The sequence below is a fragment of the Cyclobacterium sediminis genome (assembly GCF_054781075.1).
Genome location: NZ_BAAGVC010000003.1, coordinates 632757 through 863442, shown reverse-complemented (window position 1 = coordinate 863442; position 230686 = coordinate 632757). Strand labels below are relative to the sequence as shown.

Sequence of the window (230686 nt, the reverse complement as noted above, 5' to 3'; positions counted from 1 at the left end):
ACTTTCTGATGTCAGTTTGTTTAAGAGAGATGTGCACCTAATGAAAGGTGGGCATAAAGTATTGAATCAAGCAGAGTAGTCAGTTCTTTAAATTTACTTTATATAATAAGGAGCAAAACATTTATTTGTTTTGCTCCTTTATGTTTTTACCGTTGTTAAACTTTGTGTTAAAGCCAATTACTCCAGTGTTGTAATTCACTTTTCGCCTATCCTTAAGATGCAGGGGTAAAGAGCCTTTTGTCTTTCACAAACCTTAAAAATGAGATTCCGTATTTACCTATGTTCTCTTTCTTTTGTATAAGGTTCAATTAAATGTTGATTAGCTTGACTATGGATTTAAAAAATCCATTTTATGTTAATTCCATAGGTATTGCTTACTTTTGTGGGGTAATTTGAATAGGGCCAATTTTTGGTACGATTGGACCATTTCAATGATGGAATACTCTATTACTAAATGTAACTGAGGTGGCGAAGCTGTAGGTTTTTGTAAGCACAATTCTCCATCAGTTTTCATTTTTCCTTTAATTTAAAGAATCTATAAAATGATCAGTAAATTCATCCATAAATTAAGATTTTCACCGATAATATTTCTTCTTTTTATTGGGTCAATTGGTTATAGCCAATCTATTCAAGACATTCAAAATCTTAAAGTTGATGAGCTGTCGGATGCTCAGATTGAGCAGTTGATAAAACGGGCAGAATCTTCCGGTATGAATGAAATACAACTGGAAGCCATGGCCAGAGAGAAAGGTATGCCGGCATCTGAGATTGCCAAATTGCGACAGCGAATTGATTCCTTGAAGAAAGGAAACAATGAATCAGTAGCCGGTAAAGGTAGCGGTAGAAATAGTCAGAGAGAGGTAGTGGGTGCAACCATGCAGCCAAATGTTTTTGATAGCTTGAGAAAAGCTGATCCCTATTATGATTTAAGTCCTCAACAAAAAAAGATTTTTGGCTATACTTTGTTTCACAACCAAGAATTGAATTTCAATCCTAATTTAAATATCCCTACACCGGAAAGTTATATACTGGGGACAGGCGATCAAATCTTAGTAGATGTGTATGGTGCATCTCAGGCAACTTTTGACATGACGGTTTCCCCTGAAGGTAAAATTTTAATCCCAAATGTTGGGCCTGTTAATATAGGAGGTGCCAGTGTGGAAAGCGCTAGATTAAGGGTTAAAAATGCATTGGCACAAATTTACTCAGGATTGAAAGGATCAAACCCAAATACATTTTTACAACTGCGGGTTGGAAATATTAGGAGTATTCAGGTCACTATGGCCGGAGAACTAAACAAACCGGGAACTTATACTTTGCCATCCTTTGCAAATGTTTTCAATGCCCTTTATTTGGCAGGTGGGCCAAATGAAATTGGATCGTTTAGAAATATTCAGGTTTATAGAGACAGCAAATCTGTGGGACAGGTTGATGTTTATGATTTTTTGGTTAATGGGAATTCAAAAGGGAATATTGTCTTACAAGACAATGATGTAGTGATTGTTCCTCCCATCCAAATAAGAGTGGAACTGGAGGGGCCTGTACGCCGACCAGGGCTATTTGAAGTCAAAGGGGATGAAAATATCCATGATTTATTGGCTTTTGCTGGAGGTTTCAAAAGCGAGGCATACAAAGAGCTTATAACAGTTAAAAGAACCACCAATCAAAATTTGAGAGTAGATAATATTTTCAATAAGGAATTTGATTCCTTTTCTATCAAGGATGGAGATTTATTTGTGGTAGGTAGTATACTTGAAAGATACGATAACAGGGTCCAGGTTTCAGGAGCTGTTTTCAGACCTGGTGAATTTGCTATTACTGAAGGTATGACCGTAAAGTCTCTAGTAGAGATCGCAGGAGGACTTAGAGGAGATGCTTTTTCTGAAAGAGCCACCTTATACCGAACCAACCCGGATTTTACCATGGAAGTGTTAACCTTAGATTTGGGTGAAATTCTTACCGGAGATGCAGTAGATGTACCTCTTGTGCGAGAAGATATATTAAACATTCCAAGTAAGTATGACCTGAAAGAAGAATATTATGTTCAAATTTCAGGAGAAGTAAATAGAACAGGGGTTTTCCAATATGCAAAAAACATGACCGTTGCCGATTTGATTACCAAAGCCAGTGGTTTTAAAGAGTCTGCATCTAGCGCCAATATTGAAATAGCCAGAAGAGTGAAGGGGGAAGTTGGGGGTGAAATAGCAAAAATATTAACGGTATCCATTGATGAAAACTTAAAAATCAGTGAATCGGAGAGAGAAATTATTTTAGAGCCATTTGATCATGTATTTGTTAGAAAAAGTCCGGGCTTTCAAGAAGAAAAAATTGTGTATGTTGAAGGCGAAGTTTTTTACCCCGGAGGCTTTACCCTTGAAAAAAGAGATGAAAGAATTTCCGATGTGCTGAAGAGGGCCGGGGGGCTGAATAATTATGCCTACCCTAAAGGAGCTACCTTAATAAGGAGAACGGAGTTTTTTAAAACCGAGACCGAGGAAAATATAAAGCTTGAGCAATTGGAGTCCTTACATAGGAACATCATCCGTGAAGATGAAATTGAAAATGCTGAAGCTGAAGGGAAACTTTTAGAAAGGATAGATAATAGAATGGAACTTTTGGTGCAAGAAGAGAGAAAAACCAATGAGAAGTTAAAACAGTCCGATAGTATTTCCGAAGATAAATATCAATTCTTGGGTGAGGGAGACAGCACGGTAATGGAAGTAGCCACGAGAGATAAAGAGCTTATAGGTATTGATCTTATGAAAATTCTTGCTCAACCCGGTTCCAAGTATGACTTGATATTGCAAGAGGGGGATGTGATCAGTATTCCAAAAGAGCTACAAACAGTCAGAATGAGAGGAGAAGTGCTCTACCCAACAACGGCTAGATATGACATGTCACGCGGTTTTAGAAATTATATATCAAGGGCCGGAGGCTTTACCGAACAGGCTAGAAAATCTAGAGCTTACGTAGTCTATGCCAATGGAGATGTCCATCGAACTAATAAGTTTCTGTTTTTTAACTTTTTTCCAAAAATTGAGCCCGGAGCTGAAATTATAGTTCCTCAAAAGCCAAAGCGTGAACCAATGTCTGTCCAAGCTTGGATAGGAATTGCATCAAGTCTTGCAACTTTAGGGATTTTGATAGATAGGATATCCAACTAAAAGAAATAAACCTCTGTTTATCATCTATAAAAGTTTTTCAAAAGGCTAAATTGAAAATAAATATAAGGTGTAAAATGATCTGTGGAACCTATTTCTATTGTTTAAAGCACTTTTAGTCTAATGGCAAAAATATCCATTGTTATACCGGTTTATAATAGGGAAAAACTAATAATAGAGACCTTAAACAGTATTAACAACCAAACTTATCAGGATTGGGAATGTTTATTGGTTGATGACCATTCTACAGACAAAAGTTTAGAAGTTATGAATAACATAGCTTTAACTGAACCAAGAATCAAAGTTTACTCCAGACCTAAAACATTAAAAAAAGGGGCTCCATCCTGTAGGAATTATGGAGTTAATTTAGCAATTGGTGAATTTATACAGTTTTTTGATTCTGATGATTTGATGCTACCTTCAATGCTGAAAATAAAGGTGGACTTTTTGACTTCCAGGAAAAATTTAGATTTTATAGTTTCGAAAATGGCTGATTTTACTACTCCTGATAACTGGGAAACCCCTACTTATAAAACAGAATCACTTACTCCAGCTATTGATAGTTTAAACTATAACATCCGATTTTTAACACCCGGCCCACTATTCTTGGCTTCCTTTTTAAAGAATCAAAAGCAATTATTTGATCCTTTACTTAAAAGAAATCAGGAATGGGAATTCTTTTCTCGAATACTAATGGAAGGAGCCAGATACGATTCCTTGAATGAAGTTACTTGTCTTAGGAGAATCCATCCCAATAGTATAAAATCAAATTTTGAAAATAGTAAAGAGGACGAGCGTGAGGGATATAAATTAATTGCAGTTCATAGGATGAATTTAAATTCTGATAAAAAATTTAAATTACTTTTTATTAAAGTTTTTTGGAGATTTTATATTAGGTCGTTTTTCATTTTTTTAAGAAAAGGGCAAGTATCAAACCTCTTGCTATGGTTGAAAGCTGTAAAAAATTTAGTCTTGTAAAATAACCCTTTATCTATTATAATAAGCTGTTAATTCCGAATATGAAAAAGTACATTTCCCACATGGATCAATTTATTAAGAAATCTCTTCGTGAAGAAGAAATTCTTATTAAAGACTTGATCAATGAAATCATAGCTTTTAAAAAGTGGATAATTATCGTAGCCATAACGGTGTTCACCTTAGGCTTGGTCTATATTTTTACGTCTTCTGATGAATATACTACTACATCCAAATTGTTAATGGAACAGTCAAATGGTATCAACTCCAAAGCTTTGGGAGGCTTGGCATCCATTTCCGGTCTGGGTAATTTAGGAATAGGAAATCAAAACACTGAAGCCTTACCGCCAGAACTGATCCCTGATCTTGTTTTAGAAAGTGACTTTTTAAAACGCCTTATGTACGAGAAAGTATATTATGAGGAAGCTGGAGACAGTATTACCCTATTGCAATTTGTCAATGAATATGAAAAACACAATTTTTATTATCACTTGGTGAGGTTGCCCAGCAAACTGAAGTCTGTGTTTTCATCCAGTTCTGTTGAAACAGATGTTGATTTAAATGCAGAAAAGAACCATGAAGAGGAAGCTATTTTAGCATTTGATCCCAAAGAGAGGAAAACAATTGCGCAGCTTAGGACTCGAATAGACGTGGAAAAAGAAGAACGCTTATTAGTAATTCAAACCAAAATGCCGGAACCTTTGGCAAGCGCCCAGTTCAACGAGATTTTAAGTAGGTTTCTCAAAGCATATTTAACCAAAATAATACTAGATAAGGACGTCCAGAATTTTGAATTTATTAAAGAACGTTCCAACGAAGCTAAAAACAGGGTGGAGCAAACTCAAATGAAATTGGCCAACTTTAGAGATAGTAATAGGGGGATAAACTCTCAGTTATTAAAAACCGAAGAGGATAGGCTTTTGGCTGATTTCAATCTTGAGTTTAGCCTCTATAATTCTCTGGCGCAACAAATGGAGCAAGCTCGCATCAAAGTGCAAAATGCTACTCCTCTAATGACGGTATTCCAGAAACCTCAACTGCCTACCTCTCCAAGTGAACCGAAAATTGTATTATTAAGTATTGTATTCCTGATATTAGGTGGAATTATTGGTCTATTATTCTTTTTTGGGCTTCTAGTTTTAAGAATGCTAACCATACATTTTACGAATGTTTAGTGTAATAATCCCTATTTACAATAAATTTCCACACTTAGACCGTTCCATTAATTCGGTCTTAAATCAGAAATTTAAAGAATGGGAACTATTGTTAGTGGACGACGGGTCTACCGATGGAAGCTTAGAGAAGGCGAAAACTTACAGCGATAATAGAATTCAAGTATTCCAAAGAAATGAACCAGGCCCGGGAGGTTATGCAGCAAGAAACTTGGGGATTGCTAAAGCCAAATACGATTGGGCTGTCTTTCTGGATGCTGATGATGAATGGTTAGACAATCATTTAGAAACTTTTTTTGAGTTAATTAAATTTCAGCCAAAAGCTAAAATTATATCCAGCTCATGGACGGATAATTTTGAAGAAAATAAGGAAGGAAGATTTTTCCCTAACAGTTATCACATAAAGCACAAAGCCAGAGGCGTTCACGAAATTGAAATCAAGGCTTATTTAAAGAATAGTATCATGGGTGCACCACCATTCTGGACCGGAGCTGTAGGTTTTCAGAAGAAATTGCTTAAGGATATAGGAGGTTTTCCAGAAGGCAGGTGTAAAAGAGGAGGAGATGTAGATACTTGGTTAAGGGCAATTTTTTATGGTGAATTAGCCATTTGGTCCCCAGAATTAACTGTGGTATACCACAGGGATTCGGTAAATATGGTAACCAAAGTAGAAGGGTTTGAAATGGGCTGTGAAGCAACTACAGTGAAACATTTGGCTTCTTCAATCACAGATAAGCAAATAATCAGGCTTTTATTCCAGTTTTTAAATGCTAGAATTGTGAGTAGGTGGCTACAAACATTAAGGGTAGGGAGAAACCCGGGTTCATTATGGGGTAAAGTAAAGTGGAAATACCTCACCCGAAAAGGTCTAGTGATCACATTAAGCTCTATTTTACCTTCCACAATTAGCAAGCGAATATACCGGTGGGCGAGTAAAGCCAAATACGATTAATACTAGACATTTGAAATTATCACTTCCGAATAGCATTCAGTTAAAAAAAATCCTACAGTGGGATTTTTTCTCTGTTTTAATAATGGTATTGCTCTTTTTGAGAGTTCTCGTAGACAGAGCGGGATTTGGTGCTGTCATTGGCCTAGCTTTGCTTGGATGTTTTTTTTTATTGTTAATTTTTAAGTTAAAGTTACCCAAATACCTGTTACTTTATTCATCCTTATTTTTCATTCTAATTGGATATGCCTTTATCAATGCCTCGGTAATACATGGTGAACCACTGTATACCATTAGGGGGGTAATTCGCTATTTTTCCTATTTCGCCATGTTTATTTTGGCTTATTACAGCAAGGTCTCTTTCAAGCAAATTTTCTTGTTATATACAATTATTGTTTTAATTGAAAGTGCTTTGGCATTTGTCCAATTTTTATTTATGGGTATGCCAAGGCCGAGTGGGACCTTTATTAATTCAAATCATTTTAGCTATTTTCTTGTACCCTATTTCTCTATTTTATTGATCGTCTATAAAAGGTATATTTCAGCTTTTTTTATCTTCCTCTTGTCGGCGTTTCTTGGAGGGATGGGTGGAGTAATTAGTTTGCTTTTGGTTCTATTTCTTTTTTTATCTCATTATGCCAGAAGGTGGCAAAAAGTGGTGGCCATTCTAGTTTTTCCCGTTTTTATAGCAGGAGCAGGGTTTTTAATGCAAAATAGAGTAAAAGAATTAACAGATGTAACAGCTATCTCGGAAAGGCTTGCAGAAAATAAAGCTGGTGGTGGGAGTTCCTTAGTATGGAGGATCGTTACATGGAAGCTTATGTACGATGAACTTGTTGAAAAGGATGGTTTGTACACCGGTATGGGCTTAGAGTACGCCTCTCTAATCAGCCCTTACTTTTTGGAAAGTAGTATAAGGGAGCCTCACAATGATTATTTGCGCATACTTTTGGAATTTGGCTTGCTCGGTTTTATTCTGTTTTTATATGGGATGTATTATGGTCTCTTTAGAATAAGAAAAAATGCAATTGAACAAAGTTCCTCCTATTACTATGCCATATATGCTGCTTTAGCTGCAATTTATTTAGGAATGATTGTTGGTAATATTGTAGTGTTGAGCACACTTTGGTGGCTGTTCTTAACTATCATAGCTATCATGCATAAAGAAGAAAAGCATAAAGAATCAAAAGCGTTCGTTTAAAATGACAGGAAAACTTGCTATTGTAACACCGGCAAAAAATGAGGCCAAAAATATCCCGAAATTAGTGGGTAGTATGGCTGGACAAACAAAAAGGCCCAATTTATGGATTTTTATAAATGATGGGAGTACAGACAATACTGTTCAAGTATTTGAAGAAGAAATAAAAAAGCATGGCACAGCTTTCGAAAATACCAGCATTCAGTTGATTAATTATGAAGATGAGGATCAATCTTATGCCCTGGGACCAAAATATAGCCGAATTATTAAATTTGGGTTGAATAAGATTTTAACACATGAGAAAGTATCGAAATATGAGTTTGTAGGAATTTTGGATAGTGACGTTTTCCCTGAAAAGGCATACTATGAGATATTATTAAATAAATTTGAGAAAAATCCCAAACTAGGAATTGCTTCGGCAGCAAAGCAACAGGAAGATTATGGGAATGAAATCATCACTAGCTATGTCAACAAAAGCTTCGCTCCAAGTGGTTTTAGAGTTTGGCGAAGGGCATGTCTGGATCAAACAGATTATTCTATATCTGTTTCGCAGGACTCTGTGTCTGCTGCCAGGGCCATTATGTTAGGTTGGAAGGTTCAGTCTTTTCCCGAACTAGAGGTTAGCCTAAGGCAACGTGGTGCAAAATTTGGTTTTGAGTATTATGGCAAGTCTGCCTATATGCGGCATGTCCCGTTTTTGTATGTGCTAGCCGGAGCTTCCAGGATGTATCTTTTAGGAAAAAAGGAAGATGCAAGACAATATATCAATGGTTATAAGAAATCAGCTAAGCAGAAGATTGATAGGATTGAAGACCCTCTTGCTATTAAATACTTTAAAAATAGATTTTTTTATAAACTACTAGGTAAATAATGAAACCTAAAGTTATACTTTTGATTTATGGTTCAGGAGGGCACAGAGCCCAAATGGACAAATTATTAGCAAAAATTAATAAGGAGTATGAGGAGGGAAAAGCAAGCTTCATTGGGATTACTGAAAGTGATGCCTCTATTATTCACCCTGATATTATTGAGACCTATGAACAACCCCCGTTTAGAAACAAGTATTTTTCTTTTATGAATTTGTTTAGTGCTCCTAGAAAGTACTTAAATTTTATTTCCTGTTTTGCTAAAATCAATAAGAATTACAAAGTTCTTTCTGTTATTTCAACGGGTCCGGGGTTGGCCATTCCTTTTTCTATTTTATTTAAATTAAAACGTACAAAAATAGTTTTTATTGAAACTTGGTCACGTTTTGAAACCCAGTCATATGCGGGAAAAGTGATGTACAGAATTGCCGATAAATTCTATATACAGAACAAGTCCTTAAAAAAATTTTACCCTAAAGCCATTTATTCAGGATTATTATGAAAGTTTTGGTTACCGTAGGAACAACCAGGTTTGACTCCTTAATTAAGTATTTGGATGAAACATTTGCGGGGCTATCACATGCATTCACTTTTCAAATAGCTGATGGAAAATACATACCCGTCAACTTTCCCTATTTTAGATTTAGCCCTGATATTAATACCTATTATAAAGCCTCTAATTTGGTGATTTGTCATGCAGGAGCAGGAACTATTTATAAGTTGCTGGAAATGAAAAAGAAAATAATAATAGTTCCAAATACGGAAAGAATTGATAATCATCAGTTAGATATAGCGAGTTATATGGCAGCTAATGGGTATGCTATTTCTGTAAAGGATTTCTCGGAATTACCTCAAGGAATGCAGAGCGCAACACGGTCTGAAATGAAGATTTTTGAAAAACATGATTTTGATAAAACCCGAGAAATAATGTCTTTTTGTACAGGGGATCTTGAAAACAAGTAATAGCAGGGATAAATAAATGACAAACAAATATCAATTACAAAAGGGGGTAAGTATTCTGATCTTCTTTTTCGGGATAATCAATGCTTTTTCTCAGAATCTTGCCCCTGGCACAGCTATTTTGGAAGAGTATGGCAGGAGGGAGCAACTGCTAATAGGAGGATTGGATTCGCTTAAGCAGGACGGTTTAAGGCCTGACCTTTCTCTTCAATCCTTGTTCTTATCTCCTCAAAAAAAGTCAGAAAGTGAGATAAGCTATTCTGTATTCCCGATACAGTCAACCTTATTGTACAACAGTAAAAGACCTTATGGCTATGGTGGGTTTGGTATGCACAATGGAAGAGGGTACGAACAATATATTAGTGCCGGAGTTTATGGTAGACTTGGATTTTTACACCTTCAGGTTCAACCTGAATTCGTTTTTGCCCAGAACAAAAGATATCAAGGGTTTGGAAGCGATTTTCCTACCCAAGTTTTAAACGATAGATTCCATTACTGGAATAGAAACGACAAGCCTGAGTTACTTGCCGAAGGAAGCTCCACCAGGTTTTGGTGGGGTCAATCAAGCCTTACTGCAAGGTTAGGAGGTTTTGAGACGGGGATTTCCACCCGTACTATATGGTGGGGACCGGGACAATGGAGTTCTTTGACATTTTCCGGTAATTCAGAAGGTTTTCCTCACCTTACCTTAAACTCCCACCGTCCCCTAAAAACCTTTCTGGGACATTTTGAAGGACAATTGATCATGGGTAGGTTAGAAAGTTCAGGAATGGCAGCCTCACAAGATGAGGCACTGAATGATTCCTTTTTTCTTCCATTGGATAACGGTTGGAGATACTTGAATGCAATTAATATAAGTTATCAACCCAAATGGGTTCCTGGACTATTTTTAGGTTTTATTCGGACATTTCAACAGTACAACGCCAAACAAGGTAACCAATTTCGAGATTATTTTCCTATTTTTGATGCCTTTCAGAAAAAGGAATTTTTTCAAGATGGTAACTCAGTGGCTTTTGATAATGAGGCCAGGGACCAGCAAGCTACCTTGTTTTTTAAATTTTTAAATAAAAAGGCAAAGTTTGAAATATATGGAGAGTATGGGAGGCGAGACCATGCCTTGACCTGGAGAGATGCCATATTGAATCCTGAACATTCCCGAGCCTATTTAATGGGGTTTCAAAAACTAGTCTCTCTTGGCAAGAAAAACACCTATCTTCAAATTCGTAGTGAGATCCTTCATCAGCAGGAATCTGTAAATAGATACATACGTTATGAAGGCCTAGGTGGGAGAACTCCATGGGCAGCACATTACCAAGTAAGGGGCTTTACCAACAGAGGAAAGGCTTTAGGTTCAGGCATTGGTACAGGAAGTAATAGCCAAACTTTTGAAGTGGCAGTTGTTGATGACTTCAACAAGTTGGGGATAATGGTGGAAAGGATAGCCAACCATCAAGACTTTTATTACCGAGCATTTGGTCAAGATAGTGAGATGTTACCTTGGATTGATTTTACAATTGGTATTCAAGCAAATAGAAAATGGAAAAACTTTTTACTAGGTTCTCAATTCCAACTGGTGAATGGTACAAATTATCAATGGCAAAGTGATTCATCTACCAGCGCGTTATTTCCCAAAGGAAAAGACATGCTTTCATTTCACAGTAAAATTCATTTGGTGTATTTAATGAATGCAAGCAAATAAAGTTTTTTCTTAGCTTATAATTACAAGATTTTATAATGAGTATTTTGATTACAGGAACTGCCGGTTTCATAGGAATGCATTTAGCTAAAGCACTGTTGGATAAAGGAGAAGAAGTAGTGGGTTTAGATAATATTAATGACTATTATGATGTAAGTCTTAAAAATGATCGATTACGAGTAACTGGAATAGTCCCAAATAAAATAAAATATGGGGAAGCAATTAAAAGTACTGTTTATCCAAATTATACTTTTTATAAACTCAATTTAGAAGATAAAGAAGGTTTAGATAAGCTTTTTAAAGAATATAATATTAAGCGGGTAGTAAATTTAGCCGCACAAGCAGGTGTACGGTATTCTTTAACAAATCCTGATGTTTATATTCAGTCAAATATAGTAGGCTTTGGAAATGTACTGGAGGCCTGTAGACATAATAATGTAGAACATTTAACCTATGCATCTTCTAGCTCTATTTATGGATTGAATACTGAAATGCCTTTTTCCATCAACCAGAATGTAGATCATCCGGTTTCTTTATATGCTGCTTCAAAAAAGTCAAATGAACTTATGGCACATAGTTATAGCCACCTTTTTGGTCTGGCTACCACAGGTTTACGGTTTTTTACAGTGTATGGTCCGTGGGGTAGACCAGATATGGCACTATTTCTGTTTACTAAAGCTATAATTGAAGGAAAACCTATAGATGTTTTCAATTATGGAGAAATGCAACGAGATTTCACTTATGTGGATGATATCGTAAATGGTGTAGTAAAAGTTTTAGATAATCCTGCGAAACCTGATGCTAATTGGACCTTAGATAAAGGTGATATTAGTAAATCTAAAGCCCCTTATGCGATTTATAATATTGGTAACTCAAAACCTATTCGGTTAATGGATTTTATATTAGAAATAGAAAAGTGTCTTAATATGAAAGCCAATTTAAATTTACTTCCTTTGCAAGCTGGAGACGTTCCTGCTACCTATGCAGACACCACGGAAATAGAGAAAGAATTAGGTTATAGGCCAGATACCCAGTTAAGTTATGGTGTAAATCAATTTGTAAAATGGTATAAAAGCTATTATAAAGTGTAGTAGCTAATAATTTTTTTATGAAATTTTATAGAGTAATTATAATATTGTAAGATGCTTATGTGTATTTTTGTCAAAATCCTTTTACTATGAACATTTTTCTGGCAACAGTAACTTCATTTTTCTTTGGTTTTTTAATGACTCCTGTTCTGATTTTGATACTTAAAAAGATCAATTTTACTGAAACTCCAGGCGGAAGGAGGATTCATGCAGGCAAGATCCCATCAATGGGTGGTATTGCTATCGTGTTTGCCACTTTCGTAGGATTGTTTGCTTGGTTAAGCTTTGATCAGATCGTTGAAACCCGTTATTTTTTAGTCGCATTAGCAATTATGTTCTCGGTTGGCTTAAGAGATGATCTCATAGAGTTAACAGCGGTACAAAAGTTAATAGGACAATCCATACCGGCCTTTTTCGTAATCGTAATGGCAGATATTCGAATCTCCAGCTTATATGGCTTTATGGGAGTATATGAAATCCCTTACCTTATCAGTGTGGGCATAACTTTTTTTGCAATTTTAGCGCTTACCAATTCCTTTAATTTAATAGATGGTGCTGACGGTCTAGCCGGCTCACTAAGTTTGGTAACCTTAAGTATTCTAGGATTTTGGTTCTACACTGCTGGAATGATTTCTTACAGTTTGATCTCCTTCACATTGGTAGGGGGCATTTTAGCTTTTCTTGTGTTTAATTGGCATCCGGCAAAAATCTTCATGGGGGATACAGGTTCCCTAAGTGTCGGGTTTTGCTTGACCGTATTGGTGATTTTATTTATTGATAAATCTGGCCTAATGGCTCCTTGGGAGGGATTGAAATTAAATGCACCCTTTTCAGCTGGATTAGCTTTCTTAATTGTCCCGATTTATGATACTGTTAGAATATTTATAAAAAGAACTAAAAATGGAAAATCTCCTTTAAAACCTGATAAAAGCCACGTTCATCACTTTTTACTTAGAATGGGTTTACAACATGACCAGGTCTCATTGGTATTAGTGGTTGTGAAGTTGACTTTCATATCAATAGTATTTTTTGGTTATGCATTAAATGATCATATCCTACTTCCTGTTCTTGTATTAATTGCTACATTTTTAGGGATATGGATGGATAAGAAAACCTTACAGAAAGTTAAAGATAATTGTAAGAAAGGACCTCTTATTTCAGAGATGAATTATAATCGTAAAAAAAGGAAACAACCCAAGAGAAAACCTTCTATTGAAAAAAATATATTCTCAGATAATAAGATCAATATGAATTGATAGGTTCTATTTAGCATAAAAAAAGGCGTTGTTAATCAACGCCTTTTTTTATGCCTATACTATTGAAACTAAAAAGTAAAAAACAGGGCTCTTTTTTGTACCCATGAGTGTTATATTCAAACATCGCAAATTTCTACTCCCTGTTGTAAGGAAGCCAATTTATCTGCTCTTTTTGGAATGAATTCTTGCCCAATATATCCTGAATACCCTGTAGCCAATATGGCTTTTACTATCGCAGGGTAATATAGCTCCTGACTTTCATCTATTTCATTGCGGCCGGGCACCCCACCTGTATGGTAATGGGAAATATATGGGTGGGATTCTTTAATGGTGGCTATCACATCTCCTTCCATTATTTGCATATGGTAAATGTCATACAAAAGTTTCATGTTCTCGCTACCCACCTCCTTACATAAAGCCACTCCCCATGCTGTGTGATCAGCTTGGTAATCTTTGTGATCTACTTTGCTGTTTAGTAGTTCCATGCACATAGTGATACCATGTTTTTCAGCGGTAGGCATAATTTTTTTCAAACCCATTGCACAATTTTTTATACCCATTTCATCCGCTAACCCATTTCGGTTACCTGAAAAACAAATGATCTGTTTGTATCCTGCTGCTGCAACCTTAGGTATTACTTCTTTATAACTTTCAATCAATTGATCGTGTAGTTCAGGGTTGTTCCAACCTTTTTCTATACCCAAACCTGCACCCCAAGGCATTGCACAATCTAGTCCATATTTGGAGAGTATTGGCCATTCTTCCGGCCCGGCCAATTCAATGGATTTTAACCCTATTTCTACTGCTGCTTTACAAAGGTCTTCAAAGGCAATGTCACTGTAACACCATCTGCAAACGGAATGATTGACATTGCCCCTTAAGCCTTCCGGTAAGCTTGTCTCTGCCGCTGCCAGTCTGTTTGATAAGGAGGGAATCAGCAAACCTGCTAGTCCCGTTCCTGCCATTTTTTTTAGCACTCTTCTTCTTGGGTTAGTATTTTTCATCGGTTCAATTGGTTTATTGTTAAGCAATTTAGGAGGATTAATGTAAAGTATTAAGTTTTTTGGTCATCTTTCTTTCTCCTTTTATTGTATGTTCATTGTTATAGTAGGGATTTGGAAACGTTTTAAAGTTAATACTCCTAAAAATGAGTATTTCAAAACCTTAACATTAAGTTTCGGGAAAAGTGATACATAGCCTAATTATCTATCGTTTTTGTTTAAGTTTGCTGTTTAAATATTTATTCAGATTTCTTAGTTCTAATTAATCTAATTTCATCCTTTTTCAATATATTGTTTGGGTTTACCACTTAATTGCTGTTTTTAAGTATTAATTATCTATAAGAATTCAATATTTACTTAAGTTAGTGTTTCGGTTGTTGAAATGCAATGGTATGGGTTGTTCTTCCATTAAGAGGTAATTATTCCTTCTTATGCATTTCAGATTGATAGCTATATTTTAATTTTATTTACTATTACTAACTAACACCGTGAAAAGAAGACATTTTATATAAAAAACAGGCCTTATACCGGCTTGACAAGCTTGAGTCTTTCATGCATTTTCAACCGACTTGTTAGCCACTAAGAAAATACGTATCGGAATAGTGGGAGGAAGGTTTGGCGCCTCATTTCAATTTCATGAACACCCAAACTGTATTGTAGAAGCCGTTAGTGACCTTCGGGAGGATAGAAGAAGTCATTTAAAGAAAACTTACAGTTGTGATAAGGCATACAATGCCCTTGATTTACTCTTAAAGGACCCCAATATTGATGCAGTTTTTCTGGCAACGCCTGCTTCAGATCATGCCAAGCATACCCTAGCCAGTTTGAAGGCCGGTAAACATGTGTTGTGCGCCGTTCCATTGGGAATGACCATTCAGGAATGCCGGGAAATAAAAAGGCTGTTTTAAGTACAGGGAAAAACTTTATGATGGCAGAAACCAGTGTGTACATGCAAGGGACCATTACTGTTAGAAAATTTTATGAAGAAGGTCGTTTTGGCGAGATATTTAGCGCTGCAGCAGAATATAATCATCCGGGATTGGAAGTTCTTTGGTTTGAAAATGGCAAACCTACTTGGCGACATGGGTTGGCACCCATGAATTATCCCACACACTGTACAGCATTATTGGTAAGTGTTACAGGTGAAAAATTAAAAAAAAGTAAGTTGCCTTGGGTATGGGAAAGGCTTATTGGAAATTACCCATATAACAATCCATTTTGGAATGAAACTGTTTTTTTTCAAACCGATCAAGGACATCCATTTAGGGTGGAGGTGAACTGGAAAGGAGCACTAAGAAATGCAGAGCGAGCTGAGTGGCGGGGTGAAAAGATGAGCTTCTACCTACCTACAGGTCATTCCTCGGAGCCAACAATGGTCACCAATGCATCGGAGATGGGGAAGGATAATGCCGGTTTTGAACATACAATAAATAAAGTAGCACCTTATGAAGTTACCAAGTGGTGGGAAACCGATATGCTTCCTGAGAAAATGAGCGTAACAGTGGATACGATGGCTCTCAAACCTTTCTTACCCATGAATTTATCCAACCCATAGTGGAAGAGCGTATGCCCAAAATAAATATATATGAAGCCATCGCTTATACAGTTCCCGGTATTGTGGCGCATCAGTCTGCTTTAAAAGGTGGCGAACTGTTGACGATACCCGATTTTGATGATTGATTCATAAGAAGAAGGAATTGACTTGAAAATTCTTCTAGATTCGTTGTTTCCTGAGGCAAGTTCAAATAATGGCCTATTGTTCGGTATATGCCTTCTTTTTTTACCCCGGCTTTGATCATTTGACGAATAGAATAACTTCCATTGGATTTGGATAGTTTTTTTCCTTCTTCTTTATACAATTGATGATGGTAGAAAACCGTCTGATCAAAAGTCTGCTGCCGTAGCAATTGATTTGAAAGGTAAACCTGAGCAAGGGTAGAATCCCATAGGTCTGTTCCTCTAACTATAAAATCCACATCAAAATAAATATCATCTACCAAAGATGCCAATTGATAACTTGGATAGGTATCCTTTTTTTGGATTACAAAAAAATCCATAGCATTCGGGAGTTGATGGACTTGTTGATTTTCAGTATAATGATTGATATTAACTGTTTGGGTTAAATTGGTTATTAACCTAAGAGCAGTTTGGTTTTTACTCCATGGTAAGTCTCGTTGAAGGCAAGTCCCCGTATAAAATCTCTTGGGATGTTTTTTTAAGAGGGTTTTTCTTGAGCAATTACAGGTAAAGACCAGTTTTTTTTCTTTCAATTCGTTAATGTATTCCTTATAAATAGGTAGCCGATTGAGCTGAGAATAATCTTGAATAAATTCCTTGCTGCTCTTGGGACCCTCATCATAGGGGATTTCCAGAAAGTCTAGTGTATCAAAAATATCCTGAATGTATTCCATTCGCACACGCTTTTGATCCAAATCATCTATTCGAAGTAGTATTTTAGCGGCATGCTTTTTAGCCAAGCTGGCAGTAATAAGGAATGAAAGTACATTCCCTATATGAAGGTATCCACTAGGGGTTGGTGCCAATCTGGTTTTGGTAATCTTCATGGCTTGGTTTCCGGGATTTTGTTAATGTCAATAGGTATAAATCTCGCAAAAAGTTCTTCCCTATACCATTTCTCATTTTTTACTTTTTTGATGACCTCCTTATGTGCAGTTCCATAAGCATAGTCCTCCATTTGCGCTTGACTGTTCCAATAGCTGAAAGTAGCTTGTTCTATTATAGGCCATTCTCCTATCCCCTTTGTAAAGATTAGTCCGGATGCTTTTTCTGCAGATCGGCTAGTATTAGGGATGTATTTCAAAAATCGAAAAACTTTGTGCAGTTTCACACGAGCTCTGGTGATAACCATAATTGGCCCCTTAGTTTTTTCATGGCTAGGTTTGAAAGGTTTTTTACCATACCAGGTTCCGTGACTTTGGATACAACGCATCCAATAGGTGAAGTTACTAATGCACTGTTGGTTAAACCTAAGATACGCTTCAGATAAATAAAAGCTTCTGGCAGCTTCGGCGTCCTCCCAAACCATCAGTAAAGCATAAGTGGAAAAGTCCGGCTTAAGTGAGAAGCCAAATCCTCCCCCGGTCCCCATCAATTTAAAGAATTTCTTTCCTTGGACTTTCTTTAATGGTGAGATGGCCAACTGCATTTGATTGAATGCCCACCAACGATTTCTTTTGGGGTATTTAAAAAAGGTAAGAGAAACAATTTCCTTTTTTTTATTCATGACCAAAAAAGATTGGTTATTTTCACAGGCTGATCTTTTTTAACAATATTACGCATGTTGAAATTGAAATCCATAGGTATCAATCGAAAACTTTTTTGATAATTGTTCTTATTAAAAGAATAGCGAGTGCGATTGTGGTTCCTGCAATTACGAATTCCATAGTGTCTATGTCTTTTTATATTTGAATGGACAACTATTGAAATTCGTGGGATAATCTCAGCAATTCAATGGAATGCCATTTAATTTTAAATAACTCAAAAGTTGCCATTATAGTTTGTCGAATTGTTCACAAAAAGTTAAAAATGATTTTTGTTATTCATAGGCTTACTGTCTTACCTTTGTGAATTATTAAAAAATCAATGGTGCAATTAAAAACAAGAAGGATTTCAGCAGGTGCTTTCTTTTTCCTTACAGGATTGTGTTTTTCCTCATGGGCTTCTAGAATCCCTGATTTTCAACAAAAGTTTATGTTAAGTGAAGGGCAATTAGGCTCTGTCCTGTTAGGTCTTCCTTTAGGCTCATTACTTGCTTTACCTCTAGCTACCTGGGCTGTGATTAAATTTGGGAGCAAGCTGGTGATAATGGTGGGCCTTTCACTGTATATATTGGTACTGGTAGGTATAGGGGTTTCTATGGATGCCTTTTTTTTAACCGTCATGGTCTTCATCTTTGGTATGTTGGGTAATATGATGAATATTTCCTTAAATACACAGGCTTTAAACCTTGAGAAAGATTATGGGAGAAATATTTTAGGTTCTTTGCATGGCTTGTGGAGTTTGGCTGGTTTTGCCGGGGCAGGAGTTGGAGGGCTCATGGTTTATTTGTCATTATCTCCTTTTCATCATTATTCTATTATATTTTTGCTTGGAATCGTAGTTGTTTTTTCCTTCAGAAAAGGATTTGTTCAGGAAATAGATGATAAATCAAGCTCCGTTAAGGGAATGGTTTGGAAAAAACCAGATCAAACTTTAGTAAAATTGGGAATGATTGGTTTTTGTGGGATGATGTGTGAAGGGTGCATGTTTGATTGGTCCGGTGTATACATGAATAAAGTGGTGCTAGCACCTGCTTACTTGGTCCCCACAGGATATATATCCTATATGGGGGCCATGGCCTTAGGTAGGTTTGCTGCAGATAAATTGTCGCATCGATTTGGTATGATGAATGTCCTAATGGGTTCCGGCCTTTTGATTTTTACAGGGTTAATTTTGTCAATTGCTTTTGCGCAGGTTGGAGTAGTTATTGTTGGGTTTTTGATGGTTGGTTTAGGTACTGCTGCCATTGTGCCGTTGTGTTTTAGCCTTGCTGCAAACGCAACTTCTCTTCCTACTGGAATGGCCATTGCTATGGTTTCTACCATTTCCTTTTTTGGGTTCTTGCTAGGCCCTCCCTTAATAGGGTTTATTGCAGAATGGACAGACTTGAAAATGTCTTTTGCCTTGATGGCTTTCGTTGGCTTAATGGTCACCTTTCTTGTATGGGTAAGTAAAAAAAGTTTTGCTTTAAAGATTGCCTCTTAGTGCTTTTTCGCATAAAAAAGTAAGGGTATTGTTTTTTAGATATTAATCACTATTTTTACGAAAATTTAATACCATACCAAATTGGTAGGTTTTGTAGAATAATAAATAAAAGCATCTGGTATGCAGGAGTCCACTATATCAAAAAAAGTTTATTCTAAGGAAGAAATTAAATCTCTGAATGATAAATACAGAGATTTATCAGTAGAAGAACGTGTTAAGCAGTTGTATAAGGATTTTGACCCCAAGGATGTGATGCTCACAAGTTCCTTTGCGGCAACTTCTGCTTTATTGTTAAGTGTATTCTCCAAAAGCAATTCAGCGCAAAAAATATATTTTATTGATACAGGGTATCATTTTCCTGAAACTTTGGAATACCGGGAAAAGTTGACAGAATTATATGGATTGAATGTAGAATCTGTCAGTGCAGGAAAAGAAGACCATGCATTTACCAGTAAAAATCAGACGTGGAAAACTGACCCTGAATTATGTTGTTCTATTAATAAAGTGAAGCCCCTTGAGTTAATCAAGCAACGGTTTTCTGTTTGGGTTTCAGGTCTAATGAGTTGGCAAAGTGATCACAGGGCTACTTTGGATATCTTTGAAGATCGTGGAGGGATTCTAAAGTTTTACCCTTTACTGGATGTGACCGAGGAAGAAAGAGATGATTATATCAATAAACATAAATTACCTTTTCATCCCCTAATCGCATTTGGCTACCACTCCATTGGGTGTAAACATTGCACAGTTCCCGGAGAAGATAGAAGTGGAAGGTGGAACAATAGCCCGAAGACTGAGTGCGGTTTGCACCTTTAATCAATCCATCCAACCTAGCTGATCGATAAATTTAAATGTGTTTTTAACACAAAGCCCATCCATTCTATTGGATGGGTTTTGCTTTTTATATAATTTTACTTTTTCTACTAAATCTAACCCAATGAAAAAAAACCTGTTATTAATACCATTAATCCTTGCTTTTTTAGCCTGTAAGCCTGAAAAAAAGGTTGAAATTATTGAGTCTCAAACTTCACCCTCGCTAGACTCACTGAGCCAATCCTTGGAATGGCCTGAGGACTTAGCAGTTCAGGCTTTTTCAGGGCCGGACATAACACCAAGCCCTGCATGTCTTGCAGTTTCGCCTTACGGAGAGGTTTATGTAGGTGTAGATGCCATAGGTTCCCTAGGGAAAACGCCAGGTAAAGGAAGGATAGTCAAATTAATAGACCATGACAATGATGGACAAGCAGATTCCCATACCGTTTTTGCTGAGGTGGATAATCCCAGAGGAATAATCTCTTTAGGAGATAAATTGTATGTTTTGCATACTGTGTTTTCTGAGGCCGACAGTTTGGCCACCGGTATGGATCTTGTTGTTTTTGAGGATAAGGATGGAAATGGTGTCGCAGATGGCCCTTCTCAGCCTTTAATCCAGCATATCAGCTCACCTAAATTCCTTCAGAGTAGAGGAACGGATCATGCCACGAATGGGATTCGTTTAGGGATAGATGGCTGGATATATATAGCAGTTGGGGATTTTGGATTTCACGGTGCAGTAGATAGAGACGGCACTGAATTGACCATGCTCGGAGGAGGGATCCTCAGGGTACGTCCGGATGGTACTGAAATGGAAATATATACACATGGACTTAGAAATATTTATGATGTTGCCATCGATCCTTACATGAATATGTTTACACGTGGTAATACCAATGATGGTGGAGGCTGGAACATACGTTTTATCCATCAGATCCAGTCCGGTGAATATGGTTACCCGGTATTGTTTAAAAACTTCACAGAAGAAATTATTCCCGCATTAATTGATGTAGGAGGTGGCTCAGGAACCGGTTCTTTGTACTTACAAGACGACCGATGGCCCGCCCAATATGACAACAATCCATTGATGGCGGATTGGGGCAGAAGTCAAGTGTTTATACACAAAGTGACAGAAGATGGTCCATCTTATGTTCAAGAAGAAACGCCGTTTTTTAAACTCCCTCAGGTCACCGATTTAGACATAGATGGTTCCGGAAGAATGTTTATGGCTGCTTGGGATGGAGCCGGATATTCGGGAAATGAAAATAAAGGTTATGTCGTAAGAATTGTTCCAAAGGTTTTGGAATACAGTGAAATGCCTGACCTTTCTTCAGCTGATATTGATGACCTGGTGGATTTGTTATTGGAAAATAGCGCTACCATTAGAATTTATGCCCAGCAAGAGTTAATCAAAAGAGGTAGCCAAGATGCAGCTTCTGAAGCCTGGGATTTAGTTACTGATGCTGATGCACCGGATTATTCGAGAGTAGCAGCCATGTATGCCTATAGTCAAATTCTCGGAGAAGAGGCAGTTCCTCAATTATTGGAATTGATGAATGACTCAGCCATTAAAGAGTACGTTATACGGGCAATCACTGACCGAAAAGCATTTTTAAGTAGTTTGTCCATCGCCCCATTTGTTGAGGCTTTGAATGAGCCTTCAGTAAGGGTAAAAGCTGCTGCACTTATCGCTTTGGGTAGGATAGGAGACAAAGCTGCCATTCCTCATTTATTGAAAACTGAAGTACCTGATTCATTTCGAGCACCGGCATTCGGCGAAGAGGGACCACATGCCACACCGAACTCGGAAATTATTTTACCTCACTTGGCGGTGAGAGCCTTAGTAGCCTTAGATGCTGATAAGGAGAGTTTGAATGCTGTGGGTACAGAGAATTCAAAATTAGGCCTTTGGGCCTTGCGCTATATGCACTCCAATGCTGCAATAGAAGGGCTGATTGCCAAATATAATGGTGCCGGAACAGAAGATCTAGAGTTAAAACAAGGTATCCTAACCACATTGGCGAGACTTTATACCAAAGAAGCTCCTTATGATGGTTCTTGGTGGTGGGGCACGAGACCAGATACCCATGGGCCGTATTATAAATCAGTACTATGGTCCTGATCGGCACAAATTAAGGAGCTGTTTGAAAATATTTGGGACAATGGGACCTCAAGCGATCGGGATGTAATTGCAATGCTCAACGAAAAAAACCGAATGGGAATTACAGCATTTGGTGGAGATTTTTCTGTCACAGAAACGATTGAGGAACCAGAAGTTGACTTGGAAAAAATTAAGAATCAAAAAGGCCAGGTGGGAGAATCCTCTATAGAAGATATCCTTTTGGCCATGCAAGAGGTGAAAGGTGACCCAATAAAAGGAAAAGCAATCTTCCAAAAACAAGGATGTAAAGCCTGTCACAGTATATCAGCCGATGAAGCCATGAAAGGGCCTTTTATGGGGCAAATAGGCAGTATTATGAGTAGAGAGCAAATTGCTGAGTCTATTTTAAAACCCAATGCTTCGATATCTCAGGGTTTTGCTACCGTAATGGTAGATACCAAAGACGATAAATCCTATGTTGGATTTGTTACTGCTGAAAGTGCCGAAAGGATAGTGATCCGAAATATTGCCGGACAGGCTTTTACTATTTTGACGGAAAATATTAAAGATAGAAAGGAATTGGAAAATTCTATGATGCCGGAAGGTTTGGCCAATGCATTGTCCTATGAGGAATTTGCTTCTTTGATAACTTACCTTTCTGAACAAAAATAAGCTTTAGCTTTAAAGCTAGGAGAGCCACAAGCAACCCTATCAAAACCTAATATTTCAGGTTTTGATAGGATTGCTATCTTTTCACCCAAATTTTCTGGGCTAGCCTAAAACATTTCTTTCACTTTTTTAAACCAAGAATTGGAATTCTTTTCGTTTTCGTTGAATTGATCGTCGCCAAGTAACATGCCGAAGGGTTTAAGTGGCTCGTAATGATCACAAACAACTTTTAGCATGGCAGCAAAGGGCAAAAATAGTATCATCCCAGCCACGCCCCATACGGATGCTCCAACGATTAAACTTAGAATGGCTGCAAGGGCGTTTATATTCACGCTGTTCCCTACCACTTTAGGACTTAGAAAATTACTTTCTATGACTTGAATAAGCCAGAACATAAGCCCAACGGCTAAAGGTACCCATAGCTCATCTTTAGACATAAAGGCATAAAGTACTGGTATACTTGCGCCGAGGGTGGTTCCTACGTAAGGAATTATGGAAAGAGAGGCTGCTAAAAAACCAAAGAGGAATGGATTGTCAAGGCCTATGATCCATAACCCAATGCTATTGGCAAAGCCTAGAATAAGGATTAAGGTAAGCATTCCTGATAGGTATTTTTGGCCAACGAGCTGGATCTTTTTAAGCATATGAAGGTATTCTGACTCTTTGTCATCAGGAGCAAAACGAGTAAATGCATTTACCAAGCCATCCTTATATATCAAAAATAAAAAGCAGTAAATGATTGTGGTAAACAGGCCTGTAAAAAAGCTAGTGGTACTGCTGAAGGTAGTGCCTATGAGGTCTGTTGCGCCACTTTTAGCCCAAGATTTAGCATCAGATAGAATTTTTTCTTTTTCCAGATTCCCTAGAAAACTTACATTTTCATTTAAATAGACTATAGAATCAGTGAACAAGGTCATCAACTTATCTCTGAAATTGCTCAGCTCATCTGAAAGTGAGATAATCTCTGCAGAAAAGAATGTAAACACTCCAATTATAATCAAGAAAAAAGTGATCAAAACCAAAAATGCCGCTAGAATTAATGGGACACCTTTACGCATCAAAAAGTTATGCAGTGGATGAAGGATAAATGATAGTAATAAGGCAAAGCATAAAGATATTAACACACTCTTGGCCGTAACCATGGCAAACAAAAGGAGAAATACAAAAGCAAGTGCGTAAAAGGATTTTTGGAAGGAGAGTTGCATGGGTATCTTTATTACAATTTTAAGTTAAATAGTTAAAAATTTTAGTGGAAAAAGAGTTTTAAATAGAAGAAGTATATTTTCAGGTATTATGTTTCGTGAAATCATCACATTTCCGTAAATTTACTTTTAGGTAAAATATTAATCAGCATGAAATTTTCTGAAAATTTGAAATCAACCATAGATAGGTTTTCTTTAATTTTTTATAAGAATTAATCAACCTTTTCGATGGGTATTTATTTTCATTTCGCTTATTTGCCTATTAAGGATATGTTAATATTAAATTTTTTAGCTGAACTTAAAATAAAATGTTATTTAATTCTTTTGAATTTCTACTAGGCTTTCTGCCTGTCACCCTTTTAGTTTTTTATTTTTTCGGCCCTAAGCTAAAATCACCTTTCACGGGTATCTGGCTCCTTAGCTGTTCGTTATTTTTCTATGGTTGGTGGAATCCCGCTTACTTGGCGCTGATTCTCTTTTCCATAGGATTCAACTATTTTATCTCCAAAAGAATTTACCCTGGAAAGAAAAAAACACTAGTATTTGGCATAACTGTCAATTTATTAGGCATTGTGTTTTTCAAATACACTGACTTCCTCATTTACAACCTTAATTTTATTCCCGACCTCTCTGTTGGTTATCTAAACCTCGTTCTTCCGCTGGGTATATCCTTTTATACTTTCCAGCAAATTGCCTATTTGGTAGATAGTTATAAAGGAACGCCGAAGGAGAAAAGTTTATTTTCCTACGGGTTATTTGTCTCTTTTTTTCCTCAATTGATAGCCGGGCCTATTGTGCACCATTCTGAAATGATGGGGCAGTTTAGGAAGCCTAATCTTACTAAAATCAATTACGACAACCTGTCCAGAGGTTTGTTTATTTTCATGATGGGGCTGGCAAAGAAGATCGTAATCGCTGACAGCTTTGCTCTTATAGCTAACAAAGGATATGCCAATATTAATTCTTTAGGATCGGCAGAAGCCTGGGCCTCTTCTTTGGCTTATTCCTTACAACTTTATTTTGATTTTAGTGGTTATTCAGCCATGGCCATAGGGCTAGGGCTTTTGTTTAATATTCGGCTTCCTCAAAACTTTAATTCTCCCTACAAATCATTAAGTATTAAGGAGTTTTGGAGGAATTGGCACATGACCTTAAGCCGATTTCTCAGGGATTATGTCTATATCCCTTTGGGAGGAAATAAAAATGGGAATTTGAGAACAAGCATCAACCTGATCATTACTTTTTTGCTTGGAGGTATCTGGCATGGTGCCGGATGGACGTTTATTTTCTGGGGGTTTTTGCATGGAATAGCGCTTGTAATTCACAGAGAGTGGACCAAGTTGGGATTGAACTTACCCAAGGTTTTGGCACTTTTGCTCACCTTTATGTTTGTGAACATCACCTGGGTGTTTTTTAGGGCAGAATCTTGGAATGGCTCCATAGAAATGTTACAGCGCATGTTTTTCAGGATGTCTGGTGAGGAGGGGTTTTACCTCGTAAGTAATTTTTATGACTTACCTGTATGGATAGCCGGTGTGGTATTGCTCTTTATGCCCAATGCCATAGAATTAGGTAGAAGACTGAAGCCTACGTTCACTTATTTAATATTAAATATCTTGTTGTTTTTACTCAATGCGATTTACCTAAACTCCATTGTTAAGAATGACTTTTTGTATTTTGACTTTTAATCTATGGAAAAACAATTCAAGAAATACCTTCAGGTTTTACTCCTTTGTATTGCAGGAGCCATGTTGGGCTTCGGGCTTCTCAATGTGTTTTTGGATGTTTTTGGGTTGTTTGGTTTTAAGAGCAAAGAGCAGGTGCGGGTTTATGGAGAAGAGAGGTTTTCAAAGTACCTGATGACTTTCGAGTTTGTACCACAAAACTTTGAAGGGATGATCTTAGGTCCCTCGCTTTCTGCCAACTTAAACCCCGATCATATTCAGGATAAAAACTATTATAATCTAAGCCTTATGGGGGCAAGAATTAACAATATCTTGTCCTTGGCCAGCAATGTGGTCGATAACAATGGAAACATTGAAGAAGCCATTGTTTGTATCCATCCCTATGTCACCTCAAATGTAGGCATAGATGAGTCAGACTATATGAATCCTGATACCTACTGGAAAGCTTTAGGCTCAGTAAATTTATTAAGAGTGTATGGATTGGCTATTATCCGATATTTCAACCTTTGGCCAAACAAATATCCCAAAAATCAGTATAATACACATGGGAGCAATTCTTTTGAACCACTATTTAAGGTGGAGGATGTGGCCAATAGAATTTTGGAAGAAGTGGACAATGTGAAGGTAAGTGAGTTTGAAATCAGGACTGATCAAAGAAAAGATTTTGAAGAACTATTGAAATTATTGCAAACCAATAACATACGGACTTTCGTTTATTATCACCCGGTACCTTTTCCGATATATAATGCTCACAGAGACAAAATGGATGAATATTGGAAGGATATTCTTTCAAGTGCCAATAGCAATCGAGGGAGCCTGTTGAATTTTTATAATTTCAATAATCCTGAATTCTTTGATTTCTCCAAAGATGTTTCCAATTATATAGACCATGGGCATTTAAGTAAAAAAGGACAAGAAACCTTGATTCAAGAAATAATGACCCGTTGGGAAAATTGAATCTTTGCTTAGCATAGCGGGCAAGGTGTTTAAAGAATTTTTGCCTTAACCAAAATTAACCTCTTTCTTAGGTGCCGGCCTTCAGAATAAGAAGTGTTGTCTATATATTTGAAGATTAAAAAAAATATAAAATGAAATATCTATCTAAAACATTCTTTGCACTATTGGTCTTTTCATTGGTGGGCTGTACAGCAGCAGAAGTCAATAAATTTTTAGCTGCTGCCAGTGAATCAGCACTTACAGAAAATGAAGTTGGCAATGGGCTTAAAGAAGCGCTCATTAAAGGCGTGACCGAAGGAGCTAATTTGGCATCTGCTACAGATGGCTTTTTAAAGAATGACCTGATAAGGATAGCCCTGCCCGAAGATGTGCAACGGGTNCGTTAAGATTTACATACAGCCTTGATTTTTTTGGTTCGTTTTTGTATCAAGACAAAAATGAACAGCTAGAAATTTGGATAACCATAAACATTTGTGATTTTGTCAGTATTGTTGCAGAAAAAAGCAACAATACCGCCAAAACCGGATTGTGCTTATCGTTTTGACCAAGGCTTGCCAGCCTTGGCTACAAAAATGTCACACCTACGGTGTTTTTGGGATTTATGGTTAAGGAGTTTACATATCGGTAATTACGTTTCTTTTTGAAAGAATAACCTATTAGGTTTTATCGGCCTTCAAAGCTTATGGTTTTTGGAGCAGGGNAAAATTTCCAATTGACTGAATCAATTCGGGATCATTCCATGAGGATCAATCACGAATTTCTTGGCAGCACCTCCGTCAAAATCTTTGTACCCTTGAACAGATTCCTGCAAGGAAATTATCTGCACATTCACTGCTTTGGCAATCTGAATTTTGTCGTACAAGATGGCATTCATTAGTTGACGATGGTATTTCATTACCGGACACTGGCCGGTATGAAAGCTGCAGGATTTGGCCCATCCCAGGCCTAAGCGAATGCTTAGACTTCCTTCCTTGGCTGCTTCAGTTGAAGCGCCGGGATCTCCTGTTACATACAAACCCGGAATACCTATATTTCCTCCGGCCCTTGTGATGTCCATGGCTGCATTCAATACCGTAGCAGGCTTTTCTTTGTCAGCATCCCCACCATGGCCTCTGGCTTCAAAGCCTACGCAGTCCACAGCGCAATCCACTTCTGGTTCACCTGTGATTTCAGCAATTGCATCAGCAAGTGGCGTATTGTCTCTCAGGTCAACCGTTTCACAACCAAAGCTTCTGGCTTGAGCAAGTCGCTCAGGAATCATGTCTCCCACAATCACTACTGCAGCACCCAAAAGGTGGCAAGAAGCTGCACATGCCAAACCAACAGGCCCTGCCCCTGCAACATATACGATGGAGCCCGGCCCAACACCTGCGGTAACGGCGCCATGAAAACCTGTAGGGAAGATATCTGAAAGTAAGGTAAGGTCTTTGATCTTGTCCATGGCTTGGTCCTTGTCCGGGAATTTCAATAAATTGAAATCAGCATAGGGAACCATTACATATTCAGATTGACCACCAACCCATCCACCCATGTCCACATAGCCATAAGCTGCGCCTGGTCGGGCAGGGTTTACATTCAAACAAATGCCAGTTTTTTGTTCTTTACAGTTCCGGCACCTTCCACAGGCAATATTGAAAGGAACAGATACAAGATCGCCTTCCTTGATAAACTCGACATCTCTTCCTGCTTCAATTACTATTCCGGTGATTTCATGACCTAAAATAAGTCCTTTTGGAGCGGTGGTACGCCCCCTTACCATGTGCTGGTCACTGCCACAAATATTGGTTGATACAATTTTTAAAATGACCCCATGATCACATTTTCTGTTACCTAAGGCTAGTTTAGGGTAATCGATTTCCTGGACCTCTACTTTACCGGGTTCTAAATAGGCCACACCGTGGTTTTTACACATATTAATTTGGGTTTAGTTGAAAATTGCTTTTAATAATTACTATTTCCGTTTAGAAATTAGTAAAAAAATCCAATAAAGTGTATTTTTTCAACCATTTCCTATGGGCATTCCCTCCAAAAATTAGGGAAAGCTTTATTCCACCCCATTATTTGCGCCAAAAAGCCAAGGTGAAAGGCATGATCAACCCATAACTAAAACAGTATCAATACCTAAAAAAAAGAGTTGCTGTTACATACAGCACCTCTTTTTTTCCTAACAGGTCAAATATCTGGTCTTACCAGATCCTAACCCTTTCCTTAGGTGCGACATACATTTGATCCCCTTCTTTGACATCAAAGGCCTGATAAAAAGCGTCAACATTGACCAATGGACCATTGGCACGATATTGTGCGGGTGAATGAGGGTCAGTTTGGATTTGGGTGCGCAAGGCCTCTTCCCTGCTTTTTGTGCGCCATACAGTGGCCCATGAAAGGAAGAAACGCTGGGAGGGTGTGAAACCATCAATTTTCCCCGGATTACCATGCTCTTCTAAATGTTTTTGTAGTCCGTCGTAGGCCACCAGTACACCACCCAGGTCACCAATATTTTCTCCCAAGGTAAGTTGACCTTTCACATTCAATCCTTTAATAGGTTCATATTGATCATACTGGGCCACAAGTGCTCCGGTTCTCTCCTTAAAGCGTTCAAGATCTTCTTCTTTCCACCAGTTTTCCAAGTTGCCATCCGGACTGTAGCGACTGCCTTGATCATCAAATCCATGGGATATCTCATGTCCGATTACAGCACCTATGCCGCCATAATTTACCGCAGCATCTGCTTTGTAATTGTAAAAAGGTGGCTGAAGAATGGCTGCAGGAAATACGATTTCATTATAGGTAGGATTGTAGTAGGCATTTACCGTTTGAGGCGTCATAAACCACTCTGAGCGATCTACCTCTTTGCCCAGTTTGTCCATGTTTTTGCGGAATTGAAATTGGTTCGCAGCGATAATATTGGACAGGTAACTAGTGGTCTCCTTATTGTCATCCAGTTCCAGGGCAGCATAGCTTTCCCATTTATCCGGATAGCCTATCTTTACTGTGAAGGTAGCCAGCTTGTCCATGGCTTTGGCCTTGGTTTCATCACTCATCCAGTCCAGGTTTTGAATTCGATCACCCATGGCTTCCAATATATTATTGACCATCTCATTGGCTTTTTCTTTGGCTTCTTCGGGAAAGAATTCTTCGGTGTATAATTTACCAATGGCTTCTCCTACAGCCCCTTCTGCACTGCTCAGCACCCTTTTCCATCGGGCTCTCAATGCTTCTGTTCCCTGCAATTCTTTTCCGTAAAAATCAAAATTTGTCTGTACCAATGCATGATTCATATAGGGAGAGGACTTGCGCACTAGGTGCCATTTTAAGTAGTTTTGCCACATTTCAGGATCCGATTCATTGAAAACCCTTTCCAAGGCGACCATAAAATCCGGGCTACTGACAATAACCTCATCTGTGGCTGCACCAAAAGTTTCAAACAAAGCAGACCAATCCAGTGAAGGAGTAGTTGCTTGAAGCTTTTCTACTGAATATTTATTGTATCTACCTTCAGCATCTCGCATTTCGATTCTGGTCTTGCTGGCAGCGGCCAGCTTTGTTTCTATCGCCAAAACATCTTTCGCTACCTTGCGGGCTGCTGCCTCTGAACTGCCTAGTAGTTGAAATACCCTGGAGATATGGGTTTCGTATTTCGCCTTGATTTCTTTGAATTTTTCGTTGCTTTCATCCACATAATAATCCCTGTCAGGCAATCCAAGCCCCCCTTGACTAAGGTATAAGGCATTTTTGTCTGAGTCCTTGGCATCTGAACTTACATAAATATTGAAAAATGCACTTACACCGGAAGGGTGGATTTTGCCTATAAATGCCTGCAGGTCTGCTTTGTTTTTAATCTGCTCTATCTGTTCAAACCAGGGGAGCAAGACATCATGACCTCTTTTTTCTGCCAAGAGGGAATCCATACCAATGGTATAAAATGTTACGGCCTTGTATTGATCAGTTCCTTTAGGATACTCGGAAATATTGGCCTTGGCTGTTTCCATAACCTGCTTTACTCCGGCTATACTTTGGTCTCTAAGTTCCAGAAAGCTACCCCATCTCCCTTGGTCTGCAGGTATTTCTGCCTCCGCTAACCAGGTTCCATTGACATACTGAAAAAAATCATCTTGCGCACGGATAGAGGTATCCATATGGCTTAAGTTTATGGCTTCAATTTCTTCCTCCGTCTCTACTTGCTTTGGAGCACAAGAAAAGACTGTGAATAAAATTAAAGCAGGGATTACACTAGTTTGACTTAGCAATTTCATAGGATCATCAGGTTTGTGATTATTTAAAGTACAAAAAACAAGAAAAAATTGTTCAATACGGATTTGAATTTGTTGCGAAATATAAATTGACGACCATTTATACTGATCACATTTGCTGGTAATCCCTATTCAATAAATTTAAATCAAGCGCATTTTATAAGTGAAAAACGGAGTGTACTGACTTTAGTCTCTAATCAAAAAGCACTATATGAATTGGTCAATGCATTTCCTATATTTAGCCAATAATCCAACCTTTAAACCTAAAATTATATGCGCCTTATATCATTTATTTGCTTCTCTCTAATGGGGTTGATTTTATTCGCCTGCGGTCAGCAATCTCTGGTTAAAGGGGACTCCGTTGCCTACCAAAAAATGACATTTTCATGGAATGGACCGGAGTTGACTGAAGACAAAGCAACATTTTTAAATTATAAAATGGAGGTGCATTTTACCGATCCTGACGGTGAAGCCATAGTGGTGCCGGGGTATTTTGCCGCGGATGGTGATGCCGGTGAGAGTGGAGCAGATAGAGGTACGGTGTGGAGGGCCCACTTATTGCCCCTAAAACCGGGAGAGTGGTCATATCGAGTCAGCTTTTTGGAAGGTGAAAATATAGCCATAGCCACAGGAAATGCCAAAGGGAGCAGTTTGGCCTTTGATGGTGAGCAAGGAACATTCACTGTAACCCCTGCAGATACAAGCCAAGCTGGCTTTTTGGGCAAGGGGAAATTACAATATATTGGGGAGCATTTTCTTCAATTCACCAATGGAGAATATTTTTTTAAAATGGGAGCCAATGCGCCTGAGGTATTGCTTCAATACAAAGACTTTGATGGAACTGATTCTGAAAGGACTTATCAGAAACACATCGCTGATTGGGAAGAAGGTGATCTGCTTTGGCATAAAGATAAAGGGAAAGGAATAGTAGGGGTGGTCAATTACCTTAAGAAGCAAGGGATCAATTCCCATTACTTTTTGCTAATGAGTGCTTATGGCGATGGAAAGACGGCCTTTCCATGGGTTGGGCAAGATGATTATTACCAATACGATGTCTCCAAACTTGATCAGTGGCAAGGGCTTTTTGATTATATGATGGAGGAAGGCATGATGGTTCAATTTGTATTGTCTGAGCAAGAGAATCAATCCTATTTTGAATTTAAAGAAAGGGGTGATTTTGCCAACAGCCGAAAGCTTTTTTATAGAGAATTAGCTGCCAGATTTGGTTACCTTAATGCGGTTACCTGGAATATAGGAGAAGAAAACGGTTGGCAAAAAGATGAAGGTTACGGAAAATCAATTACCACTCAGCAGAGAAAACAATTCGCTGCTTACCTTAAAGATTTACTTCCTTATGATGAATTAATTGTGGTGCACAATGGCCCTTCAAATACAGATGCAATTTTCGAAGATTTGGTGGGAGACCCATCCTATACGGGGATAAGTTTTCAAGGAAATTATCAAGATGTAACGCATGGGTATGACCGAATTTTACATTGGAGAAAAGCCTCTGCTGCTACTGGACATCCTTGGGTGGTTGCTTATGATGAGCCTTATACCGGCCCTGAGTATCCGGAATTGGATGTGTGGAGAAAGCATTCCCTTTGGGCTTCATTAATGGCCGGTGCCGCTGGCACGGAGGTGTATATCGGGAAAGGCGAAGATCTAAGAATACAAGATTACCGAAAATACCAAGCCTATTATGAGCAGATGAATCATGCCAAAAACTTTTTCACCCAAAGTGAAATCCCTTTTCAAGAATTGGCCCCTCAAAAAAATGAAGCTGCAAATGCCTGGTTGCTAGCTGCCAATGATGAAGTATTTGTATATTACCTCAGAGATGGTGGGGAAGGGGAACTCAAATTGCCTGAAGGGGTGTTTGAAATTCATTGGTTTAACCCGAGAACAGGCGCCAGGTCTCAAAATGAGACTTTAAAGCAAGTGTCGGGTGGACAAAATACCTCACTGGGAAAAGCTCCGGAAGAAACTGATTTAGACTGGGTGATTTTGGTGAAAAAGGTTAATAATAAATAAGGTATTCAATCCAAAATCTCCGTTATTTTACCTAGACAAGTGCATTGGTCCCGGTTTTTAGCTAAGTTATTGCAGCAAATAACCAAGACCTTAAGGGGAGCATTGTCCTGAAAATAAAACTAATGCGATCATTTGACCCAGTGATAACTTGGCTTTATACGATTAGCTGAAACCTAGACTGTAGCGCTTTCATATGAATATAAAAAACATAAAAAATGCCGGTTCTGCCAAACTAGGCACCTTTGGTGGGGTCTTTACTCCTTCTTTACTTACCATCTTGGGGGTTATCATGTACCTAAGATTTGGTTGGGTTGTGGGGAATGTGGGTTTGATAGGGACATTACTTATTGTAACCCTTTCAACTGCCATTACCTTTCTGACTTCCTTGTCAATATCGGCCATTGCTACCAATGCACCGGTAAAAGGTGGAGGCGCCTATTTTTTAATCAGTAGGTCTTTGGGAGCAGAAATTGGAGGAGCTGTCGGGATACCCTTATACCTGGCGCAGGCTTTTTCAGTTTCCTTGTATGTCATTGGTTTTTCTGAATCTGTCGTTGCTATTTTCCCTGCTTTGGACATGAAATGGGTAGGGATAGTTACCACCTTGGTTTTAGGAGGATTGGCCTTGTTTTCCACCACGGCTACGATCAAAAGCCAGTTTTTTATCATGGGCTTGATTGCATTGTCTTTATTGTCTTTGGCGTTTGGTAGTCCCATGGAAGACTCCAATGTTGAACTTTGGGGAGTGCCGGCAGCGCAGTCGGTAGATTTTTGGCAGGTATTTGCTATTTTCTTTCCGGCGGTTACCGGGATTATGGCAGGGGTAAATATGTCAGGAGATTTAAAAAACCCTTCCAAATCCATACCCAAAGGTACTTTTATGGCCATTGGTGTGGGTTATTTGATTTATATGATTTTGCCGGTGATATTGGCTAGCAGAGCAGATGCTTCTACGCTGATCGATAATCCTCTTATTATGCAGGATATTGCCATTTGGGGTGGAGCCATTGTGCTGGGGATTTGGGGAGCAACCTTGTCAAGTGCCACCGGTAGTTTGTTGGGAGCGCCGCGCGTTTTGCAGGCCTTGGCCAATGATAAGATTTTGCCTAAATGGGCCGGCGTATTTAGTAAGGTAGGAGGGAAGGAAAAGATTCCTAGAGCGGCAACGATCTTTACCATTGGCATCACCCTATTGACGGTGTATTTTGGTAACTTAAACCTCATTGCCCCTGTACTCACCATGTTTTTCCTTACCACCTATGCCGTATTAAATATAACGGCGGCCACAGAGCGGTTTTTAGGTAGTGCTTCTTTCAGACCCAAGTTTAAGGTTCATTGGGTGTTTTCACTTTTGGGTGCCCTTGGTTGTGCAGGAGTGATGTTTTTGATTAATGCTTTGGCAACCCTTATGGCTTTTTTGGTGATAGGGATCATTTTTGTTTGGCTGGAAAGGAGAAAGATTGAGGCGACGTGGGGAGGCCTGGGAAGAGGGGTTTTTTCCTCTATAATAAGGTATGCTTTGTTTAGGCTAGAGAAAGAGGCCAATGCCAAAAGTTGGCGTCCAAACATTCTTGTATTGTCTGGGTCTCCCGGGAAGAGGTGGCGGTTGATTGAGCTTGCTGATGATATTACCAACGGTAACGCCCTTTTTACTGTGACCACCATTGTCTCTGAATCCAATGTTCCTCAGGAGAAAGTCAAAGACTTTGAGGGAAGAATTATGGATTACCTGGCCAATAAGAATGTGCAGGCCTTGGTAAGAGTGGTTCGGGCATCTGATCCCTTTTCAGGAGCCATGCATATGGTCAATTCTTACGGTTTGGGACAATTGGTCCCCAATACCATCTTGCTCGGTGATACCAGAGAAAACCGAAGCCTGGTGCCCTATTCGGAAATGATAAGACATTTCTATAAATCCAGAAAAAATGTAATTATCGTTCAGGATGAAGGGAATATAGGCTTTAAGGAAAAAAAAGTGATTGATATCTGGTGGGGAGGATTAAAGCGAAATGGAAGCTTGATGATAATTCTGGCTTACCTGTTGAAAAATAGCAGGGAATGGCAACAAGCTTCTGTAAATGTAAAAATGGTAGTTCCGAATAAGGAAGCTTATGCAGGAGCAAAAGATAATTTGGATAAAATTTTTGAAGGGATGCGTACAGGTTTCGACTATCAGATATTGACAGCTGAGGGCCGGAATTTTTGGGATATAATGGCTGAAGAGTCGAAAAACAGTGACATGATCATGATGGGCTTGGCGGTGCCTGAAGAGGAGGGGGCTTTTGAGGATTACTATGTTAAACTGAAGGAACGAACCAAATCTTTGCCTACCAAGGTTTTTGTTCTGGCTGCACAAGAGGTGGAGTTTGACAAAGTATTGGTTTAGTTGCTTAGTGTAATACTATATCAAGTTTATTTTTTAAAATGGTTACGAAATAAATCCCCCTGCACCCCCTTAAAGAAAAAGGGGGATTTGCAGCAAAGGACTTTTAAGGCTAACCTAGAGTGATTTGATTGGGCTGAGAAAGTGAAATGCAATAATATATCAGCTAATCCAAAGGTCACTATTCCCCCTTCAAAAAGGGGGACAAAGGGGGATTTTTTCGTAAACTGTAAATCCAAAACAGTATTTAAACAATAATTTATAAACCTTTCTAGGACGAGTCAGCATGCCGTTCCCCTTAAAATCCTCCTGCACCCCCTTTAGAGAAAGGGGGATTTCGTGCTTAGCGGACATGCGATTTTCGTAACTGATTTTGTATTTCTCATCAGGTTTCACTGATTAAAAATTAGTCTTTACGAATTTTTAATCGTAAAAAATAATTTCCCAAGGCTTGTTGCCGGATCTATTGGGTCCAATTGAAATAAACAAATACTAGGGAAAATAGAAAAAGGAAGCTGATTCCAGTAATGGAAAGCCAACGCATCCAATTCCCAGGTTGTTGTGCTTTAGTGAGATGTTTGCTAAATATCAATTTGTAATTGAGAATCGCAATGATAGGAGCAATTAGGAAGGATATGGTTGTGGCCAATCCTATTAATTGATTAAAAGATGCCATGAAAAAACCGATCACCAGTATTCCTCCGAGTGTTATCAAGGTCAGCCATAAAAGATAGTCAGTATTTTTTTCTTGCCGATTATTCATTACTGCAATTACTCTAGCGGTGGAACGGGCGTAGCCATCCATGGCTCCAATACAGGTGCCTAGCATAATGGAAAAACCTGCTGCAGCAATGACCATAAACGCCCAGGAGCCCAATTGCGTAGCGAATAAATTTACTACACCTGTGGCAAAAGAAACATTATTGTCCGGCAATGAGTCTCCCGTATTGAAAAGTAAAAATGCGCCTAGCACTACAAAGCATATGGAAAGGGCGGAGGAAATCCAATAGCTAAAGTTGAATTCAAAAACGGATTCTTTAACGGTAGGAGCGTAGCCACTTTGCTTTCTTCGAGCGATGGTCCATAGGCTATTCCATGTTGATGCGTCTATGGCTGTGGGCATCCAGCCCATTAAGCCAATAACGAATGGTAAAGATTGAGGTGTCAATTCGATGAAGATGGAATAATCTTCTATAGGAACTTTGGGGCCATTAAAAAGAGCAATAAAGAAAGCCAAAAGTGTGCTCAAAAACATAAAGCTTCCGATGACTTTTATCCCTGAATCGAGCAGAGAATACCTTCCCAAAGCAAGAAATAGAAAAGAGATCAGCAATAATAGTATAGAAGGGACATAGAAATAGTTTGGTGATAGTTCTATTCTAAATAAGTTTTGTAAAAAACCTGCTGCCACAAAGGTAACAGCGGCATTAACAAAAAACATGGAAAGCAAGTTTATGCCTAGAAACAAGCGAGAAAACCAAGGGCTGATTTTTTGGTATCCATCGATCAGAGATTCACCTGTGGCTGCTGCATACCTGGAACCAAATTCAAAGAATGGCCACTTGAAAAGGTTCGCTGCTATTATGAAACCCACCAAACCGAAGCCGTATTCAGCCCCTGCCCTGGTGCTTTGCACCAAGTGAGACACACCAATGGCTGTGCTGGCAAAGAGAATGCCGGGGCCTAACGTCTGTAAAAATCCTTTAATATTCAATTGGTATGTAATAGCTTATTCCAATGCTACACCTAGTTTATCACCCAGTGCACGTAGGTCTTCTACCACTGCTGTTAATAATGGTATCCCGTTGGCTTTTCTTTCTTGTTCTAATTCCCTTTCAGGGTCACCTGGGATCAACACTTTTTCTTGACCATCCACCGGTGAAGCCTCTCGGAACCGGCTGATCCAATTGTCCATATGTTGTTTGAAATCATCTGCAGGCCTGAAGGCATCCACGCGCATTGCGCCGAAGAAATGACCCAAACCTTCCCCAACAGGGTTTGGGTGAGGTTCTAAAAATGCAACGAAAGGGGGGACCCAAGGGCCGTAATTGGCTCCTGAAAGTACTGCGGAAAAGATATCGACTACCGCTCCCAATCCATAACCTTTCTGAGAACCATGTTCTCTGTCGCCACCTAGGGGCAAAAGTGCACCACCATCTTTCACCCCTAAAGGATCTCTGGTTGATTGCCCATTCTTGTCTTGGATCCAGCCTTCAGGAGCTTGTTCTTTTTTCCTTTGGAGGATTTCCAGTTTGCCATTGGCGGCAGTAGTTGTTGCCATGTCCAACACAAAGGGAGGTTGCTCATTGGCCGGAATGGCTACCGATATGGGATTGGTGCCCAAAAGGCGCTCTTTTGAAAAAGTAGGGCTTACCAAGGGGCTTGCATTCGTTAGTGAAATGCCAATCATGTCGTATTGCAAAGCTTCCATAGCATGAACACCCGCTATGCCGTAGTGGTTGGAGTTTTTTACAGATACCCATCCGGTACCAGCTGTTTTGGCTTTTTCTATGGCCACTTTCATGGCATAGGGGGCCACCACCAAACCTAAACCTGCATCGCCATCCACAACGGCCGTACTTGGAGTCTCATGCACTACCCTAATATTAGGTGAAGGATTGATACGTCCCGCTTCCCATAGTCTGACGTATCCTGACAATCGAGCAACTCCGTGGGAGTCTACCCCTCTTAAGTCTGCGGACAACAAGACGGAGGCAGCAGTTTTTGCATCAGTCTCAGGGCATCCTATTTTTTGTAATACGGCAAAGGTAAATTTTTCTAATTGTTGGTGGGTGAAGTTCATTATTGGACAAGAAATTGGGTGATCGATGGTGCAAAAATGCTAAAAGTTAAAGCCTAATGGAAGAACTTTCCTTTTTTATTGGGTAGGTGTAAGGCTGGTGCTTTTTATTTTTTCCGTTTTGGTCATTGCTTCCGAAACAGCACCTTCCTTCAAGGAGTAAGTTGAACAAACCAACTGATCCGTTGGAACCCATTGAGTGATGAAACGAATCAGACAGGAAGCCACCACAATCATGTCTACTCTTAAAGGAATCATACCGGGGATTTTAAGTCGCTTGGCTTTGTCAAGTAGCAACAGTTCTGAAGCCATGTTTTCAAAGGCTGAAACAGGTAAAATATGACGAATAGTTTTTCTGTCTTTTTTCTTTCCTTCCGAAGCCAGGTACATGTCTGTCAAAGTATCAAAGGTGCCGGAAGCTCCTATTAGTTGTTGAGGAGCATGTGTATTGATGGCTTTTATAAGCGGAGTTAATTTTTCCGCCAGGTAGAGGGATAGTTTTTCCACTTCTTCAGGGAGAATAGGATCATGGTAATGGAACAAGTCCAATAACCTTTGGCCACCTATTTCAAAACTTCCTTTCCAAAGTATTTTATGCACATTTCCAATAATAAATTCAACAGATCCTCCACCAATATCCATCATTAGGGCATTGGCTGAGCTGAGACAAGCACTCAAGCGAATACCTTTATAAATCAGTTCAGCCTCCCGCTCACCGTCTATGATTTGTACATCTATTCCGATTTGTATTTTAATTTTCCGGATAAAAGAAAATCCATTGTCAGCATTCCTTACCGCACTGGTGGCAAATGCGAAAATTTGGGAAATGCCTTCCCCTTTAATGAGGTTGTGAAAATGCTCAAGGGTATGCAATCCACGTTTTTCAGCTTCCGGAAGAATGATGTTTTGATTGATGCCTCCCTGACCGATTTTCACGGGAACCTTTTCTTGGTAGATTACCTCAAAACCATTGCTGTCAAATGCTATCATTAGCAGATGAAAGGTATTGGTGCCCATGTCGATGACTGCCGCCTTTTTTTTCATAAAACCTGGCTTTCAAAAGTTTGTGCGAATATATAAAGTTTCTTGAAAAATTATTCATGCCCGGGATTTTATATTCAAAAAAATGATGTTAAAAACTATTCAGAGAAACTTCAAATTATTATAATCAAAATAATTAGGAGTTTAATTATAGATCATAGATCAGTTTTGGTGGATAAAAGTGATATATTGGCTCAAGAAGAATGGAATGCAAAGTGTTTGGGGCGATGAAGTTTTTCTGAAATACTGAAGGAATAACAACACTTGATTTATGCTATCAAGATTTTTATTTAGATATAGGGATACAGGCACAACATTTGTTTTAATAGTTAATACATCTTCTAAAAGGCTTTCTATTAATGAAAAACCAAATTTTAGTTTTCTTATTATTAACATGGATATTTATGATAGGGCTTTTCTCTTGTGCAACGATCCCAAAAGGGGCGGAAGCAGTGCAATCCTTTGATCAGGAAAAATATTTAGGTAAATGGTATGAGATTGCCAGGATGGATTTCAAGTTTGAAAAAAACTTAAATAATACCACAGCCACCTATTCTATCAATGACAATGGGACGATTAAGGTCGACAATCGAGGTTACAATACAAAAAAAGAAGAATGGACTCAAGCCATAGGAAAGGCAAAATTTGTTGAGACTGAGAATGTGGGGAAGCTAAAAGTGTCATTTTTCGGGCCATTTTATTCAGGGTATAATGTAATCGCAATTGACAAAGACTATCAATATGCTTTGGTTGCCGGGAAAAGTCAAAAATACCTATGGATACTTTCTAGAGGGACGGATATACCTATAAACATTAGGAGTAAGTACCTGAAAATGGCTGAGAATATCGGTTATGATACTTCAACGCTTCTTTGGGTAAGTCATGATAAGATATAAAAATTCTACTGTAAGTTATTACTGTGGAGGCGACCGAACAATGGTCTGAGGTTATAAATTGGCTGGAGGTCTCTGCGGGCAGGATTTTGCTTGTTATAATGTGTGTCGGAATAAAATTATTTTATTATTAAAATATAATATTGCCTTTTCCCAACTGATTAAATTGATGTTGCGCCAAATAGTTTAAAACTTTTTTTTATGCAATAGGTTTATCTTTTGGCTCCTTAAAAATTAAAGGCATAGTAATTGGCTTCGAAATTGAATAACTGAAATTAATATACCATGGAAATTAATAAATATTACGATATTCTTACTCAAAAATTAATTGGATGGCTAGAACTTTTGGTTAAAATGCTTCCAAATTTTGTGGTAGCGATATTGGTGCTTATCGCATTTGTTTTAGTTGCTAGGGTGGTCAAAAATTTAAGCGATAGATTTCTGGGTAAGGCAATTAAGAACGACTCGCTTTCTTCCATAATATCGAAAATAATTTATATCATAGTTATTTCAATTGGTGTCTTTACAGCTTTAAGTTTCCTAAACCTTGACAAAACTGTTTCTTCCTTGCTTGCAGGGGCAGGAATAATTGGTTTGGCTTTGGGTTTTGCCTTCCAGGACATTGCCACTAATTTTATTGCCGGCTTTTTCATGGCCATAAAACGACCATTTAAAATTGGGCAGGTGATCCACTGTGAAGGGTACAGTGGTATTATCAAACGTATTGGCATACGAACCACAGAGCTGACCTCATTTCAAGGACAGGAGGTTATCATTCCTAACAAGATGTTGTTTCAAAATCCCCTGGTAAACGATTCTGAAAACACTTATAAAAGAATAGATTTAAATGTCGGGGTATCCTATGGGGAGGATTTGGAGCGGGTAAGAGACATTGCCATAGCAGCAGTAGAAAACGTACCTAATATTAATAAAAATAAAGACATTGACCTTGTTTATTTGGCCTTTGGAAGTAGCTCCATTGATTTTAGAATTATGATTTGGGTAGCCTTTAAAAGTCAATTGGAGTTTCTGAAGAGTCAAAGTGAAGCTATTATTGCGATTAAAAAAGCATTTGATAAGGAAGATATCATGATTCCATTCCCAATCCGAACCTTGGACTTTGGTATCAAAGGCGGTGAAAAATTGAATCAGGTTTTTCCCAGGGAAAAAATGCAAGCCAATATAAGTGATCAGCGTCAAGACAAGCCGCAAGGAGAGCAATAGGAATTATGTGGAACTAAGGTTTTTACTTTAATCCATGTAGTGGAGTAAATGTTTATTGTTGCTTTACCGGTCTAAGTATTTCAATTATCATTTATGGGGAGGTTAAATTGATTTTAGCCTTTTTTCATAATTAATGTCACAGGATTGGTGAATTTTTCAAACTGCCTTCAATTTTTTTGTATAGTTTTTAATTTGAAGGCTAAACTACAGGGTTGATCTAGTTTAGCCTTTTTATTTACTAAATACACCTCTATAAAACTAATGATTTTAGGTTGTGTGTTTATCTCTCAATTCATTGGATAAAATTATTTTTAAACATTTGAATAGTTGCATATGCAATCATTTAATTTATATTTGCTCAAAATTTGATGGAAATGGATAAGGATTATAAGCCCAATATTAATGAATATGGTATTTTGCCATGGTTAGGAAAGACCATGAAATGGGTAGATATTTTCATTAATGCAAACCTAAAGGAAGCCGGGGTGGATTTGACTAAAAAGCAGATGCTTGTGTTAAAAGCCTTGTCGATGAAGGGGCCTTTACCTCAGAATGATTTGGCATTTATTACAGAAAGAGACAAAGCTTCATTGGCCAGATTTATTAATACTTTGGAAAAGAAAAATCTTGTAGCGAGAATCCCTTCTGCAACGGATAAGAGAATAAACATGGTTCATTTGACCAAACACGGAGAGCAGGTGTTTCAGAATACTGTTCCGATCTTTAGAAAATTGGTATTACAAATCCAGGAAAATATACCGGCGGAGGAGCTAGAACAAACGATAAGAACTTTAGGTAAAATAAAAAAAAATATTGAGAATCTAAAAAGTGGTTGCAATAGCAACTAGTGTATATGAAAAGAAAACTAATCATTATTGGCGTAAGTATTGCGGTTTTGTTTGGCGGGTTTACATTATCTAATATTCTGAAAGAAAGCAAAAAGCCACCATTAAAAAATAAAGGCATTTCCACGGCTACCGTGTTTGCTGAAACCATTAAAAATTCCACATTACCCTTGGGCTTTACAGCTACCGGAAGTTTGGAGGCAAAGAATAGGGTTGAAATTTACGCAGAAGTGCAAGGTGTAATGACATCTCCTATAGGTAGTTTTAAGGAGGGGGCTTTCTATAAAAAAGGAAAGCCTTTGGTTGCCATTGAGTCGGATGTTTACCGTGCTAGTTTAATGTCTCAGAAAAGTAGTCTTCAAAATTTGGTGACTTCAGCACTTGCTGATCTTCGTTTAGACTACTCCTCGTCTTTTGAAAAATGGAATGATTTCCTGAGTCAAATCGATGTAAATAAACCCTTGCCAGCACTTCCGGAACCTGAATCCAATCAGGAAAAGATGTTTATTACCGGCCGGACCATTTATTCTACCTATTACAATGTGAGGAATATGGAATTGACTTTGGCCAAATACAATATTATGGCACCTTTTGATGGGGTATTGGTGGAAGCTTTGGTGACTCCGGGTTCTTTGATTAGGCCTGGACAAAAGTTGGGAGAATTTATTCAGCCAACAGTTTTTGAAATTGAAGCACCTGTGAGTGTTAGCATGATTGATTTTTTAGGGATTGGTCAAAAAGTAACTGTTACCTCCACAAATAACGATTCAAAAGAATGGGTTGGAGAAATTGTTCGAATCAACAGATTGGTCAACAGTGAAACCCAAACGATAAACGTGTATGTACAAGTCACAGGTAAAAGCTTGGAAGAAGGCATGTATGTGAAAACAAATATCATGGCCACGGAGGTTGAAAATGCTTATGAATTGAGCAGAAGTGTGGTATTTGATAAGAATCAAGTTTTTGTGGTTGAGGATTCAGTACTTGTCCAGAAAACAATTGAACCTTTGTTTTATAAGGAAAAGTCTGTGGTGATAAGCGGGTTAAAAGATGGTGAGAAAGTGCTTACAAAGTTGCCTACAGGAGCTTACCCGGGCATGAAAGTAAGTATTTACGAGGAGCAATAACGGTGACTTCTTTTCTGCTTTTTTCGTACAGTTTTTTCACCATTCACTAGATTAAAAATGAAATCAATTATATCACATTTTATAAAATTCCCTGTGGCAGTCAATGTCATTATCCTGGCGGTAGTGGTTTTGGGTACATTTGGGATGTTATCCTTAAAATCCAGCTTTTTTCCTTTGCAGGATTCGAAGTTTATAGACATTACTATCAATTATCCCGGAGCATCCCCACAAGAAATGGAAGAAGGGGTTGTTCTAAAAATTGAGGACAATTTACGTGGGATTGTGGGGATTGACCGTTTTACTTCAGCTTCCTCGGAAAATACGGCTAGCATTTCTATAGAGGCCATCAAAGGTTATGATATAGATATATTATTGGCCGATGTAAAAAATGCTGTAGATAAAGTCCCTTCCTTTCCGGCAGAAATGGAGCCACCGGTAGTGGCCAAAAATGAAAATTTAAATGTCTCCATTGAGTTGGCATTAAGTGGGGAGAATATCCCTTTGAAAACCCTTAAAACCATCGGAAGGGAGATAGAGAATGACTTGCGAGGTATTGAAGGAATATCTCAGCTGACAATTGCCGGCTATCCTGATGAAGAAATTACGGTTTCGGTAAATGAAGAAGTATTACGTTCCTATAATTTGACATTTAGTGATGTTGCCAATGCTGTGGCCAATAACAATATTTTGGTTACCGGTGGGGCTATTAAAACCGAGGCAGAGGATTATTTGATTCGGGTAAATAATCGATCTTATTATGGAAAAGAGCTTAACAATATTATTCTAAAAACCGAGGAAAATGGTGCTATTGTTACTTTAGAAGATGTGGCAGTAACAGAAGATGCCTGGTCTGAAACTCCTGATAGAAGTTATTTCAATAATCAACCCTCTATTTCATTTACAATTAGTACAACTAACAATGAAGATTTAATTGAAGCTGCAGAGAAAACGACCAAATATGCCAAAGAATTCAATGAAACCCACAACAATATCCAGCTAAGTATAACCAATGACAGGTCTCAAATAGTTGTAGAACGTACGGAGCTTTTATTGGTTAATGGTATACAGGGGATAGCTTTGGTACTGTTTTTTCTTTCCTTGTTTTTGCGTCCAAGGTTGGCAGCTTGGGTGGCTTTTGGTATTCCTATTTCATTTATGGGAATGTTTATGATGGCCTCCTATTTTGATATTACCATAAATGTACTTTCTCTATTTGGGATGATAATAGTGATAGGGATCTTGGTTGATGATGGAATTGTGATTGCTGAGAATATTTTCTACCACCATGAACAGGGGAAATCCCGCGTTCAGGCAGCCATAGATGGGACAATGGAGGTTTTACCGGCAATTACTTCAGCCATTCTTACCACCTTGGTTGCATTTTCCACCTTCTTTTATTTGGATGGCCGATTAGGAGAGTTTTTTGGAGAGGTATCTATAGTGGTCATATTAACACTTGCCTTCTCTCTGTTTGAAGCCTTGGTTATTCTCCCTGCGCATGTGGCACATTCAAAAGCACTTTCCGGTAGTCAGAAAGAGTATTGGTTTAATACCAGGGCAACTACATTCTTGAATTTTCTGCGCAATAAGTTCTATAGTCCGGTTCTTCATTTCTGTATGGAAAACAAGGTGTTGGGCTTTTCAATTCTTATCGCCTTGTTTGTGATCACTACAGGAGCCATCCAAGGGGGGATAATTAGAACAACCTTTTTTCCCGTCATAGCATCAGACCAAGTTAATGTTACTTTGAAAATGCCACAAGGAATAAACCCTAGCGTGACAGACTCTATCATAACACAAATTGAGAATGTGGCCATCGAGGTCAATAAGGAATACACGGCAAAGCAGTCAGGTGGCGCCCAGGTTTTTCAAAGTATTATTAAGAGAATTGGTCCGGGTACAGCCAATGCCTCTTTAAAAATCAACTTGCTACCGGGTGAAGATCGTGATTTTACGGCTTCAGAAATAGCCGGATCTATTGCTCAGGCAGCAGGTGAGCACCCTTCTGCGGAGAGTTTAACCTTTGATGCCGGGTCCAGTTTTGGGGGCAAACCTGTTTCTGTATCACTGTTAAGTTACAATATAGAGGAGCTAAAGGCAGCCAAATTTGAGCTAAAAGAAAAAATCAAAGAAAACAGCCTATTGCGTGATATAAGTGATAATGATCCTGCAGGTATAAATGAAATTAATATTGAATTAAAGGACAAGGCCTATGTTTTGGGTTTTACTTTAAATGACGTGATAGGGCAGGTTCGTGCCGGGTTTAATGGTTTACAGGTTCAAAGATTTCAGCGGGGACAGGATGAGATTATTGTCTGGGTGCGTTATGAAAGAGAAGGGCGTTCTTCTATTTTGAATTTAGATAATATGCATATAGTAAGTGCCTCCGGTAATCGTGTTCCCTTAGGTGAAATTGCTACCTATTATATCGCTAGAGGAGAAATCACTATCAATCATTTGGACGGAAAACGAGAAATAAAAGTAGAGGCCGACCTAAAAGATCCTAAGGATAGCTCTTCAGATATTATTGCTGATATTAGGGAGAATGTAATGCCTGAGATCATGGCGAAATACCCAACTGTTTCGGCATTGTATGAAGGTCAAAATCGTGAGGCCGGAAAGGTGACTGCCTCTGCCGGTAAGGTTTTTCCCATCATCATCTTTCTAATCCTGGTTATCATCGCTTTTACTTTTCGTTCCTATTTGCAGCCGATCTTGCTATTGGTGATGATACCGTTTAGTTTGATTGGGGTGGCTTGGGGGCATTGGTTACATGATTTCCCGATTAATATGCTATCACTACTAGGTATCATCGCCCTTATTGGAATCGTGGTAAATGACGGTTTGGTGCTTATAAGTAAGTTTAACAACTTCTTGCAAGAGGGGGTTGATTTTGATGAGGCTTTAATTCAAGCAGGAAAATCCAGATTCCGAGCCATTTTTCTTACCTCTGTGACTACCATCGCAGGTCTGTCTCCCTTGATCTTAGAAAAAAGCAGGCAAGCTCAATTTCTAATTCCAATGGCCATTGCCATTGCTTATGGAATAGCCATCGCTACGGTGCTTACTTTGATTATGCTTCCCATGCTTTTGTCAGTAGGTAATTTGTTAAAAGTTTATTCATTATGGCTTTGGGAAGGAATTAAGCCATCAAAGGAATCGGTGGAGCCAGCAGTGGAGGAGCTGCATGAAAATGAAGAATCAACGCAGAATGTTTAACAAAATGAGAGTAAAAATAAAAAATATCCAAATGGAGTCGCGGCATTCTCAATTATTTACGGTGGTTACTGGGTTGGTTTTATTTGCCTCAAGCTTGGTTGCTAATGGGCAAGAAATGCTTTCACGTGAAGATGCAATGAATCTTACGCTGAAATACAACTATGACATCAAGGTGGCAGAAAAAGACCTGGAGGTAGCCAATAACAATCAAAGCATTTTAAATAGTGGCTACCTGCCTTCAATACAGGCCAATGGGGATATAGGCGTTTCAGGTTATCAAGGCGAAAACAAAACCGCAAATGGGGACTTTAGCTATGATCCGACGGAAGCTTACAATTATAGTGGTTCCGTTAACCTAAACTACATACTGTTCGATGGATTTGGGAGGATGTACAATTACAAACAGTTGAAAGAGTTGTACAATATTTCCGAATTGCAGGCAAGACAAATCATAGAGAATACGGTTTTGGAACTGTCTAATGCTTACTTTTTGATGGCTCAATTGACGGAGGGTGTAAGTATTTTAAAAAATGCTTTGAGTATTTCCACCACCAGAATGCAACGTGCGGCCTATAGTTTTGAATATGGGCAAACCACTCAGATTGATTTATTGAATGCGCAAGTTGATGTAAACAATGATAGCATTAATTTGCTTAACACTACTCAGGATTTGGAGAACGCCAGAAGGAATCTAAATCTGATAATGGGACGTGAAATTGAAACTGAGTTTGTAGTGGATACAACCAATTCTTTTTCTATACCAGGAACCAAAGAGGAGCTGGTAAGTCAAGCCTATCAGCGAAATGTATTGATTGAACAAACCAATAGTCAATTGAGGAACAGTGAGTTTGCATTGAAGGCAAGCCAATCGGGCTGGTTTCCTGCTATTTCTTTAAATGCCGGTTACAATTATTCCGGCAATAGAAATCCTGCCGGAGCATTTGTAACTGGTAGTTATAATTTTGGTCCACAAGCCGGATTGACTTTGAGCTGGAATATTTTTGATGGAGGCGCGACGCGGGTAAGAAATAAAAATGCCAGAATAGAGATCGAACGCCAGCAAGTTTTAAAAGAGCAAACTGAGTATTCTGTGAAAAGGGATGTGCTCAATGCCTATTCTGCTTATCAAAATTCATTGTTTGTTTTTAATGCCGAGAAAGCAAATTTGGAAACAGCTTTAAAGAATTTTGAACGCAGTGACGATTTGTACAAACAAGGACAAATTAATTCAATAGAATTTAGGCAAGCTCAATTGAATTTAAGAAACGCTCAGAATAATTTCAGCATTGCAAAGTACAATGCCAAGTTTGAGGAACTTAGCTTAAAGCAATTGGCAGGAATACTTTTAGAGGGGTTGTAAGGAGTACTGGCGGATCTGGGAGATTATATAAAACAAAAGCGGTCCTGAGATAGTACCGCTTTTGTTTTTAATTACTTATAAATTATTTGGGGGCATAGCTAAGCTGAAAGTGCTATTCCACGTCCCACCATAAATAGGTTTCGCTATTGTCTCCTCCAATGGCCTGTCCTGCTACTGATCGATTTGTTCCATTGAGCGTTTGTTCATTAATAGGATAAATCACCCTCTTAGGAATAACAAGATCACTTGTTCCTTCTATAGATGGGGGTTGCAAATCGGGAGCATCCAGTCTTCTCCATTCAAGCCAGGCATCATAGCCTCGATTGTATAGAGCAATCCATTTTTGGTTGCCAATCTTATCCCGCCAATTACCTGGGGCCGTTGAGTAATCAACTTGAGATTGGGCGAGGTAAGTGTTGGTTTGTTCCTCGGTTCCTCCCCAGTAAGCTATAGAAGCAGCAATTGCTTCGTTATAATGTCCCTCAGCAGTTCCTTCCACATTATACCCTCGCTCAACAGCTTCTGCAAGCAGGAATCTCACTTCTGAATAATCCAATAATAGAGCTTCAAAGGTAGGGTCTGTTATGGTTGGGTTGATGGTGGAGAAATCTGAATAGGAATTTGAAAAACCATAAATCCCCCCTTGGTATTCTCCATCCACCTGAGTGAAATAAAAAGGTCTTCTAGGGTCATTTAATTCATTCATGGCATCTACTAAGGTATTTGCCACCACATAATCCTGCCTGGAGGTAAATAAAGGATTCATCTCTTCCGAAACAGGGTTGTTATTAGGAGGTGCGTTTAAATAAGGGAAGGCGCCATTTTCTGAATTGTCCATAAATACATTTGGAGCAGCAGCTTCTACCACACTTTGTGCCATGCTGCTATTGACATCCGCGATTACCATTCCTAGTTTTAGTTTAAGCGTATTTCCAAACTTCCACCACAGTTCCATATTTCCTTCATATATGATATCTCCTTCGTCAAAACCTATTTCGTCAGTATCAATACGATTAAGAGCGGCATCTAGACGGGTTAAGATTTCTCCATACACGGAGGATGCATCATCATATGCAGGAAGTGAATTTTCCGGATTTAAGGCTTCAGAATAAGGGACATTTCCAAAGGTGTTTAGTAAAACAGACCAGGCAAAAACTTCCATTATTTCTATCTGGGCCATTTGATTGCCTTTCACGGGCTCTGTAGTGAATGCATCTTCTTCCACCAGTCTTTTAGATTCTCCAAGATCTGCCAAAACATCTCTATACAACGCTTGCCATACATTTTGTGGGATGAGCCGGGTGGTCATATTATACCTAGGCTCATCCAAATATTGGGTTGTTGTCCAGTGCTGAACATAAAACCTATAGTTATTGACGTTCACATCAGGTGTAGTAATCACATCCGAAAGCTCTTTTACTGCTCCGGTATATAAGGTGGCAGGCGGTACGTTTGCAGCACTCTTTTGATCCACATTGTAATCTTCTAAATTTTCTACACATGATACCATCAGTATCATGGAGAATATAGTTATAATTATCTTTTTCATCTTTTCAGGTTTAGAAATTTAACCGAACATTAAAACCATAATTCTTTAAAGCAGGATAAGCTCCGCTTTGATAACCTCTACCGGCATTCCCGGAGCTTAATCCTTCCTCCGGATCAGAGAATTCCATGTTCTTATGAATAATCCATAAGTTTCGACCGATAAATTGTAAGTCTACACTTTCGAAAACTCCAATCTTTTGCATCAATGAAGCTGGCAGTGTATAAGTAAGAGCAACTTCTCTTAGTTTTACAAAGCTACCGTCAAAAGTATAAAGTGAGCGGGGGGACTCGCCATAGTTATTTGCAGCATAGCCAAAAGGAGTGATCCCGTCACCATTTAGGTTTTCTGCATAAATATCATTGGGACTGCCATCTTCTTTCACTCCAGGCAGCAAAACTCCTCCACCATCTTCTACAGGTAGACGGGATGGAAACCCTTTTTGATTGATAGCTGCTGTTTTAGGGTATAAACCGGTTCCTTCACCGTAGTATTGATCCAAGGAAAAAACGTCTCCACCACTTCGAATATCAATAAGAAAACCTAAAGAAATGCCTTTGTAAGCAAGGGTGTTGTTGATTCCACCGATCCAGTCAGGATTTGGATCTCCAATGACTTCATCCGAGTTTTCCGAAACCATATAATAGCCGTCTTCATTAACTGTAGGTTGTCCATTGGTATAGATAAAATCCCTACCCTTAATGATTCCATATGGTTCACCGACTGCTGCATTTACCGAAACTCCACCTTGAAAAGAAGCAATTGGTACATTCAATACTTTGTTTTCTCCTTCTCCAAACAAACTTATGACTTCATTTCTATTCCTGGCGTAATTCAGGTTCATGGTCCATGAAAAATCCCTTGTCTGAATAGGAGTCACAAAAGCCGAAACTTCAACTCCTTGATTCTGCACCTCTCCTGCATTGACAAACCTCTTGGTGTATCCACTGGCTGCCGAGGTATTGACAGGTAAAATTTGATTTATGGTATTGGACTTGTAATAGGTGATGTCAAAACCAAATAGACTACTGAAAAAGTCTAACTCCATACCTGCTTCAAAACTTTTTTGTCTTTCAGGTAACAAGGAATTGTTGTTTCTCGTGCTGGGTAATGAAAAAATCGGAATAGAACCGTATCCTGTCTGTGAAGTATATACATTGTATAAACTCAGCGCAGGAGCATCATTACCTACTTCAGCATAGTTTGCCCTGATCTTTCCATGGGTAATCCATGGGACATCAATTAAATTTGAAAACACCAAGTTGGCTGCCGCAGCAGGGTAAAAATAAGTGTTGTTGTCTTCAGGCAAGGTGGTTGATTTATCCTGTCTGGCCGAAATCTCTACAAATAAAGTTTCTTTGTACCCGAAATTGGCATTGGCAAATACTCCGTCTACTCCTATATTTTCTACCTCTTCAAAAGGAGGCTGTATAGGATTTAGTGAGTTGGATAAACTATACAGTCCGGGGACTACCAAGCCTCCATTTGTACTGGCTCTGATGGAACTCATTCTACTTCTTCGGAGATTGGAACCCAATAATCCGGTAAAGCTGATGTCTTCGGATATGTCCTTATTGAAATTTAATAACAAATCAAAGTTGGACTCATTGAAATCCCTATTGAACCTGGTGTATTGACTGACATCTGCACTTCCAATGGCTACCCGCTCTTCCTGTAAGTCAATGGTGGTATTGAAAGATGCCCGCCCCATAACGCTAAGCCAATCATTTATTTCATAGTTTACGGAGGCGTATCCGTAAAAATTGTCTCTGCTGTCGTTGGAGTAATTTTGATACCTCGTCCAGTACAAGTTGTCTGAGTAAATGGGGCCGGTATTGGAACTGTTCCAGTTCCAGGTTATGTTTTGTTCATTTCTCCAGTAGGCTTCTTCCTGTTCCCTTATATCGACATTGGTTTGCCACCATTGCCTAAATTGCTGATTGGGATTCCTGCCGTTATAGCCTGTGCCATATCTACCCATACCTACAGTTCTTGCATAGTTTCCGGAAGCTGAAATGGTCAATTTATCCGAAGCTTTATAGGACCCATTGAAATTGAATTGGTCTTTGTCTATGGTACTGTTTGGAAGATTGCCTTTGATATCATTCCTGGTATATCCTAAGCTAAAAGTAGCATCATTTCCACCACCGCTGATAATGATGCTCTGGTTGGAGTTCAGGCCGGTTTCGTAATAAGTACTTGGATCATTTTGTGCAGCCACCCATGGGGTCATTTTTCCAAAATTGGGAGAAAATGGATCCAATGCATCCCATTGATAAACCATTAGGCCAGGATCAAATGCAGGTCCGTAAGAAGCATCATCTTGAAACCTGACCACCGGACCAACTCCGCCTCCCAGATCCCGGGGTGTTCTGAAAGCATCTATATATCCTGCACCATAGTCTTTTTGGTACCTCACAAAAGTACTTTTGTCAATTGAACTCCAAATGACACCGGAGTTGATGGTGATATCCATGCTGTTTTCCTTACCTTTTTTGGTGGTAATCATGATCACGCCATTGGCTGCACGAGAACCATAAAGCGCTGTTGCTGCTGCTCCTTTCAATACGTTAACTGATTCTATATTGTCGGGGTTTAAATCCGCAGCGGCGTTTCCAAAGTCAGTACCAACGCGTCCAGTTTGTTGGCTACCAAAGCTTTCATTGGCTTCATAAGCTTTGGTGCTGGTATTGTTATTCGCATTACTGATGGGAACGCCGTCGATTACGAAAAGTGCTTGGTTGTTGCCTGTAATAGAGGAGTAGCCCCTAATAATAACATTGGTAGATCCCCCCATTGTATTATTACTCCTGATGTCAAGCCCTGCCACCTTACCTGAAAGGGAGTTGACAAAATCCGGGCTTCTTGTTCGGGTAATCAACTCTCCATCTACCTCCTGAGCAGAATAGGCCAATTCATTTCTATTCCTTTCTACACCTAAGGCGGTAATAACAACTTCTGAAAGTTCATTAACATCTTGTTGTAATACAATATCAATCGTAGATCGATTGCCGACATTTACTTCTTGACTCATATAGCCAACAAAACTAAATACCAATGTGCTTGATCCATCAGGAACAGCCACAGAATAGTTGCCGTCAATATCTGTTATTGATCCTACCATTGAACCTTTAACTAATACGTTTACGCCCGGAATTCCCTCCGGTTCATCTGATGAGGTTACCCTCCCTGTCACTGTCCTGTTCTGAGCAATAGCAGAAATTGTTGTGCATGCGATAAGCACAAAACAGAGTAAAATATTCTTCATAGCTTTATCATTTAAGTGATAATTGATAAATAAATCCTAACCTAAATTATTTAATTATAATAAATTAAGGATAGAGAAATTATTGTCTACAAAAACAGTTCCAAAATTCTATAGAATATTATTTTTATAAAATAGTGTTAGGTTAATTTGATTTAACCAATAATGCCTGTCATTTGTTTAATTGCTTATAGAATATCCTATGGGCATTTTTTTCAATTGAGCTAAAAAAGCAGGTAAATTTGATTTCTGCTCTGTTTTTAGAAATGATAATTTATCTATGATATTTGATATGTACTAAATATTTCTTCTTCTCCGATTTTGTGTGTTTTAAATTGTTAAAAATCAAGTATAATAAAAAATTAGTTATGATTATTTGAAGTTTAAATTATTTAATCTACATTTGTAGAATAAAGTATTTAAATATAGAATAATGATCTATTACCTAATTAAAATTATCGGTTGTTCTGCTTTGTTTATTCTTTTCTACAAGCTAGTATTAGAGGGGGAACATATGTATAAATTCAATAGGTTTTATTTGTTGATAAGCTTGATGCTATCATTTATTATCCCATTTATTGCCTTTAAACAGCAGGTATTGCCAAGGGAGCTCGTTGATGCGGTGGTATTTGAATCAACATTTTCTATTAATCCCGAATCGTTCAAAAATAAACCATATGTAAAAAGTATTAATTATATGATTTGGGGTTTTGGGTTAGTCTATTTTTTCGTTACTGTAGCATTTTTATCGAGGTTTTTAATAAATATTAAATATATATTACAAAAGCTAAGAAAAGGGGTTTGTATACCTTATAGGGGAAGCAAAATTGTTCTCTTTAATCAAAATACGGTGCCTCATAGTTTTTTAGGATATGTATTTCTCAATGAGGAAGCATATACAAGTGGAAATATTGAAGAAGAGATTCTAGTTCATGAACTTGCACATGTATCCCAAAAGCATTCATTGGATATCTTATTCGTAGAAGTCCTCCAAATTTTTTTCTGGTTTAATCCATTTATTTTCCTATTCCGAAAAGCCATTGCGCTCAACCATGAGTTTCTTGCCGATGAGGCAGTGATCAATCAAATCTCTGATATTAAATCCTATCGTTATCTATTGTTTGATAAAGTCAGTGAACAGGCAAGCTCATTTATTACAAGTCGATTTAATTATTCTATTACTAAAAAACGTTTACTTATGATGACCAAAACTAAATCATTCCGAAATGCACTGTGTAAGCAAGTAGCTGTTGTTCCTCTATTGGGTATGGCCGTATTTTTTTTCGGCACAGTAACAATTGCCCAAGAAGAAACTAAAAATGTACAGTCAAAACAAATTGTTGTTCCATCAACGACAGAAGGGGCGACTCCTGCACAACTTGCTGAGTACAGAGAGATTGTTAATAAAGCAAAAAATGATAAAGGGCGTCCTGTGGAATATAAAATTTCTATTGTGGATAGGGAAAGATTACAAGCCTTGTTTTTAATAATGAGTAAGGATCAACAGTCCCAACAAATGATAGTGTTTAGGTCCTCACCTCCACCTATGAATAAAAAGGTGCCTACTGAACAGCAAATCGAGTCATGGAAGGATGCTAATAGGTATGGAGTTTGGATGGATGGAAAACGAATAAGTAATGCAGATTTGGATAATTACACCAATACGGATATTGGGAGGTTTTTTGTAAGCAAACTTGAAAAGAACGCCAAAAATTATGGCAAACATTATTATCAAGTTGACTTGATGACCAATGATTATTATGCGGCTTATTATAAAAAGGCTGTAGTAGATCGACATAAATATTATATGAATTTTCGTGATAATAAATAAAAGAGAGATGTCTTAATAGATGCAGGTTTAATCGTTTTGCAAATGGCCAATAAAGGAGTCCATTATGTCTTCGGATCCTCGGGATTTATTTCTGGCCCACAATCACCTTCTTTTTTGCCTTAGTTTTCTGCTTCTTTAATTGTATCAGGTTTGGTAATATTCCGGTAAAAAATAAGGTAAAAAGCAATAACCGATAATGCCTGTTTATTCCGAACTTTTCTCCAAAGAACTTCAAATTGATCAACCTCAAGTGCCAATTGTAGATATAAGCCATTGGTTAATAATAGGGGTTGATTTTTTTTAATTTGTGTCTCATCGGAAGGATAAAGGAGGTCGGGGGGATAGTTAGCCTTTACTAATTGGTTAATAAAGTTTTGTTGATTGATGTTTTGACCTCAGAAGGGCTGGTTTTGTGAAATTGGATTTCCATGCAATTATTGAATTCTTTAAAGGCTTCCAGCTCTTTGCAGAGGGCCAAGGCAAAAGCGTCCCTGTCTCCCAGACCTTCTTCCAATGCCAAATGATGGATGTTTAAAATGGAAGTTTTTCTATCTGCTTTGCAATCCATTCTTGCAGCAAATGAGCCGTTCCATAATATTGGTAATGAAAAGTAGCCATATTTACGTTTTGTTTCCGGGAGATAACATTCAATCTGGTAATCAAAATCAAACAAATTGAGCATGCGTTTTCGTTGGATGAGCAAATTGTCAAAAGGGGAGAGGATTTTTAGTTGTTTACAGTTCAATGGCTTGTCAAGCAATGCCAAAGATTTCGGCAAAGCAAAATAATCAATCCCATTTACTGTAACTTTTGTTAATTCCCCTGAAGAATGCATTTCCTTCAGTTCGGCAGCAATGTGTGTTTTGGTGTTTTTTAACAGGTAGGAGATCTCAGAAGCTTGCCCAATACCATTGGCCTTAAGGTAATTGTTGATTAAGAATCGATGATATTCTTTCTGAGAAGGCATTCGTAGGTCAATGGCCTTTGGCAATACCCTTTCTGTCAGGTCATAAACCTTGTGAAAGTTTTTGCGAGAGGTGATCATTAATTCCCCCTGCATAAACAAGTTTTCCAAGGCCTGCTTGGCAGGCTTGCTACCCCAGGCTTTAGTTTGTTTCTCTGAACCAAAGTCTTTAGCCATCAGAGGTCCTTCATTTTTGATTCTGTTTAAGACCAGATCCATCAATTGAAGGTCTTTCTTGAACCAATGTTTTTCCTCACCCTTTAATAGGGCATTTTTTCGAAAAAGACTAAACCTGTAATCCTTCATGGGTAAATACGAAGCAGCATGAGACCAATATTCAAATATTTTTCTCTCGGCCACCAATTTATCTATTTGTGCATTTTGATACTTTGGGTTTCTACTCCATAAGACATGATGGTGGGCACGCTGAACAGTAGATATTGTATCTATTTGAATATAGCCGAGCTTTTCTATGGTCAAAAGAGTTTGCTCTATGGCGGGCACATTTTTTCTAGGGTTAAAGATCCCTTGAGACGCAAGGACTAGTTTTTGTGCTTGCTGAAGCGTAAGTTTTTCAGTCATTTTTTCTATTTCTATGATAAGCAATAACTGATAGGTATTTGTGGAGTTTAGCCGATTTCATCTCAATAAGTTATGCCCAGATCATTGTTACGAACATCAACTAATTTACCTTTTAAGAGGCCTTGCATTTCAGCGATCACATTTGTGTATTGGGGGTAGTTTGCCAGATTGTTGTATTGCCCCTGATCATAATTCATGTCATACAATTCCATGCCACCTTCGGCTTCATCCCCATATTGAATATAGGCCCAGTCTGATGAACGAATTAAATATCCCATCCTACCATTTCTTTGGGAAACGGAAAACGCAAAATCCCTTACTTTTAGCTTGGGGTTGTCTATCAGTTTCCCCAAGCTTTTACCTTGGATAGCTTTTGGTGCTTGCAAACCCGCCAATTCTGAAATGGTAGGATATAGATCAATTAATTCTGCAAAAGAATGGCAAACGGTAGGTTTTTGCCCGGGAACTTTAATAATAAGTGGAACCCTTACAGATTCTTCCATCAACCCAACCTTCATCCAAAAGCGGTGTTCTCCTAAAAAGAAACCATGATCTGAGGTGAAAATTACAATGGTGTTGCCTTCCAAGCCCTCGTCTTCCAAGGTTTGCAATACTTTGCCTACCTGCTCATCCAAAAATGAAGTAGAGGCATAATAAGCAGCAATAGCCTTTTTCTCTTGCTCCTCTGTCATTTCTCCGTTCAGGCTGTTTACATAGTTTATTCCCTGCTCAGGAATGTCATCCCAGTCATTGGTGACCTTAGGAGGCAAGACTACTTGTTCGTATGGATAGTTTTCAAATGAAGATTTAGGAGCTACAAAAGGTACATGAGGACGAAAAAAACCGGCGGCTATAAAAAATGGTTCGTTTTTATGCAGCCTTAATAATTGTGAAACTTTATTGGCTGTTTCGGCATCAGTGTGAATTTCATTTTCAACGGTTTTGACAATATTGATTTGATTTCCACCATTCCAATTGCTGTCATTGGAAACTTCAAGCAAACCAAAAGGATTGTTTTGTACCAATTCCCTACTGCCTTTTGCATGGACCTCCGGGGCAGGACTGTTGTACCTTTCAGTCCATGAATCCGGGTCATCTTTGCCATCTCTCCCTTTCATAATATCAACAGATCCCATATGGAAAATCTTCCCTACTCTTGCAGTATAGTAGCCATTGTCTTTAAAAAATTGGGCCCAGGATTGACGTTCAGGGCCTACGTTTTCTCTACCACTTACATACCCATAGGTGGTGGTGGCATTGGGATAATAACCAAACATCATTGAGGCTCTCGAGGGGCCACACACCGGGTATTGACAATAAGCTTTTGTGAATTGGGTGCCTTTAGCAGCCAGTTGATCTATGTTAGGTGTTAGGCTTGCTCCGTTTTCATAGCTGGATATCGCAGTGGCTGTAAGGTCATCGGAGATCATGAACAATACATTCAATTTCCCATGATCTTGGGCTTGTGTCGGTATAACCAACAAGAATAAAAGCGTAGAAAAAAGTAGGATTATGTTTTTTTTGGCCTTGCGAATATCCAATTTTATTTTGTGGTTTTTGTATGTGAAATAGGTCATTAATATTTTTTTTAGCCGATGGCTTGTCAAGCTTATTTCCAGGTGGAAGATGCTATTGACAGCCTCAATATTGTTGTTTCCTCTAATTTAAATATTTCATGGTGTAAAACAGTCATTTAGAATTCTGTAATTCTTCCGGAAAATTGGTTTGAAGGTGGGTGTTTGTCGCAAATGCTTAGATTATAAAAGGTTATAGGACAACAGGTCCTTTTTTTTATTATTTTAGAGTTGCTAAATAAATGTATTTCCGAACTTTTTTCATCATTAATAAAGAATTATGCGAGTAGCATTCATTGTAATTATTGCCTTACATGGGGTAATTCACCTCTTTGGATTTTTGAAAGCGTTTGACCTGTCGGAATTTAATGCCATTTCTCAGCCAATTTCCCGCCCCATGGGGTTGTTGTGGTTGATAACCTTCGTCTTATTTGTTGTTACTGCTTTTCTTCTGGCAATAAAGTTACATTATTGGCAGTTTACAGGGTTAGCCGGCATAGTCCTATCTCAGTTTTTAATTCTAAATAATTGGTATGATGCCAAATTTGGGACAATTATAAATTTGGTTATTCTGGCTGCGATAATTCTTGCCTTTTCCAGTTTTAATTTCAAAAATAAGGTGAAGCGTGAAGTTGAAAAAATTTTTACCGACTCCAAGGCCAACAGTCAAGCCCTTTTATCTGAAGAAATGTTGGAAGGATTTCCTTTAATTGTCCAAAAATGGTTGCGCAACACTGGATCAATAGGCAAACCGATGGTATACTACGTTTACTTGGGACAAGATTTACAAATGCGGTTGAAACCGGAGCAAGAGAAATGGACCAATGCTCAAGCGAATCAATATTTTTCTATAGACCCTCCGGCTTTTAATTGGTCAGTAGATTTACAAATGAACCCATTATTACCTGTGGTGGGAAGAGATAAATTTGAAAAAGGGGAGGGAGAAATGACAATCAAGTTGTGGTCTCTTTTTTCAATAGTGAATACCAAAAAAGAGGATAAAATAAATCAAGCCTCTTTACAGCGTTATTTGGCTGAGATGGTATGGTTTCCATCTTTTGCAGTAAGTCCTTATTTAAAATGGGAAGCGATTGACAATTCTTCGGCCAAAGCAACTATGGAGTATAAAGGAACAATAGGATCCGGTATTTTTCACTTTGATGAGAGAGGGGATTTCAAAAAGTTTGTAGCCATGCGTTATAAAGACTCCAAGGACTCCATTCCTACAGAATGGACAGTTAGTGCCATAAAAACAGAGGAACGTAATGGTATTAGAATCCCTGTTTCTTCCAAAGCAGAATGGAAGTTAGCGCATGTCAATTGGACTTGGCTAAAGCTGGAAATAACAGATATTAAATACAATGTTACAGAAATGCCGTTGGTTTTGGACTAAGGTTTAATCTACATGTGCTACCTTATACATAGGCTGTCTCACTTGATTTCCGAATCATATTTCCATCGCCTGATAGATGGTCTGCTGAATGTTTCAGTTTTATATAAAGGCAACAAAATTTCTATTTAGGAGAAAAGCCCAATTTACTTCCTCCGTATTTTTTGATAAAAATTTCAATTTAGGTGTAATAATTTTTGATTTACACCACTAACCAAGAAAAAAAAGCAGTGAGCAGCGACTTCTACAGATCTTCAATTTTACCTTATGCAGCAATCGTAATTAAGATATGCAGGGCCTATACTAATACACAAGAGGATTTTGAAGATTATTATCAAGAAGTATGCTTACAAATTTGGAAAAGTAGAGACAACTTCCGCCAACAGTCTGAATGGTCTACCTGGGTTTATAGACTGTCTTTGAATGTGTGCTTGACCTTGTTGAAAAAAAAGAAAAACGACTACCAGTATTTTGCTTCAGATGCCCTGCCTGAGGAACTGGTTGAAGATAGCCATGCATTTTCAGATGAGGCGCTAAATCACTTGTATGATGCCATTAAACAATTATCGGAAGTAGACAGAGGGGTGATTTTACTTTATTTGGAGGAAAAATCTTACCAAGAAATAGCGGATATTATTGGTACCAACCCAAACAATATAGGAGTAAGGATAAAACGAATTAAAGAACGATTAAAGAAACGATTAAATGGAAAAGTCAATTGAAACAATTTGGAAAGAAGGATTTATGAAAAATGAGGCATTGGTAGGTCCGAAGGTAATCAACCTATACAATCAGAAATCGATTCATTTCATCGATAAATATAAAAGGATGTTTAAAACTAATTTGAATGCCATTGCGATTGGTTCCATATTGGTTTTGGGTGCTTCCTTTTTTGTAGGAATCCCCATTATGGGGATAGGTCTTTTTCTTGTGGCAGCAGGTGTGTTTGCAGTGAATAAAAAGCTTGTAAAGGGATTGGAGCGCATTGACGAAAATGTCAATAGCTACGAATACCTTAAATCATTCAGAAGTTGGTTGGATGATCAAATATCGGTCAACACAAAAATGGCCAGGTTTTATTACCCTTTAATATTTCTATCGACCATAATGGGTTTTTGGTTTTCAAGTAAAAATGGGCAGCAACTAAACGAAACGGTAATGAATGAATTGATGGTGAAATATCCTGACCTTACTGTGGTTTTTGGAATGCCATTAATCGGACTATTTGCCATGGTGTTAATTCTGGTTGTTTTGGCACTATTTGGAGGAAAGATTTACTACTGGGATTTAAATATTGTCTACGGAAGGGTGATTAGAAAACTTGATGAGTTGATTTCAGATATGGAAGAGTTAAGGGCTTAATAAAGCTAAGTATTTGGATTTAAAAGAGCATGCCATAGCAATTTTACTCGAAGCTTCTGTAAGTTAAACGAGAGTTAAAATTAAGTCGATGACATTTCTTTCTTCAGGCCTGTTTAATTCCTTAACCTTTTTTTATAAAGGAAATATGTGATGACTGTCAAGGTAAAAGGTCTAGATTATTCCAGTAGCTATATAAATTTATCATTTATTGTTAAAAGAATCCTTTGAATGGGAATTATTCACATCCAAAGGATTCTATGATTATTTATTTTTTGGTAGAATATTAATGATGATTCGTTGGTACCTGGTTAGGGCTGGTGAGCCACTGTCCGTTACAGCCACAATTAAATGAGTGGTTTGTGCTTTATTCAATTCAATCCGTTCACCTATGGCTAATGTGACTTTTGCACTATTGGGGTTAGTAATTGTAAGGGGTTTGTACCAATTGAAGGCCCAATAGGTTCCGGGCTCTTTGTAATTGAACCAATGATAGGACAAAGCATCGCCATCCGGATCTGTGCTTCCACTTGCATCAAATTGAATGGATTCTCCGGGGCGAATGGTGATGTTGGTTGTTTTATCTACCTTGACTATAGGAGGGTGATTCGCCTCATCATAGGATTTAACACACCAGTCCATTCTTGCTGCAAAGTCATTTTGGAAAGCTTCCCTCCACCTCCAAATGGTTGCTTGGTTATTAATGTAGATCCTTCCATCTATTCCCATTACTTCGTCACTGGCATCTGTCCAAATGGCCCTTTGCTCTGGTGCTTGGTGGTCAAAATTGCGGTAGGGTTTAAAGCGGGGTTTATACAGCTCATACCGACCACCCCAGCCCCCATAGTCAGGTCTTTCGGGCACATTCAGCCCATTGTCTATCAAGCCTAAGAAACTGGGCGTGTCACCTTCCATGATGTATTCAACTTCGGGATATTGGGCACCCAATGGACCGTGATTTTCCATGATGTTTTTCCTGAGCCAAGGGTTTTCAGCCAGCGATGCATCAGCACCGGAGGCATACTTGCGAAAGGATTCCCCTCCAATTCCATTCCAAGTAGAATGGATGTAATCTTCTCCCGGGCTGACGATATAAAAGAGTTTTGGGAACTCATTTCTCATCCAAACACCTGAATCATCTTGATCTGATATGGTGTAGACCCTTATTTTGGCAACAAATTTATCCAGCTCTTCCATAGTTCTGGTATGTCTGATTTTCCAAAGGGCTTGAGCCAGAACATTGGCACCACCCCACACGGGAACCCATACAGGTCTTTCATCATCTTTATCCACTACTTTAATCAATAATTCGCTTCCTTCAGAATCATTGCCCGGGCCTACAGCATTCATTCCATATTTTGGAAGGCCGGATTTAATTTTGGATTGTAGGTATTCTTCTGTTGGGAAACCATCTTCATGCTTCAGTAAATTATTTCTAACCTCCCCATAGGCTTTGACGATTTCTTTAATCCTCCAAGCTGCTGTTTTATCACGCAGGTGAGTAGAGGTAGTGGCAATTAGGCCTTCCACATGAAACTGATTGCTGTACAATAAGAAACGCACCAAAGATTGGGCATCATCAGGCTCATTTTCAATGTCCGTCAGAACAAATACTCGTGGTTTTTCATTTGTTTGGGCGATAGATGGTGAACCGATGAAAAATAAGAGCATGCCATAAATCAGGCTTGGGAATTTTAGGTTTTTCATTTTAGCTGAATTAGTTATTATGTAAATAAGGTAAAACTTAATCTTACAGTGATTGATGCTGGAGAATTGGTTCGTGGTGAAATTTTATTTGTTTTAATTTGCCATGAATAGCTTTAATCTTTCACCTTAGCAAAATAGTGAATCTGTTAGTAAATTATTTAGTTTTTTTAATATAGTTTAATCCATTTTAGCTCTAGCAGCGGATTTATTTCTTGTTCGATGGAGATTATATAGGTTTTACTAGACAAAAGTTCAATTAAGGGTAAGCTACATTGTTTCTTAGGTGTTTTTGTAGGATTAGTAAGTGTCGAGATTCAAATTTGATACCGATGAATATTAGAATATTACCTGGCCAATGGGTATGAAATAAGTCTTGCAATATATTTTAGATTAATTATTTTAAATCAGTTTTTATTGGTATTTTTATAGCTTTTAATGTAATAATATTTTGATTAAAATGTTTTTCCAGTCGTCTTGGTGTCTTTTATTTTCCGAAAGGATACTGATGTAGAATGCTTAAAAGTTTAATATTTTACTTGTACCATATAAATTTTCAAATGAAGCATCCACTTAAGATTGCGATACTTTTACTTGGCTTAAGTACGCTGACTATTAATGAGGTGATACCCTTGTCATCAGGGGCCAAAGAGGAGCCAAACCTGATTTTGAACCCATCTTTTGAATTCCATTCATTTATGAGTCACCGAACAGGTAAAGCTTCAGATTTTCAATCACATAATGTAGCTTTCTGGAACACTGAGGCATGGGGTGATATTGAAGTAATGCGTGAGTCTCATGTTCCCAGCACCATACGGCCTGATTTTTCAACCCATAACATGGTAGCAATAAGTCCCGGTAAAAAGATATGGCAATTTTTTACCCTTCCCGAAGCGGGGCTGGCTTTTGGTGACGAGTTGAGTTTATCCGTACATGGATACCAGGAAGGGGCCAATCAGCTTAAGTCTGCGATTAAAGTGATGAAGGCAGATAGTGAAGATGGTGAATGGAGTCCTAAGGACTTTGGCATGAGAGACAGTCGTAGTTTTCCCAAACATGCAAGGGGTGAGCTGAATGTGGCTAAAGAATATAGCGGTTCGATGGAGGATACCGGCACCATTAACATCTTGGTAGAGCATGCCTCCATCGTTGGGAAAGCAAGCGTTGGAAACAAGTCAAGTTCAAAAGACATCAATACATTTGGGATTCAGGTTGAATTTGAGAATTTAAGCTCATCCGATACAGTTTGGGTTTATGCTCCAAAGCTCACCGTCAATGGTGCTTCCCAAAACAAAATCCTTACCTCAAGGGAAATGACACCAAACTACAGGTATATTCCAAGAACAATTCAAAAACTATGGAAAGGAGAGCCTATTCATATCATCGTAATGGGATCAAGTATTGACAGAGGAAGCGCCAATCCCCCCATGTATCTATATGACGAGGACCCTGATTCTGAGACTTTCAAACAACCTCTTTCAGAAGACCTCTTTAATGCAGAAAAAGTAGGGAGACCTGATCTAGATGGGTATTTTGGACAGTGGAGGCATTATTACAGTTATGCGGGGAGGTTAAAGCTTGAGCTTATGAAGAAATTTAATCTTCCTGCTGACAAAATTTGCCTAAATTTTATGGCCGCTGATGGATCTAGTATCGGAGAATCACACTCCGGGCTTCAACAGTATTTTTCCTTATCAATTCCACCCAATCCCGGATTAAATGGTCATAAGGAAGGGGAAACTTGGGAAGCATTGTATCCGGATCTTTTTAAGCGCCAAGAAGGAGCAAGACCAGACCTTGTGATTTTTGGAAGTGGAGCCAATGAGAAAACGGACACACCGGATGAAATAGCTGTTTTTGAGGGGGCCATACGGTGGATTCAACAAAATTATCCCAATACGGAATTTTTGTTTAGCCCTTTTCAGAATCAGGGTAAATATACGCCCAATACAGTAGACCTTCAGGCGCTATCTTTAAGATACCAAATTCCCTATATGGATTATCCAAAAATAGCTGATGATCTCACCCGTTGGGGAAACAAGTATTCCTTGGTACCTTCTGACGGTCATCCTCAAGCAGCAAGCCATTATTTATGGTTCAAACAGCTGGAGAAGGCTTTTGAGTGCTGGAATCCGATTTTTACCGGGCAAGCTCAGCTTCAATTGCCTGAACGGCTTCACCAGAATTCCTATGGTTGGGAAGGGGATATGATTACTTTTGATTCCACCAGCTCAAGAATAAAGAACAATAGGTTTATATTTGAAGACAATGCCATAAACAGTTGGGGCAAAACAGACAGTGAGCCTCCTATTCCCTATGTTGATGGTGTAAAATTTTCATCTAGAAGATCAAGCCCGTCCTACAACTTACGCAATTCAATGTTTCGACATGGGCGAACCAGTTTAGGGGACAGACATATTCTTGAAATAGAAGGCGAGAATGCAAAATTGACCTACGTTGATGCAAAAATAAACCCAAACAGACGCTTCTTTTCTGTTTTAAATCCAAACTGGAACTTGATGGGGCAAGCAATAGTGCCGTTCCATTCAGAATGGGGAGCTCCTTATGGTACAGAGAAAGTCACGCTCCAGCCCGGGAAATTCATTGAAATTGAAGTGGTATGCACAGATATTTCTGTGGCTTGGGTAGATAATCCGGATGCAGGTTTACTCGAAATATACGTTGATGAGCAACTTATGAAGACGCAAGCTTGTAATATTGGCTTTACCGATACTGACAAAAAGGTCAATTACCTGGAAAATCGCAAAGGTATATTGGGTTTAGGTTTTGGTTTGCATAAAGTTCGCATACAGGCAAAAGAGTCAGCAGTAGATGTATTGAGCCTTTTCACCTATGATTCTCGTTCAAATCTAAATGCTGAACGTAGGCTAACCGGGTTGGCTGTTGGCGGAGAGACGCTAAAATTCACAAGACCTTTTAAAACCAGACCATTGGTAATATGTTCAGGCGATTTATCTGTAGACACCGAAGACATTTCTAGTACTGAGGTCAGGTTTTCAGGGTCAAATGGAAGTTATATTATCATTGGTGAATGATCGGTAATGCTTAATTGAATTCGCTTTAAAGAGCTCAGCATAAGGTTTTGGCGGTATAGGTGTTTTTTTGCATCAATACTGCCAAATCCCCTTCCTAAATTTTTCTCTAGTCTAAGGGGGTAAACCAAAGGCTATTTCAATTTTAGGGTTTAACTACAGACTTCCAGTTTAACGTACGCTAATCTACCTCTCCCATGCAGACCAGCCTTCATCATGGGTCAAATAGGCACGTCTACCGAATTCCAGCGGTGCAACTCCTACCTCAAAAGCACCCAAGTCCGGAGCCTTCCCCTTAAAATCCTTATTGAATCCCGGAATTTCGATGCCGCTATCAATCAATGGGTTGCGAATTTGTACCACAGGGTCTGTTATATTTCTTTTGACATCACCGAATTGATAAGGCTTTCGTCCCCAGATGATAGAATTAATTCGGGATCGAGGAAAATATTCCAAAGAATACGAAGTCCTGTAGAGTCTGGTTCCGGAAGGTGTGGTACTGAATCCAATTCTGTTTGTTTCTTTGGCCACTCCCTTTGATAGACCTGAAAAATAATCGTAGTCGTAATCACTGTTGTCAACCGTCTCGCGGTCAGCTGCCAGTCTTCCGGGTACATCAAAAATATTATTTCGTGTGACTGTGTTGGAAATCCCATGACCTGAAAAGGCATGAGTAACACCCATTGGTTGTACTACTGTATTATGAAATACATATCTTCGGCCTCCGGCAAATGGTTCACGCTCTCCGGTTTTAATAAAGGCTCCTCCACTGGAATTTCGATGACCTACCCTGCTTTCTCCAACTACATTTCTATAAATATATATTGGCCCTTGGGTAGTAGAAGCCGTAGCGATACCATTGAAAAATTGATGGGCATAATTACCAAATACCCGAACATTCATATTGGCTCCTTCGACTTCAATGGCATCGTCCCATACACTGCGGATCAAATTCCCGTATATATCTGAGTCCCGGTTCATATTGCCCACATTGGAATAATTTGCACCACCGCCGATTCCATCATTGAATCCATGATCCTCTGTAGATAGAATATCGTTGTAACGAATCACATTCCCACCCAGACTTTGTCGAATGGTGATACCTTGAGGGCCTGCCGGGTGTCCCGTTTCCCAATCGTTTGAGGCACCCCTTGGGTCTTCAATCAGGTTTCGTTGGATGGTCAAATTCCATGTGCCATTTTCTGCGTTAATCCCACTATCCGTACTTCCTTCTAAATTTCCGTAGGTGATAGGGCCGCCTATCCTGCCCCAAAAAGTGATGTAACACTGTTCGATAACAATATCATGTCTGTTTTCTTTGATACGAATGCCATCTACTTTCGCATTGCGGATTTCTATTCCACGGACAATCACATAGTCAGCATCAATTTGTATCCCTTCATTGCCTATATTGCCCATATTGAGCAAGGACTGACTGTTCTCAGGTACCGTTACGAGATGATAACCTTCCGGTGTGCCCGACTCTGTAATTAGGATGGGCTCTGTCGACTCCCCTTCCGAGAGGTGGGTTATTTTTCCAATTGGAAATTGATCATTTCTAGTGGTGAACCTTATGGCTGTTTTAGCCTGATCATTGGATAGTTCTACTTGATAGTCGGTGTTTGGGTCAAGGCCAATAATACTCCCCCGGTATTGCCCATCTCTTTCATCAAAGACCAAATCAAGTCCTTGTGTCCAAGTGGATTCCGTTTGTTTTTTATATCTTATAGTGCAATTTCCGGACTTAGGAGTTGTCCAATACAAGCCGGTACATTCATAGGTAGATACTGCATAAGGATTGGGCGCGTTTTCTCCCGGTGATTGACAATACCCATCATTTAAGAAAATCAGGGCAAGGAAGAAGGTAATAAAAGGGAAAGATTTCATGCTAGCTTGAGAGATATTGATGGCTTAAATTTAAACTTATCGGTCGCACATTTCCCTAAATTTTGTTTGGAGTATTATGTCAAAATGAAGACCTTTTATAGGTAATATTACATTGTTTTTTTCAAATAATGGAAAATTTGGACAATCAATATTCAAAGAGCTTGTAAGCTTGTAGAGTAAAGGTTTTGCCAGTTGGTGGTTTTTAACGTCTTGTTTATTCTCCACAATCAGCCAAAAACAAGTGAAAGAATATTCAAAAATTAACAGTTTCAATTATTGTTTTTGACCAACAATCTTTCAAAATAAGGTAACATTAGCATTAGGGAACAGTACTATCTGCTCCTTCTGGGAATGTTTTTCATAATGGATCTCATGTTTTGAATTTATTTGGTTAGATTTAAATTTACTTCTTAATTATTTCATTTTAGAAAAATAATAAAAGTGGAGATCTTTTAATTTTCATTTAAGCGAAATATTTCAAAGTTTAAAAAGTGTTTATAATACAATCTTGTAAAAATAATCGAAATTATAATTAGTCAACCATGGTAAAATTAGTCGTAATGTACGGTCATCCTAAAGACCCTGAAGCCTTTGAGGCTTACTATTCAGAAACACACCTTCCCATTGCTGCTAAAATCAAAGGCTTAAGCAAGGTGGAGTTTACTAAGTTTGTGGGTACCCCGGATGGAGGTAAACCTATTCATTATAGAATGGCAGAATTGTATTTCGAGTCATTAGAGGAACTTCAAAATCAAATGGCCACCCCCGAAGGGCAAGCTGCTGTAAAGGACATTCCCAACTTTGCCACAGGCGGTGTGGATGTGATGATTGGAGAAGTTTAAAATTGAATGAATACCGATTTGGTTTGATACGTTCAATGTTTTTATAAAAAAAAATCATACTAAAAAAAATATTTGTCAATGAGCAAGAAGATAGCTATAAAAATAATGTTTGGCCTGCTAGGGGCAGTTTTAATCTATCATTTTTTGATCTTCTTTGAGTTTATTCCTTATGATAAGGTATGGGCCGGTAGACTTAAGTCTGTAGAGGAAATGAAGACTTTTGAAACCTTCTCCATATTGGTGAATGTCTTTATGATAACAGTGATGATCATCAAGTACCAAAATCTCCAAAATCAGAAACCAAACAGAATAATAGATATTCTGATTTGGGTTTTTGCCTTGTTTTTTTCATTGAATACCTTTGGGAATTTATTTTCACAAAACATCCTAGAGTTAATTTTTGGAACATTGTTTACCCTGATTGCTGCAATCCTTTGCGTGCTTATAGCTAAAAAGAAAAAATGACTGTAATCATTTTTTCTTTTTTCGGACTTTATTAAATTATTTGGAATACTCCCCTACACCCATGAATAAAAGCATATTAATACTGTCCATGGTTGTAGCCATTCAAGGCTGTGGTAATCCAGAGGCAAAAAGGTCCAAGTCTCAGGTCATAGAAGCAGAAACCTTGCCGGAAGCCCAATATGAATTGGTTTTTGACAAGGTGAAGGCATTGCCAAATCAAGCTGAGCTTGCTATTGCCATTATTGAAAATGGGAAGGTTAATTTTGTTGGGGTCAAACGCGAACAGGATTCTACAGTGCTTATTCAAAATAAGGACCGGATTTTCGAAATAGGGTCCATTACAAAAGTTTTTACAGGCACCTTGTTGGCCAACTACCTGGTGGAGGGAGAGGTGAATTTGGAGGATCAAATTGATAAATATTTAGGTTATTCATTGAAGGAGGATGTTAAAATTACACTGAAGCAATTGGCTACCCATAGCTCCGGCTTACCTAGGGTGCCTGCAAGTTTGGAGGCCTTAAGTTTAGAAAACCCTTACAAGGATTTTGGAGAAAAAGAACTGAAAACCTATTTGACCCATGACCTGCGAATGAAGCATAAACCCGGGGAAGTTTCTGATTACTCAAATTTGGGGGTAGGCCTGTTAGGCTATGTGTTAAGCAATAAAGCCCAGATGACTTACGAAGAGATGCTTCAAAGGAAGGTTTTTTCTAAATACGGTATGGATGCTTCAACTACGTTAAGAAGCATATTAGAAAATAAATTGGTTAAAGGACTTAATGATGAAGGAGAAGAGGTGTCCAATTGGGACATGTCTGTACTTGCGGGGGCCGGTGGAATTTTATCCTCGGTAAAGGATATGTCAAAGTTTGCCTTGGCTCAATTTGACAGTTTAAACCGAGAGTTGGTGCTTTCAAGAACAGCATTTTTTGAGGTAACTGAGAATTATTCTATGGCTTTGGGTTGGAGTGTTATCCAAACGGAGTCGGGAGATGTTTGGAATTGGCACAATGGTGGAACAGGCGGTTATACCTCGTCCATGATAATAGATGTGATAGCGAAAAATGGGGTGATCATTCTTTCCAATGTATCCGCTCTTGGTGAATTGACCAATACTATCACAAGCTTGGCACCGGCCTTAATGGGTGCTATTAAAGGTGAGGAAATTGCTTCGGACAGCAATTGAAATTATATCGGGAATCACTTTTTAAAAAAATGGGCGCTTTTAACTACAACATCTCCTTTGGGATAGTATAAACTGCAATGCCGGGATCCTCGTCGGTAGTCAATCCATAAATTTCATTTGTATCTTCATTAATAACAAAATTGATGAGTGACCTATCCAATTTTAAATTCCTGAGGGGTTTTCCTTTGTGATCGAAGACCCAAATTTGTGTAGCCATAACTGCTGTTTTGTTGAAATCAGACTGGCTTACTCCCCCATATAATGCAAAAATATAATTTTTAGTGACAACAGCGTCTCTATAGCGAAAGTGAGGATTTGATCCTAGGTATAACTCATTTCCAATTAGTTCAAATGCTGGCAATGCTAGATCCGGCCCATCTATGATGATAAAGGATTTGTCCCGGTTGTCAAAAATTTCAAGCCTATCTCTGAAAAGTCCCACTCTAATAAAAAGACCTTCCTCAGCATTTCCTTTAAAAAAACTGCCGTTTAAGTGGGACAGTTGGTAATCATTCAGGTCAGGTCTATCCTTTACCTTTTCCCAATTTCCATATCCTCCGATTTTATTACCTTCTTTATCAAATTCCAATATTCGATGTTTATCAACCCTTGAAATACCAAGAAAACTGCTGTCAGATGCCTGGGTAAAAAACCAAAGGTCTCTCATGGGCTCAGGCATTTTCCACTCATTTTTCCCAAGAAGTGTAGTGTCCGACATTGAATATTCCACCAGTTTCCTTCCATTCATAGAATAGGCCCAAAAAGTATTGCCATTTTCTCCTTTATAAAACAAACTAGCATCAATCGCCTCTAAGGGACCTTCTCCATATTTACCCTTTGGCTTGTCATAAGTCCAATTTTGGGAATTGATAATATGAATACGGGGATGTTCCTCGGGAACCCTGTGTCTTTCAGATATTAGAATCTTGCTGTCAATTATTCCAATATTAGCTGGATTGATGATTTCTTCGAAATAATGTTTTTCGGATTTTAAGGGGATTATAGTGAAATCCTCTTTTTGGATAATGATATAATTGTCGTTTTCTTTTGATGTCTCACAGGAAACAAATAGAATTAGGAATAGCATTATTCTGTTCATTCTTTAATATAATATGAATTAGAATGACTTGCAATTAAAAGATTAGTTTAGTTGATAAAGGAAAAGGCCTTAATTTTTTATAATAACATGAAGAAAGAGGCCTTGATTGGCCGGAATATTGATTTTACCCACCAAAAAGTAATATATTTATTTTCTAATTAAGATTGTAGCAAACAGCATTTTCACACTAACAATCTTGTTTGTAACTTTATCCCGGATGATTTGACCAAATAGCTTCACCTTCACTGGAGTCGGTGGCAGAATTAATGGCAGCTATTTTGTGGACAAACTTCAGATACAATTAAAACACTATATGGATACTAACGAAAAATTTCTTTACAAATACCTAAACAATGCCTCTCCAACAGGCTTTGAAGCTTCCGGCCAACAGATTTGGTTGGATTATATTAAACCTTTTGTAGATGATTATTTTACAGATGCTTATGGGACGGCAGTGGGAGTGATCAATCCTGATGCAAAATTCAAGGTTGTCATCGAAGCGCATGCGGATGAGATTAGCTGGTTTGTGAATTACATTACCCCGGAGGGATACATTTATGTGATAAGAAATGGAGGGTCTGATCATATGATTGCCCCTTCGATGCGTGTCAATATCCATACAGACAAAGGTGTGGTGCCCGGGGTTTTCGGCTGGCCGGCGATTCATGTCAGAGATAAAGGGAAAGAAGAGACGCCCAAAATGGAAAATATTTTCATTGATATAGGTGCCAGGTCAAAAGAGGAAGTCCTTGAAATGGGCGTTCACGTGGGAAGTGTCATAACATTTAATGACGAGTTGACAGAATTGAATAAAAAATTCTATTCGGGAAGAGCGCTCGACAATCGCATTGGTGGATATATGATTGCTGAAGTGGCCAGATTATTGAAGGAGCAACAGGTGGAATTACCATTTGGCTTGTATATAGTCAATGCTGTACAGGAAGAAATAGGCTTAAGAGGAGCAGAGATGATTGCGGCTAGGATCAAGCCGGATGTAGCCATCATTACGGATGTATGTCATGACACAACCGCTCCAATGTACAGTAAAATTGCTAGCGGTGATTATACTGCGGGCAAGGGCCCTGTGCTGACCTGTGGTGCTGCAGTGCATAAAAAGTTATTGGATCTGATCATTGACAGTGCCAAGAAAGAAGACATCCCTTTTCAAAGATCAGCATCTTCAAGGAGTACAGGGACTGATACAGATGCCTTTGCCTACTCGAATGGAGGAGTGCCGGCAGCTTTGATTTCATTGCCTTTGAAATACATGCATACTACTGTAGAAACTGCCAGTAAGGAAGATATTGAAAGTGTTATAGAGTTAATGATTGCCTTCTTAAAGGACTTTGACCTAAATTTTGATTTTAGGTACGTAAAGTAAATGTTAATAAAGGCGGGTTATCTCGTCTTTATTAATTTTAAGTATACCTTTTTTTGATAAACTCAAGATTCATGAAAGTTTTTATAAATAAGATTATTCCCGAGATTGGATTTAAATTGCTTGAAGAAGCAGGAATTGAATATACTGTTTGGAAAGAGAAACCTATTTTGGATAGAGGGCAAGCCATTCAGTTTTGCAAAGGTCATGATGCTTTTTTAAGTGTTGGACAGGCTGGATTGGATGCTGATTTTTTCAAGGAATGCAAGCACCTGAAGGTGGTGGCACTACATTCAGTAGGATTTGATGGGGTCGATATAAAAGCAGCCACAGCCAATGGAATACCTATAGGGAATACTCCCAATGTATTGAATAAGGCAACCGCTGAAACGGCGCTCTTGTTGATGTTAACGGTAGCAAGAAAAGCCTTATTCCTTCATAATAAGATAAAAAAAGGACAGTGGGGCGTTTCTCAACCTACTCAAGATCTTGGCTTTGATCTGGCCGGAAAGACCTTAGGAATTGTAGGTTTGGGAAGGATTGGAACAGAATTGGCCAAGATTTGTACCCGATCTTGGGGGATGAAAATTCTTTACCATAACCGAAGTGCCAATGCACAGGCCGAGAAAGAATTTGGAGCCAAGCTGGTGAGTATGGATGAACTATTAACAAGCAGTGATGTGGTTTCTGTTCACACTGCTTTGACTTCGGAGACCAAAGGTATGTTTGGTATGGAGCAGTTCAAGAAAATGAAATCTTCAGCAATCTTTATCAATACTGCCCGTGGAGGTGTACATAAGGAGGATGAACTGATTGAAGCTTTGCAAGAGCAGGTTATTTGGGGAGCAGGCCTGGATGTTACCAATCCTGAACCCATGGCCAAAGACAATCCTTTGTTGGAAATGGATAATGCGGTGGTTTTTCCACACATTGGGTCTGCTACAAAGGAAACCAGAGATGAAATGTCCAGATGTGCTGTAGAGAATATCATTGCCGGACTAAAAGGAGAGCCACTGCCTTATCCTGTTAATCCGGAAGTGCAAAAAGGTAAATAAGTTTATTATCCTAGAGCTACATCTAAAACCATCATGATGATAAAACCACCGATGAAGCCCATTGTGGCCAAGTCGGTGTTTCCATCCTGCTGGGATTCCGGGACAACCTCCTCAATTACCACAAATATCATGGCTCCGGCGGCAAATGCTAAAGCATAGGGTAGGATGGGGGTGAAAATGGAAACAGCCACTGCACCCAATACACCGGCAATAGGTTCAACCAAAGCGGAGGCTTGTCCCATCATAAAGCTTTTCCTCCTGCTTAAGCCCATTCTTCTAAGTGGAACAGCAACAGCTATTCCTTCCGGAAGGTTTTGTAACCCTATCCCTATGGCGAGAATCAAAGCTCCGGCAATGCTGGCTTCAGGAACACCGGAGGCAGCTCCACCAAACAGCACGCCTACCGCCAAGCCTTCAGGGATATTATGCATGGTGATGGCCAAAACCAAAAGAGTTGTCCTTTGCCAAGGTGTTTTAATTCCTTCTGTTTTTTTGAAATTGATATGTACATGAGGCAATATTTTGTCCAGAACAAAAATAAACAAGGCACCTCCAAAAAATCCTACAGCGGCAGGAATGACCTTTGCAAAGCTTTCACCCTCTGTCATGCTAATGGCAGGAGCCAAGAGGCTCCAGAAACTCGCCGCAATCATTACTCCTCCGGTAAAACCCATCATGGTATCTAAGAAAGGTCTGTTCAATTTCTTAAAGAAAAACACAAAAGCAGCTCCAACTGCAGTGACAAACCAGGTAAATGTGGTAGCTATTAGTGCGGCATAAGCCGGTGCAATACTACTTAAATAGTCAACGAGGATATCAAACATTCTTTTTTCTTTAAAATATATTTCTGCTATTATTGGTCAATTGCTAAAAGGAACAAATCTTAATCCAGTGGAAATCACTTGAAACAGTTTGTTTTTTGTGAATTTTAATTTGGGTTTAGCCAAGGCAAATTTATATAGTTAGATTGGGCTAACAAATTTATTTCAATATTTTTTTATCTTTGTTTTGAAATAATTAAAGCAATGAATAACAGCCAATCCATAGAAAATTACTTAAAAGTGATTTTTAACCAAGCCATCGCTTCTGATGATGTCAATACCACAAGTATTGCCCAAGCTCTGGAAGTCAGCCTTCCATCAGTTAATAGTATGGTCAAAAAATTGGCAGGAATGGGCTTATTGGAGTACGAAAAATACAAGCCTCTCAAGATTACTGCTAAGGGGAGAAAGATGGCCGCCATGATCATCAGGAAGCACAGGCTTACAGAAATGTATCTGGTGGAAAAGATGGGTTTTGGTTGGGAAGAAGTACATGAGATAGCAGAGCAGTTGGAACATATCCAATCAACAGCCTTTTTTGATAGGATGGATGAAATTTTAGGTTACCCTGAGAGAGATCCCCATGGATCCCCTATACCAACAAGTAGTGGTGAAATTGCCACACAAAAATTCAGGTTGCTTTCTGATTGTCAGCCTGAGGAGTTGGTAACATTAAAGGCATTAAGCAAGACTTCAGATGAATTTTTAAAATACCTTAACAGCAAAGGCTTGGCATTAGGAGTGGAGGTGGAGATTTTGGAAGTGGAGCCTTATGACAAAAACATGACGGTATCTTACGGCGGACATAAAGAAGTTTTATCAGCCTTGGTATGTTCCAAACTTTTGGTAAGTTAAGAAGGTATGGGAAATAAGCAGGTTAAATATGCTGTAATAGTAGCTGGTGGAGCAGGAGTTAGAATGGGAGGAGAAGTGCCGAAGCAATTTCTCCCAATTGGAGGCTTGCCGGTATTGATGCATACCCTACAAGTGTTTCATGCATACGATGCTGAATTGAGACTGGTTTTGGTTTTGCCGGAAAGTCAGTTCGACTATTGGAAGAAATTATGTGGTGAATACAATTTCAAGGTGCCTCATCAATTGATTCAAGGTGGGACAAGTAGGTTTGGATCTGTCAAAAATGGTTTGAATAGTATTCCCGATTGTGAAAATGGCTTGGTGGCCATTCATGATGGGGTTAGGCCTTTTGTGTCAGAGGAAGTGATTCATGAGAGTTACCGGACGGCGGCCAAAGAAGGAAGCGCTATTGCGGTGATAGGATTGAAAGATTCCATAAGGCAGGTTGATGTCAATGGAAGTTCTCAGTTTAAAAACAGGGATGAATTTAGGTTGGTACAGACCCCACAGACTTTCCAGCTTACAAAGATAAAGGAAGCTTTCCTTACAGAAGAAAAACCATACTTTACGGATGATGCAACGGTATATGAAAATATGGGCTGGGATGTTCAACTGATCCTCGGAAACAGAGAAAATATCAAATTGACCACTCCGGAGGACTTAAGCTATGCCACTTTTCTGTTGACTGAAAAGAAAAGAATCATTTAACCATAAAAATAGGTCGTTTATCGGTATTTTTTTTTGCTTTGCCGAAATGGTTTTTGAAAAGGAGCGTGATTGTAAGACCTTTCGTTCATTATTAAAATACTAAAATCATGAATGGAAAAAGAAATGGTAATTTCGTGCTAGGAGTCATTATATTAGTGGTAGGCGCACTACTTTTACTCAAACAGATGGGCTTGTTTATACCTTACTGGGTATTTTCATGGCCAATGATTCTCATTGCAATAGGTATTTACACGGGGTATAAAAACAGGTTCCAGAGTACAGGTTCGGTCGTTTTAATTCTAATAGGTGGTTTTTTTCTGCTGAAAGATTTCTTATTCTTACCTTTCCATATAGGGCCTATGCTATTTCCTATTGCCTTAATTTTACTTGGCCTTTATATTATCTTTAAAAAAAACAGAAATAAATCTTTTAATATAGAAGGTTGGGAAAAAGGTTTTGACAAGAGTACTGCGGAGACTGAAAATGTTTTTGGTCAGTACAGTCCCGACTTTATCAATGTAGATGCTTTTCTTACCGGAATTAAAAGAAAAGTAATGAGCAAGAATTTTAAAGGAGGAGACGTCACTTCTGTATTTGGAGGAGCAGACATAGATTTAATGCATGCAGATATTCAAGATCAAGCAGTATTGAAAGTCTCTGTAGCTTTTGGTGGTTTGAAACTCATTGTTCCTCCCCATTGGGACGTTCAGTTGGGGGTAACTAACTTGGCAGCCGGTATAGATGACAAGAGGTATTCCCAACAAGGAGCGGCTCAAAACGCTGATAAAAAATTAATCCTCACAGGTTCGGTGATTTTCGGTGGAATAGAAATTACTTCTTATTAAAATTAAGTGCATGATGGAAAAGTCACCTGAATTCTTAAAAGTCAATGAAAATAGTAAGGATCAGGTGATTTTTCTTTTAATGGTTTTTGCAGGGGTTTTTGTCTCTGCCTATTTGAGTCAAGGTAATTTGGAATGGAGCATTGCTGATGGGCTGGTCAGTACCATTTCTGTTGGGTTGGGGGCCATTCTTATCAAACTAATGTTGAATTACTACCCTGTTGGCGTAGTAAAAAGTTGGCCAACCCTATTGTTTTCACTGGTTTTAGCAGCTGTACTTACCTATGGAAACCAAATGCTCTGGGGGTCCGGTTGGCTAGGTTTTGCAGAGAATTTAATTTTATTTAAGGTTACTGTTCCTTTAAGGATCTCCATCGGAACATGGCTTTTTCATCTGGTAGGGATGAATGTGCTATCCAATAGGTCAAGCACCAAAGACATTCATAAACTGCAGCATGAGGAAAGTCGACAAAAATTGTCAACGGATGCAGAGTTGCATTACCTACGGCAGCAAATGCAACCTCATTTCCTTTTTAACAGTTTGAATTCGATCAATGCCCTATTAAAGAGAGACCCGGAGAAAGCGCGCAATATGGTGCAGGGCCTGGCAGATTTTTATAGAAAAAACTTAAAGGCGGATTCAAAAAAATGGACCGTAGTGGCCACTGAGATAGAGGCCATTACTCAGTATTTTTATTTGGAAAAAATTCGCTTTGGACAAAGGCTCAATTATGAGATAGATATACCCGAAAGTATTTTAACTTTAAAGTTACCTTCCCTACTGTTGCAGACCTTGGTAGAAAATGCAGTGAAACATGGCTTGTATGGTGTCACAGGAGAAGTTTCAATCCAGATAGAAGGCAAACTAAAAGAGGGTAACCTTGAAATAACTGTGAGAAACCCCAGTGAAGAGAATTCTAAAAAAGCAACAGGTACAGGCTTTGGTTTAGAAAGCTTAGATAGAAGATTGTTTTTGATTTTTGGTAGAAAGGATTTATTGAGTTATAGCCAAAGCGAGGGGCAGTTTACTGCTATTTTAAAAATTCCACAAATCAAATGATACGCTGTATAATTGTAGATGACGAGCCATTGGCTCAAGACCTACTTCAAGACTATTTAGAAGAATTTACGGATCTTGAAGTGGTTGGTTGTTTTAATGATGGATTTGAGGCTTTTAAAGGAATTGGAGAACTCCAGCCGGACCTGATATTCCTTGATATTGAAATGCCTAAAATTACCGGGTTTGAACTGGTAGAGCTTTTAGAAGAGCCTCCAAAGATAATTTTTACTACAGCTTATGACAATTATGCGATCAAAGCATTTGAATTACAGGCTGTGGATTATTTGCTAAAGCCTTTTTCCAAAGAAAGGCTAAGGCAAGCGATACAACGGGTGACTATAGCTCCCAATGACCCGTCAAAATTGGCAAAACTAAATGAGGAAATGCCATTGGAAGGCTTTTTAAATAGGATTGTTGTAAAGACCGGGAATAGGATTGAGGTTTTAAATGAAGTTACTATTTCATCCATAAGTGCCGATGGTGATTATATAAAGATCAATTCAGCAGGTAAGCAATACCTGAAGTTAGGAACCATGGCTTACTATGAAAAAATGCTTGACCCTCAAAGTTTCACGCGGATCCATCGATCACATATAGTGAATATTTCAGCGATAAGTAAAATAGAGCCTTATCAAAAGGAAAACTATCTGGTATTTCTAAAAGACAATAGCCAATTGCCAGTAAGCAAAAAGGGCATGGTGAAACTAAAAAAAGTCTTAAGGATATAAAGTAGCAAAAAGCCTTCACTAAATAGAGAAGGCTTGATACTTAATATTCATCTTCATTAAAGAAGAAATCGTCTTTTGTTGGATAATCCGGCCATATTTCCTCAATATTTTCATAAGGTTCTCCGTCGTCCTCAAGCTCTTGGAGGTTTTCTACAACCTCTAATGGTGCTCCGGAGCGAATAGCAAAATCAATTAACTCATCCTTGGTGGCTGGCCACGGAGCGTCTTCCAAATAGGAGGCAAGTTCTAAAGTCCAATACATAATCTACACAAGTTTAAAGATCCCCTTAAAGGGGTGCAAAAATAGAAATACTTTCTTAAACTAAAACATTTACGGATTATTTGTTTGTAAGTTCTTTTAAAATACTGTTTTTCACATCGACTTTTCTCTTATGGGCAGCAATTTTTTTCCTCATAATGTGATCAAATTCACCTTCCTGGCTTCTGAAGTTCTCAGCATTTTCCCTTACAGTGACAAGTTCTCTTTGATCTCGGGCAATAAGGTCTTTCAAAAGGTTTATTTTTAGGGAGTTTTGCTCCGCTTCAGGCATTTCTGCAAACCCTTCATATTTTGAATGACAAAGTTTGTCTAGAAATGATTTCTCAAAGATTATTTCTGAAAAGAATACGAAAGAGCCAATACTTTGTTGTGCATTTCTTGGTTTTTTTGGAGGAAGTTTTTTCCATTCCCCCTGTAATTTTTTCGCTTGATTCAATTTGCTTTCATTCACTTCACCTTTGGAGAGTAACCGCATTTCCTCTGCCCACCGATCAATTTTCTTGATCATCAATCCAGGGCTGATTGTGGGCATGCTCTGGCTCATGCGTTTGAATTTACTGAAAATACGGTTGTTAATTTTAGAAAACTCATCCCAAATGGGTTGTCTCTTAGAAGCGGGTACCCGCCCGGAAGTTTTCCATTCTTTCTGTATTCTTTTGCTTATTTCAAAAGCAGTTCTTACATCTGACATATTATAAGCTTCTCTGGCACGTTCCAAGAGGCTTTCATAGACTTTGATGTTTTGTTCTGCTTGCAAAGCCAGGCCGTCAAAATAATTTTTACGATTGCCGTAAAAAACATCGAGGATATCTTGGAATTTTTTGTTGATCTCTTCCTCCAATTCCTTCTCTACAGGACCTGTTTTTAGCCATTTGAGCTTTAGCTCTTTGAATACTTCAGAAGTTTCTTTCCAATCTGTGCTGTCCTTGTAGGTTTCAGCCTCTTGGATAAGTTCATTCTTTATTTCTAAATTTTTCTGGCGATTAGATTGTATGATCTCTTCCAAATAGGCTTCCTGCTCTTCTAGCTCTTTGATTAGTGCAGGAAAATCCCCTAGTCCGTCATAAGACATTAATGAGGACTTAAGGTGAATAAGTTTCATCAAGAAAGAGCCCTTGTTTTGGTTTTCCTGGATGTCACTTTTAAGCTTTTCTACCTTTTGTTTTACGGTGTCAAATCTACCTTCAAAATAGCGAAAGGTGGAGGCTTCATCTTCTTTAACCTCGCCTATCACCCGATCTTCTTGGCCTAAGAAGCCTTTCAGATAGATTTTATCTCCTATAATATATCCAAATGGATGTTCAGTCATGATTAAAAGGTTGGTTGCAAATATTTAGTGGTTTGACGTATTTCTGCAAATTAATTAAATATGGTTCATTTATCCTAAGAAAGCCGATTTTTTACCATCTTTGCCTTTTAAATTAAACATAAATAAACCATGAGTAATGAAAAAATAATTTTTTCTATGGCGGGAGTTTCCAAAGTATACCCTCCACAGAAGAAAGTACTTAAAGATATTTACCTTTCGTTTTTTTATGGTGCCAAAATAGGCGTGCTTGGGCTCAATGGTTCCGGAAAAAGTTCTTTGCTGAAAATAATTGCAGGAATGGAAACCGAATTCCAGGGGGAAGTGGTGTGGTCTCCGGGCTATTCTGTTGGTATGTTACAACAAGAACCGGTATTAGATCCTGCTAAAACGGTAAAAGAAGTGGTGGAAGAGGCTGTCAGTGATACAGTCAACCTATTGAAAGAGTTTGAGCAAATCAACGAAAAATTTATGGATCCGGCTGTCATGGAGGATCCGGATGCCATGCAGAAGCTGATCGATCAACAAGGAGAGGTTCAGGAAAAATTGGATGCCGCCAATGCTTGGGAATTGGAGACCATGTTGGAAAAAGCAATGGATGCGTTGCGTCTACCTCCCGCAGAAGCGATCGTAGAAAACCTATCGGGAGGAGAGAAGAGAAGAGTAGCTTTATGTAGGTTGCTTTTGCAAGAACCGGACGTGCTGTTACTTGATGAGCCTACCAACCACTTGGATGCCGAATCGGTACTTTGGCTTGAACAACATTTAAAAAATTATAAGGGCACTGTTATAGCCGTTACTCACGATCGTTATTTCCTGGACAATGTAGCAGGTTGGATTCTGGAATTGGATAGAGGGGAAGGAATTCCTTGGAAAGGCAATTATTCGAGTTGGCTTGAGCAGAAGCAAAACCGCTTGAAGCAAGAAGAAAAAACAGAGTCTAAGCGGCAGAAAACGCTTGAAAGAGAATTGGAGTGGATACGCATGTCGCCAAAGGCCAAACAATCCAAAGGCAAGGCAAGGCTAAATGCCTATGACAAGCTTGTGGGAGAAGATGCGAAAGAAAAAGAGTCTAAGCTTGAGTTGTATATCCCACCCGGACCAAGGCTGGGAAGCAAGGTTATAGAAGTCAAAGGGGTTTCTAAAGCCTTCGGAGATAAATTGCTGTTTGATGACCTTACTTTTTCTTTGCCACAAGGGGGGATCGTAGGAGTGATCGGTCCCAATGGAGCCGGTAAATCTACCCTGTTCAATTTAATAACAGAAGATGAAAAGCCGGATGCAGGCCATTTTGAAATAGGTGAAACTGTGGAGATTGCTTATGTAGATCAAGAACATGATACTTTGGATCCCAATAAAACGGTGTATGAAACCATTTCCGAAGGGAATGAATACGTGCAACTTGGAAACAAAGAGGTGAATGCCAGAGCTTATGTAAGTCGTTTCAATTTTGGTGGCTCCGATCAAGGTAAAAAGGTTGGTGTGCTTTCCGGAGGTGAAAGAAACCGTGTTCATTTGGCCATGACCTTGAAAAAGGGAGGGAACCTATTACTTTTGGATGAACCTACCAATGATTTGGATGTAAATACCCTAAGAGCGCTTGAGGAGGCATTGGAGAATTTTGCCGGATGTGCCGTTGTAATCTCTCACGATCGTTGGTTCCTTGATAGAATATGTACCCATATTCTTGCCTTTGAAGGAGATAGTAATGTGTATTGGTTTGAGGGGAATTTCTCCGATTATGAGGAGAATAAGAAGAAGCGTTTAGGTGACCTTGTGCCAAAACGAATTAAATATAAAAAGCTTAAATAATTAGCTTTTATAAAAATCCTGTGTTTGTGTTTTCCCTTTGTTATGTTTAGGCGTAGCAAAGGGGTTTTTTTTGTTTGATGTATTCCTTTTTTCAAAATATGGTTCAGTTTATTTTCGTTTTTTGTTTCTTTGTGCTTTAAAGCTAGCATCGCGTATAATTATGATGAGACAATTGCTATTGCGCCCGGGCGCTGAAGAGTTGAACTATGAGATCAGAGGGGTTGTAAAAAAGGCAAGACTGATTGAAGAGCTTGGGTATGACATTACCTGGGAAAATATAGGGGATCCCATACAAAAGAACAATACCATACCCACTTGGATGAAGGAAATCGTTTCCGAGCTTGTCCAAGATGATCATAGTTATGGCTATGCGGATAGCAAAGGCATGCTTGAAACCCGTAAATTTCTGGCCAATTTAAACAACGATAAAGGCGGAGTTAAAATAGAGGCTGAAGACATCTTGTTTTTCAATGGGCTGGGAGATGGTATTGCCAAATTGTACCAGTTCCTTACACCTACAGCACGGATCATAGGACCTTCACCTGCCTACTCTACTCATAGCTCTGCAGAAGCAGCTCATGCCAATTCAGCACCTTTGACCTATAAGCTGGATCCCGATAACAATTGGTATCCGGACATGGAGGACCTGTACAATAAGGTGAAATACAATACTTCTGTGGTAGGTATTTTGATCATAAATCCGGACAATCCTACCGGTATGGTTTACCCAAGAGAAGTATTGGATCGCTTCGTTGAAATTGCAAGAGAGTTTAACTTGCTTTTAATTGCAGATGAGATTTATCAAAATATAACCTATAATGGATATGAGGCCATTGGCTTGGCTGAAATTTTAGGTGACGATTTGCCGGGAATATCCTTAAAAGGTATCTCCAAAGAATTTCCTTGGCCGGGTTCCAGGTGTGGCTGGATGGAATTTTACAATAAACATACCTCAGAGGAATTCACCAAGCTTTGTATTACCCTTGAAAATGCAAAAATGATTGAGGTTTGTTCCACTACCTTACCTCAGCTTGCCATTCCCAAAATCATGAGTCACCCGGCTTATAAAGATTACAGGGTAACGGCAAATGCAGCGATTGGTACAAGGAGCAGAATCATGGAAGAAGTCTTGGGCAATGTAGCGGGAATTAAATTTAATAAAACCAAAGGTGCTTTTTACAATACTGTCATATTTGATGAAGGGGTATTGGATGAAGATCAGTTTCTTCCTGTGGAAAATAAAGCAATAAAATCCCATTTAGAGAAGTGGTTAGAAGAAAAGGATATGCCAAATGATAAGCGTTTCGTTTACAATTTGCTAGCCTCCGAGCGGATATGCGTTGTGCCGGTAAGTTCCTTTTGTTCAGACTTGCGAGGATTTAGGGTTACCCTTTTGGAAGAAAACGAGGACGTCTTTCGCAGTACCTTCGAAAGGCTTGCCAATAGTATAACTTCCTATCTGAACTCCTCCAAAAAGGTGCTTCAGGATCAGTAAAAATAGACTGGTGCTCTCTAACGTTTTTGATTGAATCTTGTGGGCTTTCTATACTGTCGATTTCAATAAATGGTCGAAGGTTTTTCGGCGCCAGTTGTATCAAGTCAGGTTGGCCGGCTAAAATCCAGGCACTGTACCAAAAGTCGGCAATAAGTTTGATCGTCTTTTTCATTTGCCTTTCCACTTGACCGGCTAACATTTGATGGTAGGCTTCGCTGAATGCTCTAGAATAAACCCTGGTGGTAATGCCTCCGCGGTTTTCATAACTGTATTTCTGGTCCTCCGGGAAATTATTAGTTAATGATTTCTCGAAACTAAATACTGAGTCTAAGGCAACATGGGCCATCTCAATGGCTTTCCAAATTTCATTTCTTGGATCATCCATGTATTCGGCTTTCCCAACAAAAAGATCATAATCTTGGGCAAACAATTCCGGTAGCCTGCTTTCCCAAAAGCCGTGGATTCCGTATTGACCTGTATTTTGGCCATTGTAATTTTCAGTGCTATGCAGGGGCACATTGATGTCGCCCAGGTAATGACCAAGATCAGCGGCTAATTTGAGAATGGCTTGGCGGTCTTTTTTTTGAAAGGCGTAGGTGAGGTATTGGAATGTCTGGTAAGTACTCCAGGGTGATATTCCATATTTTCTCAAACTGTCTTCTCCATGCAAAATCTTAGCCTCTTGCCATGATTTGGGCAGTTTAATGATGGCACTGTCGCCATAGACATCAAGGTCTATATAATGTTTTTCTGCTTCCCCCTGAACGGCATAGCGCCTTTTGTCCGGATTTACTGCTTTGTCAGAAATATAGGCTAAATTGGGCTTGAAAAACACCATTAGTTCCGGTGGGAGAGAGAATACTGCTTGACGATTGATTAAGCGATGCGCATAAAATCCCCAGGCGATAGCTTCTTGATGGCAGGTTAAAAATAGAAAGGTACAAAACAAATAAAGTCGCATATTTTACTTGTATTATAATGTCATCTATGAAAATAGTGAAAAAATCAGAGATTGTAAAATCTTCTATTCCTTCATATTTAAACAATTGTTTTGCAATTAAAAATAAAACAGCTAAATTTGCGATCCAATATTAAGCAAAAAAGGAAAAGTTAATTATATATAGTATGGCAAATCACAAATCGGCTTTAAAGAGAATTCGTGCAAATGAAGCCAAAAGGTTAAGAAACAGATACCAGGCCAAAACCACCAGGACTTTCATCAAGAGATTGAGAAATACTGAAGACAAGGCGGAAGCTCAGGAGCTCTTAAACCAGGTTAATTCCATGTTGGACAAACTGGCTAAGAAAAACGTTATTCATAAGAATAATGCAGCTAACAAAAAGTCCAAATTGACCAAGTTTGTTAACGCACTATAAGGTCTGTTTGCATTAGATATTTAAACCCTGCTTTTAAGTAGGGTTTTTTTTATGCCTATTTTTTTATATTTTTAATAGTATTCCCAAATAAATCAGCTGGTTAGCGTTTTTCTAAAAGCCGGGAATTGATTCTTTAAAGGATTTTTGTATCTATTATATGTGTTCTTTTTGCTTATGGATGATTACCGGTCAATAAGGATATCTGCCTTAGCAGAGGAGGATAGGCCTAGAGAAAAACTGCTACTTAAAGGTAAAGCCCAGCTTTCAGATGCAGAATTAATTGCCATTTTAATAGGCTCTGGTTCAAGAAACCTAAGTGCGGTAGATCTTTCCAAGTATATTTTGAAAAGTGTAAACAACGATTTGGCTCAGTTGGCAAGGTTGTCCGTAAATGATTTAAAGAAATTTAAGGGCATAGGTGAAGCTAAAGCTATAGGGATTGTAAGTGCCTTAGAACTGGGAAGAAGGAGAAAGGAATCCGAACCCCAAAAGAAAACAAAAATCACCTCATCGGCAGATGTCTACGCCTTAATGCGGCCGGAATTGTTAGATGAAACTATAGAGTATTTTTACGTTTTGTTTTTGAATCGCAGCAATGTGGTTATTAAAAAACAGTTGATAAGTCAGGGAGGTACTTCTGCTACCATTGCAGATCCTAAATTGATTTTTAAATATGCCATGGAAAACTTGGCAAGTGCCATCATATTGGTCCATAATCATCCCTCTGGAAATTTAAAACCATCCGGTGCTGATATAAGCCTTACCAAAAAATTATCCTTGGTAGGTAAAAATTTAGAGCTTCCGGTCTTAGATCATGTGATTTTCACAGATGTTGGCTATTTTAGCTTTGCAGATGAAAGTTTGATCTAATTTACTATGAATAAAAAATCTTTATTGTTTGTCATTGTTGGGGTGGTAGTCCTTGGCTCCCTGATATATACCTTTACAGGAACCACTGATCCTAAGCTGTATTTAGAGAATGTTGCCGCAGAAAGAGAGCGACAGTTTAAGTTCTTAAAGTATAATATTGATTCGCCTTTAGAAGAAGACCAAAAAAAAGAACTTGACTCTTTGGATTTCTATCCGATAGACCCATCCTATAAGGTTAGGGGAAGATTAGTGCCGGTGCCAAACAAAAGAATAGTTGAAATCCCTATGACGGATGGTACTTTAGAAAGATATATCAGGCACTCATTTGTAGAATTCGAATTGCAAGGGCAGTCTCTTAAACTACTATTGTTGCAGGCAGAAGACGAGGTGGATTTGAGAAACTTTTTTTTGGCCTTTGCAGATGGGACAAGTGCGGATGAAACCTATGGTGGAGGACGTTATATCAATCTTCGCCAGGACGGATCTAGTTCCATAACCATAGATTTTAACCTTGCTTATAACCCATATTGTGCTTATAACCCCGATTTTGCATGCCCGATTCCACCCAGAGAAAATATTTTAGAAATCCCTATTAGGGCAGGGGAGAAAAATTACAATAAATAATCTTTAAGTAGAGGGCAATTATTGTAAATTTGTATCTTAGTCAAAACCGTAATAATGAAAATTTCGATCAATCGACTCAAAGATTATATACCGTTCAATCAATCTACTAATGAAATTGCCGACCTGCTAACTGCCGGAGGCTTAGAAGTAGAAGGAATAACGACCTACGAATCAGTAAAAGGAAGCCTTAAAGGTATAGTAGTTGGAGAAGTGTTGAGCTGTGAGCCACACCCCAATGCAGATAAACTTAGACTCACCACTGTGGACCTAGGGGATGAGGTAGTGCCCATCGTTTGTGGAGCACCAAATGTTGCCAAAGGGCAGAAAGTGCCAGTAGCCACGGTTGGAGCTACCCTATATCCTTCCTCAGGTGAACCTTTTGTAATTAAAAAAGCCAAGATCAGAGGCGAAGTGTCTTTAGGGATGATTTGCGCCGAAGATGAGCTTGGACTGGGAGAAGGGCATGAAGGGATTCTTGTCTTAGATACCACTCTCCCAAATGGCAGTCCGGTAGGTCAGTTGTTTGATATCAAGGAAGTAGATGTACTTGAAATTGGCTTAACCCCGAATCGGGCAGATGCTGCTTCCCATCTGGGAGTGGCCAGGGATTTGAAGGCATTGTTAAACAAAGAGCTGGAATTAAAAGGAGTAGAAAGTTTTGCTATTGACAATGAGGATAAAATTATTAAGGTAAGCGTAGCGGACAGTAAAGATTGCCCCAGGTATTCAGGCCTGACGCTAAGCAATGTAAAAGTAGCGCCTTCTCCTAAATGGCTACAGGATTACCTTAAAGCGATTGGCTTGGAGCCAATCAATAATGTGGTAGATGCTACCAATTATATCCTACATGATCTTGGTCAACCGCTTCATGCCTTTGATGCTGATAAAATTCAAGGAGGTGAAATCAAGGTGAAAAGAATGCCTGAGGGAACAAAGTTTGTCACCTTGGACGGCAAAGAAAGGTCCTTGTCTGGCCAAGAGTTGATGATTTGTGACCAACAAGGAGGGCTTTGCATCGCAGGAACTTTAGGTGGGCTGGAATCAGGTGTAAGTAATGAGACAAGTACCATTTTCTTAGAAAGTGCTTGTTTTGGTACGGATGTGGTTCGTAGAGGAGCCCAATTTCATGGGATCAAGACTGATGCTTCTTTCCGTTTTGAAAGAGGTACAGATCCCAACATGCCTGTTTTTGCGCTGAAAATGGCTGCCATATTGATCAAAGAGCTTACCGGAGCCCTTATTAGTTCTCCAATTGTTGATATTTACCCTGAACCGGTAGCGGATTTTGAAATCCCAGTAAGTTATCGACATATTGATAGGTTGATTGGGGAAGAAATAGGCAAGGACAGGATAAAGCAAATACTAGAGGCATTGGAAATAAAAGTTACCAAGGAAACATCCTCCGGATTTGTGGCCATAGTAAAGCCCTACAGGGTGGATGTTACCCGAGAGGCTGATGTCATTGAGGAGATTTTGCGAATTTATGGATTTGAAGCCATTCCGCTAAAAGAAAATTATCAGGCAGACTTCTTGGCCGAGCATCCGGCAAAGGATGCCAATAAGTTACAGTACCGGGTTTCTGAAATGCTTGCAGGTATTGGTTATAGTGAAATGGTGACCAATTCTCTTAGCAAGTCTAGTTATGCTGAAAATGCTGCTTTCCTTGCTCCGGAAAAAGATGTCTTGATTCTAAATAAATTAAGTGAAGATTTGGGCGTGTTGCGACAAAGCCTGGTATTTACGGGTTTAGAAGTATTGGCACACAATATCAACAGGAGACAAAAAGACTTGAAATTATTTGAGTTTGGCTCGGTGTATGCTAAAGCTTCTGAAGGATATGAAGAAGGGAAAATGTTGTCCATTTTTCTTACCGGTAATGCAAGTCATGAAAACTGGATGCAGGCGGTAAAGCCTGTTGCATTTACAGATTTGTATGCTGTGGTTGAAGGATTGTTAACAAAACTAAACATTCCACAGCCCGAAGTAAATGTCATAGAATCCAGCCCCTTTTCTTTTGGCTTAACCTTAAAAGTCAACAAGCAGTTCATAGGCACAATAGGTCTTTTGTCTTCGGATATTTGCAAATTGGCAGATGTGAAACAAGCCGTTTATTTTGCTGAATTAGATTGGAACAGGCTTAACAAATTGGCTAAATCTCAAGGGAAATTTCAAGAAATTTCGAAATTTCCTGAAGTTAGAAGAGATTTATCTCTTGTAATCGATCAGGAAGTTACTTTTGATCAGATCAGACAAATGGCCACTAAAGTAGGAGGTAAATTATTGAAAAGAATCAATGTGTTTGACATGTACAAAGGGGATAAGTTGGATGAAGGCAAGAAGGCCTATGCGATGAGCTTTTATCTTCAGGACAATCAGCAGACCCTCACAGACAAGGTGATAGACAAGACAATGAGCAAATTAATGCATACTTTTGAGAAAAATGCCGGTGCTTTGATAAGGAAATAATATGAAGGTTTACGAGGAGCTTCAGCGGTTAGACAACCTGGCAGAACAGGTAGAAAATAAAGTAAAATTACTTGAACAGGAAAATACTGCCCTCAAAAATCAACTTTTGGTCTATCAAAAGAGACTTTCTGATCAGGAAGAAGCACTCGAAGATTTTAAAAATCAAATTAAAATTAGTAAAATTGTAAGAAACATACCGGTAGAAAATAAAGCGTCTGCTGAATTGAGGGGGAGAATTGATGACTATATAAAAGAAATCGATAAAATTATTACTTACCTGTCTGAATAATATGGATACACTTTCGATACGAATTAAAATAGGGGATAGAGAATACCCAATGAAAGTGAAAACCGATGAGGAAGCCAGAATCAGGCGGGTGGGTAAATTAATTAACGATAAAATAAAAAAGTACAGAGAGGAATTTGGACTGGAGGATCGTCAGGACTTGCTGGCAATGGTTGCTTTCGATTGCATGGTAGAGTTCCTGGAAATTAAGGAAGACCATACGGAAGGTAGCGAGCAGGTAAAGCAGGTACTCCAACATGTCAACAAAAACCTTGAATCATTGCTTTGATTCTTTTTAGTCTCTATTGCCCAAGCAAGGCAGTTACCCATTCTATCCGGTAGATAAACTCAAATATATCTATGGGAATTTCAATATACATTATTATATCCGGCGCTATTGGCGTTTTGATCGGGGGACTCCTGGCAGGATTATTTATTAAAAATAACAGTAAGAAAATTGAGGAAGAGGCTCGGGAAAGAGCCAAAAGTCTCATCCGAGAAGCTGAAATTACAGCAGAAGGGACTAAAAAAGATAAAATTCTTGAGGCCAAAGAAAAGTACCTTAAGCTAAAATCCGATTTTGAGGAAGAAGTAGGTAAGAAAAAGAACATTCTAATAACCAATGAAAATAAGCTCAAACAGCGCGAACAGATCCTTTCCAAGGAAATGGAGCATGTAAAACGCAAAGAAGCTGAATTAGACAGTAAAAAAGAAAACCTCAATGCCCAGCTTCATGCCGTTCAAATTCGAAAAGATGAACTTGATAAGGTAACCCACCAAAGAATTACTGACCTTGAAAAAGTAGCCTTGCTTACCAGAGAAGAGGCAAGAGAGCAATTGATAGAAATGCTTAAAGATGAGGCAGCCACCAAGGCTTCTTCTCACATTAAAGATATTTTGGATCAAGCCAAGCTTAGTGCAACCAAACAGGCTAAGAAAATTGTTTTGGATACCATCCAAAGAACGGCCACTGAACATGCCATAGAAAACTGTGTGTCTGTCTTCAATATTGAGAGTGACGATGTCAAAGGTAAAATTATCGGAAGAGAAGGACGGAACATTAGGGCGTTGGAAGCAGCCACCGGCGTGGAGATTGTGGTCGATGATACACCTGAAGCCATTATTATTTCAGGGTTTGACCCGGTTAGAAGAGAAATTGCAAGGTTGGCCCTCCATCGGTTGGTGCAGGATGGACGTATACATCCTGCCAGAATTGAAGAAGTGGTGGCGAAAACCGAGAAGAACATCGATGAGGAAATCATTGAAATAGGAGAAAGAACTTGTATTGACCTGGGGATTCATGGCCTACACCCTGAACTGATTAAGATGGTGGGAAGGATGCGTTTCCGTTCTTCTTATGGGCAAAACTTATTGCAACACTCCAGAGAAGTTGCTAAACTTTGTGCGACCATGGCTGCCGAGATGGGCTTCAATGCCAAATTGGCTAAGAGGGCAGGTTTACTTCATGATATTGGTAAAGTATACCCTGAAGAAGCAGAATTGCCACATGCCATCCTAGGTATGGAGCTGGCCAAAAAGCACAAGGAGCATCCTGAAGTCATCAATGCCATAGGTGCTCACCATGATGAGATTGAGATGACTTCCATGTTGTCACCAATTGTTCAAGCATGTGATGCCATCTCTGGATCACGTCCGGGTGCCCGTAGGGAAATCATGGACAGTTATATAAAAAGACTTAAAGACCTGGAAGATTTGGCCTTGAGTTTTGAAGGAGTCAACAAATGCTTTGCCATGCAAGCTGGAAGGGAATTGAGAGTGTTGGTGGATGCCGACAATGTGAACGACAATACAGCAGGTAATTTGTCTTTTGAAATATCTCAAAAAATTGAAAAAGAAATGCAGTACCCGGGGCAGATTAAAATAACTGTAATTAGAGAAATGAGATCAGTGAATTATGCCAAATAATAGCTAATAATTATCTGTTTTCGTTTTGTATAAAAGGCAATTATTCGTTTGGAATAATTGCCTTTTTTTTGATGAGGGATCAGTAAGTTTGGTATTTTTAATAATAAACCTGGATCAATATTTTTTCAAAAAAAAGGATGTAAGGGGGTAGACCTTAGCTCCTGAATGCTTACCAATTATAGCTTTTAGTTTTATTAATGAGCTAATATTTTTGATTTTGAAATTATTTTTTTAGTTTTAATAGAATAAGCCTTAATGACTTTGTAGGTTTGGGTACGGTTCACGATGCTGAAGTAGTTTTGGATTTGCCTATTAAAGGTTGATTTAAGTATAAGGCTGTATGTCTTTTTACCTGTAGGAATATTTAATAGCCTGAAATAGAAGGTTACGATATATTTCTATAAGATTGCAGCAATTAGGAATAAATGGCACAAGTTTAATATTAGGAACTTTACATAAGGGAGATAAATGACACCTTTTCGATTAGTAATCATCTTTTTTGTTGCCTCGATTATTGGGATTGCATTGATCCCAAAATTATCTGTGGACTTAAATCCTCCGGAAAAAGAGCCTGTACTGAATATTAGCTTTGCTGTCAACAATGCTTCCCCGGAAACGGTTGAAAAACTTGCAACATCTCCTTTGGAAGGAGCTTTTACCCAGCTTTCTGAACTTAAAAAAACCACATCCACATCCAATTATGATAACGGCAATATCCAGTTGCGGTTTGACAAGCATACGGATATGGAATATAAGAAGTTTGAGGTAGCCGCTTTGATCAGGCAAGTTTACCCGTCCCTTGACAGCAAGGTCAGCTACCCCAATGTAACCCAATCGTCTCAAAGAAGTATTCAAGAGAAAAAGCCGGTAATAACCTATAGTATTAATGGCCCCTTTGCTTCTTTTGAAATAAAAAAAATAGCAGAAGATGTGTTGGTGACAGCACTTAATGAAATTGAGGAGATTGAAACAATTGAGATACGAGGAGCCAATGATCTGTACCTTTATGTGGTATATGACATACAAAAATTGCAGGCCTTAAAATTTTCAAGGGCTACTTTGGAGAATAGGATTAGAAATGCTTTTGGACGAAGTTATCCGGGCTTGGCCATGAATGTGTCAGGAGAGTCCATGTTTATGGAAATCGATCGATCCATTACAAATAAAAGGGCATTGGAAAACCTTTTATTGGGAAGGGTAGAAGGGAAAGCAATTTACTTGAAGGATGTGGCCACACTTACCCTGGAAGAGTCAGCGCCTCGGAGCTTTTACAGGATCAATGGTAATAACTCGGTAAACCTTACCATAACTAATAGGGATGGTGTAAACAAGGTCTTGCTGGCCCAAAGAATAAAGGAAATAGTGACCGCCTCAAAAGTAAACCTTCCGGAAGGGTTTGATGTAAGGCTTGAATTTGACGACACTTCCTTTTTGGATAAGGAACTCAACAAGATCTATAAGCGGTCAGGATTATCGATTTTGATTTTGGTGATATTTATTTTCTTAATCAATAGAAATGTAAAATACCTGATTACTCTGTTTTTAGGAATAATTGTCAATGTTAGTTTAACTGTGATTATTCTTTACTTATTAAAAGTGAATATTCACATGTATTCACTGGCAGGCTTGACGATTTCATTTGGTCTGATTGTAGACAATGCCATCATCATGATTGATCACTTGCACAAGCACAAAAACAGAAAAGTGTTTTTAGCCTTGCTGGCTGCTTCATTAACTACAATTGTGGCCTTATTAATGGTCTTTTTATTACCTGAAGACGATAGGAGAAATCTAGGAGAGTTTTCGGTGGTTGTTGCTGTTATGCTTGGAGTTTCACTATTGGTGGCTTTGCTTTTTACTCCTGCCATGTACGATTTGCTTTTTGGAGAAAAGCAGAAGTCTGCGAAAAGACTCACCATAAATCAGTTGAGAAAAAGGGTAGTAGCTTTTTCCAAGTTTCAGCAAATTATTGGGTTTACAGCAAGGTTTAGAAAAACCTTTATTGTCCTCCTTGTTTTATTGTTTGGGCTACCAGTATTTTATCTTCCTTCAAGCTGGGAAGGACAAGAGTGGTACAACAAGACTGTAGGGAATAGTTTTTACCAAGAGGAGATCAGGCCTTATATAGACAAGTCACTGGGAGGCTCTTTTAGGATGTTTGTTCGAGGTGTATTTGAAAAGTCATCATACAGAGAAGCAGAAAGAACGAGATTGTATGTAAATGCTTCCTTGCCTTTTGGGAATACCCTGGAACAAATGAATTTTATCATAAAGGAGTTTGAGGTATTTCTGAAAGGGGTGGAAGGTGTAGATAAATTTGTGACTACAGTAAGTTCTGGTCAAAACGCGCGCATAGAGATTACCTTCAAAGAGGAGCATGAAACTTCTGCACTGCCATATAGATTGAAGGGAAAACTTGCCATGAAATCTACAGATTGGAGTGGTGTACGTTGGGGTATCTATGGCGTTGGCCAGGGATTTTCAACAGGGCCGGGAGGTGAGGGGATTCCTTCCTTTAGAGCAGAAATGAGAGGGTATAACTATGCAGAGCTAGAAAATCAATCCGAAATCTTGGCGGAAAAATTGTTGGCACACCGCAGAATTCAAGAAGTGAATACCAACGAGCGACGAAATTATTATGACAAGAAGACTGAGGAATATGTTTTAAGGTTTGACCAGCAAAGACTGGCCATGGCAGGTGCCAACCAATATGAAGTGGTTACTGCACTTAATGATTTGTCGCAACATGAACAACCATCCCTAATTTTGGAGCTTGATAATGATAAATTTGGAGTTGTTGTTAAAGAGAAAAATTCTGATCGATTTTCAAAGTTTGATCTGGAAAGGAGTAGTTTAATATCCAGTGAAAATAAAATTTTTAAAGTTTCAGGTTTTGGTGCTTTGACCAAAGAAAGCACTACCAATGCTTTACACAAAGAGGATAGGCAATACATTAGGTTGGTTTCATTTGATTATATGGGCTCAGCAAAGTTTGGGGGAGAATACCTGGATGAGGTGATTGAAGAAATGAAAGCTTCCATGCCTATCGGTTATTCGGTTAGCAGGCAATCTTATAACTGGAGTTGGAACCAAGCCAAAAGGCAGTACAGTTTGTTGCTGGTGTTAATTGTGGGTATTTTCTTTATTTGTTCTATTCTATTTGAGAACTTTAAACAGCCATTGTACATTATTTTTATAATCCCCATTTCTTTTATTGGCCTATTTCTAATTTTCTCACTGTTCGACTTCTATTTTGATCAAGGAGGCTATGCAGCTTTTGTTATGTTAGGAGGTTTGGCAGTAAATGCAGCCATATTTATAGTAAACGATCTCAATAATCGAAGAAAAGGCAACTACAACCGGAATGTTTTGAAAGCCGTGGGGGGGAAGGCAACTCCGATTTTATTAACCGTACTTTCAACATGTTTTGGGTTAATACCTTTTGTAATGGAAGGGCAGGGAGAGATTTTTTGGTTTTCGCTGGCCATAGGGACTATTGGAGGCTTGGTGTTTAGCATGGTAGGCGTATTTTTAGCCTTGCCTGTATTTTTATGGAAGAAGGGTATTTAAAAGAAGCTAATCGCTCCAGATCAGGTGGAATTTTACTTTTTATTGTTATGCCTCTATCTGTTTATCGTTATTACTATATAGTAGATATTATTCTGATTTGAAATTACTGAGTTCAATGAGTATTTCAGGGGGCTACTGATAAGAATTTAAACCCAAACGATCACAAATGATACATTTCCGCCATTGCTTAGTTTCTGCATTTATCCTGTTTAGTTGTTCCTCTGAAAACAAAGACCAAGGGCAAGACCCGGAGCGTAAGATGGCCTTTGTTTTAGTGGACAGTGTTGTAGTAGATGTTCTAGAACCCTTAGTTATTGATGATCAACAATTATTGGGTGAAGCATTTTTAATGAGAGGGAGAAATAGTAGAAATCCATATTTCGTGAATAAGAATGGTAAAGTCATTAAGGCCTACGATTTACTAAATGAAAGTCCAAATGGAATTGGATTCAATGGGGCTTTTGGTTACAGTTTTTTGGGAGAAGGTAAGTGGGTAGCTAAAGATCTATTATACAGGTATCAGCTGTATGACCTAGAAGGCAAAAAAGCAAAAGTGATGGAGTCCATAAACTTAGGGCTTTATAGTATGACCATAAGTTTTTACCAAACCTTTTTTAGGGGATTGATAAAAGATGGAGAAGAAATTCTTTTTGGGATTGAGGGTAATTTATTTGATCTAAATTCCTTACCTAAGGAGAACCGGGACAAGCCTATTTATTACGATTCTGTAAAAACGATCTTTACGTACAGGGTAAAGGACCAATTTCTCAAGCAGATGAATGCCTATCCTGCAACATGGGAACCAAGGATAGAGCGAAAGTATGTAGGGAATTCAGCCCCATTCATTGCTTATCATAGAAGCAAGCATCTGATGGCCGTACTCCCTAAAGTGAGTAATCAACTGTTTATTTATGATTTTTCCGGAAATGAACCTGTTCTTTTACATGAGGTAACCCTTAGGCATAAGTATAGGCCTCAGATAATTCCTGAAATCGCTGAAGAAGAAGAATATACTTCTTCTTACCCTCGGTTTACAGGACTTTGGTTTGTTGGGGACAAGATTATTGTTGAGTTTAAAACCAGAATTCCCGAAGATATTTTAAAAAGTTTAATGGCTAAATCACCGATGAGGGTTGATGAGTTGCCGGAGTTCCAAGAAGCGAAAAAGAAATTTGTGAAGACTTTTTATCTGGTAATTGAGGATGGCAAGCAAATAGGCGTGGTGGAAGGGTTGTCTGTTCCCGGTATGTTGGATTATACCTCAGAATCAGGTGAAATTTATGTAAATGATAATATAAACCCCGAGGTGGAACGGGAGTATAATGTGTTTTATCGGTTAAAAATTAAATAATAGGTGTAAAAAATAACCTCATAATTTGAAAAGTCTGTTAAAAACGGTTTTATCGGTGTAAAAAATAATTAAAAAAAATTAAATTTTGATTTTTGGGTAAAATATGGTTGAAATCATACCTGATGCTTCATAGTATGGCTTTGTTTTTAGATTTTATAAAATTTATAAATACATAATATTTTAAGTTTTTGTTATGTATAAGTTAATCATTGTATATTTTTATTGAAATATTTGCAATCTATCAATTGCTCAATTACATTTGTGTCATACTTACGTAAGTCATAAACATAGGAAAAACAAAAGGGATCAAAAGAAGGATAAAACAATTTAGCTCAGTTGAATTAAATGCAAAAAGCAAATACTGCCGGCCAGGGGCTGAAGTAGTATCCGAAACTGATGTTTAGATAAATATAGCCTTCCGTAGATTATCGATTGTAATTTCTAGCTCAATTACCTGCCCAAAGTAATTAGCCTCAAAAAAGAAATGTTAGGAAGTTCCTAGCAGAGGTTTTTAAAGTTAACATACCTTTAAAAATTTACGATCATGAGATTAATTATTGCAACAATTCTCGCTTTCACAATTACGTCATCAGTGTTTGCTACTGCACCTGTTGAGAATCCAATTGTCACCCTTGAAAAAGTAGGGGATAATAAGTTTCAATTAAAATACATGGAAATTCCTGAAGGAAAGGTGACCGTTGCTATTAAAGATAAGTCAAACAGAATTATCTTCAGGGATGTGATTGAAGCAGAAAAAGTTTTTTACAAAAACTACAACCTTAACAAACTTGATATTGGAAAGTACCAAATCGAAGTTTTTAATGGCAAAGATGGAAAATTGTCCGGTTTTGACATTGTTTTAGGAGACCAAAAAGAAGAGAAAACTTTTTATGCCAAAATGATGGAGGTTGATGGTCAGACATTGGCACTTACCATGAGCAACTTGAATGGTAAAGAAAAGACACTTGAAATTTATGACAATGGAAGTCTAATCCATGAGGAAGCCATCTCCGGTTTGACTTTCGGAAAGAAATTTAAATTTACAAACCTGGAATCTTTAAAAAACATCCACGTAAGAATCGTGGAAGGAAACGGAGTAGGTAAATACATCTTTGCAAATTAATACAAAATATTACTAACCACTAACTATCTCAAAGAGGCTGATTTATCAGCCTCTTTTTTATTTTAGACTTTCTACCCATGAATTAATATTAATAGTCCTTATGATTAAGAGCTAAGTTGGTTTTTATTTGTACCTTTTTAATAGGGGACATAAGTAATTGTTGAATAAATTTCAGGACATTTATTCTTTTGAAATTTATTAGGTCAAAGAATTGTTGTAGTGGGATGGTTACAATTCCGATTACAAATATGGTTTGTCCTAGGTGTATCATGGCTGTGGAGGCAGTGCTAAATGATATGGAAGTTTCCTATAGTCAGGTTAGACTGGGTGCGGTAGAGTTTACACAGGAATTTCCGCCAAGTCGGATCAAGCAATTCGAAAAAAAACTTTTGGAACTAGGCTTCTCTATAGCGAAAAGCAGGGAATTGGTATGGGTGGAGACAGTTAAATTTTCTTTGATTCAGCTTTTTGAGAATGAATCTTTGGAATTAAATGTACCAATTTCCGTTTTACTTTCGGAGAAGATTAATGTTGACTATAGCCGGCTAAGTCAATTGTTTAGTAATTCTCAGGGTAAAACAATAGAACAATATTTTATTGACCTAAAGATTGAGAAAGCCAAGGAGTGGCTTAGCCTAGAAATGTTTAATATTAGTCAGATTGCCTGGAAGCTCGGGTATGGTAGCGTTCAATATTTTTCTGCTCAATTCAAGAAAATAACCGGGCAAACCCCAAGTGACTACAAAAAGTCCTCAAAAAAGGACCGTAAATCCTTAGATAGTTTGGGAAAGCAATAACACCGGAAGTTTTTTAGAACAAGCGTATACCGAGGGATAGCATGAGTTGGTTTTGCCGCTGATCGGTCGGAAAACCTACATAGGATTCTCCCAATTTACCCAGGGCTCCTTCATATTTAAAATCTATGATTAGATTGGCAAGGTCAAGCCCCAAGCCTGCCTGATAGGCGATGGTGGCTTTGTTGTAGTCTGGGGCTGCGGTGGTAGTGGCAGTGGAACTCAGGTCGCTATCCAGAATAAATGCAAGGGTAGGGCCAGCTTGCAGCCTAAAGAAATTTGCAATTTTAAATCCGGCCATAATCGGCACATCGATTTTGTCGAATTGAGCCGTATAACTCACTGTGCTGCTTCCTTGAGTGCTTTTAAATTCGCCGCCTGTATTGGTATAGAGCACTTCAGGTTGAATAAAGATATGATTTCCGCCAAGTCGCGCAAATAGCCCTGCATGGTATCCCAATTTGTCATTACTTGTACTAAATGTGTTTCCATTGACTGAAATATTTCCTTGAGAGACTCCAATTTTTGGGCCTATGGAAAACTCCTGAGCTGAAAGCGTAGCAATAGTTAAAATTTGGGTCAAGAAGAAGATTATTGACATCCGTCTCATATGATCTATGATTTGGTTGAATAACAAATCTAATGAAATTCAGACGGTAAACGTAAAACTAGCCTTCTACACTGTTAAAAAAAAATACTTTGTGAGAAAATCTTCATTTTTCAACCTTTTACAAAAAAAATGAACATAAACTTAAGGAACTAGCTTGTTATTTCGCTAAGGTTCCTTTAATTTGTCTTTAAAGACAAGGTTTGATAAATATATCCTTTTATCTAAATAAAGCACTTGGAGTTTTAACGTGATTTTTAAGAAGATAATTGGTATGGCCTTTGAGTATTGAGTTTGTTAGCATTGAAAATAAAGGATAACCGTTTTAAAAAAGGATAAAAATAATTTCCATGATAGAAGTAATAAAGTACCCAAGTGTATTGGAAAGTAGCAATCTTGAACTTAGAAATGTAGCGAGAGATTTAGTTTCAGGACTTAAAATATATCACGATAATATTGGTTATTTAGTTGGGGATTTGGCTTTATCCGAAGGAACATCTCCTCATAGAAATATTAACAGTTCGCCTGATGAAAATGACTACAGGATCTTTTTGAAAGCAGGATTGTTATTGGCCTCTCAGAAGTTGGGGAGTCCTATTACTGTGACTACAGGTTTTCCTTTTTCAACATTTCAGGTGTTTAAAGAAAATGCCTACAGGTTGTTAGAAAATGAACATATAATAGAATACGACACTCAGACTTTTGGTGGCGGCGGCAAGAAAAAAATGGCTGTTGAAGTGGACAGAGTAGCTGTTATCCCTGAGGTTGTAGGGTGTAGTATGGCTGTTAGACAACTTTACAGTGATGCCCCCAAAAACTTTTTCATGATCAGTTTGGGATATGGTACCATGGAAGCTATTTTGAGTACGGAAGGTGGATTGGTTCAAAGGTCAAGTGTTTCTACTTTTGGTCTAAGGTATGCCATCAACCTTATTACTCGAGAGCTTCAGAAAGACAATTATTTAGATTTAAAAACAGAACATCAAATAGACCAATATTTTAGTGAAGGTTCAATAATTCTAAACAGAAAGCGTTTAGATTTAAAGGAATTAAGGAAACAAGTAATTGAGCAATATTACAACGATGTAATTTCCCCTTCTCTTAGAAAAGCTTTTTCTGATAGTGATTTTGCAAAATCTGCAGACATATACCTTGCCGGGGGTGGAGCCAATTATAGTGAACTCGTCGATTTATTTAAGGCTGAGTTTGATGGTTTGTTAAATGTGCATGTGCCTGAGTCCCCTGAGCAAATGGCATCTATAGGTTATTGTTTCAATAGCTTGGCCATTAATGCAGGTGCAAAAGACAAAGCAGTAGGTCTTGATTTAGGGAATAGTTCCACGATATTAACTACTTTTAAACAAGAAAAAGGAGAATGATAATATGAAATTTGGATCCAACAAGCAACAGAATAAAGAAGCCAATGTAGGTAAAGTAACAGTCCTTTCCATGGGATTCGAACTTACAGGTGATATTATTTCCAAAAGTGATATCAGAGCAGATGGTATACTGGTAGGTAGTATTCGCACAGATAAAAAAGTGGTGGTTGGAGAAAAAGCCTCCATAACCGGAGATATCATTGCAGAGGAAATAAGTATTAACGGAGAGGTAGTGGGAGATCTTTACATCAATGGTGATACAACCATTTATTCCAATGCCAAAGTGTCTGGAAATATCACAACCAGCTCTATTCATATTCATAAAGGAGCCCAGATCAATAGTGGTGTGCAGGTGGTTGATCCAAAGGAGGTAGAAGAAGCTTCTAAGTCCAGCAAAATTAATTCGGTAAGCAGAGAAGAGCTCTACTCAATGTTGGATGAAAAAGCTGAAAAGAAAAAAGAGGTACCTGTGAAACCAATAGCAAAACCTCAAGTGAGGACCTATACAGATACTTCTTCCTCAGGAATAGAAGACAGTAATAAAGACCTGCCAAGAACCTGGTAGATAGCTTATTAATATACAAATAAAAAAGGCAACCAGAACGGTTGCCTTTTTTTTTTTGAGATCTATTTATATAAGGTTACCAATTGTTAATGCTTTGAAAGCACCCTTTGTTTCCTTGGGATCCGCAACTTAAGACTACTTTTAATTATCCACCGCTTCCTGGTTCCCCAAAGACTCCTACCATATTGAGTATTACCAATATGATCACAATGGGACATACCCACCTGATAAAAAACATCCATGCCAATCGGGGAAGTCCCTCAAACGAAGTTGTACCCAAAGTAAGTTCTGCAGCAAATGCTTTAATGTTTTTTATCCAACCGGTGTAAAGACTTAACATCAAGCAGATGATTACAATGGCCAAGGTTCCAAAGAAGAAGTCCATAAGATCAAAAAAGCCCATAATGTCTCTACCAAAGAAACTAAAGTGCATGACATTGAAAAAATTTCCTTTGACCGCAGATAAAGAGGAAGGGATACTTAAAAACATGGCTGAAACTCCTAATGTCCAAGCTGCCTTTTTACGTGACCATTTCCTTTCATCAATAAAATAAGCTACAGGTACCTCTAGCATGGATATACTTGAGGTCAAAGCCGCCACTAATAAAAGCAAGAAAAACATTCCGCCTATAATATTTCCAAACGGTTCAATTTGGTCAAAAACTCTTGGGAGTACATTAAAGACCAATGCTGGGCCTTCATCTGGACTAACCCCAGGCAATAAAGCAAAAAGAGCTGGAAATATCATTAAGCCTCCCATAAGGGCGACAGTGCTGTCCATGCCTGCAATCCAAGCAGAAGACTTGATGATATTGTTGTCCTTGGGTAGGTATGAACCAAATGTAATCATTAATCCCCAACCTACGGACAAGCTAAAAAATGCCTGCCCAAGCGCCGATAATATTACTTTGCCGTTGATTTTACTGAAATCTGGGGATAGGTAATACTCAATTCCCTTTCCTGCTCCGGGTAAAGTCACAGCCCTTGCTGCGATAAGAATGATTATAATAAATAAAAGAGGCATTAAAAACTTTGCGGCTTTTTCAATACCTCCGGAAATGCCACCCAAAACCACAAGGATGGTCATGAGTATAAACAACATGCAAAGAGGGATGACATAGAGAGGGGTTTGGATAAACACCTCAAAATCAATGGGTATGTTAATGAGTTCAGTAAAGATATATCCTATGGTCCATCCTGCAATTACAGAGTAATAACTGAGAACAGCAAAGCATACCACCACACATAGTACACCTGAGGATTGCCAAAATTTACTTCCTCCGGTTTCTTTGATTGCTCCCACAGGGTTTTTTCCGGATTTTCTTCCTAGGGCTACCTCATTAAGAAGCAAAGGTAATCCTACTAAAAGAACACATATTAAATAGACAAAGACAAATGCGCCCCCTCCATTTTGACCCGTGATGTAAGGGAATCTCCATATGTTACCTAGTCCAACTGCCGATCCACCTGCAGCCATGATAAAACCAAATGAAGAGCCCCATTGTCCTCGAGAGGGTGTTTTACTAGATTTTTGCATATTGTTGGGTGAGTTGATTAGATTTCAAAATAAAAAAATAATTATATTTTATAATTAGCTAATTTAATTTGTTTTGCCATAATTTCAATCCCTTCTTCAAAAGTTTTAGGCTTGAAATCCAGAATATTTTTAGCCTTAGAAATATCTAAGCCTGTCCTCAAAGGCCTACTGGCTACCTGAGAAAATACGCTGGAGTCGGTTTTCTTAATTCCTTTTGGGTCTAATTCAAAAAAATTGACAGTAAGCATGGCCATATCGTAGGGAGTAAGTAACTCATCACCGGAAATATTAAAAATTCCAGTCGCATTTTTTTCTACGATAAGCAAGCAGCCCTTTGCTAAATCTTCTGCCAAGGTGGGCGTCCTAAATTGGTCATCAACTAGGCTAAGTTCTTTGTTCTGTTCCAAACCTTTTTTTACCCACAAAACAATATTAGAGCGAGACATGTCGTGGGCAATTCCATAAACCAAATTGGTTCTTACAATTGTCCAGTTGTGGGTGTATTTTTGAACTTCAATTTCAGTTTCGATTTTAGTCTTGCCGTAATAGTTTAGTGGATTTGGCTTAGCCTGCTCATCATATGGCCCATTTTTTCCATCAAAAATAAAATCAGTAGATATGAATATGAGGTGAGATTTGGTCATTTCACATCCTTTCATAATATTTAAGGTTGCCGTAACGTTTTGTTCAAAACAGGTATGTTTGTTTACTTCACATCTGTCTACGTCTGTCATTGAAGCGGCGTGGATAACGTATTGGGGACTATAGGCTTTAAATATAGCCATAACCTCCAGTGGTTTGGTTATATCCATCTCTTCATATACATAACCACCCCATTCAGTGGGGAGGCGGCAATCACCTCTACCGGTGGCTATGGCTTCATATTTTCCTTCAATAAGTATTTCTTTTATGATTTTCTGCCCTAACAAGCCATTCGCTCCTGTAATCAGTATTTTTGGTTTTTTACTTTTGAGGATATTGATATCCATATTCTTTTGCTATTTTCTTTTTTGAGATAAATTCAACATTTACTTTCATGTAAACTGGTGTAATTGGTAAGTCATTACTCCCTGTTTCCAAAGAAGCAATTTCATCCAGAACATCAATACCTTTAATTACCTTACCAAATACAGTATAGGTGTCATCCAAATGCGGTGTACCTCCCACTGTAGTATAGGCTTCGACTTGATTTTTTCTTTTGTCCAATCCCAAATTTAAGTTAAAAAATTTTTCCAACACTACTTTATGGGAAAGCATTAATGAATTAATACTGTCGTATTCTCCTTTTTGGTATAGATCGGCGTATTTTTCTCTAAGTTCTAAATTGGTTTCTAGTTGAAGATATTGAGTAAAAGCTTTCTGAAGTTTCCTCAAATCTGTAGTCAATTCAGGTTCCTCATAAACCTTTCCTTCTACAATATAGAACTGACAGCCACTGGATCTCATTTCGGGGTTAATTTGATCGCCTTGCCGAGCGGCAGCTATACTGCCCTTTTCATGGATCAAATTTTCATTAAATTCGGAAGGTAGGGTGTACCAAACTTTCTGTTCCATGTTTTCTTTGTTAAAAACATCCCCACCTTGAATCATAAAGTCTTCAATGATTCTGTAAAAAGTGGTGGAATCGTACCTCCCTGCTTCTGCCAGTGATATAAAGTTCTCCTTATGAGCAGGTGTTTCATCGTAGAGTATGGCGTACATTTTTCCATATGCTGTATCGATCGTAATGAGATAGTCTTTCTCACTCGCACAGGAGGTTAACGATAGGACAATTAAAATTCCTGCAATTCTTCTTAATAATGAAATCCTAGCCATTTAGTCTTTTCTTAATTTCTTTTAATAGTAGGTCTCCTCCTTGAGATTTAATAGCTTCAGCAAGCTTTTTGCCTAATAAACCAGCTTCCTCTCCGGTTCCACTATGGGAGGCAAAGAGTCTTTCTTTACCATCAATTTGCATGAGTCCTCCTTCAAGTATTAATTGATCCTCTTCCCAACGGGCAAGGGCAAAGGCCGGAATACTACAACCCCCTTCTAAAACGCTTAAAAAACTTCTTTCCGCTTCTAAACATGCCGCGGATTCGGGATGGTTAATAGCAGATTTTATAAGCGTTTTTAGCTCATGGTCCATGCCTTTATGGATTTCCACTCCTATACTACCTTGACCTACTGCAGGGATAAATTCTGTTAGGGGTAATTCTTTTTTGATCAGTTTGTCGTAACCCATTCGGTGAACACCTGCATAGGCCAAAAGCAAACCATCACAAAGCCCTCCTTCCATTTTGCTTACCCTTGTTTGTAGGTTGCCTCTTACATCGACGGTTTTAATATGTGGGTAAAAATATTTTAATGTTGCCACCCTCCTGGTTGCTGAGGTTCCCAATACTAAAGGCTTACTCCTGTCATTTAGGTCAGGGAAATCATCCTTGTGGCTGATGATGACGTCATTTACCTTTTCTCTTTCAGTAAAGGCAATTGTTTCGAACCCTTCAGGTAAACGTGAAGGAAGATCTTTTGCGCTGTGCACGGCGATGTCAATTTCTCCGGCCGCTAATTTGGCTTCCAACTCTTCTGTAAAGACACCTTTGCTACCAATTTTTGAAATGGAAACATCCAATACCTTGTCTCCTTTGGTTTCTATTGTTACGATGGTAGTGCTCAAACCATTCTTGTTCAATAAATCCGCTACATAATAAGCTTGGTATAAAGCCAATTTACTTCCTCTTGTTCCTATTTTAATTGATTTCATTACGAATCCGATTTCCTTCTTACTTGTTTTTTTTGAACGCCACTTTCTATAAATGAGACAATATTTCCTGCAATGTCCAATCCGGTGGCCTTTTCTATACCTTCCAGCCCGGGTGAGCTATTAACCTCTAAAATCAGAGGACCCCTGTCTGATTGTAATAGATCCACTCCGGCAACCGAAAGTCCCAAAGCCTTGGCCGCATTTAATGCAGCGGACTTTTCAGCCCTCGATAGTTTGATCACCTCAGCTTTTCCTCCTCTATGCAGGTTGGAGCGAAACTCTCCCTCTGCCCCTTGCCTTTTCATTGCGCCAACTACTTTGTTGTTCACAACAAATGCCCGGATATCTGCCCCTTTGGCTTCTTTTATAAATTCTTGAACGATTATTCGCGCTTTTAGCCCATGAAAGGCCTCAATTACGGATTGTCCGGCTTTTCTTGTCTCTGCTAAAACCACACCTAAACCTTGGGTGCCTTCCAGTAACTTGATGATTAATGGGGCACCGCCAACCATTTCCACAATTTGCTTTTCTCCACCTTTTGAAAAATTAGTGAATGCCGTTTTCGGCATGCCCAAACCTTCTCGTGAAAGAATCTGCAAGGACCTCAATTTATCTCTGCTGCGAACAATTGCCTGAGAGGCTACCACAGAAAAAACACCCATCAGTTCAAACTGTCTGACTACGGCAGTCCCATAAAAAGTGACTGAGGCTCCTATTCTTGGGATAATCGCATCAATTCCATTGAGCTTTTCTCCTTTATAGATAATGTGTGGACCTTTTTGTTCAATGACTAAGTCACAAGCAGAATGATCGATGACCAAAGCTTCATGGTTGGCCTCCTGAATGGCTTGAACGAGCCTTCTGGTGGAGTACAATTGTGGATTTCGAGATAATACCGCTATTTTCATTCTGCTTTTGTAAGGTTTACCTTTTCAACATCTACCAAAAATCTGCCTGCCAATATTTTGCGGCCTAATAATACATTGTTTTTCATTTTGCCTCTGTCAGAAAGCGTAAAACCTGCCTTGAACTGTTGATCTCCAAGTGTCATCATGGTTTTGATTAAAAAACGCTTTTCAATTTGGCCAAAGGAGTTTTTCACCTTTTTTATTTTGTAGTTGTCAATGTTAATTGTTTTTCCGGTATACCTATCGTCTTCAGGATCCAAAAGAATTACCTCCAGTTCTTTCCTATTGTCTTTAAGTACCTCTTTCACAGAGGTGACATGAATAGAACAATTGTAGGCTCCGGTATCAATTTTTGCATTGATTGCTGTTATATTCCATTCAGGGAGGTCGATTTTTTCTTTCCTTCCGATAATTGTTTTTTCCATGACTCAAAGTTAAGCTTTACTTGAACAATAGTCATGCTGGATGCGCAATTATTGCATCAGGCAGCTTTGATTATACGCGCCAAGTTAAACCCTAAATCCAAAAATAATATTTTAGGGTTCACATTTCTTTCTATGTGGTAATGGGCTTCATTTAAAGCTGTGTAGATTTTGGTTAGCTTTTCCTCATTTAAAACAGAATTGCTGAATTTGATAATGAATTCTCTGTCCTCATCAGTTGTTCGCATTAACTCAGCTAACTGGGCTTTATTTAATAAAGACTCTCTGATTACATTAATTCCGGTTAACAATAAAGATCTTTGGCCTTCTTTTGAGAACCTAGTGATTTGTTCTGAAAAATTAACTAGTTCTTGAATCTTAACCGAATAGCAGTCCCTTAGCCAGTCTCTGAAAATCATGGTGTTTTTGTCTTCGGTGTTTTGGGATAGCAGCATGGCTTCTCTTAAGTTTCCATCTGCAAGAGGGGCAATTTGTTGGGCAGCAACTGCTGTTGCCAGGCCATTCTCAACAAGGTAGCCTTGTATTTCATTGTCTGTAAAATTCCTCACATGAACCTTTTGCGTTCGCGAAAGAATGGTTGTCAATAGGCTTTCCGGCTGCTGAGTAATCATAAGGAAGAGTGTTTTTTCCGGAGGCTCTTCTAAAACCTTTAGGAGTGCATTGGCTGCAGCTACATGCATGGTTTCCGGTGCCCAAATAAGCATCATTTTATACCCCCCTTCAAAAGATTTCAAAGAGAGCGTTTTAACGATCTGCTTGGCAGCTCCTTTTGTGATGCTTAATGGTTTGTTGATTGCCAAATGATAATTCCAATCCTGCAGGTTGCCATAAGGGTTTTTCAATACAAAATCTCTCCAGGAAGAAAGAAGGTCTGTGGTTTCTTCCTCATCTTTTTTCTTCGCTGCAGGAAGAGGCATTGCAAAATTTAAGTCAGGATGCACCAGTTTCCCCATTTTAATACAAGAAGGGCATTTCCCACAAGCATCATCAGGGCCCGGATTGGCACAATTTATATAAGTAGCCATGGCCAAGACCAATGGCATACTAGGGCTCCCTTCTTTTCCATGGAATAATAATGCATGAGCCAGGTGATCATTTTTAATGGCATTGATAAGCTTGACTTTTGTTTCTTCAAGCCCCGGAATTGATGAAAAAAGCATGTTTTTTTATTTATAATTCTTTGTCCCAAATACGGTAAGGCCTGGTTATTTCAAATACTTTTTGCAATATAGCTCTTTCATTTTCATCAAACTCTTTGCCCTTTAATTCCATAACCTTTTGAGCAGTTGCTTCAAATTTCATAAGCTTAAAAGTACTAAAACCTGCAGAACCACCACCCCATGCAAAGGAGCTAACAAATTTTCTGGGAAAGCCCTCCCCAAATACGTTTGATCCAACGCCTATTACAGTGCCTGTGTTGAGTGTGGTTCCTATGCCAAGTTTGGTGTGGTCAGCTACCATTGATCCACAAAATTGTAAGCCAGTATCTCCATACCCACCTTTGGTATAATCCCAAACCTTGACAGGCATTAGATTATTCTTCATATTGGAGACCACAGTATTAGCACCGAAGTTGCACCATTCACCTACTACGCTATTGCCAATATAGCCATCGTGTGATTTGTTGCTATGACCAAAAAAAACGGTATTGGAAACTTCTCCACCGACTTTGCAATTAGGGCCAACGGTGGTGTTTTCACGGATTTTGGATCCCATACTTAGAATGGCACCATCACATAAGGCAAATGGACCTCTAATCACGGATCCCTCAGATACTTCTGTGTTTTTACCAATATAAATGGGCCCATTCGTAGCATTTAAAATTGCCGCACGCACTTTAGCCCCCTTTTCGATAAAGATATTGGGTTCATTGTACATATGTGTGTGGGGGTCGTCTGTACCCCAAGAAACCCTACGTTTGCTTATAAGGGTGAAATCCTTTTTTATTTCATCTCCATTCCATAGAAAAATCTGCCAGTTTCTGCTAAGTAACCTAATATCACCCTCAAATTCAATTCTCTTTTTAGTAGGTAAATGGTCGTTGTGAAAGTCCTCAGGTTTGTCAAAAAATGCAGCCAATAAAGTGTCTTGGTGCCAAAGAGCTTCGTTTTCATTGAGCGAGTCAATGGTGCTTATAAGGTCCTCATCTGGACATAAAGCGCCATTAATATAGAGGGCCTTATGGCTTAATGGGGGGTATTTTCCTTGTAAGTAATTTTGTGTCAAAAAACCCAGGTCTTTGGCGTGAAGTGCGTTTTGCCACTTTTCACTGATTTTAAAAATGCCTATCCTTATTTCGGCAATAGGGCGGGTAAACGTAAATGGCAACAAGTTCCCTCTACTCTTGGGGTCATCAAATAAAACGATATGGTCCATATTACAAAAATAAAAAAGTCTACCAGAATTATGCTTCTGATAGACTTTATCTCAAAGAATAATATGAAAAACTTACTTTTTCTTATATCTCCTATTAAATTTCTCAACTCTACCAGCAGTATCCAAAAGCATTTTCTTACCGGTATAGAAAGGGTGAGACGCAGAGCTAACCTCTACCTTTACCAATGGGTAATCCTCGCCATTTTCCCAAGTAATGGTGTCATTTGTTTCAATGGTAGACTTGGTGATGAACTTATAATCACTAGAAGTGTCTAAGAAAACTACTTCTCTGTAATTTGGATGGATTTCTTTTTTCATTGTATAAACTATTATTTTTTTTCTTCTTCAAATTGAGGCACAAATTTACCCCTTTTTATAATTTTCTCCAAAACATTCCCTTTCAAATATAAAATACTTCGCTAATTTTATATCATAAATGGCCAATTCAGTCAATAGGCTAGTTTTCAGTAAAATCTAAAATGTGATTTTTTATCCACAATACTGGTTATTCAGTGTAAACTTAAGTTTTTATGAAGTACTTTTTTCTTTTTTTTATGTTTACAGGTTCCTTTGTCTCAGATGTTTTGTCACAAAGTCCATATTTGCCGTTCAATAGGGATTACTATTCTCTTTTGGAAAGGTACGAAATAAAAAATGGAGCTTTTAATGAATTTTTCCATACAGGGAGCAAGCCTTACAGAAGAGATGAGGTGGTCCAGTTTCTCGAGAAATACAAACAAACGGCCGGCCCCCTAAGCAGTAAGGATGAGTTTAACCTTAATTATTTATTGCAAGATAATTGGGAGTATGCCTCTGATACTATGGCTCTTTCTAAACTTTCCTTAGGTAAACACATTTATAATAGGCCTTCAGATTTTTATGGTTACAAGAATAAAGATTTTGATGTACACTTAAATCCTGTCCTGTATTTACAAGGGGGAGCTGAAATCGACAGTGATCAGATGCCTTTTCGAAATACCCGAGGATTGGCAATACATGGGAGTATTGACAATAAAATCGGTTTTTACACCATGCTGGCTACTACCGACTTGCTGTTCCCCTCTTGGGTAAACGATTATGTGGGAAGTCATGGGGCCATTCCGGGGCAAGGCTTTTGGAAAAGGTATGGTGACAGGGGCTATAGTTTCTTCTCCGCACGGGGCCATATTACTTTTTCTGCCACAAGACATGTAAACATTCAAATGGGGCATGACAGCCATTTTATTGGAGAAGGCCTTAGGTCTTTTATATTGTCAGATTTTTCGAATCCCTTTGTGTTTGTGAAAGTCAACACAAAGATAGGGAAGGTCAATTTCACTAATTTATGGGGGCAAATGACGGCCGATATCATCACATCCAGGGGAGTGCCTACAGATGGGCGGTACCCACAAAAGTGGTTTTCTTTCCACAGGTTAGGGGTTAATTTAGGAAAAAGGTTTAACCTGGGAGTGTTTGAATCAGTAATGGCGGATAAAGCAAACTGGAATTATTTCAATCCCTTGATTTTTTATCGGTGGGTAGAGCACCAATTAGGCACTCCGGATAAAGTAATGCTCGGAACAGATATGAAATGGAATGTTGGTAGTGGAATGCAATTTTATGGGCAGTTTGTCCTTGATGAATTTGTCTTTGATGAGTTTTTTCATATTACCGAAAGTGGTTCCAGTAGAAACAAACATGGTGTCCAGTTAGGATATAAATACATTGATGTAGCCGGTATAGATAACCTTGATTTTCAGTTGGAGTACAACCAGGCGAGACCCTTTACTTTTCAAGAGAAGTTTGACTATCAGTCTTATACCAATTACAGCATTCCACTTACCCACCCAAGAGGAGCTAACTTTAGAGAGCTTTTGGCAGTGATGACTTATCAGCCTTTGCCAAAGTTGACGCTTCGAGGAACAATGATGTACCAAATGTATGGCGCAGACCCTACGAAAGAAGATAACTATGGAGGAGACATCTTAAAAAACAGAACCCAAAATAGTACAGGTTTATATGGTAATTATATTGGGCAAGGGCAAAAAAACAAGGTCGGCATGGCAACTTTACATTTGCAATACTTGTTACGGCATAACTTATTCATTGATTTATCTCAAACAATGCGGCAAGTAAATGCCGATGGAGAGATAAGTTCCAAAACCTCCTATGGCCAATTGGCGTTGCGATTAAATATTTCCAGATTTGACCAACAATTTTAATTGGTAAGGATTAATTAGCAACCCTTCCATCCAAAAATTGGTAAATTGCGCAATTATTGTGGCAATTTAGTTTCGAAATGAATTTGATGTACCAAAATAGATTTGCTTATTTTCTTAGGAATAAACATTGCCTAAGAATAACCGGGTATTGAAATTCCCTCAATCCTATTCACCCTTGATTACAATTTGTATTAAAAATACCATATGAAGACTTACTTAAGAATCTTGGCCTATGCGCGCCCCTACCGGAGGTATTTGCCCGTGTATATTGCTTACGCGTTATTGGCCATCGTTTTTGGATTGCTGAACTTCACCCTTCTAAAGCCACTTTTTGATGTGATATTTGAACAAGTGGGGAAAGAGGAGTTACAGGTATATGCCAATAAGCCTGACTTCGCTTTAAGTGTAAACTATTTCATGCATTTATTTAACTACTATTTTCTGCAAGTTGCCAATATTTATGGGCGGTTTGGGACTTTGGTGTATGTCTGCATCATCATTGTAATATCGGTGTTTTTGAGCAATTTATTTGCTTACTTATCAGGAGTGGTTTTGGCAAAAGTGCGTGCTGACATTATCCAAGGAATGCGTGTTCATATTTTTACAGCAGTGAGTAATATGCATTTGGGTTATTTTTCTGATGAAAGAAAGGGGGATTTGATCAGTAAAATGACCAATGATATTCAGGAGGTTGAGAATAGTATTGTCCAGTCTTTGAGGGTGATATTTAAAGAGCCTGTTACGGTTATCCTTTATTTTGCAGTTTTGTTTTTTATGTCATACCAGTTGACATTGTTCACGATATTGCTTATTCCGGTATCAGGAGCCATCATTGGGTATATTACCAAAAAATTAAAAAAGAAAGCGGAGCAAAGTCAAGAATCTTTGGGGAGAATTGTGAATATATTGGATGAAACGATTGGTGGCATGCGGGTTGTCAAGGCCTTTGGAGCCAGGAGTTTTGTTCAAAATAAATTTGAGGGTGAAACAGATTATTATGCTGATGTTAATGTCTCTATGGCAAGGAAGAATGAGCTGGCATCACCCGTTAGCCAATTTTTAGGCGTTTCGGTTGTCGCTGGGATTTTATTATACGGAGGCAATTTGGTATTGAATAATACCTCATCATTAAGTGCCAGTGAGTTTATTGCTTATATCATATTGTTTACACAGGTACTAAATCCTGCCAAAGAGATTTCCAGAGCGCTCAGTAGCATACAAAGGGGACTGGCCTCTGCTCGAAGGATTTTTGCAGTGGTGGATACCCAACCAATGATTGTAGATGTGGCTTCCCCACAAGCTTTGAAAGGATTTACACAGTCTGTAGTTTTTAAAAATGTAGGCTTTGCCTATCAGGAAAATGCGGTATTGAATGATGTTAATTTCGAGTTGAAAAAAGGTCGTACTATTGCATTGGTAGGGCCATCAGGCGGAGGAAAGTCAACATTGGCAGATTTATTGCCTAGGTTTTATGATCCAAGTCAAGGGGAGATAACCATTGATGGCATAGCTCTTAAAAATTGCAGCATAACAGATCTCAGGAGTTTGATGGGAATTGTTACCCAAGAGTCTATCCTTTTCAATGATACGGTTTTTAATAATATAGCCTTCGGCATGGAAGGGGTTTCTTTAGAGAAAGTTCAGGAAGCTGCAAAAATTGCCAATGCGCATGATTTTATTGTGGAGCTTGAGAAAGGCTATGAAACCAATATCGGAGAGCGAGGAGGTAAATTATCAGGTGGGCAAAGGCAACGCATTAGTATTGCGAGGGCTGTTTTAAAAAATCCGGAAATTTTGATTTTAGATGAGGCCACATCAGCACTTGATTCTGCATCCGAAAAACTGGTCCAGGAAGCCTTGTCCAATTTAATGAAAAACCGCACTTCTTTGGTGATTGCACATCGCCTGAGTACCATCCAACATGCAAATGAGATTCTGGTGATTGAAAGTGGACGTATAGTGGAAAGAGGGACGCACGATGAATTGATCCAAAAAGGAGGATTATATAATAAACTTTCCCAAATGCAGTCTGTTTAGTATATTGTGTAAATAAACCCATATAAAAAGCATTATGAAAAAAGTCAACAGTATATTTCAGTTATTAACAGCTTTGTTTTTCGGTATAGGATTGGTTTATTTTCTCACCTATGAGAAAATGTGGGGAGGAACGCCAATGACAGGAGAGGTTGTTTCTTGGTTGTTGGCTGGATTGGTGATTTATCTGATCACTTGGGGAACAAGTTGGGGATATGTAAGTAGCCTAAACAGCCGTATCAAAAAGATAGAGTTGGAGAAAAAGGATCTGAAAGCATTGGTTTTTGACCTTGAAAGGGGAGGGAAAGTTAGTCCAGTAGAAAAGAATACGGAATTAACTAAGGATGAAACAGAATCTTCCGCTATTAAACCAAGAGAGAATTTCAAATAGAAATTGCTTAATAGCCGGGTATGGATAGTCACACAGTATAAATAACAAGGATGGTAGCAAAAACTTTTGGTAGTGCAGTCTCAGGAGTAGATGCCAAGTTGATCACCATTGAAGTAAATGTAGGTCAGGGGACCAGTTTTTTTATGGTAGGTCTCCCGGATAGTGCCGTGAAAGAGAGCCAACAGCGTGTTGAGTCAGCTCTCAAATACTATGGCTACAGGATGCCTAGGCAAAAAGTTGTCATCAATTTGGCGCCTGCAGATATCAAAAAGGAAGGTTCATCTTATGATCTTCCTATTGCCATAGGTATAATGCAGGCATCTGAGCAAGTGTTTTTTCCGGAATTAGAGCAGTATGTGATTATGGGTGAGCTGGCTCTTGATGGGAAGCTTAGAAGAATTAAAGGTGTGCTGCCCATAGCAATAGAAGCAAGGAAAAGAGGGTACAAAGGCTTTATCCTTCCCAAAGAAAATGCACAGGAGGCCTCTATTGTAAATAATCTTGATGTAATTCCGGTAGAAACCCTTCAAGAGGCCATTCATTTTTTGGAAGGGAAAGAAACAATAACTCCTCTAGTCACCGATACCAGAAACCTCTTTTATGACTCTATAGAAGAAAATGATTTTGATTTTGCTGATGTTCAAGGGCAGGAAAATATCAAGCGGGCGATGGAAATAGCCGCAGCAGGCGGACACAATGTAATCATGATAGGCCCTCCCGGTGCCGGCAAAACCATGCTTGCCAAGAGGTTGCCTTCCATATTGCCTCCAATGAGCCTACAGGAAGCATTGGAAACAACCAAAATTCATTCGGTGGCAGGTAAGTTGGGCGCCAGTTCTTCATTGATCGCCCAAAGACCCTTTCGCTCTCCACACCATACTATAAGTGATGTGGCTTTGGTTGGTGGGGGAGGCAACCCACAACCAGGTGAAATATCCCTGTCCCATAATGGCGTATTGTTTTTGGATGAATTGCCTGAATTCAAAAGGACTGTTTTGGAAGTGATGCGTCAACCACTTGAGGAACGAAGGGTAACCATTTCAAGGGCAAGAGTTACGGTAGACTTCCCTGCGAATTTTATGTTAATTGCAAGCATGAACCCATGTCCATGTGGATTTTATAACCATCCGGACAAAGAGTGTGTTTGCGGTCCGGGTATCGTTCAAAAATACCTCAATAAAGTGAGTGGCCCTTTGTTAGACAGGATAGACCTTCATGTGGAAGTGACTCCGATAAACTTTGAGGAAATGACTTCCGATAGAAAATCTGAATCGAGTAAATCTATCAGAGAGCGGGTGTCGGGAGCAAGGGCTTATCAACAAGCAAGGTTTGAGAAGAATCCAGAAGTCCATTGCAATGCAATGATGCCATCTCACATGGTGAAAGAGGTAGTGAAAATTAATCAGGCCGGCAAAACTTTATTGAAAACGGCCATGGATCGGCTGGGACTTTCTGCCCGTGCTTACGATCGAATTTTAAAAGTCTCCAGAACTATTGCAGACCTTTCAGGGTCAGGAGATATAAAAGCTGAACACCTCGCAGAAGCCATTCAGTACAGGAGTCTCGATAGAGATGGATGGGCGGGATGATCTTTATGGATATACCAAGTTGGTTTTACCCGTTAAAGTCAAATATGTTTTGCTTATATTTGCCTGACCATCTGGGTGATGTTTATAATTGTAGATGGTTTTGAGTAGTATCTAGAAATAATTGAGTTGATTTTATGTGGACTAAAGAAACTAAAATTCAAGCAGAGATGGAGATGGCCAATTCAACTTCAGTATTTGCCCCTGGATTATCAATCAAGGGAGATATTGAAGCAGTTAGTGATATTAGGATTGAAGGGGATGTATTGGGAGATGTCTCCACACCCAAAAAAGTAATTATTGGTATCTCAGGTAATGTGGAAGGAGATATTAAAGCCTCTGAAATTTGTGTAATGGGCAAGGTTTTAGGAGACGTCTTTGTCGAAGGCTTGGCCAGGTTTACCGCTGAAGCTAAAATGAGAGGAAAGATTTTTTCTGAAAAAATAGAGATAGAATCCGGAGCGGATATGGAAGTAATGGTTGCTAAATACAAGACTTTCCTGAGCCAGGAAAAAGAAAAACAAACAACCATGCCTCGATCAAACCCATTGATCAACGAAAGGCTATTTGATCAATCCATGGCGAAGATGAGTGAATAGTTTATGGCTTAAATGTTTCTTTAAAGGCTTGATCCAAGTCCTCTATCAGGTCTTCACAATTTTCAATTCCTACAGACATTCGGATAAGCTGATCAGGAATTCCTGGGTCACCCACCTGAACTTTTGATCTTCGTTCTATTAGGCTTTCTACTCCGCCAAGGCTAGTGGCATTACTAAAAAATTTGAGTTTCCCTATTAAATGATCTGCCTCATTTGCGTTTCCCTTAATTAGAAAAGATAACATGGCGCCATACCCTTCCATCTGAAATTGGGCAGTTTCAAAACCTTGATGGCTGGAAAGCCCGGGATAATAAACTTTTTCTACGTAAGGATGATTGTCTAAGAATGCGGCAATGTTATTGGCATTGAATGCATGCGCCTTCATGCGGTAGGGAAGGGTTTTAATACTTCTAGTGAGAAAGTAGCAGTCCATCGGAGAAGGCACTGCCCCTGCAAGACCCTGCACATTTTTTATGTTTTGCCACAAGTCATCCTTTGCCTTAGTCACGAGAATTCCCCCTAGGATATCACTGTGTCCACTGATGTATTTGGTACTGCTATGCATCACAACATCAGCCCCCAACTTCAAAGCTTTTTGATATACAGGAGTAGCAAAGGTGCTGTCACAGACCACTTTTAGATCGTTTTCTTTGGCAATGGAGGCCAATGCCTTGATGTCAGAAATTTTTAAAAGTGGATTGGATGGTGTTTCAATCCACAACAAGCCAGTATTTTGTTTGATGGCCTTTCGGAGATTCTCCTTGTCGGTTAGGTCAATGAATTGCACATCAAGTTTACCTGCATGTACGGTTTGAAGTAGCATTTTCATCCCATGGTACATGTCATCCGGAGCGATGATATGCGTGCCGGCCGGTAAGGCTTGAAAAACAGCATTTCCAGCGGCATTTCCAGAAGCGAATGCTGCCGCATCAGCACCTCCTTCCAGCGATGCCATTACAGCCTCAAGAGATTTCCTGTTAGGGTTTTCCAATCTTGTATACAACATTGAATCCTCTTGATGCGCAAAAGTTGTAGAGAGCGTGATCGGCTGAATGATTGGTTTTAATGTGTCGGTGACAACATTTCCTCCATGAATAGCAATGGTTTCTATTTTCATCTTGAACGGAACTTTGTTACCTGCCAATTCATTTAATCCAACCGGACAGGTAATTTAACGAATTCTATCTACTGAGCGAATTAGCATTTCATCCTTTCGGATGAATCTATTGGCGATGAGATTCATGATTAGGCCGAACACAATGCAGTAAAATCCTATCAAAAATGCACCTCCTACAGTAGGGTTGAAGTTTTCGTTGGCCTGGAAACTGGTGTAGACGGCTAAACCTAAAGTGGAGCCCATCAATAGGGCATTGATCATGTTGATCAGCAATTGTTTTTTTCGATTTTTATATTGTAGTAGGCTATATATGGCCAGCCCTGCAGAGATTAGAGCCAATATCCCGATGTAAATATTATTGGATTGAGAAATAATGCTTTCCTCAACGGTGTCGGTAATAGTGGTGAACCATGCCGTCATCTCCATGGATTGGGTTTGGTCTGGATTTACTTGTAACCAAATGGGAAATAAGGTGGAAGTAACCATTGAAATAGCTACTAAAAGTAGGAATACACTTTGAATTCTTTGAATCATCTTTTAATCTTTTGACAAAGAAAATGGGTTATTTGAATTTTCGCAAGGAATATTCAAAATCCAACTTGAAATTAGGGTATATTTTTATCTTTGCAGATGAAATGAATGAATCTCCCCGCTATTTTATAGAATTGTCCTATGACGGAAGCAACTACCATGGCTGGCAAAAGCAAAAGAATGCCGTTTCTGTACAAGAAGAATTAGAAAATGCTTTGTCAATCCTTTTTCGCCGGCCCATGAGTATTATGGGAAGTGGCCGTACGGATGCAGGAGTCCATGCCTTGCAACAATTTGCTCATTTTGATGTTAATTTAGATTTCACTAAAGAATATTTCCTAAAAAGAATTAACGGACTATTACCTGATGATATCGCTGTTTTTGATGTTATTCCTGTACATGAAAAAGCTCATGCCAGATTTGATGCCGATTTCAGGAGGTATGAATACCATATTACATTTAGGAAAGACCCTTTTATGATTGGAAAAGCCTGGCATTGTTATTATGACCTTGATTTGGAGGCTATGGCTTCGGCAGTACCGTTACTACTTGGAAGACAGGATTTTGAATGCTTTAGTCGAAAGAAAACAGATGTAAAAACATTTGTGTGTGAAATTAATCATGCTTCCTGGGAACAAACAAGTAACGGTTTGGTCTTTCATATACAGGCCAACCGATTCTTGAGAGGAATGGTTAGGGCAATTGTTGGAACGTTGATAAAAATAGGCAGGGGGCAATTAGAAAGCAGTAGTTTGTCAGAGATAATATCAAGCAAAGACCGAAACTTGGCTGGAAGTGCTGCTCCAGCTCATGGCTTGTTTCTAAGCAAGGTGAATTATCCGGATCTAATTTTAAAGTAAAATCTACCATATTGGGACTTGAAAAAGAAAATATAAAAAGTGGTGACATCATTGACACCAAAGTATTAAAAAAGCTATATACATTCGTAACTCCATATAAAGATCGATTTTATCTTTTGGTGGGACTTACTTTATTACTGGCTTTATTGGCACCAACTCGCCCATTGTTAATTCAAAAAGCCATCGATGATTATGTTACCATAGGTGATGGGGCCGGCTTACTGAAGATGACTTATTTGTTGGTTGGTTTATTACTGGTTCATGCTTTAGTCCAATTTGGACATACTTATCTTTCCGGTTGGATTGGTCAAGTTATTATCCGAGATATTCGGGTAAAATTGTATCGACATTTGTTGAAAATGCGATTGAAATATTTTGACAACACGCCAATTGGTCGGTTGGTTACCAGGAATATATCGGATGTAGAATCACTCTCTGATGTTTTCAGTCAGGGATTGGCTGAAATCATTGGTGACCTTTTGCAGCTGGTAGCCATTTTGGGGGTGATGTTTTATGTGGACTGGCAGCTTACATTAGTTAGTCTTTGTACCCTACCGCTACTAATTATTTCTACTTATATATTTAAAGAAAAAGTAAAAAAATCATTTAACGATGTTAGAAATGCGGTATCTAACTTGAACTCTTTCCTTCAGGAACATATAACCGGAATGAATATTATCCAGGTTTTTAATAGGCAAGAAAGAGAGTATGAGAAATTTCAGACGATCAATAAAGAGCATCGAAAGGCCCATCTTAAGTCTGTCATGTACTATTCTATTTATTACCCCGTTTCTGAAATCATTCAGGCCATCGGGATTGGTTTGGTAGTTTGGTATGGAGCCACTGGTGTATTTGACCTTGAAATAAAAGTTGGGGTCCTCATCTCTTTTATTATGTATTTGCAGTTGTTTTTTAGACCCATAAGAATGATTGCCGACCGATTTAATACGCTTCAAATGGGAGTGGTTAGTTCTTCCAGGATTTTCGGTATATTAGAAAATGACGAGCAAATCCCGGATGAAGGCAATGATTCTCCAGAAAAGGTAAAAGGGAACATTGCTTTTGAAAATGTTTGGTTTGCTTACAATGAGGAAGATTGGGTGTTGAAAGACATAAGTTTTAAAGCCAATCATGGAGAAACCATAGCCCTGGTAGGTGCCACGGGGGCAGGCAAGTCTTCTGTTATCAATCTTATCAGCAGGTTTTACGATATCAATAAAGGTTCGATCCTCCTGGATGGAAGCCCAATAAAGGAGTTTGATTTGGCTACATTACGCAAGCATGTGGGGGTTGTGTTGCAAGATGTTTTTTTATTTTCAGATACTATTTTTCAAAACATTACCCTTGGAAACCCGGATATTACGAAAGAACAAGTTTTGTACGCAGCAGATTTGGTTGGAGCTAGAAGGTTCATAGAGCGTTTACCCGGAGGCTTGGAATACGATGTAAAGGAAAGAGGAGGAACTTTGTCTGTAGGCCAACGTCAACTGATATCCTTTGTAAGGGCTATGGTATATGATCCAGAAATAATAATACTGGATGAAGCAACTTCTTCTGTGGATACAGAAACGGAAGAATTGATTCAGGCTGCCATAGAGAAAATGATGCATGGTAGAACTTCTATTATCATTGCACACCGGTTATCCACCATCCAAAAGGCTGATAAAATATTAGTTCTCAACAAAGGAGAGATCGTAGAACAAGGGACACATGATGTATTGCTAAAGAAAGAAGGATTTTATTCACAATTGTATCAAATGCAGTTGAAATCTGTTGTAGTGGATTGATAAGTATAGGTTTTAACAGAAATGATTTATTCTGTTTTTAGATGAGAAGTCAGATTGATGCACCATTCAAAAATACCCTGAAAAGGAATAAATGATTTGTTTTTAAATCATTGGTAAATTATCAGCTAAACTGTAACTTGTTGACAGGGCATCCGTAAGAATGGAACTATTAAAGTAGCTCAAATTTAGTCAGAACACATGAAATATGTATTGCCTTTACTATTGATGCTTGTTTCTATCGCATCCTTTGGTCAGCAGCATCAGCTGGGTTTAAGGTTAGGTGATCCCTATGGAATTACCTATAAAATACCGTTAAACGACAATTTTTCGTTTGAAGGTGTTGTAGGAAGAGGAAGCCAAAATAGCGGGCAATATTACAGACGTACATTTGAGAATAACAGACCGGTAAGTTCCGCACGATATTTTACCCATCAAGTGTCGGGAGCCGCTTCCCTTCAAGCAAGAGGTATTTATGAAGAATCTTTTTCTGAGGATTTTAATATTTCGAATGGGGAATTGACCGTCTATGCTGGTTTAGGACTTCAGTTTCGATCTGTAAGTATCGATTACTTTTATAACACCCCCAATGCCACTGAAGGTGCCACAGAATTAATACAAAGTCGTTCAAATATTGATTTAGGGCCGGAAATTTTTGTTGGTTCATCCTATTACCTGGATGATTTGCCAATTGCCTTATTTGTTGAAGTGGGCTTTTTGACAGAAATTGTAGACAGGTTGCACCTCAAAGGGCAAGGGGCGATTGGAGCAAGATATTTATTTGGTAATTAATGGTAAAGATAAAAGTTGTTGCAATACTAATCGGTGTTTTATTGATGGTTTTGACCTTGGCGTATTTTTATATGGGAGGATTCAAACCAATTAGCACTAGGCTTACCGATTGTAGTCAAATTAATTTGATAGGGGTGGACTTTGTTGGGACGCCTCAAGATAAAAAGATAGGAAAGCATTTTCAGATGGTTGAAGAAGCAAGAGAAGACAATCCTTTACACACCATATATTATAAAGAGCCGGAAGGAAAAAGAGATACGCTGCATGTTTTTATAGGATATGAACCGAATAATTTAAAGGAAGATAGGGTTGTTAAGCCTTGGAGCCATAAGACCATCCTCTGTACACAAGCCATTGTTGCCAGCCTGGAAATGAATCGTTTTGTAATGCCCGGACCGGAAAAAACCAAAAAAGAAATACTTGCATTTGCAATGGAACAAGGCCTTGAACTAGAAGGTATTTTTATAGATAAAATTATTTCAAACGATTATGTAGAGGTTTGGGCACCCATCAAACCTTGAAAATGAGGCTTGAGAATTACTTTATGCCAATAATATGGAACTAATATTTTATTGTTTATATGTTTTTTTGGTATGGTTTTGGATTTCAAAAAATTAAAATAGGTCAATTAAATTTTAAAATTATGAGTAAAAGTAGTTATTTAATAAGTGCCAAGATGTTTTTGGTTTTTGTCACCGCCTTGGTATTGGTAAGTTGTGAAGGACCTATAGGGCCAATAGGCCCTGCAGGTGAAGATGGAGTAAATATTGTGGGAGAAGTATTTGAAATTGAAGGAGATTTCAATCAGTCCGGCAACTTTGGTATAAGTGGGCAATACGGATTTGATATCTTGGAATCAGACAAAGTACTTATTTACAGATTAGCGGGATTGGATCAAAACAATAATGATATTTGGAAATTGATTCCTCAGGTTGTTTTCCATAGTAATGGTATTTTCTCCTATGATTATGATTTCACTTTTTATGACTATGCGATTTATATGAATGGAGACTTCGACCTCAATACTTTAGAGTCCGGTTATACAGACGCTCAAATATTCAGGGTTTTGATTGTTCCTGCTGATAGAATAGATGTTAGGATGGATTATTCAGATCATAAGGCAGTATTGGAGATGTTAGGTGTAAAAGAAAAAGAGATTGTAAGAAGGAATTCAAATTAAACATCTTTTAAAAGGGGATAAGTAAGGATTTAAACAGTTTGCCTAAGGGTGGACTGTTTTTTTTATATTTTGTTGTAATTCGGGATTTTACACATTATCTTTCATGAAATGCTTGGTGAAATATTGATTTAAATTAAGTTCTATGAAAAAAATTGTATACCTAATTGCCTTGGTGACCATAGCGGTTCTGCCGGCATGTGAAGGTCCTGAAGGGCCACAAGGACCTCCTGGGGTAGATGGGGTTGATGGTGAAGATGGAGTAGATGGAGTGGATGGGATTTCTCTTATAAACCTAGTAGCTGAAACAGAGGTAGACTTTACAGAAGAAAATAGCTTTTCTAATTCATTTGGATTTGAGATAGCTGATAGCGACAACCTTTTGGTGTTTATGTTGTGGAATGTGATTGATGACAAACCACTGTGGAGACCTCTGCCAAACACAGTTTTTCTGGAGGATGGAATTACATTGATGTATAATTATCAGTATACAGCAGATTTTATCAATGTTTATATGACCGGAAATACGGATTTAACTACCGTTTCTGATGATTGGACCTTAAATCATTATATTAGGATTGTTTATTTGCCTGGAGAATTTTTGCAAGAGAATGCCAAATTGGATTTAAATGATTATGAGGCGGTAACCGCAGCTTTAGGTGTTTCTGAATCGGATGTAGTGAAAATAGATTGAGAAATAAATAGCGAGATGAATATTTCAAGAAGGCCATCTCTGAATTTTCAGAGATGGCCTTTATTGTTTATGTCTTGTAGTTCTTTTTTGTGTTAAGTTGAATTATATTTGTGGCATGCAAATAAAGAATGATTTACTCCTTAGGGTTATCAAAGGTGAAGAGGTAGAAAGAACTCCTGTTTGGTTAATGCGTCAAGCCGGTAGGATTTTACCAGAATACAGAGCTGTAAGAGCAAGTGTAAGTGGTTTTATTGAGTTGGCTCAAACACCGGAGTTGGCAGCTGAGGTCACCATCCAGCCTGTGGATCTTTTGGGAGTGGACGCAGCAATCATTTTCTCTGATATCTTGGTGGTTCCTGAAGCTATGGGGCTTCCATATAAAATGATAGAAAAGAAGGGGCCTTGGTTTCCTGAAACCATTGGTTCTTCAGCTGACCTTAAGCGCTTACAAATTGCAGACCCCGAAGAGTCCTTAAACTATGTATTAGAAGCAATTCGCTTAACAAAGAGAGGCCTAAATGGACGTGTGCCATTAATAGGTTTTGCAGGAGCTCCTTGGACTATATTTGCTTATATGGTGGAAGGGTCTGGGAGTAAAACTTTTTCTAAAGCCAGGGGGATGTTGTATCAAAATCCCGAATTGGCACATCAGCTTTTAGATAAGATCACAAAAACAACCATCAAATACTTAAAGGCCCAAGTAGTGGCGGGTGCAAACTTGGTGCAAGTGTTTGACAGTTGGGCAGGTATTCTACCTCCTTATCAATACAAAGAATTTTCAATGGAATATATCAAGCGAATATGTGAGGCAATCACTGAGGTGCCTGTCACTGTTTTTGCAAAAGGTGCCTATTTCGCTTTAGAAGATATTAAGAATCTAGCCTGTGATGTGGTAGGGCTTGATTGGAACATGGATATCAGAACCGTAAGTGCTCAAATGAAAGGAGAAAAGGTTCTACAAGGTAACCTGGACCCGGCTGTCTTGTATGCTTCAGATGAAGTACTGATCAGACAAACTAAAGAAATGCTTGATCAATTTAAAGGAGAAAGGCATATTGCTAATCTAGGTCATGGCGTGTATCCTGATATTTCCCCTGAAAAAGTAAAACTCTTTATTCAGACCGTAAAAGAATTTACCAGCTGAATTAATTAGCGTACATCTGTATAGCAGTTTACCTTTAATTAACAAATTGACCCACCCGATAGGCCCAAATCAGGTGGGTCTTTGTGGTTTTGTATGGGTTTGTCTGATTATAAATCTTTTAAATTATTTGTAAATTCCGGCATTGCTGAATATATTTGCTTTATTGTATTTCAAATACATTAAAACGAGTTATGGTTTTTACCGGTGATTTACAAGTCATATCATGGAACAATTTTTAAGAAAAAAGGACGAGCCGGAATTTTTATCGAAGAGACTTAGTGGCTATATTACTCCAGATGGAAGAATTTTTCTTAGTGATAATTTTAATCTTTTAGTAAAAAGAGGTTTTGACCTGGTTTTTTCAATGGTTTTTATAACCTTCATCATGTCTTGGTTATTTCCCGTAATAGCCCTTTTAATAAGACTGGATTCTAAGGGTCCGATTTTGTATAAGCAGTTGAGACATGGCAGAGGAAACAAAACATTTAGGTGTTATAAGTTTAGGACCATGATTAAAAACAAAGAGTCTGACACCAAGCAAGCTACCAAAGATGATATTCGTATAACCAGATTTGGGAAATTTTTAAGAAAGTCAAGTCTTGATGAAATCCCACAGTTTTTCAATGTCTTACTTGGAGAGATGTCCGTGATTGGTCCGAGACCGCATGCGGTCCCGATGAATTATATGTTTTCTACAGATATTAGCAATTATATGTTTAGGCATGCAGTAAAGCCTGGCATATCAGGTTTGGCTCAATCAAAGGGATTTAGAGGAGAAATTTTAAGTTTTTATGATATTTACGGCAGAATAAAACTAGATCATTTTTACATCAGGAATTGGTCATTAGTTTTTGATTTTAAAATTTTGTTTTGGACTATTGGTGCTGTTCTAAGAAAAAATGGGGCTGCCTATTAATTTCTTGGTTTTTTTTATATTTCAGTTCAATGCTTTGGTTCACTTAATTGGTTTGTGTTAAATTTTAGTGATTTACGGGAATACACCGAATCTTTCATTCATTCTAAAAGGATTTATTATAGGCAGTTCGTGTCTTGATATTTGTTTTTGAAACCACAAAAATGGATTTTATATACAAAAAAAACCTTTTTAATAATTTTTTTTTCTTTTTTTCCTTGCATTGCGAAAAATGCTTTATATATTTGTAAAAATGTATTTCAAACATACATTAATGTTTTTTAAATAGATAATAAGGTTTCTGTGAGGATTCGTAAAGATTGTTAGAGATGGAAAATGTTTTAATAGACCAAAAAATAGGTCGAACCTTAGAAGAGAAAAATTTTGTAAAAGCTCCAGTACACAAAGAAATCGAAATTCTGTATGGTCGTAATGATAAGTACAGTAAAAGATTGGGAAAAAGGATTTTTGATATAGGAGTATCTGTTTTCACTTTAATTTTTGTGTTGTCTTGGTTGTTTCCAATTATTGCTATTTTAATTAAAATGGATTCGAAAGGCAGCGTGTTTTTCAAACAATTGAGGCATGGGAAAAATAATCAGTTGTTCTATTGCTATAAATTTAGAACTATGGTTAAAAACAATGATGCTGACACGAAACAGGCCACAGTAAATGATGCTAGAATTACTCGGATAGGGCGGTTTTTAAGAAAATCTAGCCTTGATGAATTGCCTCAAGTATTTAATGTAATTTTAGGAGATATGTCTATAGTTGGGCCTAGGCCTCAGGCTGTTCCAATGAATATTGAATTTGCTAAAGAAATAGATAACTTTATGTTTCGGCATCATGTTAAACCTGGAATAACAGGTTTGTCTCAAAGCAAAGGATATAGAGGGGAGATTTCAAGTTTTACTGAGTTGTATTCTCGATATAGGTTAGACAGCTTTTATGTAAGAAAATGGAATTTAATTTTTGATATAAAGATAGTAATCGAAACAGCAGTATCATTAATATCTAAAAGTGACAAAGCCTACTAAAAGTTAAAAAAAGGGTCAAACAGCTGAATAAAATCAAATCCTTTCTCCCGGAGGTGGGGCGGTATAAGTGCAGATGTAGGAACTGAATTTGAAGCCGACTTAGCTTAGATAAGTGAAATCAGAATAAGCAAGTTTCTAAAAAAGGCTTAACTTGATCAAACATCAAATTTAATAATTTTGTGTCGGTAAAAAGTTTACTAAATAGAAATTATTTTTTTAGGCACTAAGTTTAAATTGTAATGGGTAGATTTGTCCATTATTCTATTAAATTCTTACTTCTCAGTTCTTATTGTTCTGATAATTAAGTAACTTGCGGGGTGTTTAAATAAATGTCCATTAAACTATTTTTAACTTTTTTCCCAATTTGACCATTCAACGGCTAAAACCCATTAAACAGTTTTATTAACAAATGAAAAACAATAGCTTAATTAGAATTTTGACTTTTATAATCCTCTTTTCGGGAATATTTGGATGTGCGAAAAGAAACCTGGTTTATTTCAGTGATATAGAAACAGGTAGTAGCTACTCTACTAATATAAGTCAGGTTGAGGAACCGGTTATCCAAAGTGGTGATTTAATTAAAATTGTGGTAAGTACTCAAAGTCCGGAGTCGAATTTACTTTTCAATTCAGGGGTTATTTCTAATGATTCGCAGAATAGGATGATGAGTCAGCAATTGCCTGCCAATGAGGGGTATCTAGTAGACAAAAATGGTCAAATTAACTTTCCTGTAATTGGGAAGATTGATATTGAAGGTTTTACAAGGGAAGAAGCAACTTTAAAAATGACAGAGTTGCTAGAAGAATATGTAAAAGATCCAATTATTAATATTCAATATTTGAATTTTAAGATTACGGTAATTGGCGAAGTGGCTAATCCCAATACTTTCACCCTAGCTACAGACAGAATCAGTATTCTTGAAGCTTTAGGTTTAGCAGGTGATATGACGCAATACGGTAAGAGAGAAAATGTACTTCTGATCCGTGACCAAGATGGAGTTCGGAAAGCAGTTAGGCTCAATCTTAATGACAAGTCTATATTAAATTCTCCTTATTTTATGCTTCAGCAAAATGACGTTTTATATGTGGAGCCGGATAAAATTAAATCCGTTCAAGCAAGCACCAATCAACGAACGTTAACTATTTTAAGTATTTTAGTTTCATTTGGAGTTTCCCTAATGTTTAATTTACGGTATATCCTTAACGAGTAAAAGTTTAACCTCACCTTTTTATATAAATAGAAAATTAACCTGGTTGTAAACCATCGGTTCAAATTGTGAACCTTATGAAAAAATCTGATATTTTATCCGATCTATTACTGGATGGATTTATAGACCAAGACGCAAGACCTATGGATTTTAAATTGATAATATTGAGCTACGTAAAATACTGGTGGTTGTTTTTGCTATCCATTATCTTATTTATAAGCTTGGCCTTTGCATACTTGTTCTTTTCTACACCCTTGTACAGTATATCTAGCTCCATTCTTATTAAAATAGATGGGAGCTCAGATTTCACGCAAAACACAGTGTACAGCGAATTAGAAGCTTACGAGACTAATAAACAGGTGGAGAATGAAATGGAAATTTTAGCATCTTACAGCTTAATGAGAGATGCTGTTGAAGAATTGCCGCTTGACTATTTTTTCTATACAGAAGATAAGTATTCTAGGTTGAAGGAATTGTATGGCTATAACGTTCCCGTAAGCGTCAAGACATTATTAAAAAAGCCGGATGTTGGTCAGTATCCTGAGGAGGTAAGGGTAAGTGTGAAACCATTTGATGATCACTTTATTTTAATTCAAGAAAATAACAAAGAGAAAGCTTACCAGTATGGTGAGTTGATAGAAAATTGGTATGGTGAGATTAAAATCAATAAATCGGAAACTTACCAAGGTGAGATGCCGGAACTTCTCCATATCTATTTTAAAAATAAAGACTATGTCGCCGGGTTGTATAGAGGGCGAATACAGGTTAATTTATCCCAAAGATTTGCATCTGTATTTAATATTTCATTAGTAGATGCTGTTCCAGAAAAAGGCAAAGATGTACTAAATAAGTTGATTGAACAATACAATCTTCAGGCAGTAAAAGAGAAAAACGTAACTGCAAGTAACACCATTGATTTCATAGATTCTCAGTTGGATACTTTAACGAAAGAGTTAAATAACATTGAAAGGAGAATCGAAGAATATAGGAGGTCGAACAATATTTCTGACATGGGAACCGAAAATTCTCTGATGGTTCAAAATAGTAAAGAAATTGAAACTCAACTTTCAGAAATCAAAACTCAGATGGAGGTTTTGGACTACTTGGAAGAATACCTAAGGGATCCGGCCAGCTCTGGAGTGGAAGTAGCTTCAAACTTATCTATAATTGATGAGACATTAACCAGTTTGGTAGATGAGTTTAACCGGCTTCAAAATGAAAGACAACGCTTATTGAGGACAGTTCAACCAAATAACCCTTTGGTAACTACTATCGAAGTTCAATTGGAGAGCCTTAAAAACAATATTGGTACAAATATCGCCAATATGAAAAATGGTTTAAGAATTGAAAGTCAAAATCTTAAGGCTAATTTGGATCAAATTAATAGTAGAATTTCAAATGTGCCTGAAATTGAAAGGGGATTATTGGAGTTATCCAGGGAGCAAAGTAGGAAACAAACCCAGTACAATTACCTTCAATCTAAAAAAGAAGAAGCAAATTTATCTTTGGCCACAACTACTGTTTCAAATGCCCGAGTAATCGATAAAGCGTCTTCTAGTGCTTCACCAGTAAAGCCTAATAAAATGGTAATTATTGGAATGGCCCTCATTGTAGGTTTTATTTGCCCTCTAGGATTTGTTTATATTAAAAATGCTTTGAATAGTAAAATCACCCACAAGTCTCAAGTACAAGACATTACCGAAGTTCCAATACTATCTGAAATAAGCAACTACCCTAACGGTGGTGAATTATTGGCTATTTCTGAGAAGAGAAGAACGCCAATTGCTGAGCAATTTAGATTGTTAAGAACCAATCTCAAGTATGTAGCTGAAGGCAAAGATGAAAGGGTATTAATGATCACTTCCAGCATTAGTGGTGAAGGAAAGACGTTTTTTAGTTTAAACCTCGGCGCAAGTTTGAGCATTGCTAAAAAGAAAGTGGTAGTACTTGAGTTTGATTTGCGAAAGCCTGCGCTACTTAAGAGTGTAAATATGAAAACCAAGCTTGGCATTGCTGACTATTTGTCTAATGACAATGTGAAAATAGATGATATAATCCATGATTTTAAGAAGGTTGATGGACTATCTTTAATTGGATGTGGAAATATCCCTGAAGATCCTGCAGAATTAACCTTAGATGATAAGGTTGAGGTACTAATTAGCCGATTGAAGGAAAGATTTGATTATATAATTATTGATACTGCACCGGTAGGAACGGTCACAGATGCATTTAACTTGGCACCCTATTGCGACAGGACATTGTTCATGGTTCGATATAATTTTACGAGAAAGGAGAATATTATTTTTATGGAAGACATTGACATAAAACATAAGCTAAGAAATACTTCTTTGGTCATGAATGATGCCAAACAAGCCAATGGCTATTATGGTTATTCGTACGGTTATTATCCGGAAGATAAAAAAACTGCAAAAATTTCTGTGTGATTTTTTAAGCTATTGTATATATTTTTCTATTTCGAATGAGGAAATTGTTTTCATCTATTTATCAATACTTTAACAAATTTCTTGCTAAAGGTAATGCACGAACTGTTCTTGCCAAAAAGAATATTATTGGCTCTATTTTAATAAAAGGGGGGAGTATTGCCGTTAGTTTGGTAATGGTACCATTAACCATTGATTATGTCAACCCTACAAGGTATGGGATATGGTTGGCATTAAGTTCCATTGTAGGCTGGTTTAGTTTTTTCAATGTTGGCATGACCCATGGGTTGAGAAATAAATTTGCTGAAGCCAGAACTAAAGGAGATAAAGAAGCTGCTAGGATGTATATTAGTACAACCTATGCCGTTTTAACCATAGTTTTCACTGCTGTATGGCTGGTGTTTTTAATCGTAAACCCCTTCCTGGATTGGGTTGAAATTTTGAACGCTTCATCCGAAATGAGGATGGAACTTTCCATTCTAGCCATTATAATATTCACCTATTTTTGTATGCAATTTGTATTGAAAATTATCAATACATTGGTGACTGCAGACCAAGCACCGGCTAAAGCTTCGCTTATCAACTTTTTAGGCCAAATTATTTCATTATTGGTAATAGTCATTTTGGTTTACACCACCGAGGGCTCACTTATTAATCTTGGACTCGCATTATGTATTGCCCCGATCGCAGTACTTCTTTTAGCCAATTTTTTCTTATTCAAAACGGATTATAAAGAATTTAGGCCATCAATTAAGCATGTCAATTTATCCCAATCCAAAAATTTATTTAGTTTAGGTCTGGTTTTTTTTGTGATTCAAATTGCAAGCCTAATTCAATATCAAACCTCCAATATTATAATTGCACAAAGTTTCGGTCCTTATGAAGTGACTACTTACAATGTGGTTTATAAGTACTTTAATATTTTAGGCATGGGATTTGGGATCTTCCTCACACCATTTTGGTCCGCTTCTACCGATGCATTTTTTAAAAACGATATCAAATGGATTAAGAAAGCGACAATTAAATACTTACAAATAGGTTTATTATTTGTATTGGGTGGAGTAATAATGTTGCTCATTTCTGACACGGTTTACAGGGTATGGTTAAAAGGTCAAGTAGACATTGATTTTACACTTTCATTGTGGGGGTTATTGTTTTTTACTTCCTTTATGTTTGCCAGTATTTTTGTAAACTTTTTAAATGGGATTAGTGCACTTAAGATACAGTTTTGGGCAAGCCTAATAAGCCCTTTGGTATTTATTGGTTCAGCATATTTGCTTATTGATTATTATGGTATGGGAGTACACGCACTTTTCATTTCCTCGTTGATAGCTAGTTTTAATGGAATAATTGTTGCGCCACTGCAATATTACCTTATTATATACAAGAAAAAGAAAGGAATATGGATCAGGTAGACGGTGTAAATACCATGGGAAAATTGGATCAATTGGAAAATTGGGGAAAAAATAAGCGTGTTGTTCATTTGCAATACGGTTCTAGTCCCTCAGGTAATTATGTTTTAAGGTATCACGAAGCCTTTTTAGAGCGAGGTTTTGAATCTTATGTGCTTTCTTTACATTCTAATGTTCATGGAGATCCAAGGGTTCAAGCTGTTGGGAAAAAAGGAGTACTCATAAGAAAAGTAAACCAAAAAATTCAGGATTTCTATACCCGAAAAATTGATAAAAATGCCGGAGGTTTTGCCCTTTCCCTTTTAGGGAGTGATGTAACGAAACACGAATGGATCCTAAAAGCTGATTTTATTTATGTTCACTGGATTCTTGGAGGCTTTATCAGTATTGATGGCCTAGAAAAAATTGCTAAATTGAATAAACCGATGATATTGGTCATGCATGACATGTGGACCATCACCGGGGGCTGTTTTCATAGTTTCGATTGTCAGAAATTCTTAACACATTGCGGGAATTGCCCTATGTTTCCGGAGGATAAAGAAAAAGACTTGTCTTATAAACAGTTTGATGAGAAATTGAAATTTTATTCAGGTTATAACAATTTGTTCTTTGTAGCTCCTAGTAAATGGCTCTTTAATCTTGCGAAAAAAGGTGCATTGCTAAAAGATAAGCCTGTTTTTCGGATTCCAAACCCATTGGATACTAATCTATTTAAGCCATTTGATAAGAAGGTTGCCAAAAAGATCTTGAATATTGATAAATACCAACATGTCATTTCTTTTGGAGCCAATAAAATTACCAGCCCTTATAAAGGTTGGAAATACCTGATGGATGCGTTAAAAAAATTGAAAAATAACCATCCAAATCTTGACGTATGTCTTTTAATTTTTGGTAGTGGTCCAAATAAAGAAATCCAAGAGTCCATTCCATTCCCATGTAAGTTTATGGGCTTTATAACTGATGATTATACCACAAATCTTGTCTATAATGCATCCAATGTTTTTGTGGCACCTTCCTTAGCTGACAACTTGCCCACCACCATATTAGAAAGTTTGGCCTGCGGTACAGCTGTGGTAGGCTTTGATGTTGGAGGAATTCCGGACATGATTGCCCACAAGAAAAATGGATATTTGGCCAAGTATAAAGACGAAAATGATCTATCTAATGGGTTAAACTATTGCCTTTCCAATGAGTTGGAGGGTTACTTGTTGCCAGAGTTTCAAAAAGCTGAAGTGATAAACCAGCACATTAGTCTAATGAAAAATGCTGACAATAATAAAAGTTAGTGAGAAAAGCAGAGAAATATAATGCCGAATTAAAGCAGTTTTTGCAGTCCGATAGGAATGAACTTATCGCGATAAATGTATTCTGGCTGGGGTTTATTACCTATATCGCTAGTTCTACAATACTTTCTACCAAGGAAATGCCTTTTATGCTGTTCCAGCCGCTACAGATGTTAGGTTTGCTAGCTATTTTTTCCTCCAGTACCTATTTAGTTAAACCCAATTTTGAATCTGAATATTTAAAGATATTTTTCTTTCTATTTGCATTTTGGGCCCTAGTGATTCTTTTTAGAGGGTTTTCATTTAATAAGGATACTTTAAAGTTAATTCTATTGAATCCATGGTTTGGGGGGATGTTTTATTTAGTGCCTCTTATTTTACTATTTAGAAGAAGTTTCTTATTATATAAAAAAATATTCTCTGTTATTATTATCCTTAGTGTTATTTTTCTTTTGTACAGTTTATTGTTTCGAGGGATACTAACAGAGGTTATTCCTGATGATAGAAACCGTAGTGTAGTTGAGTATTTTACTAAATCGTTGGGTATAACAGCTTTGTTTATGCTTTTTACTCATATGTACCATTCCAAAACCAAGAACTTAATTGCTTTTGTAACAGTTTTGGTTGTTTTGGTTCTAGGGGTAATTCGGGCGAGAAGGGGAGTCTTGTTTATGGGAGTTTTGGGATTACTCTTTGCCGGATTTCTCTATTTTATTAGTGCCAAATCTAAGCTTTTGTCTGGTACCTTGCTTGTAGGCTTGCTTTTAATAGCAATTGTTGGTGGGGTATATGTATTTTTAAATGTTGAACTTGAAGCCTTGTACTATTTACAGGATAGGGGGGTTACTGATACCCGTACAGGCATCGAGGTTTATTTTTACAAAGACATGCAAGGTTTGGATTGGGTGATTGGAAGGGGTATGCTGGGGCAATATTATTGTCCTACTATGGAATCAGGGAATTATAGAGGGACTGTGGAAACGGATTACCTAAATATGATTTTAAAGGGCGGGATTATTAATCTTGGTTTATTGCTAGTGATTATTGTACCGGCCATATTTTTGGGTTTATTTAGTTCCAAAAATTATTTAACCAAAGCATTTGCCTTCTGGATTTTATTTTGGCTTATAAATACCCATCCCTCAACTGTTCAGGTGTTTACGTTAAATTATATTTTAGTATGGTTGGGAGTAGGGGTTTGTTACTCCTCTTTTATAAGAAATATTCCAGAAAAAGAGATGAAATCCTTTTTTAAACCTGTTGATTGATATTAGATTTTTAGATAAAAAGATCAGGATTTACTATGAAAAATATAGCGATAGTTACCAAACCAAATTATTCAAGTCCCAGAATCTTGGCAAATTGCTTGCACAATTTCTTTTCTCAAGCAGAAGGGGTTCGATCTGAGGTGTTTTACGAACTATTTGTTTTTAAGCGACTGTTGAGTTATTCCAAGGTAGCTAAGAATTATAATTACTTTATTTGGAAGGGCTATCAATTGATGCATTATATTCAAGATCAATTGTTTTTGCGGAAATTAAAAAAGTATGATGCCGTAATAATTGTTGAATGCAGCCCCAAGGCCTTCTTAAACGATTCGTTTGATTTCGTTAGGTTAAGAGATAAATTACCTGGAGTGCCTCTCATCTTTCACGAGGTATATTATTTAGGGAATGCCCCAACAATGGTTACCTATTTAAATGAGGGGGTGCACCATCAAGAAGATATTTTCGATTGGCATTTATCAGTTTCAGAAGTAACTGAAATTAGGAGTAAACCAAAGGCTCCTTGGAGCCAAGTAGGTTTATATTTGAAAAGTACGGGATTGGCCCCGGTCCCCAAAAAGGAACACCTAGCTCTTATAGATTTTTACAGAGAAGGATACGAAAAAGAACGAAATGAGCAAATAAAGGCACTGGAAGCCGTAGGTATTCCTTATATTGAATTGTCCGGTACTTATACTATTGATGAAATCCGAGAAGTATATAAAAAGGCTACTTTTTATTTTTTACAATTCCCGGAATCTTTTGGCTTGCCAATTGCTGAATGCTTAAGTTGTGGGGCCTATGTTTTCACTCCGGATACTTCTTGGGGAATGGCTTGGCGTCAAAATGAAGAAGTGGAAATTCATGGGCCCGGTAAACTTGCAGATTGTTTTGTAGTGTATAATGGACAGGAAGATTTGCAAAAAAAATTGCAAAAATATAAAACTGAATACGATTTAGAGATAACACCGGGAAAGGTTTTTCAAATATTTACAGACAATTATCCAGATTATTATTATGGAAATAAGGCTGAGCTAAATCAGTTTATCAACAAGTTGAAAAGTGGTACCTTCTAAATAGTTAAAACCTTCTTTTTATTAATAATCAGTTTATCATAATATGAATTTTCCAAAAGTATTAATTCTTAATCAACCTTTTAACAATGTTTCCGGAGGAGGGATTACTTTGTCAAATTTGTTTAAAGGATGGGAAAAAGATCATCTTGCAGTAGTTTGTTTGGGTACTCTTTTAAATGAGAAGACGAGGTTAGATATTTGTGATCAATACTATCAATTAGGCGAAAAGGAACATCTGTGGAAGTTTCCTTTAAGCTTGATGAAAAGGAAGTATCCTTCCGGGCCAATTAGCTTAAACGAAGAGAAAAAAAATGTCCAAACTATCCAAAAATCACCCCTTAGGGTGAAACTTTTAAAGGAGTATATCAACCCTGCCTTAAAATGGTTAGGCGTATCGGATTGGGCATCTACCATTCAGTTATCCCCTGAATTGAAAAAATGGCTTGATGGCTATAATCCCGATGTGATTTATGCACAAGCTCAAAGAAGGGAAGCCATTGTATTTTGTACCCTTATCCAGCGTTATCTAAATAAACCGATGGTATTCCATATGATGGACGATTGGTTGGAGGTTTTACCTGAATATGGTATGCTAGGTGGGTATTGGCATAAAGTAGTCGATCAGGAGTTTAGGAAAATGTTAGGGGCCTGCACCAGACATTTTAGTATTAGTGAACCTATGGCTGAGGCTTATCAAGAAAGGTACGGGTACTCTTTTTCTACGTATCATAATCCCATAGAACTTGATTTTTGGAGTAAAAGTCAGCGGACAAAATTTGAATTTGGAGATAAGATCCAAATACTATATGCCGGCCGGATGGGCTTGGGGATTCAGAGCTCCCTTGAGACTATGGCAAAATGCTTGGAGGAAATCAATAAGGAAAGCTCAACAGCTATTGAGTTGGTACTTCAAGTTGGGCAGAAACCGGATTGGATTAATAAATACAGTTGTGTTACCCATCGTGGTTTTGTGCCTTACGAGGAATTGCCCAATCGATTTTCAGAGGCAGATATTTTGTTTTTACCTTATGATTTCACTCCTTCTGCTAATGCCTTTATCAAATATTCCATGCCTACTAAGGCATCAGAATATATGATTTGCGGAACACCGGTGCTGATTTTTGCTCCGGAAGATACTGCTTTGGTTACTTATGCGAAAGCTTACCAATGGGCTCAGGTAGTAACAAAGAATGAAGTTCAGGCTTTAAAATTGGGTCTGTTGGAATTAATCAACAAGAAATCTTTGAGAGAGGAGATTTCAAAGGCAGCTATAAAAATAGCAGAGGAACGCCACGATGCAACTAAGGTTAGGAAACAATTTAGGGAAGAACTTTCTGCATTAGTCAATTAGAACAATCAGTAAAAACCAGATTAAAATGGCAGCTATTTTTTTATATCCAAAGATAGATAAGGTGATTGGCTCACCCAATCCCTATGTTTCCAATTTTCAGGAAGCATTGGCCAAAAGTCACCATGTGGTTAATGCCAAGTCACCAAATCGTGGGATTTTGAGTTTTTTCACCCATTTTTTTAAAGCAGATTTATTCATTCTTAATTGGCCTGAAACCATTCCGGAGAAAAAGTTTGGAGGTGTTCAAAAAAAACTCTTCATGTTGTTTTTAAAGTTGGTAAAAGGTTACTCCAAAAAGATTGTATGGATTTTGCATAATAAAGGTTCCCATCATAAGGGGGATAATCCAGTGACAAAAAAAATGTTTGATGTGCTTATGTCACATTCAGATTATATTATTACACATTCTTATGCGGGTAAAGATTTTGTTTCGTCAACTTATCCAAATTATATTTCTAAAGTGCATGTTATTCCTCACCCATTGACAAAAAAACTAGGGGAATACCGACAAGGAGAGAAAAAATTTGATTTTCTTATTTGGGGAAGTGTTTTCCCTTACAAAGGCATTGATGTCTTTTTAGCCTATTTGCAAGAAACCCCTGCCCTTAAGAAGGCAAAAGTATTGATAGTAGGAAGGTGTACTGATGCTAAATATAAAAGTAAAATTCTTTCAATTTTGCCTAAAAATGCTGAATTTAAAGATGAATTATTGAGTTTGGAAGAGATAGCAGCTTATACGGCCCAAGCACGATTTACCTTGTTTACTTATAAATCTCAAACGGTTATAAGTTCCGGTTCATTGATAGACAGTATACGAATGGGTGCCGTAATTCTAGGTCCGGATCACGGGGCCTTTAAGGACATGAAAGATTTGGCATTTATGCACACATTCAAAGATTTTAATGAAATTCCCAAGATAATCTCTGAATTTGATCCCGGTGATGAACAAATAGAAGGAGATAGAAATACTTTTATGAATCAAAACACCTGGTCTAATTTTGTTAAAAAAATTGGAAATATTACAGGTATCTAAACATTATTTAATTTATTCTTTAAAGCAATGAAACAAGTTATTCAAAATTTTAAAACTGGAGAGCTTTATGTAGATGAGGTTCCTGTTCCTGCGATTTCTGAGGGGATGGTATTGGTTGAAAACGAATATTCACTCATAAGTGCCGGTACGGAAAGAAGTACGGTAAAAGTAGCCCAAGCAAGCTTAATAGGAAAGGCTAAGCAAAGGCCTGATCTGGTGGCTCAAGTGATTCAGAATATCAGGAAAGAGGGATTTTCAGCTACCATGAGTAAAGTTAGAACCAAGCTTGATTCATTAAAAGCTTTGGGGTATAGTACTTCCGGAAAGGTAATAGCCTCAATGGATAATAATGGAGCATTTAAACCTGGTGACAGGGTTGCTTGTGCCGGTGCAGATTATGCTTCTCACTCCGAAGTGATTTCTGTTCCTCAAAATTTGGTAACCAAAATACCGGAAAATGTAAGTTCTGATGAAGCAGCTTTTACTACTTTGGGATCCATAGCGCTTCAAGGGGTTAGACAAGCAGATCCTAAATTAGGCGAAAAAGTTTGTGTGATTGGTTTAGGCCTACTCGGTCAAATAACTGTTCAACTTTTAAAAGCCAATGGCTGCTCAGTTTTTGGGATAGACATGTCTGAGAAACTGATAGAATTGGCGAAAGAATCAGGTGCGGGTCAGTCCATGCACAGGAATGACTCCAATTTAATTGCCGCCTGTGAGAATTTCACAAACGGAAGAGGGTTTGATTCTATAATCATAACAGCTGCAACTCCAACAAATGATCCGATTGTACTTTCTACTGAAATTGCACGGAAAAAAGGTAAGATTATAGTCGTGGGTGCGGTGAAGATGGAAATCCCTAGAGAGCCTTATTTTTATAAAAATGAGCTTGAACTTAAAATTTCATGTTCCTATGGACCGGGAAGGTATGATGTGGATTATGAGGAACTAGGTAAGGATTACCCTTTTGCCTATGTTCGCTGGACCGAACAAAGGAATATGGAAGCCTTCTTGGATTTGATCGCTGCAAAGGCAATTAATATCAAGCCCCTGATTACCCATTTATTTGATATCGACGAAGCAGAGAAAGCTTATGATATTGTGATGGGTAAAGTACAAGAACCTCATATTGGGATATTGTTAAAGTACCAAGAATCTGCCTCCAAGCTTGAGTCCATTACTAAGGTAAACAATGAACCTATCAAAGAGATCAATGCAGGTTTTATAGGCGCGGGGAGCTTTGCACAAAGTTACTTGATTCCGAATGTTAAATCTTGGGGTGGTTCATTAGATGGTGTAGTTACTTCTAAGGGAATAACAGCCAAGAGCGTCTCTGACAAGTTTAAGTTTAATTTTTGTTCTTCTGATGGAAAAGATGTGTTGAACAAAAATGATATCAATACCATTTTTATTGCTACACCGCATGTATCTCATGCGCCATATGTAATTGAAGGATTAAAATCCGGGAAAAATGTATTTGTAGAAAAACCTTTGGCAATGAACATGGATCAACTGAAAGAGGTAGTCCATGCCGAAAAATCAGCAGATAAATTATTGATGGTAGGTTTCAATAGGAGATTTGCCCCTGTGTCTGTAGAGTTGAAAAAAGAGTTCATAAACACTGGAGAACCTCTGGTGATTAATATTAGAGTAAATGCCGGTTTTATTCCTAAAGACCATTGGTCTCAGATTCCTGAGATTGGAGGAGGACGAATTGTAGGGGAAGTTTGTCACTTTATTGATTTAATGCAGTACTTTACTGACTCTGAACCTGTTAAAGTATATGCTGACTCTATTAATACATCAAACGAGCAAATCACTTCCGCAGATAATATGGCAGTAACTGTCAAGTTTAAAAATGGTTCGGTTGGAAACTTAACCTATTTGGGCAATGGAGATAAGTCCTTACCTAAGGAGAATATTGAAGTTTTTTCCGGAGGAAAGGTTGGAATAATTCATGATTTTAGAGCAGGTAGTCTTCATAAAGATAATAAATTGATTAAGCTTAAGTCCAGTGGAAAAGGCCATTTGGAGGAAGTACATCAATTTCTAGATCAGGTAAAGGCTGGTAAAGAGAGCCCAATTTCCTTTGAATCAATTTGCCTAACCACGCTGACTACATTTAAAATCTTAGACAGTCTCTCCACAGGTATGCCTCAGGACATAAGGCTTGAAGAAATTCTGTCCTAATTAATTTTATATCTGGTGGTTTAGTAATTTAAACCACAACTTAGGATGTGTTCCAAAGTTTTGGGATACATCCTTAAGTTTAGTTTATTGCCTAAAAGGAAAAAGTGGGATAGCTTTAAAAATTACCCGATTACCCTATCGAGTCAATTATTAGAAAATCTGAATGAGTGGTAAATAAAACAATACTGATAAATTTTTTAACCGAAGAATGATATTAAACTGATGGAATTTATTGTTTACACCAATACCGAATGGGATGGACCTCCTAGAGCGAGGCATCAATTATCCAATGCCTTGGCAAAAAGGTTTAAAGTGACTTTTGTTGCTGCAAATACCATTGGTTTACCCGGATTAAAAAGTGAAAAAGTAAAGGATAATTTTGAATTACTTACACCCTCTTTTCCATCTAGTTTTAGGTTAAGGTACCGCATGCCTGTTTTGAATGAAGCTTATCAGGTTTGGTTGTACCAAAAGCTTAAAAAGCGTTTTGAAGGCAAGAATGTTGTCTTTATTTGTACAGATTTTGGCGGACACCTGATAGGTAAATATTTCGATAAATTTATTTACATGGCCAATGACGACTTTATAAACAATGTCAAAGTACCGGGCTGGATGAAAGCTTATACCACTTTTACCCAATCTAGGTTGGTAAAAACGGCAACATTTAATTTGGCCACTGCAAAAAAATTGGTGAATGACTTTGCGGAAATTAATCCCAAATCGTATGAGTTACCTTTAGGGGCACCAGAGTTTTCAAAGGTTGATATCACCAAACTATCATTGAACAATAGCGGGGACAAAGTGAAGGTGGTTTTGCTTGGTTTTATAGATAAGAAAAAGACACCACTGGTACTTATCAATAAAATTCTTGAGATTGATAATGTAGAATTACATTTGATTGGGCCGATTAAAGATGATTTTCTAGATCATATTTCTAAGGTGGAAAAAGTAAAAGCTCACGGAGTCATGACAGGAGATCCTCTTAGTCTAAAGCTTTTGGAGATGGATGTGGCTATTGCTCCCTATTATATGGATGACCCTAATACAGGCAGGACACCTAATAAAATGTGGCAGTATTTGGCTACAGGAAGACCTGCTGTGATAACAAATCTGCCAAATGTAAGGCATTGGGAGTTTCCTGAAGGAACTGTTTACAAAGCCAATAATGACGATGAATTTGTGGCTTATATAAAACAAGCCCATAAGGAAAACACGATGGAATTGATGAAAGAAAGAATAAGCATAGCTTCAAATAACTCTTGGACCAAAAGAGTAGATCAGCTCTTGGCTTATATAGAAAGCTATTATTAAGGGCCTGTATGGGGTTGGCTTGTTTAATGAGGTAACTATTGGAATCTTTTAATCATTTGATTTCATAGGGATTGAAGGACTTATCGACATGGGACTTGCTTTTTTTTAAGCGGATTTCATGGATTAAAAAATACTTGTATTAAATTGAGGTTGAGCAACTTGAAAAGTGTGGGGCCTTGGTTTTGCTTAAAAAATAACTGTTGTCCAAGAGATTTTTTCTCTAGGTAATAAGCTAAAATTAACGAATGCTACCTAAAAACAATAAAAATGAGTGAATCAATAGATTTTTTCAACTCTTTTGAAAAATTGGCTGCCTTTTGTTCTCACGAGGAGTATAAGGGATATGACCCTTACGATAGTTTAAACAGTAAGCTGTTTCAGGCAGTTCCTTTGCTTTCTACCTCACGAATTGCAAAGCTTGCCTGGACTCAATTCTTTAAAAGAGCACCTTTTAACTTAAGACCATTAGTGGGTGTACCAAAAGAATATAACCCAAAAGCATTGGGTTTATTTCTAACAAGTTATTGTAATTTGTATGAAATTGATTCTCAGTCAGCCTATTTGGATCAAATCAATTTCTTTGGAGATAGAATATTGGAACTGCAATCCAAAGGGTGGAGTGGAAGCTGCTGGGGGTATAATTTTGACTGGCAAGCTAGAGCATTTTTCCAACCAAAATATACGCCCACAGTGGTGGCTACTACCTTTATTGCTTGCGCCTTGCTTGATGCTTATGCCGTCACTAAGCGGGATGAGTTTTATAAAGCTGCAAGAAGTGCTTGTGATTTTGTGTTAAAAGATTTGTATCGTACCTATGATGATAAAGGAGACTTTTCATTTTCCTATTCTCCCTTAGATAAAAGTGTAGTATTCAATGCCTCACTATTGGGAGCCCGTTTATTAAGCAGGGTGTATTCCATTTCAGGAGAAAAGGAATTGTATGAAGAAGCAAAGAAAGCAGTCAATTTTGCTTGTGGATATCAACAAGAAAATGGTGCATGGAGCTATGGTACCCTTCCATTTCATCAATGGATTGATAATTTTCACACCGGGTATAACCTTGAATGTCTATCTGATTTTGCAAGGTTTACCGGAGATCATTCATTTGATAACTATTTAGAAAAGGGCTTTGATTATTATATTCAAACTTTTTTTACCCCTGAGGGCATTTCAAAATACTATAATAATAGTGTTTATCCTGTTGATATACATGCACCTACCCAATTACTGATTACCTTGGATAAGTTAGGCTGTTTTGAAGCACATAAAGAAATGGCCACTAAAGTCATGGGGTGGACCATAGAAAACATGCAATCTCCGAAGGGATATTTTTATTATCAAATCAACAAGCATTTTACATCGAGAATTCCATACATGCGCTGGGCCCAGGCGTGGATGTTTCTTTCCTTTACTGTTTTGTTTAAAAATGATAAAAGCCTATACGGCCGAAAAAGTGACGTTATTTGATTAACCAATATTTAATATTTTTATAATAAACCCAGAGGAAATTAATAAATAGATTGTTTAGATTATTAAAACTAAAGTCTGATGAAAGAGGTAAAAAGAATTAGTATTTGTAATGTTCCTGTAGATTCCCTTACTATGGATGAAACAGTAGCATTGATAGATCAAAGCATCAGGAGGAAAGAAAATTTACATCATGTTGTGGTAAATGCAGCCAAGCTAGTGAATGCTCAAAAAGACCCTGAATTAAAAGCGTCAATAGTGGAGTGTGATATAATAAATGCAGATGGTCAATCCATTGTTTGGGCCGCGAAATTTCTTAAGGAGTATTTACCTGAAAGAGTTGCAGGCATCGACCTTATGGATAATTTGGTGGGGCTGGCAGCTAGGGAGAATTACAAGATCTTTTTTCTTGGTGCCAAAGAGGATGTTGTAAATAAGGTTGTAAAAATTTATTCCGATAAATATTCACCGGAAATAATTGCTGGTTATAGGAATGGTTATTTTGGAAAAGAGGAGGAGTTGGGAATTGCCAAGCAGATCAGGGATTCAAAGGCAGATATCTTATTTGTGGCGATGAGCTCACCCAAAAAAGAAATTTTCTTAAATAAATACAAGGACATCATGAATGTGCCTTTTATTATGGGTGTAGGAGGTAGCTTTGATGTAGTTTCAGGTAAAGTGAAAAGGGCTCCGGTATGGATGCAAAACATTTGTCTTGAATGGTTTTATCGGACCATGCAAGAACCGGGGAGGATGTGGAAGCGCTATCTTACAACAAATATTGCCTTCGTGAAATTACTTGTCACGGAACGCTTTTTTCCTACTAGCAAAAGCAAAACCTAGTTTAACCTAACCATCGAAATATTGAAAGTCAAGGAAAAACCAAGATTGCTTTTGGTTAATAACTATAACATGGAGAAGGCTTATCATCTTTGGGAAAAGGGTGAAAGTGGGAGTCACCATGTATGGGGAAAAGTTGAGTTGGAAAAAAGAGGGAAAGTAGAAGTAATAATATTCCCCCATGAAAAATACCGTATTCTAAATAAAATTGGTAATGTTTTTAAAATAAAACACCTTGACCAACAGTTGAGAATATTATTTTATGGTAAGCATTATGATATTTTATATGCTCCCTACTCTTTGTCAAATACCAGGTTGTTGATTGTATTGAAACTATTAGGTATCTACAGAAAGCCTATTCTAGTAACCATACACCAGCCTTTTATGAAGACAAACTCCACCAATAAATTTTACCGCTGGTTGAGTAAAAAATTCCTGTTTCAATATGATGGTATCATCTTTCTAAGTGAAAAATTGAAAGAGATTGCAGTGAAAGCATTGGATATAAGGGACAAGGATCAATTGGCTAGGATTGATACAGCTCAGTGGGGACCTGATACTAATTTTTATAATAAAATCACATGCAAAGAAGGAGATAAATTAAATTATTTCATTAGTGCAGGCCATACTTCAAGAGATTATGTCACCTTAATAGAGGCTTTCAAAAAGATGGACCATGAGCTTAAAATATTTTGTACACCAAAATCTAAACCTCAGATGGATAGGCTGCCTTCTAATGTGACCATTAACTCTTCTTTCATTCCGTATGAAGCATTGCTCAAATACTACAAAGAGTCAATTGCTATATTAATTCCCTTAAAATATCCACTGGTTCAAGAGGGGTGTCAAGGGATGACTAGTTTACAGGACGTTGTAGCTTTAGGTAAACCAACGGTAATTACTGAAAATCCATGCATAAATATTGATGCTGCCAAAGAAGGGTTTGGGATAACAGTGGGTAAAGGAGACGTTCAAGGCTGGATTGATGCAGTCGAACTTATAGCTAATGATAAGGCTGTTTTTCAAATGATGAGTAACAGAGCAAGGTCGGTGTATAAAGAAAAATTTAACGCTGAATTATTTGGAGAAAAATTAGAGAAAGCTGCTCTCAAAATTCCTTTAAGATAGTTATATTGGGCTTTTGTAAAAAGCCTAGAAATCTATTGACATTTTTAAATTAGTAAACAGAAATTTAAGGTATGAAATTGTTTGGTTTAACCAATGTTTCAATTGAAGACAAGTCGGATTATCGATTTGAGGAGTTGAATGAATCTAGGTTTATAAAAAATGTGATAGATGAATTAAAGGACCTGCTTCAGGAGAGGTTTGATGATTTCGAATTTTTTATTTACTCAAATCACCGGGTGAATAAAAGAGCTCCTGATTCAGGAACTGATATTATGCCCCCAAGTGGGAACTATAAGTCCGATAAAAAGAAAATTCTTCTTTATTTTTCAGATGAAAGAGGTTTAGACCCTAGCTATTTTTCTGATAAATATTTTGCGATTTTTAAATCATATATTGGGATGAAAGCTGTTGCGAAAAACGTTTTTCCTTTGGCTTTGGGCTATGTTAATGCAGTCCCTGAGTTGCCAAATAAGCCGTTAAAGGATAGAAAGTACAATGTTTTTTTTAGAGGAAATTTAAACATGAACAGAATTAATTTCTATCGTGTGTTTTCTAAATTGGGGAAACTACTACCTTCCGAAAGCTTATTGACTCATGATTATTATAGAAAGTTTTTGTTGAAATTGAAAAGTGATTTCAGTTCATTCTTTCCGGAATCATTAATTATTTTTAATAATGGGTTTAAAGCTGGGTTTACTCCGGTTGAATATGGAGAGGTACTTGCTGATTCAAAAATCGTATTGTGCCCCAAAGGCTTCTTTATGACAGAGTGTTTCAGGCATTTTGAAGCAATGCGAGCGGGCTGTGTCATTATTTCAGAACCTTTGCCAGATACTCCATTTTATAAAAACTCTCCACTTATTCAAATAAAAGATTGGAATGAGGGATGTAAAGTGGTTAATGAACTATTGAATGATCAGGACAAGCTCGAAGAAATTCATAAAAAAACGCGTTCTTGGTGGAAAAATAAGTGTTCAGAAAAGGCTACTGCCCAATACATTGTGGAAAATATTAACAATTTGGAGCTAAAATAAATTGCCTGCAGTCTATGAAGGGAAAAATTAAAGTTCTTTTAATAAACTCTTACTCCTTTGAAAAAATCCTTGACAATTGGAAAAAGGGAATTAATCCGAGTCATTACCTCATGGGTAAAATTGAATTGGAAAAATCCGGAGAGTTTCAGGTTGATATCCACCCACACCAAAAGTACAAATGGCTGGATACGGTTGGAAAGGTTATTAAAATCCCGTTTTTTGATCAGCAGGTTAGAGCTTTATCAAAAATAAAAGATTATGACCTTGTTTACATGCCCTATCCCATATCCATCAGTAAGTTATTTACCTTATTGAGAATTTTTGGGTTGCTTAACATTCCGGTGGTTGGCTTAGCCCATCAAAATTTTATTTATTATAAAAATAAAAATTCAATTCTGAATAAGTTGGGAGTGAAGCATCTGCGTCAAATTGATGCTTTTGCATTTTTTTCAAAAAACCTGATGCTAAAAACCCAAAAGGATTTAAATTACAATCAATTTGAAAAAGAGAATAAATGTTTTTCAGTGAGTTGGGGAGCTGACATTGATTTTTACAAAAACATTCAATCTGGAAAGGAAAGTGATGCTGTACCTTATGCCGTTTGTGCAGGTACAGCAGACCGAGATTATGATATACTCATCAAAGCATTTGAAAATATTCCTATCAATCTAAAAATTTATTGCACCCCTAAAACAATTCCTGCATCTACCCATTTACCCCCCAATGTTTCCGTAGATACTTCATGGGTGCCTTATGATCAGTTGTTAGAAGAATATGTTAATTCTTCATTTATCATTATTCCTTTAAAGGAAGAAATCAGAAAAAAGGGGAATACTTATGGATTGACCGTACTACTGGATGCCATGGCCGTAGGCAAACCTGTGTTAATGACGCAACATTCTTTTTTAGATATTGATATTGAAAGTGAAAATATTGGCCTTTGGGTGGAGGACAACAGCCCGGAAGGATGGAATAAAAAACTTCTTCAGATGATTGGAAATGAAACTGACCTTGAAGCGATGGGGAAAAAAGCAAAGCAGCTTCATTTGGAAAAGTATAACATTCAAAATTTTGCAAATCAAATGGCAGATGTATTCAGGACTGTGCTAAGTCGCAAACGAAAAAAATAAATAACTTGCTAACATAAATTTTTTCTGTATTTCTACTATCCATTGAGGTTTCATTAATTTTTATGCCTTCATTTAGAGGCTTTTTCCTCGCTTGGATTGTTTTTTTAAGATTAATATGGCTTCAATTCTTTATTAAATATTAATTGGTTTTTCTTGTAAACATAAAATCCCTGAATTTTCAGGGATTTTATGTTTACAAGAAATTTTATAATTTTTCAATTATGGATTAACAATAAGTCGCTGTTTATTGATGATGGTTTGCTCATTGCTAACACTTACCAGGTATATGCCTTGTGAGAGGTTGTCTAGCGGTACATTGAATTGATTGTTGGAAGTTTTGATACTTTCCAAATCAAAATGGCTTACCAATTGACCATTCATATTGTGAATGATTACTCTTCCTTGACCAATCTCAGCATTAAGTTCCAAAGTGGCTCGACCTTTAGCAGGGTTAGGGAAGATTCTAATTTCGCCTTTAGTGGTTGTTTCAGTTTGAACATCCATTTCTTTATATCCCCTGTTATACATTTCTTTATATCCTCGGTTGAAGGAGTTTTGAGCTGTTCTCAAATTGGCTGCTATATCAGTGCTTTTTGCTGCATTCCCTATAATTGCAATTCCAGATATACTCGCATTATTTGCCTCAGCATTCAATTCTAAAATCATCTTACCGTCGGTTACATCTATATTTTCAAAAGAAAGAACGGTAGGAGCATTATTGTTTTCTACAAATAGATCAAAATCATTTTTCAATAACTCACCCTGTATAGAGATGTCGTAAACTCTTTTGCCAGCCCGAGCAGCGCTTCCGGCATGTCCAAACCAAATCTCATGATGCATGGTAAAGACAGTATAGGTTCCATTCGGCACAGGAATTGTATATGTCAAGTTTTCCCCACTTCTTTCTGTATGGAAAAGTGCATTGACATCGGTTATTTCATTTTTATAGCTGTTGGTACCGTCGCTGTAATATTTTTCAGTATTGGTCTCTCCCAGATAAGTGATGCCATTTAATGTAGCATCTGATTTGTCACCGGTATTCAAAAAGAAAAGGTAATCTGAATCAATAGATTGCATTACTTCTTCAGATTCTTTGATAATGGAGATACCAGAAATTGATACATTATTAGAACTAGCTATTAAACTTAAGTCTAGAGCGCCATCAACAACTTTAATTCCTTCGAAAGTAAGGACGGCTTGTTGGTTATTGTTATAGGAAAAGATGTCAAAATTATCCATAGCCAAATTGTCTTCTAAGAATATGTCGAAGACCCTTTTTCCTTCTCTAGCAGTAGAACCACCTTTACCGAAATACAACTCATTGTGGTAAGTTTTAACAGTGTAAGTTCCATTATCAAGTGGTACTACGAATTCCAATGTAGAAGCATATCTTTCAGCTTGAAAGATTTTGTCGTTGCTTGCACTTGCATTGGTAGATGTTTTAGAGTTAGCCGAGCTAATGAAAGCTGTTACGGGCTCAAAGACGTTATTCTGAAAAGAGACTGCATCTTTATAGCCAGTATTCAGGTGGATAGAAATTCCTTCTTGCTTCTCTGAGGAATCGGGTACCTCTACAGAGGGTTCTTCAATTATTGGTGATCCAACAGGAACTATAGCTATTCCAGAAATCAGACTGTTGTTGGCTGAAGCATTAAGCTCCAGGTCTAGGATTCCGTCCTTTATCTCTATGGAATTGAAAGTAAGGGTAGTTTCTTGGTTTTTGTTTTCAAGGAAAATATCAAAATCTTTCTTTACAATATTTCCTTCAATAGAAATATCAAATACCCTTAGACCGGCTCTTTCATATTTCCCATTGTTTCCAAAATACATTTCGTTGTGGTAGGTACTGATGTTATAAGTGCCATTTTCCAAAGGAATTTCAAACTTAAGGTTTTTGTTGAACATTTCAGTTTGAAATAAAACTTCGTCACTTCCAGATGCGTTGGTAGCAACATTCACACCTGATGATTTAATGAATGTCTTGTTTATCGCTTCGAATTCTTGGCCTTCATAAATGACTGTTCCATTGTAACCCACATGATAATAAATCCCTTCTAATGTATGGTCTGTTCCATTTTCAACAGGACTTTTTTCAACTTCCTCAGTCACTTTGGTTTTTGCTGTAAATGTGATTTCGGAAGAAGTGCTTATATTACCATCTATGTCTGTTACAGTAGCCCAAACGTAATTTTCACCGGCTGGTATTTCCGGAATAATTGCCTGATAAGGTGATTCTTCACAAGAACCTATCAATTTCAATCCACAATAGAAATCTACTTTTTCGACCTTATCGTCCAAATTTATAATCTCACTTCTTAATGTTACATTGTCACCTTCTGTAAGCTGTGAAATATCTTCACTTACGATTAGGTTGATTTCTGGTGTTTTGGGAACTTCAATTTCCTCTTCGGATTCAAAATCTCTAGCTATTCGAATAAGTACTATTGAACCATAAGCTGGAATTGTAACATTTCCTGAGAACCTTTCCAATTTGGCATTAACATACTCACCAGATAGTGCAATAGTTTTGCTGTTTTTAGTGGGGTTGTATTCAAATAAAATTTCTTCATCAGGATTAATAAATGATGCTTCAACTTCTACAAACTCTAAATCATCTAACCAGTAGGTGAAGTTTTCTTCTGTAGTTGTAATCAAAAGGGATACGTCATTTACATCTGCATATGGAGAAACAAGTACCTCATAACCATCAAGGCTAGTATTTACTTCAAATGTGGTCATGGCAGACAATTTTTCCCAAGGGCTACCGGTGTACCTTAAGTAAGTGGAAATGTTTCCCACTTTATTAGCCAAGGCATTGAATTTTAATAAGTAAGTTTTATCCTTTTTCAATTCTCCCAAGACTATTTTAACAGCACTTGATCCGGAAGTGGTAACTTTAAGTGCTCCACCATTTGTCTTACTATTTGACTCCCACTGTTGTTTACAATTGCTACAGTATACCCCACTCACATTTTGCTCGAAGGAAGAATTGGCATAATAGCTCGATCCAATTTTTTTGGTGATGGTATAAGTGGAAATGTCTACGGAATTACTAACAGAATTGATATCTTTTCCGAATTTAGCACTCCATTGTTCTAAGTTGTCTATAGCCGCTACTTTTTGTCCATTTCTAATGTATTGATTTTCAATGCTGAATTCATCACCTAGTGGCCTGAAAAAGTAGTTTTTGTCAAAGCTACTCAATGATTGCATATCATCTTTGTAAGTTTTAATAGAGTAGGAATTTTGATCGGAGGTTTTTAGAAAAAATTGATTGTTAATGACGTTATTGTTTCTAGTGTCTTCTCCGATAACGCTATTTCCTATAGTCAAAGCTGAATGAGAATTGAAGAAAGTGTTGTTTGAGACAAGGATATTGTTCACATTAGACATCTTTAAACCAGAGTTTTCAGTATTTCCAATGGTGTTGCCTATAATCTCAATGTTGTTGGAGTTGTCATCAAGGAAGATGCCTTCAGCCAATGGCCTGTAGTTAACCCCTTTGTCAGGAGTACCTCCTTTACTTCCAATGCTATTTACCACAATATTACCTTCAATTTTACGGCCTTTATACCCTTGATACTGTACCCCGCCAAAGGTGTAAATTCCTCCACCGTCACCCTTTATCTGGCAAAAAGTATCAACAAAATTATTTTTGACAACTGAATAGTTTCCATTGAACTGGATGCCGTTGAAACCTGAATTAATGATGGCATTGTTTTGAACCAATACATTTTCTCCATAGGCAAATATACCTATGCCTGCAGCATCTTCATTTTGAGTTCTCCCAGCGACCAACGCCGTTTTAGTTATTTCATTATCTCTAATTATTGCATTGTCATTACCATACCTTAGGTACATTGCATTGTTATAAGTGCTGTTGATATTGTTCTTTTCTACCAACAAGTCTAATACTTCTAGGGAAAGGATCCCATTCTCTCCAGAAAAGTTAATTTCAGAATTCGCAATTTTGATATTGCTTCCTCCTTCTAATTTGATGGCGTCTTTGTTGGCACCTTTAAAGTTGATGTTTTCAATAGAAACATTAATATCCCTATAATCCTTAATAAGTAAATTGTCCAAAGTACTTACTTCTATTTTCATAGCCGAAGGATTGCTGGATCCGAAGAAAACGTTAATTTTCTTAGTTGAAGGATTGAAATACCATTCTCCAAAGGTATCAAGGGTCTTGATGTGGTTCTGAATAAAAAAACCGTAATCTCTTTGAGCTGGATAAGCACTGATGTTTCCATTGTAGCGAATCTGACTTCCGCTATGTGAAGAAATTTGGTGGGTATCAATTATCCATTGGTTTTTTTTGATGACTACCTCTCCACCATTCCAGTCAGGTGATCCACCTAGCTCACTACTTGAAAGCAAGTAATTACCACTTACATCATCAATGTTTAAATACCCTTCATTAGCAACATTATTGTTTGGAAATCTTCCTAATTCATAAGCTTTACCATTGATCAAAAGAACCTTAACAGTAGAGGTATTGATAGGAGAGTTGCTCTCATAAATTCCATTGCCTATAGCTTTCCATTCACTCACAGTTTTTAAAGAAGTGATGATTGGCTTGGCTCCAGAACCGTAAGCTCCAATTTTAATGGGAGCATTTAAAGAACCTGAGGCACTTATATGTAATGTACCATAAAAAGTTTCGCCTCTATTGAACAAAATGGCATCACCGGGCTTAAGGTAATTGAAAAGTGAATTTACCTTATCAATAGACTTCCAAGGGGTAGCAGGGTTTTGAGCTTCTGCTAAAGACCGATTGTCATTTCCTTTTTCTTGAGATACATAATAATTGGCTGCAAAAATATTAGATAATGGGGCTGCCAAAACTATTAGAAAGGAAATGGAGAAAAGTAACGCTTTCATGACATTGTAGTTTTAAGTTATTATTATTTTCATTTCACAATCACCTTTTGATTCAGGTGCTTGTTAATTTTGTCCTACTTTTTTTGATTTATGAAGTCTCAAAATGGTATTTTGATTAAAAGAATCTTGTTTTTTGATTTTCATATATATCAAAATGAAATTCTAAAAAAGAATATCATATCAATAATAAGCAGTATAAAATTCTTATTTGCAAATGTTAGCTTTGGGTGAATGCCTTGCGTGTAGGGAGAAATAATTGAATAATTTCAATAGGTCAAAAGTATATTGCTTTTGGAAAGGTGAATTTTGTTGATGATCTAAAATTCAGTAGAGAAAAAATTTTTTTAATTTTTTTTACTTCTTCAATTAATTTCTAATAGGTTTAGCTATTCTAAGGAATTGTGAGAAACTATGCCCAAATAGTGGGTAGGAAGTATAAGAAGTGAATTAAGAGGAAGCTGATAGGTGAAAATTTTAATTATAAAGGAATTTATACATTAAAAGGGACTTGACCTGTTAATTTTAAGTCGACGGATGATGGTGTCGGCAGGAGGTGGATTTTTGAAAATGGCTTTTGCTTAATTATAACTTCTGAATATTACCTAAGTCCTACAAAGATAAACCAATAGCATTGATGGGTTGGAGGATTAAATCATTGAAAGCCTTTGGTATGACTTGTCCTTTGAGCCTATTATAATAATTGGAAGTGATTAAATAATGTAGGATGTAAAGAATAGGACTCTAGCCGGCTGGAAACCTTAAGGATATTAGCCTGTTTTTCGAATCAAGCTGCAGAATGGTAATGGTACGAATGAAAAACTAATTTGGAAATGGGTTGACCCAATTACAAAAGAATCGTGTAATTTGGCCTATATAGAGGATTGATTTGATTATAATTAACCAATAGGAATTTAAAAATATTAAAGTAAAAAAAAGGCCTTGTATATTACAAGGCCTTTTTTTTATCGTCATTTAATTGGTTTTAAGGCGTAACTGCAAGTCTCAAGCGCTCTATTACCCCGATGTCAGATGTAAGTGTAACAATATATATACCTTGTCTTAGGTTTTGAACAGGGATTTCGTAATTGCCATCTGAATTTTTTACTTCTTCTGCATTAGTAAAAGAAATAAGCTGTCCGTTAAAATTATGAATGCTAATATAGAAATTACCCAAATCTTCTCCAGTTTGAAGGATAGCATAAGAAATAGCTGGATTTGGATAAATTTTATTTTCTAAAGTGGGATTAAAACTATTCTCCCTTGCTTCATTCACTGTCAAAATTTCCTCAGTTTCGATAAACAATTGTCTTAAGTTACTATTACCTAAGTTGATTTTACCACTTGGGAAAACTGCGATTCCTGAAACTAAGGCATTGTTTACAATTCCCTCAAAATCGAGATTTAAATTACCATCAGATACTTTGATGTTTTCGAAACGCAAAGAGACAGGTCTATTTGAGTTTTCAATGTATAAATCTACATTATTCTTGACTGTAGTATTTTCAATATTGATATCGAACACCCTATTGTTTACCCCTGTTTTAGAAGTGATTTCACCGAAGTAGTTTTCATTATGGTAGGTGATTACTGTGTACTCTCCATTCGATACCGGAAATTGATATTTCAAGGATTTACCATAACGATTGGATTGAAACAATTTGTCTGAACTTGAAGCCGGGACATTATACAGGTAAGAATCAGCTGGTATCTGTACTTTACTGTCTTCAGATACGAAGTTAACTCCCTGGTAGTCAGTGTCAGTGTCGCTTCCGACGTTGATGAAAAATGAATCTGTGTCCAACTCGTCATAAAATCCACTCATAGGAATGATAGCTATTCCAGCAAGTAGCGCATTATTTACGGAAGCTTTAAGCTCTATTTTTAGTTCTCCATCCTTTACAAGTATGTCATTGAAGATTAAGCTTGTTTCTTGATTGCCACTTCTGGCATAGAGGTCAAGATCATTTCTAACCAATTCATTTTGAATAAAGATATCAAACACTCTCATACCAGCTTTTCCATCAGGGTGTGTAACTCCAAAATAGTTTTCAATATGGTAAGTTTTAACCCTATACGTGCCATTTTTAACTGGAATCGTGTAAATTAAATTTTCTGAAAACCTTGTGGAATGGAACAAGGGCTGATTTGAAGCTTTAGTATTTTCAGAAATTCCTGATGGAGAGAAATGCTTGTCAATATAATCCGACACAAAAACATCCCCATTGTAATTCTCGCTTGTTGTTCCTCCTACATTGATGAACTTTGCCCCTTCAGTTGGTTCCGGAACTTCTGTAGATAGACCTCTCTCAACAATTGAAATGGCAGAAATAATTGCGTTATTAGCCGAAGCAATTAAATCTAGGTTTAAGGTACCATCTGTTACCTCTATGTTTTCGTGAGTCAATATTATTTCTTGATTTTTACTGAGCGCATATAGGTCAAGGTCTTTGTATTTCGTTTCTCCATCAATAATGAGATCAAAAACCCTTTTTCCATTACTTCCTGCAACACCATTTACCCCAAAGTGAACCTCTTGATGGTAAGTCTTTACAGTGTAGGTACCATTAGGTACGGGTATTTTATAGGTAAGATCTTCATTAAATGAAATGGACTTAAAGATTGATCCTGAAAAATTGGTTAGTTCTAAAGAGTTAGATACACCAGTTGATACATTGGTTTGACTTAGTGGGAGAAATTTATTTCCCTCATATATCTCTGCGTCATTTGAGCCAATATTAAGGAATAACGAAAATCCACTAGTAACAGGGCTTTCATTATCAGAACCTGTTGTACCTGGATTAATTTTTATAGGAATGAGATCAGAAGTTGCTACTTCTGTATTGGAAGTATTGATAATCACCGCACTTACTTGATGATTACCCGCATTTCCTTCTTCCCAAGAAATACTATATGGTTGATCTGTAGCACTACCAATCAGTTGACTGCCGCTGTAAAATTCTATTTTACTAACATTATCAATATTTGGAGTTATTTCTGCAGTTAATTCAATTTTTTCACCGAATTCAAAACTGCTGTTGGCTGTAAGTGATGTGATTTTTACTTCTTGTTGAATATCAGGCTCATTTACTGGGGGAAGCACAACGTCAGAAGTTCTTACCAATAAAACTGAGGAATAAGGTTCAATTTGATAATTGCCTGAAAATGTATTTCCTTTTACGTCTTTAAATGTTCCATCTAAAAATATGGACTTCTTAGATTTAGAAGCGTTGTATTCAAATAGGAATACGTCGTCCGGGTTTGTTAGCTCTACATTAGCCTCTTTAATTTCTAAATCATCAATCATGTATTCCCAGTCGCCGACATCAGAAATAAACATGATTACCGGATTAGGAACATTTTCATATGGCTTTAGTAAAACAGAAAATTCTTGTACCTCAGGACTTACTTCAATTGCTGTACTCGGTGAAATTACTTCCCAAGGGGTTCCGGCATACCTCAAAGCTATCCTAAGGAATCCTTTTTTGTTACTTTTGGCTTTAAATTTAGCTACGTAGGTTTTGTTCTTTTCCACACTTTCTATCCTAGCCAGTGCAGAGGAATATCCCGGACTTTTGACTTTAATGGTTCCATCTAAAATCCCATTGGGTTCCCACCCTAGGGTACAGTCGTTACAGTAAAAATCATCTATGCCTTTTAGAAACGATAAATTATTATACAGGAGCTCTCCTATAAGGTTTAAAAGACTAAACTGTTTAAACTTATCTTGCTTGAATGTAGTTGAAGTATTGTCTTTGCTGAATGTGCTTTTCCAATCATCTAAGTTTTTAATTTCCTGTAACTTCTTACTATTCTGATAGTGAGTTACATATATACTATGTTCATCACCAAGGGGCCTGGCGAAATAGTTCCGATCAAAAGTACCAAAGCTTGGTATGTCGTTCTCTTTATATGTGTTAATTCGGTAGGAGTATTGGTCAGTTTCTTTAGAGAAAAGGACATTATTCGAAAAGGTTACATTTCGGACGTCTGTCCCCCTTTCACTGTTGCCTATCAATGCTTGGGTGTATGAATTGTAAAAAACGTTTTCTTTGACTGATACATTAAAAACATTGGATGCTTTAAGCCCAGAATAATTGGTGTTAGCGATAGTGTTTTTATTTATTGATACGCCATTTGCATTGTCATCTAAGAAAATACCACTTCCTTGAGGATGGTGGTTGGATACATCATGGTAGGGGGTTCCATTATTGGAAGAAAAACCATCCACAATAATATTATTTTCAATTACACGGTTGCTAAAAGTGGAAACTGAATTGCCACCAAATGTGTAAATTCCACCGCAATCATTTTTTAAGAGGCAAAATTCCTGAATCAAATTGTTTTTGATGGAGATATTATTTCCATTAAAATGGATGCCATTAAACCCTACACTTTTTACAATATTATTCTCAATTATAACATTATTACCTGATAAAAATATACCGTTACCATTATTGTCTTGATTTTGCCCACCTCCAGGAAAAGGGAAACTATTTTCAATGCTATTGTCCTTAATAATGGCATTGTCATTTCCATACCTTAGGTTTAGTCCTGTGTTTAGGGAATAATTAATTCGACAGTTTTGAATAACCAGGTCCTTGATGTTTAATGAGTTAACCCCATTTTGACCCGAGTACTCAATGTCGGTATTGTTCAAAACGATATCACTACCTTCCCCGATATAAATTGCATTTTTATTTGCACCTTTAAAGTGAATACTCTGAATTAATAGGTGGTCGATGTTATAAGATTTTACAAGGAGATTTTCTAATGTACTAACAAGTACAGTGTGATTGTTAGGATTTGAATTGCCAAAATATACATTTAATTTTCTGGAATTATTGTAAAACCACTCACCGAATTTATCAAGAGTAGAAAGGTGATTCTGAATAAAAAAACCAAATCCGGTGCTTGGGCTATATGCCCCTGAACCATTAAAATTAACAGTTGAACCTGAATTAGACTTAATCAAATGCCTATCCAGTATCCATTGATTCTTTCTAATAACTATTTCTCCATTACTGAAATTTGGCGCACCTGATAATTCGTCACTACTTATTGAAGCGTTTCCGGAAAATGAGGAAACAGTTAAATATCCACCATTTTTTTCGTCACTATTTGGAAATCGACCCTTCTCATACAATTGATCGTCGATGGTGACTATATTGGTTTCGTAACTAGAGAATGTGTTAGTGCTCTCATATCGGCCATTTCCAATGGATTTCCAGCCACTTACCTTTTCGAAGGAGGTGATAATTGGTTTAGGCCCCGACCCATAGGCATCTATTTTAATGGGATTTCCAGGACTCCCGCTCTGATTTGCTTTTATAGTGCCATAAAAAACATCCCCTCTTTTTAAATAAATTGCATCTCCAGGCTTTAAACTACTAAAAATGGCATTTAATTTGTTGATAGATTTCCAAGGAGTATCCGGATTTTGTGCTTCCGATGTACTTCTCGAATCGTTACCATGTTCAGTTGAAAAATAGTAGTCTGTTGCAATTGCATGTAAACTAAAGAATAGGAGGCTGAAACAGAGAATAAGTTTAGATAAATTTTTATTCATTGGAACTTGTATTTAGTCGGTGGTTGGTTAATATTTCTATTCAACTAAGGTTTGATATATCTATTCTATAGCCCATAATCATTTGATTAGGACAAATTGTTTTACCAGTGAAGTTTTAAAATAGGCCACTTCATCTCGATTCGATTCCCTTCTAGCTTAATTTTTACTCGCACTTAACTAATGCCTTCGCTTGGGTAATTAAAATATCGCGTTGGCATTGATGTGCTATGAAATTTCGTACCAAAATTTCATATTCAATCTGTTTTTATAATCTCAGTAACATTAATAGGTGAAATAGTTGGCGGTAATTTACTGAAACTTAATTATACATATAAATTTAAGTATGTAATACTAATAAAAATGCATTTAATATACAACGGGTTGGTTTATAATTTTTTAGAGGTTTTTTTTTTACCGATGCATCGGCTCATTTAATACTAATTTTTTTGTGGGTTGAACCCACAAAATGGTCAATTTCTCAACAAGTTTATAAATTTATTCGTTAAAGAGTAAATTATTTGCTAAAAATTACTGTTAAATTTTGAAATTAATGCGGATATGACCGTGATTTATTTCTTTTTTCGTAAATATCGCCAATTTATTTATTATCAATTATTGTTTTGGGAAAATTATTGATTTTTGCTTAAATCAATAACAAATGCTTTAAAAAACAATGATTTTTTAAGAAGGGTTTACTAAGTATTATAAAAAGAACACCCCAAATCATATGTGTACAATTTGGGGTGGTTATTGGTAAAGATGATGATTCAATTCACTTTACATTTTAAAAAAAAAAAATTGGCGTAAGCCCACAGTTTCTTTTACCAGTGGTAATTTGTTATCTATGAAAGTATTGTTGTAGGCAAACGCTTAACTGCTTAGCCTTTTAAGTTTTCTGCTTCCTGATCTTCTTCCCCAGCTGAGGAATTTTCAATCTTTAAATTTTGACCATTCTCGTTTCTTACGTATAATGTACGTGTTGGGAATGCAATAGAGATACCCATTTCTAAGAATCTATCAAAGATTTCGAAATTGATTTGCTGTTGGATGTCCATATAGGTATTATAAGCCGCGTCTTCTATATAGTAAACAACTTCAAAATTAAGACTTGAATCTCCAAATTCTTTAAAATGTGCTCGGTCAAAAGTAATGGGTTGTTGATGGTTTACGATCTCTTTTAAAATTATAGGTATTCTTTTTAAGTCTTCATTGTTTGTCTCGTAACTTACCCCGACGCTAAACAGAATCCGCCTTCGTTGCATCTTTTTGTAATTGTGAATTCTCGAGCTTGTCAAGTCACTATTTGCAATGACTAGTTGTTCCCCCGAGAGTGTCTTTACGCGTGTGGTTTTAATACCGATCTTTTCTACAACTCCATTCTTGTCATCTATTACAATAAAATCACCTATTTCTATGGGCCTGTCAAAAAATATCACAAAATAATTGAACAAGTCACCTAGTATATTTTGAGCAGCAAGGGCTACTGCTATACCACCAATACCCATACCGGTAACAATTGCGGTTACGTTGTAACCTAAATTGTCAAAGAGGAATAATATACCTAATCCCCATATTAATACGTTGATAATGAGAATGATTCCACCTATTTGCTTGACTTTTTCTTCTCCGTTCTCTTGTTCTCTTACCCAGGTTTTTAATAACAAGATCAAGACGCTGGAAACTAGCCTTACGATATAATAAGCGAGAATTACCTTGTGAGCATTGGCAAGGATTGCTCTAAACCCCTCAGAAATAGTCAGCGTTCTTATGCCAAAAAATACTATAGAGATATATAATGCCGGAATAACAAACTTCTCTATTGCCTCCAATAAAAAATCATCCAAGTTCGTGGCTGTTTTCTCAGTCAGAGATTTAATTTTTTGAAGTATTGTTTTCTTAAAAATTCTGACGATTAAAATGCCAATAACAATGATTCCCAACGCAATTAAATAATCTTGGGTCGTATTGTTCCAGAATTCGAAATTGAGGTATTCTTCTAACATATCATGATTAGTTTTAAAGTTTAAATCAAAAGAATTTTGGGTTCTTGGTAATGATTTTATGAGTAGGTGTATATGGGATCTTGGTAATGGTTTTTAGGCAAAAGCCCTATAGTTATTTTAGCTTTAATAGTACAATTCTTTTTGTCAAGTCTTATTAAGCCAGATTTCTGATATTACTCAGGTGTAAATAATTGTACCTTATGATAAAAAGCATTTCAAACAATGGGTTTTCTTTTTTTTAACAACCTAACCAATTAATGTAATAATCAGACAACCTATAAAATAAAAGGAGGCACAATAAATGTGCCTCCTTTATTATTTTAAGTAGAAAATTTTTATTAAGCTGGGCTTACCGCCTCTGTTTTTTTAGAATTCTTTTGCCAGAAGAAGAAGATGGTAAACAATACGATCAGTAATATGGGGAAAAATGCCATGTTTTGAAGCGTCGCTTGACCAGCAGCCAACTCCAATGCGTCTCCTGATAACCCTTCAGCACTTTTTTCTGCCCTAGAGGAATCAATCCACCCACCGATGATAGGTTGGAAAATTGCCGTTGAAAACATTCCTATTCCTCCGATAATAGACATACCCAAGGCTCCACTTAAAGGTACTCTTTGTGCTACCGCACCGACCATGACAGGCCAGAAGTAAGCAACACCCAAGGCGAAAATGATGGCTACAATATAAGCTATGGGGCCAGTAACTACACTGAAAAGTAAAATGCCTAATGTGGCCAAACAAGCTCCGGTTAATAACACTCCTGTTTGACCTAGTTTTTCAACTACTGGTCCTGCAAAGAATCTTGCTACGGCCATTACTCCTGTAGTCAATGCCAATATGATCATTGCATCAGCACCACTGCTTGCTAAGACGATATTTACCCATTGCTGTGGGCCGAATTCGGATATAGCTGTAAATGCCATGCACACAAAAAGAAATAGAAAGACCGGACTAAACAATGCTTTGAAATTATTAAGCAAAGAAGTGGCTCCTTCCACTTTTGCCTTTGGAAATGTTTTTCCAAAAAACAATACGGCATAAATTACTGTAGGAATCATTGTCACCCACATCTGAGCTTCCCAGCCCAGGTTTAACCCTGTCATAAAACTTGAAATCAATGCTCCAACCATAATTCCCCCCGGGAACCACATATGAAACCGGTTCAACATTTTATTCATTTTTACTCCAGAGTACATGTCCGCAATCATTGGATTACATGCAGCTTCGGTACATCCGTTACCAAAGCCAATAAATAAAGTTGAAATGAGAAGTGTTGTATACCCTCCGGCATATATGGTTAATAAAATACCAAGCGTGTGGGCCACAAATGCTACCCTCATGATATTTTTGGGGCCAAATGAGTGGTAAACTATTCCTCCAATGATCATTGAAATTGGAAAGCCTAAGAACCACATTGAGTTTATAAAACCTAATTGAGCTGCAGAAAGACCGAAATCTTCTCCTAACTGTGGTAGAATGCCGGCTCGTATACTAAAGGTGAATGCGGTGGTAATCAGTGCGAAACAGCTCCCGTTAAAGAGCGCACTTTTGTTAATGTTTTCGTTCATTGAATTTGGGTTTAGAAGTTTTATACATTTTTTTCAGATGGTTGATCAATTTAATTGGACAATATATAAAAAAAATAAATTTACCTTTTGCCCTTTTATGTAAATTATCCTTAAAAATTTGGTGAATCTCTCTTCAATTGCTTGAATGTATGTATTTTATGGGTTTTTATGAATTTTTACTTCTGATCACTTTTGGTCTGCTTACTTTTTATAATGGCCAAATTAATAGTATTTCATTTGTTTGGTTCAATTCAATTTTTTGATAATCAAATTTTCTTAAATAATAATTGAGCCTAAAGAAAAACAATTCAGTATTTTTTATTAGATTTGAAATGATATCAAAATAATATTAAAATAATATGGAAAAGACAATCAAACCCCAATCCGGATACTTTATGGTATTCATAGCCTTCTGCCTCTTGGCACTTATCGCTTTTAGCATTATTGGTAAAGTTGTGTTTCTACTTATACCAACTGTGTTGCTGTTTGCCTTCATTATTTCCGGGTTTTTTATAGTAGAGCCCAATAAGGCCATGGTGTTGCTTCTGTTTGGTTCTTACAAAGGGACAGTAAAAGACGATGGGTTCTTTTGGGTGATTCCCTTTATGACCAAGAAAAAAATTTCATTGAGGGTTCGGAACTTTGAAAATAAGCCTTTAAAAGTCAATGATAAAATAGGTAACCCGGTAATGGTGGGCACCATTGTCGTTTGGCAGGTGGCAGATACCTTCAAAGCCTCATTTGATGTGGATGACTATGAGAATTTTGTGCACTTACAAGCCGATGCGGCCGTTCGAAAGATGGCAGGGACTTATCCTTACGATAATTTTGAAGATGCACATGCGGAAATAACACTTCGGTCCGGGGTGGAAGATGTGAATAAATCGCTTGAAGATGAGATCAGTGACCGCTTGCAGCATGCGGGAATTAAAGTCATTGAAGCTAGAATTTCCCATTTGGCCTATTCGTCTGAAATTGCATCTGCCATGCTGCAAAGACAGCAAGCAACTGCAATTGTTGCTGCCAGAAGAATGATCGTAGACGGAGCAGTAGGGATGGTGGAGATGGCCTTGGAGGATTTAAAGATAAAAGGAATTATTGATTTTGAGGATGAGAAGAAAGCAGCAATGGTAAGTAACCTGATGGTAGTCCTTTGCTCCGACAAAAATGCCAGCCCCGTGGTGAATGTAGGTACTTTAAATCAATAAGTATGGTGTATAATGAGTCCCAGGCCTTAAAGGATACTTGGTTTATACCTGTTTTTTTTGGTCTTCAGTTAATAGTATCTGCTGTTTCATTGGTTTATGGTGTTGTTGAAGCAGAGGAATCTACGAACATCATGGTGCTAGCGATTGTTTTATTTGTTTCTTTGCTTATAGGTTGGATGATTGTTAGTATGAAGCTTGAGATCAGGATGGATCCTACTGCACTTTCTTATAAAAGCCCTCCATTTATTAATTCCTGGAAAAAATACAAATGGGAAGAGGTGAAAAATATCCAACAAATTAAGCAGAGATCGATTTGGAATGGGGGAGGGTTAGGTATACGCTATGACCTCAAAGGGGAGTGGAAATACCTATTCAGTACATCTTATGTAGTGAGAGTATCACTGAAAGATAGTAGTTTTGTATGGAGTACCCGCAATCCGAATAAAATTCTGGATGCTTGGGAAGAATGGAGAAGTGAAAGGTAATATATATGGCACAGAAGAAACCTTTTGCCTTGCGAATAGATGAGCGGCTAATGAAAGCCATGGAAAAATGGGCTGAAGATGAGTTCAGAAGTACCAATGGACAACTGGAATGGCTGATTCATGATGCTTTAAAAAAAGCAGGCAGGTTACCAAAATCAAAAGATGAAAAAAAATAAATCAGATCGACAAACTTATCCTCCCTGTTATGGATATAGCTCAATAGAACTTAATTATTGATAGTAATAAGCCCAATATACAAGGGGGAAACAAAGAAATTTTGCTTAATTTGTTTGCTTAAATTTAAAACAAGTGATTACCTTAAATATGGACAGTACTGAAAATAATCATATAGATCGATTAATTGGAAAATTGCTCGATCAATCAAATGAGGATCCAATGAAATATGGTGATCAGTTGGTACGGATAGGAGGAGAGGAAGTACAAGGAAAGTTGATCCATGTGCTTAAGTCAGGTGAAATGGATGAGGCTTTTTTGGCTACCAAGGTGCTTTCAAGGATGGAAAATAAACAAATAACTTTAGATGCCTTATTTGATGTGATTCACCGGCCGGCAAACCAACACCAAAATGGAGGTTTGGTCTCTCTGGTGGAAGAGTTTGATATCATTGATAAATTTGTTGATTTATTTAGGGTTTATCTTTTTGGGAACTTTAAATCGTCAACCTTAGCTAAGGTTCATTTGGATTATGCTGAGTTTGACATAACGCCGAGAACCCTTAAAAAGGCCAAAAAACATTATAATCATTTTCTCAACAATTCGTCTAAAGGAGACGATTTTGAATTAAAAAAAGCTGAAGCAGAGACAATTTTAGCAGAACTTAAAGACTTGCTTGATGAAGAGGAATAAAATTAAAAGTTAAATATATTTTAAACCCAAATTCAGTCCTAAACAGATATCTCCTGAATTTCTAATCGAAAGAATTAAAATGAACCCAATCAAGATCAGATTTTACATTTTTTCACTCTTATTATTATTTGGATACCATTCGTCTTTTGCCCAACAAAGCTGGAAAGAAATCACCTCAATTAAAGAATTATACAGGTCTTACCCATACTTGGTAGAAGGTACTTTTAATCATATGGATTTGGAGCACAAAGGGCTGGGAAAAGTAAAGACAGCAGTTTCAAATGAGAACTGGGTGCTTGCTGCCAATGAATTGTTGGCCTACTATAAAGTCTCCGAAAATGGAATGGGGCTTAGGAAAACCCTGCCTAATGCTTCGTCCAAAACAGTAGCAGCAGCTGATACCATTCTAAAAGATGTTTTCACTATTCAGAATGTAAAAGGTAAAGTTCCTTTACTGGAAAATGGACACAGGGATTGGTACTATAAGGGGCCAAATAATGATAGAGAATGGGCTTGGCTCTCCAATCGACATAGCCAATTATCCAATGTTATGGGAGCTTATTTTCAAACTGGCAATCCAAAATACGCACAATACATGGACCTGTTTTTAAGAGATTTTATCCTTGCAAGCATGCCTTACCCTGCAGAGAAGAAATCTGAATCAATTTGGAGGGGACTTGAAGTGGCTGCAAGAGTGAAAACTTGGACCAGGGTTTTCTATGGCATGATGGAAAGTGAATATATCTCACCGGTAACCCGATTTTTAATTTTGAGTAGTTTACCTGATCATGCCCATTACAATAGAAATTTTCATAGTGGCAACAATTGGTTGACGATGGAAATATCATCTTTGGCCACCGTTGTGGCCTATTTCCCGGAATACAAAGCTACCGATGAATGGATGGATTATGCGATTGCTACCATGACAGAAAGCATGCGGGGTCAGGTTTATCCTGATGGAGTCCAAACCGAATTGTCTTCTCATTACCATAACGTTTCCTTGAATAATTTTGAGCTGTTCAAAGACTTGTGTGATGAGGCGGGTCGTGAACTCCCTCAATATTTTACTCAGACCATAGAAAATATGTATGGTTATGTTGCAAAAGCAATAAGGCCTGATGGGTATAGAATATTGAACAATGATGGTGATAGAGGAAGTGATCGAGCGTATATTTTAAAAGCTGCTAAAAAATACAATAAACCGGAATGGGCTTTTTTAGCTAGTAATGGGACTGAGGGAACAAAGCCTGCTGACGGACCTTCTTACTTTATCCCTTGGGCAGGACAATTGATTTCCAGAAGTGGTTATGATGCCATGGCCCACTGGTCCTTTTTTGATATAGGCCCTTGGGGCAGTGGTCACCAACACAATGATAAACTGCACCTGTCTCTTTCAGCTTTCGGAAAGGATTTTCTTGTAGATGCAGGTAGATATGCTTATACCGGAGAGATAGCAAAGAAATTTAGACCTTATGCGTTAAGTAGCAAGGGCCATAATTTGGTTTTGATCGATGGGAAAGTTCAGGAGGATGGCCCACGTTTGGCAGACAAACCGGTGGATAGCAAGAGGGTTAAACTTACAGAAGACTTTGATTTTGCCTCTTCTTCCTTCGATGATTTCATTGATTTAGATGGGAAAGCAAGTCACAATAGAAGTCTCTTTTATGTTAGAGGGGCGTTTTGGGTAGTAGTAGATAGGATCCGAACTGAGCAGCCCAGGGAAATAAGTACCTTATGGCATTGGCATCCGGATGCAGATGTCAAACAAAACGGCAATATTACCGTGGGAAGTTATTCGGAAGGTAGCCTGGAAATTGTTCCTGTTGGGGATGTCGCATTTGATATTCAAATGATCATGGGGCAAGAAGAACCTGAAATTCAAGGTTGGTACAGCCCTGAATACAATTTATACGAACCAAATGTAGCCAGCATCTACAATAGTAAAATAAAGGATAACGACACGACGTTGGTTTGGTTGTTGATTCCCTCTCCGGGAAACGCAAGTAAGCATAAAAGCAACGCTAAAATTATAGGAGAAAGTCAAAATGCAATTGAACTTGAAGTGAGTCACAATGGACAAACTTATGAACTTTCTATCCCTTTTGAGGACAATAGGTTTGCCAAGTTTAATAAAAAATAAACCACTATTGGTTGTGTTTTCTATAAGGCTATTTCAGAAAGTCTAAAGAATAAATAAATAAAAAAAGAGGCAGGTTTCTGTGAAGAAACTTGCCTCTTTGATTATACCCTGGAGAATATTTCTTTTTCACAAGGTCAGTGTCTTACTGATCTTGGATCAAAGTCCTGTATAATTGAATGGTGTTATTTCCTTTAACTCCTTTTTAATTTCTTCAGACACATTGAGGTTATTGATAAATGTAGCTATTGAGTCTTCGGTAATTTTTTCATTGGTTCTGGTAAGTGCTTTCAGCGCCTCATATGGTTTAGGAAAAGCTTCTCTCCTAAGCACTGTTTGGATGGCCTCTGCCACTACAGCCCAGTTTTCATCCAAGTCTTTTTCTATGGCAACTTGGTTCAATTCCAATTTTTCTATGCCTTTATCCAGAGAAAGAAAAGCAATTTGCATATGTGCCAATGGAACACCTATTACCCGAAGAACAGTACTGTCTGTCAAATCTCTTTGGAGACGGCTGATGGGAAGTTTTGCCGCCAAATGCTCCAATAAAGCATTGGCTATCCCAAGGTTTCCTTCTGCATTTTCAAAATCTATAGGGTTGACCTTATGTGGCATAGCTGATGAACCCACCTCACCCGCTTTGATTTTTTGTTTGAAATAATTCATGGCCACATACTGCCAAATATCTTTACTGAAATCTAGTAAGATGGTGTTCAATCTTTTGAGGCCATCAAAATGAGCTGCAAAATGATCGTAATGTTCAATTTGGGTCGTTGGGTAACTTCTGCTTAGGCCTAGGTTTTTAGAGACCAGGTTGTTAGCGAAGGTGTTCCAGTCAATTTCCGGAAAAGCCACGTGATGGGCATTCATGTTTCCGGTAGCACCACCAAATTTGGCTGCAAAAGGAATGTTGTTTAATAATTCCAATTGGGAAGAAAGACGGCTTACAAAAACATCAAATTCTTTTCCCAAGCGAGTTGGAGAGGCAGGCTGCCCATGTGTTTTGGCCAACATAGGAACTCTTGCCCACTCTTCTGCACGAGATTTGATTTTATCGAATACTTGGGTTAAAGCAGGAAGGATTACTTCTTTGATGCCATCCCTGTACATCATGGGGACGGCAGTATTGTTGATGTCCTGTGAGGTCAATCCAAAATGGATAAATTCAACAACCTCTTCAAGCCCTAAAGCGGTGAATTTATCTTTTAAGAAATATTCAACTGCCTTGACATCATGGTTGGTGGTTTTTTCAATGTCTTTAATTGCCTGGGCATCTGCCTCGGTGAAATCCTTTTCTATGGACCTGATAACCTCAAATTTTTCCGGTTTCACACTTTTTAATTGGGGAAGAGGTAATTCACACAGGGCAATGAAATATTCAATCTCCACTTTAACCCTATACCGAATCAATGCATATTCAGAAAAATAGGCCATTAAAGGGCTTGTTTTGGAGGCATATCTGCCATCAATGGAAGAGATTGCGGTAAGCGGATTAAGTTTCATCATTTGTCTGTAAATCAATTGAGGCACAAAAATAATTGTTATTATTCAAAAGACGAGGCCAAGACCAAATTAATATAAAATAAAAGGGGACCCTGTTTCCAGGATCCCCTTAAAATAAACATTGTTAAGTTAACTAATAGTTGGGATAGTTTCTTATCAATTGAAGGCGAAGGGCTTCTGCGGAGTTACTATCTGCACCCAATTTACCTCTGATGACTACCGTATAAATTCTGCCTTCCCTGAGGTGAATGTCATTTAAACGGATCAGCTCATTCTGGTCATCAGAAGAAACCTTTAGAATAAGGTCTGTTTCTCCGATGTCAACATTGACAAAATCGGTAAATTCCAAAAAGGAAAGCTCCTCCAAAACTGCATCTTCATTGTTCCTTTGGTATAAATCCACTTCCGGTCCATCAGCTGCTAAGTGAACGAGTCTTATCAGAGCTTTACCATTCACCGGGTTTTCCAAACTGTCTTCAATAAATAGGGTAGTGTATTCGTCTCCTGTTTCTGTAAGAAAAAACGAATAGGCCTTTTCAACTCCTAAGTTTACAGCAGTGTCTAATAGGGATTGATCTGAATCATTGTCTACAAAAGAGAAATTTCTTTCACCTGTATAGAAATACCAATAATCTATGAATTCGCCAAATTCAAAAGACTTGCGATCATATACTGTTGTATCGACCTCTATTTGAATATCCGATGATTCGTTAGTACCATTATAAAAAGAAACATAGGCTGTTGGTTCATAGGCTGAGTTTGGTCCTTCATCGTCAAGGCAAGAGAAAGTAATGGGGAGGATCATTAGTATTAATAAGTATTTTCCTGTTGCCGAAGCTTTTTTCTTTAAATAATTGATTTTAGTATTCATAATCTTATAGTTGTTTTGTTTTCTAAAGCCAGTACGAATGGATGCTTCTAAATGCTACAATGGAATAAGAAATTCTTTGGAATTTGAAGGAAAGTAAGGCTTTTGAGTTAAAGTTTGGTAACTATTTTTTCTCGCAATAGGTAATTGGAAAAGAGTATGTTAATTTTGTATGAATTGCTCATCAAACTATTCCTTTTATTGTAATGCTGTTTAAACTATTTAAGAAGAAAAAGGATGATCTCGAAAAGGATGATCATTACCTTACCCTCAGAATTAGGGAAACTGTCCAAGAAACTTCTGATACCGTAACCATATATTTTGACCAGCCGGATCCCATCATGGATTACCTGCCCGGTCAATTCCTTACTATAATTGTTGAAGTTAACGGAAAACAAGAGCGAAGAGCTTATAGCTTGTCGACCTCGCCTTTTGTGGACCCTTTTCCGGGGATCACTGTGAAGCGTCTGGAAGGCGGATTGGTTTCAAATTTCATTAATGACACTTTCGTGCCTGGTAAGCGGGTAACTGTCATGAAACCCTTAGGTAATTTTACTGCTGAGTACCACTCGCAAAACAAGAGAAAGTACGGTATGTTTGCCGGAGGAAGTGGCATTACTCCAATTATGGGGATTATCAAATCCATATTGATTAATGAGCCGAAATCTGAAGTGAATTTGCTTTATTGCAGCCGTTCTCAAGACATGATTATTTTTGATAAGGCGCTCAAGGAACTGGTAGAAAAATACCCCGGTAAATTAAATATTACCCATAACCTTACCCAACCCAAAGCAGGATGGGAGGGGGCTTCAGGGAGGTTAAACCAGGAAAAAGTCAATGAATTTTTTGATAATCATTTCACTCATTTTGCCGAAAACCAACGCTTTTTTGTATGCGGACCGGAGGGAATGATGGAAACTGCTCAGGAATGTTTGGGGAAGCTGGATGTCAAAAAAGAATTCATCCATAGTGAAAGCTTTTACCTCGAAAAAGAGGAAAGCCAAGATGATGTTCCAGTTGAAGGGGTGATCAACAGACCTGTGAAAATTTTATTGGAAGGGGAGGAGTATAGCTTTGACGTTGGTCCGAGTAAAACCATTTTAGAGGCCGGATTAGACGAAGGATTAAATATGCCTTATTCTTGTCAGAGTGGGCTCTGTACTGCATGTCGAGGGAAGCTGCTTTCCGGAACAGTGGAAATGGAAGAGGATGCAGGCTTAAGTGAAAACGAGATAAAGGCCGGCTATATCCTTTGTTGTTCCGCAAAGCCTACCAGTGCAGAGGTTAAGATTCAGATTGACTAATGGCAGAAGAAAATCAAATTAAGACAATGAAGAAAGATTTTCGCTTGTTGGAGCGAAATGTCTTGCTATTGATTGCAATACCTTTACCTCTTTTTTCTTTTGCTTATTTGTATGTGACAAGCGGCAACCTGGACTTTAATTTACCTGCACTCCCGGAGGTGTTTAACTATATTGTCCTAGGTTTGGTAAGTGCAATGCTTGTGGTCCAACAATTTGCTTTTACCAAGCGAATTAGGGCCATCAGAACAAGCGGAGTGCCGGTAAATCAAAAAGTCAAAGGATACGCCAAGGCGACTTTTTTGAGGTATTGGCAGTTGTTTTGGATAGGCGTGTTGTGCGCTTTCGGCTTGTTTTTCTATGAAAATCAAGGTTTTACAATTGTTTACGCAGCCACTTTATTGTTTGTTTCTTTGGCTAAACCAATGCCGGGCAGGATTGTAAGTGTCTTGCGTCTAAAAGGAGAAGAAAAAGAGCAAGTCATGGAAATCCAAAAAAGAGATGCTTTGGACTAATAAAAATAACCGCCAACCCTTTTGAAGCAATTTATTACAAGGGTTGGCGGCTTTTACCTTTTTATAATGGTTGAATAGAGATATTACCTGAACCAACTTTTCCGACGATCATTCCATTTTTGCCATTGTCAATATAAACGGTACTTTTACCCGATTGAGTTCCTACCCTAATGTTTCCGCTACCTGCTTTTAAGTCAAAATTATAATTCGATAAATTACTACCGGTATAGATTTGAATATTTCCTGAGGAGGCGTTCAAACTGGTGTCCAGTCCAAGTCCGGCATTATCTGCTCTGATATTTCCTGAACTTACCTCCAGGTTACCTAATTCCCCTATTTGGTTTAATTTTATGTTCCCGGATGTGAGTTTGGCATTTAATAGTCCTGACAAGGAATTGATTTTTAACTGCCCACTGGTAGCTTTAAAGTTCATGTTTCCCATTACATCTTCAATTGTGGCATTCCCGGAAGTAACTTTGCATTCCAGATTGCCTGTTAAGCCTGTCAATTGGACATTTCCCGAGGAGGCTTTTAAGCTTAAGTCCCCGCTGATGTCTGATGCCTTAATTAGCCCGGAACTTGCCTCAATCTGATGTGATGGTGCGCGTACTCCGGAAACGTAAGTAGCTCCGGAACTTGATTTTATATTTAATTGAATATTTGAAGGCCCGGTTAACCTAAGGTATCTTTTGCTTTTAGGGCGTGAATTGTTTTTGCCATTAAAGGCAATTTTTAAGGTGTTACCCACCGTTATCATCACCAGGTCCTTGTCTGCATTTTCTTCATGGCCTAAAAATGCTTCTAAATCTATCTGGGCTAAATTATCTTGTCCTTCATATTGGATCTCTATAGCTCCGGATTTTATTTCAAGGATTTCTATACCGGAAAACGATTTATTGATGACTTGTTGGCCTTGCGAAGATCCTAGACCGGTAAATAGCAGGGCTATTAGCAATAGCAGGTGTTTTAATTTATATTTCATAGTTAAGTGGGTTGTTTATTGTTAGAAAACCAATCCAAAGGAAAATGGACTAAGGCTTGGGCTAAGGGGCTTCTGGAAAAATGGGTTGAAATCATAAGTGCTGTAGAAAGTAACACTTCTAAAACCAATTTCGCCTCTAAGCCCATACCTGAAATTGCTGAGATAGCCACCCGCTGATGTTTTGTCTTTTTTTCTGCCTGACCCTCCGATCTCTCTGTAAACAAATTTGCTTCTGCCTCCCAACCTATATCCTGCATAGGGTCCGATAGCGACTCTCAATCCATTTTTACCACTGTCATTCAGTTTTCCAAAGTCTAACTTGTACATGGTCAATACATTTAAATAGGATGCTGATACCTTGCTTTTAAAGCCATTTACGTCAGTTCTGTCTACAAAAGAAACTCCGTTTTCAGTGCCTAGAATTTGGTAGTTGGCATTGTCCAATTTGAAATTATACCAACTCAGCCCAAGGCCGAAATCCCAGTACCTTCCCTTGGATAATTTTTGGCTGGCCATCCAGTTCCAACCTATATTCCAGCTTCCCCAACCTTTGGTACTATAGGGTTTTATTCCCCCCGGTATATTTCCGTTTTCAAAAAATGTGTTGATACCCAAGTCCATATTGATATAAGTCCTAAATTCAGGGTCTTTCTCTTTCTTTGGTTCGGTGATAAGCCGAACTTTGGTTTTAGAACCTTTCTCGTCCACAATTACCTTATATCTTCCTACAGTAACTTCCGTTTCCTCTTTGTCCTCATAGATAGTAACAATTTCTTTGTTTCCCTCCTTGTGTTTGATTTCAACTACTGTGAGTTCACCGTCTTTGCTTGTTTCCGGGAGGTCAAGTTCTTTGATGATTTGGTTGATGTCCATATTCTTCAACCTTTCAAAATCATCCGGATTGTCGATCACAAAAACCATTTTTCCTGAATGGCCAAACTCCACAATGATGCTATCATTTACGGGCCTATCATCCGGAATTTCAGGGTTGCCAAATACCATTTGTGCCAGTGCCATCAGAAGAATGACAATAATGTACCTTTTCATGTCTGTAAATATCTAGTTAGTTTTTCTTTTTTTCTCGTTTTGTAGTCAGTGAGGCAAAGAGGTTGTTTTTAGCATCCCGAAGGTCACCAAACCCTTCGTCCACTTTGGTGAAAAAACCACCGATTTTATTTTCAAGCTCAGCCACCAATTGTTCCTTTTCAGGTTGTATGGCATATCCATTGGAAATTATTTTTACTTTATACCCCTTGTATGACTTGTCCGGTGTTTCTTTTCTATCAATAGTGGGATTGAGAGCCATCTGTTCGCTAATTGTTGCCGTTAATTCGTCTTTGTTAAGGGGCTCCATTTGGGCCAAAACTGGAGGCAATTGCTCTCGCACTCTTTTGATACTTGGCCTAGTTTTTTCAGTTAAGGGCTTTTCCAATTTTTCTTTAGATTTCAGTTCTCCACTTTCTGGAATTGGTTCCTTAGCTACTTTTTTTGATTGGCTTTTAATTTTTTCTTTTCCGGCAATATCTGTAGAAGCGGAAATGCTGAAAGGATTTTTTTCTGATATTTTAGTGTCTTGAATAGCCAAAGAAGGATCCTGAACTTCCACAACAAAAGAGTGATGGAATAGCCAAAATGAAACCAAAACTACTGCTACAGCCGCTGCCCATCTCCAAGGAGTAAATAAGAATCCTTTGTCTTTATTGTCCAAAGAAGCGGATAATTTATCCCAAACCTCCGGAGCCGGACTTGTGGTATGATTGCTCAAGGCATTTTTGAACAATTTGTCCAAATCATCTATGTTACCTGCCATTGCTTTTTTGTTTAATTGAATGAGGGGCGATTTGCTTTTGCAAAAGTGACCTGGCCCTGCTCAGTTGAGACTTTGAGGTGCTTTCTGAAATCCCTAATAAATTGCTTATTTCACGGTGGCTATATCCTTCTATGGCATATAAGTTAAAAACTGTTCTATATCCCACTGGCAAGGAGGCTACTAGTTTTAACAATTCATCTGCTTCTATTTTCCCAAAAACCAAATTTGAAGAAGTGATATGGTCTTTATCATCCCAATCTACTTCCATTAATAATTTCTTATTCTTTCTGAGCGTTTGCAAAGCTTGGGTAACCATGATTTTTTTCATCCAGCCTTCAAAACTCCCCTCTTGTCTGTAAGTGTCTAACTTTTCAAATATTTTCATGAACCCCTCTACCAATACATCCTGTGCCAAGTCTTGGTCTTTGATATACCGCAAACAAATGCTTAGAAATTTACCTGAATAAAGCTCATACAAACCTCTTTGGCTTTTTCTGTCTCCTTCAAGGCAACCTTTGATCAGGCCGAGCACTATTCCTGTATGGTTTTCTTTGATTGGCATTTATTTTTGTCTTCAATAAGGTAGATACCCAAAGTATAAAAATGGTTGCATGCCAAAGTTAAAAAAAATTAATTGTTGTTTTAAAATATTGTAATTCAGTTAATTATAATTAGAAGGTGGCCTTGTAGTTGATGGTTATGGCCACCTTACTCCATTCGCCTTTCTCTACTTTTACAGGATGAATATAACTGTCAAGATCAAAGATGCTCGCGAAATAGCCATTCTCTTCTACCGTGAATAGGGAATATTTACCCGGGGGGAGTTCTACAGAAAATTCTCCCGCCTCATTGGTCTCTATGGAGGCAACAAGGGGTGTCTCGATATTTCCAAAAAGATAATCGCCTAAGCTTGCTTGATTGATATGGGTCAATTGATGGATATGTATGGTTCGCTTAACCGGCTTTTGGGAAGCAGGAGAAAGACTTGAATCTTCTCCTTGGGAAGCTTGTGGCATTTGGTTTCCTTCAATCCAATAAACATTCCCATGAATACCCTGATTTTTCATTTTCTGAGGTTTACAAGAGGCTAAAAGCACTAATCCGAGAAAACACAAATAGGTCAATTTAGAGAAGTTATTCATTGATGCTTGATTAAGTTTAGTTTTCCATTTGATCCAATGAAATACACCCTCTAAATTCCGGAAAATAATAGGAAAGATTCCATATAAAGCGGGCTGATCGTATTCCAGTTTAATTTGTCTTTCAAAATTCCGGCCAATTCTTCTCTGGCCTCAGGTTCTCCATGTATTAAAAAGGTGAATTTTGGTTTTGAAATAAAATTGTCACACCAATCTACCAGCTCGGTCTGGTCGGCATGGGCAGACAAGCCATCTATATAGTAAGGCCTAGCTTTTACAGGTACATCTATCCCATAAATTCTACACGTTTCTTCACCTTCTAGGATCCTTCGCCCCCTGGTCCCTTCTGCCTGATAGCCGACAAAGAGTATGCTGTCTTCTTTATTGGGTAATCTATTGTAAAGGTGGTGTAATATTCGTCCTCCTGTAGCCATTCCACTTGCCGAAATAATAATGGCATTGTTTTTTATATTATTTAGGCTGATGGAAGATTCCTGATCTCTGTAATAATGTAGGTTTTTATGTAAAAAAGGATTGGCGTTTGAATTTTCAAGCGAAGGGCCTAAATGGTGGTATTCAGGGAAGTCTTTGTACAAGCTTGTCACATCAATGGCCATGGGGCTGTCTACATAGATAGGGATTTGAGGGATAAACCCCTTTTGTTGAAGTCGGTGCAAGTAAAACAATATCATTTGTGTCCTGCCAACAGCAAAGGAAGGAATTAATGAAACCCCTCCATTGTAATAGGTGTCCCGAATTACCTTTCCTAACTTTCTATCTATCCCGGTTGATTCGTTTACCCGGTTTCCATAGGTGGTTTCTAAAAACAATACATCTGCAAAAGGTATTTCTGCCGGAGGGTTTAATATGGGATCTTTAGTCCTACCTAGATCTCCGGAAAACACAATGCTTTTTTCCTGTTTGTCCCCTTTGACCTGTAATTTTAGTATTGATGCACCGAGAATGTGACCCGCATTGTATGCAGTGATGCTTAACTGATCATTAATTTTGACCGCTTGATCAAAGGAAATGGGTTTGAGTTTTGGGAAAACTTTTTCTGCATCTTCCCGGGTAAACAAAGGTTGTGGGTTTGAATGTTTGGAGTAGCCCTTCTTTCGGGCAAACTTGGCTTCTTCTTCTTGTAGTTTGCCTGCATCCAGTAATAAGATTTTTACCAATTCTAAAGAAGCTTCAGTCAGATAAATGGGCCCCTGATATCCTTCTTTTACTAATTTAGGCAAGTATCCCGAATGGTCGATATGTGCATGCGTAAGTAAAACAATGTCAATTGTTTCAGGTTGAACAGGGAAGGTGTCCCAGTTTCTTAGACGGTTTTCCTTCAGGCCTTGGAATAAGCCGCAATCAACGAGAACCCTAAAAGATCCGATCTCTAAAAAAAAGCGAGAACCTGTAACGGTTCCTGCGGCGCCTAAAAATTTAACTTTAACATCCATAGTGCTATAATTTTGGGCAATTGACACTGATTAACCTTTGTGATTCAGGTCTGATTTATGTTTAGTTAAAGTATTGCTTTAAAACCTATTAACCTAAAAATCAAACAGGAATTTTTTCTTTTTCAATAGCATCTAATAGAAGGTCAATTAGGAAAATCGAAATAATTGATCTGAGTCATAATGAAGATGTGGTGGCTTTATAATGGAGTGATCTCTGGTCAACTCGGTGAAAAGGCATGTTTACAAGTGCTGAGGTTGATAAAAAATCCCCCCGCTTATTTAATTAAATAGGCGGGGGGATTAATATGTACAGAGTGATAAGTAGTTGTTAGCCTAGCCTGCTATTTTTTCATTATAAAACTCTCATTGTATAAAGATCTGGAAAGGCTATCGGTAGAAGATTGTTTGTGGTCATTGACACAATTCAAGCAAAGCAAGCCATTTTCATTATATACCCAATAGTTTTGACTATTGATATCTCTGTTTTTATATCCGTCTTTTCCTAAGGTGTTTCTTAAAATTGAGAGTAAATTACGATCAATTACAAAGGCCTTGTTATAGGGGATAAATAATGTCTGCTCCAAGTGTTGCATCCTAAACTTTGCTGTGTCGGGAAAGGTCAGGGATTTATCGAAAATCAACAGGCTGTCAGTAAGTTGTAATTCGTAGGCTACTTCCGAAGCATTTTCTATGGCGTCACTTCTATTGGAGCCCTTGGAAATAAACTTTTGCTTCACTATCAAGTCATCCTTTTCATGCCCTTTTAGTTGTAGTTTAACAAAGCCTAGTTCGCCTTCATCTATTCCACTACTTTCGGCGCTTAATAATAGTGTGTTTTCAGGAACTTCAAGATTTTGGTCAACCGTAAAACTGCCTTCACTTTTAAATTGACCAATTATTTTTGGTGCTTGGAAGGCGCCTAAAAGAATGCACATGATCCAAATGCCGAAGATAACAAGACCAAACCTTCCATCGATGAGGTTCCTTTTGATTAATACACTAATGCCTAAAAGAACCAATACTATACTTGGTATAAAGACAATCACAGATAGCGCAATTGCCAACCATACAGGTAAAAGCTCAGCAATGGTATTGATTGGGAAACCGTCCCACATATAAGCCCAATCATTGCTAATGATCAATTCACTGTAAAGTCCTAAAAAGGCAAGTGGGATTATAAGGATTACCATTCCTAAGGTAAAAATCAAGAGACCAAAAAATACCCTTATGACTGCCAATAAGAATGCTCCAAATGGGCCAAGTGCTTTCCCTATAGCATTAATTGCTTTTCCTAGGAACCTAAACGGAGCGAGCACTATTCTTTTTGAAGTAGACTCCTCCTTGCTGCTTTCGGTAGATAGATTTTGCTGGATGGTGGTCTCAATATTACTTAAAGTTATAGCTCCCCCTTTCATCTCAATCCTCTCTGTAATGGATTTGGCCATAGGTGTAATTATCCATAGGATAAAGTACAATACAAATCCTGAACCTCCGGCAAAAGTAAGACCGAAAAAAGCCAGCCGTACCCAAATGACATCTATATCGAAATAAGCAGCCAAGCCACTACCTACCCCTCCCAATACCCTATCATCAGGGTTTCTGTAAAGCTTCTTGATGTTTTTATCTTCCGGTTTATCATAGGAGACCGGAAGAATAATCCATAGTAAGGCATAAGCAATTACCGTCCACCAGCCGATGGCAGTGTTCAAATGAAAGCCTTCAGAAAGGAAAGGTAAGCTTAGTGCATTTAAATTTAAGCCGCCGCTAAACAGCATTAATATGGTGATGAGTCGGGTCCAAAGCGGGTCTATGGAGAAATAGTTTGCAAAGCCGGCACACACTCCTCCCAGTATTTTACCATGGACCAGGCGGGTTAGTTTCTTATATCCTTTCCCTGAATTTTGATCCGGAGGAGTTACGTATTTATAAAAGTCATTGTTTGGATCCTCAGTCTGTTTTTCCTCCTCCAAGTCCTGTTCAATAGCTTTAAAATCCGCTATTGTTCCCATTTTTTGGATTAGGTTAGAAACATTGTCTGCTGTAATAACCTGCTTATTGTTTTTTAGATTACTTAGGAAGATTTCGGCTATCCTATTTTCAATGTCGGTAATAATTTCTTGATTATCCTCGTAATGGGAGAAATGTTGATTGATGGCATCCAGGTAATTTTTTAAGGCGGTATATCCATCCTCCTCAATATGGAAGAGAATGCCACTGATATTTATGCTAATTGTCTTTTTCATGATTTAAATGACTAAGGTCAAGAAAATATATATTAATTACTTGATCGTTCCTATTCGTTTTTTGCTTTCGCTATTATTTGATTGACGGATGTGTCCAGGTTTTCCCATGTCTGCTGTAAGTCATTTAAGAATTCCAGCCCCTGAGGCGTGATAGAATAATATTTTCTTGGTGGACCTGCCTCTGATTCCACCCATTTATAGGAAGCTAATTTGGCATTTTTCAGCCTGTTCAAAAGAGGATATAAGGTACCTTCTACAATTATCATCTCAGCACTTTGCAACTCCTCTATCAGATCGGTCGCGTAGACCTCTCCTCTGGAAATGATATGTAATATGCAGAATTCCAAAATCCCTTTCCGCATTTGGGTTTGGGTGTTTGAAGCTTTCATGTTTTATTGTTCAAAGAAATATACTAGTTCACAATTATTTTAATCGATTGATCTCACCTATTGGAAAAATAATACCAACTTTTTACCTGCTAGTAGGTATTGCCTAATTCCATGATATGCAAAGATCGAAGCAATACCCAATTTTGGGCTAAAATGCGTTAATTTTTGTTTTAAAAGCAGATTATGGTAGGGCTAATAAAATATTAAAATTTTGCGTTTTTTTTATTCTAACTAGTATTACCAATAACCAAAGTATTTTTTTGGATGTCACCGTACAGTTTATTGTTCAGATGTGAACAATTCCGAACAAAGCATTCAATAATTTTTTAATTTCAGAATATTTACAATGGTTTTTTCTTTTTACTTTGCGAAAGGATTATTATTTAAACTCATGTTTGGTAGGGTAAATTTTTGTGTGTTGGTGGGGATTTTGCTATCAGGAGCCGTAAGAGCCCAAGGGATAGCCCCTAAATATTCCAACGAATTCATGAACATTGGGATTGGAGCTAGGGCTTTAGGTATGGCCGGAGCCCAAGTGTCAGCAGTCAATGATGTTACCGCCGCCTATTGGAATCCTGCAGGTTTGCTTGGGATCAAGCACGAGCACGAATTCTCTTTGATGCATGCTGAGTATTTTGCGGGAATTGCAAAATTTGATTTCGCAGGTTATTCTACAAATATTCAAGAAGACAATCAAATAGCTGTTTCACTCATTAGGTTTGGGGTAGATGATATCCCAGATACTCGATTTTTATATGATGCCAATGGAGCCTTAAATTATGACAATATCCAGTTTTTTAATGCTGCGGATTATGCATTGCTTTTGTCCTTTGCTAGGGATATTAGTGATTATTTAAAGGTGGGAGTGAATGCAAAAGTAATCCATAGAAATGTAGGTAAATTTGCCAAGGCATGGGGTTTCGGGTTAGATTTTGGAGCTATTTATATGGAAAATGGCTGGCGTGTTGGCTTAATGGCCAGAGACATTACTACCACCTTTAATGCCTGGTCTCATAACGCTGAATTGGTAAGAGATATTTATGCCCAAACCCAAAATCAAATTCCTATCAATAGTATAGAGCTTACCCTCCCAAGAGCTACCCTCAGTTTTTCCAAGAATTTTGAGCTAACAGAGGAGATTGATTTTTTGACGGTATTGGATGTAGATTTAACCTTTGACGGAGAAAGGAACGCATTGTATGGAAGCGACCTGTTTAATTTGTCTCCTAAAATCGGAATGGAGCTGGGGTACAGGCAGACTGCATTTTTTAGGATTGGAGCGGGAAATGTGCAAACATTGAAAGATTTTGATGGTTCCAAATACACTTCTTTTCAACCCGGTTTTGGCTTGGGGTTTAGGGTAAGTGAGGCCGTTCTAGTGGATTATGCCCTTACTGATATAGGTAGTATTTCAGAAACGCCTTATTCTCATGTTTTCAGTGTTAAAGTTTCACTTAACCCATTAAAGTCTGGTTTTAGATTATATGATGGATTATAGAATAAATAGTTTTAAGGCCTTGCGTATGACCTTCCTTTTGGTGGGGATTTTTCAACACTTTTTTGTGAGTGGGCAGTCAAATGATTGGTTGAATTATGATAGAGACTATTATAAAATACCTACAAGCTCGGATGGAATTTATCGATTAAGCTATACCACCCTTTCTGCATCAGGCCTGTCAGTAGATGATTTGGATCCCCGAGAGATCAAAGTTTATCACCGGGGTGAAGAGGTGTCGGTGTACATTAGTGGTCAAGAAGATGGCTCATTTGACCAGAATGATTACCTGGAATTTATAGGGAAAAGAAATGATGGAACATTAGACAAATTATTGTATGAAGATGAATCTTGGATGACCAATCCTCATTACAATACACATAATGATACTACAGCATTCTTTCTTACAATAGACCAGGGTAATTTGGGTAAAAGAATTCCAACTCCTGCTGCAGGAGAAGGCTTAGAACAAGTCGAGATATATGAGTTGGAGTCTATACAGCATTTTGCTGAGCAATATGCTTTGGGAAGAGAATATTTCCCCGGAGTACATTTATCCATATATGACCAAGGCCAAGGCTGGACTTCTTCCACAATTTCTAGGGGAAGAAGTAGAACATTAACTTTTGAAGGCTTGGGGCAGGTAGTGGAAGGCAAAGCTAGTCCGCAGCTGGAGCTTAGCATAGGCGGGAGATCCGAAACCTCCCATAAAATGACAGTTGAGATAGGCCCTACTGTCAATAACTTAAGAGAACTGGGGCAGTATACCTTTGAAGAATTTGAGAACTATGTGCTGGTAGAACAACTTGAATTGTCTGATTTTTCAGCCGGAGGAGAATGTTATATTAGAGTGACTTCCTTGGGGGTTGACAATAACCTAGACAATATTTCCATAAATTATGCGCAATTAAATTACAGCAGTACTGGTGTTTCAGGAGATTTTGAAGAGGAGATATTTACTTTTAGTGAAGGTGGAAAGGCATTGGTAATCAATAATGTAAATGAGGAATATACTGCGTATAACATCGCGGATATTTCTAACCCAGTAAGACTTGAGGTGAAAAAAACAGGTACTGACCTTTACCTTCCTACAGGAGCAACTGCAGGGCAAGTACTGGTTCAAAATCAAAGAAATATACTTGAATTAAATGTATTAGAAAAGGTTAGGTTTAGGGATTTACTCAATCAACAGGCTAATTTTATTATTATCTCTCATAAATTGCTCAGGGAGCCGGCAGACAATTACGGTGACCCGGTAGGGGCATATGCTGCTTACAGGGCCACACCTGTGGGAGGAGGCTATGATACCCTAACAGTGAATGTACAGGATTTGTACAATCAATTTTCTTACGGGGAACAATCACCTTTGGGGATCCGAAGGTTTTTAGCTCTTTATCAGGAGCAATTTGTACCTGAAAATATTCTTTTGGTAGGTAGAGCTTACGGTATTTTCAATACGAAAAGGTCTTCAGGGATTACTTATTTTTATAGAGATAACCCTGCGGTTTTTAGTTTTCAAGAGTTGGTTCCCACCTTTGGGTATCCTTATTCTGATAATCGATTTGTGATTGGTTTAGATCCATCAAAACCATTGGAACGAAATACTAGTGTTGGCCGGATTCCTGCCAGAACCCCCAATGATGTGGCGGCCTATTTGGATAAAATAAAGGAAAAAGAGGCCTTAGGTGTTTCAGAGACTTGGCAGAAAAATTTGATGCACTTAAGTGGAGGAAGATCTGCCTTTGAATTGGAGAGGTTTTATAATTTCCTCAATGGGTTTAAGGTAATCGCTGAGGATGTTTATCTTGGTGGGAATGTGGAGACGGTAAGAAAAAGATCCAATGAAACAACCGAGTTAATTAATATTTCAGATCAGGTAAATGCAGGTTTGAGTTTGGTAACTTTCTTTGGTCATGCCGCACCTTCCACTACCGATATAGATATTGGTTTTGCCAGTGTTAATGAGATGGGATACAGGAACAAAGGAAAATATCCTGTCTTATTATTAAATGGCTGTGATGCAGGAAATGCTTTTGGAGATGCTTATACTTTTGGTGAAGACTGGATCATCACTCCGGAGCGAGGGGCCTCAAATTTTCTGGCACATGCAGATGTGGGGATTGATGTGTATTTAAGGAGATTTAGTGAATCCTTTTATACCACAGCTTTTTCAGACTCCAGCATGATTTATCAAAATCTTGGAAGGGTAAAACTTCAGGCGGAAAAATTGTTTTTTTCCAAATATGGGGATTCTGAAGTAAATCAATCTCATGCCAACCAAATTATCATGTTGGGAGATCCGGCAGTTAGGATTTTCCCTGCCAATAAAGCAGATTATGTGATTTATGCAGATGATATTGAATTAGGAGGAGTAAATGATCAAGTTTTGAATTCACTTTCCGATACTTTAGAATTAACTCTTCCAATTAGGAATTTGGGGATTGTAGATCTAGAAGAGGTGGAGGTAGATGTCAGTCGGCAACTTCCAGATGGAACCCTTATTACCCTGCCCACAAGTACAATTCCTCCTGTATTTAGGTTAGATACTTTGGTGCTCTCTATCCCAAACTCAGGCATCAATTCTTTTGGTGATAACTTGTTTACCATCACTGTAAATAAAGGCAAAGAGATTGACGAAATGACTTATGCCAATAATACAGTGTCGGTTTCATTCTTTGTTCCTTTAAGCGGAACACTGAATTTGTTTCCTTTAGATTTTGGAATTGTTAAAGAAAAAGAAGTAACGTTAATTGCTCAAATCCCGGGATTAACAACAGCGCAAAGAAACCTAACCATTCAGCTGGATACCGCTTCAGATTTCTCAAGCCCAAGAAGGAAAGAAGTACGGATCACTACCAGTAATTTGGCCAGATGGAAAGTGAATTTATTTGAAGATATTCCTCAAGCTGATTCATTGACATTTTATTGGAGGACTAAATTTTCTTCCCCTAGAGAAGGGGAAGATGTAAGTTGGAAAGGGAGTAGCTTTTCTTATATAGAAAATGGACCGGAAGGCTGGACACAAAGAAAATTGCCTCAGTTTTTAGACAATCAATTATCCAATATCAGTATTTCAGCTTCGGATCAACAGTGGCAGTTTCAAGAAACAGCCCTAAATATTGATGTTTTTACTTTTGGTTCAGAAAATGAAGATTATGGTGTGGAGAACACCCAGATTATGCTAAATGGTGTGGCCTATATTTTAGATACCTTTAACCGTTTCTGCCCAAATGGGACACTTGGATTGATGGCTTTTGATCACCAGACTTTAGAACCTTACCTGCCGGTTCCATTGGTAACCATAGATGTATTGGACTCTAGGTCCTGCGGTAGAGTACCTCAGGTTATACAGAGCATCTCCAATGCCAGGATAACAGGTGAAGGCAATACCATGCTATTGGACTTTGTAGATGGAATGAAAGAAGATGATTATGTTATTATTTTCTCAGTTGGGAGGGTGACATTTTCTGATTGGCCTGATGAAGCATATATCAAATTAAAGGAATTAGGAGCAAATGAGGCCACATTAAGAAACTTAGTAACCGGTGATCCTTATATACTTTTTGGAAAAAAAGGCATGCGTCCGGGGGAAGCCATTGAGGTGGTGCCAACCACAGCTGATGAAATTGAAAGAGATTCTCAGGTTATTTCTTTCGAAACAGATATTCAAGGTTATTTTCCTACAGGTAGCATACTGTCCCCAAAGGTGGGGCCTGCATCAGATTGGATTAGCTTTTTCAATGAAGTGAGAGGAAAAGATTTGTTTCAGCCGGAAAATAGTTCCATGGATGTGTTAGGAGTGACTCCTGACGGAGGTGAGGTTTCCTTGTTGCAAGATGTGACCTTGGAAACAATGGACCTTACCGCTTTTGATGCCAATAGCTATCCTTACCTTAGATTGCGTTATTCTTTGGAAGATTTGCCTGATCAAGAGTTACCACAATTGGCCAAGTGGCAGGTTGACTATACCGGTGTGCCTGAGGGTGTGCTGATTTTGAATGATCAAAGAAGCGAAGTGATCTTAGATGAAGGAGAAGAAGATCAATTGACGTTTGAATTCATCAATATTTCAAAACATGATTTCCTTGATTCTATTCAAGTAGACTATTCCTTCCTGAATGTTGACCAACGGAAAGTTACAGAATATTCTATAAAAATACCGGCTGTAAAAGGCGGAGAGTCTACAACTTTCACCATTGAATTTGACTCCAAAGGCAATGGAGGGAATAATTCCTTGAATGTGTTTGTAAATCCAAGGATTTTAACGGAACAAGTTTATAGAAATAATGTGATGGATTTGCCTGAGTTCTTTAAAGTAAATAGCGATGATCTAAACCCGGTTTTGGATGTCAATTTTGATGGTAAATACATAATGAATGGTGACATTGTTTCTCCAACGGTCATTATTTCTGCAAAGGTGAAGGATGAAAATGAGATTGCGCTCAAGCAAGATACCACAGGGATGGAGTTGATGTTAAGGGCACCATGTGAGACTTGTGATTTTGAAAAAATTAGCTTCAGTAATGAGAGGGTAAAGTGGTTTCCGGCTACCGAAAACGCGGATTTCACCATAGAATTTCAGCCCGGACCATTAGATGATGGGATTTATACCTTGAAAATAAATGCAAGTGATGCGGCAGGAAATATGGCCGGAACCGTTCCTTATGAAGTTAGTTTTGAGGTGATCAATGAGAGTCAGATTACTAATTTTTACCCCTATCCCAACCCTTTTAGTAGTAATGTAAGGTTTGTGTTTACCGTTACAGGTGCGGAGATTCCTGATGAAATAAAAATCCAAATCATGACCATAACCGGGAAAGTGGTCAAGGAAATTTTCCAGGATGAATTGGGTCCTGTATCTATTGGGAATAATATTACAGAATATGCCTGGGATGGAAAAGATGAATTTGGCGACCAATTGGCCAATGGTGTTTATATTTACAGGGTTTTGGTAAGAAAAAATGGACAGTTTATGGAACATAGAAATACTTCAGGAGACAAGGCCTTCAAAAAAGGGTATGGAAAAATGTATTTATTGCGTTGATGAAGCCAAATAATAAATTATCAATCCATTTTCCTTGTGTACCCCAATAGTCGGATTGTTACTTAAATCATTGATTTCCATTTTGTTAAAAAGGATGATAATTGCTGCCCCATTTAAAAGTGCTTCTACACTTTTCTTGCGTTCCAAAATGGATTCCTTCTTGCTAAGTTGGTAGTTTTTCCCCTCTATAAACCGGGTTTTTGGAGCAATTTGAAGAACATCATTTTTTAAAAAAGAAAGCATAATTTTTTCAGGAGCATCAGTATAAATCTGTTGGCGATTTCCAATCAGTAGCTTGTCAATGGTTTGCTTTTTTTTGCTGTAATGAAAGTTTTTTGCTGCAAATAAAGATGAAACATCATCTCTTTGCCAAATCAAATAATGGCCCAATAAAGTATGGCCTGTGATAAGAATGGCAATTGTTATCAAGGCCACTACTTTTCTCGTTTGTATCAGAAATAGCCATAGTGCCATTGACAACACTAGCAGGTGCGGGAATAATGTTCTGAAATTAATTTCTTTGTAGCCGATCCACTGTTGAAAGCCAAGAAAAAAAACGCTATATACCAGACTGATCAAGATTAGTTTGTAAATAGGCTCCCTGAAATTATGCCGGAATCTTACAATATAATAGCTTAACCAAATGAAACCCAAGCAGCCTAAGGCAAAGGCTACAGGCATTGGAATGTATTGGGTAATAAAGTCAGAAAAGATTAATCCAAGGCTTACCTGCGCCCAAGTAGCCAAATTTTCATAGAAAAGCTTAAAGGGATTTGTTATAAACATTTCTAAAACTACCTGATTAGACAGATGGATTTGGAGAATATTTTCAGGTAGAACCAGTTGATATACTGCCCATGAACTTAAGAGGGCAGCTATTACAATTAGCCATTGTTTTTCTTTACTAAGGATTAACCAGGCACCTAAAAGTGGAATCAAAAATAAGCTATTAAGCTTGCACCATACCATCACTGCTGAAAGTAGGCTAATTAGAATTATACTCCTTTTGTCATCGGCGTTATTCCGGATAAATAAATATATCCAAAGCAGAAACAAAACATAAAAATGACTGTCTGCATGTGCGCTTCCTAAAATGCGGAAGGACCACCATGAAAGTAGGCTGCAACCCAATGCGTAAAAAATACTTTTGTTTTTAATTTGGGTTTGTTGGTAGAATTTAAAATTAAACAACATAGCGAGAAAAAACATCGCTATTGCCGAAATACTTGCCCTATCAAAAATAGAAAGAAAAGAAAATGGGGGTAAAGAAAGCACAAAGGAATAAAAGGGAGACAAGACACCAAGTTCTTCATAATTGCCTTCAATCATTTTTAAATACCCAATGGTATCAGGTGTGATATATGGGCCGTACTTCCAAAAATCCAACAAGGTGCCAATCAGAATGGCATAAAAAAGTATCTTCAAAGCAGTAACAGTTTTCCTTTCGTTAGGGAGCGAACTTTGACCAGATACCTTTCTATAAAAATTCCACATAAACGTTAGTAGTTTTGAAAGAATGCATAAGCTTTGGGAGGGAAATCAGCGTTTCAGATTTATTAGGATTGGTTTTTATAAAAAATGTAGATTCTTAGAAAGGGTAAAGTTATAAATAATATTAAGCGATTTGAAAATAAGGTGCGTTAGTTGGTTCTTCTGGGAGACTGTTCTTCCTCGTTAGGGAACACTAGCTGAAGGTAATGCAATTTAATTGTCCTATTAAGTCTTAAACCTTGAAACCTATTGATCCCTTCTTGCGCTTCCTTTTGCCATTAATTTTTGTAGTTTTATGGGGCTAATACGGGGATTAACCAAATTCAGAATTGTATTAAATTGGCCAATAATTAAGAAGTAAATAAATGGAGATGAATAGAAGAAATGTACTCAAAACGATGGGGCTAAGCTCATTGGCTGCAATTCAGCCAATGAAATCATTTGCTGCACCAAAAAAGAAAGGCAAGTTTACTTATTGTTTAAATACAAGTACCATAAGAGGTCAAAACCCGGGTTTAGCCAAGTACATAGAAATCGCTGCTGAAGCAGGCTATGATGGGATCGAAATCTGGATCCAGGATTTACAAAAATACCTTGCTGAGGGAAATAGTACTTCTGTTTTGGCTTCCCAAATTAAGGATAGTGGATTAAAAGTTGAGAATGCCATAGGTTTCGCTCCTTGGATGGCTAATGATGAAGAAAAAAGCAAGCAAGGATTTAAGCAGATGGAAGAGGAAATGAATTTACTTGCGGCCATAGGCTGTCATAGGGTAGCCGCTCCGGGAATTGGTGCTGAAGCCCCGGTAGATCTTTTCTCAGCAGGTCAAAAGTTCAAAGAATTAATAAACTTAGGAAGGAAAACCGGGGTCATGCCTCAATTGGAATTTTGGGGCGCTTTCAAACCTTTTCACCATTTAGGGCAAATCCTAATGGTGGCGGCAATAGCCAATGATCCGGATGCACGTTTGTTGCCTGATATTTATCATTTGTTCAGGGGTGGTTCGGGTTTTGATGGATTAAAACTGGTTTCAGGAGATGCCGTAGAGATCTTTCACATGAATGATTTTCCTGCAAATATACCTAGGGAAGAACAAGCCGATAAGGATAGGGTTTATCCTGGCGATGGTGTGGGCCCCTTGGTTCAGGTGGTCAAAGACCTTCAAAATATGGGAGGTGATAAAGTATTGTCACTTGAATTGTTTAATCCTGACTATTGGAAACAGGATCCCTTGCTAGTAGCCAAAACAGGACTCTCTAAAATGAAAGCCATAGTGAAAGAGGCTTCTTAAACCCGAAATATGCAATAGACCTGTTATGATGTGCTGAAATCATTTCTTAGTCAGCTATTTCGTTGCTGTTTTTAATTTCATCATAGTGATGCCATACTAAAATCTTCAAACAATTTAATTTTCTTGCCATTTCCCAACCCTTCCCGTGGAAAGGGGCAGGCTTCACAAATTCTTTAGCATAATCCTGCGTAAAAAATGATTTATAGATAAAAATAAAAAAATGCAGCTTAAATTTTAAGCTGCATTTTTATTAGTGTTTGATGAAAGATATTGCCTTATGAAGCTTTACCTTCTTTAAATATTAACGGTTTAATTTCCTCTTGTAGACCTACTGGACCTTGTAGCTGAAGATGAACTTCTAGAGCTTCTGGAAGAACTACCTACTGTACCCCTGTTTTGGGTTCGGTTACTACTGCTGGAGGACCTGATCCTTGAATTTGTAGATCGCTGCGGTGCTTTTTTTACGCGACTGTTATTTCTTGAAGGAGGAGTAACAGTTCGAGAGTTTGAGCGGTTTCTAGGTGCGCTCCTTACTTCTCTTCTCTGGGCAGGAGTACTCTGTCTTTTAACGTTTGGTTGGCTGCTAACACCACTAGATCTACGATTAGTGGATGAAGGTGAAGTACTTCTTTGGATCACCTTATTTCTATTGGTAGCAGCGTTGCCATTACTTCTTCTTGAATTGGGAGTTACCATAGACCTATTAGATCTCGTACTGTTTGAAGGAGAAACAGCTCTTTGATTCGAATTGCTTCTACCAGGTGTAACGGTACTTCTTGCTGACCTTGAAGCCGGACTATTGCTCTTTCTTAAGGTTTCAGACCGTACATTATTGTTTCTTGAGTTAGTTGCGGAAGATGATCTTCTAATTGAAGGGTTTCCTGCAGTTGATCTCGCATTACTATATTCCCTAGCACTCACATACTTTTTCGGTCTGACGGTATTAGAGCTTCTAGATGAAGACCTTGGAGAAACTTGAGGCCTGTATAGATTGATACTATTGTTTCCAATCGAAGCCCTACCCGGCCTTCTCCCTTGTTTTACTGTAAATACAGGAACGTTTTTTCGGGTAGTTCTTTTTAACTCTGCCCTGCTTGGACCTGCATTGAACCTTACATTATTGTGAACATAGGTATTGTTAATAATAGTTGTTTGATTGTAGATTACATTTACATTGCGTCCACGCATAAAATACCTGTGGATTTTTCTACTTAATAATCTTCTCCTTGGTACGAATACCCAGTGAGAATATCCATAGTGTCTGGCGGTACGGTAAAAGTGTCTTTGTGGTCCTAAAGGAACCCACCCGTAATAACCTCTACCTGATCTCCAGCTAACCCATGCAGGACCCCATTCGTATCCGGGGATCCAGGCCCAACCATAAAAATCACTAAAAAACCATCTACCATAGTGGAAAGGTGCCCATCCCCAATTGTATTGAGATACCCATGTATTTCCATAATTGGACATTACCCAGTGACCATTGGTACTGTAGGGTTGAAATGATTGGTCTACGTAAGGTACCCAAATAAACCCATAATTAGGATCCTCTATCCAATCTCCGTATGGACTTAATTCATCATAAAATACCTGAAATGAAATTGATATAGGGGCTGCCTTTGTATTTTGTTTACTACCAACAAAGAATAATAGTAAAACTAAGCCAATTACTTTTAAGGATGCTACATACCTTGACCAGTTGTTTATTGAATTTTTCATGGCACATAATTATTGGTGATAATATTGATATTACAATAAGTGTTCCAAGTTTTCTTCAATTTTACGCGGGTGTCTTAAAAGATGTTAATAGAGGTAAATCGGTTTGTGATTAGCTATAAATTGAAAGTTAAACAATTGGATTTGTGAAATTACTTAGCTTGGTGAATTTTCAATTTGTCAATTTTTTTTGCAACCTCTTCTGCATCAGCCATTAACTTGTCAGAAAGTTTACGGTCATGATGTGAAGCTTTATGTGCTTTTTCAAGGAAAGATTGGTATTGTTCCTGAAGTTTTTCTAGAGGTGATTTCTTTTTAAATAGTCCAAACATCGCTTTTTATTTAGACAACACGTAAAAGATCAATATGTTCAGACATTAATCAAAATCTTGAAATAAGTCACTTTCTTCGGGAATTTCATTAGGTAAAACTTCATCATCATCAAATTGGATAATATCTTCAAGGTTTCCGGAACGGGTATAATATTTCCAAGGTCCTTCTTTTTTGCCATCCACCATTTTTCCTTCGGAGGCTAACCTTCCGTTATCATGGTAATATTTCCAATTCCCCTCAGGTTTGCCGGATTGGTAGTTGCCTTCCGATTCTTTTGCCCCATTAATATAATAGGTAATCCTAGTGCCATTTCCATCCCTTAAGGTACCCGGATTTAATGTTTTACTGCCATTGTAATTGTTATATTCGCTAATGTTTAGCAACCTGCCAAAATCCCAAGTTTCCTCTTGAGTCAGTTGCTTGTTGTCATAAAATAGACCCCAAATACCATCCTCCTGACCAAGTAAATAACTTCCTACAGACTTCAATTGGCCACCATCGTAATAATAAAACCATTGCCCATGTTCATTGCCCAATTGGTATTTACCTTCGGCAACAAGGATTCCAATTTTATTAAAGTATTTCCACAGTCCTGATTTCAAGTCATTTTTATATTCTCCTATGGAAAATAAGTTGCCTTCAGGATAATAGCTTTTCCAAACCCCGGATCGAAAACCATTTTCATATTGCCCTCTGACAGACGGTTTTCCATTGCTGTGATTTTCAATGTATTTACCTGTAGGTACACCTAAGTCATAAATAACCTGCTTTGACAATGATTTATCTGTGAAGAATTCTTCCCATTTTCCAACTGGAATGTCATTTTCGTATCTTTCTACCCTTGCAGTTCTTTTGTTTTCATAGAAATAGGTCCAGGTACCGGTTTTATGGCCTGATTTGTCATAGAGTTTTACGGACTCCACAATATTGGTATTAGGGAAATAACTCGTCCATTTTCCAACTCTTCTTCCCGAATTGTATTCTCCGGACTCCTGAATTCTACCATTTGGTGAGAATCTCTTGAATTCACCATCCGGTTGATTGTTGGTGTAGTTTGCCTCAACAACCAACTGATCAAATGGATCATATTCTTTATAAGGGCCAACCTTTAACCCTTCTTCGTAATTAATCTCAACTGCTTTTTTTCCATTATCATAGTAAAAAACCCATTCGCCGGTTTTTTTTCCATTGATATAATTGCCCTCAGTTTTAACTTGTTTGGGATTGGCATACCCAGACCTGCTTTGGTTACCATAGTATTCTTTATAAGGGCCTACTAATACGCTGTCTTGATAAACCGCATTTTTAATCAAAGCTCCACCTAAATCGTACTCTAAAAAGGACCCATTCCTTTTGTTGTCTTTATACTCTGCTACAATATGTTTTTGTTTGTTTGAAAAATAAATGGTCCATTCCCCATCTTTAAGACCATTTTTAAAATTACCTTGTTGGATGAGACGGTTGGTTTTGGGGTTGATAAATTTCCATAGTCCATCCATTTTGTTGTTTAGCATGACGCCATTGCCCATAAGGGTGGAGTCTTGGTTATAGAGGTTTACTACTTGGCCTTGTCCATACGAAGAAGACACAAAAAAAATCATCAAAAGCCAGGCAAATGTATATTTCATGAGTTTTTTAATCGATTTAGTAAAGTCATACGAAATGGATACAATCTTGGTTCCAATTTACATTATATAGTTAAAAAATTACATTTCATTCGGTGAAAGTTTAACAATATTTCTATTTATAGCTATTGCTAACTTAATTAAAACCAAAAACTAAAATTTATCTCTCAAGATGAAAGGCATGAAAATCTATAAATTCTGCTTCCAATTTTTGACGAAGCGTACTGAGATTATCAAATGAGATTGGTTTAATTATTTGAAAAGGAAATTCACTTTTAAGGTGATTCATCATCAGTTCTAGAGTTAGACTACTGCTTGGAATAATCTTTTTTTGATCGATTATTTCCTTATAATCCCAAAGGCCGGTGGTGCACAAATCAAAAGATTTATACTTTAACCATTTGAATAGTTTATTGGGCTTTACAATTAAGGGGTGATTTGCACCATAAAAGACAAGGAAATAGGCTCCTCTTCCCCACCAATGTAGGATTCTGATATTTAACCCGGTGTTAAGATCAAAATCCCTCACAATGTCTAACACTTGATAGGGGCAGCTTTGCAATTCATTGCCTTGGCTGATTTTAATGCCTTTATGCTCATCATGGATCTCCTCAATTTTATTAAAAGGAATACGATTTCCTACCAGAGACAATGCATGAATAAATTCTTTTTTTGCCCGACTTATGTTTTCAAATAATTCCTTTTCTTTCGTGATTTGAATTAAGGTGGAGATTGAACCAGTATCGTCATGATTTTTTACCATCTTATCAGAGCTGAAGCCCAAGAAAAGCCACTACCAAAGGCTGCCAGACAGACCAGGTCGCCTGATTTGACTTTCCCTTGCTGCATAACTTCACTTATAGCGATAGGAATTGTAGCTGCAGTGGTATTTCCATAATACATGATATTGTTGAAGACCTGTGCATCGCTTAACCCCATTTTTTCTTGGATGTATTGGCTAATCCTTAGGTTTGCTTGATGAGGGATCAATAAATCAATGTCAGAGCTATGGAAACTATTGGCATTTAAAGCTTCTTCAATCACCTCTTTAAACCTCAATACCGCATGTTTAAAAACTGTGTTTCCATTCATTGATAAATTAAAAGAGCCACTTTCGATTAAGGGGGTAGAAAGTCTAATTTCTCGGCTACTTCCAGGGTCTTTAACATATAGTTCTTCAGCAAAATCGCCATCTGCATGCAGGTGAGTAGTAAGGATCCCTCTGTTTTTATCCTCAGTAGCGCTACAAACTACTGCACCTGCCCCATCTGCAAAAATGACGGCACTGGATCTACCCTCATCATTTTTACTTAATGCTGAAGACTGAATTTCTGCTCCTACTACAAGAATGTTTTTGTACATACCTGTCTTGATAAACTGATCCGCAATGGAGAGGGCATAAATAAATCCTGAGCAGGCATTTCTTACATCCAATGCTCCAATGCCCTGTAAACCAAGTTCTCTTTGAAGCAACACCCCATTTCCAGGGATAAAATAATCCGGTGTAACGGTTGCAAAAATGATAAAATCAATAGCGTTAGTTTCAATTCCGGCATTTTGAATAGCCATAATTGATGCATTTTTTGCCATGCTGGTGACAGTGTCCACACCCGGTGTAAACCACCTTCTTTCCCGAATACCTGTTCTCTCTACGATCCACTCATCATTGGTATTCATCATTTTGGAAAGGTCATCGTTTGTTACGACTCTTTCCGGTAAGCAATGGCCGGCACCTGCGATAATTGATTTCAGCATTTTACTATTGATATTAGTTGGACAACAAATATGTTGAATTTAATTGAAAAATCAATTTTGGTGTTTTTGTCAAATTATGAAAATCATAATCGGTTTTCTTTTTTCAATTTCCAATACCTAAGTAAACCTCCTACTGACATCCAACTAGGGTTGGCTAGTTCATATAGCTTCTGAAGATTTTTGTCGGCACCTTTACTTTCCAATTGCTTGGCGGTGTATTTCATAAATTCAGGTGTGATATCATCAACTTGATCCTTATTGTCAAACCTTTTTTTTATCCAACGGGCCCAGTCATCAAGAATTTCTATCAATTGGTCTAGGTGCTCTTTTGGATTGATGATTTTACCAAAATGAGTTAAGTACAATCCCTTAGGTTGGCGATCTAATATTTTGGCAACGGAGGCCTTCCATGCTTCAATATCAATGTCGGGAGGAGGGCAAGGAGGAACTACAGGCCCATCATTTATTTTAACCCCGCCCACATCACCAGTAAATATCATGTCATCTAATTGCCAGGCAATATGGTGGCTGGCATGGCCCGGGCTGTGAATGGGAATGAAGGTTAGGTCTTCAATCAAAACCTGTTCTTTGTCTTCCACAGGAACCAGCAAACTTTGGTCAATACTTTCCATTGGCCCCCATAAGGTATCCATTTGTTCATTGCCATAGATCTTAGCGGCAGAGTTCCAAAGCCTTTCGGGGTTGGATAAGTGTTCCAAACCCTTTGGGTGGAGGTATACCTTTACGCCGGCTTTAGCAAATTCCCATGCAGCTCCGGCATGGTCAAAATGTATATGGGTCAACAGAACAGCAGCTAAATCTTTAGGTTGATAACCAAGATGCTGCAGGCTAAATTTCAACTGAATCCAAGTACTGTGGGGGCCTGTTTCAATTAATACCGGTTTACCCTCGCCTTGAATTAAGAAACTGGCAATAGTTTCTTCAACCTGCTGAAACTTCAAGTCAATTGTCTGGATTGTATACATTATCCAAAAAGGGTGTAATTACCAAACTGATCCATAGGAAGTGTTTTCCTAATTACAAAAGGGCTGTCGTTTACTACTTGGTTAACCATAGGTGATACGGTGTATTTTGTCATTTGCTCATCCGGATAGGGGGCTAGCATATCCAATAGCTCATCTTCGCTACTGTTTAGGTTCAGCCATTTTTCTTCGTTCTCTTTTTTTAAGATTACCGGCATTCTATCGTGTATTTCGGAGGTCAAGCTGTTGGGTCGGGTTGTTAATATGGTAAATGTGTGAGCAATTTCCCCTTTTTCAGTTTCAAACTCTTCCCATATTCCTGCAAATGAAAACAAAGACTCATTAAGAAAGACAAACCTGTAAGGAACTTTGGTTTTTTTTCCCACCTTTTTCCATTCAAAAAAGCCATCTGCCGGAACCAGGCATCTACTTTTTTTAAAGGCGTTCTTAAAAGAAATCTTTTCCGTGATAGTTTCAGCCCTGGCATTGATCAGTTTATTGGCCACAGGTTTGTTCTTTGCAAAGCTTGGGGTGATGCCCCAATAGAAGTGAGAAAAGCCTTTTGGACTATCTGAAGTGATCACTGGAACCAATTGAGAAGGTGCAATATTGTACCGAGGTTTGAAATCTTCCAGCATCTCTGCTTGAAATCTTTCTTCAAGTTCCATTTTTGATTTTGCGAGCGAATATCTTCCACACATATTATTTTTATCAAAATCCTAATTAAAATTTTTATTTTGGATGAATTCCAAAGCCCTTGTTTCCGACCAGAATCTTTCTTTTACTGTTCTTGGGCTAAATCCAACATGGCCTCCATGTTTTGGGTATTCCAGGTACAAGGATGTCTCATATTTATTGGCATTGGTTGGATAACAAGCCCTACTTAAAAATGGGTCATTTTGCGCGTTCAATACCAAGGTGGGGTGTTTAATATGGGGTAGAAAATGCAGGGAGGAACACTGCTGGTAATAATCCGCGGCATCCTTAAACCCATGCAACGGGGCTGTAAATTCATTGTCAAAACCCCTTAGTGAATGAATACCCGAGAGTTTTTTAACCGATAATTTTTCTGGGAATAATAAAGCTTTTTTTCTTATTTTCTGCTTTAACGAATAAAGAAAGTTATAGGCATATAATTTATTTCCAAATTCGTCTATTCTGTCACAAGAGCCTCCCAAATCCAAAGGTACCGAAATAGCAACTGCTTTTTCTATGTATTTTATACTTTTCCAGGTGTGCTCACCGAGGTATTTAAGGGTAAGATTAGCGCCCAAGCTAAATCCTATTAGGTGGATTGTAGGATAATGTTTGGCAGCATGAGAAATTACCAAGTCTAAGTCATAAGTGGCTCCGGAGTGATAAAATACGGGTTGAGTATTCATGGATTCACTACAACCTCTAAAATTCCAATTGAGGACATCGTAACCTGATTCAAAAAACATTTTTGCCATTCCTGTCATATAAGGTCTTTGGCTGTTTCCCTCCAAACCATGACTCAAAATAACTAAACTATCCTTTCCTTTTTTTAACCAGTCAAGATCTAAGAAATCCCCGTCAGTTGTGTTAATTCTCTCCCTTTTAAATGGTAAATCAACTTTTTTTCTAAAGATGGCAGGGTAAATGGTTTGTAAATGGCCATTAAAAAGAAGCTGATTTCGGAGATATTTTGATGTTTTAACTACTGGCATTCTATGACTTTACTCGATTCACTTTTCTATCTTACGTGAAAATACTATTATTAAATTTGAATAAACATATTTTAAGAACTATTTTTGGATTGCTGAAAATATGAATTCGAATAATTTAACTTATGGCCGAAATAATACGAATGCCCAAAATGAGCGACACCATGGAAGAAGGGGTGATTGCTCAATGGTTGAAAAAGGTAGGTGATAAAGTAAAACCCGGAGATATTCTGGCAGAAGTGGAAACTGATAAAGCGACCATGGAACTGGAATCATACGATGAGGGTACCTTGCTTCACATTGGAGTAAAGGAAAAGGATGCTGTTCCTGTCAATGGTGTTATTGCCATTCTGGGTGAAGAAGGTGAGAATATAGACGATCTTTTGAAAGATGTGGACTCAGGAGGAAGCTCAGAAAGTGCTGCTGCTGAAAGTAAAGAAGAAACAGCTGAAGAAAATTCTGAAGATAAAGCTAAGGAAACTACTGCTGAAATAGATGTTTCAGGAATTGCTGCTACGGTAATCACTATGCCTAAGATGAGTGATACCATGCAGGAAGGTACCATCGCCAGCTGGTTGAAAAAGGAGGGAGACGAAGTCAAGGCAGGTGATGTCTTAGCCGAGGTGGAAACTGATAAGGCGACCATGGAATTAGAGTCTTATGATGATGGAACCCTGCTTTACATCGGTGTGTCTGAAGGGGATTCGGTTGAAGTAAATGGAGTCATTGCCATCATTGGTGAGAAAGATGCTGATTATAAGACCTTACTTAAAGCCCACCAACAAAAATCATCTGGTGCTGAAGAGGCAAAATCAGAACCTGCAAAAGAAGAGAAACCAGCTCCAAAAGCAGAGGAAAATAAGCCATCTAGTGCTGTAGCCGATTCTACTTCTAATTCAACGGATAAAGGTAGAATTAAAGCCTCTCCTCTTGCCAAGAAAATGGCAAGCGAAAAAGGCATAGATATTTCACTCGTTCAAGGAAGCGGTGATAACGGCAGAATAATTAAAAAGGACATAGAGAATTTTGATCCTTCAAAAGTTGCAGCTACCGCTGCATCAAGCAGTGATTCGGCAGATGGCGTTGCCATAGGTCAAGAGTCCTATACTGATGTAAAAGTCTCTCAAATGAGGAAGGTGATTGCCAAGCGATTGGCAGAAAGTAAATTCACTGCACCTCATTTTTACTTGACCATGGAAATCAACATGGACAAAGCGATTGAGGCTAGAAAAAGTATGAATGAAGTTGCTCCAGTGAAAATATCTTTCAATGATATGGTCATCAAAGCAGCCGCTGCCTCTCTTAAACAACATCCAGCAGTTAATTCTGCGTGGATGGAAGACAAAATCAGATACAATGATCATGTTCACATTGGCATGGCTGTAGCTATAGACGATGGATTATTGGTTCCTGTTATTCGATTTACAGATAATAAATCCCTATCTCAAATTTCTAAAGAAGCCAAATCTTTGGCAGGGAAAGCCAAAAACAAAGAATTGCAACCAAAAGATTGGGAAGGCAATACCTTTACGGTTTCTAATTTGGGGATGTTTGGCATAGAAGAATTTACTGCCATCATAAATCCGCCGGATGCTTGTATTTTGGCAATTGGTGGAATCAAACAAACGCCAATTGTAAAAGATGGAGAAATCAAAATAGGTAATGTTATGAAAGTTACCTTGTCTTGTGATCACCGAGTAGTGGATGGGGCTGTAGGGTCAGCTTTCCTTAAAACTTTAAAAAGTTTACTTGAAGATCCTGTTAGGTTGTTAATCTGACATATCCAATCATTAAACAATGTCAAAAAGTCCTAGAAATAGGACTTTTTGTTTTAAGTATGGTTTTTGAGAAATAGTTTAAAAACAAAAATGGAAAAAATTAAATCGACTACCGTAGTTGCCATAAAGCATGAGGGGAAAGTAGCCATAGGTGCGGATGGGCAAGCGACGATGGGGAATACCATTGCCAAAAGCAGTGTCAATAAAATAAGAAAACTGCAGGGAGGTAAAATTGTAACCGGTTTTGCAGGATCAACAGCAGACGCTTTTACACTCTTGGAAAAATTTGAAGAGAAACTGGGGGCCTACAGCAACAATATGAAAAGAGCTGCAGTGGAATTGGCAAAGGAATGGAGAACAGATAGAATGCTAAGCAAGTTGGAAGCCATGATGATTGTGGCTGATGCTGAGGATATATTGATTATTTCCGGTACTGGGGATGTTATTGAGCCGGATATGGGGATCGCAACAATTGGTTCCGGTAGTATGTATGCTCAATCTGCTGCCAGGGCATTAAAGAAATTTGCCACCGGCTTAACGGCAAAGGAAATGGTGGAAGAAAGTTTAACCATAGCAGCTGATATTTGTATCTATACCAACCACAATACAATAATCGAAGAAGTAACCAATTAAAATTAAAAGAGGCTTTCTAGTAAGAAAGCCTCTATTTTATCAAACTTCGAAATCATAAATTTTGACCGAAGCCCATTTGTCTTTATGGTCTTTAATAAATTTGAGGTGAATAGGATCTTCTTGATACAGGTCATGATCCGCAATGCTTTCAAAATTAACCATTAGGGCAATATCGTAACTGTCATCAATTACTTCTCGTTTTTCCGTAGCAGCAGGTTTGCCTATGGCGTAACTTTTTACACTCTCTGCTTGCGCAATTTCTTTGCAACCTTCTAGAACTGCGTTTAAATCTTTTTCAGGCTTATGAAGCCAAAAGAATACTTGGTGTACAATCATAATAAATTTTTATTTGAAACTGGGTTTATAAGACCATAATCCCTAGGTGAGACTAGGGATTGTTGAGATAAGCTTTTAAATAGCTTGAACCAATAATAAATAAAGGTAAAAAGATAAGTTTAAAAAAGATAAAAACGCAAAGATTATGAAATGCCTAAATCCAAAAAGAACTAATTCCCTATAGGTTAGGCTTTATTGCTGGGAGAGGTACGGTGATGTAGAACCAATTGCTATAGCCTTTGCCTTATGCGCCATTCTATAAATGTGCAGAGAGTGGTGTGTAATATAAATCCTGGATACAAAAAGAGACTGTAATCTGTATCCAGGATTTAAGTTTACTTGAAATTCAGGCCTTGGACTTGTCACCCATAAGCAATACATCGTTGATTTGGACTTCTGTTATGTACCTTTTTTGCCCGTCTTTGTCTTCATAAGAACGATTGACCAGTTTGCCTTGAATGCAAATTTCAGAACCTTTGTCGGTATATTTGTTTATTATTTCGGCCGTTTTACCAAAGGCCACCAGGTTATGCCAATAAGTTTCTTCCACTTTCTCTCCTTTGCTATTTTTGTAAAACTCGTTAGTGGCAAGGTTTAATTTTACCATCGGAGTGTCTCCTTTTACTGTTTTGAAATCAGCTTTTGCGCCTAATCTTCCAATCAATTGTACATTGTTTCTAATACTGTTCATGATATTGTTATTTAGTGTGAATAGATAAATTCGTTTCCGATTTTGGAACAGTACAAAGTTGGGGAGTGCGGCTACATTTAGTCCGATGTTATACGTTTGTATCCGTTTGTAAACGTTTGTAAACGTTTACAAACGTTTTTTTAAATTTATTTTATACTTATATTAGGTTAAATAAGTGTTTTATAAAAGATGTCTCCTCGAATTCAAAATTGTATAGATTGCGGAGCCCCGCTAAATGGAAGGGCTGATAAACGGTTTTGTGATGATTATTGTAGGATCCATTACAATAATAAAATGAAATCCGGAGGCAATAATTTTATTCGAAACATTAACAATGCCTTGAAAAAAAACAGAAACATTCTTGCAAGTGTGCTGAAAGATGGAGAAGATACAACTAAAATTTCTAGAGAAAAATTATTAAACAGTGGCTTTATTTTTAAGTATGGAACGCATTCCTATACAACAAAAAAAGGCAGTAAATACATTTACTGCTATGATTATGGCTACCTCAAACTTGAACATGACTGGTTTTTGGTGGTTAGATTAAAAAATGAGCATTTGGACAAGCCAAATTCTATCAAAGGATAAAATTTGGCTTGTCTAGTTTTTTGTCAATTCTGTAAGCTGCATTCAATAGTCCTACATGGCTGTAAGTTTGAGGGAAATTACCCCACTGACTACCGGTATGTTGATCCACATCCTCTGAAAATAATTGCAAGTGGTTGCAATATTTACTGAGTGTCTCAAAGCCTTCCAATGCTTCATCCAAGCGATTAACGCAAGCCAAGGCTTCAATGTACCAGAAAGCACATATTAAGAAGGTGGTTTCCGGAGCGCCAAAATCATCTTGATGTTTGTACCTGTAAAACAAGTAGTTTTTGGCCAAAAGATCTTCTTCCAAAGCTTTTAAGTGATTGTTGGCTTTCTCTATATCGTCACCAAAATATCCCATAGTGATTAATTGCAAAGTGCTTGCATCCATGTGTTTAGATCCTATGGCTTGTGCATAAGCTTTTCTTTCAGGAATATAACAAGCCTCTATCTTCTGGATCGACTTATTTTTCAAATCGATGGCTTTTTCCATCATTTCTGTGTCGTTCATCCGTTCTGCTATTTTGATGGCCGCACATGATCCTGCCCAATGGAAAAGGAAGGTGTAGCAATGCTCTTGCTGTAAATTCCTAAATTCCCACAGTCCGGCATCTTTTTCATCCATAGTTTCTTCAATTTTATCAAGTAGGTTATTGATAAAAGGTTTTGAATGACTTTTTTCGGATTCTACAAACCGTTTGTCAGCGTATAGAGGGAGTAAGGTTACCAATACTTGTCCGTAAAGATCATTTTGAATATGGGTATAAGCGTCGTTGCCAAACCTGACGGGTTTTTCACCTTTGTAACCATCCAGATCCGAGATAACCTCAATAAGTTTGGAGGACCCTGTAATGGCATATAATGGCTGGTACCTGCCTCTATTATCAGTAGGAAGGTTTTGTAGATATTCAAAATACCTTTCCAGTTCCTCAAAATGGCCAAGATGATTAAAAACATTTAAGGTATAATAGGCATCTCTCATCCAACAATACCGATAGTCCCAGTTTCTAGTTGAGCCGGGCGACTCCGGTAAACTGGAAGTAGATGAAGCGATTATTCCCCCGGTATCTTCATACTGGTGAATTTTTAGAATCAGTGAAGAGCGGACAACCAGTCTCTGGTGAAAATTTGGAATACTTGTAGATTTAACCCAATTTCTCCAATACTTAAGTGTAGCGATTAAAAATTTTTCAACCGTACTTTCTATAGGAGCTTCTAAGGGGCTGCCATAAGTAAGCACCAGGTATACTGTTTTTTGAAGGTGAAAAGCCTCCTCTTCCATTATATAAGTAATGGAGCAATTGGTGGTAAGTCTAACTTCTTGATCTCTTCCGGAGTATTGGATGTGATTGCTTTCTGGAATTGCTTTTAGTTTATTTTTACCGTAGTTTGAAACGGGATGGCAATTGATTTTGATCTTAGGTTCACCTTTAATGGGTTTGATTTTCCGAATTACCATGGATGGTTTAAAATACCTTTCATAATTGAAAAACCTTGGGGCAAAATCTGTGACCTTATAAGCCTCACCCTCCGCAGTCTCAATAAATGTGTCGAGGATATTAGAATTTTCACGGTATTCTTGACGAGAAGTAAAGTTATTGTCGGGAGGTAGGATAGTAAATTCCCCGCCTTTTTCCTTGTCAAGCATGCTGCCAAATAAAAAATCACTGTCAAATCTTGGCATACAAAGCCAACTTATATTTGTGTTTTTTTCGATGTGAGCGATGTAACTACAATTGCCTATTAATCCGGTGCCGTAGGTATGCTTTTCCATAAAAGTAGGATGTGTTTAGAGTGATTATATTAGTGGTTTTTTAACAATATGAAACCAAAAACTGCCATCGGTGGCACAAGTTATTAAAAATATTGTGCTTTATTAATGAATTGATAATATTTATCAGATGATTTTCAAAAATTTTCTTGGAACATTCACTAGCATACTTTGATTGATACTAGGAATGCGGATGATAAAGTAATCTTGATTAGACTTTTTAATGCATTCTCCTTGTAAGCCTTGTAAAGGCCCGCCAAGAATTTTTACCATTTCTCCTTTCTCAATATTGTCTGTATCTACTTCTACCGAAACCCCTGTATCAATGATACGCTGAATGGTTTCAATTTCTTCTTGCCTTATATAAGAATGTTCTCCGGAAAAGTTGATAAACTTTACAGCACCCGTAACTTGAAGAGATTCCCATAATCTTTCTTTACTAGTATGAACGAAAACGTATCCGTTAAATAAGGGTTTTTGAATTTTTTTCTTTCGATCACTCCATTGTCTAATTTCTTCAACCATAGGGAGGTATACTTCTGTGCCTTTTTCTTTTAGCCTTTCCGCTACTTTTTTTTCTGCTCTTGGGGCGGTGTACATTACGTACCAGTTAAGCTTTTCAGTCATTTTTTTACTAAGGGTTAAAAACCGAAAGTACCGAAAATATCGGCCATACTTCAAATTTGAATGGATAAAAATAAATAATTATACTGATAAGCAACCATAGAAATTCACTACAAATAATAAAAAACGCATTTTAAATATATGATATAGCTATTTGAAAAATTATTAATATGATATTCAATTTTTAATTACTTTTGTACGTGGCTTCAATTCCATCTTAATTTGGTTTTAACAAATTAAAAAGCCTTTAATTTTTTTAGGTATTTTTGTTGTTACCAAGTATTTTTGAAAAATATTAAAGAACCTATTTTAAATTTTAATTGATTATATTTTGTGGAAAGGTAGTCGGATAGGTTATGGTCTACCAATAACAGTGAAAATGCAAATTCATGAAAATCGTTAATGTAATATTATCAGGAGGAGTTGGCAGTAGGCTGTGGCCTCTTTCCAGGAAAAGTAAGCCTAAACAATATCTTCCCATTTTTGAAGGGCAATCACTTTTTGAGAAAACTGTTATTAGAAATTCAAAAGTATGTAACCAAGTAATGGTGGTGGGGGGAGTGGACAATTACCAACTCTCAAGAGATATATTAAATAAAAATGAAAACGCCGATTATTTGGAATTGGTTGAAGCTGCGCCACGAAATACCGCTGCTGCCATAGCATTTGCAGCGTCGTCATTACCAGAAGATGCGATCATGTTGGTTACTCCTTCAGATCATTTAATTGGAGATCAGGAAGTTTATGATGCATCAATAGATCAGGCCATTGACATGGCCAAAAAGGGTTTTTTGGTTACTTTTGGACTTATTCCCAATAAACCCGAAACCGGATTTGGATACATTGAGCATGAGGGGAATGATGTAATTAGCTTTAGAGAAAAACCTGGACTAGCGCAAGCTGAATCGTATTTGGAACAAGGTAACTTTCTTTGGAATAGTGGCATGTTCTGTTTTGAAGCAGGTACTTACCTGAACGAACTGAAAAAACATGAGCCAGAAGTTTATGAAACTTCCTTAGTTGCTTTAGAAAATGCTAAAGATGGCTTTTTACCACTAGATTTAAGCATGAACATTCCATCGATCAGCGTGGATTATGCAGTGATGGAGAAATCGAATAAAATTAAAGTTGTACCTTCAAGCTTTTCATGGTCAGATATGGGGTCCTTTGAAGCCTTGTTTGATTATTATCCAGAAGGAAGCAAAGAAAAGGTAGGTGGCAATTTAGTATTGGGCTCTGGCAAGCATGTTGAATTTGTGGGCTTGGAAGATGTTGTGTTGGTGGAGACTAAGGATGCTATTCTTGTATTGAACCGGAGTAATGCTCAAGATGTTAAAAAAGTATATGAAAGATTAGAAAAGGAAAATCCGAGATTACTAAGTTAAGGAAATGGTAAATAATAACACTAAAATTTATATTGCAGGACACCGTGGAATGGTGGGTTCTGCGATCCATAGGTCACTTGAAAGTAAGGGATATACAAATATAATTGGCTTTAGTAGTAAATATCTGGATTTGACCAATCAGCAAGCGGTTAAGGATTTTTTTGAAAAAGAAAAGCCTCAAATAGTAATTGATGCTGCAGCGAGAGTAGGAGGAATATTGGCCAATAATAATTATCCTTATACTTTTCTTATGGAGAATATGTTGATTCAAAATAATTTGATCAATTATTCCCATCAGTATGGTGTGGAAAAATTTATCTTCTTGGGAAGTTCTTGTATTTATCCCAAGTTGGCACCGCAACCTTTAAAAGAAGATAGCCTACTAACCTCCTCATTGGAGCCGACTAACGAATGGTATGCACTAGCAAAAATTACGGGAGTAAAAGCCTGTGATGCAATTCGTAAACAATATGGCAAAGACTTTATTAGTTTAATGCCTACTAATCTCTATGGGCCTTACGATAATTTTGATTTGGAGACTTCACATGTGTTGCCCGCCATGATCAGAAAATTTCATGAAGCCAAAGAAAATGGCCACAAACCTGTTACTCTTTGGGGATCAGGTTCTCCAATGAGAGAGTTTTTGCATGTAAATGATATGGCAGATGCAGTCGTATTTGCAGTCGAAAACAGCTTTAAAGATAACCTTTACAATGTAGGTACTGGGAAAGATTTAACCATAAAATCTCTAGCAGAACTGATCCAAAAAATTACAGGACATACCGGAAAAATTGAGTGGGATAGTGAGAAACCGGACGGTACTCCACGTAAATTAATGGATGTAAGTAAAATGTCTGATGCCGGTTGGCAGGCAAAAATTGGCCTTGAAGAAGGTGTTAAGGAAACCTACCAATGGTTTTTGAATAATATCGGCCAATATAAACAAGTGAAACTTTAACTATAGAATTTATTTATTTAACAGCTCATTAATTTAGATGTCTATGAAAACGGCGTTAATTACAGGTATAACAGGTCAGGATGGTGCTTATCTTGCAGAACTTTTATTGTCAAAAGGATATATTGTTCACGGAATAAAAAGAAGATCCTCTTTGTTTAATACGGATAGGATTGATCACTTGTATCAAGACCCACACGAGGATGACAAGCGTTTATTCCTTCATTATGGTGACTTGACAGATTCAATGAATTTGACGAGGATCATCCAAGAAACCAAACCGGATGAGATTTACAATCTGGCAGCCATGAGTCATGTGAAAGTGAGCTTTGATACGCCGGAATATACAGCAAATGCTGATGGCATAGGCACCTTAAGGATTTTGGAAGCTGTTCGCCTTTTGGGAATGGAGAAAACCACCAAAATCTATCAGGCATCTACTTCCGAGCTTTATGGTTTGGTTCAGGCAGTTCCTCAATCAGAGACTACTCCATTCTATCCCAGGTCTCCTTACGCCGTTGCAAAACTATATGGTTATTGGATAACTGTAAATTACAGAGAAGCATACGGTATGTATGCTTGTAATGGTATCCTATTCAACCACGAATCTCCTTTAAGAGGTGAAACTTTTGTGACCAGGAAAATCACCAGAGCTGTTGCAAAAATTGCATTGGGTTTTCAAGATAAGCTTTTTATGGGAAACTTAGATGCCAAAAGAGATTGGGGACATGCTAAGGATTATGTTGATGCCATGTGGAGAATTCTTCAGCAGGATGAACCTGAAGATTATGTAATTGCTACTGGCGTGACTACCAAAGTAAGAGACTTTATTAGAATGGCTTTTGAATTAGTCGGGTTTACCTTAAAGTTTGAAGGTGAAGGCTTGGATGAAAAAGGGATTTTAGAATCCATTGACAAAGAAAAAGCCTTTGAGGTTTTGGGGACTTCAACTTTCAACGTGAAAAAGGGGGATGTTTTGGTTAATGTGGATCCGGCATATTTTAGACCTACAGAGGTTGACTTATTAATTGGTGACCCTAATAAGGCAATGACCAAACTGGACTGGAAACCAAAATATGATCTAAAACTCTTGGTAGAAGACATGGTACTTTCTGATGTCAGTTTGTTTAAGAGAGATGTGCACCTAATGAAAGGTGGGCATAAAGTATTGAATCAAGCAGAGTAGTCAGTTCTTTAAATTTACTTTATATAATAAGGAGCAAAACATTTATTTGTTTTGCTCCTTTATGTTTTTACCGTTGTTAAACTTTGTGTTAAAGCCAATTACTCCAGTGTTGTAATTCACTTTTCGCCTATCCTTAAGATGCAGGGGTAAAGAGCCTTTTGTCTTTCACAAACCTTAAAAATGAGATTCCGTATTTACCTATGTTCTCTTTCTTTTGTATAAGGTTCAATTAAATGTTGATTAGCTTGACTATGGATTTAAAAAATCCATTTTATGTTAATTCCATAGGTATTGCTTACTTTTGTGGGGTAATTTGAATAGGGCCAATTTTTGGTACGATTGGACCATTTCAATGATGGAATACTCTATTACTAAATGTAACTGAGGTGGCGAAGCTGTAGGTTTTTGTAAGCACAATTCTCCATCAGTTTTCATTTTTCCTTTAATTTAAAGAATCTATAAAATGATCAGTAAATTCATCCATAAATTAAGATTTTCACCGATAATATTTCTTCTTTTTATTGGGTCAATTGGTTATAGCCAATCTATTCAAGACATTCAAAATCTTAAAGTTGATGAGCTGTCGGATGCTCAGATTGAGCAGTTGATAAAACGGGCAGAATCTTCCGGTATGAATGAAATACAACTGGAAGCCATGGCCAGAGAGAAAGGTATGCCGGCATCTGAGATTGCCAAATTGCGACAGCGAATTGATTCCTTGAAGAAAGGAAACAATGAATCAGTAGCCGGTAAAGGTAGCGGTAGAAATAGTCAGAGAGAGGTAGTGGGTGCAACCATGCAGCCAAATGTTTTTGATAGCTTGAGAAAAGCTGATCCCTATTATGATTTAAGTCCTCAACAAAAAAAGATTTTTGGCTATACTTTGTTTCACAACCAAGAATTGAATTTCAATCCTAATTTAAATATCCCTACACCGGAAAGTTATATACTGGGGACAGGCGATCAAATCTTAGTAGATGTGTATGGTGCATCTCAGGCAACTTTTGACATGACGGTTTCCCCTGAAGGTAAAATTTTAATCCCAAATGTTGGGCCTGTTAATATAGGAGGTGCCAGTGTGGAAAGCGCTAGATTAAGGGTTAAAAATGCATTGGCACAAATTTACTCAGGATTGAAAGGATCAAACCCAAATACATTTTTACAACTGCGGGTTGGAAATATTAGGAGTATTCAGGTCACTATGGCCGGAGAACTAAACAAACCGGGAACTTATACTTTGCCATCCTTTGCAAATGTTTTCAATGCCCTTTATTTGGCAGGTGGGCCAAATGAAATTGGATCGTTTAGAAATATTCAGGTTTATAGAGACAGCAAATCTGTGGGACAGGTTGATGTTTATGATTTTTTGGTTAATGGGAATTCAAAAGGGAATATTGTCTTACAAGACAATGATGTAGTGATTGTTCCTCCCATCCAAATAAGAGTGGAACTGGAGGGGCCTGTACGCCGACCAGGGCTATTTGAAGTCAAAGGGGATGAAAATATCCATGATTTATTGGCTTTTGCTGGAGGTTTCAAAAGCGAGGCATACAAAGAGCTTATAACAGTTAAAAGAACCACCAATCAAAATTTGAGAGTAGATAATATTTTCAATAAGGAATTTGATTCCTTTTCTATCAAGGATGGAGATTTATTTGTGGTAGGTAGTATACTTGAAAGATACGATAACAGGGTCCAGGTTTCAGGAGCTGTTTTCAGACCTGGTGAATTTGCTATTACTGAAGGTATGACCGTAAAGTCTCTAGTAGAGATCGCAGGAGGACTTAGAGGAGATGCTTTTTCTGAAAGAGCCACCTTATACCGAACCAACCCGGATTTTACCATGGAAGTGTTAACCTTAGATTTGGGTGAAATTCTTACCGGAGATGCAGTAGATGTACCTCTTGTGCGAGAAGATATATTAAACATTCCAAGTAAGTATGACCTGAAAGAAGAATATTATGTTCAAATTTCAGGAGAAGTAAATAGAACAGGGGTTTTCCAATATGCAAAAAACATGACCGTTGCCGATTTGATTACCAAAGCCAGTGGTTTTAAAGAGTCTGCATCTAGCGCCAATATTGAAATAGCCAGAAGAGTGAAGGGGGAAGTTGGGGGTGAAATAGCAAAAATATTAACGGTATCCATTGATGAAAACTTAAAAATCAGTGAATCGGAGAGAGAAATTATTTTAGAGCCATTTGATCATGTATTTGTTAGAAAAAGTCCGGGCTTTCAAGAAGAAAAAATTGTGTATGTTGAAGGCGAAGTTTTTTACCCCGGAGGCTTTACCCTTGAAAAAAGAGATGAAAGAATTTCCGATGTGCTGAAGAGGGCCGGGGGGCTGAATAATTATGCCTACCCTAAAGGAGCTACCTTAATAAGGAGAACGGAGTTTTTTAAAACCGAGACCGAGGAAAATATAAAGCTTGAGCAATTGGAGTCCTTACATAGGAACATCATCCGTGAAGATGAAATTGAAAATGCTGAAGCTGAAGGGAAACTTTTAGAAAGGATAGATAATAGAATGGAACTTTTGGTGCAAGAAGAGAGAAAAACCAATGAGAAGTTAAAACAGTCCGATAGTATTTCCGAAGATAAATATCAATTCTTGGGTGAGGGAGACAGCACGGTAATGGAAGTAGCCACGAGAGATAAAGAGCTTATAGGTATTGATCTTATGAAAATTCTTGCTCAACCCGGTTCCAAGTATGACTTGATATTGCAAGAGGGGGATGTGATCAGTATTCCAAAAGAGCTACAAACAGTCAGAATGAGAGGAGAAGTGCTCTACCCAACAACGGCTAGATATGACATGTCACGCGGTTTTAGAAATTATATATCAAGGGCCGGAGGCTTTACCGAACAGGCTAGAAAATCTAGAGCTTACGTAGTCTATGCCAATGGAGATGTCCATCGAACTAATAAGTTTCTGTTTTTTAACTTTTTTCCAAAAATTGAGCCCGGAGCTGAAATTATAGTTCCTCAAAAGCCAAAGCGTGAACCAATGTCTGTCCAAGCTTGGATAGGAATTGCATCAAGTCTTGCAACTTTAGGGATTTTGATAGATAGGATATCCAACTAAAAGAAATAAACCTCTGTTTATCATCTATAAAAGTTTTTCAAAAGGCTAAATTGAAAATAAATATAAGGTGTAAAATGATCTGTGGAACCTATTTCTATTGTTTAAAGCACTTTTAGTCTAATGGCAAAAATATCCATTGTTATACCGGTTTATAATAGGGAAAAACTAATAATAGAGACCTTAAACAGTATTAACAACCAAACTTATCAGGATTGGGAATGTTTATTGGTTGATGACCATTCTACAGACAAAAGTTTAGAAGTTATGAATAACATAGCTTTAACTGAACCAAGAATCAAAGTTTACTCCAGACCTAAAACATTAAAAAAAGGGGCTCCATCCTGTAGGAATTATGGAGTTAATTTAGCAATTGGTGAATTTATACAGTTTTTTGATTCTGATGATTTGATGCTACCTTCAATGCTGAAAATAAAGGTGGACTTTTTGACTTCCAGGAAAAATTTAGATTTTATAGTTTCGAAAATGGCTGATTTTACTACTCCTGATAACTGGGAAACCCCTACTTATAAAACAGAATCACTTACTCCAGCTATTGATAGTTTAAACTATAACATCCGATTTTTAACACCCGGCCCACTATTCTTGGCTTCCTTTTTAAAGAATCAAAAGCAATTATTTGATCCTTTACTTAAAAGAAATCAGGAATGGGAATTCTTTTCTCGAATACTAATGGAAGGAGCCAGATACGATTCCTTGAATGAAGTTACTTGTCTTAGGAGAATCCATCCCAATAGTATAAAATCAAATTTTGAAAATAGTAAAGAGGACGAGCGTGAGGGATATAAATTAATTGCAGTTCATAGGATGAATTTAAATTCTGATAAAAAATTTAAATTACTTTTTATTAAAGTTTTTTGGAGATTTTATATTAGGTCGTTTTTCATTTTTTTAAGAAAAGGGCAAGTATCAAACCTCTTGCTATGGTTGAAAGCTGTAAAAAATTTAGTCTTGTAAAATAACCCTTTATCTATTATAATAAGCTGTTAATTCCGAATATGAAAAAGTACATTTCCCACATGGATCAATTTATTAAGAAATCTCTTCGTGAAGAAGAAATTCTTATTAAAGACTTGATCAATGAAATCATAGCTTTTAAAAAGTGGATAATTATCGTAGCCATAACGGTGTTCACCTTAGGCTTGGTCTATATTTTTACGTCTTCTGATGAATATACTACTACATCCAAATTGTTAATGGAACAGTCAAATGGTATCAACTCCAAAGCTTTGGGAGGCTTGGCATCCATTTCCGGTCTGGGTAATTTAGGAATAGGAAATCAAAACACTGAAGCCTTACCGCCAGAACTGATCCCTGATCTTGTTTTAGAAAGTGACTTTTTAAAACGCCTTATGTACGAGAAAGTATATTATGAGGAAGCTGGAGACAGTATTACCCTATTGCAATTTGTCAATGAATATGAAAAACACAATTTTTATTATCACTTGGTGAGGTTGCCCAGCAAACTGAAGTCTGTGTTTTCATCCAGTTCTGTTGAAACAGATGTTGATTTAAATGCAGAAAAGAACCATGAAGAGGAAGCTATTTTAGCATTTGATCCCAAAGAGAGGAAAACAATTGCGCAGCTTAGGACTCGAATAGACGTGGAAAAAGAAGAACGCTTATTAGTAATTCAAACCAAAATGCCGGAACCTTTGGCAAGCGCCCAGTTCAACGAGATTTTAAGTAGGTTTCTCAAAGCATATTTAACCAAAATAATACTAGATAAGGACGTCCAGAATTTTGAATTTATTAAAGAACGTTCCAACGAAGCTAAAAACAGGGTGGAGCAAACTCAAATGAAATTGGCCAACTTTAGAGATAGTAATAGGGGGATAAACTCTCAGTTATTAAAAACCGAAGAGGATAGGCTTTTGGCTGATTTCAATCTTGAGTTTAGCCTCTATAATTCTCTGGCGCAACAAATGGAGCAAGCTCGCATCAAAGTGCAAAATGCTACTCCTCTAATGACGGTATTCCAGAAACCTCAACTGCCTACCTCTCCAAGTGAACCGAAAATTGTATTATTAAGTATTGTATTCCTGATATTAGGTGGAATTATTGGTCTATTATTCTTTTTTGGGCTTCTAGTTTTAAGAATGCTAACCATACATTTTACGAATGTTTAGTGTAATAATCCCTATTTACAATAAATTTCCACACTTAGACCGTTCCATTAATTCGGTCTTAAATCAGAAATTTAAAGAATGGGAACTATTGTTAGTGGACGACGGGTCTACCGATGGAAGCTTAGAGAAGGCGAAAACTTACAGCGATAATAGAATTCAAGTATTCCAAAGAAATGAACCAGGCCCGGGAGGTTATGCAGCAAGAAACTTGGGGATTGCTAAAGCCAAATACGATTGGGCTGTCTTTCTGGATGCTGATGATGAATGGTTAGACAATCATTTAGAAACTTTTTTTGAGTTAATTAAATTTCAGCCAAAAGCTAAAATTATATCCAGCTCATGGACGGATAATTTTGAAGAAAATAAGGAAGGAAGATTTTTCCCTAACAGTTATCACATAAAGCACAAAGCCAGAGGCGTTCACGAAATTGAAATCAAGGCTTATTTAAAGAATAGTATCATGGGTGCACCACCATTCTGGACCGGAGCTGTAGGTTTTCAGAAGAAATTGCTTAAGGATATAGGAGGTTTTCCAGAAGGCAGGTGTAAAAGAGGAGGAGATGTAGATACTTGGTTAAGGGCAATTTTTTATGGTGAATTAGCCATTTGGTCCCCAGAATTAACTGTGGTATACCACAGGGATTCGGTAAATATGGTAACCAAAGTAGAAGGGTTTGAAATGGGCTGTGAAGCAACTACAGTGAAACATTTGGCTTCTTCAATCACAGATAAGCAAATAATCAGGCTTTTATTCCAGTTTTTAAATGCTAGAATTGTGAGTAGGTGGCTACAAACATTAAGGGTAGGGAGAAACCCGGGTTCATTATGGGGTAAAGTAAAGTGGAAATACCTCACCCGAAAAGGTCTAGTGATCACATTAAGCTCTATTTTACCTTCCACAATTAGCAAGCGAATATACCGGTGGGCGAGTAAAGCCAAATACGATTAATACTAGACATTTGAAATTATCACTTCCGAATAGCATTCAGTTAAAAAAAATCCTACAGTGGGATTTTTTCTCTGTTTTAATAATGGTATTGCTCTTTTTGAGAGTTCTCGTAGACAGAGCGGGATTTGGTGCTGTCATTGGCCTAGCTTTGCTTGGATGTTTTTTTTTATTGTTAATTTTTAAGTTAAAGTTACCCAAATACCTGTTACTTTATTCATCCTTATTTTTCATTCTAATTGGATATGCCTTTATCAATGCCTCGGTAATACATGGTGAACCACTGTATACCATTAGGGGGGTAATTCGCTATTTTTCCTATTTCGCCATGTTTATTTTGGCTTATTACAGCAAGGTCTCTTTCAAGCAAATTTTCTTGTTATATACAATTATTGTTTTAATTGAAAGTGCTTTGGCATTTGTCCAATTTTTATTTATGGGTATGCCAAGGCCGAGTGGGACCTTTATTAATTCAAATCATTTTAGCTATTTTCTTGTACCCTATTTCTCTATTTTATTGATCGTCTATAAAAGGTATATTTCAGCTTTTTTTATCTTCCTCTTGTCGGCGTTTCTTGGAGGGATGGGTGGAGTAATTAGTTTGCTTTTGGTTCTATTTCTTTTTTTATCTCATTATGCCAGAAGGTGGCAAAAAGTGGTGGCCATTCTAGTTTTTCCCGTTTTTATAGCAGGAGCAGGGTTTTTAATGCAAAATAGAGTAAAAGAATTAACAGATGTAACAGCTATCTCGGAAAGGCTTGCAGAAAATAAAGCTGGTGGTGGGAGTTCCTTAGTATGGAGGATCGTTACATGGAAGCTTATGTACGATGAACTTGTTGAAAAGGATGGTTTGTACACCGGTATGGGCTTAGAGTACGCCTCTCTAATCAGCCCTTACTTTTTGGAAAGTAGTATAAGGGAGCCTCACAATGATTATTTGCGCATACTTTTGGAATTTGGCTTGCTCGGTTTTATTCTGTTTTTATATGGGATGTATTATGGTCTCTTTAGAATAAGAAAAAATGCAATTGAACAAAGTTCCTCCTATTACTATGCCATATATGCTGCTTTAGCTGCAATTTATTTAGGAATGATTGTTGGTAATATTGTAGTGTTGAGCACACTTTGGTGGCTGTTCTTAACTATCATAGCTATCATGCATAAAGAAGAAAAGCATAAAGAATCAAAAGCGTTCGTTTAAAATGACAGGAAAACTTGCTATTGTAACACCGGCAAAAAATGAGGCCAAAAATATCCCGAAATTAGTGGGTAGTATGGCTGGACAAACAAAAAGGCCCAATTTATGGATTTTTATAAATGATGGGAGTACAGACAATACTGTTCAAGTATTTGAAGAAGAAATAAAAAAGCATGGCACAGCTTTCGAAAATACCAGCATTCAGTTGATTAATTATGAAGATGAGGATCAATCTTATGCCCTGGGACCAAAATATAGCCGAATTATTAAATTTGGGTTGAATAAGATTTTAACACATGAGAAAGTATCGAAATATGAGTTTGTAGGAATTTTGGATAGTGACGTTTTCCCTGAAAAGGCATACTATGAGATATTATTAAATAAATTTGAGAAAAATCCCAAACTAGGAATTGCTTCGGCAGCAAAGCAACAGGAAGATTATGGGAATGAAATCATCACTAGCTATGTCAACAAAAGCTTCGCTCCAAGTGGTTTTAGAGTTTGGCGAAGGGCATGTCTGGATCAAACAGATTATTCTATATCTGTTTCGCAGGACTCTGTGTCTGCTGCCAGGGCCATTATGTTAGGTTGGAAGGTTCAGTCTTTTCCCGAACTAGAGGTTAGCCTAAGGCAACGTGGTGCAAAATTTGGTTTTGAGTATTATGGCAAGTCTGCCTATATGCGGCATGTCCCGTTTTTGTATGTGCTAGCCGGAGCTTCCAGGATGTATCTTTTAGGAAAAAAGGAAGATGCAAGACAATATATCAATGGTTATAAGAAATCAGCTAAGCAGAAGATTGATAGGATTGAAGACCCTCTTGCTATTAAATACTTTAAAAATAGATTTTTTTATAAACTACTAGGTAAATAATGAAACCTAAAGTTATACTTTTGATTTATGGTTCAGGAGGGCACAGAGCCCAAATGGACAAATTATTAGCAAAAATTAATAAGGAGTATGAGGAGGGAAAAGCAAGCTTCATTGGGATTACTGAAAGTGATGCCTCTATTATTCACCCTGATATTATTGAGACCTATGAACAACCCCCGTTTAGAAACAAGTATTTTTCTTTTATGAATTTGTTTAGTGCTCCTAGAAAGTACTTAAATTTTATTTCCTGTTTTGCTAAAATCAATAAGAATTACAAAGTTCTTTCTGTTATTTCAACGGGTCCGGGGTTGGCCATTCCTTTTTCTATTTTATTTAAATTAAAACGTACAAAAATAGTTTTTATTGAAACTTGGTCACGTTTTGAAACCCAGTCATATGCGGGAAAAGTGATGTACAGAATTGCCGATAAATTCTATATACAGAACAAGTCCTTAAAAAAATTTTACCCTAAAGCCATTTATTCAGGATTATTATGAAAGTTTTGGTTACCGTAGGAACAACCAGGTTTGACTCCTTAATTAAGTATTTGGATGAAACATTTGCGGGGCTATCACATGCATTCACTTTTCAAATAGCTGATGGAAAATACATACCCGTCAACTTTCCCTATTTTAGATTTAGCCCTGATATTAATACCTATTATAAAGCCTCTAATTTGGTGATTTGTCATGCAGGAGCAGGAACTATTTATAAGTTGCTGGAAATGAAAAAGAAAATAATAATAGTTCCAAATACGGAAAGAATTGATAATCATCAGTTAGATATAGCGAGTTATATGGCAGCTAATGGGTATGCTATTTCTGTAAAGGATTTCTCGGAATTACCTCAAGGAATGCAGAGCGCAACACGGTCTGAAATGAAGATTTTTGAAAAACATGATTTTGATAAAACCCGAGAAATAATGTCTTTTTGTACAGGGGATCTTGAAAACAAGTAATAGCAGGGATAAATAAATGACAAACAAATATCAATTACAAAAGGGGGTAAGTATTCTGATCTTCTTTTTCGGGATAATCAATGCTTTTTCTCAGAATCTTGCCCCTGGCACAGCTATTTTGGAAGAGTATGGCAGGAGGGAGCAACTGCTAATAGGAGGATTGGATTCGCTTAAGCAGGACGGTTTAAGGCCTGACCTTTCTCTTCAATCCTTGTTCTTATCTCCTCAAAAAAAGTCAGAAAGTGAGATAAGCTATTCTGTATTCCCGATACAGTCAACCTTATTGTACAACAGTAAAAGACCTTATGGCTATGGTGGGTTTGGTATGCACAATGGAAGAGGGTACGAACAATATATTAGTGCCGGAGTTTATGGTAGACTTGGATTTTTACACCTTCAGGTTCAACCTGAATTCGTTTTTGCCCAGAACAAAAGATATCAAGGGTTTGGAAGCGATTTTCCTACCCAAGTTTTAAACGATAGATTCCATTACTGGAATAGAAACGACAAGCCTGAGTTACTTGCCGAAGGAAGCTCCACCAGGTTTTGGTGGGGTCAATCAAGCCTTACTGCAAGGTTAGGAGGTTTTGAGACGGGGATTTCCACCCGTACTATATGGTGGGGACCGGGACAATGGAGTTCTTTGACATTTTCCGGTAATTCAGAAGGTTTTCCTCACCTTACCTTAAACTCCCACCGTCCCCTAAAAACCTTTCTGGGACATTTTGAAGGACAATTGATCATGGGTAGGTTAGAAAGTTCAGGAATGGCAGCCTCACAAGATGAGGCACTGAATGATTCCTTTTTTCTTCCATTGGATAACGGTTGGAGATACTTGAATGCAATTAATATAAGTTATCAACCCAAATGGGTTCCTGGACTATTTTTAGGTTTTATTCGGACATTTCAACAGTACAACGCCAAACAAGGTAACCAATTTCGAGATTATTTTCCTATTTTTGATGCCTTTCAGAAAAAGGAATTTTTTCAAGATGGTAACTCAGTGGCTTTTGATAATGAGGCCAGGGACCAGCAAGCTACCTTGTTTTTTAAATTTTTAAATAAAAAGGCAAAGTTTGAAATATATGGAGAGTATGGGAGGCGAGACCATGCCTTGACCTGGAGAGATGCCATATTGAATCCTGAACATTCCCGAGCCTATTTAATGGGGTTTCAAAAACTAGTCTCTCTTGGCAAGAAAAACACCTATCTTCAAATTCGTAGTGAGATCCTTCATCAGCAGGAATCTGTAAATAGATACATACGTTATGAAGGCCTAGGTGGGAGAACTCCATGGGCAGCACATTACCAAGTAAGGGGCTTTACCAACAGAGGAAAGGCTTTAGGTTCAGGCATTGGTACAGGAAGTAATAGCCAAACTTTTGAAGTGGCAGTTGTTGATGACTTCAACAAGTTGGGGATAATGGTGGAAAGGATAGCCAACCATCAAGACTTTTATTACCGAGCATTTGGTCAAGATAGTGAGATGTTACCTTGGATTGATTTTACAATTGGTATTCAAGCAAATAGAAAATGGAAAAACTTTTTACTAGGTTCTCAATTCCAACTGGTGAATGGTACAAATTATCAATGGCAAAGTGATTCATCTACCAGCGCGTTATTTCCCAAAGGAAAAGACATGCTTTCATTTCACAGTAAAATTCATTTGGTGTATTTAATGAATGCAAGCAAATAAAGTTTTTTCTTAGCTTATAATTACAAGATTTTATAATGAGTATTTTGATTACAGGAACTGCCGGTTTCATAGGAATGCATTTAGCTAAAGCACTGTTGGATAAAGGAGAAGAAGTAGTGGGTTTAGATAATATTAATGACTATTATGATGTAAGTCTTAAAAATGATCGATTACGAGTAACTGGAATAGTCCCAAATAAAATAAAATATGGGGAAGCAATTAAAAGTACTGTTTATCCAAATTATACTTTTTATAAACTCAATTTAGAAGATAAAGAAGGTTTAGATAAGCTTTTTAAAGAATATAATATTAAGCGGGTAGTAAATTTAGCCGCACAAGCAGGTGTACGGTATTCTTTAACAAATCCTGATGTTTATATTCAGTCAAATATAGTAGGCTTTGGAAATGTACTGGAGGCCTGTAGACATAATAATGTAGAACATTTAACCTATGCATCTTCTAGCTCTATTTATGGATTGAATACTGAAATGCCTTTTTCCATCAACCAGAATGTAGATCATCCGGTTTCTTTATATGCTGCTTCAAAAAAGTCAAATGAACTTATGGCACATAGTTATAGCCACCTTTTTGGTCTGGCTACCACAGGTTTACGGTTTTTTACAGTGTATGGTCCGTGGGGTAGACCAGATATGGCACTATTTCTGTTTACTAAAGCTATAATTGAAGGAAAACCTATAGATGTTTTCAATTATGGAGAAATGCAACGAGATTTCACTTATGTGGATGATATCGTAAATGGTGTAGTAAAAGTTTTAGATAATCCTGCGAAACCTGATGCTAATTGGACCTTAGATAAAGGTGATATTAGTAAATCTAAAGCCCCTTATGCGATTTATAATATTGGTAACTCAAAACCTATTCGGTTAATGGATTTTATATTAGAAATAGAAAAGTGTCTTAATATGAAAGCCAATTTAAATTTACTTCCTTTGCAAGCTGGAGACGTTCCTGCTACCTATGCAGACACCACGGAAATAGAGAAAGAATTAGGTTATAGGCCAGATACCCAGTTAAGTTATGGTGTAAATCAATTTGTAAAATGGTATAAAAGCTATTATAAAGTGTAGTAGCTAATAATTTTTTTATGAAATTTTATAGAGTAATTATAATATTGTAAGATGCTTATGTGTATTTTTGTCAAAATCCTTTTACTATGAACATTTTTCTGGCAACAGTAACTTCATTTTTCTTTGGTTTTTTAATGACTCCTGTTCTGATTTTGATACTTAAAAAGATCAATTTTACTGAAACTCCAGGCGGAAGGAGGATTCATGCAGGCAAGATCCCATCAATGGGTGGTATTGCTATCGTGTTTGCCACTTTCGTAGGATTGTTTGCTTGGTTAAGCTTTGATCAGATCGTTGAAACCCGTTATTTTTTAGTCGCATTAGCAATTATGTTCTCGGTTGGCTTAAGAGATGATCTCATAGAGTTAACAGCGGTACAAAAGTTAATAGGACAATCCATACCGGCCTTTTTCGTAATCGTAATGGCAGATATTCGAATCTCCAGCTTATATGGCTTTATGGGAGTATATGAAATCCCTTACCTTATCAGTGTGGGCATAACTTTTTTTGCAATTTTAGCGCTTACCAATTCCTTTAATTTAATAGATGGTGCTGACGGTCTAGCCGGCTCACTAAGTTTGGTAACCTTAAGTATTCTAGGATTTTGGTTCTACACTGCTGGAATGATTTCTTACAGTTTGATCTCCTTCACATTGGTAGGGGGCATTTTAGCTTTTCTTGTGTTTAATTGGCATCCGGCAAAAATCTTCATGGGGGATACAGGTTCCCTAAGTGTCGGGTTTTGCTTGACCGTATTGGTGATTTTATTTATTGATAAATCTGGCCTAATGGCTCCTTGGGAGGGATTGAAATTAAATGCACCCTTTTCAGCTGGATTAGCTTTCTTAATTGTCCCGATTTATGATACTGTTAGAATATTTATAAAAAGAACTAAAAATGGAAAATCTCCTTTAAAACCTGATAAAAGCCACGTTCATCACTTTTTACTTAGAATGGGTTTACAACATGACCAGGTCTCATTGGTATTAGTGGTTGTGAAGTTGACTTTCATATCAATAGTATTTTTTGGTTATGCATTAAATGATCATATCCTACTTCCTGTTCTTGTATTAATTGCTACATTTTTAGGGATATGGATGGATAAGAAAACCTTACAGAAAGTTAAAGATAATTGTAAGAAAGGACCTCTTATTTCAGAGATGAATTATAATCGTAAAAAAAGGAAACAACCCAAGAGAAAACCTTCTATTGAAAAAAATATATTCTCAGATAATAAGATCAATATGAATTGATAGGTTCTATTTAGCATAAAAAAAGGCGTTGTTAATCAACGCCTTTTTTTATGCCTATACTATTGAAACTAAAAAGTAAAAAACAGGGCTCTTTTTTGTACCCATGAGTGTTATATTCAAACATCGCAAATTTCTACTCCCTGTTGTAAGGAAGCCAATTTATCTGCTCTTTTTGGAATGAATTCTTGCCCAATATATCCTGAATACCCTGTAGCCAATATGGCTTTTACTATCGCAGGGTAATATAGCTCCTGACTTTCATCTATTTCATTGCGGCCGGGCACCCCACCTGTATGGTAATGGGAAATATATGGGTGGGATTCTTTAATGGTGGCTATCACATCTCCTTCCATTATTTGCATATGGTAAATGTCATACAAAAGTTTCATGTTCTCGCTACCCACCTCCTTACATAAAGCCACTCCCCATGCTGTGTGATCAGCTTGGTAATCTTTGTGATCTACTTTGCTGTTTAGTAGTTCCATGCACATAGTGATACCATGTTTTTCAGCGGTAGGCATAATTTTTTTCAAACCCATTGCACAATTTTTTATACCCATTTCATCCGCTAACCCATTTCGGTTACCTGAAAAACAAATGATCTGTTTGTATCCTGCTGCTGCAACCTTAGGTATTACTTCTTTATAACTTTCAATCAATTGATCGTGTAGTTCAGGGTTGTTCCAACCTTTTTCTATACCCAAACCTGCACCCCAAGGCATTGCACAATCTAGTCCATATTTGGAGAGTATTGGCCATTCTTCCGGCCCGGCCAATTCAATGGATTTTAACCCTATTTCTACTGCTGCTTTACAAAGGTCTTCAAAGGCAATGTCACTGTAACACCATCTGCAAACGGAATGATTGACATTGCCCCTTAAGCCTTCCGGTAAGCTTGTCTCTGCCGCTGCCAGTCTGTTTGATAAGGAGGGAATCAGCAAACCTGCTAGTCCCGTTCCTGCCATTTTTTTTAGCACTCTTCTTCTTGGGTTAGTATTTTTCATCGGTTCAATTGGTTTATTGTTAAGCAATTTAGGAGGATTAATGTAAAGTATTAAGTTTTTTGGTCATCTTTCTTTCTCCTTTTATTGTATGTTCATTGTTATAGTAGGGATTTGGAAACGTTTTAAAGTTAATACTCCTAAAAATGAGTATTTCAAAACCTTAACATTAAGTTTCGGGAAAAGTGATACATAGCCTAATTATCTATCGTTTTTGTTTAAGTTTGCTGTTTAAATATTTATTCAGATTTCTTAGTTCTAATTAATCTAATTTCATCCTTTTTCAATATATTGTTTGGGTTTACCACTTAATTGCTGTTTTTAAGTATTAATTATCTATAAGAATTCAATATTTACTTAAGTTAGTGTTTCGGTTGTTGAAATGCAATGGTATGGGTTGTTCTTCCATTAAGAGGTAATTATTCCTTCTTATGCATTTCAGATTGATAGCTATATTTTAATTTTATTTACTATTACTAACTAACACCGTGAAAAGAAGACATTTTATATAAAAAACAGGCCTTATACCGGCTTGACAAGCTTGAGTCTTTCATGCATTTTCAACCGACTTGTTAGCCACTAAGAAAATACGTATCGGAATAGTGGGAGGAAGGTTTGGCGCCTCATTTCAATTTCATGAACACCCAAACTGTATTGTAGAAGCCGTTAGTGACCTTCGGGAGGATAGAAGAAGTCATTTAAAGAAAACTTACAGTTGTGATAAGGCATACAATGCCCTTGATTTACTCTTAAAGGACCCCAATATTGATGCAGTTTTTCTGGCAACGCCTGCTTCAGATCATGCCAAGCATACCCTAGCCAGTTTGAAGGCCGGTAAACATGTGTTGTGCGCCGTTCCATTGGGAATGACCATTCAGGAATGCCGGGAAATAAAAAGGCTGTTTTAAGTACAGGGAAAAACTTTATGATGGCAGAAACCAGTGTGTACATGCAAGGGACCATTACTGTTAGAAAATTTTATGAAGAAGGTCGTTTTGGCGAGATATTTAGCGCTGCAGCAGAATATAATCATCCGGGATTGGAAGTTCTTTGGTTTGAAAATGGCAAACCTACTTGGCGACATGGGTTGGCACCCATGAATTATCCCACACACTGTACAGCATTATTGGTAAGTGTTACAGGTGAAAAATTAAAAAAAAGTAAGTTGCCTTGGGTATGGGAAAGGCTTATTGGAAATTACCCATATAACAATCCATTTTGGAATGAAACTGTTTTTTTTCAAACCGATCAAGGACATCCATTTAGGGTGGAGGTGAACTGGAAAGGAGCACTAAGAAATGCAGAGCGAGCTGAGTGGCGGGGTGAAAAGATGAGCTTCTACCTACCTACAGGTCATTCCTCGGAGCCAACAATGGTCACCAATGCATCGGAGATGGGGAAGGATAATGCCGGTTTTGAACATACAATAAATAAAGTAGCACCTTATGAAGTTACCAAGTGGTGGGAAACCGATATGCTTCCTGAGAAAATGAGCGTAACAGTGGATACGATGGCTCTCAAACCTTTCTTACCCATGAATTTATCCAACCCATAGTGGAAGAGCGTATGCCCAAAATAAATATATATGAAGCCATCGCTTATACAGTTCCCGGTATTGTGGCGCATCAGTCTGCTTTAAAAGGTGGCGAACTGTTGACGATACCCGATTTTGATGATTGATTCATAAGAAGAAGGAATTGACTTGAAAATTCTTCTAGATTCGTTGTTTCCTGAGGCAAGTTCAAATAATGGCCTATTGTTCGGTATATGCCTTCTTTTTTTACCCCGGCTTTGATCATTTGACGAATAGAATAACTTCCATTGGATTTGGATAGTTTTTTTCCTTCTTCTTTATACAATTGATGATGGTAGAAAACCGTCTGATCAAAAGTCTGCTGCCGTAGCAATTGATTTGAAAGGTAAACCTGAGCAAGGGTAGAATCCCATAGGTCTGTTCCTCTAACTATAAAATCCACATCAAAATAAATATCATCTACCAAAGATGCCAATTGATAACTTGGATAGGTATCCTTTTTTTGGATTACAAAAAAATCCATAGCATTCGGGAGTTGATGGACTTGTTGATTTTCAGTATAATGATTGATATTAACTGTTTGGGTTAAATTGGTTATTAACCTAAGAGCAGTTTGGTTTTTACTCCATGGTAAGTCTCGTTGAAGGCAAGTCCCCGTATAAAATCTCTTGGGATGTTTTTTTAAGAGGGTTTTTCTTGAGCAATTACAGGTAAAGACCAGTTTTTTTTCTTTCAATTCGTTAATGTATTCCTTATAAATAGGTAGCCGATTGAGCTGAGAATAATCTTGAATAAATTCCTTGCTGCTCTTGGGACCCTCATCATAGGGGATTTCCAGAAAGTCTAGTGTATCAAAAATATCCTGAATGTATTCCATTCGCACACGCTTTTGATCCAAATCATCTATTCGAAGTAGTATTTTAGCGGCATGCTTTTTAGCCAAGCTGGCAGTAATAAGGAATGAAAGTACATTCCCTATATGAAGGTATCCACTAGGGGTTGGTGCCAATCTGGTTTTGGTAATCTTCATGGCTTGGTTTCCGGGATTTTGTTAATGTCAATAGGTATAAATCTCGCAAAAAGTTCTTCCCTATACCATTTCTCATTTTTTACTTTTTTGATGACCTCCTTATGTGCAGTTCCATAAGCATAGTCCTCCATTTGCGCTTGACTGTTCCAATAGCTGAAAGTAGCTTGTTCTATTATAGGCCATTCTCCTATCCCCTTTGTAAAGATTAGTCCGGATGCTTTTTCTGCAGATCGGCTAGTATTAGGGATGTATTTCAAAAATCGAAAAACTTTGTGCAGTTTCACACGAGCTCTGGTGATAACCATAATTGGCCCCTTAGTTTTTTCATGGCTAGGTTTGAAAGGTTTTTTACCATACCAGGTTCCGTGACTTTGGATACAACGCATCCAATAGGTGAAGTTACTAATGCACTGTTGGTTAAACCTAAGATACGCTTCAGATAAATAAAAGCTTCTGGCAGCTTCGGCGTCCTCCCAAACCATCAGTAAAGCATAAGTGGAAAAGTCCGGCTTAAGTGAGAAGCCAAATCCTCCCCCGGTCCCCATCAATTTAAAGAATTTCTTTCCTTGGACTTTCTTTAATGGTGAGATGGCCAACTGCATTTGATTGAATGCCCACCAACGATTTCTTTTGGGGTATTTAAAAAAGGTAAGAGAAACAATTTCCTTTTTTTTATTCATGACCAAAAAAGATTGGTTATTTTCACAGGCTGATCTTTTTTAACAATATTACGCATGTTGAAATTGAAATCCATAGGTATCAATCGAAAACTTTTTTGATAATTGTTCTTATTAAAAGAATAGCGAGTGCGATTGTGGTTCCTGCAATTACGAATTCCATAGTGTCTATGTCTTTTTATATTTGAATGGACAACTATTGAAATTCGTGGGATAATCTCAGCAATTCAATGGAATGCCATTTAATTTTAAATAACTCAAAAGTTGCCATTATAGTTTGTCGAATTGTTCACAAAAAGTTAAAAATGATTTTTGTTATTCATAGGCTTACTGTCTTACCTTTGTGAATTATTAAAAAATCAATGGTGCAATTAAAAACAAGAAGGATTTCAGCAGGTGCTTTCTTTTTCCTTACAGGATTGTGTTTTTCCTCATGGGCTTCTAGAATCCCTGATTTTCAACAAAAGTTTATGTTAAGTGAAGGGCAATTAGGCTCTGTCCTGTTAGGTCTTCCTTTAGGCTCATTACTTGCTTTACCTCTAGCTACCTGGGCTGTGATTAAATTTGGGAGCAAGCTGGTGATAATGGTGGGCCTTTCACTGTATATATTGGTACTGGTAGGTATAGGGGTTTCTATGGATGCCTTTTTTTTAACCGTCATGGTCTTCATCTTTGGTATGTTGGGTAATATGATGAATATTTCCTTAAATACACAGGCTTTAAACCTTGAGAAAGATTATGGGAGAAATATTTTAGGTTCTTTGCATGGCTTGTGGAGTTTGGCTGGTTTTGCCGGGGCAGGAGTTGGAGGGCTCATGGTTTATTTGTCATTATCTCCTTTTCATCATTATTCTATTATATTTTTGCTTGGAATCGTAGTTGTTTTTTCCTTCAGAAAAGGATTTGTTCAGGAAATAGATGATAAATCAAGCTCCGTTAAGGGAATGGTTTGGAAAAAACCAGATCAAACTTTAGTAAAATTGGGAATGATTGGTTTTTGTGGGATGATGTGTGAAGGGTGCATGTTTGATTGGTCCGGTGTATACATGAATAAAGTGGTGCTAGCACCTGCTTACTTGGTCCCCACAGGATATATATCCTATATGGGGGCCATGGCCTTAGGTAGGTTTGCTGCAGATAAATTGTCGCATCGATTTGGTATGATGAATGTCCTAATGGGTTCCGGCCTTTTGATTTTTACAGGGTTAATTTTGTCAATTGCTTTTGCGCAGGTTGGAGTAGTTATTGTTGGGTTTTTGATGGTTGGTTTAGGTACTGCTGCCATTGTGCCGTTGTGTTTTAGCCTTGCTGCAAACGCAACTTCTCTTCCTACTGGAATGGCCATTGCTATGGTTTCTACCATTTCCTTTTTTGGGTTCTTGCTAGGCCCTCCCTTAATAGGGTTTATTGCAGAATGGACAGACTTGAAAATGTCTTTTGCCTTGATGGCTTTCGTTGGCTTAATGGTCACCTTTCTTGTATGGGTAAGTAAAAAAAGTTTTGCTTTAAAGATTGCCTCTTAGTGCTTTTTCGCATAAAAAAGTAAGGGTATTGTTTTTTAGATATTAATCACTATTTTTACGAAAATTTAATACCATACCAAATTGGTAGGTTTTGTAGAATAATAAATAAAAGCATCTGGTATGCAGGAGTCCACTATATCAAAAAAAGTTTATTCTAAGGAAGAAATTAAATCTCTGAATGATAAATACAGAGATTTATCAGTAGAAGAACGTGTTAAGCAGTTGTATAAGGATTTTGACCCCAAGGATGTGATGCTCACAAGTTCCTTTGCGGCAACTTCTGCTTTATTGTTAAGTGTATTCTCCAAAAGCAATTCAGCGCAAAAAATATATTTTATTGATACAGGGTATCATTTTCCTGAAACTTTGGAATACCGGGAAAAGTTGACAGAATTATATGGATTGAATGTAGAATCTGTCAGTGCAGGAAAAGAAGACCATGCATTTACCAGTAAAAATCAGACGTGGAAAACTGACCCTGAATTATGTTGTTCTATTAATAAAGTGAAGCCCCTTGAGTTAATCAAGCAACGGTTTTCTGTTTGGGTTTCAGGTCTAATGAGTTGGCAAAGTGATCACAGGGCTACTTTGGATATCTTTGAAGATCGTGGAGGGATTCTAAAGTTTTACCCTTTACTGGATGTGACCGAGGAAGAAAGAGATGATTATATCAATAAACATAAATTACCTTTTCATCCCCTAATCGCATTTGGCTACCACTCCATTGGGTGTAAACATTGCACAGTTCCCGGAGAAGATAGAAGTGGAAGGTGGAACAATAGCCCGAAGACTGAGTGCGGTTTGCACCTTTAATCAATCCATCCAACCTAGCTGATCGATAAATTTAAATGTGTTTTTAACACAAAGCCCATCCATTCTATTGGATGGGTTTTGCTTTTTATATAATTTTACTTTTTCTACTAAATCTAACCCAATGAAAAAAAACCTGTTATTAATACCATTAATCCTTGCTTTTTTAGCCTGTAAGCCTGAAAAAAAGGTTGAAATTATTGAGTCTCAAACTTCACCCTCGCTAGACTCACTGAGCCAATCCTTGGAATGGCCTGAGGACTTAGCAGTTCAGGCTTTTTCAGGGCCGGACATAACACCAAGCCCTGCATGTCTTGCAGTTTCGCCTTACGGAGAGGTTTATGTAGGTGTAGATGCCATAGGTTCCCTAGGGAAAACGCCAGGTAAAGGAAGGATAGTCAAATTAATAGACCATGACAATGATGGACAAGCAGATTCCCATACCGTTTTTGCTGAGGTGGATAATCCCAGAGGAATAATCTCTTTAGGAGATAAATTGTATGTTTTGCATACTGTGTTTTCTGAGGCCGACAGTTTGGCCACCGGTATGGATCTTGTTGTTTTTGAGGATAAGGATGGAAATGGTGTCGCAGATGGCCCTTCTCAGCCTTTAATCCAGCATATCAGCTCACCTAAATTCCTTCAGAGTAGAGGAACGGATCATGCCACGAATGGGATTCGTTTAGGGATAGATGGCTGGATATATATAGCAGTTGGGGATTTTGGATTTCACGGTGCAGTAGATAGAGACGGCACTGAATTGACCATGCTCGGAGGAGGGATCCTCAGGGTACGTCCGGATGGTACTGAAATGGAAATATATACACATGGACTTAGAAATATTTATGATGTTGCCATCGATCCTTACATGAATATGTTTACACGTGGTAATACCAATGATGGTGGAGGCTGGAACATACGTTTTATCCATCAGATCCAGTCCGGTGAATATGGTTACCCGGTATTGTTTAAAAACTTCACAGAAGAAATTATTCCCGCATTAATTGATGTAGGAGGTGGCTCAGGAACCGGTTCTTTGTACTTACAAGACGACCGATGGCCCGCCCAATATGACAACAATCCATTGATGGCGGATTGGGGCAGAAGTCAAGTGTTTATACACAAAGTGACAGAAGATGGTCCATCTTATGTTCAAGAAGAAACGCCGTTTTTTAAACTCCCTCAGGTCACCGATTTAGACATAGATGGTTCCGGAAGAATGTTTATGGCTGCTTGGGATGGAGCCGGATATTCGGGAAATGAAAATAAAGGTTATGTCGTAAGAATTGTTCCAAAGGTTTTGGAATACAGTGAAATGCCTGACCTTTCTTCAGCTGATATTGATGACCTGGTGGATTTGTTATTGGAAAATAGCGCTACCATTAGAATTTATGCCCAGCAAGAGTTAATCAAAAGAGGTAGCCAAGATGCAGCTTCTGAAGCCTGGGATTTAGTTACTGATGCTGATGCACCGGATTATTCGAGAGTAGCAGCCATGTATGCCTATAGTCAAATTCTCGGAGAAGAGGCAGTTCCTCAATTATTGGAATTGATGAATGACTCAGCCATTAAAGAGTACGTTATACGGGCAATCACTGACCGAAAAGCATTTTTAAGTAGTTTGTCCATCGCCCCATTTGTTGAGGCTTTGAATGAGCCTTCAGTAAGGGTAAAAGCTGCTGCACTTATCGCTTTGGGTAGGATAGGAGACAAAGCTGCCATTCCTCATTTATTGAAAACTGAAGTACCTGATTCATTTCGAGCACCGGCATTCGGCGAAGAGGGACCACATGCCACACCGAACTCGGAAATTATTTTACCTCACTTGGCGGTGAGAGCCTTAGTAGCCTTAGATGCTGATAAGGAGAGTTTGAATGCTGTGGGTACAGAGAATTCAAAATTAGGCCTTTGGGCCTTGCGCTATATGCACTCCAATGCTGCAATAGAAGGGCTGATTGCCAAATATAATGGTGCCGGAACAGAAGATCTAGAGTTAAAACAAGGTATCCTAACCACATTGGCGAGACTTTATACCAAAGAAGCTCCTTATGATGGTTCTTGGTGGTGGGGCACGAGACCAGATACCCATGGGCCGTATTATAAATCAGTACTATGGTCCTGATCGGCACAAATTAAGGAGCTGTTTGAAAATATTTGGGACAATGGGACCTCAAGCGATCGGGATGTAATTGCAATGCTCAACGAAAAAAACCGAATGGGAATTACAGCATTTGGTGGAGATTTTTCTGTCACAGAAACGATTGAGGAACCAGAAGTTGACTTGGAAAAAATTAAGAATCAAAAAGGCCAGGTGGGAGAATCCTCTATAGAAGATATCCTTTTGGCCATGCAAGAGGTGAAAGGTGACCCAATAAAAGGAAAAGCAATCTTCCAAAAACAAGGATGTAAAGCCTGTCACAGTATATCAGCCGATGAAGCCATGAAAGGGCCTTTTATGGGGCAAATAGGCAGTATTATGAGTAGAGAGCAAATTGCTGAGTCTATTTTAAAACCCAATGCTTCGATATCTCAGGGTTTTGCTACCGTAATGGTAGATACCAAAGACGATAAATCCTATGTTGGATTTGTTACTGCTGAAAGTGCCGAAAGGATAGTGATCCGAAATATTGCCGGACAGGCTTTTACTATTTTGACGGAAAATATTAAAGATAGAAAGGAATTGGAAAATTCTATGATGCCGGAAGGTTTGGCCAATGCATTGTCCTATGAGGAATTTGCTTCTTTGATAACTTACCTTTCTGAACAAAAATAAGCTTTAGCTTTAAAGCTAGGAGAGCCACAAGCAACCCTATCAAAACCTAATATTTCAGGTTTTGATAGGATTGCTATCTTTTCACCCAAATTTTCTGGGCTAGCCTAAAACATTTCTTTCACTTTTTTAAACCAAGAATTGGAATTCTTTTCGTTTTCGTTGAATTGATCGTCGCCAAGTAACATGCCGAAGGGTTTAAGTGGCTCGTAATGATCACAAACAACTTTTAGCATGGCAGCAAAGGGCAAAAATAGTATCATCCCAGCCACGCCCCATACGGATGCTCCAACGATTAAACTTAGAATGGCTGCAAGGGCGTTTATATTCACGCTGTTCCCTACCACTTTAGGACTTAGAAAATTACTTTCTATGACTTGAATAAGCCAGAACATAAGCCCAACGGCTAAAGGTACCCATAGCTCATCTTTAGACATAAAGGCATAAAGTACTGGTATACTTGCGCCGAGGGTGGTTCCTACGTAAGGAATTATGGAAAGAGAGGCTGCTAAAAAACCAAAGAGGAATGGATTGTCAAGGCCTATGATCCATAACCCAATGCTATTGGCAAAGCCTAGAATAAGGATTAAGGTAAGCATTCCTGATAGGTATTTTTGGCCAACGAGCTGGATCTTTTTAAGCATATGAAGGTATTCTGACTCTTTGTCATCAGGAGCAAAACGAGTAAATGCATTTACCAAGCCATCCTTATATATCAAAAATAAAAAGCAGTAAATGATTGTGGTAAACAGGCCTGTAAAAAAGCTAGTGGTACTGCTGAAGGTAGTGCCTATGAGGTCTGTTGCGCCACTTTTAGCCCAAGATTTAGCATCAGATAGAATTTTTTCTTTTTCCAGATTCCCTAGAAAACTTACATTTTCATTTAAATAGACTATAGAATCAGTGAACAAGGTCATCAACTTATCTCTGAAATTGCTCAGCTCATCTGAAAGTGAGATAATCTCTGCAGAAAAGAATGTAAACACTCCAATTATAATCAAGAAAAAAGTGATCAAAACCAAAAATGCCGCTAGAATTAATGGGACACCTTTACGCATCAAAAAGTTATGCAGTGGATGAAGGATAAATGATAGTAATAAGGCAAAGCATAAAGATATTAACACACTCTTGGCCGTAACCATGGCAAACAAAAGGAGAAATACAAAAGCAAGTGCGTAAAAGGATTTTTGGAAGGAGAGTTGCATGGGTATCTTTATTACAATTTTAAGTTAAATAGTTAAAAATTTTAGTGGAAAAAGAGTTTTAAATAGAAGAAGTATATTTTCAGGTATTATGTTTCGTGAAATCATCACATTTCCGTAAATTTACTTTTAGGTAAAATATTAATCAGCATGAAATTTTCTGAAAATTTGAAATCAACCATAGATAGGTTTTCTTTAATTTTTTATAAGAATTAATCAACCTTTTCGATGGGTATTTATTTTCATTTCGCTTATTTGCCTATTAAGGATATGTTAATATTAAATTTTTTAGCTGAACTTAAAATAAAATGTTATTTAATTCTTTTGAATTTCTACTAGGCTTTCTGCCTGTCACCCTTTTAGTTTTTTATTTTTTCGGCCCTAAGCTAAAATCACCTTTCACGGGTATCTGGCTCCTTAGCTGTTCGTTATTTTTCTATGGTTGGTGGAATCCCGCTTACTTGGCGCTGATTCTCTTTTCCATAGGATTCAACTATTTTATCTCCAAAAGAATTTACCCTGGAAAGAAAAAAACACTAGTATTTGGCATAACTGTCAATTTATTAGGCATTGTGTTTTTCAAATACACTGACTTCCTCATTTACAACCTTAATTTTATTCCCGACCTCTCTGTTGGTTATCTAAACCTCGTTCTTCCGCTGGGTATATCCTTTTATACTTTCCAGCAAATTGCCTATTTGGTAGATAGTTATAAAGGAACGCCGAAGGAGAAAAGTTTATTTTCCTACGGGTTATTTGTCTCTTTTTTTCCTCAATTGATAGCCGGGCCTATTGTGCACCATTCTGAAATGATGGGGCAGTTTAGGAAGCCTAATCTTACTAAAATCAATTACGACAACCTGTCCAGAGGTTTGTTTATTTTCATGATGGGGCTGGCAAAGAAGATCGTAATCGCTGACAGCTTTGCTCTTATAGCTAACAAAGGATATGCCAATATTAATTCTTTAGGATCGGCAGAAGCCTGGGCCTCTTCTTTGGCTTATTCCTTACAACTTTATTTTGATTTTAGTGGTTATTCAGCCATGGCCATAGGGCTAGGGCTTTTGTTTAATATTCGGCTTCCTCAAAACTTTAATTCTCCCTACAAATCATTAAGTATTAAGGAGTTTTGGAGGAATTGGCACATGACCTTAAGCCGATTTCTCAGGGATTATGTCTATATCCCTTTGGGAGGAAATAAAAATGGGAATTTGAGAACAAGCATCAACCTGATCATTACTTTTTTGCTTGGAGGTATCTGGCATGGTGCCGGATGGACGTTTATTTTCTGGGGGTTTTTGCATGGAATAGCGCTTGTAATTCACAGAGAGTGGACCAAGTTGGGATTGAACTTACCCAAGGTTTTGGCACTTTTGCTCACCTTTATGTTTGTGAACATCACCTGGGTGTTTTTTAGGGCAGAATCTTGGAATGGCTCCATAGAAATGTTACAGCGCATGTTTTTCAGGATGTCTGGTGAGGAGGGGTTTTACCTCGTAAGTAATTTTTATGACTTACCTGTATGGATAGCCGGTGTGGTATTGCTCTTTATGCCCAATGCCATAGAATTAGGTAGAAGACTGAAGCCTACGTTCACTTATTTAATATTAAATATCTTGTTGTTTTTACTCAATGCGATTTACCTAAACTCCATTGTTAAGAATGACTTTTTGTATTTTGACTTTTAATCTATGGAAAAACAATTCAAGAAATACCTTCAGGTTTTACTCCTTTGTATTGCAGGAGCCATGTTGGGCTTCGGGCTTCTCAATGTGTTTTTGGATGTTTTTGGGTTGTTTGGTTTTAAGAGCAAAGAGCAGGTGCGGGTTTATGGAGAAGAGAGGTTTTCAAAGTACCTGATGACTTTCGAGTTTGTACCACAAAACTTTGAAGGGATGATCTTAGGTCCCTCGCTTTCTGCCAACTTAAACCCCGATCATATTCAGGATAAAAACTATTATAATCTAAGCCTTATGGGGGCAAGAATTAACAATATCTTGTCCTTGGCCAGCAATGTGGTCGATAACAATGGAAACATTGAAGAAGCCATTGTTTGTATCCATCCCTATGTCACCTCAAATGTAGGCATAGATGAGTCAGACTATATGAATCCTGATACCTACTGGAAAGCTTTAGGCTCAGTAAATTTATTAAGAGTGTATGGATTGGCTATTATCCGATATTTCAACCTTTGGCCAAACAAATATCCCAAAAATCAGTATAATACACATGGGAGCAATTCTTTTGAACCACTATTTAAGGTGGAGGATGTGGCCAATAGAATTTTGGAAGAAGTGGACAATGTGAAGGTAAGTGAGTTTGAAATCAGGACTGATCAAAGAAAAGATTTTGAAGAACTATTGAAATTATTGCAAACCAATAACATACGGACTTTCGTTTATTATCACCCGGTACCTTTTCCGATATATAATGCTCACAGAGACAAAATGGATGAATATTGGAAGGATATTCTTTCAAGTGCCAATAGCAATCGAGGGAGCCTGTTGAATTTTTATAATTTCAATAATCCTGAATTCTTTGATTTCTCCAAAGATGTTTCCAATTATATAGACCATGGGCATTTAAGTAAAAAAGGACAAGAAACCTTGATTCAAGAAATAATGACCCGTTGGGAAAATTGAATCTTTGCTTAGCATAGCGGGCAAGGTGTTTAAAGAATTTTTGCCTTAACCAAAATTAACCTCTTTCTTAGGTGCCGGCCTTCAGAATAAGAAGTGTTGTCTATATATTTGAAGATTAAAAAAAATATAAAATGAAATATCTATCTAAAACATTCTTTGCACTATTGGTCTTTTCATTGGTGGGCTGTACAGCAGCAGAAGTCAATAAATTTTTAGCTGCTGCCAGTGAATCAGCACTTACAGAAAATGAAGTTGGCAATGGGCTTAAAGAAGCGCTCATTAAAGGCGTGACCGAAGGAGCTAATTTGGCATCTGCTACAGATGGCTTTTTAAAGAATGACCTGATAAGGATAGCCCTGCCCGAAGATGTGCAACGGGTAGAATCAACATTAAGGAAAATTGGTTTGGGATCTCAAGTAGACCGGGTGATCACCACCATTAACAGAGGTGCCGAAAATGCAGCCAAAGAAGCGAAGCCAATTTTTATTGCAGCCATCAAGCAAATGACCATTACAGATGCCTGGAATATTTTAAGAGGAGAAGATGATGCAGCCACCCAATACCTCCAAAGAACCACTACTGAAGAATTAACGGCTCTATTTCAGCCTCATGTTCAGGAGTCTCTAAATGAAGTAGGCGCTACACGTTATTATGGAGATTTGGTCAATAGATACAATGCTTTCCCTACCACCTCACGCAAGTTAGATCCTGATTTGAATGCTTATGTGACACAAATGGCTATTCAGGGTTTGTTTAAGCTAGTGGCCCAAGAAGAAAAAGCCATTCGAGAAAATCCAGCCGAAAGAACAACGGCATTATTGAAAAGGGTGTTTTCTGCCCAAGATAGTTCTGCAGAATAATTTTAGGATTTCGGAACTTGGGATGGTAAGTGCAGCAATTGCAAAGACTTTTGTAAGAGGCTGATCACTCCTTGCTGTTAAACCTATCGTCCAGAAGTTTTAGCCGGGTCAGGGTTTTGTCACCATATTCATGAATTTTGGATGTAAATGTGATTTTGCCCCAGTCATTTTCAATTTTCTTGATTACCGAAGCATACTGTCTCCCCCCTTCCCAGGCAATTTGAAGTTCACCGCTGCTGCTGTCAAATGACCAATTACCTCTCAATCGTGAATCGGGTTTACCATTGATTAGGGCATATACGGTTCCTTCCGGTTGAAATTGGAAGTCGATATAGCTCCCGTACCTGCTCTGCCAGAA

At 37.7% G+C, this 230686-nt stretch carries 184 protein-coding genes and 2 pseudogenes (2 of these 186 only partly in view); 122 read left to right on the top strand and 64 right to left on the bottom strand.

What is annotated here, in order from left to right; genetic code table 11:
* The 12 genes from gmd (ACYVHJ_RS05960) to ACYVHJ_RS05905 all read left to right on the top strand — a co-directional run.
* Positions 1-79: the 3' portion of a GDP-mannose 4,6-dehydratase gene (gmd, locus tag ACYVHJ_RS05960; protein WP_339901975.1), read on the top strand. 1061 nt of this gene lie to the left of the window's left edge; only the last 79 of its 1140 coding nucleotides appear in the window; the start codon falls outside the window, past its left edge; it ends in the stop codon at positions 77-79.
* Positions 80-542: 463 nt separating this feature from the next.
* Positions 543-3164 (top strand): SLBB domain-containing protein, encoded by a 2622-nt coding sequence (locus ACYVHJ_RS05955; protein ID WP_460513177.1) that lies wholly within the window; start codon positions 543-545, stop codon positions 3162-3164.
* Positions 3165-3284: 120 nt separating this feature from the next.
* The gene (locus tag ACYVHJ_RS05950) at positions 3285-4139 is read left to right on the top strand and encodes a glycosyltransferase family 2 protein (protein WP_460513175.1); all 855 of its coding nucleotides are present in this window, start codon (positions 3285-3287) and stop codon (positions 4137-4139) included.
* Positions 4140-4180: 41 nt separating this feature from the next.
* Positions 4181-5311 (top strand): Wzz/FepE/Etk N-terminal domain-containing protein, encoded by a 1131-nt coding sequence (locus tag ACYVHJ_RS05945; RefSeq protein WP_460513173.1) that lies wholly within the window; start codon positions 4181-4183, stop codon positions 5309-5311.
* Entirely contained in the window at positions 5304-6260 is a 957-nt protein-coding gene (locus ACYVHJ_RS05940) for a glycosyltransferase family 2 protein (protein WP_460513171.1), read from the top strand. Before ACYVHJ_RS05945 ends, ACYVHJ_RS05940 begins: the two co-directional genes overlap by 8 nt.
* 10 nt (positions 6261-6270) lie before the next feature.
* Complete coding sequence (locus ACYVHJ_RS05935) at positions 6271-7458, top strand: O-antigen ligase family protein (protein ID WP_460513169.1); 1188 nt, start codon at positions 6271-6273, stop codon at positions 7456-7458.
* A gap of 1 nt (position 7459) precedes the next feature.
* On the top strand, positions 7460-8326 hold the full coding sequence (locus ACYVHJ_RS05930) for a glycosyltransferase family 2 protein (protein WP_460513165.1): 867 nt from the start codon (positions 7460-7462) through the stop codon (positions 8324-8326).
* Entirely contained in the window at positions 8326-8823 is a 498-nt protein-coding gene (gene pssD, locus ACYVHJ_RS05925; protein ID WP_460513163.1) for a PssD/Cps14F family polysaccharide biosynthesis glycosyltransferase, read from the top strand. Before ACYVHJ_RS05930 ends, pssD (ACYVHJ_RS05925) begins: the two co-directional genes overlap by 1 nt.
* Positions 8820-9284: a PssE/Cps14G family polysaccharide biosynthesis glycosyltransferase gene (pssE, locus tag ACYVHJ_RS05920; protein WP_460513161.1), complete on the top strand. Its 465-nt coding sequence runs from the start codon at positions 8820-8822 to the stop codon at positions 9282-9284. Before pssD (ACYVHJ_RS05925) ends, pssE (ACYVHJ_RS05920) begins: the two co-directional genes overlap by 4 nt.
* Before the next feature lie 16 nt (positions 9285-9300).
* On the top strand, positions 9301-10980 hold the full coding sequence (locus ACYVHJ_RS05915; RefSeq protein ID WP_460513158.1) for a capsule assembly Wzi family protein: 1680 nt from the start codon (positions 9301-9303) through the stop codon (positions 10978-10980).
* 35 nt (positions 10981-11015) lie between these two features.
* Positions 11016-12068 (top strand): NAD-dependent epimerase, encoded by a 1053-nt coding sequence (locus tag ACYVHJ_RS05910; protein WP_460513155.1) that lies wholly within the window; start codon positions 11016-11018, stop codon positions 12066-12068.
* An 86-nt stretch (positions 12069-12154) separates the two neighbouring features.
* Positions 12155-13321: an MraY family glycosyltransferase gene (locus ACYVHJ_RS05905; RefSeq protein ID WP_460513153.1), complete on the top strand. Its 1167-nt coding sequence runs from the start codon at positions 12155-12157 to the stop codon at positions 13319-13321.
* A gap of 116 nt (positions 13322-13437) precedes the next feature.
* On the opposite strand, the gene ACYVHJ_RS05900 is transcribed toward ACYVHJ_RS05905, so the two are convergent.
* On the bottom strand, positions 13438-14325 hold the full coding sequence (locus ACYVHJ_RS05900) for a hydroxypyruvate isomerase family protein (protein WP_460513151.1): 888 nt from the start codon (positions 14323-14325) through the stop codon (positions 13438-13440).
* Positions 14326-14891: 566 nt separating this feature from the next.
* On the opposite strand from ACYVHJ_RS05900, the gene ACYVHJ_RS05895 reads away from it, so the two are divergent.
* Positions 14892-15230 (top strand): Gfo/Idh/MocA family protein, encoded by a 339-nt coding sequence (locus ACYVHJ_RS05895; protein WP_460513149.1) that lies wholly within the window; start codon positions 14892-14894, stop codon positions 15228-15230.
* Positions 15170-15877, top strand: coding sequence for a Gfo/Idh/MocA family oxidoreductase (locus tag ACYVHJ_RS05890; protein WP_460513146.1), 708 nt, complete (start codon positions 15170-15172; stop codon positions 15875-15877). Before ACYVHJ_RS05895 ends, ACYVHJ_RS05890 begins: the two co-directional genes overlap by 61 nt.
* A gap of 70 nt (positions 15878-15947) precedes the next feature.
* Here ACYVHJ_RS05890 and ACYVHJ_RS05885 read toward each other — a convergent pair whose 3' ends face one another.
* A complete protein-coding gene (locus ACYVHJ_RS05885; protein ID WP_460513144.1) occupies positions 15948-16886 on the bottom strand; it encodes a glutamate--tRNA ligase family protein in 939 nt (312 codons plus the stop codon).
* On the bottom strand, positions 16883-17566 hold the full coding sequence (locus ACYVHJ_RS05880; protein ID WP_460513142.1) for a spheroidene monooxygenase: 684 nt from the start codon (positions 17564-17566) through the stop codon (positions 16883-16885). The genes ACYVHJ_RS05885 and ACYVHJ_RS05880 overlap by 4 nt, the downstream gene beginning before the upstream one ends.
* A 359-nt stretch (positions 17567-17925) precedes the next feature.
* Between ACYVHJ_RS05880 and ACYVHJ_RS05875 the strand changes: the two genes are divergently transcribed.
* From ACYVHJ_RS05875 to ACYVHJ_RS05865, 3 genes and pseudogenes are all read left to right on the top strand, one after another.
* A complete protein-coding gene (locus ACYVHJ_RS05875; protein WP_460513140.1) occupies positions 17926-19086 on the top strand; it encodes an MFS transporter in 1161 nt (386 codons plus the stop codon).
* Between the two features lie 120 nt (positions 19087-19206).
* On the top strand, positions 19207-19899 hold the full coding sequence (locus tag ACYVHJ_RS05870; protein ID WP_460513138.1) for an adenine nucleotide alpha hydrolase family protein: 693 nt from the start codon (positions 19207-19209) through the stop codon (positions 19897-19899).
* A 121-nt stretch (positions 19900-20020) separates the two neighbouring features.
* Positions 20021-22669: pseudogene (locus tag ACYVHJ_RS05865) on the top strand (DUF7133 domain-containing protein).
* Positions 22670-22773: 104 nt separating this feature from the next.
* Here ACYVHJ_RS05865 and ACYVHJ_RS05860 read toward each other — a convergent pair.
* On the bottom strand, positions 22774-23871 hold the full coding sequence (locus tag ACYVHJ_RS05860; RefSeq protein WP_460513136.1) for an AI-2E family transporter: 1098 nt from the start codon (positions 23869-23871) through the stop codon (positions 22774-22776).
* A 305-nt stretch (positions 23872-24176) separates the two neighbouring features.
* Between ACYVHJ_RS05860 and ACYVHJ_RS05855 the strand changes: the two genes are divergently transcribed.
* The 3 genes from ACYVHJ_RS05855 to ACYVHJ_RS05845 all read left to right on the top strand — a co-directional run bounded on the left by ACYVHJ_RS05855 (position 24177) and on the right by ACYVHJ_RS05845 (position 26896).
* Positions 24177-25556 (top strand): MBOAT family O-acyltransferase, encoded by a 1380-nt coding sequence (locus ACYVHJ_RS05855; protein WP_460513134.1) that lies wholly within the window; start codon positions 24177-24179, stop codon positions 25554-25556.
* A 3-nt stretch (positions 25557-25559) separates the two neighbouring features.
* On the top strand, positions 25560-26510 hold the full coding sequence (locus tag ACYVHJ_RS05850) for a hypothetical protein (RefSeq protein WP_460513132.1): 951 nt from the start codon (positions 25560-25562) through the stop codon (positions 26508-26510).
* Between the two features lie 131 nt (positions 26511-26641).
* Positions 26642-26896 carry a DUF4197 domain-containing protein gene (locus ACYVHJ_RS05845; RefSeq protein WP_460513409.1) on the top strand — a complete coding sequence of 85 codons (255 nt, stop codon included), beginning with the start codon at positions 26642-26644 and terminating at the stop codon, positions 26894-26896.
* A gap of 335 nt (positions 26897-27231) precedes the next feature.
* On the opposite strand, the gene fdhA is transcribed toward ACYVHJ_RS05845, so the two are convergent.
* The gene (fdhA, locus tag ACYVHJ_RS05840) at positions 27232-28422 is read right to left on the bottom strand and encodes a formaldehyde dehydrogenase, glutathione-independent (RefSeq protein ID WP_460513407.1); all 1191 of its coding nucleotides are present in this window, start codon (positions 28420-28422) and stop codon (positions 27232-27234) included.
* Between the two features lie 274 nt (positions 28423-28696).
* Positions 28697-30763 carry a M13 family metallopeptidase gene (locus ACYVHJ_RS05835; RefSeq protein ID WP_460513405.1) on the bottom strand — a complete coding sequence of 689 codons (2067 nt, stop codon included), beginning with the start codon at positions 30761-30763 and terminating at the stop codon, positions 28697-28699.
* 270 nt (positions 30764-31033) lie between these two features.
* Between ACYVHJ_RS05835 and ACYVHJ_RS05830 the strand changes: the two genes are divergently transcribed.
* Together ACYVHJ_RS05830 and ACYVHJ_RS05825 are read left to right on the top strand one after the other, a co-directional pair.
* Positions 31034-32794, top strand: a complete 1761-nt coding sequence (locus ACYVHJ_RS05830) for a DUF5060 domain-containing protein (protein WP_460513403.1) — start codon at positions 31034-31036, stop codon at positions 32792-32794.
* Between the two features lie 193 nt (positions 32795-32987).
* Positions 32988-35180 carry an APC family permease gene (locus ACYVHJ_RS05825; protein ID WP_460513401.1) on the top strand — a complete coding sequence of 731 codons (2193 nt, stop codon included), beginning with the start codon at positions 32988-32990 and terminating at the stop codon, positions 35178-35180.
* Between the two features lie 460 nt (positions 35181-35640).
* Here ACYVHJ_RS05825 and ACYVHJ_RS05820 read toward each other — a convergent pair whose 3' ends face one another.
* The 3 genes from ACYVHJ_RS05820 to ACYVHJ_RS05810 form a co-directional block, all read right to left on the bottom strand.
* On the bottom strand, positions 35641-36891 hold the full coding sequence (locus ACYVHJ_RS05820; RefSeq protein WP_460513399.1) for an NRAMP family divalent metal transporter: 1251 nt from the start codon (positions 36889-36891) through the stop codon (positions 35641-35643).
* Between the two features lie 15 nt (positions 36892-36906).
* On the bottom strand, positions 36907-37980 hold the full coding sequence (locus ACYVHJ_RS05815) for an Ldh family oxidoreductase (protein WP_460513397.1): 1074 nt from the start codon (positions 37978-37980) through the stop codon (positions 36907-36909).
* Positions 37981-38055: 75 nt separating this feature from the next.
* The gene (locus ACYVHJ_RS05810; protein WP_339903650.1) at positions 38056-39021 is read right to left on the bottom strand and encodes a Ppx/GppA phosphatase family protein; all 966 of its coding nucleotides are present in this window, start codon (positions 39019-39021) and stop codon (positions 38056-38058) included.
* A 356-nt stretch (positions 39022-39377) separates the two neighbouring features.
* Between ACYVHJ_RS05810 and ACYVHJ_RS05805 the strand changes: the two genes are divergently transcribed.
* From ACYVHJ_RS05805 to ACYVHJ_RS05780, 6 genes are all read left to right on the top strand, one after another.
* Entirely contained in the window at positions 39378-39914 is a 537-nt protein-coding gene (locus ACYVHJ_RS05805) for a lipocalin family protein (protein WP_460513395.1), read from the top strand.
* Positions 39915-40196: 282 nt separating this feature from the next.
* Complete coding sequence (locus ACYVHJ_RS05800) at positions 40197-41135, top strand: mechanosensitive ion channel family protein (protein ID WP_339903652.1); 939 nt, start codon at positions 40197-40199, stop codon at positions 41133-41135.
* 374 nt (positions 41136-41509) lie between these two features.
* Positions 41510-41983, top strand: coding sequence for a MarR family winged helix-turn-helix transcriptional regulator (locus ACYVHJ_RS05795; protein ID WP_460513392.1), 474 nt, complete (start codon positions 41510-41512; stop codon positions 41981-41983).
* Between the two features lie 5 nt (positions 41984-41988).
* A complete protein-coding gene (locus tag ACYVHJ_RS05790) occupies positions 41989-43107 on the top strand; it encodes an efflux RND transporter periplasmic adaptor subunit (protein WP_460513390.1) in 1119 nt (372 codons plus the stop codon).
* Positions 43108-43164: 57 nt separating this feature from the next.
* Entirely contained in the window at positions 43165-46326 is a 3162-nt protein-coding gene (locus tag ACYVHJ_RS05785; protein ID WP_460513388.1) for an efflux RND transporter permease subunit, read from the top strand.
* A gap of 4 nt (positions 46327-46330) precedes the next feature.
* Positions 46331-47686 carry a TolC family protein gene (locus ACYVHJ_RS05780; RefSeq protein ID WP_460513386.1) on the top strand — a complete coding sequence of 452 codons (1356 nt, stop codon included), beginning with the start codon at positions 46331-46333 and terminating at the stop codon, positions 47684-47686.
* A 112-nt stretch (positions 47687-47798) separates the two neighbouring features.
* On the opposite strand, the gene ACYVHJ_RS05775 is transcribed toward ACYVHJ_RS05780, so the two are convergent.
* Both ACYVHJ_RS05775 and ACYVHJ_RS05770 read right to left on the bottom strand, forming a co-directional pair.
* On the bottom strand, positions 47799-49235 hold the full coding sequence (locus ACYVHJ_RS05775; RefSeq protein ID WP_460513384.1) for a SusD/RagB family nutrient-binding outer membrane lipoprotein: 1437 nt from the start codon (positions 49233-49235) through the stop codon (positions 47799-47801).
* A 10-nt stretch (positions 49236-49245) separates the two neighbouring features.
* Positions 49246-52500 carry a SusC/RagA family TonB-linked outer membrane protein gene (locus tag ACYVHJ_RS05770; RefSeq protein WP_460513382.1) on the bottom strand — a complete coding sequence of 1085 codons (3255 nt, stop codon included), beginning with the start codon at positions 52498-52500 and terminating at the stop codon, positions 49246-49248.
* Between the two features lie 430 nt (positions 52501-52930).
* Between ACYVHJ_RS05770 and ACYVHJ_RS05765 the strand changes: the two genes are divergently transcribed.
* Positions 52931-54328, top strand: a complete 1398-nt coding sequence (locus ACYVHJ_RS05765; protein WP_460513380.1) for a M56 family metallopeptidase — start codon at positions 52931-52933, stop codon at positions 54326-54328.
* Between the two features lie 355 nt (positions 54329-54683).
* Here ACYVHJ_RS05765 and ACYVHJ_RS05760 read toward each other — a convergent pair whose 3' ends face one another.
* Positions 54684-55874, bottom strand: coding sequence for a winged helix-turn-helix domain-containing protein (locus ACYVHJ_RS05760; RefSeq protein ID WP_460513378.1), 1191 nt, complete (start codon positions 55872-55874; stop codon positions 54684-54686).
* A 62-nt stretch (positions 55875-55936) separates the two neighbouring features.
* Positions 55937-57451, bottom strand: coding sequence for a sulfatase (locus ACYVHJ_RS05755; RefSeq protein WP_460513375.1), 1515 nt, complete (start codon positions 57449-57451; stop codon positions 55937-55939).
* Between the two features lie 277 nt (positions 57452-57728).
* Here ACYVHJ_RS05755 and ACYVHJ_RS05750 point away from each other — a divergent pair, with 277 nt between their 5' ends.
* From ACYVHJ_RS05750 to ACYVHJ_RS05740, 3 genes are all read left to right on the top strand, one after another.
* Positions 57729-58841: a DUF6920 family protein gene (locus ACYVHJ_RS05750; RefSeq protein ID WP_460513373.1), complete on the top strand. Its 1113-nt coding sequence runs from the start codon at positions 57729-57731 to the stop codon at positions 58839-58841.
* Positions 58842-59035: 194 nt separating this feature from the next.
* Positions 59036-59560: an RNA polymerase sigma factor gene (locus ACYVHJ_RS05745; RefSeq protein ID WP_460513371.1), complete on the top strand. Its 525-nt coding sequence runs from the start codon at positions 59036-59038 to the stop codon at positions 59558-59560.
* Positions 59544-60200 (top strand): hypothetical protein, encoded by a 657-nt coding sequence (locus ACYVHJ_RS05740; protein WP_339902860.1) that lies wholly within the window; start codon positions 59544-59546, stop codon positions 60198-60200. Before ACYVHJ_RS05745 ends, ACYVHJ_RS05740 begins: the two co-directional genes overlap by 17 nt.
* Positions 60201-60461: 261 nt before the next feature.
* Here the strand turns inward: ACYVHJ_RS05740 and ACYVHJ_RS05735 are convergent, their stop codons facing one another.
* Positions 60462-61904, bottom strand: a complete 1443-nt coding sequence (locus ACYVHJ_RS05735) for a nucleoside hydrolase-like domain-containing protein (RefSeq protein ID WP_460513369.1) — start codon at positions 61902-61904, stop codon at positions 60462-60464.
* A gap of 557 nt (positions 61905-62461) precedes the next feature.
* Between ACYVHJ_RS05735 and ACYVHJ_RS05730 the strand changes: the two genes are divergently transcribed.
* Positions 62462-64957 (top strand): hypothetical protein, encoded by a 2496-nt coding sequence (locus ACYVHJ_RS05730; RefSeq protein WP_460513367.1) that lies wholly within the window; start codon positions 62462-62464, stop codon positions 64955-64957.
* A 183-nt stretch (positions 64958-65140) separates the two neighbouring features.
* Here the strand turns inward: ACYVHJ_RS05730 and ACYVHJ_RS05725 are convergent, their stop codons facing one another.
* Positions 65141-66841, bottom strand: coding sequence for a right-handed parallel beta-helix repeat-containing protein (locus tag ACYVHJ_RS05725; RefSeq protein ID WP_460513365.1), 1701 nt, complete (start codon positions 66839-66841; stop codon positions 65141-65143).
* Positions 66842-67383: 542 nt separating this feature from the next.
* Between ACYVHJ_RS05725 and ACYVHJ_RS05720 the strand changes: the two genes are divergently transcribed.
* The 3 genes from ACYVHJ_RS05720 (at position 67384) to ACYVHJ_RS05710 (ending at position 69334) form a co-directional block, all read left to right on the top strand.
* Entirely contained in the window at positions 67384-67683 is a 300-nt protein-coding gene (locus ACYVHJ_RS05720; RefSeq protein WP_460513363.1) for an EthD domain-containing protein, read from the top strand.
* Between the two features lie 78 nt (positions 67684-67761).
* Positions 67762-68148: a hypothetical protein gene (locus ACYVHJ_RS05715; RefSeq protein ID WP_460513361.1), complete on the top strand. Its 387-nt coding sequence runs from the start codon at positions 67762-67764 to the stop codon at positions 68146-68148.
* Positions 68149-68209: 61 nt separating this feature from the next.
* A complete protein-coding gene (locus tag ACYVHJ_RS05710) occupies positions 68210-69334 on the top strand; it encodes a serine hydrolase domain-containing protein (RefSeq protein ID WP_460513359.1) in 1125 nt (374 codons plus the stop codon).
* Positions 69335-69377: 43 nt separating this feature from the next.
* On the opposite strand, the gene ACYVHJ_RS05705 is transcribed toward ACYVHJ_RS05710, so the two are convergent.
* Positions 69378-70433 (bottom strand): TolB-like 6-bladed beta-propeller domain-containing protein, encoded by a 1056-nt coding sequence (locus ACYVHJ_RS05705; RefSeq protein WP_460513357.1) that lies wholly within the window; start codon positions 70431-70433, stop codon positions 69378-69380.
* Positions 70434-70746: 313 nt separating this feature from the next.
* Here ACYVHJ_RS05705 and ACYVHJ_RS05700 point away from each other — a divergent pair, with 313 nt between their 5' ends.
* On the top strand, positions 70747-71814 hold the full coding sequence (locus ACYVHJ_RS05700) for a M42 family metallopeptidase (protein ID WP_460513355.1): 1068 nt from the start codon (positions 70747-70749) through the stop codon (positions 71812-71814).
* Between the two features lie 71 nt (positions 71815-71885).
* Positions 71886-72866, top strand: coding sequence for a 2-hydroxyacid dehydrogenase (locus ACYVHJ_RS05695; RefSeq protein WP_339903021.1), 981 nt, complete (start codon positions 71886-71888; stop codon positions 72864-72866).
* Between the two features lie 5 nt (positions 72867-72871).
* On the opposite strand, the gene ACYVHJ_RS05690 is transcribed toward ACYVHJ_RS05695, so the two are convergent.
* Complete coding sequence (locus ACYVHJ_RS05690; protein ID WP_460513353.1) at positions 72872-73690, bottom strand: ZIP family metal transporter; 819 nt, start codon at positions 73688-73690, stop codon at positions 72872-72874.
* A 201-nt stretch (positions 73691-73891) separates the two neighbouring features.
* On the opposite strand from ACYVHJ_RS05690, the gene ACYVHJ_RS05685 reads away from it, so the two are divergent.
* The 5 genes from ACYVHJ_RS05685 (at position 73892) to ACYVHJ_RS05665 (ending at position 77880) form a co-directional block, all read left to right on the top strand.
* Entirely contained in the window at positions 73892-74542 is a 651-nt protein-coding gene (locus ACYVHJ_RS05685) for a metal-dependent transcriptional regulator (RefSeq protein WP_339903024.1), read from the top strand.
* A gap of 6 nt (positions 74543-74548) precedes the next feature.
* On the top strand, positions 74549-75250 hold the full coding sequence (locus ACYVHJ_RS05680; RefSeq protein WP_460513350.1) for an IspD/TarI family cytidylyltransferase: 702 nt from the start codon (positions 74549-74551) through the stop codon (positions 75248-75250).
* Positions 75251-75357: 107 nt separating this feature from the next.
* Positions 75358-76095: a LiaF transmembrane domain-containing protein gene (locus ACYVHJ_RS05675; protein ID WP_460513348.1), complete on the top strand. Its 738-nt coding sequence runs from the start codon at positions 75358-75360 to the stop codon at positions 76093-76095.
* Between the two features lie 10 nt (positions 76096-76105).
* Positions 76106-77152, top strand: coding sequence for a sensor histidine kinase (locus tag ACYVHJ_RS05670; RefSeq protein ID WP_460513346.1), 1047 nt, complete (start codon positions 76106-76108; stop codon positions 77150-77152).
* Positions 77149-77880 carry a LytR/AlgR family response regulator transcription factor gene (locus tag ACYVHJ_RS05665; protein WP_460513344.1) on the top strand — a complete coding sequence of 244 codons (732 nt, stop codon included), beginning with the start codon at positions 77149-77151 and terminating at the stop codon, positions 77878-77880. The genes ACYVHJ_RS05670 and ACYVHJ_RS05665 overlap by 4 nt, the downstream gene beginning before the upstream one ends.
* Before the next feature lie 40 nt (positions 77881-77920).
* Here ACYVHJ_RS05665 and ACYVHJ_RS05660 read toward each other — a convergent pair whose 3' ends face one another.
* Positions 77921-78142 carry a DUF2795 domain-containing protein gene (locus ACYVHJ_RS05660; RefSeq protein WP_010855875.1) on the bottom strand — a complete coding sequence of 74 codons (222 nt, stop codon included), beginning with the start codon at positions 78140-78142 and terminating at the stop codon, positions 77921-77923.
* Positions 78143-78218: 76 nt separating this feature from the next.
* Positions 78219-79469 (bottom strand): DUF349 domain-containing protein, encoded by a 1251-nt coding sequence (locus tag ACYVHJ_RS05655; RefSeq protein WP_460513342.1) that lies wholly within the window; start codon positions 79467-79469, stop codon positions 78219-78221.
* Between the two features lie 129 nt (positions 79470-79598).
* On the opposite strand from ACYVHJ_RS05655, the gene ettA reads away from it, so the two are divergent.
* Both ettA and ACYVHJ_RS05645 read left to right on the top strand, forming a co-directional pair.
* Positions 79599-81278, top strand: a complete 1680-nt coding sequence (gene ettA / locus ACYVHJ_RS05650) for an ABC transporter ATP-binding protein (protein WP_460513340.1) — start codon at positions 79599-79601, stop codon at positions 81276-81278.
* A 163-nt stretch (positions 81279-81441) separates the two neighbouring features.
* Entirely contained in the window at positions 81442-82773 is a 1332-nt protein-coding gene (locus ACYVHJ_RS05645) for a pyridoxal phosphate-dependent aminotransferase (protein WP_460513696.1), read from the top strand.
* Here the strand turns inward: ACYVHJ_RS05645 and ACYVHJ_RS05640 are convergent.
* Positions 82664-83734: a zinc dependent phospholipase C family protein gene (locus ACYVHJ_RS05640; protein WP_460513338.1), complete on the bottom strand. Its 1071-nt coding sequence runs from the start codon at positions 83732-83734 to the stop codon at positions 82664-82666. The two genes, ACYVHJ_RS05645 and ACYVHJ_RS05640, sit on opposite strands and share 110 nt — an antisense overlap.
* A 164-nt stretch (positions 83735-83898) precedes the next feature.
* On the opposite strand from ACYVHJ_RS05640, the gene rpsT reads away from it, so the two are divergent.
* From rpsT to ACYVHJ_RS05585, 11 genes are all read left to right on the top strand, one after another.
* Positions 83899-84150, top strand: a complete 252-nt coding sequence (rpsT, locus tag ACYVHJ_RS05635; RefSeq protein WP_041934949.1) for a 30S ribosomal protein S20 — start codon at positions 83899-83901, stop codon at positions 84148-84150.
* Between the two features lie 174 nt (positions 84151-84324).
* On the top strand, positions 84325-85020 hold the full coding sequence (radC, locus tag ACYVHJ_RS05630; RefSeq protein WP_339905894.1) for a RadC family protein: 696 nt from the start codon (positions 84325-84327) through the stop codon (positions 85018-85020).
* A gap of 6 nt (positions 85021-85026) precedes the next feature.
* The gene (locus tag ACYVHJ_RS05625; RefSeq protein WP_460513335.1) at positions 85027-85644 is read left to right on the top strand and encodes a DUF1684 domain-containing protein; all 618 of its coding nucleotides are present in this window, start codon (positions 85027-85029) and stop codon (positions 85642-85644) included.
* Between the two features lie 54 nt (positions 85645-85698).
* Entirely contained in the window at positions 85699-88110 is a 2412-nt protein-coding gene (pheT, locus tag ACYVHJ_RS05620; protein ID WP_460513333.1) for a phenylalanine--tRNA ligase subunit beta, read from the top strand.
* Position 88111: 1 nt separating this feature from the next.
* On the top strand, positions 88112-88399 hold the full coding sequence (locus tag ACYVHJ_RS05615; protein WP_460513331.1) for a hypothetical protein: 288 nt from the start codon (positions 88112-88114) through the stop codon (positions 88397-88399).
* 1 nt (position 88400) lies between these two features.
* Positions 88401-88685: a cell division protein ZapA gene (locus ACYVHJ_RS05610; RefSeq protein WP_014018888.1), complete on the top strand. Its 285-nt coding sequence runs from the start codon at positions 88401-88403 to the stop codon at positions 88683-88685.
* A 71-nt stretch (positions 88686-88756) separates the two neighbouring features.
* Complete coding sequence (rny, locus tag ACYVHJ_RS05605; RefSeq protein ID WP_149393957.1) at positions 88757-90322, top strand: ribonuclease Y; 1566 nt, start codon at positions 88757-88759, stop codon at positions 90320-90322.
* A gap of 468 nt (positions 90323-90790) precedes the next feature.
* The gene (locus ACYVHJ_RS05600) at positions 90791-93892 is read left to right on the top strand and encodes an efflux RND transporter permease subunit (RefSeq protein ID WP_460513328.1); all 3102 of its coding nucleotides are present in this window, start codon (positions 90791-90793) and stop codon (positions 93890-93892) included.
* A gap of 166 nt (positions 93893-94058) precedes the next feature.
* Positions 94059-95243, top strand: coding sequence for a hypothetical protein (locus ACYVHJ_RS05595; protein WP_460513325.1), 1185 nt, complete (start codon positions 94059-94061; stop codon positions 95241-95243).
* Positions 95244-95787: 544 nt separating this feature from the next.
* Positions 95788-96366 carry a hypothetical protein gene (locus ACYVHJ_RS05590; RefSeq protein ID WP_460513323.1) on the top strand — a complete coding sequence of 193 codons (579 nt, stop codon included), beginning with the start codon at positions 95788-95790 and terminating at the stop codon, positions 96364-96366.
* Positions 96367-96614: 248 nt separating this feature from the next.
* Complete coding sequence (locus tag ACYVHJ_RS05585) at positions 96615-97163, top strand: helix-turn-helix domain-containing protein (RefSeq protein WP_339902910.1); 549 nt, start codon at positions 96615-96617, stop codon at positions 97161-97163.
* Between the two features lie 13 nt (positions 97164-97176).
* Here ACYVHJ_RS05585 and ACYVHJ_RS05580 read toward each other — a convergent pair whose 3' ends face one another.
* Positions 97177-97770 carry a porin family protein gene (locus tag ACYVHJ_RS05580; protein WP_339902911.1) on the bottom strand — a complete coding sequence of 198 codons (594 nt, stop codon included), beginning with the start codon at positions 97768-97770 and terminating at the stop codon, positions 97177-97179.
* A 332-nt stretch (positions 97771-98102) separates the two neighbouring features.
* Between ACYVHJ_RS05580 and ACYVHJ_RS05575 the strand changes: the two genes are divergently transcribed.
* On the top strand, positions 98103-99146 hold the full coding sequence (locus ACYVHJ_RS05575) for a ParM/StbA family protein (RefSeq protein WP_262485333.1): 1044 nt from the start codon (positions 98103-98105) through the stop codon (positions 99144-99146).
* Between the two features lie 4 nt (positions 99147-99150).
* Positions 99151-99711 carry a bactofilin family protein gene (locus ACYVHJ_RS05570; RefSeq protein WP_339902912.1) on the top strand — a complete coding sequence of 187 codons (561 nt, stop codon included), beginning with the start codon at positions 99151-99153 and terminating at the stop codon, positions 99709-99711.
* A 145-nt stretch (positions 99712-99856) separates the two neighbouring features.
* On the opposite strand, the gene ACYVHJ_RS05565 is transcribed toward ACYVHJ_RS05570, so the two are convergent.
* The 9 genes from ACYVHJ_RS05565 to ACYVHJ_RS05525 form a co-directional block, all read right to left on the bottom strand.
* The gene (locus ACYVHJ_RS05565) at positions 99857-101248 is read right to left on the bottom strand and encodes a sodium-dependent transporter (protein ID WP_460513320.1); all 1392 of its coding nucleotides are present in this window, start codon (positions 101246-101248) and stop codon (positions 99857-99859) included.
* A 41-nt stretch (positions 101249-101289) separates the two neighbouring features.
* Positions 101290-102237: an SDR family oxidoreductase gene (locus tag ACYVHJ_RS05560; protein ID WP_460513318.1), complete on the bottom strand. Its 948-nt coding sequence runs from the start codon at positions 102235-102237 to the stop codon at positions 101290-101292.
* Positions 102212-103063, bottom strand: coding sequence for a peptidylprolyl isomerase (locus ACYVHJ_RS05555; RefSeq protein WP_460513316.1), 852 nt, complete (start codon positions 103061-103063; stop codon positions 102212-102214). The genes ACYVHJ_RS05560 and ACYVHJ_RS05555 overlap by 26 nt, the downstream gene beginning before the upstream one ends.
* On the bottom strand, positions 103056-103994 hold the full coding sequence (gene hemC / locus ACYVHJ_RS05550) for a hydroxymethylbilane synthase (protein WP_460513314.1): 939 nt from the start codon (positions 103992-103994) through the stop codon (positions 103056-103058). Before hemC ends, ACYVHJ_RS05555 begins: the two co-directional genes overlap by 8 nt.
* Positions 103994-104902, bottom strand: coding sequence for a 30S ribosomal protein S6--L-glutamate ligase (rimK, locus tag ACYVHJ_RS05545; RefSeq protein WP_460513312.1), 909 nt, complete (start codon positions 104900-104902; stop codon positions 103994-103996). The genes hemC and rimK overlap by 1 nt, the downstream gene beginning before the upstream one ends.
* On the bottom strand, positions 104899-105327 hold the full coding sequence (locus tag ACYVHJ_RS05540; protein WP_339902939.1) for an ATP-dependent zinc protease family protein: 429 nt from the start codon (positions 105325-105327) through the stop codon (positions 104899-104901). The genes rimK and ACYVHJ_RS05540 overlap by 4 nt, the downstream gene beginning before the upstream one ends.
* Before the next feature lie 56 nt (positions 105328-105383).
* Entirely contained in the window at positions 105384-106505 is a 1122-nt protein-coding gene (locus ACYVHJ_RS05535; RefSeq protein ID WP_339902938.1) for a DNA polymerase III subunit, read from the bottom strand.
* A 10-nt stretch (positions 106506-106515) separates the two neighbouring features.
* Positions 106516-107721, bottom strand: coding sequence for a putative sugar nucleotidyl transferase (locus ACYVHJ_RS05530; RefSeq protein ID WP_460513309.1), 1206 nt, complete (start codon positions 107719-107721; stop codon positions 106516-106518).
* 72 nt (positions 107722-107793) lie between these two features.
* Positions 107794-108039 (bottom strand): type B 50S ribosomal protein L31, encoded by a 246-nt coding sequence (locus tag ACYVHJ_RS05525; protein ID WP_014018871.1) that lies wholly within the window; start codon positions 108037-108039, stop codon positions 107794-107796.
* Positions 108040-108251: 212 nt separating this feature from the next.
* On the opposite strand from ACYVHJ_RS05525, the gene ACYVHJ_RS05520 reads away from it, so the two are divergent.
* From ACYVHJ_RS05520 to ACYVHJ_RS05500, 5 genes are all read left to right on the top strand, one after another.
* Positions 108252-109922: a hypothetical protein gene (locus ACYVHJ_RS05520; protein ID WP_460513306.1), complete on the top strand. Its 1671-nt coding sequence runs from the start codon at positions 108252-108254 to the stop codon at positions 109920-109922.
* Positions 109923-110126: 204 nt separating this feature from the next.
* Positions 110127-111959, top strand: a complete 1833-nt coding sequence (locus ACYVHJ_RS05515; protein WP_460513304.1) for an ABC transporter ATP-binding protein — start codon at positions 110127-110129, stop codon at positions 111957-111959.
* 34 nt (positions 111960-111993) lie between these two features.
* Positions 111994-112347 (top strand): DUF485 domain-containing protein, encoded by a 354-nt coding sequence (locus tag ACYVHJ_RS05510; protein ID WP_339904566.1) that lies wholly within the window; start codon positions 111994-111996, stop codon positions 112345-112347.
* A gap of 50 nt (positions 112348-112397) precedes the next feature.
* Positions 112398-113936: a YifB family Mg chelatase-like AAA ATPase gene (locus tag ACYVHJ_RS05505; protein WP_460513302.1), complete on the top strand. Its 1539-nt coding sequence runs from the start codon at positions 112398-112400 to the stop codon at positions 113934-113936.
* 134 nt (positions 113937-114070) lie between these two features.
* Positions 114071-114532: a bactofilin family protein gene (locus ACYVHJ_RS05500; protein ID WP_460513300.1), complete on the top strand. Its 462-nt coding sequence runs from the start codon at positions 114071-114073 to the stop codon at positions 114530-114532.
* A gap of 1 nt (position 114533) precedes the next feature.
* Here ACYVHJ_RS05500 and ACYVHJ_RS05495 read toward each other — a convergent pair whose 3' ends face one another.
* Together ACYVHJ_RS05495 and ACYVHJ_RS05490 are read right to left on the bottom strand one after the other, a co-directional pair.
* Positions 114534-115649, bottom strand: a complete 1116-nt coding sequence (locus ACYVHJ_RS05495; protein WP_460513298.1) for a trans-sulfuration enzyme family protein — start codon at positions 115647-115649, stop codon at positions 114534-114536.
* 54 nt (positions 115650-115703) lie between these two features.
* Complete coding sequence (locus ACYVHJ_RS05490; protein WP_460513296.1) at positions 115704-116183, bottom strand: DUF4293 domain-containing protein; 480 nt, start codon at positions 116181-116183, stop codon at positions 115704-115706.
* Between the two features lie 23 nt (positions 116184-116206).
* Here ACYVHJ_RS05490 and truA point away from each other — a divergent pair, with 23 nt between their 5' ends.
* From truA to ACYVHJ_RS05370, 24 genes are all read left to right on the top strand, one after another.
* Positions 116207-117040, top strand: coding sequence for a tRNA pseudouridine synthase A (truA, locus tag ACYVHJ_RS05485; RefSeq protein ID WP_460513294.1), 834 nt, complete (start codon positions 116207-116209; stop codon positions 117038-117040).
* Positions 117041-117051: 11 nt separating this feature from the next.
* Positions 117052-118827, top strand: coding sequence for an ABC transporter ATP-binding protein (locus ACYVHJ_RS05480; RefSeq protein ID WP_460513292.1), 1776 nt, complete (start codon positions 117052-117054; stop codon positions 118825-118827).
* A 198-nt stretch (positions 118828-119025) separates the two neighbouring features.
* Entirely contained in the window at positions 119026-119616 is a 591-nt protein-coding gene (locus tag ACYVHJ_RS05475; RefSeq protein ID WP_460513290.1) for a hypothetical protein, read from the top strand.
* Complete coding sequence (locus ACYVHJ_RS05470) at positions 119616-120137, top strand: hypothetical protein (RefSeq protein WP_460513287.1); 522 nt, start codon at positions 119616-119618, stop codon at positions 120135-120137. Before ACYVHJ_RS05475 ends, ACYVHJ_RS05470 begins: the two co-directional genes overlap by 1 nt.
* A 122-nt stretch (positions 120138-120259) precedes the next feature.
* Positions 120260-120796, top strand: a complete 537-nt coding sequence (locus ACYVHJ_RS05465) for a hypothetical protein (protein ID WP_460513285.1) — start codon at positions 120260-120262, stop codon at positions 120794-120796.
* A 142-nt stretch (positions 120797-120938) separates the two neighbouring features.
* On the top strand, positions 120939-121487 hold the full coding sequence (locus ACYVHJ_RS05460; RefSeq protein ID WP_460513283.1) for a hypothetical protein: 549 nt from the start codon (positions 120939-120941) through the stop codon (positions 121485-121487).
* Positions 121488-121602: 115 nt separating this feature from the next.
* Positions 121603-122631 (top strand): uroporphyrinogen decarboxylase, encoded by a 1029-nt coding sequence (gene hemE / locus ACYVHJ_RS05455; RefSeq protein WP_460513281.1) that lies wholly within the window; start codon positions 121603-121605, stop codon positions 122629-122631.
* Between the two features lie 223 nt (positions 122632-122854).
* Positions 122855-123547, top strand: a complete 693-nt coding sequence (locus ACYVHJ_RS05450; protein WP_460513278.1) for a sugar transferase — start codon at positions 122855-122857, stop codon at positions 123545-123547.
* A 326-nt stretch (positions 123548-123873) separates the two neighbouring features.
* Positions 123874-124581, top strand: a complete 708-nt coding sequence (locus ACYVHJ_RS05445) for a sugar transferase (RefSeq protein ID WP_460513276.1) — start codon at positions 123874-123876, stop codon at positions 124579-124581.
* Positions 124582-124990: 409 nt separating this feature from the next.
* Positions 124991-125791: a polysaccharide biosynthesis/export family protein gene (locus tag ACYVHJ_RS05440; protein ID WP_460513274.1), complete on the top strand. Its 801-nt coding sequence runs from the start codon at positions 124991-124993 to the stop codon at positions 125789-125791.
* Between the two features lie 74 nt (positions 125792-125865).
* Positions 125866-128232 (top strand): GumC family protein, encoded by a 2367-nt coding sequence (locus ACYVHJ_RS05435; protein ID WP_460513272.1) that lies wholly within the window; start codon positions 125866-125868, stop codon positions 128230-128232.
* Positions 128233-128267: 35 nt separating this feature from the next.
* A complete protein-coding gene (locus ACYVHJ_RS05430) occupies positions 128268-129644 on the top strand; it encodes an MATE family efflux transporter (RefSeq protein ID WP_460513270.1) in 1377 nt (458 codons plus the stop codon).
* Positions 129632-130927, top strand: a complete 1296-nt coding sequence (locus ACYVHJ_RS05425) for a glycosyltransferase family protein (protein ID WP_460513268.1) — start codon at positions 129632-129634, stop codon at positions 130925-130927. The genes ACYVHJ_RS05430 and ACYVHJ_RS05425 overlap by 13 nt, the downstream gene beginning before the upstream one ends.
* Positions 130927-132192 carry a hypothetical protein gene (locus ACYVHJ_RS05420; RefSeq protein ID WP_460513266.1) on the top strand — a complete coding sequence of 422 codons (1266 nt, stop codon included), beginning with the start codon at positions 130927-130929 and terminating at the stop codon, positions 132190-132192. The genes ACYVHJ_RS05425 and ACYVHJ_RS05420 overlap by 1 nt, the downstream gene beginning before the upstream one ends.
* A 35-nt stretch (positions 132193-132227) precedes the next feature.
* Complete coding sequence (locus tag ACYVHJ_RS05415; protein WP_460513264.1) at positions 132228-133265, top strand: hypothetical protein; 1038 nt, start codon at positions 132228-132230, stop codon at positions 133263-133265.
* 43 nt (positions 133266-133308) lie between these two features.
* Positions 133309-134616 carry a glycosyltransferase family protein gene (locus tag ACYVHJ_RS05410; protein WP_460513262.1) on the top strand — a complete coding sequence of 436 codons (1308 nt, stop codon included), beginning with the start codon at positions 133309-133311 and terminating at the stop codon, positions 134614-134616.
* Between the two features lie 25 nt (positions 134617-134641).
* On the top strand, positions 134642-135649 hold the full coding sequence (locus tag ACYVHJ_RS05405) for a glycosyltransferase family protein (RefSeq protein ID WP_460513260.1): 1008 nt from the start codon (positions 134642-134644) through the stop codon (positions 135647-135649).
* Positions 135650-135676: 27 nt separating this feature from the next.
* Positions 135677-137839, top strand: coding sequence for a bi-domain-containing oxidoreductase (locus tag ACYVHJ_RS05400; protein ID WP_460513258.1), 2163 nt, complete (start codon positions 135677-135679; stop codon positions 137837-137839).
* A gap of 222 nt (positions 137840-138061) precedes the next feature.
* Positions 138062-139150, top strand: coding sequence for a glycosyltransferase family protein (locus ACYVHJ_RS05395; protein ID WP_460513256.1), 1089 nt, complete (start codon positions 138062-138064; stop codon positions 139148-139150).
* A gap of 267 nt (positions 139151-139417) precedes the next feature.
* Positions 139418-140617 carry a delta-aminolevulinic acid dehydratase gene (locus ACYVHJ_RS05390; RefSeq protein WP_460513254.1) on the top strand — a complete coding sequence of 400 codons (1200 nt, stop codon included), beginning with the start codon at positions 139418-139420 and terminating at the stop codon, positions 140615-140617.
* Positions 140618-140698: 81 nt separating this feature from the next.
* Positions 140699-141460: a WecB/TagA/CpsF family glycosyltransferase gene (locus ACYVHJ_RS05385; protein WP_460513252.1), complete on the top strand. Its 762-nt coding sequence runs from the start codon at positions 140699-140701 to the stop codon at positions 141458-141460.
* Positions 141461-141481: 21 nt separating this feature from the next.
* Positions 141482-142585, top strand: coding sequence for a glycosyltransferase family protein (locus tag ACYVHJ_RS05380; protein ID WP_460513250.1), 1104 nt, complete (start codon positions 141482-141484; stop codon positions 142583-142585).
* Positions 142586-142656: 71 nt separating this feature from the next.
* Positions 142657-143619 (top strand): hypothetical protein, encoded by a 963-nt coding sequence (locus ACYVHJ_RS05375; RefSeq protein ID WP_460513248.1) that lies wholly within the window; start codon positions 142657-142659, stop codon positions 143617-143619.
* Between the two features lie 14 nt (positions 143620-143633).
* A complete protein-coding gene (locus tag ACYVHJ_RS05370; protein WP_460513246.1) occupies positions 143634-144749 on the top strand; it encodes a glycosyltransferase in 1116 nt (371 codons plus the stop codon).
* 219 nt (positions 144750-144968) lie between these two features.
* Here the strand turns inward: ACYVHJ_RS05370 and ACYVHJ_RS05365 are convergent, their stop codons facing one another.
* The 4 genes from ACYVHJ_RS05365 to ACYVHJ_RS05350 form a co-directional block, all read right to left on the bottom strand.
* Positions 144969-149633, bottom strand: coding sequence for a malectin domain-containing carbohydrate-binding protein (locus ACYVHJ_RS05365; protein WP_460513244.1), 4665 nt, complete (start codon positions 149631-149633; stop codon positions 144969-144971).
* Positions 149634-150615: 982 nt separating this feature from the next.
* On the bottom strand, positions 150616-155199 hold the full coding sequence (locus ACYVHJ_RS05360) for a malectin domain-containing carbohydrate-binding protein (protein WP_460513242.1): 4584 nt from the start codon (positions 155197-155199) through the stop codon (positions 150616-150618).
* Between the two features lie 878 nt (positions 155200-156077).
* Positions 156078-157202, bottom strand: a complete 1125-nt coding sequence (locus tag ACYVHJ_RS05355; RefSeq protein ID WP_460513240.1) for a mechanosensitive ion channel family protein — start codon at positions 157200-157202, stop codon at positions 156078-156080.
* Between the two features lie 338 nt (positions 157203-157540).
* Complete coding sequence (locus tag ACYVHJ_RS05350; protein ID WP_460513238.1) at positions 157541-158770, bottom strand: MFS transporter; 1230 nt, start codon at positions 158768-158770, stop codon at positions 157541-157543.
* Between the two features lie 359 nt (positions 158771-159129).
* Here ACYVHJ_RS05350 and ACYVHJ_RS05345 point away from each other — a divergent pair, with 359 nt between their 5' ends.
* The 5 genes from ACYVHJ_RS05345 to ACYVHJ_RS05325 all read left to right on the top strand — a co-directional run bounded on the left by ACYVHJ_RS05345 (position 159130) and on the right by ACYVHJ_RS05325 (position 163470).
* The gene (locus tag ACYVHJ_RS05345) at positions 159130-159978 is read left to right on the top strand and encodes an SPFH domain-containing protein (RefSeq protein WP_460513237.1); all 849 of its coding nucleotides are present in this window, start codon (positions 159130-159132) and stop codon (positions 159976-159978) included.
* Positions 159979-159980: 2 nt separating this feature from the next.
* The gene (locus ACYVHJ_RS05340) at positions 159981-160463 is read left to right on the top strand and encodes a hypothetical protein (protein WP_460513234.1); all 483 of its coding nucleotides are present in this window, start codon (positions 159981-159983) and stop codon (positions 160461-160463) included.
* A 5-nt stretch (positions 160464-160468) separates the two neighbouring features.
* On the top strand, positions 160469-160639 hold the full coding sequence (locus tag ACYVHJ_RS05335; protein ID WP_460513232.1) for a type II toxin-antitoxin system antitoxin: 171 nt from the start codon (positions 160469-160471) through the stop codon (positions 160637-160639).
* Between the two features lie 148 nt (positions 160640-160787).
* Entirely contained in the window at positions 160788-161330 is a 543-nt protein-coding gene (locus tag ACYVHJ_RS05330) for a HEAT repeat domain-containing protein (RefSeq protein ID WP_460513230.1), read from the top strand.
* 79 nt (positions 161331-161409) lie between these two features.
* Entirely contained in the window at positions 161410-163470 is a 2061-nt protein-coding gene (locus tag ACYVHJ_RS05325; RefSeq protein WP_460513227.1) for an alginate lyase family protein, read from the top strand.
* 156 nt (positions 163471-163626) lie between these two features.
* Here the strand turns inward: ACYVHJ_RS05325 and purB are convergent, their stop codons facing one another.
* On the bottom strand, positions 163627-164970 hold the full coding sequence (purB, locus tag ACYVHJ_RS05320; protein ID WP_460513694.1) for an adenylosuccinate lyase: 1344 nt from the start codon (positions 164968-164970) through the stop codon (positions 163627-163629).
* Positions 164971-165103: 133 nt separating this feature from the next.
* Positions 165104-165841, bottom strand: coding sequence for a DUF4397 domain-containing protein (locus ACYVHJ_RS05315; protein ID WP_460513225.1), 738 nt, complete (start codon positions 165839-165841; stop codon positions 165104-165106).
* 203 nt (positions 165842-166044) lie between these two features.
* Here ACYVHJ_RS05315 and ACYVHJ_RS05310 point away from each other — a divergent pair, with 203 nt between their 5' ends.
* Positions 166045-167142: a ferredoxin--NADP reductase gene (locus ACYVHJ_RS05310; protein ID WP_339905713.1), complete on the top strand. Its 1098-nt coding sequence runs from the start codon at positions 166045-166047 to the stop codon at positions 167140-167142.
* Between the two features lie 26 nt (positions 167143-167168).
* Positions 167169-167654: a hypothetical protein gene (locus ACYVHJ_RS05305; RefSeq protein ID WP_339905714.1), complete on the top strand. Its 486-nt coding sequence runs from the start codon at positions 167169-167171 to the stop codon at positions 167652-167654.
* Between the two features lie 61 nt (positions 167655-167715).
* Here ACYVHJ_RS05305 and ACYVHJ_RS05300 read toward each other — a convergent pair whose 3' ends face one another.
* From ACYVHJ_RS05300 to ACYVHJ_RS05265, 8 genes are all read right to left on the bottom strand, one after another.
* Complete coding sequence (locus ACYVHJ_RS05300; RefSeq protein WP_460513222.1) at positions 167716-168636, bottom strand: DUF4097 family beta strand repeat-containing protein; 921 nt, start codon at positions 168634-168636, stop codon at positions 167716-167718.
* Positions 168637-168657: 21 nt separating this feature from the next.
* A complete protein-coding gene (locus ACYVHJ_RS05295) occupies positions 168658-169683 on the bottom strand; it encodes a hypothetical protein (protein ID WP_339905654.1) in 1026 nt (341 codons plus the stop codon).
* A 16-nt stretch (positions 169684-169699) separates the two neighbouring features.
* A complete protein-coding gene (locus ACYVHJ_RS05290; protein ID WP_460513220.1) occupies positions 169700-170446 on the bottom strand; it encodes a hypothetical protein in 747 nt (248 codons plus the stop codon).
* Positions 170436-171008 carry an RNA polymerase sigma factor gene (locus ACYVHJ_RS05285; protein ID WP_460513218.1) on the bottom strand — a complete coding sequence of 191 codons (573 nt, stop codon included), beginning with the start codon at positions 171006-171008 and terminating at the stop codon, positions 170436-170438. Before ACYVHJ_RS05285 ends, ACYVHJ_RS05290 begins: the two co-directional genes overlap by 11 nt.
* 109 nt (positions 171009-171117) lie before the next feature.
* Positions 171118-171513 (bottom strand): carboxypeptidase regulatory-like domain-containing protein, encoded by a 396-nt coding sequence (locus ACYVHJ_RS05280; RefSeq protein ID WP_460513215.1) that lies wholly within the window; start codon positions 171511-171513, stop codon positions 171118-171120.
* 125 nt (positions 171514-171638) lie between these two features.
* A complete protein-coding gene (locus ACYVHJ_RS05275; RefSeq protein ID WP_460513213.1) occupies positions 171639-173039 on the bottom strand; it encodes an MBL fold metallo-hydrolase RNA specificity domain-containing protein in 1401 nt (466 codons plus the stop codon).
* Positions 173040-173380: 341 nt separating this feature from the next.
* The gene (locus ACYVHJ_RS05270; protein ID WP_460513211.1) at positions 173381-175282 is read right to left on the bottom strand and encodes a PspC domain-containing protein; all 1902 of its coding nucleotides are present in this window, start codon (positions 175280-175282) and stop codon (positions 173381-173383) included.
* Positions 175283-175332: 50 nt separating this feature from the next.
* On the bottom strand, positions 175333-175671 hold the full coding sequence (locus tag ACYVHJ_RS05265; protein ID WP_303614695.1) for a PadR family transcriptional regulator: 339 nt from the start codon (positions 175669-175671) through the stop codon (positions 175333-175335).
* Between the two features lie 391 nt (positions 175672-176062).
* Between ACYVHJ_RS05265 and ACYVHJ_RS05260 the strand changes: the two genes are divergently transcribed.
* Together ACYVHJ_RS05260 and porU2 are read left to right on the top strand one after the other, a co-directional pair.
* On the top strand, positions 176063-177169 hold the full coding sequence (locus tag ACYVHJ_RS05260) for a PorV/PorQ family protein (protein WP_460513208.1): 1107 nt from the start codon (positions 176063-176065) through the stop codon (positions 177167-177169).
* Positions 177156-182210: a putative type IX secretion system sortase PorU2 gene (gene porU2, locus ACYVHJ_RS05255; protein ID WP_460513206.1), complete on the top strand. Its 5055-nt coding sequence runs from the start codon at positions 177156-177158 to the stop codon at positions 182208-182210. Before ACYVHJ_RS05260 ends, porU2 begins: the two co-directional genes overlap by 14 nt.
* On the opposite strand, the gene ACYVHJ_RS05250 is transcribed toward porU2, so the two are convergent.
* Complete coding sequence (locus ACYVHJ_RS05250) at positions 182199-183635, bottom strand: hypothetical protein (protein ID WP_460513204.1); 1437 nt, start codon at positions 183633-183635, stop codon at positions 182199-182201. The genes porU2 and ACYVHJ_RS05250 overlap by 12 nt on opposite strands.
* 437 nt (positions 183636-184072) lie before the next feature.
* Between ACYVHJ_RS05250 and ACYVHJ_RS05245 the strand changes: the two genes are divergently transcribed.
* Positions 184073-184990, top strand: coding sequence for a sugar phosphate isomerase/epimerase family protein (locus ACYVHJ_RS05245; RefSeq protein ID WP_460513202.1), 918 nt, complete (start codon positions 184073-184075; stop codon positions 184988-184990).
* 309 nt (positions 184991-185299) lie between these two features.
* On the opposite strand, the gene ACYVHJ_RS05240 is transcribed toward ACYVHJ_RS05245, so the two are convergent.
* From ACYVHJ_RS05240 to ACYVHJ_RS05205, 8 genes are all read right to left on the bottom strand, one after another.
* The gene (locus ACYVHJ_RS05240) at positions 185300-186709 is read right to left on the bottom strand and encodes a DUF6600 domain-containing protein (RefSeq protein WP_460513200.1); all 1410 of its coding nucleotides are present in this window, start codon (positions 186707-186709) and stop codon (positions 185300-185302) included.
* Between the two features lie 149 nt (positions 186710-186858).
* Positions 186859-187038, bottom strand: coding sequence for a Lacal_2735 family protein (locus ACYVHJ_RS05235; RefSeq protein WP_460513198.1), 180 nt, complete (start codon positions 187036-187038; stop codon positions 186859-186861).
* A gap of 45 nt (positions 187039-187083) precedes the next feature.
* A complete protein-coding gene (locus tag ACYVHJ_RS05230; protein ID WP_460513196.1) occupies positions 187084-188667 on the bottom strand; it encodes a toxin-antitoxin system YwqK family antitoxin in 1584 nt (527 codons plus the stop codon).
* A gap of 157 nt (positions 188668-188824) precedes the next feature.
* The gene (locus ACYVHJ_RS05225; protein ID WP_460513194.1) at positions 188825-189427 is read right to left on the bottom strand and encodes a hypothetical protein; all 603 of its coding nucleotides are present in this window, start codon (positions 189425-189427) and stop codon (positions 188825-188827) included.
* A complete protein-coding gene (locus ACYVHJ_RS05220; protein WP_339903590.1) occupies positions 189421-190419 on the bottom strand; it encodes a 3-oxoacyl-ACP synthase III family protein in 999 nt (332 codons plus the stop codon). Before ACYVHJ_RS05220 ends, ACYVHJ_RS05225 begins: the two co-directional genes overlap by 7 nt.
* Before the next feature lie 83 nt (positions 190420-190502).
* Positions 190503-191405 carry an MBL fold metallo-hydrolase gene (locus ACYVHJ_RS05215; protein ID WP_460513192.1) on the bottom strand — a complete coding sequence of 301 codons (903 nt, stop codon included), beginning with the start codon at positions 191403-191405 and terminating at the stop codon, positions 190503-190505.
* Positions 191405-192103: an SOS response-associated peptidase gene (locus ACYVHJ_RS05210; RefSeq protein WP_460513190.1), complete on the bottom strand. Its 699-nt coding sequence runs from the start codon at positions 192101-192103 to the stop codon at positions 191405-191407. Before ACYVHJ_RS05210 ends, ACYVHJ_RS05215 begins: the two co-directional genes overlap by 1 nt.
* A gap of 18 nt (positions 192104-192121) precedes the next feature.
* Positions 192122-193090, bottom strand: coding sequence for a YheT family hydrolase (locus ACYVHJ_RS05205; RefSeq protein WP_460513188.1), 969 nt, complete (start codon positions 193088-193090; stop codon positions 192122-192124).
* 122 nt (positions 193091-193212) lie between these two features.
* Between ACYVHJ_RS05205 and ACYVHJ_RS05200 the strand changes: the two genes are divergently transcribed.
* Together ACYVHJ_RS05200 and hslV are read left to right on the top strand one after the other, a co-directional pair.
* The gene (locus tag ACYVHJ_RS05200; protein WP_460513186.1) at positions 193213-194865 is read left to right on the top strand and encodes a dihydrolipoamide acetyltransferase family protein; all 1653 of its coding nucleotides are present in this window, start codon (positions 193213-193215) and stop codon (positions 194863-194865) included.
* Between the two features lie 90 nt (positions 194866-194955).
* Positions 194956-195498, top strand: a complete 543-nt coding sequence (gene hslV, locus ACYVHJ_RS05195; protein WP_460513184.1) for an ATP-dependent protease subunit HslV — start codon at positions 194956-194958, stop codon at positions 195496-195498.
* A gap of 39 nt (positions 195499-195537) precedes the next feature.
* On the opposite strand, the gene ACYVHJ_RS05190 is transcribed toward hslV, so the two are convergent.
* Together ACYVHJ_RS05190 and ACYVHJ_RS05185 are read right to left on the bottom strand one after the other, a co-directional pair.
* A complete protein-coding gene (locus ACYVHJ_RS05190; RefSeq protein ID WP_339906185.1) occupies positions 195538-195834 on the bottom strand; it encodes a Dabb family protein in 297 nt (98 codons plus the stop codon).
* A gap of 346 nt (positions 195835-196180) precedes the next feature.
* Positions 196181-196525 carry a single-stranded DNA-binding protein gene (locus tag ACYVHJ_RS05185; RefSeq protein ID WP_339906183.1) on the bottom strand — a complete coding sequence of 115 codons (345 nt, stop codon included), beginning with the start codon at positions 196523-196525 and terminating at the stop codon, positions 196181-196183.
* 189 nt (positions 196526-196714) lie between these two features.
* On the opposite strand from ACYVHJ_RS05185, the gene ACYVHJ_RS05180 reads away from it, so the two are divergent.
* Positions 196715-197113: a hypothetical protein gene (locus ACYVHJ_RS05180; protein WP_339901980.1), complete on the top strand. Its 399-nt coding sequence runs from the start codon at positions 196715-196717 to the stop codon at positions 197111-197113.
* Here the strand turns inward: ACYVHJ_RS05180 and ACYVHJ_RS05175 are convergent.
* Positions 197103-198890, bottom strand: coding sequence for a glycoside hydrolase family 15 protein (locus tag ACYVHJ_RS05175; RefSeq protein ID WP_339901979.1), 1788 nt, complete (start codon positions 198888-198890; stop codon positions 197103-197105). The genes ACYVHJ_RS05180 and ACYVHJ_RS05175 overlap by 11 nt on opposite strands.
* A 123-nt stretch (positions 198891-199013) precedes the next feature.
* Positions 199014-199514, bottom strand: a complete 501-nt coding sequence (locus ACYVHJ_RS05170; RefSeq protein ID WP_339901978.1) for a UpxY family transcription antiterminator — start codon at positions 199512-199514, stop codon at positions 199014-199016.
* A 386-nt stretch (positions 199515-199900) separates the two neighbouring features.
* Between ACYVHJ_RS05170 and ACYVHJ_RS05165 the strand changes: the two genes are divergently transcribed.
* The 14 genes from ACYVHJ_RS05165 (at position 199901) to ACYVHJ_RS05100 (ending at position 216279) form a co-directional block, all read left to right on the top strand.
* Positions 199901-200896 (top strand): mannose-1-phosphate guanylyltransferase, encoded by a 996-nt coding sequence (locus ACYVHJ_RS05165; protein WP_460513180.1) that lies wholly within the window; start codon positions 199901-199903, stop codon positions 200894-200896.
* A gap of 4 nt (positions 200897-200900) precedes the next feature.
* Positions 200901-201854 (top strand): GDP-L-fucose synthase family protein, encoded by a 954-nt coding sequence (locus ACYVHJ_RS05160; RefSeq protein ID WP_339901976.1) that lies wholly within the window; start codon positions 200901-200903, stop codon positions 201852-201854.
* A gap of 43 nt (positions 201855-201897) precedes the next feature.
* Positions 201898-203037 carry a GDP-mannose 4,6-dehydratase gene (gene gmd / locus ACYVHJ_RS05155; RefSeq protein WP_339901975.1) on the top strand — a complete coding sequence of 380 codons (1140 nt, stop codon included), beginning with the start codon at positions 201898-201900 and terminating at the stop codon, positions 203035-203037.
* Positions 203038-203500: 463 nt separating this feature from the next.
* Positions 203501-206122 (top strand): SLBB domain-containing protein, encoded by a 2622-nt coding sequence (locus ACYVHJ_RS05150; protein ID WP_460513177.1) that lies wholly within the window; start codon positions 203501-203503, stop codon positions 206120-206122.
* Between the two features lie 120 nt (positions 206123-206242).
* The gene (locus ACYVHJ_RS05145) at positions 206243-207097 is read left to right on the top strand and encodes a glycosyltransferase family 2 protein (protein ID WP_460513175.1); all 855 of its coding nucleotides are present in this window, start codon (positions 206243-206245) and stop codon (positions 207095-207097) included.
* A 41-nt stretch (positions 207098-207138) separates the two neighbouring features.
* The gene (locus tag ACYVHJ_RS05140) at positions 207139-208269 is read left to right on the top strand and encodes a Wzz/FepE/Etk N-terminal domain-containing protein (protein ID WP_460513173.1); all 1131 of its coding nucleotides are present in this window, start codon (positions 207139-207141) and stop codon (positions 208267-208269) included.
* Positions 208262-209218, top strand: coding sequence for a glycosyltransferase family 2 protein (locus ACYVHJ_RS05135; protein ID WP_460513171.1), 957 nt, complete (start codon positions 208262-208264; stop codon positions 209216-209218). The genes ACYVHJ_RS05140 and ACYVHJ_RS05135 overlap by 8 nt, the downstream gene beginning before the upstream one ends.
* A gap of 10 nt (positions 209219-209228) precedes the next feature.
* The gene (locus ACYVHJ_RS05130; protein WP_460513169.1) at positions 209229-210416 is read left to right on the top strand and encodes an O-antigen ligase family protein; all 1188 of its coding nucleotides are present in this window, start codon (positions 209229-209231) and stop codon (positions 210414-210416) included.
* Between the two features lies 1 nt (position 210417).
* Positions 210418-211284: a glycosyltransferase family 2 protein gene (locus ACYVHJ_RS05125; RefSeq protein WP_460513165.1), complete on the top strand. Its 867-nt coding sequence runs from the start codon at positions 210418-210420 to the stop codon at positions 211282-211284.
* The gene (gene pssD / locus ACYVHJ_RS05120) at positions 211284-211781 is read left to right on the top strand and encodes a PssD/Cps14F family polysaccharide biosynthesis glycosyltransferase (RefSeq protein WP_460513163.1); all 498 of its coding nucleotides are present in this window, start codon (positions 211284-211286) and stop codon (positions 211779-211781) included. The genes ACYVHJ_RS05125 and pssD (ACYVHJ_RS05120) overlap by 1 nt, the downstream gene beginning before the upstream one ends.
* Positions 211778-212242: a PssE/Cps14G family polysaccharide biosynthesis glycosyltransferase gene (gene pssE / locus ACYVHJ_RS05115; RefSeq protein ID WP_460513161.1), complete on the top strand. Its 465-nt coding sequence runs from the start codon at positions 211778-211780 to the stop codon at positions 212240-212242. The genes pssD (ACYVHJ_RS05120) and pssE (ACYVHJ_RS05115) overlap by 4 nt, the downstream gene beginning before the upstream one ends.
* A gap of 16 nt (positions 212243-212258) precedes the next feature.
* Positions 212259-213938 (top strand): capsule assembly Wzi family protein, encoded by a 1680-nt coding sequence (locus tag ACYVHJ_RS05110; protein WP_460513158.1) that lies wholly within the window; start codon positions 212259-212261, stop codon positions 213936-213938.
* 35 nt (positions 213939-213973) lie between these two features.
* On the top strand, positions 213974-215026 hold the full coding sequence (locus ACYVHJ_RS05105; protein ID WP_460513155.1) for an NAD-dependent epimerase: 1053 nt from the start codon (positions 213974-213976) through the stop codon (positions 215024-215026).
* A gap of 86 nt (positions 215027-215112) precedes the next feature.
* Entirely contained in the window at positions 215113-216279 is a 1167-nt protein-coding gene (locus tag ACYVHJ_RS05100; protein ID WP_460513153.1) for an MraY family glycosyltransferase, read from the top strand.
* A 116-nt stretch (positions 216280-216395) separates the two neighbouring features.
* Here ACYVHJ_RS05100 and ACYVHJ_RS05095 read toward each other — a convergent pair whose 3' ends face one another.
* Positions 216396-217283, bottom strand: a complete 888-nt coding sequence (locus ACYVHJ_RS05095; RefSeq protein WP_460513151.1) for a hydroxypyruvate isomerase family protein — start codon at positions 217281-217283, stop codon at positions 216396-216398.
* A gap of 566 nt (positions 217284-217849) precedes the next feature.
* Between ACYVHJ_RS05095 and ACYVHJ_RS05090 the strand changes: the two genes are divergently transcribed.
* Together ACYVHJ_RS05090 and ACYVHJ_RS05085 are read left to right on the top strand one after the other, a co-directional pair.
* A complete protein-coding gene (locus tag ACYVHJ_RS05090; RefSeq protein ID WP_460513149.1) occupies positions 217850-218188 on the top strand; it encodes a Gfo/Idh/MocA family protein in 339 nt (112 codons plus the stop codon).
* Positions 218128-218835 carry a Gfo/Idh/MocA family oxidoreductase gene (locus tag ACYVHJ_RS05085; RefSeq protein WP_460513146.1) on the top strand — a complete coding sequence of 236 codons (708 nt, stop codon included), beginning with the start codon at positions 218128-218130 and terminating at the stop codon, positions 218833-218835. Before ACYVHJ_RS05090 ends, ACYVHJ_RS05085 begins: the two co-directional genes overlap by 61 nt.
* Before the next feature lie 70 nt (positions 218836-218905).
* Here the strand turns inward: ACYVHJ_RS05085 and ACYVHJ_RS05080 are convergent, their stop codons facing one another.
* A complete protein-coding gene (locus tag ACYVHJ_RS05080; RefSeq protein WP_460513144.1) occupies positions 218906-219844 on the bottom strand; it encodes a glutamate--tRNA ligase family protein in 939 nt (312 codons plus the stop codon).
* Positions 219841-220524, bottom strand: a complete 684-nt coding sequence (locus ACYVHJ_RS05075; protein ID WP_460513142.1) for a spheroidene monooxygenase — start codon at positions 220522-220524, stop codon at positions 219841-219843. Before ACYVHJ_RS05075 ends, ACYVHJ_RS05080 begins: the two co-directional genes overlap by 4 nt.
* Before the next feature lie 359 nt (positions 220525-220883).
* Here ACYVHJ_RS05075 and ACYVHJ_RS05070 point away from each other — a divergent pair, with 359 nt between their 5' ends.
* From ACYVHJ_RS05070 to ACYVHJ_RS05060, 3 genes and pseudogenes are all read left to right on the top strand, one after another.
* Complete coding sequence (locus ACYVHJ_RS05070; RefSeq protein WP_460513140.1) at positions 220884-222044, top strand: MFS transporter; 1161 nt, start codon at positions 220884-220886, stop codon at positions 222042-222044.
* A gap of 120 nt (positions 222045-222164) precedes the next feature.
* Positions 222165-222857, top strand: coding sequence for an adenine nucleotide alpha hydrolase family protein (locus tag ACYVHJ_RS05065; RefSeq protein ID WP_460513138.1), 693 nt, complete (start codon positions 222165-222167; stop codon positions 222855-222857).
* A 121-nt stretch (positions 222858-222978) separates the two neighbouring features.
* A pseudogene (locus ACYVHJ_RS05060) lies at positions 222979-225627 on the top strand (DUF7133 domain-containing protein).
* A 104-nt stretch (positions 225628-225731) separates the two neighbouring features.
* Here ACYVHJ_RS05060 and ACYVHJ_RS05055 read toward each other — a convergent pair.
* Positions 225732-226829, bottom strand: coding sequence for an AI-2E family transporter (locus ACYVHJ_RS05055; RefSeq protein WP_460513136.1), 1098 nt, complete (start codon positions 226827-226829; stop codon positions 225732-225734).
* 305 nt (positions 226830-227134) lie between these two features.
* On the opposite strand from ACYVHJ_RS05055, the gene ACYVHJ_RS05050 reads away from it, so the two are divergent.
* From ACYVHJ_RS05050 to ACYVHJ_RS05040, 3 genes are all read left to right on the top strand, one after another.
* Positions 227135-228514 carry an MBOAT family O-acyltransferase gene (locus tag ACYVHJ_RS05050; protein WP_460513134.1) on the top strand — a complete coding sequence of 460 codons (1380 nt, stop codon included), beginning with the start codon at positions 227135-227137 and terminating at the stop codon, positions 228512-228514.
* Between the two features lie 3 nt (positions 228515-228517).
* A complete protein-coding gene (locus ACYVHJ_RS05045) occupies positions 228518-229468 on the top strand; it encodes a hypothetical protein (RefSeq protein ID WP_460513132.1) in 951 nt (316 codons plus the stop codon).
* Positions 229469-229599: 131 nt separating this feature from the next.
* Positions 229600-230328 carry a DUF4197 domain-containing protein gene (locus ACYVHJ_RS05040; protein ID WP_460513130.1) on the top strand — a complete coding sequence of 243 codons (729 nt, stop codon included), beginning with the start codon at positions 229600-229602 and terminating at the stop codon, positions 230326-230328.
* Positions 230329-230392: 64 nt separating this feature from the next.
* Here the strand turns inward: ACYVHJ_RS05040 and ACYVHJ_RS05035 are convergent, their stop codons facing one another.
* On the bottom strand, positions 230393-230686 hold the 3' portion of the coding sequence (locus ACYVHJ_RS05035) for a hypothetical protein (protein WP_460513128.1). It continues 126 nt past the right edge of the window; the window shows 294 of its 420 coding nt (coding positions 127-420); its start codon lies beyond the right edge, outside the window; it ends in the stop codon at positions 230393-230395.

What these genes read in the sequence shown, in the direction of transcription:
- ACYVHJ_RS05955 (WP_460513177.1), top strand. Translation starts at nt 543, where the DNA reads ATGATCAGTAAATTCATCCATAAATTAAGATTTTCACCGATAATATTT.
- ACYVHJ_RS05950 (WP_460513175.1), top strand. Translation starts at nt 3,285, where the DNA reads ATGGCAAAAATATCCATTGTTATACCGGTTTATAATAGGGAAAAACTA.
- ACYVHJ_RS05945 (WP_460513173.1), top strand. Translation starts at nt 4,181, where the DNA reads ATGAAAAAGTACATTTCCCACATGGATCAATTTATTAAGAAATCTCTT.
- ACYVHJ_RS05940 (WP_460513171.1), top strand. Translation starts at nt 5,304, where the DNA reads ATGTTTAGTGTAATAATCCCTATTTACAATAAATTTCCACACTTAGAC.
- ACYVHJ_RS05930 (WP_460513165.1), top strand. Translation starts at nt 7,460, where the DNA reads ATGACAGGAAAACTTGCTATTGTAACACCGGCAAAAAATGAGGCCAAA.
- pssD (WP_460513163.1), top strand. Translation starts at nt 8,326, where the DNA reads ATGAAACCTAAAGTTATACTTTTGATTTATGGTTCAGGAGGGCACAGA.
- pssE (WP_460513161.1), top strand. Translation starts at nt 8,820, where the DNA reads ATGAAAGTTTTGGTTACCGTAGGAACAACCAGGTTTGACTCCTTAATT.
- ACYVHJ_RS05915 (WP_460513158.1), top strand. Translation starts at nt 9,301, where the DNA reads ATGACAAACAAATATCAATTACAAAAGGGGGTAAGTATTCTGATCTTC.
- ACYVHJ_RS05910 (WP_460513155.1), top strand. Translation starts at nt 11,016, where the DNA reads ATGAGTATTTTGATTACAGGAACTGCCGGTTTCATAGGAATGCATTTA.
- ACYVHJ_RS05905 (WP_460513153.1), top strand. Translation starts at nt 12,155, where the DNA reads ATGAACATTTTTCTGGCAACAGTAACTTCATTTTTCTTTGGTTTTTTA.
- ACYVHJ_RS05900 (WP_460513151.1), bottom strand. Translation starts at nt 14,325, where the DNA reads ATGAAAAATACTAACCCAAGAAGAAGAGTGCTAAAAAAAATGGCAGGA.
- ACYVHJ_RS05885 (WP_460513144.1), bottom strand. Translation starts at nt 16,886, where the DNA reads ATGAAGATTACCAAAACCAGATTGGCACCAACCCCTAGTGGATACCTT.
- ACYVHJ_RS05880 (WP_460513142.1), bottom strand. Translation starts at nt 17,566, where the DNA reads ATGAATAAAAAAAAGGAAATTGTTTCTCTTACCTTTTTTAAATACCCC.
- ACYVHJ_RS05875 (WP_460513140.1), top strand. Translation starts at nt 17,926, where the DNA reads ATGGTGCAATTAAAAACAAGAAGGATTTCAGCAGGTGCTTTCTTTTTC.
- ACYVHJ_RS05870 (WP_460513138.1), top strand. Translation starts at nt 19,207, where the DNA reads ATGCAGGAGTCCACTATATCAAAAAAAGTTTATTCTAAGGAAGAAATT.
- ACYVHJ_RS05860 (WP_460513136.1), bottom strand. Translation starts at nt 23,871, where the DNA reads ATGCAACTCTCCTTCCAAAAATCCTTTTACGCACTTGCTTTTGTATTT.
- ACYVHJ_RS05855 (WP_460513134.1), top strand. Translation starts at nt 24,177, where the DNA reads ATGTTATTTAATTCTTTTGAATTTCTACTAGGCTTTCTGCCTGTCACC.
- ACYVHJ_RS05850 (WP_460513132.1), top strand. Translation starts at nt 25,560, where the DNA reads ATGGAAAAACAATTCAAGAAATACCTTCAGGTTTTACTCCTTTGTATT.
- fdhA (WP_460513407.1), bottom strand. Translation starts at nt 28,422, where the DNA reads ATGTGTAAAAACCACGGTGTGGCCTATTTAGAACCCGGTAAAGTAGAG.
- ACYVHJ_RS05835 (WP_460513405.1), bottom strand. Translation starts at nt 30,763, where the DNA reads ATGAAATTGCTAAGTCAAACTAGTGTAATCCCTGCTTTAATTTTATTC.
- ACYVHJ_RS05830 (WP_460513403.1), top strand. Translation starts at nt 31,034, where the DNA reads ATGCGCCTTATATCATTTATTTGCTTCTCTCTAATGGGGTTGATTTTA.
- ACYVHJ_RS05825 (WP_460513401.1), top strand. Translation starts at nt 32,988, where the DNA reads ATGAATATAAAAAACATAAAAAATGCCGGTTCTGCCAAACTAGGCACC.
- ACYVHJ_RS05815 (WP_460513397.1), bottom strand. Translation starts at nt 37,980, where the DNA reads ATGAACTTCACCCACCAACAATTAGAAAAATTTACCTTTGCCGTATTA.
- ACYVHJ_RS05810 (WP_339903650.1), bottom strand. Translation starts at nt 39,021, where the DNA reads ATGAAAAAAAAGGCGGCAGTCATCGACATGGGCACCAATACCTTTCAT.
- ACYVHJ_RS05805 (WP_460513395.1), top strand. Translation starts at nt 39,378, where the DNA reads ATGAAAAACCAAATTTTAGTTTTCTTATTATTAACATGGATATTTATG.
- ACYVHJ_RS05800 (WP_339903652.1), top strand. Translation starts at nt 40,197, where the DNA reads ATGGAAATTAATAAATATTACGATATTCTTACTCAAAAATTAATTGGA.
- ACYVHJ_RS05795 (WP_460513392.1), top strand. Translation starts at nt 41,510, where the DNA reads ATGGATAAGGATTATAAGCCCAATATTAATGAATATGGTATTTTGCCA.
- ACYVHJ_RS05790 (WP_460513390.1), top strand. Translation starts at nt 41,989, where the DNA reads ATGAAAAGAAAACTAATCATTATTGGCGTAAGTATTGCGGTTTTGTTT.
- ACYVHJ_RS05785 (WP_460513388.1), top strand. Translation starts at nt 43,165, where the DNA reads ATGAAATCAATTATATCACATTTTATAAAATTCCCTGTGGCAGTCAAT.
- ACYVHJ_RS05780 (WP_460513386.1), top strand. Translation starts at nt 46,331, where the DNA reads ATGAGAGTAAAAATAAAAAATATCCAAATGGAGTCGCGGCATTCTCAA.
- ACYVHJ_RS05775 (WP_460513384.1), bottom strand. Translation starts at nt 49,235, where the DNA reads ATGAAAAAGATAATTATAACTATATTCTCCATGATACTGATGGTATCA.
- ACYVHJ_RS05770 (WP_460513382.1), bottom strand. Translation starts at nt 52,500, where the DNA reads ATGAAGAATATTTTACTCTGTTTTGTGCTTATCGCATGCACAACAATT.
- ACYVHJ_RS05765 (WP_460513380.1), top strand. Translation starts at nt 52,931, where the DNA reads ATGATCTATTACCTAATTAAAATTATCGGTTGTTCTGCTTTGTTTATT.
- ACYVHJ_RS05760 (WP_460513378.1), bottom strand. Translation starts at nt 55,874, where the DNA reads ATGACTGAAAAACTTACGCTTCAGCAAGCACAAAAACTAGTCCTTGCG.
- ACYVHJ_RS05755 (WP_460513375.1), bottom strand. Translation starts at nt 57,451, where the DNA reads ATGACCTATTTCACATACAAAAACCACAAAATAAAATTGGATATTCGC.
- ACYVHJ_RS05750 (WP_460513373.1), top strand. Translation starts at nt 57,729, where the DNA reads ATGCGAGTAGCATTCATTGTAATTATTGCCTTACATGGGGTAATTCAC.
- ACYVHJ_RS05740 (WP_339902860.1), top strand. Translation starts at nt 59,544, where the DNA reads ATGGAAAAGTCAATTGAAACAATTTGGAAAGAAGGATTTATGAAAAAT.
- ACYVHJ_RS05735 (WP_460513369.1), bottom strand. Translation starts at nt 61,904, where the DNA reads ATGAAAAACCTAAAATTCCCAAGCCTGATTTATGGCATGCTCTTATTT.
- ACYVHJ_RS05730 (WP_460513367.1), top strand. Translation starts at nt 62,462, where the DNA reads ATGAAGCATCCACTTAAGATTGCGATACTTTTACTTGGCTTAAGTACG.
- ACYVHJ_RS05725 (WP_460513365.1), bottom strand. Translation starts at nt 66,841, where the DNA reads ATGAAATCTTTCCCTTTTATTACCTTCTTCCTTGCCCTGATTTTCTTA.
- ACYVHJ_RS05720 (WP_460513363.1), top strand. Translation starts at nt 67,384, where the DNA reads ATGGTAAAATTAGTCGTAATGTACGGTCATCCTAAAGACCCTGAAGCC.
- ACYVHJ_RS05715 (WP_460513361.1), top strand. Translation starts at nt 67,762, where the DNA reads ATGAGCAAGAAGATAGCTATAAAAATAATGTTTGGCCTGCTAGGGGCA.
- ACYVHJ_RS05710 (WP_460513359.1), top strand. Translation starts at nt 68,210, where the DNA reads ATGAATAAAAGCATATTAATACTGTCCATGGTTGTAGCCATTCAAGGC.
- ACYVHJ_RS05705 (WP_460513357.1), bottom strand. Translation starts at nt 70,433, where the DNA reads ATGAACAGAATAATGCTATTCCTAATTCTATTTGTTTCCTGTGAGACA.
- ACYVHJ_RS05700 (WP_460513355.1), top strand. Translation starts at nt 70,747, where the DNA reads ATGGATACTAACGAAAAATTTCTTTACAAATACCTAAACAATGCCTCT.
- ACYVHJ_RS05695 (WP_339903021.1), top strand. Translation starts at nt 71,886, where the DNA reads ATGAAAGTTTTTATAAATAAGATTATTCCCGAGATTGGATTTAAATTG.
- ACYVHJ_RS05690 (WP_460513353.1), bottom strand. Translation starts at nt 73,690, where the DNA reads ATGTTTGATATCCTCGTTGACTATTTAAGTAGTATTGCACCGGCTTAT.
- ACYVHJ_RS05685 (WP_339903024.1), top strand. Translation starts at nt 73,892, where the DNA reads ATGAATAACAGCCAATCCATAGAAAATTACTTAAAAGTGATTTTTAAC.
- ACYVHJ_RS05680 (WP_460513350.1), top strand. Translation starts at nt 74,549, where the DNA reads ATGGGAAATAAGCAGGTTAAATATGCTGTAATAGTAGCTGGTGGAGCA.
- ACYVHJ_RS05675 (WP_460513348.1), top strand. Translation starts at nt 75,358, where the DNA reads ATGAATGGAAAAAGAAATGGTAATTTCGTGCTAGGAGTCATTATATTA.
- ACYVHJ_RS05670 (WP_460513346.1), top strand. Translation starts at nt 76,106, where the DNA reads ATGATGGAAAAGTCACCTGAATTCTTAAAAGTCAATGAAAATAGTAAG.
- ACYVHJ_RS05665 (WP_460513344.1), top strand. Translation starts at nt 77,149, where the DNA reads ATGATACGCTGTATAATTGTAGATGACGAGCCATTGGCTCAAGACCTA.
- ACYVHJ_RS05660 (WP_010855875.1), bottom strand. Translation starts at nt 78,142, where the DNA reads ATGTATTGGACTTTAGAACTTGCCTCCTATTTGGAAGACGCTCCGTGG.
- ACYVHJ_RS05655 (WP_460513342.1), bottom strand. Translation starts at nt 79,469, where the DNA reads ATGACTGAACATCCATTTGGATATATTATAGGAGATAAAATCTATCTG.
- ettA (WP_460513340.1), top strand. Translation starts at nt 79,599, where the DNA reads ATGAGTAATGAAAAAATAATTTTTTCTATGGCGGGAGTTTCCAAAGTA.
- ACYVHJ_RS05645 (WP_460513696.1), top strand. Translation starts at nt 81,442, where the DNA reads ATGAGACAATTGCTATTGCGCCCGGGCGCTGAAGAGTTGAACTATGAG.
- ACYVHJ_RS05640 (WP_460513338.1), bottom strand. Translation starts at nt 83,734, where the DNA reads ATGCGACTTTATTTGTTTTGTACCTTTCTATTTTTAACCTGCCATCAA.
- rpsT (WP_041934949.1), top strand. Translation starts at nt 83,899, where the DNA reads ATGGCAAATCACAAATCGGCTTTAAAGAGAATTCGTGCAAATGAAGCC.
- radC (WP_339905894.1), top strand. Translation starts at nt 84,325, where the DNA reads ATGGATGATTACCGGTCAATAAGGATATCTGCCTTAGCAGAGGAGGAT.
- ACYVHJ_RS05625 (WP_460513335.1), top strand. Translation starts at nt 85,027, where the DNA reads ATGAATAAAAAATCTTTATTGTTTGTCATTGTTGGGGTGGTAGTCCTT.
- pheT (WP_460513333.1), top strand. Translation starts at nt 85,699, where the DNA reads ATGAAAATTTCGATCAATCGACTCAAAGATTATATACCGTTCAATCAA.
- ACYVHJ_RS05615 (WP_460513331.1), top strand. Translation starts at nt 88,112, where the DNA reads ATGAAGGTTTACGAGGAGCTTCAGCGGTTAGACAACCTGGCAGAACAG.
- ACYVHJ_RS05610 (WP_014018888.1), top strand. Translation starts at nt 88,401, where the DNA reads ATGGATACACTTTCGATACGAATTAAAATAGGGGATAGAGAATACCCA.
- rny (WP_149393957.1), top strand. Translation starts at nt 88,757, where the DNA reads ATGGGAATTTCAATATACATTATTATATCCGGCGCTATTGGCGTTTTG.
- ACYVHJ_RS05600 (WP_460513328.1), top strand. Translation starts at nt 90,791, where the DNA reads ATGACACCTTTTCGATTAGTAATCATCTTTTTTGTTGCCTCGATTATT.
- ACYVHJ_RS05595 (WP_460513325.1), top strand. Translation starts at nt 94,059, where the DNA reads ATGATACATTTCCGCCATTGCTTAGTTTCTGCATTTATCCTGTTTAGT.
- ACYVHJ_RS05590 (WP_460513323.1), top strand. Translation starts at nt 95,788, where the DNA reads ATGAGATTAATTATTGCAACAATTCTCGCTTTCACAATTACGTCATCA.
- ACYVHJ_RS05585 (WP_339902910.1), top strand. Translation starts at nt 96,615, where the DNA reads ATGGTTTGTCCTAGGTGTATCATGGCTGTGGAGGCAGTGCTAAATGAT.
- ACYVHJ_RS05580 (WP_339902911.1), bottom strand. Translation starts at nt 97,770, where the DNA reads ATGAGACGGATGTCAATAATCTTCTTCTTGACCCAAATTTTAACTATT.
- ACYVHJ_RS05570 (WP_339902912.1), top strand. Translation starts at nt 99,151, where the DNA reads ATGAAATTTGGATCCAACAAGCAACAGAATAAAGAAGCCAATGTAGGT.
- ACYVHJ_RS05565 (WP_460513320.1), bottom strand. Translation starts at nt 101,248, where the DNA reads ATGCAAAAATCTAGTAAAACACCCTCTCGAGGACAATGGGGCTCTTCA.
- ACYVHJ_RS05560 (WP_460513318.1), bottom strand. Translation starts at nt 102,237, where the DNA reads ATGGATATCAATATCCTCAAAAGTAAAAAACCAAAAATACTGATTACA.
- ACYVHJ_RS05555 (WP_460513316.1), bottom strand. Translation starts at nt 103,063, where the DNA reads ATGGCTAGGATTTCATTATTAAGAAGAATTGCAGGAATTTTAATTGTC.
- hemC (WP_460513314.1), bottom strand. Translation starts at nt 103,994, where the DNA reads ATGAAATCAATTAAAATAGGAACAAGAGGAAGTAAATTGGCTTTATAC.
- rimK (WP_460513312.1), bottom strand. Translation starts at nt 104,902, where the DNA reads ATGAAAATAGCGGTATTATCTCGAAATCCACAATTGTACTCCACCAGA.
- ACYVHJ_RS05540 (WP_339902939.1), bottom strand. Translation starts at nt 105,327, where the DNA reads ATGGAAAAAACAATTATCGGAAGGAAAGAAAAAATCGACCTCCCTGAA.
- ACYVHJ_RS05535 (WP_339902938.1), bottom strand. Translation starts at nt 106,505, where the DNA reads ATGCTTTTTTCATCAATTCCGGGGCTTGAAGAAACAAAAGTCAAGCTT.
- ACYVHJ_RS05530 (WP_460513309.1), bottom strand. Translation starts at nt 107,721, where the DNA reads ATGGACCATATCGTTTTATTTGATGACCCCAAGAGTAGAGGGAACTTG.
- ACYVHJ_RS05525 (WP_014018871.1), bottom strand. Translation starts at nt 108,039, where the DNA reads ATGAAAAAAGAAATCCATCCAAATTACAGAGAAGTAGTTTTCTTAGAC.
- ACYVHJ_RS05520 (WP_460513306.1), top strand. Translation starts at nt 108,252, where the DNA reads ATGAAGTACTTTTTTCTTTTTTTTATGTTTACAGGTTCCTTTGTCTCA.
- ACYVHJ_RS05515 (WP_460513304.1), top strand. Translation starts at nt 110,127, where the DNA reads ATGAAGACTTACTTAAGAATCTTGGCCTATGCGCGCCCCTACCGGAGG.
- ACYVHJ_RS05510 (WP_339904566.1), top strand. Translation starts at nt 111,994, where the DNA reads ATGAAAAAAGTCAACAGTATATTTCAGTTATTAACAGCTTTGTTTTTC.
- ACYVHJ_RS05505 (WP_460513302.1), top strand. Translation starts at nt 112,398, where the DNA reads ATGGTAGCAAAAACTTTTGGTAGTGCAGTCTCAGGAGTAGATGCCAAG.
- ACYVHJ_RS05500 (WP_460513300.1), top strand. Translation starts at nt 114,071, where the DNA reads ATGTGGACTAAAGAAACTAAAATTCAAGCAGAGATGGAGATGGCCAAT.
- ACYVHJ_RS05495 (WP_460513298.1), bottom strand. Translation starts at nt 115,649, where the DNA reads ATGAAAATAGAAACCATTGCTATTCATGGAGGAAATGTTGTCACCGAC.
- ACYVHJ_RS05490 (WP_460513296.1), bottom strand. Translation starts at nt 116,183, where the DNA reads ATGATTCAAAGAATTCAAAGTGTATTCCTACTTTTAGTAGCTATTTCA.
- truA (WP_460513294.1), top strand. Translation starts at nt 116,207, where the DNA reads ATGGGTTATTTGAATTTTCGCAAGGAATATTCAAAATCCAACTTGAAA.
- ACYVHJ_RS05475 (WP_460513290.1), top strand. Translation starts at nt 119,026, where the DNA reads ATGAAATATGTATTGCCTTTACTATTGATGCTTGTTTCTATCGCATCC.
- ACYVHJ_RS05470 (WP_460513287.1), top strand. Translation starts at nt 119,616, where the DNA reads ATGGTAAAGATAAAAGTTGTTGCAATACTAATCGGTGTTTTATTGATG.
- ACYVHJ_RS05465 (WP_460513285.1), top strand. Translation starts at nt 120,260, where the DNA reads ATGAGTAAAAGTAGTTATTTAATAAGTGCCAAGATGTTTTTGGTTTTT.
- ACYVHJ_RS05460 (WP_460513283.1), top strand. Translation starts at nt 120,939, where the DNA reads ATGAAAAAAATTGTATACCTAATTGCCTTGGTGACCATAGCGGTTCTG.
- hemE (WP_460513281.1), top strand. Translation starts at nt 121,603, where the DNA reads ATGCAAATAAAGAATGATTTACTCCTTAGGGTTATCAAAGGTGAAGAG.
- ACYVHJ_RS05450 (WP_460513278.1), top strand. Translation starts at nt 122,855, where the DNA reads ATGGAACAATTTTTAAGAAAAAAGGACGAGCCGGAATTTTTATCGAAG.
- ACYVHJ_RS05445 (WP_460513276.1), top strand. Translation starts at nt 123,874, where the DNA reads ATGGAAAATGTTTTAATAGACCAAAAAATAGGTCGAACCTTAGAAGAG.
- ACYVHJ_RS05440 (WP_460513274.1), top strand. Translation starts at nt 124,991, where the DNA reads ATGAAAAACAATAGCTTAATTAGAATTTTGACTTTTATAATCCTCTTT.
- ACYVHJ_RS05435 (WP_460513272.1), top strand. Translation starts at nt 125,866, where the DNA reads ATGAAAAAATCTGATATTTTATCCGATCTATTACTGGATGGATTTATA.
- ACYVHJ_RS05430 (WP_460513270.1), top strand. Translation starts at nt 128,268, where the DNA reads ATGAGGAAATTGTTTTCATCTATTTATCAATACTTTAACAAATTTCTT.
- ACYVHJ_RS05425 (WP_460513268.1), top strand. Translation starts at nt 129,632, where the DNA reads ATGGATCAGGTAGACGGTGTAAATACCATGGGAAAATTGGATCAATTG.
- ACYVHJ_RS05415 (WP_460513264.1), top strand. Translation starts at nt 132,228, where the DNA reads ATGAAAAATATAGCGATAGTTACCAAACCAAATTATTCAAGTCCCAGA.
- ACYVHJ_RS05410 (WP_460513262.1), top strand. Translation starts at nt 133,309, where the DNA reads ATGAATTTTCCAAAAGTATTAATTCTTAATCAACCTTTTAACAATGTT.
- ACYVHJ_RS05405 (WP_460513260.1), top strand. Translation starts at nt 134,642, where the DNA reads ATGGCAGCTATTTTTTTATATCCAAAGATAGATAAGGTGATTGGCTCA.
- ACYVHJ_RS05400 (WP_460513258.1), top strand. Translation starts at nt 135,677, where the DNA reads ATGAAACAAGTTATTCAAAATTTTAAAACTGGAGAGCTTTATGTAGAT.
- ACYVHJ_RS05395 (WP_460513256.1), top strand. Translation starts at nt 138,062, where the DNA reads ATGGAATTTATTGTTTACACCAATACCGAATGGGATGGACCTCCTAGA.
- ACYVHJ_RS05390 (WP_460513254.1), top strand. Translation starts at nt 139,418, where the DNA reads ATGAGTGAATCAATAGATTTTTTCAACTCTTTTGAAAAATTGGCTGCC.
- ACYVHJ_RS05385 (WP_460513252.1), top strand. Translation starts at nt 140,699, where the DNA reads ATGAAAGAGGTAAAAAGAATTAGTATTTGTAATGTTCCTGTAGATTCC.
- ACYVHJ_RS05375 (WP_460513248.1), top strand. Translation starts at nt 142,657, where the DNA reads ATGAAATTGTTTGGTTTAACCAATGTTTCAATTGAAGACAAGTCGGAT.
- ACYVHJ_RS05370 (WP_460513246.1), top strand. Translation starts at nt 143,634, where the DNA reads ATGAAGGGAAAAATTAAAGTTCTTTTAATAAACTCTTACTCCTTTGAA.
- ACYVHJ_RS05365 (WP_460513244.1), bottom strand. Translation starts at nt 149,633, where the DNA reads ATGAAAGCGTTACTTTTCTCCATTTCCTTTCTAATAGTTTTGGCAGCC.
- ACYVHJ_RS05360 (WP_460513242.1), bottom strand. Translation starts at nt 155,199, where the DNA reads ATGAATAAAAATTTATCTAAACTTATTCTCTGTTTCAGCCTCCTATTC.
- ACYVHJ_RS05355 (WP_460513240.1), bottom strand. Translation starts at nt 157,202, where the DNA reads ATGTTAGAAGAATACCTCAATTTCGAATTCTGGAACAATACGACCCAA.
- ACYVHJ_RS05350 (WP_460513238.1), bottom strand. Translation starts at nt 158,770, where the DNA reads ATGAACGAAAACATTAACAAAAGTGCGCTCTTTAACGGGAGCTGTTTC.
- ACYVHJ_RS05345 (WP_460513237.1), top strand. Translation starts at nt 159,130, where the DNA reads ATGGAAAAGACAATCAAACCCCAATCCGGATACTTTATGGTATTCATA.
- ACYVHJ_RS05340 (WP_460513234.1), top strand. Translation starts at nt 159,981, where the DNA reads ATGGTGTATAATGAGTCCCAGGCCTTAAAGGATACTTGGTTTATACCT.
- ACYVHJ_RS05335 (WP_460513232.1), top strand. Translation starts at nt 160,469, where the DNA reads ATGGCACAGAAGAAACCTTTTGCCTTGCGAATAGATGAGCGGCTAATG.
- ACYVHJ_RS05330 (WP_460513230.1), top strand. Translation starts at nt 160,788, where the DNA reads ATGGACAGTACTGAAAATAATCATATAGATCGATTAATTGGAAAATTG.
- ACYVHJ_RS05325 (WP_460513227.1), top strand. Translation starts at nt 161,410, where the DNA reads ATGAACCCAATCAAGATCAGATTTTACATTTTTTCACTCTTATTATTA.
- purB (WP_460513694.1), bottom strand. Translation starts at nt 164,970, where the DNA reads ATGAAACTTAATCCGCTTACCGCAATCTCTTCCATTGATGGCAGATAT.
- ACYVHJ_RS05315 (WP_460513225.1), bottom strand. Translation starts at nt 165,841, where the DNA reads ATGAATACTAAAATCAATTATTTAAAGAAAAAAGCTTCGGCAACAGGA.
- ACYVHJ_RS05310 (WP_339905713.1), top strand. Translation starts at nt 166,045, where the DNA reads ATGCTGTTTAAACTATTTAAGAAGAAAAAGGATGATCTCGAAAAGGAT.
- ACYVHJ_RS05305 (WP_339905714.1), top strand. Translation starts at nt 167,169, where the DNA reads ATGAAGAAAGATTTTCGCTTGTTGGAGCGAAATGTCTTGCTATTGATT.
- ACYVHJ_RS05300 (WP_460513222.1), bottom strand. Translation starts at nt 168,636, where the DNA reads ATGAAATATAAATTAAAACACCTGCTATTGCTAATAGCCCTGCTATTT.
- ACYVHJ_RS05295 (WP_339905654.1), bottom strand. Translation starts at nt 169,683, where the DNA reads ATGAAAAGGTACATTATTGTCATTCTTCTGATGGCACTGGCACAAATG.
- ACYVHJ_RS05290 (WP_460513220.1), bottom strand. Translation starts at nt 170,446, where the DNA reads ATGGCAGGTAACATAGATGATTTGGACAAATTGTTCAAAAATGCCTTG.
- ACYVHJ_RS05285 (WP_460513218.1), bottom strand. Translation starts at nt 171,008, where the DNA reads ATGCCAATCAAAGAAAACCATACAGGAATAGTGCTCGGCCTGATCAAA.
- ACYVHJ_RS05280 (WP_460513215.1), bottom strand. Translation starts at nt 171,513, where the DNA reads ATGAAAAATCAGGGTATTCATGGGAATGTTTATTGGATTGAAGGAAAC.
- ACYVHJ_RS05275 (WP_460513213.1), bottom strand. Translation starts at nt 173,039, where the DNA reads ATGGATGTTAAAGTTAAATTTTTAGGCGCCGCAGGAACCGTTACAGGT.
- ACYVHJ_RS05270 (WP_460513211.1), bottom strand. Translation starts at nt 175,282, where the DNA reads ATGAAAAAGACAATTAGCATAAATATCAGTGGCATTCTCTTCCATATT.
- ACYVHJ_RS05265 (WP_303614695.1), bottom strand. Translation starts at nt 175,671, where the DNA reads ATGAAAGCTTCAAACACCCAAACCCAAATGCGGAAAGGGATTTTGGAA.
- ACYVHJ_RS05260 (WP_460513208.1), top strand. Translation starts at nt 176,063, where the DNA reads ATGTTTGGTAGGGTAAATTTTTGTGTGTTGGTGGGGATTTTGCTATCA.
- porU2 (WP_460513206.1), top strand. Translation starts at nt 177,156, where the DNA reads ATGATGGATTATAGAATAAATAGTTTTAAGGCCTTGCGTATGACCTTC.
- ACYVHJ_RS05245 (WP_460513202.1), top strand. Translation starts at nt 184,073, where the DNA reads ATGAATAGAAGAAATGTACTCAAAACGATGGGGCTAAGCTCATTGGCT.
- ACYVHJ_RS05240 (WP_460513200.1), bottom strand. Translation starts at nt 186,709, where the DNA reads ATGAAAAATTCAATAAACAACTGGTCAAGGTATGTAGCATCCTTAAAA.
- ACYVHJ_RS05235 (WP_460513198.1), bottom strand. Translation starts at nt 187,038, where the DNA reads ATGTTTGGACTATTTAAAAAGAAATCACCTCTAGAAAAACTTCAGGAA.
- ACYVHJ_RS05230 (WP_460513196.1), bottom strand. Translation starts at nt 188,667, where the DNA reads ATGAAATATACATTTGCCTGGCTTTTGATGATTTTTTTTGTGTCTTCT.
- ACYVHJ_RS05225 (WP_460513194.1), bottom strand. Translation starts at nt 189,427, where the DNA reads ATGGTAAAAAATCATGACGATACTGGTTCAATCTCCACCTTAATTCAA.
- ACYVHJ_RS05220 (WP_339903590.1), bottom strand. Translation starts at nt 190,419, where the DNA reads ATGCTGAAATCAATTATCGCAGGTGCCGGCCATTGCTTACCGGAAAGA.
- ACYVHJ_RS05215 (WP_460513192.1), bottom strand. Translation starts at nt 191,405, where the DNA reads ATGTATACAATCCAGACAATTGACTTGAAGTTTCAGCAGGTTGAAGAA.
- ACYVHJ_RS05210 (WP_460513190.1), bottom strand. Translation starts at nt 192,103, where the DNA reads ATGTGTGGAAGATATTCGCTCGCAAAATCAAAAATGGAACTTGAAGAA.
- ACYVHJ_RS05205 (WP_460513188.1), bottom strand. Translation starts at nt 193,090, where the DNA reads ATGCCAGTAGTTAAAACATCAAAATATCTCCGAAATCAGCTTCTTTTT.
- ACYVHJ_RS05200 (WP_460513186.1), top strand. Translation starts at nt 193,213, where the DNA reads ATGGCCGAAATAATACGAATGCCCAAAATGAGCGACACCATGGAAGAA.
- hslV (WP_460513184.1), top strand. Translation starts at nt 194,956, where the DNA reads ATGGAAAAAATTAAATCGACTACCGTAGTTGCCATAAAGCATGAGGGG.
- ACYVHJ_RS05190 (WP_339906185.1), bottom strand. Translation starts at nt 195,834, where the DNA reads ATGATTGTACACCAAGTATTCTTTTGGCTTCATAAGCCTGAAAAAGAT.
- ACYVHJ_RS05185 (WP_339906183.1), bottom strand. Translation starts at nt 196,525, where the DNA reads ATGAACAGTATTAGAAACAATGTACAATTGATTGGAAGATTAGGCGCA.
- ACYVHJ_RS05180 (WP_339901980.1), top strand. Translation starts at nt 196,715, where the DNA reads ATGTCTCCTCGAATTCAAAATTGTATAGATTGCGGAGCCCCGCTAAAT.
- ACYVHJ_RS05175 (WP_339901979.1), bottom strand. Translation starts at nt 198,890, where the DNA reads ATGGAAAAGCATACCTACGGCACCGGATTAATAGGCAATTGTAGTTAC.
- ACYVHJ_RS05170 (WP_339901978.1), bottom strand. Translation starts at nt 199,514, where the DNA reads ATGACTGAAAAGCTTAACTGGTACGTAATGTACACCGCCCCAAGAGCA.
- ACYVHJ_RS05165 (WP_460513180.1), top strand. Translation starts at nt 199,901, where the DNA reads ATGAAAATCGTTAATGTAATATTATCAGGAGGAGTTGGCAGTAGGCTG.
- ACYVHJ_RS05160 (WP_339901976.1), top strand. Translation starts at nt 200,901, where the DNA reads ATGGTAAATAATAACACTAAAATTTATATTGCAGGACACCGTGGAATG.
- gmd (WP_339901975.1), top strand. Translation starts at nt 201,898, where the DNA reads ATGAAAACGGCGTTAATTACAGGTATAACAGGTCAGGATGGTGCTTAT.
- ACYVHJ_RS05150 (WP_460513177.1), top strand. Translation starts at nt 203,501, where the DNA reads ATGATCAGTAAATTCATCCATAAATTAAGATTTTCACCGATAATATTT.
- ACYVHJ_RS05145 (WP_460513175.1), top strand. Translation starts at nt 206,243, where the DNA reads ATGGCAAAAATATCCATTGTTATACCGGTTTATAATAGGGAAAAACTA.
- ACYVHJ_RS05140 (WP_460513173.1), top strand. Translation starts at nt 207,139, where the DNA reads ATGAAAAAGTACATTTCCCACATGGATCAATTTATTAAGAAATCTCTT.
- ACYVHJ_RS05135 (WP_460513171.1), top strand. Translation starts at nt 208,262, where the DNA reads ATGTTTAGTGTAATAATCCCTATTTACAATAAATTTCCACACTTAGAC.
- ACYVHJ_RS05125 (WP_460513165.1), top strand. Translation starts at nt 210,418, where the DNA reads ATGACAGGAAAACTTGCTATTGTAACACCGGCAAAAAATGAGGCCAAA.
- pssD (WP_460513163.1), top strand. Translation starts at nt 211,284, where the DNA reads ATGAAACCTAAAGTTATACTTTTGATTTATGGTTCAGGAGGGCACAGA.
- pssE (WP_460513161.1), top strand. Translation starts at nt 211,778, where the DNA reads ATGAAAGTTTTGGTTACCGTAGGAACAACCAGGTTTGACTCCTTAATT.
- ACYVHJ_RS05110 (WP_460513158.1), top strand. Translation starts at nt 212,259, where the DNA reads ATGACAAACAAATATCAATTACAAAAGGGGGTAAGTATTCTGATCTTC.
- ACYVHJ_RS05105 (WP_460513155.1), top strand. Translation starts at nt 213,974, where the DNA reads ATGAGTATTTTGATTACAGGAACTGCCGGTTTCATAGGAATGCATTTA.
- ACYVHJ_RS05100 (WP_460513153.1), top strand. Translation starts at nt 215,113, where the DNA reads ATGAACATTTTTCTGGCAACAGTAACTTCATTTTTCTTTGGTTTTTTA.
- ACYVHJ_RS05095 (WP_460513151.1), bottom strand. Translation starts at nt 217,283, where the DNA reads ATGAAAAATACTAACCCAAGAAGAAGAGTGCTAAAAAAAATGGCAGGA.
- ACYVHJ_RS05080 (WP_460513144.1), bottom strand. Translation starts at nt 219,844, where the DNA reads ATGAAGATTACCAAAACCAGATTGGCACCAACCCCTAGTGGATACCTT.
- ACYVHJ_RS05075 (WP_460513142.1), bottom strand. Translation starts at nt 220,524, where the DNA reads ATGAATAAAAAAAAGGAAATTGTTTCTCTTACCTTTTTTAAATACCCC.
- ACYVHJ_RS05070 (WP_460513140.1), top strand. Translation starts at nt 220,884, where the DNA reads ATGGTGCAATTAAAAACAAGAAGGATTTCAGCAGGTGCTTTCTTTTTC.
- ACYVHJ_RS05065 (WP_460513138.1), top strand. Translation starts at nt 222,165, where the DNA reads ATGCAGGAGTCCACTATATCAAAAAAAGTTTATTCTAAGGAAGAAATT.
- ACYVHJ_RS05055 (WP_460513136.1), bottom strand. Translation starts at nt 226,829, where the DNA reads ATGCAACTCTCCTTCCAAAAATCCTTTTACGCACTTGCTTTTGTATTT.
- ACYVHJ_RS05050 (WP_460513134.1), top strand. Translation starts at nt 227,135, where the DNA reads ATGTTATTTAATTCTTTTGAATTTCTACTAGGCTTTCTGCCTGTCACC.
- ACYVHJ_RS05045 (WP_460513132.1), top strand. Translation starts at nt 228,518, where the DNA reads ATGGAAAAACAATTCAAGAAATACCTTCAGGTTTTACTCCTTTGTATT.
- ACYVHJ_RS05040 (WP_460513130.1), top strand. Translation starts at nt 229,600, where the DNA reads ATGAAATATCTATCTAAAACATTCTTTGCACTATTGGTCTTTTCATTG.